221 protein-coding genes, 1 tRNA gene, 3 rRNA genes, 2 pseudogenes and 1 other annotated feature (2 of these 228 cut by a window edge) are annotated in these 229005 nt (G+C 52.9%); of the genes and pseudogenes, 159 read left to right on the top strand and 68 right to left on the bottom strand.

Annotated features, from left to right (window positions below; translation table 11 throughout):
- Both aroF and tyrA read left to right on the top strand, forming a co-directional pair.
- Positions 1 to 878: the 3' portion of a 3-deoxy-7-phosphoheptulonate synthase AroF gene (gene aroF / locus JQN59_RS05955; protein ID WP_003031241.1), read on the top strand. The gene continues 193 nt to the left of window position 1, outside the view; only the last 878 of its 1071 coding nucleotides appear in the window; its start codon lies beyond the left edge, outside the window; its stop codon occupies positions 876 to 878.
- Between the two features lie 10 nt (positions 879 to 888).
- A complete protein-coding gene (tyrA, locus tag JQN59_RS05960) occupies positions 889 to 2010 on the top strand; it encodes a bifunctional chorismate mutase/prephenate dehydrogenase (RefSeq protein WP_003826456.1) in 1122 nt (373 codons plus the stop codon).
- A gap of 96 nt (positions 2011 to 2106) precedes the next feature.
- Here the strand turns inward: tyrA and pheA are convergent, their stop codons facing one another.
- The 4 genes from pheA to bamD form a co-directional block, all read right to left on the bottom strand.
- Positions 2107 to 3267, bottom strand: coding sequence for a bifunctional chorismate mutase/prephenate dehydratase (gene pheA / locus JQN59_RS05965; RefSeq protein WP_003826458.1), 1161 nt, complete (start codon positions 3265 to 3267; stop codon positions 2107 to 2109).
- Between the two features lie 22 nt (positions 3268 to 3289).
- Positions 3290 to 3415: a sequence feature (Phe leader region), on the bottom strand.
- On the bottom strand, positions 3367 to 3414 hold the full coding sequence (pheL, locus tag JQN59_RS05970) for a pheA operon leader peptide PheL (protein WP_100250063.1): 48 nt from the start codon (positions 3412 to 3414) through the stop codon (positions 3367 to 3369). Its footprint overlaps the feature before it by 48 nt.
- Positions 3416 to 3517: 102 nt before the next feature.
- Positions 3518 to 3856: a ribosome-associated translation inhibitor RaiA gene (raiA, locus tag JQN59_RS05975; RefSeq protein ID WP_003031244.1), complete on the bottom strand. Its 339-nt coding sequence runs from the start codon at positions 3854 to 3856 to the stop codon at positions 3518 to 3520.
- Positions 3857 to 4125: 269 nt separating this feature from the next.
- Positions 4126 to 4863 carry an outer membrane protein assembly factor BamD gene (bamD, locus tag JQN59_RS05980; RefSeq protein WP_003826460.1) on the bottom strand — a complete coding sequence of 246 codons (738 nt, stop codon included), beginning with the start codon at positions 4861 to 4863 and terminating at the stop codon, positions 4126 to 4128.
- A gap of 131 nt (positions 4864 to 4994) precedes the next feature.
- On the opposite strand from bamD, the gene rluD reads away from it, so the two are divergent.
- From rluD to JQN59_RS06020, 8 genes are all read left to right on the top strand, one after another.
- The gene (gene rluD, locus JQN59_RS05985; protein ID WP_103015414.1) at positions 4995 to 5975 is read left to right on the top strand and encodes a 23S rRNA pseudouridine(1911/1915/1917) synthase RluD; all 981 of its coding nucleotides are present in this window, start codon (positions 4995 to 4997) and stop codon (positions 5973 to 5975) included.
- Positions 5972 to 6703, top strand: coding sequence for a purine nucleoside phosphorylase YfiH (yfiH, locus tag JQN59_RS05990; protein ID WP_008785512.1), 732 nt, complete (start codon positions 5972 to 5974; stop codon positions 6701 to 6703). The genes rluD and yfiH overlap by 4 nt, the downstream gene beginning before the upstream one ends.
- Before the next feature lie 129 nt (positions 6704 to 6832).
- Positions 6833 to 9406, top strand: a complete 2574-nt coding sequence (gene clpB / locus JQN59_RS05995; RefSeq protein ID WP_020996274.1) for an ATP-dependent chaperone ClpB — start codon at positions 6833 to 6835, stop codon at positions 9404 to 9406.
- 443 nt (positions 9407 to 9849) lie between these two features.
- A 16S ribosomal RNA gene (locus JQN59_RS06000) occupies positions 9850 to 11391 on the top strand.
- Between the two features lie 85 nt (positions 11392 to 11476).
- Positions 11477 to 11552, top strand: a tRNA-Glu gene (locus tag JQN59_RS06005).
- A gap of 221 nt (positions 11553 to 11773) precedes the next feature.
- Positions 11774 to 14681, top strand: a 23S ribosomal RNA gene (locus JQN59_RS06010).
- Between the two features lie 94 nt (positions 14682 to 14775).
- A 5S ribosomal RNA gene (rrf, locus tag JQN59_RS06015) occupies positions 14776 to 14891 on the top strand.
- Together the 16S, 23S and 5S rRNA genes with 1 tRNA gene alongside form the textbook arrangement of a ribosomal RNA operon.
- A gap of 658 nt (positions 14892 to 15549) precedes the next feature.
- Positions 15550 to 16848 (top strand): MFS transporter, encoded by a 1299-nt coding sequence (locus JQN59_RS06020; RefSeq protein WP_149608319.1) that lies wholly within the window; start codon positions 15550 to 15552, stop codon positions 16846 to 16848.
- On the opposite strand, the gene JQN59_RS06025 is transcribed toward JQN59_RS06020, so the two are convergent.
- The 5 genes from JQN59_RS06025 to trxC form a co-directional block, all read right to left on the bottom strand.
- Positions 16845 to 17180, bottom strand: coding sequence for a YfiM family lipoprotein (locus tag JQN59_RS06025; RefSeq protein ID WP_153687927.1), 336 nt, complete (start codon positions 17178 to 17180; stop codon positions 16845 to 16847). The two genes, JQN59_RS06020 and JQN59_RS06025, sit on opposite strands and share 4 nt — an antisense overlap.
- Before the next feature lie 32 nt (positions 17181 to 17212).
- Positions 17213 to 18568 (bottom strand): CDP-diacylglycerol--serine O-phosphatidyltransferase, encoded by a 1356-nt coding sequence (pssA, locus tag JQN59_RS06030; RefSeq protein WP_003835350.1) that lies wholly within the window; start codon positions 18566 to 18568, stop codon positions 17213 to 17215.
- A 114-nt stretch (positions 18569 to 18682) separates the two neighbouring features.
- A complete protein-coding gene (locus JQN59_RS06035; RefSeq protein WP_057066699.1) occupies positions 18683 to 21343 on the bottom strand; it encodes a bifunctional acetate--CoA ligase family protein/GNAT family N-acetyltransferase in 2661 nt (886 codons plus the stop codon).
- A gap of 36 nt (positions 21344 to 21379) precedes the next feature.
- Positions 21380 to 22078 (bottom strand): tRNA-uridine aminocarboxypropyltransferase, encoded by a 699-nt coding sequence (tapT, locus tag JQN59_RS06040; RefSeq protein ID WP_003835347.1) that lies wholly within the window; start codon positions 22076 to 22078, stop codon positions 21380 to 21382.
- A 69-nt stretch (positions 22079 to 22147) separates the two neighbouring features.
- Positions 22148 to 22567, bottom strand: a complete 420-nt coding sequence (gene trxC, locus JQN59_RS06045; RefSeq protein ID WP_008785506.1) for a thioredoxin TrxC — start codon at positions 22565 to 22567, stop codon at positions 22148 to 22150.
- A 207-nt stretch (positions 22568 to 22774) separates the two neighbouring features.
- Between trxC and JQN59_RS06050 the strand changes: the two genes are divergently transcribed.
- Positions 22775 to 23854: a tRNA/rRNA methyltransferase gene (locus JQN59_RS06050; RefSeq protein WP_020996710.1), complete on the top strand. Its 1080-nt coding sequence runs from the start codon at positions 22775 to 22777 to the stop codon at positions 23852 to 23854.
- A gap of 33 nt (positions 23855 to 23887) precedes the next feature.
- Here the strand turns inward: JQN59_RS06050 and ung are convergent, their stop codons facing one another.
- Entirely contained in the window at positions 23888 to 24577 is a 690-nt protein-coding gene (ung, locus tag JQN59_RS06055; RefSeq protein ID WP_008785504.1) for a uracil-DNA glycosylase, read from the bottom strand.
- A gap of 317 nt (positions 24578 to 24894) precedes the next feature.
- On the opposite strand from ung, the gene grcA reads away from it, so the two are divergent.
- Complete coding sequence (gene grcA, locus JQN59_RS06060) at positions 24895 to 25278, top strand: autonomous glycyl radical cofactor GrcA (RefSeq protein ID WP_003037563.1); 384 nt, start codon at positions 24895 to 24897, stop codon at positions 25276 to 25278.
- A 79-nt stretch (positions 25279 to 25357) separates the two neighbouring features.
- On the opposite strand, the gene eamB is transcribed toward grcA, so the two are convergent.
- A complete protein-coding gene (gene eamB / locus JQN59_RS06065) occupies positions 25358 to 25945 on the bottom strand; it encodes a cysteine/O-acetylserine transporter (protein ID WP_048215759.1) in 588 nt (195 codons plus the stop codon).
- A 102-nt stretch (positions 25946 to 26047) separates the two neighbouring features.
- Here eamB and JQN59_RS06070 point away from each other — a divergent pair, with 102 nt between their 5' ends.
- Positions 26048 to 26944 carry a LysR family transcriptional regulator gene (locus JQN59_RS06070; protein WP_149608318.1) on the top strand — a complete coding sequence of 299 codons (897 nt, stop codon included), beginning with the start codon at positions 26048 to 26050 and terminating at the stop codon, positions 26942 to 26944.
- 17 nt (positions 26945 to 26961) lie between these two features.
- Here JQN59_RS06070 and srmB read toward each other — a convergent pair whose 3' ends face one another.
- Positions 26962 to 28290, bottom strand: a complete 1329-nt coding sequence (gene srmB, locus JQN59_RS06075; protein WP_003835340.1) for an ATP-dependent RNA helicase SrmB — start codon at positions 28288 to 28290, stop codon at positions 26962 to 26964.
- Between the two features lie 130 nt (positions 28291 to 28420).
- On the opposite strand from srmB, the gene trmN reads away from it, so the two are divergent.
- Positions 28421 to 29158: a tRNA(1)(Val) (adenine(37)-N(6))-methyltransferase TrmN gene (trmN, locus tag JQN59_RS06080; RefSeq protein WP_048215761.1), complete on the top strand. Its 738-nt coding sequence runs from the start codon at positions 28421 to 28423 to the stop codon at positions 29156 to 29158.
- Here the strand turns inward: trmN and nadB are convergent.
- Complete coding sequence (gene nadB / locus JQN59_RS06085) at positions 29143 to 30765, bottom strand: L-aspartate oxidase (protein ID WP_003037572.1); 1623 nt, start codon at positions 30763 to 30765, stop codon at positions 29143 to 29145. The two genes, trmN and nadB, sit on opposite strands and share 16 nt — an antisense overlap.
- Before the next feature lie 263 nt (positions 30766 to 31028).
- Between nadB and rseD the strand changes: the two genes are divergently transcribed.
- The 12 genes from rseD (at position 31029) to acpS (ending at position 40641) form a co-directional block, all read left to right on the top strand.
- Positions 31029 to 31193: a rpoE leader peptide RseD gene (gene rseD / locus JQN59_RS06090; protein ID WP_122973798.1), complete on the top strand. Its 165-nt coding sequence runs from the start codon at positions 31029 to 31031 to the stop codon at positions 31191 to 31193.
- Positions 31190 to 31765 (top strand): RNA polymerase sigma factor RpoE, encoded by a 576-nt coding sequence (rpoE, locus tag JQN59_RS06095; RefSeq protein WP_003037573.1) that lies wholly within the window; start codon positions 31190 to 31192, stop codon positions 31763 to 31765. The genes rseD and rpoE overlap by 4 nt, the downstream gene beginning before the upstream one ends.
- A 31-nt stretch (positions 31766 to 31796) precedes the next feature.
- On the top strand, positions 31797 to 32447 hold the full coding sequence (rseA, locus tag JQN59_RS06100; protein WP_008785497.1) for an anti-sigma-E factor RseA: 651 nt from the start codon (positions 31797 to 31799) through the stop codon (positions 32445 to 32447).
- Complete coding sequence (gene rseB, locus JQN59_RS06105; protein ID WP_003835334.1) at positions 32447 to 33403, top strand: sigma-E factor regulatory protein RseB; 957 nt, start codon at positions 32447 to 32449, stop codon at positions 33401 to 33403. Before rseA ends, rseB begins: the two co-directional genes overlap by 1 nt.
- Positions 33400 to 33864, top strand: coding sequence for a SoxR-reducing system protein RseC (gene rseC / locus JQN59_RS06110; protein ID WP_048225094.1), 465 nt, complete (start codon positions 33400 to 33402; stop codon positions 33862 to 33864). The genes rseB and rseC overlap by 4 nt, the downstream gene beginning before the upstream one ends.
- 270 nt (positions 33865 to 34134) lie before the next feature.
- Positions 34135 to 35934 carry a translation elongation factor 4 gene (gene lepA, locus JQN59_RS06115; RefSeq protein WP_003037577.1) on the top strand — a complete coding sequence of 600 codons (1800 nt, stop codon included), beginning with the start codon at positions 34135 to 34137 and terminating at the stop codon, positions 35932 to 35934.
- 15 nt (positions 35935 to 35949) lie between these two features.
- Entirely contained in the window at positions 35950 to 36924 is a 975-nt protein-coding gene (gene lepB, locus JQN59_RS06120; protein ID WP_003835329.1) for a signal peptidase I, read from the top strand.
- Positions 36925 to 37193: 269 nt separating this feature from the next.
- Positions 37194 to 37874 (top strand): ribonuclease III, encoded by a 681-nt coding sequence (rnc, locus tag JQN59_RS06125; protein WP_003037579.1) that lies wholly within the window; start codon positions 37194 to 37196, stop codon positions 37872 to 37874.
- Complete coding sequence (gene era, locus JQN59_RS06130; RefSeq protein WP_003037581.1) at positions 37871 to 38776, top strand: GTPase Era; 906 nt, start codon at positions 37871 to 37873, stop codon at positions 38774 to 38776. The genes rnc and era overlap by 4 nt, the downstream gene beginning before the upstream one ends.
- Positions 38777 to 38803: 27 nt before the next feature.
- Positions 38804 to 39514, top strand: coding sequence for a DNA repair protein RecO (gene recO, locus JQN59_RS06135; protein WP_149608317.1), 711 nt, complete (start codon positions 38804 to 38806; stop codon positions 39512 to 39514).
- Between the two features lie 15 nt (positions 39515 to 39529).
- Positions 39530 to 40261: a pyridoxine 5'-phosphate synthase gene (gene pdxJ / locus JQN59_RS06140; RefSeq protein WP_149608316.1), complete on the top strand. Its 732-nt coding sequence runs from the start codon at positions 39530 to 39532 to the stop codon at positions 40259 to 40261.
- On the top strand, positions 40261 to 40641 hold the full coding sequence (gene acpS / locus JQN59_RS06145) for a holo-ACP synthase (protein WP_003037588.1): 381 nt from the start codon (positions 40261 to 40263) through the stop codon (positions 40639 to 40641). Before pdxJ ends, acpS begins: the two co-directional genes overlap by 1 nt.
- Before the next feature lie 106 nt (positions 40642 to 40747).
- Here acpS and JQN59_RS06150 read toward each other — a convergent pair whose 3' ends face one another.
- Complete coding sequence (locus tag JQN59_RS06150) at positions 40748 to 41008, bottom strand: YfhL family 4Fe-4S dicluster ferredoxin (RefSeq protein ID WP_086529513.1); 261 nt, start codon at positions 41006 to 41008, stop codon at positions 40748 to 40750.
- Positions 41009 to 41222: 214 nt separating this feature from the next.
- Between JQN59_RS06150 and JQN59_RS06155 the strand changes: the two genes are divergently transcribed.
- The gene (locus tag JQN59_RS06155) at positions 41223 to 42620 is read left to right on the top strand and encodes a tyrosine-type recombinase/integrase (RefSeq protein ID WP_080169197.1); all 1398 of its coding nucleotides are present in this window, start codon (positions 41223 to 41225) and stop codon (positions 42618 to 42620) included.
- 100 nt (positions 42621 to 42720) lie between these two features.
- Positions 42721 to 43101: a hypothetical protein gene (locus tag JQN59_RS06160; RefSeq protein WP_204528167.1), complete on the top strand. Its 381-nt coding sequence runs from the start codon at positions 42721 to 42723 to the stop codon at positions 43099 to 43101.
- A 246-nt stretch (positions 43102 to 43347) separates the two neighbouring features.
- Here JQN59_RS06160 and JQN59_RS06165 read toward each other — a convergent pair whose 3' ends face one another.
- The 11 genes from JQN59_RS06165 to JQN59_RS06215 form a co-directional block, all read right to left on the bottom strand.
- Positions 43348 to 43923: a 3'-5' exonuclease gene (locus JQN59_RS06165; protein ID WP_204528168.1), complete on the bottom strand. Its 576-nt coding sequence runs from the start codon at positions 43921 to 43923 to the stop codon at positions 43348 to 43350.
- Position 43924: 1 nt separating this feature from the next.
- Positions 43925 to 44623 (bottom strand): hypothetical protein, encoded by a 699-nt coding sequence (locus tag JQN59_RS06170; protein ID WP_204528169.1) that lies wholly within the window; start codon positions 44621 to 44623, stop codon positions 43925 to 43927.
- Positions 44620 to 45450, bottom strand: a complete 831-nt coding sequence (locus tag JQN59_RS06175) for a hypothetical protein (RefSeq protein ID WP_204528170.1) — start codon at positions 45448 to 45450, stop codon at positions 44620 to 44622. Before JQN59_RS06175 ends, JQN59_RS06170 begins: the two co-directional genes overlap by 4 nt.
- Position 45451: 1 nt before the next feature.
- Positions 45452 to 45760: a hypothetical protein gene (locus JQN59_RS06180; protein WP_204528171.1), complete on the bottom strand. Its 309-nt coding sequence runs from the start codon at positions 45758 to 45760 to the stop codon at positions 45452 to 45454.
- 207 nt (positions 45761 to 45967) lie between these two features.
- A complete protein-coding gene (locus JQN59_RS06185; protein ID WP_115643041.1) occupies positions 45968 to 46219 on the bottom strand; it encodes a hypothetical protein in 252 nt (83 codons plus the stop codon).
- On the bottom strand, positions 46216 to 46440 hold the full coding sequence (locus tag JQN59_RS06190) for a hypothetical protein (RefSeq protein WP_088731857.1): 225 nt from the start codon (positions 46438 to 46440) through the stop codon (positions 46216 to 46218). The genes JQN59_RS06185 and JQN59_RS06190 overlap by 4 nt, the downstream gene beginning before the upstream one ends.
- On the bottom strand, positions 46437 to 46562 hold the full coding sequence (locus tag JQN59_RS06195) for a sodium:solute symporter (protein WP_115643042.1): 126 nt from the start codon (positions 46560 to 46562) through the stop codon (positions 46437 to 46439). Before JQN59_RS06195 ends, JQN59_RS06190 begins: the two co-directional genes overlap by 4 nt.
- Positions 46559 to 47368, bottom strand: a complete 810-nt coding sequence (locus tag JQN59_RS06200; protein WP_204528172.1) for a ParB/RepB/Spo0J family partition protein — start codon at positions 47366 to 47368, stop codon at positions 46559 to 46561. The genes JQN59_RS06195 and JQN59_RS06200 overlap by 4 nt, the downstream gene beginning before the upstream one ends.
- 77 nt (positions 47369 to 47445) lie before the next feature.
- The gene (locus tag JQN59_RS06205; RefSeq protein WP_174332542.1) at positions 47446 to 48258 is read right to left on the bottom strand and encodes a YfdQ family protein; all 813 of its coding nucleotides are present in this window, start codon (positions 48256 to 48258) and stop codon (positions 47446 to 47448) included.
- A gap of 43 nt (positions 48259 to 48301) precedes the next feature.
- Entirely contained in the window at positions 48302 to 48661 is a 360-nt protein-coding gene (locus JQN59_RS06210; protein WP_173781911.1) for a hypothetical protein, read from the bottom strand.
- Positions 48662 to 48673: 12 nt separating this feature from the next.
- The gene (locus JQN59_RS06215) at positions 48674 to 48838 is read right to left on the bottom strand and encodes a hypothetical protein (RefSeq protein ID WP_001488222.1); all 165 of its coding nucleotides are present in this window, start codon (positions 48836 to 48838) and stop codon (positions 48674 to 48676) included.
- Between the two features lie 351 nt (positions 48839 to 49189).
- Between JQN59_RS06215 and JQN59_RS06220 the strand changes: the two genes are divergently transcribed.
- Positions 49190 to 49633: an ECs1072 family phage-associated protein gene (locus tag JQN59_RS06220; RefSeq protein ID WP_204528173.1), complete on the top strand. Its 444-nt coding sequence runs from the start codon at positions 49190 to 49192 to the stop codon at positions 49631 to 49633.
- A gap of 612 nt (positions 49634 to 50245) precedes the next feature.
- Here the strand turns inward: JQN59_RS06220 and JQN59_RS06225 are convergent.
- The gene (locus JQN59_RS06225) at positions 50246 to 50905 is read right to left on the bottom strand and encodes a LexA family protein (RefSeq protein ID WP_176281271.1); all 660 of its coding nucleotides are present in this window, start codon (positions 50903 to 50905) and stop codon (positions 50246 to 50248) included.
- 91 nt (positions 50906 to 50996) lie between these two features.
- On the opposite strand from JQN59_RS06225, the gene JQN59_RS06230 reads away from it, so the two are divergent.
- The 13 genes from JQN59_RS06230 (at position 50997) to JQN59_RS26925 (ending at position 58572) form a co-directional block, all read left to right on the top strand.
- Positions 50997 to 51197, top strand: coding sequence for a Cro/CI family transcriptional regulator (locus tag JQN59_RS06230; protein ID WP_085048962.1), 201 nt, complete (start codon positions 50997 to 50999; stop codon positions 51195 to 51197).
- A 25-nt stretch (positions 51198 to 51222) separates the two neighbouring features.
- Positions 51223 to 51756 carry a YmfL family putative regulatory protein gene (locus JQN59_RS06235; protein ID WP_085048961.1) on the top strand — a complete coding sequence of 178 codons (534 nt, stop codon included), beginning with the start codon at positions 51223 to 51225 and terminating at the stop codon, positions 51754 to 51756.
- A 423-nt stretch (positions 51757 to 52179) separates the two neighbouring features.
- On the top strand, positions 52180 to 52512 hold the full coding sequence (locus tag JQN59_RS06240) for an NUMOD4 domain-containing protein (protein ID WP_239484215.1): 333 nt from the start codon (positions 52180 to 52182) through the stop codon (positions 52510 to 52512).
- Positions 52505 to 54034: a DEAD/DEAH box helicase gene (locus JQN59_RS06245; RefSeq protein WP_204528174.1), complete on the top strand. Its 1530-nt coding sequence runs from the start codon at positions 52505 to 52507 to the stop codon at positions 54032 to 54034. The genes JQN59_RS06240 and JQN59_RS06245 overlap by 8 nt, the downstream gene beginning before the upstream one ends.
- Positions 54031 to 55002, top strand: a complete 972-nt coding sequence (locus JQN59_RS06250; protein ID WP_204528175.1) for a toprim domain-containing protein — start codon at positions 54031 to 54033, stop codon at positions 55000 to 55002. The genes JQN59_RS06245 and JQN59_RS06250 overlap by 4 nt, the downstream gene beginning before the upstream one ends.
- The gene (locus tag JQN59_RS06255; protein WP_204528176.1) at positions 54972 to 55616 is read left to right on the top strand and encodes a recombination protein NinG; all 645 of its coding nucleotides are present in this window, start codon (positions 54972 to 54974) and stop codon (positions 55614 to 55616) included. The genes JQN59_RS06250 and JQN59_RS06255 overlap by 31 nt, the downstream gene beginning before the upstream one ends.
- Positions 55613 to 56257 carry an MT-A70 family methyltransferase gene (locus tag JQN59_RS06260; protein ID WP_204528177.1) on the top strand — a complete coding sequence of 215 codons (645 nt, stop codon included), beginning with the start codon at positions 55613 to 55615 and terminating at the stop codon, positions 56255 to 56257. Before JQN59_RS06255 ends, JQN59_RS06260 begins: the two co-directional genes overlap by 4 nt.
- Complete coding sequence (locus tag JQN59_RS06265; protein WP_088731892.1) at positions 56247 to 56657, top strand: antiterminator Q family protein; 411 nt, start codon at positions 56247 to 56249, stop codon at positions 56655 to 56657. The genes JQN59_RS06260 and JQN59_RS06265 overlap by 11 nt, the downstream gene beginning before the upstream one ends.
- A gap of 209 nt (positions 56658 to 56866) precedes the next feature.
- Entirely contained in the window at positions 56867 to 57253 is a 387-nt protein-coding gene (locus JQN59_RS06270; protein WP_001294158.1) for a phage holin family protein, read from the top strand.
- The gene (locus JQN59_RS06275) at positions 57240 to 57521 is read left to right on the top strand and encodes a phage holin family protein (protein WP_072161075.1); all 282 of its coding nucleotides are present in this window, start codon (positions 57240 to 57242) and stop codon (positions 57519 to 57521) included. Before JQN59_RS06270 ends, JQN59_RS06275 begins: the two co-directional genes overlap by 14 nt.
- On the top strand, positions 57521 to 58135 hold the full coding sequence (locus JQN59_RS06280; protein WP_053890682.1) for a glycoside hydrolase family 19 protein: 615 nt from the start codon (positions 57521 to 57523) through the stop codon (positions 58133 to 58135). Before JQN59_RS06275 ends, JQN59_RS06280 begins: the two co-directional genes overlap by 1 nt.
- Before the next feature lie 7 nt (positions 58136 to 58142).
- Entirely contained in the window at positions 58143 to 58412 is a 270-nt protein-coding gene (locus tag JQN59_RS06285) for a hypothetical protein (protein ID WP_204528178.1), read from the top strand.
- Positions 58369 to 58572, top strand: a complete 204-nt coding sequence (locus JQN59_RS26925) for a hypothetical protein (RefSeq protein ID WP_239484216.1) — start codon at positions 58369 to 58371, stop codon at positions 58570 to 58572. Before JQN59_RS06285 ends, JQN59_RS26925 begins: the two co-directional genes overlap by 44 nt.
- Before the next feature lie 48 nt (positions 58573 to 58620).
- On the opposite strand, the gene JQN59_RS06290 is transcribed toward JQN59_RS26925, so the two are convergent.
- Positions 58621 to 58881, bottom strand: coding sequence for a hypothetical protein (locus tag JQN59_RS06290; RefSeq protein WP_086529490.1), 261 nt, complete (start codon positions 58879 to 58881; stop codon positions 58621 to 58623).
- Between the two features lie 195 nt (positions 58882 to 59076).
- Between JQN59_RS06290 and JQN59_RS06295 the strand changes: the two genes are divergently transcribed.
- The 20 genes and pseudogenes from JQN59_RS06295 to JQN59_RS06385 all read left to right on the top strand — a co-directional run bounded on the left by JQN59_RS06295 (position 59077) and on the right by JQN59_RS06385 (position 72741).
- A complete protein-coding gene (locus JQN59_RS06295; protein ID WP_204528179.1) occupies positions 59077 to 59292 on the top strand; it encodes a hypothetical protein in 216 nt (71 codons plus the stop codon).
- Positions 59280 to 59375: pseudogene (locus JQN59_RS26930) on the top strand (HNH endonuclease); the annotation flags it as partial. The gene JQN59_RS06295 and the pseudogene JQN59_RS26930, both read left to right, overlap by 13 nt.
- A gap of 291 nt (positions 59376 to 59666) precedes the next feature.
- Positions 59667 to 60008 (top strand): HNH endonuclease, encoded by a 342-nt coding sequence (locus tag JQN59_RS06300; protein ID WP_181641007.1) that lies wholly within the window; start codon positions 59667 to 59669, stop codon positions 60006 to 60008.
- A gap of 118 nt (positions 60009 to 60126) precedes the next feature.
- On the top strand, positions 60127 to 60591 hold the full coding sequence (locus tag JQN59_RS06305; protein WP_046671192.1) for a phage terminase small subunit P27 family: 465 nt from the start codon (positions 60127 to 60129) through the stop codon (positions 60589 to 60591).
- Positions 60545 to 62287 (top strand): terminase large subunit, encoded by a 1743-nt coding sequence (locus tag JQN59_RS06310; protein ID WP_200094160.1) that lies wholly within the window; start codon positions 60545 to 60547, stop codon positions 62285 to 62287. The genes JQN59_RS06305 and JQN59_RS06310 overlap by 47 nt, the downstream gene beginning before the upstream one ends.
- Positions 62287 to 63594, top strand: coding sequence for a phage portal protein (locus tag JQN59_RS06315; protein ID WP_103848990.1), 1308 nt, complete (start codon positions 62287 to 62289; stop codon positions 63592 to 63594). The genes JQN59_RS06310 and JQN59_RS06315 overlap by 1 nt, the downstream gene beginning before the upstream one ends.
- A gap of 12 nt (positions 63595 to 63606) precedes the next feature.
- Complete coding sequence (locus tag JQN59_RS06320) at positions 63607 to 64461, top strand: head maturation protease, ClpP-related (RefSeq protein WP_103848989.1); 855 nt, start codon at positions 63607 to 63609, stop codon at positions 64459 to 64461.
- 10 nt (positions 64462 to 64471) lie between these two features.
- Positions 64472 to 65689, top strand: a complete 1218-nt coding sequence (locus JQN59_RS06325) for a phage major capsid protein (protein ID WP_103848988.1) — start codon at positions 64472 to 64474, stop codon at positions 65687 to 65689.
- Positions 65690 to 65731: 42 nt separating this feature from the next.
- Complete coding sequence (locus tag JQN59_RS06330) at positions 65732 to 65974, top strand: DUF7210 family protein (protein WP_204528180.1); 243 nt, start codon at positions 65732 to 65734, stop codon at positions 65972 to 65974.
- Positions 65974 to 66300 (top strand): head-tail connector protein, encoded by a 327-nt coding sequence (locus tag JQN59_RS06335; RefSeq protein ID WP_204528181.1) that lies wholly within the window; start codon positions 65974 to 65976, stop codon positions 66298 to 66300. Before JQN59_RS06330 ends, JQN59_RS06335 begins: the two co-directional genes overlap by 1 nt.
- 63 nt (positions 66301 to 66363) lie before the next feature.
- Complete coding sequence (locus JQN59_RS06340; protein WP_087051098.1) at positions 66364 to 66576, top strand: hypothetical protein; 213 nt, start codon at positions 66364 to 66366, stop codon at positions 66574 to 66576.
- A gap of 1 nt (position 66577) precedes the next feature.
- Positions 66578 to 66910, top strand: a complete 333-nt coding sequence (locus tag JQN59_RS06345; protein WP_087051099.1) for a phage head closure protein — start codon at positions 66578 to 66580, stop codon at positions 66908 to 66910.
- A complete protein-coding gene (locus JQN59_RS06350) occupies positions 66903 to 67442 on the top strand; it encodes an HK97-gp10 family putative phage morphogenesis protein (protein ID WP_087051100.1) in 540 nt (179 codons plus the stop codon). Before JQN59_RS06345 ends, JQN59_RS06350 begins: the two co-directional genes overlap by 8 nt.
- Positions 67439 to 67804: a tail completion protein gp17 gene (gene gp17, locus JQN59_RS06355; protein ID WP_061353916.1), complete on the top strand. Its 366-nt coding sequence runs from the start codon at positions 67439 to 67441 to the stop codon at positions 67802 to 67804. The genes JQN59_RS06350 and gp17 overlap by 4 nt, the downstream gene beginning before the upstream one ends.
- A gap of 59 nt (positions 67805 to 67863) precedes the next feature.
- Positions 67864 to 68355, top strand: coding sequence for a phage tail tube protein (locus JQN59_RS06360; protein ID WP_003841711.1), 492 nt, complete (start codon positions 67864 to 67866; stop codon positions 68353 to 68355).
- 53 nt (positions 68356 to 68408) lie between these two features.
- The gene (locus JQN59_RS06365) at positions 68409 to 68789 is read left to right on the top strand and encodes a phage tail assembly chaperone family protein, TAC (protein WP_003841709.1); all 381 of its coding nucleotides are present in this window, start codon (positions 68409 to 68411) and stop codon (positions 68787 to 68789) included.
- A 110-nt stretch (positions 68790 to 68899) separates the two neighbouring features.
- Positions 68900 to 69076, top strand: coding sequence for a phage tail assembly protein T (locus JQN59_RS06370; RefSeq protein ID WP_202617084.1), 177 nt, complete (start codon positions 68900 to 68902; stop codon positions 69074 to 69076).
- 62 nt (positions 69077 to 69138) lie between these two features.
- Positions 69139 to 69858 (top strand): zinc ribbon domain-containing protein, encoded by a 720-nt coding sequence (locus JQN59_RS06375; protein ID WP_115490047.1) that lies wholly within the window; start codon positions 69139 to 69141, stop codon positions 69856 to 69858.
- A 73-nt stretch (positions 69859 to 69931) separates the two neighbouring features.
- Complete coding sequence (locus JQN59_RS06380) at positions 69932 to 72406, top strand: phage tail tape measure protein (protein ID WP_204528182.1); 2475 nt, start codon at positions 69932 to 69934, stop codon at positions 72404 to 72406.
- Positions 72407 to 72447: 41 nt separating this feature from the next.
- The gene (locus JQN59_RS06385; RefSeq protein ID WP_096879221.1) at positions 72448 to 72741 is read left to right on the top strand and encodes a hypothetical protein; all 294 of its coding nucleotides are present in this window, start codon (positions 72448 to 72450) and stop codon (positions 72739 to 72741) included.
- 10 nt (positions 72742 to 72751) lie between these two features.
- Here the strand turns inward: JQN59_RS06385 and JQN59_RS06390 are convergent, their stop codons facing one another.
- A complete protein-coding gene (locus JQN59_RS06390) occupies positions 72752 to 73558 on the bottom strand; it encodes a DUF6602 domain-containing protein (protein ID WP_204528183.1) in 807 nt (268 codons plus the stop codon).
- 133 nt (positions 73559 to 73691) lie between these two features.
- Between JQN59_RS06390 and JQN59_RS06395 the strand changes: the two genes are divergently transcribed.
- Genes JQN59_RS06395 through JQN59_RS06420 form a run of 6 tightly spaced genes read left to right on the top strand, consistent with a single transcriptional unit; the run spans position 73692 to position 80344 of the window.
- The gene (locus JQN59_RS06395; RefSeq protein WP_204528184.1) at positions 73692 to 74285 is read left to right on the top strand and encodes a hypothetical protein; all 594 of its coding nucleotides are present in this window, start codon (positions 73692 to 73694) and stop codon (positions 74283 to 74285) included.
- Positions 74285 to 74869, top strand: a complete 585-nt coding sequence (locus JQN59_RS06400) for a hypothetical protein (RefSeq protein WP_048217931.1) — start codon at positions 74285 to 74287, stop codon at positions 74867 to 74869. Before JQN59_RS06395 ends, JQN59_RS06400 begins: the two co-directional genes overlap by 1 nt.
- A gap of 6 nt (positions 74870 to 74875) precedes the next feature.
- A complete protein-coding gene (locus JQN59_RS06405; RefSeq protein ID WP_204528185.1) occupies positions 74876 to 75274 on the top strand; it encodes a DUF6950 family protein in 399 nt (132 codons plus the stop codon).
- Complete coding sequence (locus JQN59_RS06410) at positions 75274 to 77985, top strand: phage tail tip fiber protein (protein ID WP_204528186.1); 2712 nt, start codon at positions 75274 to 75276, stop codon at positions 77983 to 77985. Before JQN59_RS06405 ends, JQN59_RS06410 begins: the two co-directional genes overlap by 1 nt.
- Position 77986: 1 nt before the next feature.
- Positions 77987 to 78931, top strand: coding sequence for a DUF6453 family protein (locus JQN59_RS06415; protein ID WP_204528187.1), 945 nt, complete (start codon positions 77987 to 77989; stop codon positions 78929 to 78931).
- Between the two features lie 9 nt (positions 78932 to 78940).
- Positions 78941 to 80344: a phage tail fiber protein gene (locus JQN59_RS06420; RefSeq protein WP_204528188.1), complete on the top strand. Its 1404-nt coding sequence runs from the start codon at positions 78941 to 78943 to the stop codon at positions 80342 to 80344.
- A gap of 138 nt (positions 80345 to 80482) precedes the next feature.
- Here JQN59_RS06420 and JQN59_RS06425 read toward each other — a convergent pair whose 3' ends face one another.
- Both JQN59_RS06425 and JQN59_RS06430 read right to left on the bottom strand, forming a co-directional pair.
- Positions 80483 to 80725, bottom strand: coding sequence for a DinI family protein (locus JQN59_RS06425; RefSeq protein ID WP_204528189.1), 243 nt, complete (start codon positions 80723 to 80725; stop codon positions 80483 to 80485).
- 93 nt (positions 80726 to 80818) lie between these two features.
- Positions 80819 to 80938 (bottom strand): annotated as a pseudogene (locus JQN59_RS06430) (hypothetical protein); the annotation flags it as partial.
- Positions 80939 to 81045: 107 nt separating this feature from the next.
- Between JQN59_RS06430 and JQN59_RS06435 the strand changes: the two are divergent.
- Positions 81046 to 81435 (top strand): HumD family translesion DNA polymerase, encoded by a 390-nt coding sequence (locus tag JQN59_RS06435; RefSeq protein WP_204528190.1) that lies wholly within the window; start codon positions 81046 to 81048, stop codon positions 81433 to 81435.
- Positions 81436 to 81679: 244 nt separating this feature from the next.
- On the opposite strand, the gene JQN59_RS06440 is transcribed toward JQN59_RS06435, so the two are convergent.
- Positions 81680 to 82528 carry a MurR/RpiR family transcriptional regulator gene (locus tag JQN59_RS06440; RefSeq protein ID WP_048215763.1) on the bottom strand — a complete coding sequence of 283 codons (849 nt, stop codon included), beginning with the start codon at positions 82526 to 82528 and terminating at the stop codon, positions 81680 to 81682.
- Between the two features lie 117 nt (positions 82529 to 82645).
- Between JQN59_RS06440 and murQ the strand changes: the two genes are divergently transcribed.
- The 4 genes from murQ to tadA all read left to right on the top strand — a co-directional run bounded on the left by murQ (position 82646) and on the right by tadA (position 86117).
- Positions 82646 to 83539 (top strand): N-acetylmuramic acid 6-phosphate etherase, encoded by an 894-nt coding sequence (gene murQ, locus JQN59_RS06445; protein WP_149608315.1) that lies wholly within the window; start codon positions 82646 to 82648, stop codon positions 83537 to 83539.
- 9 nt (positions 83540 to 83548) lie between these two features.
- Complete coding sequence (locus JQN59_RS06450; RefSeq protein WP_008785492.1) at positions 83549 to 84913, top strand: PTS transporter subunit EIIC; 1365 nt, start codon at positions 83549 to 83551, stop codon at positions 84911 to 84913.
- A gap of 3 nt (positions 84914 to 84916) precedes the next feature.
- Positions 84917 to 85552, top strand: a complete 636-nt coding sequence (gene yfhb, locus JQN59_RS06455; protein WP_032944252.1) for a phosphatidylglycerophosphatase C — start codon at positions 84917 to 84919, stop codon at positions 85550 to 85552.
- 100 nt (positions 85553 to 85652) lie between these two features.
- Positions 85653 to 86117, top strand: a complete 465-nt coding sequence (tadA, locus tag JQN59_RS06460; protein WP_229235875.1) for a tRNA adenosine(34) deaminase TadA — start codon at positions 85653 to 85655, stop codon at positions 86115 to 86117.
- Between the two features lie 40 nt (positions 86118 to 86157).
- On the opposite strand, the gene mltF is transcribed toward tadA, so the two are convergent.
- Positions 86158 to 87708: a membrane-bound lytic murein transglycosylase MltF gene (mltF, locus tag JQN59_RS06465; protein WP_008785489.1), complete on the bottom strand. Its 1551-nt coding sequence runs from the start codon at positions 87706 to 87708 to the stop codon at positions 86158 to 86160.
- A gap of 257 nt (positions 87709 to 87965) precedes the next feature.
- On the opposite strand from mltF, the gene purL reads away from it, so the two are divergent.
- The 5 genes from purL to glnB all read left to right on the top strand — a co-directional run bounded on the left by purL (position 87966) and on the right by glnB (position 96432).
- On the top strand, positions 87966 to 91853 hold the full coding sequence (gene purL / locus JQN59_RS06470; RefSeq protein WP_149608314.1) for a phosphoribosylformylglycinamidine synthase: 3888 nt from the start codon (positions 87966 to 87968) through the stop codon (positions 91851 to 91853).
- A gap of 649 nt (positions 91854 to 92502) precedes the next feature.
- Positions 92503 to 93933, top strand: coding sequence for a two component system sensor histidine kinase QseE/GlrK (qseE, locus tag JQN59_RS06475; protein WP_103286014.1), 1431 nt, complete (start codon positions 92503 to 92505; stop codon positions 93931 to 93933).
- 22 nt (positions 93934 to 93955) lie between these two features.
- Positions 93956 to 94699: a two-component system QseEF-associated lipoprotein QseG gene (qseG, locus tag JQN59_RS06480; protein ID WP_032944248.1), complete on the top strand. Its 744-nt coding sequence runs from the start codon at positions 93956 to 93958 to the stop codon at positions 94697 to 94699.
- Complete coding sequence (gene glrR, locus JQN59_RS06485; protein ID WP_326929025.1) at positions 94699 to 96033, top strand: two-component system response regulator GlrR; 1335 nt, start codon at positions 94699 to 94701, stop codon at positions 96031 to 96033. The genes qseG and glrR overlap by 1 nt, the downstream gene beginning before the upstream one ends.
- A gap of 60 nt (positions 96034 to 96093) precedes the next feature.
- Positions 96094 to 96432, top strand: a complete 339-nt coding sequence (gene glnB / locus JQN59_RS06490) for a nitrogen regulatory protein P-II (RefSeq protein ID WP_002914032.1) — start codon at positions 96094 to 96096, stop codon at positions 96430 to 96432.
- A 101-nt stretch (positions 96433 to 96533) separates the two neighbouring features.
- Here the strand turns inward: glnB and hmpA are convergent, their stop codons facing one another.
- Positions 96534 to 97724: an NO-inducible flavohemoprotein gene (gene hmpA, locus JQN59_RS06495; protein WP_003037624.1), complete on the bottom strand. Its 1191-nt coding sequence runs from the start codon at positions 97722 to 97724 to the stop codon at positions 96534 to 96536.
- Positions 97725 to 98050: 326 nt separating this feature from the next.
- On the opposite strand from hmpA, the gene glyA reads away from it, so the two are divergent.
- Positions 98051 to 99304 carry a serine hydroxymethyltransferase gene (gene glyA, locus JQN59_RS06500; protein ID WP_003835277.1) on the top strand — a complete coding sequence of 418 codons (1254 nt, stop codon included), beginning with the start codon at positions 98051 to 98053 and terminating at the stop codon, positions 99302 to 99304.
- A gap of 92 nt (positions 99305 to 99396) precedes the next feature.
- Here the strand turns inward: glyA and hcaD are convergent, their stop codons facing one another.
- From hcaD to hcaE, 5 genes are read right to left on the bottom strand one after another with little or no spacing between them, the layout of a single operon-like run.
- On the bottom strand, positions 99397 to 100599 hold the full coding sequence (gene hcaD / locus JQN59_RS06505; RefSeq protein WP_048215768.1) for a phenylpropionate dioxygenase ferredoxin reductase subunit: 1203 nt from the start codon (positions 100597 to 100599) through the stop codon (positions 99397 to 99399).
- A gap of 9 nt (positions 100600 to 100608) precedes the next feature.
- Complete coding sequence (gene hcaB / locus JQN59_RS06510; RefSeq protein WP_149608312.1) at positions 100609 to 101421, bottom strand: 3-phenylpropionate-dihydrodiol/cinnamic acid-dihydrodiol dehydrogenase; 813 nt, start codon at positions 101419 to 101421, stop codon at positions 100609 to 100611.
- Positions 101418 to 101738: a 3-phenylpropionate/cinnamic acid dioxygenase ferredoxin subunit gene (gene hcaC, locus JQN59_RS06515; RefSeq protein WP_003037633.1), complete on the bottom strand. Its 321-nt coding sequence runs from the start codon at positions 101736 to 101738 to the stop codon at positions 101418 to 101420. The genes hcaB and hcaC overlap by 4 nt, the downstream gene beginning before the upstream one ends.
- Positions 101738 to 102256, bottom strand: coding sequence for a 3-phenylpropionate/cinnamic acid dioxygenase subunit beta (gene hcaF / locus JQN59_RS06520; RefSeq protein WP_032944241.1), 519 nt, complete (start codon positions 102254 to 102256; stop codon positions 101738 to 101740). The genes hcaC and hcaF overlap by 1 nt, the downstream gene beginning before the upstream one ends.
- A complete protein-coding gene (gene hcaE, locus JQN59_RS06525) occupies positions 102253 to 103614 on the bottom strand; it encodes a 3-phenylpropionate/cinnamic acid dioxygenase subunit alpha (protein WP_118262734.1) in 1362 nt (453 codons plus the stop codon). The genes hcaF and hcaE overlap by 4 nt, the downstream gene beginning before the upstream one ends.
- A gap of 135 nt (positions 103615 to 103749) precedes the next feature.
- Between hcaE and hcaR the strand changes: the two genes are divergently transcribed.
- Positions 103750 to 104643, top strand: a complete 894-nt coding sequence (gene hcaR, locus JQN59_RS06530; protein WP_103015195.1) for a DNA-binding transcriptional regulator HcaR — start codon at positions 103750 to 103752, stop codon at positions 104641 to 104643.
- A 3-nt stretch (positions 104644 to 104646) separates the two neighbouring features.
- Here the strand turns inward: hcaR and JQN59_RS06535 are convergent, their stop codons facing one another.
- Positions 104647 to 105840 carry an ROK family transcriptional regulator gene (locus JQN59_RS06535; protein ID WP_048215773.1) on the bottom strand — a complete coding sequence of 398 codons (1194 nt, stop codon included), beginning with the start codon at positions 105838 to 105840 and terminating at the stop codon, positions 104647 to 104649.
- Positions 105841 to 105954: 114 nt separating this feature from the next.
- Between JQN59_RS06535 and JQN59_RS06540 the strand changes: the two genes are divergently transcribed.
- From JQN59_RS06540 to JQN59_RS06555, 4 genes are all read left to right on the top strand, one after another.
- The gene (locus JQN59_RS06540) at positions 105955 to 109221 is read left to right on the top strand and encodes a DUF5107 domain-containing protein (protein WP_149608311.1); all 3267 of its coding nucleotides are present in this window, start codon (positions 105955 to 105957) and stop codon (positions 109219 to 109221) included.
- A 72-nt stretch (positions 109222 to 109293) separates the two neighbouring features.
- Complete coding sequence (locus tag JQN59_RS06545; protein WP_048215775.1) at positions 109294 to 110733, top strand: sugar porter family MFS transporter; 1440 nt, start codon at positions 109294 to 109296, stop codon at positions 110731 to 110733.
- A complete protein-coding gene (locus JQN59_RS06550) occupies positions 110733 to 111575 on the top strand; it encodes an aldose 1-epimerase (protein WP_149608310.1) in 843 nt (280 codons plus the stop codon). The genes JQN59_RS06545 and JQN59_RS06550 overlap by 1 nt, the downstream gene beginning before the upstream one ends.
- A gap of 88 nt (positions 111576 to 111663) precedes the next feature.
- Entirely contained in the window at positions 111664 to 112812 is a 1149-nt protein-coding gene (locus tag JQN59_RS06555; protein ID WP_048215777.1) for a 3-phenylpropionate MFS transporter, read from the top strand.
- On the opposite strand, the gene csiE is transcribed toward JQN59_RS06555, so the two are convergent.
- From csiE to JQN59_RS06590, 7 genes are all read right to left on the bottom strand, one after another.
- Positions 112807 to 114084: a stationary phase inducible protein CsiE gene (gene csiE / locus JQN59_RS06560; RefSeq protein ID WP_032944230.1), complete on the bottom strand. Its 1278-nt coding sequence runs from the start codon at positions 114082 to 114084 to the stop codon at positions 112807 to 112809. The genes JQN59_RS06555 and csiE overlap by 6 nt on opposite strands.
- Positions 114085 to 114988: 904 nt before the next feature.
- The gene (locus tag JQN59_RS06565) at positions 114989 to 115591 is read right to left on the bottom strand and encodes a KpsF/GutQ family sugar-phosphate isomerase (protein WP_149607863.1); all 603 of its coding nucleotides are present in this window, start codon (positions 115589 to 115591) and stop codon (positions 114989 to 114991) included.
- Positions 115588 to 117225, bottom strand: a complete 1638-nt coding sequence (locus tag JQN59_RS06570) for an FGGY-family carbohydrate kinase (RefSeq protein WP_008785469.1) — start codon at positions 117223 to 117225, stop codon at positions 115588 to 115590. Before JQN59_RS06570 ends, JQN59_RS06565 begins: the two co-directional genes overlap by 4 nt.
- A 17-nt stretch (positions 117226 to 117242) precedes the next feature.
- Positions 117243 to 118196: an ABC transporter permease gene (locus JQN59_RS06575; protein ID WP_149607864.1), complete on the bottom strand. Its 954-nt coding sequence runs from the start codon at positions 118194 to 118196 to the stop codon at positions 117243 to 117245.
- 1 nt (position 118197) lies between these two features.
- Entirely contained in the window at positions 118198 to 119187 is a 990-nt protein-coding gene (locus tag JQN59_RS06580; protein WP_149607865.1) for an ABC transporter permease, read from the bottom strand.
- Positions 119180 to 120688 carry a sugar ABC transporter ATP-binding protein gene (locus JQN59_RS06585; RefSeq protein ID WP_008785466.1) on the bottom strand — a complete coding sequence of 503 codons (1509 nt, stop codon included), beginning with the start codon at positions 120686 to 120688 and terminating at the stop codon, positions 119180 to 119182. The genes JQN59_RS06580 and JQN59_RS06585 overlap by 8 nt, the downstream gene beginning before the upstream one ends.
- Positions 120689 to 120791: 103 nt before the next feature.
- Complete coding sequence (locus tag JQN59_RS06590) at positions 120792 to 121775, bottom strand: autoinducer 2 ABC transporter substrate-binding protein (protein WP_204528192.1); 984 nt, start codon at positions 121773 to 121775, stop codon at positions 120792 to 120794.
- 420 nt (positions 121776 to 122195) lie between these two features.
- On the opposite strand from JQN59_RS06590, the gene JQN59_RS06595 reads away from it, so the two are divergent.
- Positions 122196 to 122834: a DUF1007 family protein gene (locus JQN59_RS06595; protein ID WP_048225041.1), complete on the top strand. Its 639-nt coding sequence runs from the start codon at positions 122196 to 122198 to the stop codon at positions 122832 to 122834.
- Positions 122825 to 123805 (top strand): nickel/cobalt transporter, encoded by a 981-nt coding sequence (locus JQN59_RS06600; protein WP_149607866.1) that lies wholly within the window; start codon positions 122825 to 122827, stop codon positions 123803 to 123805. The genes JQN59_RS06595 and JQN59_RS06600 overlap by 10 nt, the downstream gene beginning before the upstream one ends.
- Positions 123806 to 123908: 103 nt before the next feature.
- Here JQN59_RS06600 and suhB read toward each other — a convergent pair whose 3' ends face one another.
- A complete protein-coding gene (gene suhB / locus JQN59_RS06605) occupies positions 123909 to 124712 on the bottom strand; it encodes an inositol-1-monophosphatase (RefSeq protein WP_003835237.1) in 804 nt (267 codons plus the stop codon).
- Positions 124713 to 124830: 118 nt separating this feature from the next.
- Between suhB and trmJ the strand changes: the two genes are divergently transcribed.
- The 11 genes from trmJ to sseB all read left to right on the top strand — a co-directional run bounded on the left by trmJ (position 124831) and on the right by sseB (position 133608).
- Positions 124831 to 125562 (top strand): tRNA (cytosine(32)/uridine(32)-2'-O)-methyltransferase TrmJ, encoded by a 732-nt coding sequence (gene trmJ / locus JQN59_RS06610; RefSeq protein ID WP_003835235.1) that lies wholly within the window; start codon positions 124831 to 124833, stop codon positions 125560 to 125562.
- Between the two features lie 239 nt (positions 125563 to 125801).
- On the top strand, positions 125802 to 126293 hold the full coding sequence (gene iscR, locus JQN59_RS06615; RefSeq protein WP_003037674.1) for a Fe-S cluster assembly transcriptional regulator IscR: 492 nt from the start codon (positions 125802 to 125804) through the stop codon (positions 126291 to 126293).
- 112 nt (positions 126294 to 126405) lie between these two features.
- Complete coding sequence (gene iscS / locus JQN59_RS06620; protein ID WP_003835233.1) at positions 126406 to 127620, top strand: cysteine desulfurase; 1215 nt, start codon at positions 126406 to 126408, stop codon at positions 127618 to 127620.
- A gap of 26 nt (positions 127621 to 127646) precedes the next feature.
- Positions 127647 to 128033 (top strand): Fe-S cluster assembly scaffold IscU, encoded by a 387-nt coding sequence (gene iscU / locus JQN59_RS06625; RefSeq protein ID WP_002913991.1) that lies wholly within the window; start codon positions 127647 to 127649, stop codon positions 128031 to 128033.
- Between the two features lie 20 nt (positions 128034 to 128053).
- Positions 128054 to 128377: an iron-sulfur cluster assembly protein IscA gene (gene iscA / locus JQN59_RS06630; RefSeq protein ID WP_003835203.1), complete on the top strand. Its 324-nt coding sequence runs from the start codon at positions 128054 to 128056 to the stop codon at positions 128375 to 128377.
- A 108-nt stretch (positions 128378 to 128485) separates the two neighbouring features.
- On the top strand, positions 128486 to 129001 hold the full coding sequence (hscB, locus tag JQN59_RS06635; RefSeq protein ID WP_003835201.1) for a co-chaperone HscB: 516 nt from the start codon (positions 128486 to 128488) through the stop codon (positions 128999 to 129001).
- A gap of 15 nt (positions 129002 to 129016) precedes the next feature.
- Positions 129017 to 130867: a Fe-S protein assembly chaperone HscA gene (gene hscA / locus JQN59_RS06640; protein WP_003838439.1), complete on the top strand. Its 1851-nt coding sequence runs from the start codon at positions 129017 to 129019 to the stop codon at positions 130865 to 130867.
- A 1-nt stretch (position 130868) separates the two neighbouring features.
- Positions 130869 to 131204 carry an ISC system 2Fe-2S type ferredoxin gene (gene fdx / locus JQN59_RS06645; RefSeq protein WP_003037690.1) on the top strand — a complete coding sequence of 112 codons (336 nt, stop codon included), beginning with the start codon at positions 130869 to 130871 and terminating at the stop codon, positions 131202 to 131204.
- A gap of 11 nt (positions 131205 to 131215) precedes the next feature.
- Positions 131216 to 131416: a Fe-S cluster assembly protein IscX gene (gene iscX / locus JQN59_RS06650; protein WP_003037694.1), complete on the top strand. Its 201-nt coding sequence runs from the start codon at positions 131216 to 131218 to the stop codon at positions 131414 to 131416.
- Between the two features lie 61 nt (positions 131417 to 131477).
- Entirely contained in the window at positions 131478 to 132761 is a 1284-nt protein-coding gene (gene pepB / locus JQN59_RS06655; protein WP_149607867.1) for an aminopeptidase PepB, read from the top strand.
- A 70-nt stretch (positions 132762 to 132831) separates the two neighbouring features.
- Positions 132832 to 133608 (top strand): enhanced serine sensitivity protein SseB, encoded by a 777-nt coding sequence (gene sseB / locus JQN59_RS06660; RefSeq protein ID WP_016157136.1) that lies wholly within the window; start codon positions 132832 to 132834, stop codon positions 133606 to 133608.
- A 43-nt stretch (positions 133609 to 133651) separates the two neighbouring features.
- Here sseB and sseA read toward each other — a convergent pair whose 3' ends face one another.
- The gene (gene sseA, locus JQN59_RS06665) at positions 133652 to 134497 is read right to left on the bottom strand and encodes a 3-mercaptopyruvate sulfurtransferase (RefSeq protein ID WP_103015186.1); all 846 of its coding nucleotides are present in this window, start codon (positions 134495 to 134497) and stop codon (positions 133652 to 133654) included.
- Positions 134498 to 134703: 206 nt separating this feature from the next.
- On the opposite strand from sseA, the gene JQN59_RS06670 reads away from it, so the two are divergent.
- From JQN59_RS06670 to JQN59_RS06730, 13 genes are all read left to right on the top strand, one after another.
- Complete coding sequence (locus JQN59_RS06670) at positions 134704 to 139638, top strand: alpha-2-macroglobulin family protein (RefSeq protein ID WP_149607868.1); 4935 nt, start codon at positions 134704 to 134706, stop codon at positions 139636 to 139638.
- On the top strand, positions 139639 to 141951 hold the full coding sequence (pbpC, locus tag JQN59_RS06675) for a peptidoglycan glycosyltransferase PbpC (RefSeq protein ID WP_149607869.1): 2313 nt from the start codon (positions 139639 to 139641) through the stop codon (positions 141949 to 141951). It abuts the gene before it with no gap.
- Between the two features lie 148 nt (positions 141952 to 142099).
- Positions 142100 to 142531 (top strand): nucleoside-diphosphate kinase, encoded by a 432-nt coding sequence (gene ndk / locus JQN59_RS06680; RefSeq protein ID WP_003037710.1) that lies wholly within the window; start codon positions 142100 to 142102, stop codon positions 142529 to 142531.
- Between the two features lie 251 nt (positions 142532 to 142782).
- The gene (locus tag JQN59_RS06685; protein ID WP_008785455.1) at positions 142783 to 143949 is read left to right on the top strand and encodes a bifunctional tRNA (adenosine(37)-C2)-methyltransferase TrmG/ribosomal RNA large subunit methyltransferase RlmN; all 1167 of its coding nucleotides are present in this window, start codon (positions 142783 to 142785) and stop codon (positions 143947 to 143949) included.
- Positions 143950 to 144232: 283 nt separating this feature from the next.
- Positions 144233 to 145231 (top strand): cytoskeleton protein RodZ, encoded by a 999-nt coding sequence (rodZ, locus tag JQN59_RS06690; protein WP_008785454.1) that lies wholly within the window; start codon positions 144233 to 144235, stop codon positions 145229 to 145231.
- Positions 145232 to 145257: 26 nt separating this feature from the next.
- On the top strand, positions 145258 to 146376 hold the full coding sequence (gene ispG, locus JQN59_RS06695; RefSeq protein ID WP_003037720.1) for a flavodoxin-dependent (E)-4-hydroxy-3-methylbut-2-enyl-diphosphate synthase: 1119 nt from the start codon (positions 145258 to 145260) through the stop codon (positions 146374 to 146376).
- A gap of 110 nt (positions 146377 to 146486) precedes the next feature.
- Complete coding sequence (gene hisS, locus JQN59_RS06700) at positions 146487 to 147761, top strand: histidine--tRNA ligase (RefSeq protein WP_003835173.1); 1275 nt, start codon at positions 146487 to 146489, stop codon at positions 147759 to 147761.
- Between the two features lie 13 nt (positions 147762 to 147774).
- The gene (locus JQN59_RS06705) at positions 147775 to 148395 is read left to right on the top strand and encodes a YfgM family protein (RefSeq protein ID WP_149607870.1); all 621 of its coding nucleotides are present in this window, start codon (positions 147775 to 147777) and stop codon (positions 148393 to 148395) included.
- Between the two features lie 10 nt (positions 148396 to 148405).
- Complete coding sequence (bamB, locus tag JQN59_RS06710) at positions 148406 to 149584, top strand: outer membrane protein assembly factor BamB (RefSeq protein ID WP_008785453.1); 1179 nt, start codon at positions 148406 to 148408, stop codon at positions 149582 to 149584.
- Positions 149585 to 149702: 118 nt separating this feature from the next.
- Positions 149703 to 151175, top strand: a complete 1473-nt coding sequence (gene der / locus JQN59_RS06715) for a ribosome biogenesis GTPase Der (protein WP_003835168.1) — start codon at positions 149703 to 149705, stop codon at positions 151173 to 151175.
- Positions 151176 to 151476: 301 nt separating this feature from the next.
- Positions 151477 to 153018: a peptide MFS transporter gene (locus tag JQN59_RS06720; protein ID WP_003835166.1), complete on the top strand. Its 1542-nt coding sequence runs from the start codon at positions 151477 to 151479 to the stop codon at positions 153016 to 153018.
- 63 nt (positions 153019 to 153081) lie between these two features.
- A complete protein-coding gene (locus JQN59_RS06725; RefSeq protein WP_103015181.1) occupies positions 153082 to 154164 on the top strand; it encodes a Gfo/Idh/MocA family oxidoreductase in 1083 nt (360 codons plus the stop codon).
- A gap of 52 nt (positions 154165 to 154216) precedes the next feature.
- The gene (locus JQN59_RS06730) at positions 154217 to 154432 is read left to right on the top strand and encodes a zinc ribbon domain-containing protein (protein WP_003835160.1); all 216 of its coding nucleotides are present in this window, start codon (positions 154217 to 154219) and stop codon (positions 154430 to 154432) included.
- Here JQN59_RS06730 and xseA read toward each other — a convergent pair.
- The gene (gene xseA / locus JQN59_RS06735) at positions 154429 to 155802 is read right to left on the bottom strand and encodes an exodeoxyribonuclease VII large subunit (RefSeq protein WP_149607871.1); all 1374 of its coding nucleotides are present in this window, start codon (positions 155800 to 155802) and stop codon (positions 154429 to 154431) included. The two genes, JQN59_RS06730 and xseA, sit on opposite strands and share 4 nt — an antisense overlap.
- 160 nt (positions 155803 to 155962) lie before the next feature.
- Here xseA and guaB point away from each other — a divergent pair, with 160 nt between their 5' ends.
- Positions 155963 to 157429 carry an IMP dehydrogenase gene (gene guaB, locus JQN59_RS06740; RefSeq protein ID WP_003037756.1) on the top strand — a complete coding sequence of 489 codons (1467 nt, stop codon included), beginning with the start codon at positions 155963 to 155965 and terminating at the stop codon, positions 157427 to 157429.
- A gap of 63 nt (positions 157430 to 157492) precedes the next feature.
- A complete protein-coding gene (gene guaA, locus JQN59_RS06745) occupies positions 157493 to 159070 on the top strand; it encodes a glutamine-hydrolyzing GMP synthase (RefSeq protein WP_149607872.1) in 1578 nt (525 codons plus the stop codon).
- 121 nt (positions 159071 to 159191) lie between these two features.
- On the opposite strand, the gene mscS is transcribed toward guaA, so the two are convergent.
- A complete protein-coding gene (gene mscS / locus JQN59_RS06750) occupies positions 159192 to 160070 on the bottom strand; it encodes a small-conductance mechanosensitive channel MscS (RefSeq protein WP_008785447.1) in 879 nt (292 codons plus the stop codon).
- A 364-nt stretch (positions 160071 to 160434) separates the two neighbouring features.
- Entirely contained in the window at positions 160435 to 160638 is a 204-nt protein-coding gene (locus JQN59_RS06755; protein WP_008785446.1) for a YfgG family protein, read from the bottom strand.
- Between the two features lie 350 nt (positions 160639 to 160988).
- Between JQN59_RS06755 and JQN59_RS06760 the strand changes: the two genes are divergently transcribed.
- A complete protein-coding gene (locus JQN59_RS06760; protein ID WP_149607873.1) occupies positions 160989 to 163259 on the top strand; it encodes a bifunctional diguanylate cyclase/phosphodiesterase in 2271 nt (756 codons plus the stop codon).
- Here the strand turns inward: JQN59_RS06760 and ppx are convergent.
- From ppx to purM, 4 genes are all read right to left on the bottom strand, one after another.
- Entirely contained in the window at positions 163239 to 164780 is a 1542-nt protein-coding gene (gene ppx / locus JQN59_RS06765) for an exopolyphosphatase (RefSeq protein ID WP_032944195.1), read from the bottom strand. The two genes, JQN59_RS06760 and ppx, sit on opposite strands and share 21 nt — an antisense overlap.
- Before the next feature lie 4 nt (positions 164781 to 164784).
- The gene (gene ppk1, locus JQN59_RS06770; RefSeq protein ID WP_032944192.1) at positions 164785 to 166851 is read right to left on the bottom strand and encodes a polyphosphate kinase 1; all 2067 of its coding nucleotides are present in this window, start codon (positions 166849 to 166851) and stop codon (positions 164785 to 164787) included.
- Between the two features lie 216 nt (positions 166852 to 167067).
- Entirely contained in the window at positions 167068 to 167709 is a 642-nt protein-coding gene (gene purN, locus JQN59_RS06775) for a phosphoribosylglycinamide formyltransferase (RefSeq protein WP_149607874.1), read from the bottom strand.
- Complete coding sequence (gene purM / locus JQN59_RS06780) at positions 167706 to 168743, bottom strand: phosphoribosylformylglycinamidine cyclo-ligase (RefSeq protein WP_149607875.1); 1038 nt, start codon at positions 168741 to 168743, stop codon at positions 167706 to 167708. Before purM ends, purN begins: the two co-directional genes overlap by 4 nt.
- A gap of 295 nt (positions 168744 to 169038) precedes the next feature.
- On the opposite strand from purM, the gene JQN59_RS06785 reads away from it, so the two are divergent.
- The 4 genes from JQN59_RS06785 to JQN59_RS06800 all read left to right on the top strand — a co-directional run bounded on the left by JQN59_RS06785 (position 169039) and on the right by JQN59_RS06800 (position 173462).
- Positions 169039 to 170469 carry a 6-phospho-beta-glucosidase gene (locus tag JQN59_RS06785; protein WP_149607876.1) on the top strand — a complete coding sequence of 477 codons (1431 nt, stop codon included), beginning with the start codon at positions 169039 to 169041 and terminating at the stop codon, positions 170467 to 170469.
- A gap of 183 nt (positions 170470 to 170652) precedes the next feature.
- Positions 170653 to 171279, top strand: coding sequence for a uracil phosphoribosyltransferase (upp, locus tag JQN59_RS06790; RefSeq protein WP_003835110.1), 627 nt, complete (start codon positions 170653 to 170655; stop codon positions 171277 to 171279).
- 96 nt (positions 171280 to 171375) lie between these two features.
- Positions 171376 to 172665, top strand: a complete 1290-nt coding sequence (gene uraA / locus JQN59_RS06795) for a uracil permease (RefSeq protein ID WP_003835107.1) — start codon at positions 171376 to 171378, stop codon at positions 172663 to 172665.
- Positions 172666 to 172760: 95 nt separating this feature from the next.
- Positions 172761 to 173462 (top strand): DnaA inactivator Hda, encoded by a 702-nt coding sequence (locus JQN59_RS06800; protein WP_211924219.1) that lies wholly within the window; start codon positions 172761 to 172763, stop codon positions 173460 to 173462.
- Between the two features lie 35 nt (positions 173463 to 173497).
- On the opposite strand, the gene arsC is transcribed toward JQN59_RS06800, so the two are convergent.
- Both arsC and bepA read right to left on the bottom strand, forming a co-directional pair.
- On the bottom strand, positions 173498 to 173857 hold the full coding sequence (gene arsC / locus JQN59_RS06805; RefSeq protein WP_125112684.1) for an arsenate reductase (glutaredoxin): 360 nt from the start codon (positions 173855 to 173857) through the stop codon (positions 173498 to 173500).
- Between the two features lie 123 nt (positions 173858 to 173980).
- The gene (bepA, locus tag JQN59_RS06810; RefSeq protein ID WP_008785438.1) at positions 173981 to 175444 is read right to left on the bottom strand and encodes a beta-barrel assembly-enhancing protease; all 1464 of its coding nucleotides are present in this window, start codon (positions 175442 to 175444) and stop codon (positions 173981 to 173983) included.
- Positions 175445 to 175670: 226 nt separating this feature from the next.
- Between bepA and JQN59_RS06815 the strand changes: the two genes are divergently transcribed.
- The 4 genes from JQN59_RS06815 (at position 175671) to iadA (ending at position 179199) form a co-directional block, all read left to right on the top strand.
- Positions 175671 to 176735 carry an AI-2E family transporter gene (locus JQN59_RS06815; RefSeq protein WP_003037941.1) on the top strand — a complete coding sequence of 355 codons (1065 nt, stop codon included), beginning with the start codon at positions 175671 to 175673 and terminating at the stop codon, positions 176733 to 176735.
- 166 nt (positions 176736 to 176901) lie between these two features.
- Complete coding sequence (locus JQN59_RS06820) at positions 176902 to 177561, top strand: nucleoside recognition domain-containing protein (RefSeq protein ID WP_032944189.1); 660 nt, start codon at positions 176902 to 176904, stop codon at positions 177559 to 177561.
- Between the two features lies 1 nt (position 177562).
- Entirely contained in the window at positions 177563 to 178024 is a 462-nt protein-coding gene (locus JQN59_RS06825; protein ID WP_003835099.1) for a YjiG family protein, read from the top strand.
- 11 nt (positions 178025 to 178035) lie between these two features.
- The gene (gene iadA, locus JQN59_RS06830) at positions 178036 to 179199 is read left to right on the top strand and encodes a beta-aspartyl-peptidase (protein ID WP_048224985.1); all 1164 of its coding nucleotides are present in this window, start codon (positions 178036 to 178038) and stop codon (positions 179197 to 179199) included.
- 107 nt (positions 179200 to 179306) lie between these two features.
- Here iadA and bcp read toward each other — a convergent pair whose 3' ends face one another.
- Positions 179307 to 179777 (bottom strand): thioredoxin-dependent thiol peroxidase, encoded by a 471-nt coding sequence (bcp, locus tag JQN59_RS06835; RefSeq protein WP_003835095.1) that lies wholly within the window; start codon positions 179775 to 179777, stop codon positions 179307 to 179309.
- On the bottom strand, positions 179777 to 180349 hold the full coding sequence (locus JQN59_RS06840) for a glycine cleavage system transcriptional repressor (RefSeq protein ID WP_003037954.1): 573 nt from the start codon (positions 180347 to 180349) through the stop codon (positions 179777 to 179779). The genes bcp and JQN59_RS06840 overlap by 1 nt, the downstream gene beginning before the upstream one ends.
- A gap of 145 nt (positions 180350 to 180494) precedes the next feature.
- On the opposite strand from JQN59_RS06840, the gene dapA reads away from it, so the two are divergent.
- The 6 genes from dapA (at position 180495) to ypfH (ending at position 187047) form a co-directional block, all read left to right on the top strand.
- Positions 180495 to 181373, top strand: coding sequence for a 4-hydroxy-tetrahydrodipicolinate synthase (gene dapA / locus JQN59_RS06845; protein ID WP_003037957.1), 879 nt, complete (start codon positions 180495 to 180497; stop codon positions 181371 to 181373).
- Positions 181374 to 181389: 16 nt separating this feature from the next.
- The gene (bamC, locus tag JQN59_RS06850; protein WP_003835088.1) at positions 181390 to 182424 is read left to right on the top strand and encodes an outer membrane protein assembly factor BamC; all 1035 of its coding nucleotides are present in this window, start codon (positions 181390 to 181392) and stop codon (positions 182422 to 182424) included.
- Between the two features lie 111 nt (positions 182425 to 182535).
- Positions 182536 to 183249, top strand: a complete 714-nt coding sequence (gene purC / locus JQN59_RS06855) for a phosphoribosylaminoimidazolesuccinocarboxamide synthase (RefSeq protein WP_003835086.1) — start codon at positions 182536 to 182538, stop codon at positions 183247 to 183249.
- Positions 183250 to 183377: 128 nt separating this feature from the next.
- Positions 183378 to 184244, top strand: a complete 867-nt coding sequence (gene ypfJ / locus JQN59_RS06860) for a KPN_02809 family neutral zinc metallopeptidase (RefSeq protein ID WP_149607877.1) — start codon at positions 183378 to 183380, stop codon at positions 184242 to 184244.
- 15 nt (positions 184245 to 184259) lie between these two features.
- The gene (locus JQN59_RS06865; RefSeq protein ID WP_149607878.1) at positions 184260 to 186275 is read left to right on the top strand and encodes a tRNA(Met) cytidine acetyltransferase TmcA; all 2016 of its coding nucleotides are present in this window, start codon (positions 184260 to 184262) and stop codon (positions 186273 to 186275) included.
- Between the two features lie 73 nt (positions 186276 to 186348).
- The gene (gene ypfH / locus JQN59_RS06870; RefSeq protein ID WP_008785432.1) at positions 186349 to 187047 is read left to right on the top strand and encodes an esterase; all 699 of its coding nucleotides are present in this window, start codon (positions 186349 to 186351) and stop codon (positions 187045 to 187047) included.
- Between the two features lie 103 nt (positions 187048 to 187150).
- Here ypfH and JQN59_RS06875 read toward each other — a convergent pair whose 3' ends face one another.
- The 3 genes from JQN59_RS06875 to JQN59_RS06885 are packed head-to-tail and all read right to left on the bottom strand — an operon-like array spanning position 187151 to position 188866.
- The gene (locus JQN59_RS06875; protein ID WP_003835080.1) at positions 187151 to 187351 is read right to left on the bottom strand and encodes a YpfN family protein; all 201 of its coding nucleotides are present in this window, start codon (positions 187349 to 187351) and stop codon (positions 187151 to 187153) included.
- Between the two features lie 27 nt (positions 187352 to 187378).
- Entirely contained in the window at positions 187379 to 188506 is a 1128-nt protein-coding gene (gene dapE, locus JQN59_RS06880) for a succinyl-diaminopimelate desuccinylase (RefSeq protein WP_048215799.1), read from the bottom strand.
- 3 nt (positions 188507 to 188509) lie between these two features.
- Entirely contained in the window at positions 188510 to 188866 is a 357-nt protein-coding gene (locus tag JQN59_RS06885; RefSeq protein ID WP_003835078.1) for an ArsC family reductase, read from the bottom strand.
- A 389-nt stretch (positions 188867 to 189255) separates the two neighbouring features.
- Here JQN59_RS06885 and ypfM point away from each other — a divergent pair, with 389 nt between their 5' ends.
- Positions 189256 to 189315: a protein YpfM gene (ypfM, locus tag JQN59_RS06890; RefSeq protein ID WP_001386977.1), complete on the top strand. Its 60-nt coding sequence runs from the start codon at positions 189256 to 189258 to the stop codon at positions 189313 to 189315.
- Between the two features lie 75 nt (positions 189316 to 189390).
- Here ypfM and acrD read toward each other — a convergent pair whose 3' ends face one another.
- Complete coding sequence (gene acrD / locus JQN59_RS06895; RefSeq protein WP_048215800.1) at positions 189391 to 192504, bottom strand: multidrug efflux RND transporter permease AcrD; 3114 nt, start codon at positions 192502 to 192504, stop codon at positions 189391 to 189393.
- Positions 192505 to 192688: 184 nt separating this feature from the next.
- Complete coding sequence (gene narQ / locus JQN59_RS06900) at positions 192689 to 194386, bottom strand: nitrate/nitrite two-component system sensor histidine kinase NarQ (protein WP_020996701.1); 1698 nt, start codon at positions 194384 to 194386, stop codon at positions 192689 to 192691.
- 260 nt (positions 194387 to 194646) lie between these two features.
- Between narQ and aegA the strand changes: the two genes are divergently transcribed.
- The 3 genes from aegA to JQN59_RS06915 all read left to right on the top strand — a co-directional run bounded on the left by aegA (position 194647) and on the right by JQN59_RS06915 (position 198525).
- Positions 194647 to 196626, top strand: a complete 1980-nt coding sequence (gene aegA, locus JQN59_RS06905; protein ID WP_149607879.1) for a formate-dependent uric acid utilization protein AegA — start codon at positions 194647 to 194649, stop codon at positions 196624 to 196626.
- A gap of 156 nt (positions 196627 to 196782) precedes the next feature.
- A complete protein-coding gene (gene nudK, locus JQN59_RS06910) occupies positions 196783 to 197358 on the top strand; it encodes a GDP-mannose pyrophosphatase NudK (protein ID WP_048224974.1) in 576 nt (191 codons plus the stop codon).
- Between the two features lie 123 nt (positions 197359 to 197481).
- Entirely contained in the window at positions 197482 to 198525 is a 1044-nt protein-coding gene (locus JQN59_RS06915; protein ID WP_149607880.1) for a DUF1176 domain-containing protein, read from the top strand.
- Here JQN59_RS06915 and tkt read toward each other — a convergent pair.
- The gene (gene tkt, locus JQN59_RS06920) at positions 198515 to 200509 is read right to left on the bottom strand and encodes a transketolase (RefSeq protein ID WP_128316383.1); all 1995 of its coding nucleotides are present in this window, start codon (positions 200507 to 200509) and stop codon (positions 198515 to 198517) included. The genes JQN59_RS06915 and tkt overlap by 11 nt on opposite strands.
- Before the next feature lie 280 nt (positions 200510 to 200789).
- On the opposite strand from tkt, the gene maeB reads away from it, so the two are divergent.
- From maeB to eutR, 18 genes are all read left to right on the top strand, one after another.
- Complete coding sequence (gene maeB / locus JQN59_RS06925) at positions 200790 to 203069, top strand: NADP-dependent oxaloacetate-decarboxylating malate dehydrogenase (RefSeq protein ID WP_003838520.1); 2280 nt, start codon at positions 200790 to 200792, stop codon at positions 203067 to 203069.
- 160 nt (positions 203070 to 203229) lie between these two features.
- A complete protein-coding gene (gene eutS, locus JQN59_RS06930; protein WP_003037995.1) occupies positions 203230 to 203565 on the top strand; it encodes an ethanolamine utilization microcompartment protein EutS in 336 nt (111 codons plus the stop codon).
- Between the two features lie 12 nt (positions 203566 to 203577).
- A complete protein-coding gene (eutP, locus tag JQN59_RS06935; RefSeq protein ID WP_003037998.1) occupies positions 203578 to 204057 on the top strand; it encodes an ethanolamine utilization acetate kinase EutP in 480 nt (159 codons plus the stop codon).
- The gene (gene eutQ, locus JQN59_RS06940; protein ID WP_149607881.1) at positions 204035 to 204733 is read left to right on the top strand and encodes an ethanolamine utilization acetate kinase EutQ; all 699 of its coding nucleotides are present in this window, start codon (positions 204035 to 204037) and stop codon (positions 204731 to 204733) included. Before eutP ends, eutQ begins: the two co-directional genes overlap by 23 nt.
- A gap of 9 nt (positions 204734 to 204742) precedes the next feature.
- Positions 204743 to 205546 carry an ethanolamine utilization cob(I)yrinic acid a,c-diamide adenosyltransferase EutT gene (gene eutT / locus JQN59_RS06945; RefSeq protein WP_003835057.1) on the top strand — a complete coding sequence of 268 codons (804 nt, stop codon included), beginning with the start codon at positions 204743 to 204745 and terminating at the stop codon, positions 205544 to 205546.
- Positions 205543 to 206559 (top strand): phosphate acetyltransferase, encoded by a 1017-nt coding sequence (gene pta / locus JQN59_RS06950; protein ID WP_008785422.1) that lies wholly within the window; start codon positions 205543 to 205545, stop codon positions 206557 to 206559. Before eutT ends, pta begins: the two co-directional genes overlap by 4 nt.
- Before the next feature lie 40 nt (positions 206560 to 206599).
- Positions 206600 to 206893, top strand: coding sequence for an ethanolamine utilization microcompartment protein EutM (gene eutM / locus JQN59_RS06955; RefSeq protein ID WP_003835054.1), 294 nt, complete (start codon positions 206600 to 206602; stop codon positions 206891 to 206893).
- Between the two features lie 114 nt (positions 206894 to 207007).
- On the top strand, positions 207008 to 207295 hold the full coding sequence (gene eutN, locus JQN59_RS06960) for an ethanolamine utilization microcompartment protein EutN (RefSeq protein ID WP_003038011.1): 288 nt from the start codon (positions 207008 to 207010) through the stop codon (positions 207293 to 207295).
- 11 nt (positions 207296 to 207306) lie between these two features.
- A complete protein-coding gene (locus tag JQN59_RS06965) occupies positions 207307 to 208710 on the top strand; it encodes an aldehyde dehydrogenase family protein (protein WP_149607882.1) in 1404 nt (467 codons plus the stop codon).
- Between the two features lie 12 nt (positions 208711 to 208722).
- Positions 208723 to 209562, top strand: coding sequence for an ethanolamine utilization protein EutJ (gene eutJ, locus JQN59_RS06970; protein WP_008785421.1), 840 nt, complete (start codon positions 208723 to 208725; stop codon positions 209560 to 209562).
- Entirely contained in the window at positions 209552 to 210739 is a 1188-nt protein-coding gene (gene eutG, locus JQN59_RS06975) for an ethanolamine utilization ethanol dehydrogenase EutG (protein WP_008785420.1), read from the top strand. The genes eutJ and eutG overlap by 11 nt, the downstream gene beginning before the upstream one ends.
- A gap of 119 nt (positions 210740 to 210858) precedes the next feature.
- Positions 210859 to 212091 (top strand): ethanolamine utilization protein EutH, encoded by a 1233-nt coding sequence (gene eutH, locus JQN59_RS06980; protein ID WP_204528193.1) that lies wholly within the window; start codon positions 210859 to 210861, stop codon positions 212089 to 212091.
- The gene (gene eutA, locus JQN59_RS06985) at positions 212088 to 213491 is read left to right on the top strand and encodes an ethanolamine ammonia-lyase reactivating factor EutA (protein WP_079935156.1); all 1404 of its coding nucleotides are present in this window, start codon (positions 212088 to 212090) and stop codon (positions 213489 to 213491) included. Before eutH ends, eutA begins: the two co-directional genes overlap by 4 nt.
- Positions 213492 to 213502: 11 nt before the next feature.
- Positions 213503 to 214864: an ethanolamine ammonia-lyase subunit alpha gene (gene eutB, locus JQN59_RS06990; RefSeq protein ID WP_003038029.1), complete on the top strand. Its 1362-nt coding sequence runs from the start codon at positions 213503 to 213505 to the stop codon at positions 214862 to 214864.
- A 20-nt stretch (positions 214865 to 214884) separates the two neighbouring features.
- On the top strand, positions 214885 to 215781 hold the full coding sequence (gene eutC / locus JQN59_RS06995; RefSeq protein WP_008785418.1) for an ethanolamine ammonia-lyase subunit EutC: 897 nt from the start codon (positions 214885 to 214887) through the stop codon (positions 215779 to 215781).
- Between the two features lie 9 nt (positions 215782 to 215790).
- Positions 215791 to 216450 (top strand): ethanolamine utilization microcompartment protein EutL, encoded by a 660-nt coding sequence (gene eutL, locus JQN59_RS07000; RefSeq protein WP_003838537.1) that lies wholly within the window; start codon positions 215791 to 215793, stop codon positions 216448 to 216450.
- Between the two features lie 11 nt (positions 216451 to 216461).
- Positions 216462 to 216992 (top strand): ethanolamine utilization microcompartment protein EutK, encoded by a 531-nt coding sequence (gene eutK / locus JQN59_RS07005; RefSeq protein WP_003835033.1) that lies wholly within the window; start codon positions 216462 to 216464, stop codon positions 216990 to 216992.
- A 48-nt stretch (positions 216993 to 217040) separates the two neighbouring features.
- Positions 217041 to 218093, top strand: a complete 1053-nt coding sequence (eutR, locus tag JQN59_RS07010; RefSeq protein WP_008785417.1) for an HTH-type transcriptional regulator EutR — start codon at positions 217041 to 217043, stop codon at positions 218091 to 218093.
- Between the two features lie 95 nt (positions 218094 to 218188).
- Here the strand turns inward: eutR and hemF are convergent, their stop codons facing one another.
- Together hemF and amiA are read right to left on the bottom strand one after the other, a co-directional pair.
- The gene (gene hemF / locus JQN59_RS07015) at positions 218189 to 219088 is read right to left on the bottom strand and encodes an oxygen-dependent coproporphyrinogen oxidase (RefSeq protein ID WP_048224960.1); all 900 of its coding nucleotides are present in this window, start codon (positions 219086 to 219088) and stop codon (positions 218189 to 218191) included.
- A 2-nt stretch (positions 219089 to 219090) separates the two neighbouring features.
- Entirely contained in the window at positions 219091 to 219960 is an 870-nt protein-coding gene (gene amiA, locus JQN59_RS07020) for an N-acetylmuramoyl-L-alanine amidase AmiA (protein WP_003038046.1), read from the bottom strand.
- A gap of 212 nt (positions 219961 to 220172) precedes the next feature.
- Between amiA and JQN59_RS07025 the strand changes: the two genes are divergently transcribed.
- From JQN59_RS07025 to cysM, 10 genes are all read left to right on the top strand, one after another.
- Complete coding sequence (locus JQN59_RS07025; RefSeq protein ID WP_003038048.1) at positions 220173 to 220598, top strand: GNAT family acetyltransferase; 426 nt, start codon at positions 220173 to 220175, stop codon at positions 220596 to 220598.
- Positions 220585 to 221034 (top strand): DUF2919 domain-containing protein, encoded by a 450-nt coding sequence (locus JQN59_RS07030; RefSeq protein ID WP_008785415.1) that lies wholly within the window; start codon positions 220585 to 220587, stop codon positions 221032 to 221034. The genes JQN59_RS07025 and JQN59_RS07030 overlap by 14 nt, the downstream gene beginning before the upstream one ends.
- 59 nt (positions 221035 to 221093) lie before the next feature.
- Positions 221094 to 221669, top strand: a complete 576-nt coding sequence (locus tag JQN59_RS07035) for an RpoE-regulated lipoprotein (protein ID WP_032944164.1) — start codon at positions 221094 to 221096, stop codon at positions 221667 to 221669.
- A gap of 93 nt (positions 221670 to 221762) precedes the next feature.
- The gene (gene yfeX, locus JQN59_RS07040) at positions 221763 to 222662 is read left to right on the top strand and encodes a porphyrinogen peroxidase (RefSeq protein WP_048215808.1); all 900 of its coding nucleotides are present in this window, start codon (positions 221763 to 221765) and stop codon (positions 222660 to 222662) included.
- A 172-nt stretch (positions 222663 to 222834) separates the two neighbouring features.
- Entirely contained in the window at positions 222835 to 223626 is a 792-nt protein-coding gene (gene ucpA, locus JQN59_RS07045; protein ID WP_003835020.1) for an SDR family oxidoreductase UcpA, read from the top strand.
- A gap of 157 nt (positions 223627 to 223783) precedes the next feature.
- Positions 223784 to 224800 carry a thiosulfate/sulfate ABC transporter substrate-binding protein CysP gene (gene cysP / locus JQN59_RS07050; protein WP_003835019.1) on the top strand — a complete coding sequence of 339 codons (1017 nt, stop codon included), beginning with the start codon at positions 223784 to 223786 and terminating at the stop codon, positions 224798 to 224800.
- A complete protein-coding gene (gene cysT / locus JQN59_RS07055; RefSeq protein ID WP_003038061.1) occupies positions 224801 to 225634 on the top strand; it encodes a sulfate/thiosulfate ABC transporter permease CysT in 834 nt (277 codons plus the stop codon).
- Entirely contained in the window at positions 225634 to 226509 is an 876-nt protein-coding gene (gene cysW / locus JQN59_RS07060; RefSeq protein ID WP_149607883.1) for a sulfate/thiosulfate ABC transporter permease CysW, read from the top strand. The genes cysT and cysW overlap by 1 nt, the downstream gene beginning before the upstream one ends.
- Entirely contained in the window at positions 226499 to 227596 is a 1098-nt protein-coding gene (cysA, locus tag JQN59_RS07065) for a sulfate/thiosulfate ABC transporter ATP-binding protein CysA (protein WP_149607884.1), read from the top strand. Before cysW ends, cysA begins: the two co-directional genes overlap by 11 nt.
- A 67-nt stretch (positions 227597 to 227663) precedes the next feature.
- Positions 227664 to 228575 carry a cysteine synthase CysM gene (gene cysM / locus JQN59_RS07070; RefSeq protein WP_048215810.1) on the top strand — a complete coding sequence of 304 codons (912 nt, stop codon included), beginning with the start codon at positions 227664 to 227666 and terminating at the stop codon, positions 228573 to 228575.
- Positions 228576 to 228656: 81 nt separating this feature from the next.
- Here the strand turns inward: cysM and JQN59_RS07075 are convergent, their stop codons facing one another.
- Positions 228657 to 229005: the final stretch of a type 1 glutamine amidotransferase gene (locus JQN59_RS07075; protein ID WP_149607885.1), read on the bottom strand. It continues 368 nt past the right edge of the window; the window shows 349 of its 717 coding nt (coding positions 369–717); its start codon lies beyond the right edge, outside the window — the gene reads right to left on this strand; the stop codon is at positions 228657 to 228659.

Raw genomic sequence — 229005 nt, forward strand, 5'->3', positions numbered from 1 at the left:
ACGATCCTGAAATGGCGATTGAGTATGCTCGTCGATTTAAAGCCCTTGCCGCAGAGGTCAGCGATAGCCTCTACCTGGTGATGCGCGTCTATTTTGAAAAACCCCGTACCACTGTCGGCTGGAAAGGGTTAATTAACGATCCTCATATGGATGGCTCTTTTGATGTTGAAGCAGGTCTGAAAATTGCGCGTCAGCTGCTGCTTGAACTGGTAAATATGGGACTGCCGCTGGCAACTGAAGCGCTGGATCCAAATAGCCCGCAATACCTGGGCGATCTGTTTAGCTGGTCCGCAATCGGTGCCCGTACTACGGAATCGCAGACTCACCGTGAAATGGCTTCCGGTCTTTCGATGCCGGTTGGCTTTAAGAATGGTACCGACGGTAGCCTGGCGACCGCCATTAACGCCATGCGCGCGGCCGCGCAGTCGCACCGCTTTGTCGGTATTAACCAGGCCGGGCAGGTTGCACTGCTGCAAACACAGGGGAATCCGGACGGTCACGTGATCTTGCGCGGAGGTAAAGCGCCGAACTACAGCCCGGCAGATGTCGCCCAGTGCGAAAAAGAGATGGAGCAGGCGGGACTACGACCTTCTCTGATGGTAGATTGCAGTCATGGTAATTCTAATAAAGATTACCGCCGTCAGCCTGCCGTGGCTGAATCCGTGATTGCACAAATCAAAGATGGCAATCGCTCGATCATTGGCTTGATGATTGAAAGTAATATTCACGAAGGCAACCAGTCTTCCGAACAGCCGCGCAGCGAAATGAAATACGGCGTATCCGTAACTGACGCCTGCATTAGCTGGGAAATGACGGATGCGCTGCTGCGTGAAATTAGCCAGGATTTAAACGGCCAGCTGTCGGCGCGTGTAGCATAAGAGGTTGGTTATGGTTGCTGAATTGACCGCATTACGCGATCAAATTGATGAAGTCGACAAGGCGTTGCTGGATTTACTGGCACGCCGCCTGGAGCTGGTTGCCGAAGTAGGTGAAGTAAAAAGCCGCTTTGGGCTGCCGATCTACGTGCCGGAGCGGGAAGCCTCTATGCTGGCCTCTCGTCGCGCGGAAGCGGAAGCCCTTGGCGTGCCGCCGGACCTGATTGAAGATGTGCTACGCCGCGTTATGCGTGAGTCCTACTCCAGTGAGAACGACAAAGGGTTTAAAACGCTTTGTCCTTCTCTGCGGCCGGTGGTGATTGTCGGCGGCGGCGGTCAGATGGGGCGTCTGTTCGAAAAAATGCTCACCCTGTCAGGTTACCAGGTGCGGATCCTGGAACAGCAGGACTGGGATCGCGCGCCGGAGATCGTCTCTGATGCCGGCATGGTGATCGTCAGCGTGCCGATCCACGTCACCGAGCAGGTGATCGCCAAACTACCTCGTCTGCCGTCTGACTGCATCCTGGTGGATCTGGCTTCGGTGAAAAATGGTCCTTTACAGGCGATGCTGGCTGCACATGATGGCCCGGTTGTGGGGTTACACCCAATGTTTGGTCCGGACAGCGGCAGTCTGGCCAAGCAGGTCGTCGTTTGGTGTGACGGACGTCAGCCGGAAGCTTATCAGTGGTTTCTGGAACAGATTCAGGTATGGGGTGCGCGACTACATCGGATTAGCGCCGTTGAACATGACCAGAACATGGCGTTTATTCAGGCACTGCGTCACTTTGCGACCTTTGCTTACGGTCTGCATTTAGCGGAAGAGAACGTTCAACTGGAGCAGCTGCTGGCGCTCTCTTCGCCGATTTACCGCCTTGAACTGGCGATGGTTGGCCGTCTGTTTGCCCAGGATCCGCAGCTCTATGCCGATATTATTATGTCGTCTGAGAGCAACCTTGCGCTGATTAAACGCTACTACCAACGTTTTGGCGAGGCGATCGGTTTACTGGAGCAGGGCGATAAGCAAGCGTTTATCGACAGTTTCCGTAAGGTGGAGCATTGGTTTGGCGATTATGCGAAACGCTTCCAGAGTGAAAGCCGTACTTTGTTACGCCAGGCGAATGACAGCCGTCCTTAATTAAGATGCCGGATGGCGGCTTCGCCTTATCCGGCCTTCAAAAATCGTATGAACCGTAGGCCGGATAAGCGTAGCGCCATCCGGCATTGTCAAACGTTAGCTCGGATCGACTGGCACCACGTTCTCACTTGGATAGCATCCCAGTACTTTCATCGAACGCGTAATCTCACCCAGCTCTTTCAATGCTTTTTGCATCTGGGGCGATTCCAGGTTGGCCTGGATATCAAGATAAAACATCTCTTCCCACGGATTGCCGTGAATCGGGCGTGACTCCAGTTTAGTCATAATCAGATTATGGTTACGCAGTACCAGCAGCGCCTCAACCAGCGCACCGGCCTGTTGTCCTGTTGCCATCAACAGGGTTGTTTTTGCCGGAACCTGATCGGAAACATTGATTGCTTTGCGTGCCAGCACCACGAAGCGGGTGATGTTTTGCGACTGGTTAGCCTCAATATGCTCGAGAACCTGCAATCCATACAGTACGCCTCCGGCTTCGCTCCCCAGGGCCGCCACGCGCGGTGAGTTAGCCTGCGCAACTTTTTCCATCGCCGCAGAGGTACTTTCAGTGTACTCAATCTTCCAGTGCGGGTAGCGATTCAGGAACTTGCTGCACTGCTGGAACGGCTGCGGATGGCTATATACCGTTTCAATGGTCTCAAGATCCGTCGTGCCAGACACCAGTACACAGTGGTCTATCGTAATGGTCATCTCGCCAACGATAGACAGGCTGGTGTGCTGCAGCAGGTCGTAAACGTCGTTAATCCCACCGGAGCTGGTGTTTTCAATCGGTACCACAGCATAGTCAGCCTGTCCGGTTTCGACCTGATTAAAGATATCGGCAAATTTTGCGCAGCCGCTTTCAATAAATTGTTCAAAATGGCGGGCAGCGTATTGACGTGCTGCGAGGTGAGAATATGACCCTTTTGGCCCAAGGAAGGCCACGCGCGCGGAGTGTGGGTTAATTTTGTTCAGGTGCTGCTGGAGCAGTGCCTGTTGAGTCAGGACGGAGTCTTCGATTATGAGCTGGAACAGGCGAGTAATGTAGTGAGCATCAAGATGATGTGCTTTGCCAAGCTGAATGAGTCGGTCCAAAAGGTCACGTTCACGGTCGATATCACGAACCGGACGATGCGAAAGCAGTTTGGCTTTACCAACTTCTACGGCCAGTCCACGTCGCTCAGCCAGCAGGGCCAGTAATTTTTCATCCAGCGTGCTGATCTTATCGCGCAGCGCCAGCAATGGGTTTTCCGATGTCATAGTGTTGCCTTTCTTGTTATCAATAAAAAAGGCCTCCCGTTGTGGGAGGCCTTATTGTTCGTCTTCGCATTCTTTATCACACGACGAAACGCCTCCCATTCAGGGGAAGGTAAAAAAGAATGCGAAGAAGAACGGGACAAGTTTCATGTAATTTTCCTTTGGCTACGTCAGTAAAGTACCCGTACTGTTTTCACCCTGTCAACAAAAAACGCGCCCGAAGGCGCGTTGGCGATACACTCAATGTAAGGGACTACTCTTCTTCTGCTTCGACGAAGTTGGCGTCTTTGACTGAAGTTGTTGCACGACGGGCTTCGCCTTTGTGCTGCACTTTATTGAGCTGCCGTTCCAGCTTGTTGATCAAATCGTTAATTGCTGTGTACATATCCTCGTGTTTTGCGCTGGCGACCAGATGTCCGTTCGGTGTATTGATGGTGGCATCAGCAATGAAACCCTGTGGCTCCTTAGACAGAATGATATGTGGATTAATCAGATGAGTTTGCCATTTTTCTAGTTTGGCGAGACGGTCTGCGACATGCTGGCGAATTGCCGGAGTAATTTCCATTTGTTTACTGGTAATGTTCATTGTCATAAATTTTACCTCTTGTCTTTCCCGTCTTGGTGATTCCAGCATACCGTTCCTAATGTCAAAATGTGTGATACGAATCACATTATTTTGTCGCTTTTTGTCAAGAAAACCTTTTTGTGAGGCACCGCAGGAACAGGCGATTTTTTACTTGAGGAATACCTGAAAGCAGGCCATATTTGATGGGATGCGTCGGAGCTAAACCGCTTCAGTTGTGGCGTTAACGGATAAAAAAACGGCAGCCCTTGGGCTGCCGTTTTGCATTCTGAGGCAAATCAGGTATTGCTGCTGTTGGCGGCAATGATTTTCGCGACTTTTTCAGCCTGCGCATTCATCTGCATCTGGCGATAAGCGTTTTCCATCAACGGCAGGGCATTACGTGTTGCCTGAGTATCCGGGTAGTCGCGCAGCATGCCTTCCACACGGTTTACCACGGCAACCCATGCGCCGCGGGCAGTGTAGTATTCTGCAACGGAGTATTCATACTTCGCCAGGCGGTCTTTCAGGAACACCAGACGTTTGGTGGCGTCAGTGGTGTACTGGCTATTCGGATACCCACGCACCAGTTTGGAAAAGTCATTAAACGCAGCTCGGGCATGTTGCGGATCGCGATCGCTACGATCAACACCAAAGAATCCTTGCAGTGCGCTATCATCCAACGCCATATTGGTCAGGCCACGCATATACATGACATAATCAATGTTAGGGTGTGTCGGGTTAAGACGGATAAAACGATCGATGGCAGCCTGAGCAAGTGGCAGATCGGCGTTTTTGTAGTAGGCGTAGATGAGATCTAATTGCACCTGCTGAGAATACGGTCCAAATGGATAACGGTTATCCAACGCTTCCAATTGCGTTATTGCCTGTTTCCAGTTACCGTCCTGCAGCTTTTGCTGAGCAGTCGCGTAGATTTCATTTGGCGGATTATCGGGCACCTCTTCCTTTGAACCAGAGCAACCCGCCAAAAACAGGCTCAACGTGGCTGCTGCCACCAGATATTTCATGCGCGTCATGACGTTTTGACTTTCCTCAAAATGTAATACGGGAGATTCTCTGTTCCTGCTCCCGGTTAAGACCAGCTACAATAGCACACTATATTAAACGGCAAAGCCGTAAAACCCAACGTTAAACGAAGAAGCAGTTTATGGCACAACGAGTAGAACTCACCGCAACAGTCTCCGAAAATCAGCTCGGTCAACGCTTAGATCAGGCTTTGGCCGAATTGTTCCCTGATTATTCGCGATCGCGCATAAAAGAATGGATCCTCGACCAGCGCGTACTGGTAAATGGCCAACTTTGCGATAAACCGAAAGAAAAAGTGTTGGGTGGAGAGCGTGTCTCCATCAATGCAGAAATTGATGAAGAGGTTCGTTTTGAACCTCAGGATATCCCACTGGATATCGTTTATGAAGATGACGACATTCTTGTCATCAACAAACCCCGTGACCTTGTAGTGCATCCGGGCGCCGGGAATCCCGATGGTACGGTATTGAATGCGTTACTGCATTACTACCCGCCAATCGCGGATGTTCCTCGTGCAGGTATCGTGCACCGTCTGGATAAAGACACGACCGGATTAATGGTGGTGGCAAAAACGGTTCCGGCGCAAACACGTTTGGTGGAGTCGTTGCAGCTGCGCGAAATTACCCGTGAGTACGAAGCTGTGGCAATTGGCCACATGACTGCTGGCGGAACCGTTGAGGAACCGATTAGCCGTCACCCGACCAAGCGTACGCACATGGCGGTACACCCAATGGGGAAACCGGCGGTAACGCACTATCGCATTATGGAACACTTCCGTGTGCACACGCGTCTGCGGTTGCGTCTGGAAACCGGACGTACGCACCAGATCCGCGTGCACATGGCACATATCACTCATCCGCTGGTGGGCGATCAGGTTTACGGCGGTCGTCCACGTCCACCGAAAGGCGCTTCTGACGAATTTATCTCCGTACTGCGTAAGTTCGACCGTCAAGCGCTGCACGCGACCATGCTGCGTTTGTATCACCCGATTTCCGGTATCGAAATGGAATGGCATGCGCCGATCCCACAAGATATGGTGCAGTTGATTGAAGTGATGCGCGCTGATTTCGAAGAACATAAGGATGATATTGCCTGGCTATGAGTAAGCTAATTGTCCCGCAGTGGCCGATACCGCAAGGTGTCGCGGCGTGTAGTTCTACCCGTATTGGCGGAGTCAGTATGCCGCCTTACGATTCGCTGAATCTGGGCGCCCATTGCGGCGATAACCCGGAGCATGTTGAAGAGAACCGCAAACGACTGTTTGCTGCGGGCAATCTGCCGTCAAAGCCAGTCTGGCTGGAGCAGGTCCACGGTAAGGATGTCCTGAAACTGACCGGCGAGCCTTACGCCTGCAAACGCGCAGATGCGTCGTACAGCAACACGCCGGGCACCGTGTGTGCGGTGATGACCGCTGATTGTTTGCCGGTGTTGTTTTGCAATCGTGCCGGAACGGAAGTTGCTGCGGCCCATGCGGGTTGGCGCGGATTATGCGCCGGCGTGCTGGAAGAGACGGTGGCGTGTTTTGCCGACAAACCTGAAAACATTATTGCCTGGCTAGGCCCGGCGATAGGTCCAAACGCGTTTGAAGTTGGACCAGAAGTCCGCGAGGCGTTCATGACGAAAGATCCGCAAGCGGACCTTGCATTTGTACCGCGCGGCGATAAGTATCTGGCGGATATCTACCAGCTTGCGCGCCAGCGTCTTTCCAGTGTCGGAGTCGAGAACATCCACGGCGGCGACCGTTGCACCTTCAGCGAAAGTGAGACGTTCTTCTCTTATCGTCGCGACAATACCACGGGTCGTATGGCAAGTTTTATTTGGCTGATATAACCTAAAGAATCAAGACGATCCGGTACGTGTAATTTTCTTTTCACATAATTCAGGTCATTCACCTTGAATAATTGAGGGATGACCTCATTTAATCTCCAGTAGCAATTTTGACCTGTTATGGGAGGAGTTATGCGTCTGGATCGTCTTACTAATAAATTCCAGCTTGCTCTTGCCGATGCCCAGTCACTCGCATTGGGGCACGACAATCAATTCATCGAACCACTTCATCTAATGAGCGCCTTGCTGAATCAGGAAGGGGGATCGGTACGTCCTTTATTAACGTCTGCTGGCATTAATGCTGGCCAGTTACGTACAGCCATTGACCAGGCTTTGAGCCGTTTGCCACAGGTAGAAGGTACCGGTGGCGATGTGCAGCCTTCTCAGGAACTGGTGCGTGTACTGAATCTTTGCGACAAGCTGGCGCAAAAACGTGGGGACAACTTTATTTCGTCAGAACTGTTCGTTCTGGCGGCGCTTGAGTCACGCGGTACGCTGACCGACTTATTAAAATCAGCAGGCGCGACGACCGCCAATATCACTCAGGCAATTGAACAAATGCGTGGAGGTGAAAGCGTGAATGACCAGGGGGCTGAAGACCAACGTCAGGCCTTGAAAAAATATACCGTCGATCTGACTGAACGTGCCGAACAGGGCAAACTCGATCCGGTCATCGGCCGTGATGAAGAAATTCGCCGTACCATTCAGGTGCTGCAACGTCGTACTAAAAATAACCCGGTGTTAATCGGTGAACCCGGTGTCGGTAAAACCGCCATCGTTGAAGGGCTGGCCCAACGCATCATCAATGGTGAAGTGCCGGAAGGCTTAAAAGGCCGTCGTGTACTGGCGCTGGATATGGGCGCGCTGGTGGCTGGGGCCAAATATCGTGGTGAGTTCGAAGAACGTTTAAAAGGTGTGCTGAACGATCTCTCGAAACAGGAAGGCAACGTCATTCTGTTTATCGACGAATTGCATACCATGGTTGGGGCGGGTAAAGCCGATGGCGCAATGGACGCCGGGAACATGCTGAAACCAGCACTGGCTCGCGGGGAACTGCACTGCGTAGGCGCAACAACGCTTGATGAGTATCGCCAGTACATCGAAAAAGATGCGGCGCTGGAACGTCGTTTCCAGAAAGTGTTTGTGGCTGAACCTTCAGTGGAAGACACCATCGCAATCTTGCGTGGCCTGAAAGAACGTTATGAACTGCACCATCATGTGCAGATTACTGACCCGGCGATTGTTGCGGCTGCTACGCTGTCTCATCGCTATATTGCCGATCGTCAGTTGCCGGATAAAGCTATCGACCTTATTGATGAAGCGGCATCCAGCATTCGTATGCAGATTGACTCCAAGCCGGAGGAACTCGACAGACTCGACCGCCGTATTATCCAGCTCAAACTGGAACAGCAGGCATTAATGAAAGAGTCTGATGAGGCAAGTAAAAAACGTCTCGATATGCTCAACGAAGAGCTGGACGACAAAGAACGCCAGTATTCTGAGTTAGAGGAAGAGTGGAAAGCTGAAAAAGCTTCCCTCTCGGGAACGCAAACTATCAAGGCTGAGCTGGAGCAGGCAAAAATCGCCATCGAACAGGCGCGCCGCGTTGGCGACCTGGCGCGGATGTCTGAACTGCAGTACGGCAAAATTCCTGAACTGGAAAAACAGCTGGAAGCAGCCACCCAGTCTGAAGGCAAAACCATGCGTCTGCTGCGCAATAAAGTCACCGACGCAGAAATTGCGGAAGTGCTGGCGCGCTGGACGGGGATCCCTGTTGCTCGCATGCTGGAAGGCGAACGAGAAAAACTGTTGCGTATGGAGCAGGAGCTGCACAGCCGCGTGATTGGTCAGAACGAAGCGGTGGAAGCCGTTTCTAATGCCATTCGTCGTAGCCGCGCGGGCTTGTCCGATCCGAATCGTCCGATTGGTTCATTCCTGTTCCTTGGTCCAACCGGTGTCGGTAAAACCGAACTGTGCAAAGCGCTGGCAAACTTTATGTTCGACAGTGACGATGCAATGGTGCGTATCGATATGTCCGAGTTTATGGAGAAACACTCCGTGTCTCGTTTGGTCGGGGCACCTCCGGGATATGTCGGTTATGAAGAAGGTGGGTATCTGACGGAAGCAGTACGTCGTCGTCCTTACTCCGTCATCTTGTTGGATGAAGTGGAGAAAGCGCATCCGGATGTGTTCAACATTCTGCTGCAGGTGCTTGATGATGGTCGTCTGACTGACGGACAGGGGAGAACGGTCGACTTCCGTAATACGGTTGTCATCATGACCTCGAACCTGGGGTCCGATCTGATCCAGGAACGCTTCGGTGAGTTGGATTACGGTCATATGAAAGATATGGTGCTGGGCGTCGTGAGCCATAACTTCCGCCCGGAATTCATCAACCGTATAGATGAGGTTGTCGTATTCCATCCGCTGGGTGAGCAGCACATTGCTTCTATTGCTCAGATCCAGTTGCAGCGTCTGTACAAACGTCTGGAAGAGCGTGGCTATGAAATACATATTTCTGACGAGGCGCTTAAACTGCTGAGCGCGAATGGTTACGATCCGGTGTATGGCGCGCGTCCATTGAAACGTGCTATCCAGCAGCAGATCGAAAACCCGCTGGCGCAGCAAATTCTGTCTGGTGAACTGATTCCAGGCAAAACGATTCGTCTGGAAGTGAATGACGATCGCATAGTGGCAGTGCAGTAAGTCACAAAACAACAATAAACGGGCCCTGCGGGGCTCGTTTTTGTTTAAAATCCAGGCAGAAATGGATGTGTTGATTGAAAAGTAATCGCTTGATAAGTTTTTTATATTTTTAACTTGTCAGCCTGAAATAACTCCCTATAATGCGCCTCCACTGACACGGAACAACGGATTACAAGCCGCCGGGTCAGCGGGGTTCCACTGAGAACTCCGGCGAAGAAAGCGAAATTAAATGCTTGACTTCGTAGCGGGATGGCGTAATATGCACACCCCGCGCCGCTGAGAAAAAGCGAAGCGGCACTGCTCTTTAACAATTTATCAGACAATCTGTGTGGGCACTCGAAGATACGGATTCTTAACGTCGCAAGACGAAAAATGAATACCAAGTCTCAACGAGTGAACACGTAATTCATTACGAAGTTTAATTCATTGAGCATCAAACTTTTAAATTGAAGAGTTTGATCATGGCTCAGATTGAACGCTGGCGGCAGGCCTAACACATGCAAGTCGAACGGTAGCACAGAGGAGCTTGCTCCTTGGGTGACGAGTGGCGGACGGGTGAGTAATGTCTGGGAAACTGCCCGATGGAGGGGGATAACTACTGGAAACGGTAGCTAATACCGCATAACGTCGCAAGACCAAAGAGGGGGACCTTCGGGCCTCTTGCCATCGGATGTGCCCAGATGGGATTAGCTAGTAGGTGGGGTAACGGCTCACCTAGGCGACGATCCCTAGCTGGTCTGAGAGGATGACCAGCCACACTGGAACTGAGACACGGTCCAGACTCCTACGGGAGGCAGCAGTGGGGAATATTGCACAATGGGCGCAAGCCTGATGCAGCCATGCCGCGTGTATGAAGAAGGCCTTCGGGTTGTAAAGTACTTTCAGCGAGGAGGAAGGCGTTGTGGTTAATAACCGCAGCGATTGACGTTACTCGCAGAAGAAGCACCGGCTAACTCCGTGCCAGCAGCCGCGGTAATACGGAGGGTGCAAGCGTTAATCGGAATTACTGGGCGTAAAGCGCACGCAGGCGGTCTGTCAAGTCGGATGTGAAATCCCCGGGCTCAACCTGGGAACTGCATCCGAAACTGGCAGGCTAGAGTCTTGTAGAGGGGGGTAGAATTCCAGGTGTAGCGGTGAAATGCGTAGAGATCTGGAGGAATACCGGTGGCGAAGGCGGCCCCCTGGACAAAGACTGACGCTCAGGTGCGAAAGCGTGGGGAGCAAACAGGATTAGATACCCTGGTAGTCCACGCCGTAAACGATGTCGACTTGGAGGTTGTGCCCTTGAGGCGTGGCTTCCGGAGCTAACGCGTTAAGTCGACCGCCTGGGGAGTACGGCCGCAAGGTTAAAACTCAAATGAATTGACGGGGGCCCGCACAAGCGGTGGAGCATGTGGTTTAATTCGATGCAACGCGAAGAACCTTACCTACTCTTGACATCCAGAGAACTTAGCAGAGATGCTTTGGTGCCTTCGGGAACTCTGAGACAGGTGCTGCATGGCTGTCGTCAGCTCGTGTTGTGAAATGTTGGGTTAAGTCCCGCAACGAGCGCAACCCTTATCCTTTGTTGCCAGCGGTTAGGCCGGGAACTCAAAGGAGACTGCCAGTGATAAACTGGAGGAAGGTGGGGATGACGTCAAGTCATCATGGCCCTTACGAGTAGGGCTACACACGTGCTACAATGGCATATACAAAGAGAAGCGACCTCGCGAGAGCAAGCGGACCTCATAAAGTATGTCGTAGTCCGGATTGGAGTCTGCAACTCGACTCCATGAAGTCGGAATCGCTAGTAATCGTGGATCAGAATGCCACGGTGAATACGTTCCCGGGCCTTGTACACACCGCCCGTCACACCATGGGAGTGGGTTGCAAAAGAAGTAGGTAGCTTAACCTTCGGGAGGGCGCTTACCACTTTGTGATTCATGACTGGGGTGAAGTCGTAACAAGGTAACCGTAGGGGAACCTGCGGTTGGATCACCTCCTTACCTTAAAGAACCTGCCTTTGTAGTGCTCACACAGATTGTCTGATGAAAAGTAAATAGCAAGGCGTCTTGCGATTGAGACTTCAGTGTCCCCTTCGTCTAGAGGCCCAGGACACCGCCCTTTCACGGCGGTAACAGGGGTTCGAATCCCCTAGGGGACGCCACTTGCTGGTATGTGTGAGTGAAAGTCGCCGACCGAAGTATCTCAAAACTGACTTTCGAGTCACGTTTGAGATATTTGCTCTTTAAAAATCTGGATCAAGCTGAAAATTGAAACGACACACTGTTTCATTTCTCCGTAATAAGAAATGAAAAGCGGTGTGTTCGAGTCTCTCAAATTTTTGCAAGTCGATGATGAATCGAAAGAAACATCTTCGGGTTGTGAGGTTAAGCGACTAAGCGTACACGGTGGATGCCCTGGCAGTCAGAGGCGATGAAGGACGTGCTAATCTGCGATAAGCGTCGGTAAGGTGATATGAACCGTTATAACCGGCGATTTCCGAATGGGGAAACCCAGTGTGTTTCGACACACTATCATTACGTGAATACATAGCGTAATGAAGCGAACCGGGGGAACTGAAACATCTAAGTACCCCGAGGAAAAGAAATCAACCGAGATTCCCCCAGTAGCGGCGAGCGAACGGGGAGCAGCCCAGAGTCTGAATCAGCATGTGTGTTAGTGGAAGCGTCTGGAAAGTCGCACGATACAGGGTGAAAGTCCCGTACACAAAAGTGCATGTGTTGTGAACTCGAAGAGTAGGGCGGGACACGTGGTATCCTGTCTGAATATGGGGGGACCATCCTCCAAGGCTAAATACTCCTGACTGACCGATAGTGAACCAGTACCGTGAGGGAAAGGCGAAAAGAACCCCGGCGAGGGGAGTGAAAAAGAACCTGAAACCGTGTACGTACAAGCAGTGGGAGCACCCTTTGGGGTGTGACTGCGTACCTTTTGTATAATGGGTCAGCGACTTATATTCTGTAGCAAGGTTAACCGAATAGGGGAGCCGAAGGGAAACCGAGTCTTAACTGGGCGTTAAGTTGCAGGGTATAGACCCGAAACCCGGTGATCTAGCCATGGGCAGGTTGAAGGTTGGGTAACACTAACTGGAGGACCGAACCGACTAATGTTGAAAAATTAGCGGATGACTTGTGGCTGGGGGTGAAAGGCCAATCAAACCGGGAGATAGCTGGTTCTCCCCGAAAGCTATTTAGGTAGCGCCTCGTGAATTCATCTTCGGGGGTAGAGCACTGTTTCGGCTAGGGGGTCATCCCGACTTACCAACCCGATGCAAACTGCGAATACCGAAGAATGTTATCACGGGAGACACACGGCGGGTGCTAACGTCCGTCGTGAAGAGGGAAACAACCCAGACCGCCAGCTAAGGTCCCAAAGTCATGGTTAAGTGGGAAACGATGTGGGAAGGCACAGACAGCCAGGATGTTGGCTTAGAAGCAGCCATCATTTAAAGAAAGCGTAATAGCTCACTGGTCGAGTCGGCCTGCGCGGAAGATGTAACGGGGCTAAACCATGCACCGAAGCTGCGGCAGCGACACTATGTGTTGTTGGGTAGGGGAGCGTTCTGTAAGCCGTTGAAGGTGTATCGTGAGGTATGCTGGAGGTATCAGAAGTGCGAATGCTGACATAAGTAACGATAATGCGGGTGAAAAACCCGCACGCCGGAAGACCAAGGGTTCCTGTCCAACGTTAATCGGGGCAGGGTGAGTCGACCCCTAAGGCGAGGCCGAAAGGCGTAGTCGATGGGAAACAGGTTAATATTCCTGTACTTGGTGTTACTGCGAAGGGGGGACGGAGAAGGCTATGTTAGCCGGGCGACGGTTGTCCCGGTTTAAGCATGTAGGCGGAGGTTCCAGGTAAATCCGGTACCTTATTAACGCTGAGGTGTGATGACGAGGCACTACGGTGCTGAAGTAACAAATGCCCTGCTTCCAGGAAAAGCCTCTAAGCATCAGGTAACACGAAATCGTACCCCAAACCGACACAGGTGGTCAGGTAGAGAATACCAAGGCGCTTGAGAGAACTCGGGTGAAGGAACTAGGCAAAATGGTGCCGTAACTTCGGGAGAAGGCACGCTGATATGTAGGTGAAGTGGTTTACCCATGGAGCTGAAATCAGTCGAAGATACCAGCTGGCTGCAACTGTTTATTAAAAACACAGCACTGTGCAAACACGAAAGTGGACGTATACGGTGTGACGCCTGCCCGGTGCCGGAAGGTTAATTGATGGGGTTATCCGTAAGGAGAAGCTCTTGATCGAAGCCCCGGTAAACGGCGGCCGTAACTATAACGGTCCTAAGGTAGCGAAATTCCTTGTCGGGTAAGTTCCGACCTGCACGAATGGCGTAATGATGGCCAGGCTGTCTCCACCCGAGACTCAGTGAAATTGAACTCGCTGTGAAGATGCAGTGTACCCGCGGCAAGACGGAAAGACCCCGTGAACCTTTACTATAGCTTGACACTGAACACTGGTCCTTGATGTGTAGGATAGGTGGGAGGCTTTGAAGTGTGGACGCCAGTCTGCATGGAGCCATCCTTGAAATACCACCCTTTAATGGCTGGTGTTCTAACGTAGACCCGTAATCCGGGTTGCGGACAGTGTCTGGTGGGTAGTTTGACTGGGGCGGTCTCCTCCTAAAGAGTAACGGAGGAGCACGAAGGTTAGCTAATCCTGGTCGGACATCAGGAGGTTAGTGCAAAGGCATAAGCTAGCTTGACTGCGAGAGTGACGGCTCGAGCAGGTGCGAAAGCAGGTCTTAGTGATCCGGTGGTTCTGAATGGAAGGGCCATCGCTCAACGGATAAAAGGTACTCCGGGGATAACAGGCTGATACCGCCCAAGAGTTCATATCGACGGCGGTGTTTGGCACCTCGATGTCGGCTCATCACATCCTGGGGCTGAAGTAGGTCCCAAGGGTATGGCTGTTCGCCATTTAAAGTGGTACGCGAGCTGGGTTTAGAACGTCGTGAGACAGTTCGGTCCCTATCTGCCGTGGGCGCTGGAGAATTGAGGGGGGCTGCTCCTAGTACGAGAGGACCGGAGTGGACGCATCACTGGTGTTCGGGTTGTCATGCCAATGGCATTGCCCGGTAGCTAAATGCGGAAGAGATAAGTGCTGAAAGCATCTAAGCACGAAACTTGCCCCGAGATGAGTTCTCCCTGACCCTTTAAGGGTCCTGAAGGAACGTTGAAGACGACGACGTTGATAGGTCGGGTGTGTAAGTGTAGCGATACATTGAGCTAACCGATACTAATGAACCGTGAGGCTTAACCTTACAACGCCGAAGATGTTTTGGCGAAGAGAGATATTTTCAGCCTGATACAGATAACATCGACATGCCCAGGAGGTGTGTTGATAAACAGAATTTGCCTGGCGGCTGTAGCGCGGTGGTCCCACCTGACCCCATGCCGAACTCAGAAGTGAAACGCCGTAGCGCCGATGGTAGTGTGGGGCCTCCCCATGCGAGAGTAGGGAACTGCCAGGCATCAAATAAAAGCGAAAGGCTCAGTCGAAAGACTGGGCCTTTTTTTTTATCTGTTGTCTGTCGGTGAGCGCTCTCCTGAGGAGGACAAATCCGCCGGGAGCGGATTTAAACGTTGCGCAGCAACGGCCCGGAGGGTGGCGGGCAGGGCGCCCGCCATAAACTGCCAGGCATTAATTTAGTGAAGAAGCCCATCCTGACGGATGGGCTTTTTTGCGTCTGTGCGGGGCAAAAACCGCCGGATGCGGCGTGCCGCCTTATCCGGCCTACAGGGGCTGGGCTGAACGTATTTTGTAGGCCTGATAAGCGCAGCGCATCAGGCAACACGGCGGTACATTGCCGGATGCGGCGTGCCGCCTTATCCGGCCTACAGGGGCTGGGCTGAACGTATTTTGTAGGCCTGATAAGCGCAGCGCATCAGGCAACGCGGCAGTACATTGCCGGATTCGACGTAACAGCCTTAATCGACCAACAAAAGCACACTGTCTCGATCTACTACACGGATCTCTCCCTCGAACATATCTGAATCCTTTCTCTGCTAATTAAAATCGTGATCTTTACCGCATAATAAGATATAACAATTATATAACATTCCATTCACCAAAAAACACACGACCATCATTGATAAATTCACGCGATTGTTGGCAGGGGTACAATTCTAATGGCTGATAGTAGTGTAACTGAGAACGGGGCGCTGGCAGACGGCGATACCCGCCGTCGTATATGGGCGATTGTCGGAGCATCATCAGGGAATCTGGTCGAATGGTTTGATTTCTATATCTATTCATTCTGCTCTCTTTATTTTGCTCATATCTTTTTTCCATCAGGAAATACCACCACACAACTCTTACAAACCGCTGGCGTTTTTGCCGCTGGCTTCTTGATGCGACCAATTGGAGGCTGGCTGTTTGGCCGTATCGCGGATAAGCACGGGCGTAAAAAGTCCATGTTGCTGTCCGTTTGTATGATGTGCATGGGATCGTTGGTGATCGCTTGTCTACCGGGATATGAAACTATCGGTACCTGGGCGCCTGCGCTATTACTGCTGGCAAGGCTATTCCAGGGGTTATCTGTCGGTGGTGAATACGGAACCAGCGCGACCTATATGAGTGAAGTCGCCGTTGAAGGTAAGAAAGGTTTTTATGCTTCATTCCAGTACGTAACGTTAATCGGCGGACAGTTACTGGCATTACTGGTTGTGGTCATATTACAGCACACGTTAGAAGACTCAGCGCTCAGAGAGTGGGGTTGGCGTATTCCATTTGCGTTGGGTGCCGTGCTGGCTATTGTTGCGCTATGGCTGCGTCGCCAACTGGATGAAACCTCGAAACAGGATGTTCGCGCGCTGAAAGAAGCGGGTTCCCTGAAAGGTCTGTGGCGTAATCGCAAAGCTTTTGTCATGGTGCTTGGTTTTACCGCCGCGGGATCATTGTGTTTTTATACGTTCACAACCTATATGCAGAAGTACCTGGTTAACACAGCCGGTATGCATGCCAACGTAGCCAGTGGGATTATGACGGCGGCACTGTGTGTGTTCATGCTGGTACAACCGCTGTTCGGCGCCTTGTCAGATAAAATTGGCCGACGTACTTCAATGCTGTGTTTTGGCGCGTTGGCCGCGATTTTCACCGTTCCCATTCTGACAGCATTGCAAAGCGTAACATCCTCGTATATGGCGTTTGCTCTGGTGATGTGTGCCCTGTTAATCGTCAGTTTCTATACGTCAATTAGCGGTATTCTGAAGGCCGAAATGTTCCCGGCACAGGTACGCGCTCTGGGGGTCGGCTTATCTTATGCGGTGGCCAATGCGCTGTTTGGCGGTTCAGCCGAATATGTCGCGTTGTCCCTGAAGTCTGTCGGTATGGAAACGACATTCTTCTGGTACGTCACTGCGCTGGCAGTCGTTGCGTTTTTAGTATCGCTAATGCTGCATGGGAAAGGGAAAGGTCTGCGCCTCTAGTAATGTGCCAGTTGCCAGACCGCATAGCCGGTAGATGCGCCTGCAACATCCCAGGCGAAGTCCTTCCAGCTCCAGCCGCTCCCAGCGGGACGGCTGTCCCACAGCTCTTTTGACGCACCCAGGCTGACTGAGAACATCAGGCCGATAGCCGCACTGCGATCGCGGCTGTTGCCCTGATGTTGGGCATATTCATTGCCGGCTGCGGCAAGCATGGCGGAGGCGATGAAGTGTTGAGCTTTGTCTTGCCCGCTCCACTGGTCGTTAGCCATATGGCTGCAGCCCGAAATGGCAAGGATACTGGTAAGAATGAACAGGCGCACCGTTGCCTCCATATGAAAAACCCCGTCACTGGACGGGGTCTTGATTACAGAATACGGCTAATTAATCTGTCGATACGAATACGGCGTAGTCGACGGATGAGCTTACGCACTTTGACTGGATAGTCAGCAATGCTTTGCAGGTCGCGATAGTGCTTAACGACGGTAGTATGCGTACGGATAAGCTCCAGCTCTTTATCGCGCTGAGGGGTGAGCTCTTGCTTAGGATCGTGAATAAGGATGGCGTTTTCCAGATCCAGACGCCAGGCGCGAGGGTTAAGGTTGTTGCCGGTGAGCAGCATCCATTTATCATCAACCCACATACCTTTCAGATGATAGGTGTTGTCATCATCTTTCCATAGGCGTACGACCAGCTGGTCGGTATTCACGTAATACTGCAATCTGCTCAAGAAACGGCGCAGATTGATTTCATACAGATAAGGCAGCGCACCGATGATCTTGAATGGCTCATCTTCCGGGATGAAAAAGTCGTTGGCGGTTTTATCACCGACAATGATTTCAACCTTTTTCCCTTCACGCAGCAGTTGAATGATATTGCGCACCAGTATGGCGGGAAGGTTGAAATAAGGGGTACAGATTGTAAGCTTGTGCTCCGCGCAGGGCATAAGATGGAAAATGGTCTTATTTAATAGACTGGATTTCCCAAGGCCCACCAGAGGCGTAACCGAAAGCTGTTCGTTATCAGCATCACCCTGAAAATGGAATGACGCATCGCGCAGTTCCTGACGGTACAGGCGGATGTCGTTTTTAATTTCTGGGCTTTTAGGGCGGTTGATATCATCAAGACGGTTAACGCCGCGACCGTTCATCAGGTTTTGCGTCACCCAATCGAACATGATATCGGCCATTTGCGCGTTGCGAATCAACTGATAACGGTCATAGCGATATTTATCATGCTGATGCAGGTAAACATCGTTCAGACTGGCCCCGCTGTACAGGACGCTGTCATCAATGATAAAGCCTTTGAAATGCAGGACGCCAAGCGCTTCACGGGTGTTAATCGGGACACCGTAGACAGGAATATCGATACCAGGGTTTTCTTGCGCCATTCGGCAATACCAATCAGCATTGGTATTGGATGCCGCAGCACCAATACGACCGCGCTGGGCTCGGTGCCAGTCGACAAGCACCCGGACATCCAGCTCAGGACGCTGCCGTTTTGCCGCATAGAGAGCGTCAAGTATGCCTTTACCACCGTCATCCTGTTCCAGGTACAGCGCAATAATGCAGATCCGTCGCGTCGCGCTGGCTATTTTTTCCAGCAGAGTCTCCCTGAAATTAGCGGGAGCATAAAAGAAATCTACATCATCAACTGACTGAGAAATCTTGGGTAGTTGGGCAAGGTGTTGTTGATGTTTATTACGCTTAAATTTTGACAACATCACAGTGCATTTCTTCTCTGTTCATTGAAGGGTCCTCTGTGCTATGCAGACGACATAAGCGGGCAATGATACCACCAGTACCCATTAATGTGGTCAACATTTCCAGTACCTTACTCACGATTCCTCACATTGGGCCAGATTAAGCGTTAGCCCAACAATTCCCTCTTCGAGCTGGACGTCAACAACAAACCCGAGTTTTCGGGCCAGGGCGACCATCCCACGATTGTTCGGCATCGTAATACCATTCAAACGTATAAGTCCGTGATCTCGAGTATAGGCAATTAATTTTTCCATCAATCGGCGACCCAGTCCAAGCCCTTTGAGATCGGAACGAACCAGTACGGCAAACTCAGCGTCTACGTTATCAGGATCCGAGATTGCTCGCGTTACGCCGAGGATCTCTTCGTGATTATCTTTACAACGCACCGCAACAAAGGCCATTTCCCGATCGTAGTCGATCTGCGTCATATTGGCTAAATCTTCGTGGGTAAATTCGTTGATCTCACTGAAATAGCGATAATAAAGATCTTCTTTTGTCACCTGAGAAATGAACTGCTGAAGATGAGGTTCATCCTCCGGCAAAATGGGGCGGAACAGACAGCGCTCGCCGTTCTTCAACTCCACCCACTCTTCAAGCTGATGAGGGTAGGGACGTACAGCCAGTCTGCTTTCGTTATCGCCCGTAAAAGGGGCAATATCCAGCGTAACGTCCAGCGCGGTAAATTCTCCGGCCGAGGCCAGCAGCGGATGAATATCCAGACGCTGAATTTCCGGGCAATCGACGATCAGGTTGGAGACCTGCACCAGAAGTTGGCTCAACCCGGCGATATCCAATGGGCGCAGTGCGCTGCGCGCGCGGATCTTTTTATTTTTGATCCCCTGGATCACCAGATAACGCGCCAGATTCATGTTTAATGGCGGCAATGCCACCACGGCTTGATCTTCCGGTCGCCACTCAACACCACCTTCACCCAACATAATCAACGGGCCAAATACCGGGTCGTGTTCAACGACGACACGAAGCTCCTGAGCGCCGGCGCGATTCGCCATACTTTGCACTAATAAGCCGTGAATGCGTGCCTGCGGCCAGGCCATTTTTACCCGATCGAAAATTGCATTGGCGGCCTGCTGCACTTCAGTGGCTGTACGCAGGTAGAGCATCACCCCCTGAACTTCTGATTTATGCGGAATATCAGGAGAACGCAGCTTGAGCGCCACCGGGTAGCCGATTTGCTCCGCGATGTGTACGGCCTCCGCGCTGTCGCTGGCGATCCACGTTGGCAGCGTGTGTAAGCCATAAGCCTGTAAAATCGGCTGCACTTCATGGGTATCAAGCGATGTCGCTCCTTCAGCAATCGCCCGCTGTAACAGATTATGCGCTTCGGCGGTGTTGGAGGTCAGGCTGTCAGGCAGCGCAGGCGTTTCTCGTAGCTGCTTCTGGTTTCGCCGATACTCCACCATATGCATAAATGCGGTGATGGTACCTTCCGGCGTGCGGTAGGTGGGCAGTCCGGCTTCGCTAAACAATCTGCGGGCTTCCTGAGAGGAAAACTCTCCGCACCAGTTGGTCAGCAACGAGACGAATTTTCCTCGGGGGTGATGCTTTACCGCTTCAATCAATGCCAGTGCGCTTTCGGTTCCGGGAGCGGCTGCGCTGGGTGAATGAATCACCATCAGCGCGTCGAAATCCTGGCTGGCGAGCAAAATATCCAGTGTCTTAACGTAGTGTTCGCTGCTGGCATCATCACGCAGATCCAGCGGGTTGGCGATATCAACATGTTCAGGCAACGCATCACGTAATTTCTGGCAGGTGTCTTCACTCAACGTCGCCAACTTGCCATTTTTTGACCACAGTTCATCTAATGCCAGTGCGGCAGGCGCGGCCCCATTGCTGATGATCATCAGCCTGTCGCCACGTAGTGGACGCATGTGACTCAGGGTTTCGACCGCCGAGAACAGCTCGTGTGTGTCTTGTACGCGTAGTAAACCGGCGCGCTGAATAGCGGCATCCCACGCAGGGTCCATCCCGGCGCTGGTATGCAGTAAACGCTGCGCCGCTGGACTACGACCGCTCTTAATCACCAGAATAGGTTTATTGCGCGAGGCGCTGCGGGCGGCGGAAACAAAGCGTCGGGCATCACTTAAATGTTCGAGATACAGCAATATCGCGCTGGTTTTGCTGTCGCGCGCCAGGTAATCCAGCAGCTCATCAACGTCGATATCCAGGCTATCACCCAGCGCGATAAAGTAAGAAAAGCCCATTTCTCTCTGCTGTGCCCAGTCGAGTATGGTATTGGATACGGCAGCGGATTGAGAGATAAAAGCCAGCTTGCCGCGCTTAATCGGGACGGGGGAAAAGCTGGCGTTAAGCCCTTGCCAGGGCGCGAGAAGTCCCAGGCTGTTGGGGCCCAGCAAACGTATGTTGTAGCGTGATGCGCAGGCCAGCAGCTCTGCGTGCTGCGCCGCGGGAGCTGAGAGAATAATGCAGGTTTTACAGCCTTTCTCGCCGAGCGCTTCGAGTAACGCCAGGTTACGGCTGGCATTGGTGCACAACACGGCGAGATCCGGGCTAAAGGGCAGGCTGTTGATATTGGGCCATGCCAGTACGCCCAGGACCGCTTTCCATGCGGGCGTCACCGGTAAAACAGGCCCATTGAAACCGCCGGCAAGCAGGTTACGCATCATCAGGTAACCCGCGCGATTAGGCTTCATTGACGCCCCTATCACCGCAATGGATTTCGGTCGCAGTAGTGCTTCCAGACCACGCTGACTCATATCGGCTTCCTTAATGACACCAGTGACCGAATGATTTTAAACGTTTTCTGATGAATCTGCTGTGACGCTTCCCTGATGTTGAGTTTTTCCTGCCAGGTAGCGGGTTTTAAAGCGAGTGAAATGATCGCTTAACCCTTCTGCGGCTTGCGTATCTCCCGCCAGATCCAACAAGGCGATGGCCACTTCGGCAGTGCAATATTGCCCTTCAGCGTGAACGCCACGCAGGTGGTAAGCTGAAAGGCGTGATAAATCAACGGAGATCACCGGTAGGTTATCGAGGTACGGGCTTTTGCGGAACATTTTACGCGCCTCAGGCCAGGTACCGTCGAGCATGATAAACAATGGTGGCTTACCGGCTGGTGGCGTGAAAATCACTTCACGCTCTTCACCCGCATAGGAGGCCGGGAATACAACCATCGGCTGGTAATCTGGATTTTTCACCAGTTCCAACAGCGCCTGCGGCGGCTCGGTGCGTGACCACTGAAAAGCCGTGGTATCGGGCAGAATATCAGCAATCAAACGCCCCGTGTTGCTGGGCTTCATCGGCTCGGTATCAAACATCACCAGACAAAAGCGACTTTTTGCCTCAGAGGGTGCCAGCGTTGCGCACAAGCAGAGTTTCTGCGGCAGCAGGCAGCGCTGACAGCGGCGGACGCGATTACCTCGGGCAAGGAAAGGACGCGTGGCGCGCGCGAGGCGCTCAGCGCGTAACTGAAGAACAGCGTTATCGGTCATGGGGAAACACGTTGAAAAACGCTATTGTCGCAGAGGTGAAAACGGGGCACAAGATGCGCCCCGTAGAGATTATAATGATTCGTTAAGCCAGCTATCAAACGGGGCTTTTGGTACAGCGCCGTTAAGCATGTCGACGATTTCCCCTTTTTTGAAAATCATAATGGTCGGAATGCTGCGGATACCGAAACGGGCGCTGAGTTCACGTTCGGCTTCCGTATTCACTTTAACAAAACGCACTTTACCGCTACGCTCTTCCGCGACATCTTCAAAAATCGGGGCGAAGTTACGACATGGACCACACCAGGGGGCCCAAAAGTCAACGACCACCGGGAGATCGTCTTTTAACAGTTTATCCAGTGTCTCACCGGTCGCATTGATCACCTCCCCATCAAACAGGTCGTGACCACAGCGTCCGCATTTAGCCGCTTCCTGGACGCGATCGTCGGGGATGCGGTTGATAGCCTGGCAGCTGGTACAAACGGTATTCATAACTAACCTCTGGATGAGTGGAGTGGACTTCACGGCAGGAACGCCAGTATGTTTCTATTATGTTACATATTATCGGGGAGTCTGTTCTAAACAACAATGCGTTTTATTCAATGAGTACAATAGTCCTTAGCTTTTAAATGAAATAATGGCTAACGACGTGCACATCGGGTAATCTGCGCGCTTCGCGCAGAGCAGGTGGAGAAAAACATGAGCGACGAACTGAAGAACAAAAACGGCAAGGTCAAAGTGATGTACGTCCGCAGTGACGATGACTCGGATAAACGCACCCAAAATCCACGTACTGGCAAAGGCGGTGGTCGCCCCGGTACTTCCCGAGCCGAAGGCGGTCGTCGCCCTGCCCGTGATGACCGAAAGGGTCCGAACAGCGAACGCGGTCGTGAACGTGGTCGTGACCGCGATGTAGAACGTGACCGCAGACGTGAAGATTCACCGTGGCGTACCGTGTCCCGCGCACCGAATGATGACGCGGCGGATAAAGCCGATCACGGCGGTATTAGCGGTAAGAGCTTTATCGATCCTGAAGTATTACGCCGTCAACGTGCGGAAGAAACCCGCGTTTACGGTGAGAATGCCTGTCAGGCTCTGTTCCAGAGTCGTCCGGACGCCATCGTCCGCGCCTGGTTTGTTCAGAGCGTAACCCCGCGCTTTAAAGAAGCATTACGCTGGATGGCTGCAAACCGCAAAGCCTATCACGTGGTTGACGAAGCCGAGCTGGCGAAAGCCTCTGGCACTGAACACCATGGAGGCGTCTGTTTCCTGATCAAAAAACGTAACGGTACTACCGTTAAGCAATGGGTCGGTCAGGCAGGGGCGCAGGATTGCGTGCTGGCACTGGAAGATATCGCTAACCCGCACAACCTGGGCGGAATGATGCGTAGCTGCGCCCACTTTGGTGTGAAAGGCGTGGTGGTACAGGACGCGGCGCTGCTGGAATCAGGTGCGGCCATCCGTACAGCTGAAGGTGGTGCAGAGCACGTTCAGCCGATTACCGGCGACAGCATTGTTGATGTGCTGGACGACTTCCGCCAGGCGGGTTACACGGTTGTGATGACCTCAAGTGCGAAAGGCAAACCGCTGTTTACTACCACACTGCCGGAAAAAATGGTGCTGGTATTAGGGCGTGAGCGTGAAGCTCTGCCAGAAGCAGCATGCTCAGCCGACGATTTGTGCATAGCGATTGACGGCACTGGCAAGGTAGAAACGCTCAACGTTTCTGTGGCAACAGGCGTGCTGCTCGCGGAGTGGTGGCGTCAGAACAAAGCCTGATAATAAAAATGCCAGCGAATCGCTGGCATTTTTTTACTCGCTTTCTGCGGGTAATACCGGCATCCAGTCAATTGGCTTTTCACCTCGTTGTTCCAGCCATTCATTCGCCAGTACAAAGTGATTGCAGCCAAAGAAACCGCGATGCGCAGAGAGCGGTGATGGGTGGGGCGCTTTCAACACATGGTGACGCTGCGTATCAATAATCGCGCCTTTCTTCTGTGCGTGAGAACCCCAGAGCAGGAAAACCACGCCTTCCCGATGTTGGTTAATCAGGCTGATGACTTTATCGGTAAATGTTTCCCATCCAAGGCTGGCGTGAGAATGCGCCTGACCGGCGCGGACGGTGAGTACGGTGTTGAGTAACAGTACCCCCTGGCGTGCCCAGCTTTCCAGATATCCGTGCGTTGGGCGCGTGAAACCTGGAATCGTTGCCTCCAGCTCTTTGTACATGTTCAGCAACGAGGGGGGAGTGGCAATGCCGGGGCGAACAGAGAACGCGAGACCGTGTGCCTGGCCTGGACCGTGGTAAGGATCCTGACCCAGGATAACGACTTTCACGTCACCAAGCTCGGTAAAGCGAAAAGCGTTAAACACATCTTTTTGCGGCGGATAAATTGTCATACCTGACTGACGCTCGCCGGCAACAGTATGCAGTGTGTTAACAAAATAAGGCTGCTGTTTCTCTTCAGCCAGCACATCGTGCCAGGTTAATTCGGTGGCCATCTCGCTCTCCTGCGAATTTTCAATCCCCCTAGCTTAACTGCTTCTTTCGACGTCGCAAAATTCTGTACGTTACTCAATGGTCTACCACTTAAAGATAGTTGAAAATTTATGTAAAAAGTTTAGCTGCGCACATGGCGTAAGTTGATGTAAAACAATAAAATCCACCTATCACCACTTTTCATGTATGGTTTTTATTGATTTAAATCAAGGATTCAAGGGTGTGTGAGGGGTATATATACACTCAAGCAACAATGGTTTTACCAATTGGCCGGATGACGGCCAACCGAGATCAAATAATTTTGCCGGGGAGGCATCAAATGATTACAGGTATCCAGATTACTAAAGCTGCAAACGACGACCTGCTGAACTCTTTCTGGCTGCTGGACAGCGAAAAAGGCGAAGCTCGCTGCATCGTTGCGAAAGCAGGTTTCAATGCTGATGAAGTCGTTGCAGTCAGCAAACTGGGCGAAATCGAATACCGTGAAGTACCGGTAGACGTACAGCCGGAAGTCCGCGTGGAAGGTGGTCAGCACCTGAACGTGAACGTTCTGCGTCGCGAAACGCTGGAAGATGCAGTTAAGCATCCGGAAAAATATCCGCAGCTGACCATCCGTGTTTCGGGTTATGCAGTGCGTTTCAACTCTCTGACCCCAGAACAGCAGCGCGACGTTATTGCTCGTACCTTTACTGAGAGCCTGTAAGGCTCACGGGGAATAACCCCGTTTAGCAGAGAATCAAAAAGCGGAAGATGCCAGTGCGTCTTCCGCTTTTTTGCATCTGTTAGTAAAAGATCCTCACCGCGCAATACACCAAAAGCAGCGCCAGAATGATATTCAACTGTCGACCGTAATGGCGAAAAACGCGCTGAAAAAGATGGCCCGCCAGCGCCCAGCAGGCATTCCCGAAGGTGCCTATCAGCGCTAACAGAATACTTACCCCAATCAGCCAGTGGGCGTCCTGAGTGTACGGTAATACAAACGTGGATAACGCGGTAATGCCGTATAAAATGATTTTCACGTTAACAAACTGCAAGCCAAAACTTGCCCAGAAGCTAATCGGCTCTGACTGCAATCGAGCGTTCGAGGTCGGGCTGGTGGCGATCTTCAGCGCCAGCCACAGGATATAAGCGGCCCCAGCCCAACTAAGCCAATGGATGATGGCTGGATCCATGACTGCCAGTGAAAATGAAATCCCGGCGCACATCAGCATGACGATTAAAAAGCCCAGACTCATTCCGGCCAGTACGCGTGTACTCTGACGAAAACCGTGTGACGTCGCGGCACTGAGCGCAAGGATGTTGTTTGGTCCGGGAGTTAGCGCGGTAATCAATGTATAGGTCCAGAATGCACTTAAAAGGGTGGGGGTCACTTGTTATCTCCTCTGTTTTGATAGACAGTACCCGAGATAAAACATTTAAAAAAATGAATGTTTTTGCATTCTGGATTCGATATTTTCGATGGGTTGATGCGGATGGATTTACGTCGGTTTATTACGCTAAAAACGGTGGTGGAAGAGGGCTCATTTCTGCGGGCATCACAAAAACTGTGCTGTACGCAATCAACGGTTACCTTTCATATTCAACAGCTTGAGCAAGAGCTTTCGGTGCAGTTGTTTGAAAAAATTGGTCGCCGGATGTGTCTCACCAGTGAGGGAAAACGGCTGATGCCGCATATCCATGACCTGACGCGCGTGATGGCATCGATTCGACAGTCGGCACATCAGGGTGCGCAGCCGAGCGGCGATCTACGTGTCGCAACAGGCGAAACGCTGCTGGCGTATAAAATGCCGCAGGTTTTACAGCGATTTAAACAACGTGCGCCCCATGTGCGGCTGTCTTTACAGTCGCTCAACTGTTATGTCATTCGCGATGCGTTGCTCAGTGACGAGGTCGATCTGGGGGTCTTTTATCGGGTGGGTAATGACGATGCCCTGGAGTTGATGCCGCTTGGCGATCAGTCACTGGCATTAGTTGCTTCGCCACTGCTTCAGCACGTTGATTTTACTCAGCATAACCAGCACATTCCCTGCAGTTTTATCATTAATGAGCCGCAATGTATTTTCAGACAACGCTTCGAGGGGCTATTGCGTAAACGACAGATTACGCTGGAAAATACCATTGAGTTATGGAGCATTGAAAGCATTAAGCAGTGTGTATCGGCAAATCTTGGGATCAGCTTTTTACCGCGTTTTGCCGTCGAGAAGGAGTTACGTTCAGGGGAGTTGATTGAATTACCGTTCAGTGAACAACCTGAGTTAATTACGGCATTGTGTGGTTATCATGCCGGAAAAGTCGTTAGTCCGGCGATGCGGGTGTTTCTTGAGTGCATTGAAGAGAGTTTTGCATCACGTGAAAAAATGCCGGGCTAAATGGCCCGGCATTCGGTTTACTCTTTGTCGGACTGCTGGGTAGCAGCTCCGCTCGGCTTACGACGTTTGCCGATATTTTTGGCGTCGCGGTGACGTTTTTTCACCCGCGGCTTCTCTTTCTCTTTCGCCTTTTTCTCAGCGCGCTTCGCCAGCACTTTCTTGGATGGCTTACCGTTAGATTTCTCACTTGGCGCGCGCGTGGTTGGACGCAGTTCGTCAATGACGCGAGCTTTCAGCGGTTCGTCAATATAGCGGCTCGCTTTGCCGAGCAGCAGGTGGTCGTGCGCTTCAACCAAAGAGATCGCAGTGCCTTTACGGCCAGCACGACCGGTACGGCCAATACGGTGCAGATAGGCATCGCCACTGCGCGGCATGTCGAAGTTAAACACGTGGCTGACGTCAGGAATATCGATCCCGCGAGCGGCGACGTCGGTTGCTACCAGCACGTTCACACGACCATCGGTCAGGCGTTTGATCGCTTCGTTACGTTTGTTCTGCACCATCTCGCCTTCGAGATAGCAGTTATTAATGCCCGCCTGGCGCAGCCAGCCTGCCAGCTCGTGCACACGCTCACGTTTGCGTACGAAGACAATCGAGCGAGTCGCTTCCGGCTGTTTTAACAGGTGGATCAGCATGGCAGTTTTGTGCTCGATATCATCGGCACGGTAGTAAAACTGATGGATCTTCTTGCGTTCACGGGTGGACGGATCCGCTGAGACTTCGACCGGGTCTTCCAACAGACGCTCGGCAAAATCTTTAATCGCATCGCCTTCCAGCGTGGCGGAAAACAGCATGGTTTGTTTACGCCAGCGTGTTTCACCGGCGATATGCTCGATGTCCTGGGCAAAGCCCATGTCCAGCATACGGTCTGCTTCATCGAGAATTAGCGTTTCAACCGCATGGCAGTCGAAGTTTTCTTCTTTAATGTATTGCAGCAGACGACCCGTGGTGGCGACCACGATGTCCTGGTTTTCGCTAAAGACTTCCATGTGGTTCATGTAAGCCACGCCGCCGGTAATCGTAGCGATATCCAGATGTGTATTCTTCGCCAGCTCACGAGCGTGTTCGGCAACCTGCATCGCCAGTTCGCGCGTTGGCGTCAGGATTAAAATGCGCGGCGGACCAGATTTCTTGCGCGGGAAGTCGAGCAGGTGCTGCAACGCTGGCAGCAAATATGCCGCCGTTTTACCGGTGCCTGTCGGCGCAGAACCGAGTACATCACGGCCATCGAGCGCAGGCGGAATGGCGGCAGCCTGAATGGCGGTCGGGCGAGTGAAACCTTTTTCCTGGAGGGCATCCAGAAGGCTTTCATCGAGTTCAAGTTCGGAAAAAGTCGTTACAGTCATGTTCTACCTCTGAGTGGGGCGCTGATTATAGACGTTACGGCTGCAATCTTCATCTGTTTGTATGGATATACCTTCTCAGGTATTGTTTTTATCCTATGTTATCGTTTTTTTTCCAGGAAGGTTGTTCTTCATGCCCCAGTCTACATCCGTACTGAGACGTAATGGATTTACTTTTAAGCAGTTTTTTGTGGCACACGATCGCTGTGCAATGAAAGTCGGAACAGACGGCATTTTATTGGGGGCCTGGGCCCCCGTTGCGGGCGTAAAGCGGATCCTGGATATTGGTACCGGGAGTGGCCTGTTGGCGCTGATGTTGGCCCAGCGCACTGATGAAAACGTCATCATTGACGCCGTGGAGCTTGATGTCGATGCCGCGCAGCAGGCGCAGGAGAACATCGCGCAATCTCCGTGGATGCATCGCGTGAGTGTTCATACAGAAGATGCGCAGCAGTGGATACCGCGTCAGACCGTGCGTTTTGATTTGATAATCAGCAACCCCCCCTATTATGAACAGGGCGTGGAATGTGCTACACCGCAGCGCGAGCAGGCGCGCTATACCACCACGCTCGATCACCAGGCGTTGCTTACGCTGGCGGCGGACAGCATTACGGAAGAAGGTTTTTTTTGTGTAGTGCTGCCGGAACAGATTGGGAACGCGTTTACCCAGCAGGCATTAAGTATGGGCTGGCATCTGCGATTACGTACGGATGTAGCAGAAACGGAAGCCCGACTACCGCATCGGGTATTGCTGGCATTCTCCCCGCAGGCCGGGGAGTGCTTTAGCGACAGGCTGGTGATTCGTGGGCCAGACCAACGTTACTCTGAAGGTTACACGGCACTGACCCAGGCGTTTTACCTGTTTATGTGATGACTTAGCGGCGAGAGAATGGACGGGCCGGCTTCTGGAAGCTGCTCTGGGTAATCCAGCGTGTAGTGCAGGCCCCGACTCTCTTTGCGCATCATTGCGCAGCGGACAATCAGCTCGGCAACCTGCACCAGATTGCGCAGTTCCAGCAAATTGTTCGACACGCGGAAATGGGCGTAATACTCGTCGATTTCCTGTTGCAGCATGGTGATACGGCGCAGAGCGCGCTCCAGGCGCTTGGTCGTACGCACAATACCGACGTAATCCCACATAAACAGCCGCAGCTCATGCCAGTTATGCTGGATAACAACCAACTCATCCGGATTTTCTACCCGGCTTTCATCCCAGCCCGGGAGCGTGCTAACGCCGCGAGCATAAGGCATGCGCCTGTCGATATCTTCAGCCGCGGACCAGCCATAAACCAGACACTCCAGCAATGAGTTCGATGCCATCCGGTTGGCGCCATGCAGGCCGGTGTAACTCACTTCGCCGATCGCATACAGCCCGTCGACATCGGTACGGCCAAAGTCATCCACCATCACACCGCCGCAGGTATAGTGCGCGGCAGGCACGATGGGAACCGGCTCTTTGGTTAAATCAATGCCCAATCCCAGCAACTTTTCATAAATCATCGGGAAATGCTGACGAACAAATTCTTCCGGCTTATGGCTGATATCGAGGAACATGCAATCTGCACCAAGGCGCTTCATTTCATGATCAATGGCGCGGGCGACAATATCGCGGGGAGCCAATTCGCCACGTTCGTCAAAATCGGGCATAAAGCGTGAACCGTCCGGGCGCTTCAGGTGCGCTCCTTCGCCGCGCAGCGCTTCGGTCAGCAGAAAATTGCGCGCCTGCGGATGATACAGCGCTGTCGGGTGAAACTGGTTAAACTCCAGGTTGGCGACGCGGCATCCTGCGCGCCAGGCCATTGCAATCCCGTCACCCGAGGAAATATCCGGATTGGTGGTGTATTGATACACCTTTGACGCGCCGCCGGTGGCCAACACTACCGACTTCGCATGGCAGGTTTCGACGGCTTCTTTATTACGATTCCAGATCCATGCGCCGACAACCCGACGCGTTCCCGGCAGACCGATTTTATCGGAGACAATCAGGTCGACGGCGTTGCTACGCTCAAGAACCCGGATATTGGGGTGATTTTGTGCCTGGCTGACGAGGGTGGTTTCGACTTCTTTGCCGGTAGCATCCGCAGCGTGCAGGATGCGTCGATGGCTGTGACCGCCTTCACGGGTCAGGTGATAGCTCTCTTCGCCGTTAGGCTGAACCTGTGTATCGAATAAGACGCCCTGATCGATAAGCCATTGAACGCAGGTGCGAGCATTGCTGGCGACAAATTCAACCGCATGGCGATCGCACAGCCCGGCCCCGGCAATCAGCGTATCTTCAACGTGGGAGTCGATACTGTCGGTTTCATCGAAAACCGCGGCAATACCCCCCTGGGCATAAAATGTCGAGCCTTCGCTGACCGGCCCTTTGCTCAGGACAATAACCTGATGTTTTTCAGCCAGGCGCAGCGCCAGTGAGAGTCCGGCAGCTCCGCTGCCAATGATCAGCACGTCACAGGATAATTCAGGAGTCGTATTCATGATGTTTGTTTAATTTACTAAACAGTGTTTGGTCACCATAGCACCACATTGCGCGATACTGCACGTTTTATTTTTAAATGTGTTGCAATGACTAAACATGAAAGAAAAGCATGATGAGGGCGAAATAGGCAAAAATATTTTGTGAAGCAGGCCGTTAGCATCAGATTATGTGATGAAATAAAGTGCCCGTTGGGTTACTCTGCAAGCGGTGAAATGGGCATTTCTGTACAGATAGTGCGTTGATCGGGTTATGTAGACTTATAATGAGAGATAAGACCTGTCTACAACATGACAAACAAAAAACAATGCGTAACGGAACTTTACGAAACTTGAGCACTCTAAGCATTTGCTTGCTCATAGTGAAGCTGATGGAGTGGCGTTTCGAAAGCGCGTGGAAATTTGGTTTGGGGAGACTTTACCTCGGATGAGCGAGCAGTTAACGGACCAGGTCCTGGTAGAACGGGTCCAGAAGGGAGATCAGAAAGCCTTTAACCTACTGGTAGTGCGCTATCAGCATAAGGTGGCGAGTCTGGTTTCTCGCTATGTACCGTCGGGTGATGTACCCGATGTAGTACAAGAAGCATTTATCAAAGCCTATCGTGCGCTGGACTCGTTCCGGGGAGATAGTGCTTTTTATACCTGGCTGTATCGTATTGCAGTCAATACAGCGAAGAATTACCTGGTCGCTCAGGGGCGTCGTCCACCTTCCAGTGATATTGATGCGATTGAAGCAGAAAATTACGAAAGTGGCGGAGCACTGAAAGAAATTTCGAACCCTGAGAACTTAATGTTGTCAGAAGAACTGAGACAGATAGTTTTCCGAACTATTGAGTCCCTCCCGGAAGATTTACGCATGGCAATAACCTTGCGGGAGCTGGATGGCCTGAGCTATGAAGAGATAGCCGCTATCATGGATTGTCCGGTAGGTACGGTGCGTTCACGTATCTTCCGAGCGAGGGAAGCTATTGATAATAAAGTTCAACCGCTTATCAGGCGTTGACGATAGCGGGATACTGGAAAAGGTATTAGGCATGCAGAAAGAGAAACTTTCCGCTTTAATGGATGGCGAAACGCTGGATACTGAGTTACTCAAAGAGCTAACTCACGACCCGGAAATGCAAAAAACCTGGGAGAGTTATCACCTGATTCGCGATTCCATGCGAGGTGATACCGCCGACGTTCTCCATTTCGATATTTCCGCCCGCGTAATGGCCGCCATCCAGGATGAGCCAGTACGTCAGACGGCGCCATTGATTCCTGAGGCCCAGCCAGCACCGCACCAGTGGCAGAAAATGCCATTCTGGAAGAAAATGCGTCCGTGGGCCGCGCAGCTTACCCAAATGGGTGTGGCCGCGTGCGTATCACTTGCAGTTATCGTTGGCGTCCAGCACTATAATGGGCAATCTGAAACGTCCCAGCAGCCCGAAACACCGGTATTTAATACATTACCGATGATGGGTAAAGCCAGTCCGGTTAGCTTGGGTGTACCTTCTGACGCGACGGCCAGCGGCGGTCAACAACAGCAGGTACAGGAGCAGCGTCGTCGTATTAATGCCATGTTGCAGGATTACGAATTGCAACGTCGACTGCACTCTGAACAGCTTCAGTTTGAGCAGGCCCAAACACAGCAAGCCGCTGTGCAGGTGCCAGGAATTCAAACTTTAGGAACGCAATCGCAGTAATGAAGCAACTTTGGTTTGCCATGTCACTTGTGGCTGGTAGCCTGTTCTTCTCTGTAAACGCCTCGGCCAATCCTGCGTCCGGGGCGTTGTTGCAGCAGATGAATCTGGCCAGCCAGTCGCTAACCTATGAGCTGTCATTTGTCAGCATCAATAAGCAGGGTGTTGAATCCCTACGTTATCGTCATGCCCGCCAGGATAACCGTCCACTCGCGCAACTATTACAAATGGATGGACCGCGCCGGGAAGTGGTGCAACGCGGCAACGAAATTAGCTATTTTGAGCCTGGCCTCGAACCGTTCACGCTGAATGGCGATTATATCGTTGACTCTCTGCCATCCCTGATTTACACCGACTTCAAACGCCTTGCTCCCTACTATGATTTTATCTCAGTAGGCCGCACCCGTATTGCCGATCGGCTCTGTGAAGTGATCCGCGTTGTGGCGCGTGACGGCACCCGTTACAGCTATATCGTTTGGATGGACACGGAGACCAAACTGCCGATGCGTGTCGATCTCCTCGATCGTGATGGCGAAACGCTGGAACAGTTCCGTGTAATCTCCTTTACCGTGAATAACGGTGTTAGCGACAGCATGCAGACGTTAGCAAAAGCGAATTTACCACCGTTGCTGTCGGTTCCTGCGGGTGAGAAAACCAACTTCAACTGGAGTCCGTCGTGGTTGCCACAAGGTTTCAGTGAGGTCTCAAGCAGTCGACGTCCGCTGCCGACGATGGATAACATGCCGATTGAATCACGCCTTTATTCTGATGGCCTGTTTAGTTTCTCCGTGAACGTAAACCGTGCGACGCAGAACAGCGCCGATCAACTGCTGCGTACCGGCCGTAGAACAGTCAGCACCAGCGTGCGTGATAATGCGGAAATTACGATTGTGGGCGAGCTTCCACCACAAACGGCGAAGCGTATCGCGGACAATATCAAGTTCAGGGCAGCACAATGATTAAAGAGTGGGCGACGGTCGTCTCCTGGCATAATGGTCTGGCGACGGTCAGCTGCGATGTTAAAGCATCATGTAGCAGCTGTGCTTCCCGGGCCGGATGCGGGAGCCGCGTGCTGAACAAACTGGGACCACAGACCACACACACCATCGTGGTGCCCTGCGACGAACCCTTGACCCCAGGTCAAAAAGTTGAACTGGGCATTGCCGAAGGTAGCCTGTTGGGATCGGCGATGCTGGTCTACATGTCTCCGTTGGCGGGGCTGTTTCTTTTCGCAGCGCTGTTCCAGGTGCTGTTTGGTTCCGATCTTGCGGCATTAAGCGGCGCAGTGCTGGGGGGCGTGGGCGGATTCCTGATTGCTCGTGGATACTCTCGTAAGCTTGCTGAACGCGAAGCCTGGCAGCCGGTCATTCTAAACGTTGCTCTCCCACCCGATCTTATTCGCGTCGAAACCCAGCAGTGATATCTTTGCCTGATGGCGTTGCGCTTATCAGGCCTACAGCGTGCTCAGATGCAGGCGTAGGCCGGATAAGGCGTTTATGCCGCCATCCGGCAAAAGTTTCACCGACTTTGCAAGGTTGTTTCCAGTTCCCGCTATCCTTGCTCTATGAACGTTTCCTCGCCTCAGCGTTGTAGTGTAGAATGCGGCGTTTCACTTAAACAGACGTTAAGCTCAGATCAGCGACTTCTCAGAGCCTGCTCCGGCGGGCGTAAGGCACAATAATTACACTATATGAAGAACATACGTAACTTTTCAATCATAGCTCACATCGACCACGGTAAATCGACGCTGTCTGACCGTATTATCCAGATCTGCGGTGGCCTGTCTGACCGTGAAATGGAAGCGCAGGTTCTCGACTCGATGGATCTTGAGCGTGAGCGCGGTATTACTATCAAAGCGCAGAGCGTGACGCTCGATTTCAAAGCATCTGATGGTGAAACCTATCAGCTTAACTTTATCGACACCCCGGGCCACGTTGACTTCTCGTATGAAGTTTCCCGCTCGCTTGCTGCCTGTGAAGGCGCATTGCTGGTGGTTGATGCCGGACAGGGCGTAGAAGCGCAGACCCTGGCTAACTGCTATACCGCCATGGAAATGGATCTGGAAGTAGTACCGGTACTGAATAAAATTGACCTGCCAGCCGCCGATCCTGAACGCGTGGCAGAAGAGATCGAAGATATCGTTGGTATCGATGCGACGGATGCCGTTCGCTGCTCGGCGAAAACCGGCGTTGGCGTCACTGACGTTCTTGAACGTCTGGTACGCGATATTCCGCCGCCGGAAGGCGATCCGGAAGGCCCTTTACAGGCGCTGATCATCGACTCCTGGTTCGATAACTACCTTGGCGTGGTGTCACTGGTGCGTATTAAAAACGGCACCATGCGTAAAGGCGACAAAATTAAAGTGATGAGCACCGGTCAGGTCTATAACGCCGACCGTCTGGGCATCTTCACGCCAAAACAGGTTGACCGTACCGAGCTGAAATGCGGCGAGGTAGGTTGGTTGGTTTGTGCGATTAAAGACATCCTCGGCGCACCGGTTGGCGATACCCTGACGCAGGCGCGTAACCCGGCAGACAAACCGCTGCCAGGCTTTAAAAAAGTGAAGCCGCAGGTTTACGCTGGTCTGTTCCCGGTGAGCTCTGACGACTATGAAAACTTCCGTGACGCGCTTGGCAAACTGAGCCTGAACGACGCCTCCCTGTTCTACGAACCGGAAAGCTCTACCGCGCTGGGCTTCGGCTTCCGTTGTGGCTTCCTTGGTCTGCTGCACATGGAGATCATTCAGGAACGTCTGGAGCGTGAATACGATCTGGATCTGATCACCACCGCGCCGACCGTAGTCTACGAAGTCGAAACCACGGCAAAAGAGACTATCTACGTCGATAGCCCGTCCAAGCTACCGCCGCTGAACAACATCTACGAACTGCGTGAGCCGATCGCTGAGTGTCACATGCTGCTGCCGCAGGCTTACCTTGGCAACGTCATCACCCTGTGTATCGAGAAGCGTGGCGTCCAGACCAACATGGTTTACCACGGTAACCAGGTGGCGCTGACGTATGAGATTCCGATGGCGGAAGTCGTACTCGATTTCTTTGACCGTCTGAAGTCGACCTCTCGCGGCTATGCGTCGCTGGACTATAACTTCAAACGCTTCCAGGCGTCTGATATGGTGCGTGTTGATGTCCTTATCAACAACGAACGTGTCGATGCACTGGCGCTGATTACCCACCGCGACAACTCCCAGAGCCGTGGCCGTGAACTGGTTGAGAAGATGAAAGATCTGATCCCTCGCCAGCAGTTTGATATCGCGATCCAGGCGGCCATTGGTACGCACATCATCGCGCGTTCAACGGTTAAGCAGCTGCGTAAAAACGTTCTGGCGAAATGCTACGGTGGCGATATCAGCCGTAAGAAAAAGCTGCTGCAAAAACAGAAAGAGGGTAAAAAGCGCATGAAGCAGATCGGTAACGTCGAACTGCCGCAGGAAGCGTTCCTCGCCATTCTGCATGTCGGTAAAGACAGCAAATAATCTTAAGGAGTTGGCATGGCGAACATGTTTGCCCTGATTCTGGTGATTGCCACACTGGTGACGGGCATTTTATGGTGCGTAGATAAATTCATCTTCGCGCCAAAGCGCCGGGAGCGTCAGGCAGCAGCGCAAGCTGCTGCAGGTGATTCACTGGATAAAGCTACGCTGAAAAAAGTGGCACCTAAGCCAGGCTGGCTGGAAACCGGGGCGTCCGTTTTCCCGGTACTGGCGATTGTGCTGGTGGTGCGTTCATTTATCTATGAACCATTCCAGATCCCGTCAGGTTCGATGATGCCGACGCTGCTTATCGGTGACTTTATCCTGGTGGAGAAATTCGCCTACGGGATTAAAGATCCGATTTACCAGAAAACGTTGATCGAAACCGGTCATCCGAAACGCGGTGATATCGTGGTGTTTAAATACCCGGAAGATCCGCGTCTGGACTACATTAAACGTGCTGTCGGTTTACCGGGAGACAAAGTAACGTACGATCCAGTGGCGAAAGAGGTGACTATTCAGCCAGGATGCCGTTCCGGTCAGGCGTGTGAAAACGCGCTGCCGGTAACGTACTCTGATGTTCAGCCAAGTGATTTTGTACAGACCTTTGCTCGTCGTAACGGCGGTGAAGCGACCAGCGGCTTCTTTGAAGTTCCGCTGAACGAAACGAAAGAGAACGGTATTCGCCTCTCTGAGCGTAAAGAAACGCTGGGTGAGGTTACGCACCGCATTCTGACCGTGCCGATTGCGCAGGATCAGGTGGGGATGTATTACCGTCAACCTGGTCAGCCGTTGGCAACCTGGATCGTTCCGCCGGGACACTACTTCATGATGGGTGATAACCGTGATAACAGCGCGGACAGCCGTTACTGGGGATTTGTACCGGAAGCGAATCTGGTTGGTAAAGCGACCGCTATCTGGATGAGTTTTGATAAGCAAGAAGGTGAATGGCCGACCGGTGTGCGTTTAAGCCGTATTGGTGGCATTCACTAATCACCGATAATCGTTCACGTTGTCGTCATTACGGCGGCAGCGTGAATTATTTCTCGGATAAATTCCCGCAGACTAACGACATCCCTTGTCGTTGTGTATAGAATATTCCCCCGAAGTTTTAGGTTGGCACCGACAGGTTGCCACGGCACACGAAACAGCGTTGGTTTGTATATAAATGCATGCAGGCGAAGCCAGATGGCTCAGCGAAGTGCGTATATCAGGTCTGTTTCGTGTGCTGAATTGTTGACGCATTCATTTATTGGTATCGCATGAACCCCATCGTAATTAATCGGCTTCAACGGAAGCTGGGCTACACTTTTAATCATCAGGAGCTGTTGCAGCAGGCATTAACTCACCGGAGCGCCAGCAGCAAACATAACGAGCGTTTAGAATTTTTAGGCGACTCTATTTTGAGCTTTGTTATCGCTAATGCGCTGTATCACCGTTTCCCGCGTGTGGATGAAGGTGATATGAGCCGCATGCGCGCGACGCTGGTTCGCGGCAATACGCTGGCTGAATTAGCCCGTGAGTTTGACCTCGGTGAATGTTTACGTTTGGGGCCAGGTGAGCTGAAAAGCGGCGGCTTCCGTCGTGAATCAATCCTGGCGGATACCGTTGAAGCTTTGATCGGCGGCGTCTTCCTCGACAGCGATATTCAAACCGTTGAGCAATTGATCCTGAACTGGTATCAAACTCGTCTGGATGAAATTAGCCCAGGCGACAAACAAAAAGATCCGAAAACGCGCCTGCAGGAATATTTGCAGGGTCGCCACCTGCCTCTGCCGTCTTATTTGGTGGTGCAGGTCCGTGGTGAAGCACACGATCAAGAATTTACTATCCACTGCCAGGTCAGCGGCCTGAGTGAACCGGTGGTTGGCACAGGTTCGAGCCGTCGTAAGGCTGAGCAGGCTGCCGCCGAACAGGCGTTGAAAAAACTGGAGCTGGAATGAGCGAAGAGAAAACTTACTGCGGATTTATTGCTATCGTCGGTCGCCCGAACGTCGGCAAATCCACCCTGTTGAATAATCTGCTTGGGCAGAAGATTTCTATTACCTCACGTAAGGCTCAGACAACACGTCACCGTATTGTTGGCATCCATACCGAAGGCGCGTATCAGGCGATTTATGTTGATACCCCGGGTCTGCATATGGAAGAAAAACGGGCTATTAACCGTCTGATGAACAAAGCGGCGAGCAGCTCGATCGGTGATGTTGAACTGGTTATTTTCGTTGTCGAAGGCACCCGCTGGACGCCGGACGACGAAATGGTGCTCAACAAGCTGCGTGATGGCAAAGCCCCTGTTATTCTGGCCGTCAACAAAGTCGACAACGTTCAGGAAAAAGCCGATCTGCTGCCGCACCTGCAGTTCCTGGCAAGCCAGATGAACTTCCTTGATATCGTACCGATTTCTGCCGAAACCGGCTTGAATGTCGATACCGTTGCGGGCATCGTGCGTAAGCATTTGCCGGAAGCTATTCATCACTTCCCGGAAGATTACATCACCGACCGTTCTCAGCGCTTTATGGCCTCTGAAATCATCCGTGAAAAGCTGATGCGTTTTCTGGGTGCTGAACTGCCGTACTCCGTTACCGTGGAGATTGAGCGTTTTATCTCTAACGAACGCGGTGGCTACGACATTAACGGCCTGATCCTCGTCGAACGTGAAGGGCAGAAGAAGATGGTTATTGGCAACAAAGGGGCCAAGATTAAAACCATCGGCATCGAAGCGCGTAAAGACATGCAGGAGATGTTCGAAGCGCCCGTTCACCTGGAACTGTGGGTGAAAGTGAAATCCGGCTGGGCCGATGACGAACGCGCGCTGCGCAGCCTCGGTTACGGCGACGACGTCTAAACACATCTTCTGAAACGCGGCGAGTATATGGAAGGATGGCAACGCGCTTTTGTCCTGCACAGTCGCCCCTGGAGCGAAACCAGTCTCGTGCTGGACGTCTTCACGGAAGAGTCGGGTCGCGTGCGCCTGGTGGCTAAAGGCGCACGTTCCAAACGCTCCAATCTTAAAGGCGCACTCCAGCCTTTTACCCCGTTGTTGCTTCGCTTTGGTGGACGTGGTGAGGTCAAAACCTTGCGCAACGCCGAAGCCGTTTCTCTGGCACTCCCCCTTAGCGGAATCACGCTGTACAGCGGCTTGTATATTAACGAGCTTATCTCGCGCGTACTCGAGTACGAAACCCGCTTTTCTGCACTCTTTTTCGATTACCTGAACTGTATTCAGGCGCTTGCTGGCGCCACGGGTTCGCCAGAACCTGCGTTGCGTCGCTTTGAGCTGGCCTTACTTGGTCATCTGGGGTATGGCGTCGATTTTACCCACTGTGCGGGCAGCGGCGAGCCGGTAGACGACACCATGACCTATCGCTACAGGGAAGAAAAAGGGTTTATCGCAAGCGTTGTGATTGATAACGCCACCTTTACCGGACGCCATCTGAAAGCACTCGAATCGCGGGAATTTCCGGATGCTGATACGCTTCGCGCCGCGAAACGCTTTACCCGCATGGCGTTAAAGCCGTATCTTGGTGGTAAGCCCTTAAAGAGCCGCGAATTATTCCGGCAGTTTATGCCGAAGCGAAAATAAAAAACGAGGATTGTCATGGCCGAATTACTGTTAGGCGTCAACATTGACCACATTGCCACTTTACGTAATGCACGCGGTACCGCATATCCGGACCCGGTTCAGGCAGCGTTTATCGTTGAACAGGCGGGCGCGGACGGTATTACCGTACACCTGCGTGAAGACCGTCGTCATATCACTGACCGTGACGTACGTATTTTGCGCCAGACGCTGGATACACGCATGAATCTGGAAATGGCAGTCACCGAAGAGATGCTGTCGATTGCCGTTGAGACTAAGCCGCATTTTTGCTGCCTGGTGCCGGAAAAGCGTCAGGAAGTTACCACTGAAGGTGGGCTGGACGTCGCCGGTCAGCGTGACAAGATGCGCGATGCCTGCAAACGCCTGGCGGACGCAGGCATTCTGGTTTCGCTGTTTATCGATGCCGATGAAGAGCAGATTAAGGCCGCTTCGGAAGTTGGCGCACCGTTTATTGAAATTCACACTGGCTGTTACGCCGATGCGAAAACCGACGCAGAACAGGCCAGCGAACTGGCGCGTATCGCCAAAGCGGCAACCTATGCTGCAAGTCTTGGCCTGAAGGTGAATGCGGGTCACGGTCTGACGTATCACAATGTTAAAGCTATCGCGCGTATCCCGGAAATGCACGAGCTGAATATTGGCCATGCCATTATTGGACGTGCGGTGATGAGCGGCCTGAAAGAGGCCGTAGTAGAAATGAAGCGCCTGGTGCTGGAAGCGCGTGGCTAATGGCGATTCTGGGATTAGGTACGGATATCGTGGAGATTGCCCGCATCGAAGCGGTGATCTCCCGTTCCGGCGACCGCCTGGCAAGACGTGTGCTCAGCGACAACGAATGGGCAATCTGGGAAACGCATCAGCAGCCGGTGCGTTTTCTGGCGAAGCGTTTTGCAGTCAAAGAGGCGGCAGCAAAAGCCTTTGGCACGGGTATTCGCAATGGGCTGGCATTTAATCAGTTTGAAGTCTTTAACGACGAACTTGGTAAGCCGCGTTTGCGATTATGGGGAGAGGCGTTAAAACTGGCGGAAAAACTCGGCGTTGCGCACATGCATGTGACGCTGGCCGATGAGCGTCACTACGCCTGCGCCACGGTGATTATCGAAAGTTAGATTCAGGACGATGCCGGATGGCGACGCGTAGCGTCTTATCCGGCCTACGGGTTATGCGTTTGTTGCAGGGGCAGGGTAGGGGTTTCATCGCCAGATGGCGACGCGGCTAAAGTTTATCGGCGTGGTGCATCAGCACAAACTTATCCCACAGCTGCTCTTCTGTTTCGACATGCGCCGGATCTTTCAAAATAGTATTGGGGATCGGGCACACTTTCTGGCAGGTTGGCGTGTCGTAATGGCCTACGCATTCCGTACACTTGTCGCTGTTAATCTCGTAAATGCTATCACCCATCGAAATCGCCTCATTCGGGCATTCGGGCTCGCACATATCGCAATTGATACAGCGTTTAGTAATTAGTAAAGACATTTCAATGAATTACCGTTAAATCATTTTAAAATCAGCAAGTTAAAGAGTTTCTCTATCACTCTCTATTATTTACTTACTGTATGTTGATACAGTGTGTTTAACCCTGATAAACTCAGTCCAGTAACACAAAGCCGCAACACATTGCATTTTGTCACGCTGAAAAGACCTGCATGTGTGAGCTTGTTTTCTGTGCCTTCGCAGATAAGGATTGAGAATGCCGCGCACTGTAACACATAAACCGGATAGCCCCAATAATGACGATGTTTTAGCCGCGTCTGAAAAGTGGGATGCCTGTAAACCCCCCTATACCAGCTCACACATGAAAATCTGTGTTGCTGCCGCCAAAATTATCCTCTCAGCCTCCGGCGTCGCCCGCCGTTCCAAATACGAAAAAGAAAATTATCTCCGCATTGATTTTAGTAAAGCAGGTAAGGTGACATTTTACGCTGAGTTCCCTAAAAAGATGGGGCTGAAAGGTAAAAAACTTGGCGAATGGCCGGAACTCGCAATTCAAATAGCCAGAGAGAAAGCATCAGAAATGGCAGAGGGTGGGTTACGTGCTGAATCTGTCCACGCAGCTTTGGAAATGTACCGTGAAGACCTTAAAGCAAAAGTAGACAGGCAGAAGTTGAGTCCTGATAGCTTCACGACCTATGGGGTACGTATCGACAGAATCAAAGCAACGTTCGGGGAGCGTGAAGTATTCAGTGATGTGACTTACAGTCGGCTGGTGGATGTTCTGGATGAGTGGATCGCAACACGTTCCAATAATAACGCGTTAGAGTTATTTGGTGAGCTTCGTCGGTTCTGGAAATTTTGTGCTCCTACACTTTGCAATGGGCGTAACATTGCCGCCAGTTTGCCAGATGATTATGTTTCTTCTCGCGTGCAGAAACCAACCCCAACGCGACTATTTACGGATATTGAATCAATCGCCCGCCTTTGGCTCAATGTGGCTGCCTGCACCTCTATACACCAGAAAAATGCCGTTAGATTCATGATTATTACTGGCGTTCGCCCGATAAACATTAATAACTTGCGCTGGGATTACGTCAACGAGGATGCAGATGAAATCGTTTATCCAGAAGGCGTGATCGGTATGCGCGGGGCGATGAAAACACAAAAGGCTTTCCGCCTGCCGATAACGCCAGAGATCAGGCGGATTATCGACGAGCAGAAAGCCTGGCGCGATTCAGTTCCTGAATGCAATAAAGATTATGTGTTCTTGCAGCCGCGCGACCCTATGCAAGCATTTTCAAAACGATCACTTGATAAACTGGTGAAAACATACAGCCCGGAAGGGGCGGTAAAGGGTATGAAGCATGACGGGACAATAAAAGGGAAAGAAGGGGCATTTAATACGATGTGCCGTAAATTCCTTAAGAGCAATGTAATTGCCCTGATGAAGGAAAGAGGCTACTCCCGATCAGATAGAAGGGAAGTAAGCCTCCTGTGTCTTCACCATTCCAGCAAGTCAGATGACCCGATGGCAGAACACTACGACTTTTCAGATGAGATTTTGCAGGAAGAGATTGCGTTAAAGCGCGAGGCATTTGAGGCTCACGAACGGAGCATACTCGCGCAGGTTGCGCTGCTAAGGCGACGGGGTTGAATGACTCTCGATGCCCATTAAAAACTATGGACGTGTCGTTGAACGTTATTTAAAACGCAGATAGAATCAAGAAAAATCCTAAATAAATGGAATATTGTTTATGGCTAAGAAAATCGTATTACTGGGCTTTTCTGCTCTTTTTGTTGCGAGTGTTGCTTTTGCTGAAACCGCAAGTAATTGGATTGAGGTTACTACAGCTGATGATGGCATTTTTTCAGCAAAAAGAGGCACATTTAGAAGTGTAAAAGGTGAATCATCTGCTTTGTTCATGTATCAAACAAAAAATAAAAAAGTTGAGTATTACAAAGTAAGTATTAAAGATGCCGACTGCGATAGTGGATACGGGGAGTTAAAATTCTTCTATATGGATGGGAGATTGGCTTTCAAAGGTGATTATGTTGCGGAAGGGAACAGCGTAGGCGCTGGTGTTGGTGATTTTATGTGTGGTGTCAGAAATGCTGTTAACTCACAAAAAAGTTAACGAGGGGCATTTGTTAAAAACAATAGCCCCATATCAACATCAGGTTAATACTGGCTCCGGCATTTCTGGATAAAAGCCTCCACGTTACGGCGCTCATAGCGAACGACTTTAGCGCTAAATTTTACAGGGGCCAGTGTAGAGCGGTGCCGGTGTTCTGTATTCCATTTACATAATGTTTTTTGCGTAATCCCCAGTTTCTGGCATACCTCGTCCGGAGTGAGGAGATCATCAGGTTGTTCAATCATTTTATTCCTCGCTGTTATCGGGGGTGATGATAAGCCGCTTCCAGATAGCTGAGACATACTTCGCTTGGTGTTTTGCATCAGCAAGTGCATTATGCGCAACCCCATCAAATGGCATATCACGCTTAGGGTCGAATCCTACACTTCTGCCTAGCGTAACGATGGTTCTTACGTCGTGATCATTCCAAAATTTCCATGGGCAAACCTGGTCTGCACGTTCATATGCCCCACGCAAAATAACGTTGTCGAACGTAGCTCCATTACCCCAAACTTTTAAATATTTCGGGTTATCAGAGTACTGGTTAATGAAATGGCTTAGTTCAGATAGGGCAGACGATATCGGCATCGCATCATCAACACATATTGCTGATCGTGCCTCTGAGCTTTGTCCCAACCACCACAGAATAGTGTCACCATCCGGCATCGCTCCCTGCTCCATAGCGCTTTCAAGGTTAACGGCGGTGTAAAACTCCTGACCCAGTTCACCGCTTTGCGGATCGAAGAACACGGCACCAATGGAGACGATAGGGGCATTCGGTTTTTTGCCCATGGACTCAAGGTCGATCATTAAATTGTTCACGTTAAATATTCTCCTGTTTTGGTGCTGCTTTAATCATTGCTGCCCAGCATAACTCAGCCCGGCGCGCCGCCTGCCGACATCCACTTAATGCTTCGTATTCCTCCCACTCTTTTTCATCGCTGAAGTGCGGATTTGGAACCGATTCGAAGCCGTTAATAATCATGTCCTCGGTCGGAACGATAGGCACCAATACGTAACCATCCCGAGTTACCGGAGAGTTGCCAGCCTGAAGCATGTCGGCTCGGCTTGCTGACCATGCTTTCCACATATGCCGTGTATAACTGTCAGCATAGTTTTCGCCATGCAGGAATTTACCCATTGCGAAATCATATTCATGCCGCTCGCGCCCCCATTTTTCGAGCATCCATGCCTCAAACTGTTCACGGCCATCATCCGGCACTACCGGTGCTGGCGGTGCGGTGTAGAGTGGTTGCACAAGAACCTCACCATCCTCAGCTACAATTTTTGCGCGACGCTGGTCATTGGTTACATGGCGCTTATCGCGATATTCCCACTGCCACGCCACAGGCTCAGCACCAAACGCCGCAATAGCCCCATCAATCACCTTCACAGCATCAGCCATTGCGTAGCCGAGATTACCTCCGTCGCTTTGTGCTGCTGCTTTGCTGAGTATTTCACATATCTGGTGCAGGCGCTCGAGTGATACAGGACCGTGCGCCGGGTGGTTGTTTGTTGTCATGCTGCACACTCACAAGGTTTGCTATTTTCACCATCAGTGAACAAATCAATTTGCTGATTTTTCACCGCTCTTTTTGCCATGCTCCAGAACTTCCCTGGAGGTATATGCTCAGTTGGCGGAACGCCAGCCCTTTTCATATCAGCAAAGAATTCCTCTTTATCTTCCAGATACACAGGACCATTTGCGTCTTTATGAATGGCATAACCAATTTCAAGTTCCCCAGCCTTCGCAGACTCCCAGATATCAGGACGAGTGCAGTACACAACGTACCAGTGTTGCCATCCAGCTTTCAGACAACCTACGCAGTTGGCATGTTTAAACTGGCTATACGTTCCTGGAAGCGCTATTCCAACGTCTTCAACAGAATGAATGGTAAGGTCAGTCCAGATCATCGGATATTCCGTTTTGTACCCACGAGCCCCCATAATCCCCGCACGTCGCTGTATACGATTTGGTTCAGAAGGTTCAAAACCGTAGTAATAAATATTCTGTCCATCCGGATCATTTTCTTTAAGCCAGGCATCAAAAGGTGCAGTCTTTAAACGGTTGGTGCAAAGAATTGAACCGTTACCAACTTTCCATGCCCCAGCATCAACACAGACCTCAACTGGCGTTGCTGTATCCCATTTGGCATGATTTGCATAAGTAATCTCCATGCCGAGAAATCCAGCAACCTCATCGCGGAAACGCTTAATATCTGAATCTTCAACGATGCCGGAGATACTGTGGGTCAGGAGAATCATGTTTTCAGTGCCGTATTTACGTGCAACCTCTATCGCTACCAAAGCTGAAGCATGACTGCCAGAGTGGAGAACTACGTGTTTCATCTCACTCCCCCTTCACGCCAATGCCAGCAGCGGCATTTATCATGGCGCGGTAAATATTCGCCAATCTTGTTTTCATCAGGCGTGACATTTTTCCTGTATCAGTCAGCGTCTTATATCCCGCATATTCTTGAGCCATCGATGGATTAATAGGAACCATCGCCCATCCGTCTGGAATACTCATATTGATCGCCCGAGCCTCCAGTTCAGCAACAAGTGCTATGGCTTCACTTTCCTTCAAAATCACGGAGTCATAGCTTTCAATCTGCTTTTTGATTTTGGCAATCAGCGCCTGTTTGTTGAGTGCTGTCATTGGGCGGCCTCCTGGGTAACTTTTTCGACTAACTCAATCCACTTCGGTGCCAGTGTATTTTCTGCTTTTTCGCGGCTACTGGCAGGTCCGTTGAGCTTCACGCTGTAATGGTCATACGGGCATCTGATACCACCCCAAACCCAGCCAAGATGATTGGGTTTCAGCGAGTACTCGGGCATATTTCCGCACGTAGGGCATCTTGGTAAATCAGACTGCTTCACGGCGACACTCCATCAGTAGTTGATTGAATTGGATTAGCATTGCGTTACCACACCCATAAGGGAGATCGTTAACGCGGTAAGTAGGGACACCGTTGCACATCCCTGATTTCACAACGCGACCAGTGGTATAAAGCTGGGATATTGCGCCTGATACAGCGGGTGTCTTCTTGTTCAGCCCTCTGGCAACGCCACCGCTGGTGGTGTTTGGATGAGCCTGGATGTATTCAAAAACCGTCATCGCGCCGCCTCCCGCCTCGCCGTCTTATTGGCTCGAAGCATTTCTTTAGAGCGACCTGAGATCACAGTCTTCATCAGGAAGAAGCCGCAACGCTCGGCAATAACACCCTGCGTACACATCAGCACCGTATCAACGACGCGAACATGACGACGAAACTCAAAAACTGTGCTGGTGATAATGATGTTTGCCGCCGCGCCCTTATCCTGGTATTCGATATTCATGAAATAACCCTCGCTATCAGTCGTGCCGTGGCGATGAAGCAATAAAATCCTGCGGTTAAACCAATTCCGGTAAGAGAAGAAAAGAGCAGGGTCCACATCACCAGTTCAGAAACTTTTTTCATGAGGTCACCCCATCAGCCTCGTGACGAAATTCGCGAAGAATTGAGATTATTTCAGCCTGCATTGCTGGTGGCACTTCAATGGTCAGCACTTCACCAGAGTCCTCAGCACATGAAGAAATAAGCTCAAGAAACTTTCTTGCTTTTCCGGCATTAAACTGAGGACTGGCGATGCTCTTGGTTATTTTTTTCTTACCTGCGTCTTCAGCTTTCTTCATCAGACGTGAAGCTTCGCGATCGGCATACACACCATGCTCGCGGGAGATACCGATGGCGATGGCATAATTCATGGAACCATCACGAACGAGTTTTTTGATATATGGAGTACATTCGTGAAGTTGAAGGTGTTGCAGAATATCGGACTCAGAACGTTTAACTTTTGCCGCTATTTCTGAAGGACTCCAGCCCTGATTCTGAAGGCGATGATATGCCGCGCCACGTTCAAGAGGAGTAAGCGCTAATCCTTGCGAGCTGGTTACCATGAAGGCGATCTTGTCGGCTTCACTACCTACGAAATCTTTGCATTCAAGGCGCACAATGTCGTGGCCCATTTCGATAGCAGCCAGCGCACCATGATAGCGGTGATGGCCGTCGATAACCTTCACACCACGCTCGGTAACTTCTACGGCCAGCGGCGGGATATATTCACCGGCAATAAACGCATCGCGGAATTCTTCAACATGCGCCCGATTGAGTTCACGAACGTTGTAGCCTTCTTCGGCGTAAATTTTATCCAGCGGAACATTGTAGGTTTTGCGGGTAGTTAACCCGGCGTCTTTATCATTATAGAGCTGGCCTAAACTGGGCATGGTTACTCCTTCATGTAGTGGGAGAGTGCTTTGCTATGCGCCCGCAGGGCAGGCGCATAAAACAACACACGGTGGGATTAAACAGAGCCTTCGTAGATAGGCAGGTCTTCGCCGAGTTGGCTTTCCATATCGGTGACGATTTCCTGGAATGCGTGCTCAACAACTTTCTTCGGTTCGATCAGCTCATACCAGAGGACCAGTTGACCATCACGCAGGCGGTAGCGGATACGTGCATCGACCTGGTAAGGAGAGCCGTTGTGGAATGGTGAAATTGCCAGGCTGATTTTTTCCGGCATTTTGGTATTACCAGAACCTGATTTTTCATCGCTGAACTGGAACTGGCAGGTACCATCAGAAAGGCGTTTAACAGACTTAAACTCAGATTTGCGAGTCTCCTGGAATGCCAGAACCATTTCGAGTAGTTCAGTACCGGACGGGCCCTGGTATGAATCACTAACCGGCGCAACATTCTGAATATTGTTTTCCAGGAATTCAGCGAAGTTGATCTGGTCCATTTTGCTGCCATCGTTGGCAGTCCATGATTTCCATTCGTCCGAGAACGGACAGTCATAAACAGCTTTATGTGCAGCCCAGCTCGGATTGTCTGCGTTCTGGTGGAAATCCAGCACGGCGACAATGCGCGTTTTGGTTTTATCCGCAAAAACTACAGTACGTTCATCACGGAATCGCTGGATGTAAGCGATCAGAGAACCCGGAGAAATCAGGTTAGCGCTCTGACGAATGCGCGACGGAGCCAGTTGCAGATTTTCGAGGGATTTGACTTCAAAGCCATCGGGTACAACAACTGACGGAATGTCCGTCTCGGTCTTCAGAGTTGCAGAGACCAGATCGCGAATGTCGAGCACGGCAGAGCCTTCAATTTGAGACATTGAATATTTCCTTATCAGATTGGAATGGTTTGTTTGGTGGGTATTACTGGGCCAGCTTGATAGGTGCTGTTTGAGGCGCAGGGTTGATAACCTTCAAATCAAGCTGAACTTGTGACGGGTCGTCACGCAGCAGGTCTCCATCAGCAGTTGCGAACATAATGGTATCGGCGCGGTCAAGTTCAGGTAAAGTTCGTGTGACCTTGGGCGTAACTTTCATTGTATTTTCGTCACGGTTATTCAGCATTGAGCAATTAAGCGTTAGCGTAACCGAACCTTTTTTACCTGTCTCACGTACGGCCTTGACCACTTCAGCAAACGCCTCGGTCAACTCAATATCAAGAGTTCCTTTGTTGATATAAGCCAGTTGCTGGCTGAATGGTGTGGTGTTCTTTGTTTCTGACATAGTTATCTCCAGTTATAAACGAGGATCGCCTTTCTGAGTGAGTAACCTGCATAACCAGCTACGCCGCCAGAAATTAGCGATTGTTTTTGGATTACGAACAGCCTGCACACCACGAGTGACGCGCATCAGGTCGCCGTAGTAAAAATTAACGTTACGGAAGGTCATATAAGTCACCATTTGATTAGGTATCCGGCAGGAGTTGAACCCGCGCTGGGTAGGGAGTCCCAGCCGACACCGGAAGCGGACACATTGAATAAAAAGGGCGGCTATCTGTCAGAACATTATCTTCTTCCTCCTGTGAGTTGGTTGAAGACCAGATAACCGCCAAGGCACAGCAACTATTAGAAATTAGTGATTAGCTCACTTTGGTGGTGTGGTGGCCGGTGCTTATCTTCGGCTTGTCTCGGTGGACTGCAATTCACCACACCCCAAAGGGTACTATGTTTAGCTAATGAGACGCCTGTCTTTTCACCACTTCAGGCTCGGTGGTATCTTGGTTGCTCTCACACAGCCAAAAAGGTTAATAAAATGTCAGTGATTAATGATGATTATTTCCATTTACTTCAGACAAAAATTGCTGAATTACATGGCGTAGCAATGCAAGGAGTTATCAAGCCTGAGTATTACAAAGTCCAAAACAGAACCGTGCTTATATTCAGCCTTGAAGTTATTCTCGAAGAACATCGTAAAAAATATGGGCATTTAACCAATCCGCTAAAGGGGAAATCAGCACTTCACCATATGTTGCTCAGAAAATATAAATGGCCACTTTCCGAAATTAGGTCTTTAAGCCTTCAGGACTCTCTTTTTCTTCTCCAGGAAGAGTTGGCTTTAGAATCACTACCTGAACCAGCTCAGAAGGTTATTCAGATGTTCAGTGCGCACAGAGCTAAAGATTGTTTTGATGAGGTTCTTGAAGATGAGTGGGACCCTGAATTTTACTTAGAAGTTCCAGCGCCGAGGAACTGGTAAGTTCATCTATTCGTAGATTAACATCGGCCAGCGCTTGTTTGAGTAACTCACGTTCAGCGAGCGCTGCATCCAGCATTCTGGAAGCCGTAATTTTCTTTTTCATCCAGTCATAAATCTCTTTGGTGCTGTAGTCTTCAGCCACAATCATTGGTTCATTCTTTCGCATGATGGTCTCCGGGCAATCGTTATTTATAGCTCGTGGATTCAGCCCAACCCCCTCATACAGAAGGGGCTGGAATAAATCATTTTGCGCTTGCACACTTCCCCTGCCAGTGTTCCCCATTCACGCACGAAAATTCGTGGCTAACCCTCACACCGACCGGATCGCACCCGGTGATACGTCGCATAAAGCGCAGGGGTCTAAACAGGTTTCATGTGCTGTTCCGACTTTGCTGATTGTTAAAGAGCGGTCTATGGCTGTCTAAGCGAATCATCCCGGTCTTCATATGCCCCGGGCGGCTACTTCGTGGGCGTCCTGCCTGTTCGCTTGCCTGTGTAACTAAAGGTACCTTTTGTTACCTTGTCAGTCAAGTGTGATATGTACCTATAGTTACATTGAATGGTAAAAAAATAGCCGAAGATAACTTCGGCTATAGAGGGGAGGAAGGGGGATTAAAGGTTTTGTGTAATCTGTACTACTCGGCCAACTATTCTACAGTTTCCATCGATCTGAATTGGTTTGAAAATCGGGTTAAGAGGCATGAGATAGGCATATGGACTATCCCAAACCAGCTTTTTGACCGTAGCCTCTGTTGAGCCATCTAACATCGCTACAACAATCTTTCCATACAGATCATCAAGTTGCCCATAATGCGGCTCAACTATAACAATTGAACCTTCAGGAATTGACGGTAGCCCGTGAGGGTTTGTCATTGATTCGCCTCTTACTTCAAGCCCAAAAGCTTCATCGGAGACGTTGGCAGTCGTTTGTGTCCAGCAAATCACATCAGTAAGCCTTGAGCTGGCGTAAGTGTCGGTCCACACACCCGCCTGTACGGCAGATATAACAGGAATAGTTACTGGTGGTTTAAGAAAAGGCATCACTTTAATATCGTCTTTAGCTACCTCTCCTTCACCATAGAGAATCCACTCCGGACTTACCTGGAGAGCCAAAGCAAGTTGATGAAGATTTTCCCCATCAGGCTTGGTTGTGCCGTTCTCCCACTTTGTTACAGATACACGACTGACCCCAAGTTTTTTGGCGAGGGTTAATTGTGTGATGTCGAGCTGAACTCTGCGGGAGCGGATTCGATCTTTCATTTCTGTTTTCATGTAACCAATGTTACCAATGATTGAAGTAACTTTTGTTTGCTATTTATGGTACCTTTTGTTACCTTCAATTCATCAGATAACAGGAGTAACCATGCGAAAACATGAAGTCATAGAGTATTTCGGGGGGGTATCAAAAACCGCCAGTACTTTAGGGATTTCTCATCCGGCTGTCTGCCGCTGGGGTGAGGTGATCCCTGAAAAACAGGCATTTGTTATTGAGCGCCTTACAAATGGGAAGCTTAAGTACGACGCCAATCTTTACCAAAAGTCTACCAATGCTGGTGTGCAATAGTAACCACAGAATCAAGGGGTTAATCGTGGGTAATCAACCAGAGTGGAAAAAAGTCGAAAAACAGCCTACATGGCTGGTGGCTGCGATCAGAAGAACTATCGCTGATTTACCTGGTGGCTATGAAGAAGCTGCGGAAATTCTGGGTGTATACAAGTCTGATGACGTAACACCTGCAACCGATCCTCTGCATAACCGACTCCGCACTACTGGCGATCAAATCTTCCCATTGGGATGGGCGATGGTCTTGCAGGCTGCTGGTGGATCAAATCATATCGCAAATGCCGTTGCCCGAAACTCGAACGGTCTGTTTGTGCCGCTGGCAGATGTTGATGATGTTGATAACGCCGACATCAATCAGCGCCTAATGGAATCCATCGAGTGGATCGGCAGACACTCTCAGTATATCCGTAAAGCTACAGCAGACGGAGTCATCGACGCCGCTGAACGCGCTCAGATTGAAGAGAACAGCTATCAGGTTATGACCAAATGGCAGGAACACCTGACGCTGTTATTCCGGGTCTTCTGTGCCCCTGATGAGGTTTCCAGACCTCCAGACTAATCAGTCTATGCCCGGCTCACAAACGTGACGCAGGAGGGCTTATGTATCAGGACGAATATTTTCACGTGACTATGCCCACGGTTTTTTCTCGTGAGGACGCCCCGTGGATTAAACAGCAGTTAGCAACACTCCCGGCAGGTATGCGGGAAAAAATCGCGATGGCGTATGCGCAGGCGTACCAGGAGGCGTTCGACGCAGAACCGGTGTCTTTCCGGCAGCAGAACGCAGCACGACGAACGGCAAACCGCAGATTGCGAGAGTTTTGCACGAGATATACCCCAGCGGTCAGGGGATATACCTCGCTCCCACCCAGGGTATGAATTTTTGAAACCGGGTTGGGGGAAAGGGGGCGGTGTTGGGTTTTAGCCCGAAGGGCTGGAACAGCTTTACCAGAAGAGATCGATCTAACAGATAGATCACTGTATGGGGTTAAAACGTCGCTTGGGAATCCAGACGTTTAGCCATCCAAAAGGAGATAAAATGATTTATTCAGACGCTAACGAAAAATGGGCCCCTGTTCCAGTTGAGCTTTATTCAAAAGCTTATGAAGTCAGCAATCTTGGCCGTGTTCGCAGCATTCCGCGCTTGGCTAACTCTGAATATTTTATTCGTCACATTCACGGCGGTTTTCTCAAAGGCCGCATGCGTAAAGACGGTACCAAAACGGTTACGTTGTCCGTTCAGCGTCAGCGCGAGAAGTTTGTCATTGCTGATCTGGTTGCAGCAGCATTCGGGGAGGTATCAACCAATGCTTAACATCCAGCCTCGCGAGAAACAGATCGTTGCACTCAACATGCTGCGCGGCGCATGGAAGCAGAATAATTCGTTCATGCTCTATGCCCCGGTTGGTTTCGGCAAAACAGCTATTGCCGCGCTGATCACTGATGGCTTTGTCAGCCGCGAAATGCGCGTAATGTTTGTGGCCCCGTATACGGTACTGCTTGACCAGACTGCCACCCGATTCATGGAATATGGTCTTCCTGGCGAAGAGATCAGTTATGTCTGGCGTGATCATCCGTCATATAACCCGACAGCGCTTATTCAGATAGCCAGCGCCGATACACTCATTCGCCGTGAATTCCCGGACAACATCGACCTGCTGATCGTTGACGAAGCCCACCTGAAGCGCAAAAAGCTGCTGGAGGTTATCGACAACCTGACCCGCAACACAAAAACGAAGGTGGTCGGTCTTTCCGGTACGCCTTTCGCCAAGTTCCTGGGCAACTACTATCAGCGCCTGATTAAGCCAACAACGATGAAGGAACTGATCGCGATTGGCGCACTGAGCAAATACGAATTTTACGCGCCGTCACATCCCGATCTCTCTGAGGTGGAAACGTCTTACGTTGCTGGTTATGGCAGCGACTACAAGGAAGGCCAGCTCAGTAAGGTTATGAGTGAAGCCAAACTGGTTGGCGACATCGTGAAAAACTGGCTGGAGAACGGGCAGGATCGACCAACAATCTGTTTCTGCGTTGATGTGGCCCATGCGAACTACGTCACGATGGAGTTTTCCCGCGCCGGGGTGACCGTTGAAGTCATGACGGCAAGCACACCACATGAAGAACGTCAGTTGACGATCCGTCGCTTCGAGCAGGGTATTACCAAAATCATCATCAACGTTGGCGTACTGGTAGCCGGGTTTGACAGTGATGTTCGTTGCATCATCTTTGCCCGACCGACCAAAAGTGAAATTCGCTGGATTCAGACGCTCGGGCGTGGATTACGTGCGGCTCCTGGCAAAGATCACTGTCTCATCTTCGACCACAGCGGCACAGTCAACAAGCTGGGTTATCCCGATGACATTGAATATGACTACCTCCCTTCGTCGTCTGACGGCATGGAAGAAGCCCCGCAGCGTGTTACCAAGACCGACGAGCCGGAGAAACTGCCGAAAGAGTGCAGCCAGTGCCATTACGTGAAACCTGCCGGAATTTATATCTGTCCGAAATGTGGTTTTAAACCGCTGGCCGGGGAAGACGTTGAAACAGACAAATCCCGTGGACTGACAAAGGTCAGCAAAGCGGAAGTTAAATACACCGCAGAGCAGAAGCAATCCTGGTGGTCTCAGATTCTTTTCTATCAGCGCACCCGCGCAGCACAGGGACGCCCTGTCAGTGACGGATGGTGTGCGCATACCTATCGCCAAAAATTCGGTGTATGGCCGAGAGGGTTACATCACACCCCGCAGCAAATCACACCTGAAGTGACGAATTTCATCAAATCAAAACTGATCGCTTTCGCGAAGCGTAAAGAGAAACAAGGGGAAGCCGCATGAATACCAAACAAGCCGCAATTGGTCGCTGGGCTGAGATATACAAACACTACGGCCTTCCTGGAATTACCGGGAAAAACCATCTTAAAGGGGAATGTCCTCTGTGTGGTCGTAAGGGGAAATTCCGCTGTGACAATAAAAACGGTACCGGGTCATACATCTGCGTGTGTGGTTCAGGCGATGGCTGGGCGCTGCTGACAGCAAAAACAGGAAAAGAATTTAAGGTTCTTGCCTCAGAGATAGACAGGCTGATCGGCAATGAATACACCTCAGACCGTACCAGTGTAAACCCGGTACGCACATCGCTGGCGCAGCAGCGTGAGAAGGTAAGCCGTAAATTTGCAAAGCTCATCCCTCTGCGTGGGAGCAGTGCAGACAGTTACCTGAAGGGGAGAGGGCTTAACACCCTTCCAGCCGAAAGCGTCAGATTCTGCGACAAACAGCCGGTAGACGGTAAAAACCTCCAGGCTATTTATGCGCTGGCGACGGACGATAAAGGCGAGCTTTGCTACCTGCACCGCACCCTGCTTGACGGGGACAAGAAAGCGCAAACAGGCGGCGCAGCCAAGAAGGTGATGAAGCTGCAGGAGGATAGTTACCTGGAGTTTGCCAAATCCGTCGCTATTCGCATGTTCCCTCCATCCTCCACGCTGGGCATTGCTGAAGGTATCGAAACAGCACTGGCCTGCCATCAAATCACCAAGTGCAATACCTGGGCAACGATGAATACCGCTTTCATGAAGAAGTTCCGCGTTCCTGCCGGGGTAAAGAACCTGATTATTTTTGCTGATGCTGACTCAAACGCAGCCGGTCATGCTGCTGCATTTGAATGTGCTGCTGCCAACCTGCATGCGAAGAATGATCTGGAGACTGTATCCGTCCGCTGGCCTGCACAGGGTGACTTTAACGATCTGCTGCTAAACGGCTCTGAAGTATTCGAATGGGTATTCCACAGGGGGATGAAGCAGTGAAGAAGCCAGTCAGACAAAAGCTAAAGGTGTACAAGCCCAAGGTATGCGCTCAGTGCGGAAAGACATTCACCCCCGATCGTAATCTGCAGAAAGTGTGTGGCCCTCGCTGTGCGATTGACTACAACCGTGCGCTGAAAGCCAGGAAAGCGGAAGCAGAGAGAAAGGTTAGCCTGAAGATTCGCAAGAAGGCTCTCCAGCCCCGTGGCTATTTCTTAAGTAAAGCGCAGACGGCGTTTAACGCTTTCATTCGCGAGCGTGATGAGGGTAATCCTTGCCCGTCCTGTGGCACATACCACCCCCCGATGATTTTCGGCGGTCAGTGGGATTGTGGTCACTTCCTCAGCGTTGGATCACGTCCTGAACTGCGTTTTGAAGAGAAGAACGCTTATCGCCAGTGCAAGGCCTGCAACGGTGGCGCTGGTCGCTTTACCGCTAAAAACAAAACGGTACACGAGCGCTACAGAGCAACGCTCATCGAATGGTTTGGTCTTGAGCTGGTGGAATGGCTGGAAGGCCCACACGAGGCGAAGCACTACTCACGAGAAGAGCTTGAAGAGATTGCGACTACTTACCGACGTAAAACCCGCGAACTGAAAAAGCAGAGGGCAGCATGACATACGACCTTATCTACTGTGATCCACCGTGGGAATACGGAAATAGAATCAGTAACGGTGCGGCCTGTAATCATTACAGCACTATGAGCATGGAAGAACTTAAACGCCTTCCAATATGGAAAGTGGCTGCTGAAAACGCTGTTCTGGCGATGTGGTACACCGGGACCCATAACCGCGAGGCTGTAGAACTGGCTGAATCATGGGGATTCCGTGTCAGAACGATGAAAGGCTTTACGTGGGTGAAGCTGAACCAGAACGCTGCTGATCGCTTCAATAAGGCATTGAGCGCTGGAGAGCTGGTGGACTTCAACGATCTGCTTGAAATGCTGGACCGTGAAACCCGCATGAACGGTGGCAACCATACCCGCAGTAATACAGAGGATGTGCTGATTGCTACCAGGGGAACGGGCTTACCTCGTGCCAGCGCGTCAGTAAAACAGGTTGTGCATACCTGCCTGGGCGAACACAGCGCAAAGCCGTGGGAAGTAAGGAACCGACTGGAACAATTATACGGTGATGTGAAAAGAATCGAAATATTCGCTCGGGAAGAGTGGAACGGATGGGACCGCTGGGGAAATGAGTGCAACAACAGCATTGAAATGATTACTGGTCAGATAAAAGAGGTGAACCATGCAGCGTAATATCCAAATGGTAATGGAGCGCTGGGGCGCTTGGGCAGCAAACAACAGTGAAGACGTTACATGGGCTCATATTGCGGCTGGCTTTAAAGGACTCATACCAGCAAAGACCAAATCCCGCGTTCAGTGCTGTGATGATGATGCGATGGTTATCTGTGGCTGTATGGCCCGACTGAACAAAGGCAATAGTGAGCTTCATGATTTGCTGGTGGACTATTACCTGTTCGGAATGACATTCATGTCGCTGGCAAAAAAACATAACTGCTCTGATGGTCATATAGGAAAAAAACTACAAAAGGGAGAAGGAATAATTGAAGGAATGCTGATGATGCTTGAAGTGAAACTTGAAATGGATGTCGAGGTGTCATTTATTCCTGAAGGAAAAATTGTTGCGGCTGCATAAAAATAGTTTACGTACGTAAAAATATGAATAAGCTGTTAAGAGTGGTCACTTAGACGCGAACTTAAATATTTCAGAACCTCGCCAATCGGCGGGGTTTTTTCATTTCAGGCCCAGGCTAAAAACTGCAGATTAACCGTGACCGCATGAGCTTGCGGCCTGAACCCTTTCCCCTCGTTTCTGAGAGGATTCACAGTAATTGAGGGGGACAGATGTCCGAACCAATAACCGGCACAGGCTTAGCTGGTGGCGCTTTAACTGGGGCGAGTGTTTACGGACTGTTAACCGGAACAGATTATGGTGTTGTGTTCGGTGCATTTGCTGGTTCTGTTTTCTACATAGCATCAGCTGCTGATTTGAGCACTTCACGCCGATTGGCATATTTCATCGTGTCATATATTGCCGGAATGCTCTGCGCTGGATTAGTTGGGGCTAAATTGTCAGCCCTTACGGGATATAGCGATAAACCGCTGGATGCCATCGGTGCCGTAATCGTTTCTGCTTTAGCCGTCAAAATCCTGACGTTCCTGAATAATCAGGATATCGGCTCGCTGGTGGCGCTGATAACGCGCCGGGGAGGTTCAGGTGGTACTAAATGACCCATCGGCAACAATCAACGCGCTGCTTTGCGCTGGGGTAGTGCTGACCCTGATGTTTTACCGTCGTGGCGACTCCAGACATCGACCGTGGATATCTCGCTTAGCGTGGCTGCTTACGGTCATTTATAGCGCCGTACCGCTGGCGTATCTGTGCGGTATCTACCCTTATTCATCGTGGGCCACTATCGGGGCCAACATTATTTTCCTGTCTGTGCTGGTCGCCGTCAGAGGCAACGTGGCACGCCTGGTAGATCATCTGAGGCAATAATGAACCAATCACAATTTCAGCAGGCGGCTGGTATAAGCGCCGGGCTTTCTGCACGCTGGTTTCCACACATTGATGCGGCAATGAAAGAGTTTGGCATTACAGCAGTTAATGATCAGGCCATGTTCATTGCACAAGTCGGGCATGAGTCTGCTGGCTTTACCTCGCTGGCAGAGAGTTTTAACTATTCGGTTGAAGGGCTGAAGAAAACCTTTGGTAAGCGCCTGACGCCGTACCAGTGCGAAATGCTGGGGCGTGTCGATGGTAAACAGGTCGCTCACCAGCCACAAATAGCCAATCTGGTTTACGGTGACCGTATGGGGAATAACAGCCAGGGTGACGGCTGGAAATATCGCGGTCGTGGCCTGCTTCAAATCACTGGTCGTGAGAACTACACCAAATGCGGTGCGGCGCTGAAACTTGATCTGATCAGTACGCCAGAACTTTTGACGCAAGAGCGACATGCGGCCCGTTCGGCGGCATGGTACTTCACGTTACGTGGTTGCCTTCTCTATTCGGGGGATGTGGAGCGCGTCACGCAGATTATCAACGGCGGGCAGAACGGCATTAACGACCGCCGTGAACGTTACGCTAAAGCTAAAGCCGCACTGGTGTGAGGTTACTATGGGACTTGAAATGATTATTGGCCTGGTTGTTGCCGCGCTGGCTGCAATTGCAGGTGCTTTTGGTCTGGGTAAATCACGCGGTACCAGTATCGCCGAAACAAAAGCGGGCCAGCAACGCACTGAAGAACGTGCAGCAGCGACTGAAGCTATTGCAGAACGCCGGGTAGAGACAATAAAAGGAGCCAGGGATGTACAGCAGACTGTTAATCATCTTCCTGATGACGATGTTGACCGTGAGTTGCACGAAAAATTCACCCGTAAAACCTGAAGTAACGGACACGGCCTGTGACTGGGTAAGCATAATCTACCTCACTGAGCACGACATTGAGGTTATGGACCGCCAGACGAAGAAAGATATTCTGGCACATAACAAGGCAGTACAAATTAACTGTTACACAGTCACTGAACATGGATATCGAAAGAAATAATGATTCTTAATAGATATAAAAAACGGGCTCATTTCTGAGCCCGAAGGATTAAGGATTGTTTTTCTCGGTAATCACCTTATCAATTAAGCTTCTGGCAATTCGATTAGCTTTGCTGTTGATTACGCCTTTGTCCGTTTCATTGGGATAAAGTAATTCGTGTACTTTATTGAGGCTTACTTGCTTCTTTAATCCCTTGAGCTTGTCTTCATCAATCATATGAACAAGTTCTTTTATGATCAATTTTAAAGCCCCGACCTCAGCATGAAGGTCATTTAATTGATGGTCGCTATTGTCATCGTATTTAGACATGATTGCTCCGTGTGTAGGTTTACTTTCAGCGCAGTGATTTTATCACATTTCGAGTATTTATCTTGGAGTGCGCTTTTGGTGCGTGTTAGGAGAGCATTTCAGATGACTCTCAAAGTGATTTTTTCAGTAGTTAGCATGGCAATCTGTTAACTGTTGGTGGCTTTGCGACAGCCTCACGGCTAAAAGGAAATCGTTATGAAGTTTCAGATCGCTAAGTTGTATCGCGGAGAGCACTTCATGGGTTATGGAATTGCTGTGAATGGACAGCTTCTTGATAACCAGGTATCGACGGCTATAGATACTCAGTGTAGAGAACTCCCCACCGTAACAGCGGTATTTAATCTTGATAAAAACCACGCTGAAAACCAAATCACTATTGATTTGTGTAATGGTGAACCATGCCAGCACTAATACCCCGTGCCTGTCGCAAGCGCGGTTGTCCCGGTACGACTACGGACCGTTCAGGTTACTGTGAGCAGCACCGCAATGAAGGCTAATACTGAGATATAATTACCCATCAATATGTGCACGAGGAGGAGTGATGAAATATTGTCCTGAGTGTGGTTCCAATGATGTGGTAAAGGACAAACAAAGAGGTGGTTGGAGCGGTGATTATATTTGCGAGAACTGCGGATTTAATAGTGATCCCAGTGAGTTCTGGTCAGAGACCGAGTACAGGATGAGGAAGAGGGCTGAGAGTTTACCCAGCTATCGCAAGAAGGAATGATTCAACCCGCTTCGGCGGGTTTTTTTATGGTAACGGATAGCAACCGGAACTGATATCAATGAACAAAGAACCACGCATATACGGCAGCAAGTGGGACCGTGAGCGTCTTATATTCCTTCGTGCTCACCCCTTATGCGTCATGTGTCACGAGCAAGACAGGGTGACAGCAGCAACGGTGGTTGACCACATCATCCCGCATAAGCTGAAAGAAGCGCTGCGTTCTGGTGACAACCAGGCAATAGCGAAGGCACAGAAGCTTTTCTGGAGCCGGAAGAACTGGCAAGGGCTTTGTAAGCAACACCATGACTCAACAAAGCAGCGCATGGAGAAACGCGGTGCCGTCATCGGATGTGATGAGAGCGGAATACCACTCGACCCTGCGTCGCACTGGTTCAAATGATAATGATTATCATGAGGGTGGGGCGGGTCAAAAGTTCAGAACCTTGCCCCTGGATGACCGCCGCTCGTCCTTTTTGCACACAACCGCGAAATGAAAAGTTTTTTTCCGGGAGGTTCCGATGGCAGGAAGACGCCCGAAACCGTCCCACCTGAAGGTGGTAACCGGTAATCCGGGCAAACGTAAACTCAACGACAAAGAACCCACCCCGGCCAGAGAAATCCCAAGCCCTCCTGCACACCTCACTGACTGGGGAAAGGTGGCCTGGGGAAAACTGACAGTGCTGCTTGATGGTATGGGGGTTCTCACTGTTGCAGACGTGCTGGCGCTGGAGCGCCTTTGCGATATTTACGCCGACATACTCCAGCTGCGCCTTACGATCGCTGACGAGGGGAGAACGTATACAGTGCAGACGGATGGCGGCTTTTTGATTAAGGCAAACCCTGCAGTGGCCATGTTGGCTGATGCAGATCGCCGTTTTAAAAGTTACCTGGTCGAATTCGGTCTTACTCCGGCCGCCAGAACGAAGGTGAAAGTTGATGGTGGAGAAAAAGAAGAAGACCCACTCAACCAGTTCTTCGGTTGATCCCGCCACGCAATACGCGATGGACGTAACCTCTGGAAAAGTAATTGCCGGTCCTGATATTCGTAATGCCTGCCAGCGCCATTTGCGTGATTTAAAAGAGGGTAGTAAACGCGGTCTGAACTGGGATGTTGAATCGGTTACACGAGCTATCAACTTTTTTGCTCAGGTATTGAAACTGAATGGTGGCGAGCACGAAGGTGCGCCATTTATTCTTCTGCCCTGGCAATGCTTTATTGTCGGCTCTGTTTTCGGCTGGAAGCGTGAAAACGGTACGCGCCGTTTCCGCACTGTGTATGTTGAGTCAGGAAAAGGTTCTGGTAAATCTCCGCTGGCTGCGGGAGTTGGCCTTTACTGCATGATGGCTGACAAAGAGCCGCGAGCAGAAGTGTATGCTGCAGCGACGAAAAAAGACCAGGCCATGATCCTGTTTCGTGATGCCGTGGCTATGGTTGATCAGTCTCCAGCGCTTCTGTCCAGAATTCAAAAATCCGGTGGAGCCGGTAAAGAGTGGAACCTGGCTTTCCTGCAAAACGGTTCTTTCTTCCGGCCTATCAGTTCTGATGATGGACAGTCTGGGCCGCGTCCTCACTGCGCCCTGATTGATGAGATTCACGAGCATAAAGATAACCGCGCGGTTGAGATGATGCGTGCCGGGACTAAAGGTCGGCGGCAGGCGTTAATTTTTATGATAACCAACAGCGGGCATGACAAAACCAGCGTCTGTTACGACTATCACCAGTACGGGCAGAAGGTTGCAGCCGGTCAGCGAGAAAACGATGCCTTTTTCGCTTTTATCTGTTCACTGGATGAAGGCGACGATCCTTTTAAAGATGAATCATGCTGGGGGAAAGCTAACCCATCAATGGGGCATACTTTTCTTTCTGATTACCTGCGCGAGCAGGTGGAAGATGCCCGTGGCATGCCTGCGAAAGAAAGTCTGGTTCGCCGACTCAATTTCTGTCAGTGGGTGGATGCAGAGAACCCGTGGATCAGCGGTGATATCTGGATGGCCTGTGAAAAGGACATCAGTATTGAACAGTTACGGGGTAAAACCTGCTTTGGCGGTCTGGATTTATCGGGTAAACGTGACCTTACATCGCTGTCTCTTTATTTTCCTGACATCAGTGTAATGCTGACAGAGTTCTGGACCCCTAAAGATACTTTATATGATCGCGCCCGCGTTGACCGGGTTCCTTACGACGTATGGGAGCGTGATGGTCATATCCATGCACCACCCGGTACAGCCATTGACTACGGTTTTGTCGCAAAGCGGATGGCAGAGCTGGCGGCAATGTTTGATATACGAAAAGTCGCTTTCGACCGCTATCACATTGACTACTTAACTCCTGAACTGGATGACGAAGGGGTTACGGTTCCTCTGGTACCGCACGGCCAGGGATTTGGTAAATCGGCAGAGTCAGGTTTGTGGATGCCGCACTCCATTGAACTGTTTGAGCAGCTTATTATGGAAAAGCGGATCAGCATTGTTCTGAACCCCTGTCTGCGCTGGTGTGCGGCGAACGCCGTTATTGAAGAAGATAAAAACGGAAACCGGGTTTTCAGCAAGCGCAGAAGTAATGGCCGTATAGATGGCGTTGTTTCTGGTGCGATGGCAGTTGGCGCGGCAGAAGGAGATGAAGAGGATGACAGCGATATTGAGGGTTTTTTTGACGATCCGATCATAGTGGGTATCTGATGGCTAAGAATAAACAGCAACCAGGGCGCGTAAAGAGCGCTCTTTTAAACTGGCTTGGTGTTCCAGTAAGCCTGACGACCGGTGAATTCTGGCGGGAATGGTTTGGAACCAGCAGTAGCGGAAAAGTGGTCACCGCAGACAAAGTTATCCGGCTTTCCGCTGTATGGGCGTGTGTCAGGCTCTTGAGTGAGTCGGTCTCCACGCTTCCGCTTAAAATTTACGAGAGACAGGCCGATGGATCGCGTAAGCTGGCCCAGAACAATCCCGCCTACCAGATATTATGCAGACGCCCTAATCCGGAAATGACGCCTTCCCGCTTCATGCTGATGATTGTGGCCAGTGTTTGTCTGCGCGGTAACGCCTTTGTCGAAAAGCTGTTCATCGGCAGCAAGCTGGTATCACTGGTTCCACTGCTTCCTCAGAACATGGTTGTAAAGCGGCTCGATAGTGGAAAATTACAGTACACCTACACGGAAAACGGAATCCAGCGGCTCATTCCTGTAGGCAGGATGATGCACATTCGCGGTTTTGGCCTCGATGGTGTGTGCGGCATGATGCCCACAATGGCCGGGGTGGATGTCTTCGGTGCTGCGATGTCGGTTGATGAAGCGGCGGCGAAAATCTTCGAAAATGGCCTGCAGAGTACCGGCTTCCTTTCTTCGAAAACAGCACTGAGCAAGGAACAGCGAGAAAGGTTGCGTATCAGCCTTCAGAGCTTTATTGGCTCGAAAAATGCCGGGAAACTGATGGTTCTGGAAAATGAACTGACATACCAGAACGTCACCATGAATCCGGAAGCCGCACAATTGCTTGAAAGCCGCTCATTCAGCATTGAGGAAATCTGTCGCTGGTTTCGCGTACCGCCATTCATGGTCGGCCATACGACAAAACAATCCAGCTGGGCCTCGAGTCTTGAGGGGATGAACATGCTGTTTCTGACCCATACTCTGCGTCCATTGCTGGTCAATATTGAGCAGGAAATCTCGCGCTGCCTTCTTAACGGTGATGAGGATTTGTTTGCAGAGTTTTCCGTTGAAGGTCTTCTGCGTGCCGACAGTGCAGGACGTGCTGCGTACTATACCAGTGCCCTGCAGAATGGCTGGATGTCGCGTAACGATGTGCGAAGGCTGGAAAATATGCCACCAATTGAAGGCGGTGATATTTATACAGTTCAGCTCAACCTGACTCAGTTGAAGAATCTCGAAAACAGCAACCCGGCGATTCAGGCGCTGGCTGTCAGAGAGCTTCATAACCACGTATTCCCTGATATTCCTTTCGAGCAATCGCCCCTTAAACAGGCTGCTTAGGAGCCCATTTCCATGACAATTAGACAACTTCCGGTTGCTCCGGCTGGACGCCCATGCGCGGGTGTGACCAGTGAACCCCAGCCCTCAGCGCTTGAGCGCTGGAATGGTGGGATCAGGGCAACATCCGATAATGACAACTCCATTTCTATTTTTGATGTTGTTGGCCGTGATTACTGGGATGAGGGTGTCACAGCCAAACGCATCTCCGGCGCTCTACGTTCGATGAACGGTGCTGATGTGACGGTAAATATCAACTCGCCCGGCGGCGATATGTTTGAAGGCCTGGCAATTTACAACCTGCTTCGCGAGTACCAGGGAAAAGTCACTGTAAAAGTGTTGGGCATCGCTGCCAGCGCCGCTTCGATTATTGCTATGGCCGGGGATGATATTCAAATCGGGCGAGGTGCCTTTCTGATGATCCACAACTGCTGGGTAGCAGCGATGGGCAACCGCCATGATTTTGCTGAGTTATCGACTTATCTTGAGCCATTTGATGCCGCGATGGCTGATATCTATGCTGCACGCTCCGGCCTTGATATGGACACCGTGCAGAAGTTGATGGATGCAGAAAGTTATATCGGTGGAAGTGATGCAGTAGAAAAAGGTCTGGCCGACAGTCTGCTTTCTGCTGATGCCGTAAGCGACGGTGATGACTCCCCGTCTGCGGCGTTGCGCAAACTTGATGCACTTCTGGCGAAAACGAACACTCCCCGGTCTGAACGCCGGAGATTAATCAAAGCTTTAACAGGTAACACGCCGGGCGCTGTTACCGATCCCGATGGTAAGCCGGGCGCTACCCAACCCAACCCTGAAATTTTAGCTGAGCTGGATGTCGCATTAAGCGGCCTGGCGAACGCATGCCAGTAACGGAGAAATTATGTCTGACGTGAACGAGATTCTTAAAAAAGTAACGGCCTCCATTGAGGAAGCGACCGGAAAATTTAATGCAAAAGCGGAAGAAGCTCTTAAGGAGGCACAAAAGAACGGCAAATTGTCGGCGGAAACCAAAGAGACCGTGGACAAGATGGCGTCTGAGCTAAATGCGTTGAAAGAAGCCGAAAAGACGCTGAAAGCCTCTATGGGTGAACTGGAGCAGCATGTTGCGCAGATGCCGCTGGCAAATGCAAAACAGGTTGTTGAATCTGTGGGGCAGCAGGTCATTTCTGCTGAGGCGTTAAAAACCTTTGCTGCCAGCGTTGCGGCCAGCCAGCGAATTTCTATTCCGGTGAAAGCGGCTCTGCTTACCGCTAACGTACCAGGCAATATTGTTGCTCCCGACCGTCTGCCTGGCATTGATACCGCGCCGAAACAGCGTCTTTTCATCCGCGACCTGATCGCGCCTGGCACAACGGCATCAAACACCATTTACTGGGTGCAGCAAACTGGTTTTACCAACAATGCTGCGGCGGTCGCAGAGAATACGACCAAACCGTACAGCAACATTGAGTTTGCAGAAAAAATCACCCCAGTTCGAACTATTGCGCATCTTTTCAAGGCATCCAAACAGATCCTCGACGACTTCGCACAGTTGCAGTCTCAGGTTGATGCGGAAATGCGTTTCGGCCTGAAGTATGTCGAAGAGCAGGAAATTCTGTTCGGCGATGGAACAGGCGCTCATCTGGAAGGCATCATTCCGCAGGCTTCAGCATTTTCGGCAGCGTTTCAGGTAGAGAATCAGAACGGTATTGATGATCTGCGTCTCGCGATGTTGCAGGCTCAGCTTGCCCGCTTCCCGGCATCCGGTCACGTCCTGCACTTCATCGACTGGGCGAAAATTGAGTTGACTAAAGACACGCTGGGCCGCTACATCCTGGCAAACCCTGCCGCTCTGACGGGGCCAACTCTTTGGGGCCTTCCTGTCGTCGCAACAGAAGCTACAGCCTTCCAGGGTAAATTCCTGACTGGGGCATTCAGTGCCGGTGCGCAAATTTTTGACCGTGAAGAAACGAACGTTGTTATCTCGACTGAGAACGCCGACGACTTCGAGAAAAACATGATCACCATCCGTTGCGAAGAGCGTCTGGCGTTGGCCGTTAAACGTCCTGAAGCCTTTGTTTATGGCTCGTTCACTGTACCGGCGTCTGGCGGTCAGTAATATCTTGTGCGGCCTTCGGGCCGCAATATTCGAGGGAATGCTATGAAGCTTATCGCGGTTAAACCAATTTACTTTGGCGGTGTTGTTGTGACAGAGGGGGAGTTACTGGAAACGCAGGAGCAGCACGGTCGTGAACTGATAAAAAAAGGCTATGCACGGCAGATGGTTGTTGATAATTCTGCTCAGCCAGAACAGCCAGAACAGCCAGAACAGCCAGAACAGCCAGAACAGCCAGAACAGCCAGAACAGCCAGAAGTTAAAGCAGAGAAGAAGGCGAAAAAGTAATGATCGATCTTGATGTGGTGAAACAGCACTGCCGCATTGATACCGACTTTGCCGGCGATGATGCCCTGCTGAATTTATATACCGGAGCGGCGGCGCGGTACGTCCAGACATGGACCAGGCGAACGCTCTATGAAAATCAAAGCTCTCCTGGCTACGCAGACGACCCTGCCCAGATTCTACTGAATGATGATGTTAAAGCGGCCATGTTACTGCTGATAGGTCACTGGTATGCCAACAGAGAATCAGTGGTCGTTGGTCAGACCGTTGCAGAGGTTCCGTTTGCAGTTGAAGCCTTGCTGCAGCCATACCGAATTTACGGGGTGTAAATATGGCCTGTTCCGGGTGCGCGCAGAGGCGCGAATGGATAAAAAAGTTGGCGAAAATAGCTTATGAACGAGCAACTGGTAAAGGAACTAATAGCGGCGCTGCGGGAACAAACCGCAGCTCAGAGAGAACAGACGGAGGCGATAAGCCGCCTGGCTGAATCAAACGCAGCTCTGTGTGATGTCATTATCCAGTCGCTGGCCGAAGATGAAGAAATTGATACTACTTCATTAGGCGATGAGCGACCCGTTTACTTGAGTCAAAGACCGAGGGGGTGATATGCAAGCCGGGAAATTGCGTCACAGAGTTATCCTGCAGGAGCCGGTAAAAGAACAGAACCCTACAACGGGAGCCGTAATTAATACCTGGCGCGATGTCGCAACTATCTGGGCCGAAATATCCCCCTTATCAGCACGGGAGTTTATAGCGGCCCAGGCATCACAGGGCGAAATAACAACACGCATAACTATTCGTTACCGTGCAAGTATTACCCGAAAGCACCGTATTCTCTTTCGTGGATCAGTATTCAACATTGAGGGCGTGCTTCCTGACCCGAAAAGTGGTCGTGAATATTTGACGCTTCCTTGTTCTGAGGGGGTAAACGATGGCTGATAGTGTTGAAGTAAACCTTACCGGACTCGAGTCACTGCTTGGAAAAATGGAGGCTGTCTCCGAAGTTACCCGAAATAAAGCTGGCCGTTCTGCGCTGCGTAAGGCTGCGAATATAATCAGGGATCGCGCCAGAAGTAATGCAGCCAGAGTTGATGATCCCCTCACCAAAGAGGCGATATATAAAAATATCGTCGCCAGCTTTAGCAGCAAGCAATTTCGCAGGACGGGTGATCTGGCATTTCGTGTTGGGGTAATGGGCGGCGCCAGTCAGTATGCAAACACAAAGGCCAACGTCAGGAAAGGCAGGGCCGGGAAGACGTTCAGAACACTGGGTGATAAAAGCAATCCTGGCGGCGATACCTGGTACTGGCGTTTTCTCGAATTTGGAACCGAACATGCCGCCGCAAAGCCCGTACTGCGACCGGCGATGAATGGTGTTGATACCGCAGTAATCAGCGTTTTCGCTGAAGAAATGGAAAAAGCTATCGATCGCGCAGTAAGGCGTGCCGCCAAAAAAGGAACAACAGCATGATTGCTCCAGTTTTTGCCGTCTGTTCGACAGACCCGAAAGTAAAAGAGCTGCTCGGTGCTCACCCGGTAAGGCTTTATCCGTTTGGTATGCTTGATGATGTTCTGGTGTACCCCTACGCAGTCTGGCAGAACGTGGGCGGAGAACCTGAAAATTACCTGAGTCAGAACCCTGACATCGACCGTTATTCCATTCAGGTGGATGTGTATGGCGACACCGATGAAGATGCTCTTGCTGTGGCGCGAGCATTGCGCGATGTCATTCAGCGCAAGGCTTACATTACCCGCTGGGACGCGCAGGGCAGAGACACGGTAACCCTCAAATACCGTTATTCATTCGACGTTGACTGGCTGGTCAACCGATAACTCAAAACCACTCACATAACACCGGCTATAAGCCGGTTTTTTTATATCCGGAGATGACTATGTCAGTAGTGACTCAAGGCACTCAACTTTTTGTGCTCGCGAATGGTGTCGTGAGCGAAATCGAATGTATTACGGCATTCTCACCAGGCGGCAGTCCGGCAGATCAGATTGATGATACGTGCCTCAGTGAACGCAACACCCGAAAATATAAAAAGGGTTTACGTACACCAGGACAAGCAACGGCCACTCTGAACGCTGATCCAGCAAATGCCAGCCATTTGATGCTCAGCAATATGGCTGAGTCCAACGATCAAAGCGACGTAACGTTTGCGATCGGATGGGCTGATGGGGAATCTAAACCAACAATCGGGAGCTCTGAGGGGTCTGTTGATGGTCTGACTCTGCCTTCAGATCGTACCTGGTACGTGTTCAAAGGTTATGTATCCGACTTCCCGTTTGACTTCCAGGGTAATACCGTCGTGCAGACGTCTGCCACCATCCAGCGTTCCGGCCAGGGGGCATGGATTCCGAAAGAACAACCAGGCAGTTAATTAAACGCGGGGGATCATTCCCCGCACCATCAATGTTTATACCGGAAAACGACATGAAACTGACTCTTGATACGCTGAAGAAAACAGGTGCTTTTACAGGTCGTCCTGTTGAGAAAGAAATTAAATGGAAAGGTGCTGACGGGGAAGAACACATTGCCACAACTTATGTTCGCCCTTTGGGTTATCACACTGCTACGTCTGACGTTCTCGCCGGGCTAGGCAAGATTGATGGCGTTGCTGGTCGTATTGCGGCTTCAATCTGTGACGAAGACGGGCATCAGGTGTTTACCGTAGCTGATGTAACTGGTGAGGCTGATCCGGAACGTGGCGCACTGGATGGGAATCTTACAGTAGCTTTGTTGGTGGCCATTCAGGAAGTTAACGATCTGGGAAAGACGGACTCAGCGCAGAAGACGAAATCTGGTGCGAACTAGTCCTTAATGGGATTGGTGGTCGTACCATTTCAGAAGCCCAGGAATGCCTTAGCTTCCTTGAGTTCCAGCAGTGGGTTCAGTATCGTCAAAAGTACGGAAGCCTGAACCCTATGATGCGAACTGAATGGGGCGCAGCGTTGATTTCTTCTGTGCTGGCTAATGTTAATCGCGGTACAAACACTCCGGCATTCAGCGTTGCTGATTTCGCCCCTCACATAGCAGCTGTAGAGCGCGTTGCCGCTAACGAACCAATCAGCCTGCATGAAGCGATGAGGACGTGGAATTGAAAAGTAGAATTTATTAGAAACGCTTTCCTTGCTACCCTATCTAAAAACAAGGAGATCAAGGAATGGCTTTAATTAAATGCAAAGAGTGTGGAGAACAGGTATCTGACAAGGCCGCATCATGTCCAAAGTGCGGAGCTCCCATAGCAAAAAAAAACAAAGGTCCATCGGGATGTATGATGGTGTTTTTTATTTTTGTAGGGGTTCTTATCCTTCTTTTGTTTATTGGCAAAGTAAGCAATAAAAAAGAAGCACCTAGCCAAACAGTGGGTAGCACTCAGGTAAGCACTGATAAGTTGAAAAATGATGTCGTAAAAGAAGTAGAGGTAAAAAAAGAACCAGTTACAGTTATTAACTGGCATAACCAACCCACGAAAGATAGCGTTACTGGTGAGGTTGGGGAGATCTTTTATAATACATCGAAAAACCATGTTAATTTCCCATTCCCTTACAACGTTGATGGTGGATCTGTACTCAACTTGGTTTTCCGCAAAAGAAAACAAGGTACTGATGCCTATGTCGTGATATCTAAAGGGCAGATTGTATGTGGTTACTCAGATTGCGCAATAAGAACGAAGGGCGATAACGGAAAGGTAAAAACCTGGACTGCAAGTAGTGAGGCATCTGGAAGATCAGACATGATTTTTCTTGATAACCCACAGTCTTTCGAAAAATATATCAAGAGCAATAAAAAAATCACTATTGGAGTGACATTTTATCAATCTGGCGAACAGGGGTTCGATTTTGATGTTTCAGACTATCCAGAGCAAGCAAAGAAAAAATAAAATTAATATTTACACTATTTAATAAGCATTAAGATGCCTCGCTTTGCGGGGTTTTTTTTACCTGGAGGACAGCGTGGCAAGTAAATCATTAGGTACATTAACGATAGACTTAATTGCCAAAGTTGGCGGCTTTGTTGGCGGCCTAAGCCAGGCTGAAAGGGCATCGCAGAAATGGCGAAAACAGGTTCAAGAGGATGCAAAATCTGTAGCTGTTGCATTCACAGGGGCAGCAACTGCAGCAAGCGCCGCTGCTATTGGCGTAGGTGTGGCTGGATACAACCTGTTAAAAAACACCTCCAGGCAAATTACTGAGTCTGACCGTTGGGCTAAGTCGCTCAACATGTCTACTCAATCATTACTTGCTTGGCAGTATGCTGCAGAAAAAGCAGGTGTTTCAGGCGATCAAATGGCTGATATTTTTAAAGATATCGGAGATAAAATTGGTGACTCGGTACTGAATAAATCAGGTGAGGCTGTAGATGCATTGGATGCACTCGGTTTATCAGCTAAAAAATTATCGAGTGAATCGCCAGATAAGCAACTTTTAGCCATAAGTGATGCGCTAAGCAAGATTAAAACAAACGCTGAAAAGACTACTATTCTTGAAAGCTTGGGTAACGATCTCTCTAAGTTGCTTCCTTTGCTTGATCAGGGCGGTGATAAATTACAAAAATATATGAAGGCTGCGAAAGAATTTGGCGTAGCACCAGATGATACAGATATAGAAAGTCTCGTAAAAGTTAATTCAATCTTTGAGGATATGGAAAACCAAGTTAAAGGGGTTAAGATTGAATTATCAGCTGGATTAGCAAAGGTTGACCTTTCTAACCTGCAGAAATCAATTAGCGACATGGGTGATGTATTTAAAGACCCTGAAGTTATCAAAGGTATCACCAACCTTGTTAGTGGCGTGGTCGACCTCGCTACCTGGCTTGTTAAGGTTGGAGCGGAAGCAGGAAAACTCATCGATCTTTACAAAGGGGGACAGGCAGTAGGGGAGAATGCATCTATAGATGAAATTGATCGTCGCATAAGAAACCTTGATGCAGATTTAAATGACGAAGGTTTTCTTGCAGATTTCAACAGATTAGGAATGGATGTGGAAGGGAAACGGGCTGAACGATCAGAGCTTGAACGCCGCCGAGCAACCCTTAAAGCAGGAAATAACCTACCTCTATATCCAGCAACCATAGGTAATAATTCTTCATCTAAAACAGATTATGGTCTTGGCGCAGGAGAATCAAACGGGAAATTAAAAACTGATACTTCAGCAAAAAAACTTGAATCAGCTTTTAAATCAATGGAGACAAGTTATCTCCGGCAAATTGCTCTCATCGACACTACCGGAAAGAAAAGCGCAGAGGTTACTGAACAACAAAAACTACAATTTGATATCGCTGACGGCAAGCTAACGGGACTTAATGAAACACAGAAGCAACGCCTTGAACAACTGGCTACAGAGGTTGATCGCCTGAATGCTGTTAAAAAGGCGAACGAGGAAAACCTAAAACTTGCTGAGTACATTTCGAATCTTCAGCGTGAAAATGCTAATGCTGCTGCTTCCCTTGATGCTGATGTTATTGGCGCAGGTCTGGGTGATAAGGCACGCGAAAGGATGCGTGAACAGCTCGAAATTGAGCGTGAATTTAACGAGAAACGGGAAGATTTGCAGCGCCGTCGCCAGGATGGAAGCATTAAAACCTCAGAAGAATATGACCGCTATAACCAGGAACTGGACAAAGCGCTTGCTGAGCGACTCGATAAATATCGCTCACATTATGATGAACTGGACAGATTGCAGGGGAACTGGCTAGCCGGTGCGCAGAATGGCTTGGCTAACTGGGTAGATACTTCCAGTGATTATTACACTCAGGTATCAGATTTAGTCGGTAACACCCTTGATGGCCTGGTGGATAACATGGCTGATGCCCTCAGTGGTAATAAAGCTGACTGGGCAAGTTGGGCGAACAGTGTGCTGAATGAGTTGCAGAAAGTGTTGCTCAGGGCAATCATGGTCAACACACTTAAATCAGCTGGGGATAGTGGCTGGTTTGGTTCGCTGGGAGGGATGTTTGGTAGTTCAGTAGCTGGTGCAGCATCCGCTGGCGGGGCAACACCGTCCGGAGCTTATACTGGTGCAGCATCTCAATTGAAATTCGCCAAGGGCGGCGTAATGGACTCCCCTGATCTGAGTCGTTTCCGTAATGGCGTCGTGAACAGCCCGACGATGTTTGCTTTCGCCAAAGGTGCGGGGCTTATGGGTGAGGCTGGCCCTGAAGCGATTATGCCCCTGACGCGTACTGCTGACGGTAACCTCGGTGTTCGTATGGTGGATGACACGGTTTCTTCTGTTGGCGGTGGTGGTGCTCAGCTCCAGCAAACTATTCATCAGCATTTTTCTATTTCCGGTAACGGTGACGCGGCACTGAAGCAGGCTATGCAGGAAGCTGCGCGACAGGGAGCGAATGACGGTGCGAAGCAGGCGCGTCAGGATTTGCTTCAGGACTTCTCTAATAGAGGTCAGGCAAGGCGATTGCTTGGCGTGTAACCATTATTAATATTCATTAAGCCGAAAGGCGGGAGACAGTTATGACTTTAGAAAAGCAAAAGGATGCTCTACTTTGCAGGCAGCGTGAGTTAATCACTAATCTTGAAAGAATCGAGCGGGAATCTGTTAAATTACATTATGAAATTATTCACTACCTTAAGGAAAGATTACAAAACAATCATATGAGACTCCTTATATCTAAAGATTCGACTAGTCTGATTAATGATATCGTTGCGTTTGATGAAAGCGATTGTGTTAACTTGGCTGAGGTAGGGAAGAATAATATTCTAATAGGAGCCATGCTAATGCAAAAAGCAATTAAGCATGGCGGCTAATTTCAAAGTTTTATTTCATGTATACATCGAATTTTTGTTCTGAAATGTATGGGGCAGGATTGAGAAATCTCCCTTGTACAGATTTTATCAAATGATGTAGCATATGGAATAAATATAAAAGATTTCCATCAGGAGAATTGGCATAAAGCCAGTTGATAGTAGATTCTCCAAATCTAAAATCATTGGTATTTATCCCTGCGATAAAATTGTCATAATGTACGAAGCCCTTTTCAAGAATGATCATCGCATCTAATGACGGACTGGCAATGTTGAATCTTGTGTTATTATTCGGTAGTGCAGGAACAGATATACCAAGTTCTTTATGAGCCTTATCTATCCAGCCTTGTACAGTTTGCATTTGCTGCGGCCCATTATATGCAACAAGAAAAGACTTTAGTCCTCGACTGAAAGTTGAAACGGAAAAAATTTCTTCATAACTTGGATTCAGTGTTTTTGCATTATGTGAAGACTGTATTGATTTTTTCAATTCTTCATAGGTTAGTGTCGATTTTATTTCAATTGTGCAGATTACTGATTCTACTAAAAATGCTGAAATGCTTTCACTGAAACTGATTTTTGGATATTCATTGCGGTACAAAACTATATCATATTGATTCCGTTGATCTCCTGGTTTTGAGTTATGATCAATTATTTCGCCAGTGCCAATGGATATGTTGCTGGGCAAGTGATCTTTAAGAAATTTGGAAATAAATTCTTCTCTTGGTGTTCCTTTATGTAATGAGTGCCCGGCTATTGATACTGAAGCCCCTTGAGCGGCTAGTATTTTTTCCATGTTGTTGAAGTGTGCGCGTAACATTTTTTCCTCTCATTGCTTATACATCAGTGTCCCACCACTGACCGAACACCTAACATAACCAGGTATGTAAATCAGTAACATCCTGACAAATGATCAGTAGCGCCTCCGTGCGCAGACTAATGCAGGAGAATCTATGGCTGTACTTGAATGGCCGGAAGATGTCTGTCCCGCGTCGCTGACCTGGCGACCAGAGAGTAATACCAAAACCTTCCGTTCCCCCTTCAATGGGTCATCACAGACAGCACGCTTCCCCGGCACCCGCTGGGTATGTTCCCTGACCTTCAATAACCTTACTGACGAAAAATCCAGGCGCATTGATGCTCTGGTGGCTTCGCTTGATGGTGAGTATGGCAGGGTAAAAGTTCGCGACTGGGGGAGAAGTGGCAGAGCGCCAGCTGGCGTGCCAGTTGTTGATGGCGCTAATCAGACAGGGACTCAGCTTCAGAGTAAGGGCTGGACTCCGGGAACAGTGGTGCTCAGACAGGGCGATTATTTCACTGTTAATGATGAACTGAAGATGGTTACAGCCGACGTGACGAGCGCGGCGAACGGTACCGCAATGATTATATTTGCGCCTATGTTGCGTAGCTCGCCACCTGCTAATGCTGCCATTGAAGTTGCGAAACCCTACGGTATTTTCAAACTGAAGGATAACCAGCAGGGAGCCGGTAACCGTGTGCCGGGTATTTTTACCAGTTATACAATGGAGCTTGAGGAGGCATTTTAATGCTGTATTCCCCCTTTTCGGATTCGATGGTGGACTGGTTATCACGCGACAGGGTGACGGTCGCGATCGCCGCAAATATTCAGTTTGAATCCGGTACCGTCTATGTGCATTCCGGTACCGGGACGCTGGTTCTCGGCGGCTATGTCTATTACGGCATGGGGCGCATGGGTTCTGTTGATGATGCCAGTGAAACCAGCACGACAAGCCCGACGCAGGTCAAAATGACTCTTTCAGGTCTGGATATGGCCCTCTTTGCCACTACGCTGAATGAGCGATGCGTGGGCAGAAATGCTGAAATCTATCTGGTGGCCATGGATGATAACGGTGTTGTCCAGGTTGCCGATCTCCTGTTCAAAGGGCGAGTATCCAGTACCGGGGCGACCGCTGGCGGGACGAATGCCCTGCAGTACACCATCAGTAATATTTTTGAAGACTGGCAGCGTCCTTTCCCCGATCGTTATACCGATGAATCGCAGCAGGCTGCTTATCCCGGCGACCGCATATTCCGGTATGTGGCCCAGATGTCTGAACGTTCGATTTACTGGGGCAGTAAAAAAGATGCCCCAGGATTCACCTATAAGTGAGGAAGCATGAAGCATCCGGACTGGCATAACAGATTAATTACCGTAATAAGGGCCGCTGAAAAGCGGCCTTTTTTATGGGGCAGTCATGACTGCTGCCTGTTCGCGGCGGACTGCGCTCAGGCTATGTGCGGTGAGGATTTTGCGGCAGGCTGGCGCGGAACCTACGACAGCGAACATGGGGCTAAAAAGGCGATATTGCGCGGCGGCGGTTCGCTTGAAAAGGTGCTGTCACGGTATCTCGATGAAGTGCCGGTGAATCTGGCGCAGCGCGGGGATATTGCCGTTGTTGAAAATGCCGGGGCGCGGTGTGCCGGGGTGGTGTATTCCGGCGTTGTGTGGGCGCCTGGCGAAACTGGTCTTGTCAGTCTGCGGGTTAAACCGTTGAGTGTCTGGAGGGTGCGTTAATGCCTGCTGCTGTTCCTATAGTTGCCACCATTGCCGCAGGTGTGGCAGCGGCAAATGAAATGTATGCCATTGCGATGGTTATCACCGTCGCCGCTCAAATTGCCACCCAGGCGCTGACCAAGACCCCGTCGCTGAATTCCTACCGTGATACGTCTGAACGCAAACAGGTTCTGCGTGCAGCGGCCAGCGCCAAAACCGTTGTTTATGGTCGCTCAACGTCGGCGGGCACTTTGTTCTTTTCCGAAGAGCAGGCTGGCGAACAGGATGATGGCGAAATGCTGCATCTGGCTATTGCCCTGGCGGGACACCCGTTATCCGGCGTTCAGACTGTCTGGCTGGGTGATGAGCCGATCAGTAGCTATCCTGAGCATGCCTTTTTCGAGCTGCACACCAACCGCCAGACGGCGGACCCTTACATGCTGGAAAACTGCCCGTCATGGAAAGAAGACATGATCGGGAAAGGGATCACCTGGCTGCGCGTATCCCTGAAGTTCAACGCTGAAAAATTCCCGGCAGGTATCCCTAACATCAAGGTAGAAAAACAGGGGCGTGCCGTTTATGACCCGCGTACCGGGTTGACGGGTTACAGCAACAATGCGGCGCTGGTTATCCTGGACTATTATCGCAATTACCTGAAAGTGCCCGACACCGATATTCTCTGGGACCAGTTTAAGGACGCGGCGAATATCTGTGATGAGGATGTGATTACTGGCGGTAATACCGTTGAGAAGCGCTATACCATCAACGGTGAATTCGATCTCAGTGAAAACAAGGTCAGTATTCTGGAAGGAATGCTGGCAGCATGCGCCGGGGATGTAACGTATACCGCGGGCAAACATGGCCTTCTGGTCGGGGCTTATTATGGTCCTGCGACAGAGGTGATCACTGAGAGCCAGCTGGCCGGTGATATCGAAATCATGCCGGAAGTATCTCAGGCGGAACGTGTTAACACTATCAAGGGGACATTTGTCGATCCGCAGCAGGGCTATACCGAAGCGGATTTCCCTTCTGTGTCAGTCAATGAATGGGTGACGGAAGACGGCGTGGAAATATCGCAGGATATGAAGCTGCGATTTGTGACCTCTGAATTTCAGGCCCAGCGTCTGGCAGACGTGAAGTTAAAGCGTACCCGCATCGCCAGAACCATGAACGTTACGTTAAACCTGAGCGGGTACCGTTACCGCCCGGGAATGTATGTGAAGGTGAATTTCCCGTCTATCGGTATCGTGAATGTTGAGATGCGGGTAACTGACTGGAAGTTCGGCGTTCAGAATGGCGTACAACTGACGCTGAAGCAGGAAACCGCAGATGTCTGGGGCGACGCTGTTGGTAAACCGATTGAGCGGCCGCCGTTCACCCAGTTGCCATCAGGCGGAGTGGCGCAGCCGCAGAATCTGAAATACACCGTGGAAGAAATTGGCCAGGTCGTGCAGGGCATTCTGTCCTGGCAAAACATCGGTCAGGTGGTCTACAACAAAGTGGTCATTCGCCGCAATGGTCAGATGGTGATGTCAGTCCAGGTTCCGGGGACGTTCACGCGTCTTACCGGGTTACCGAAAAATACCTACACAGCCCACGTTATTGCCGTAAACCAGATGGGGGCAGAATCGCCAGAAGGGTATCTGGAATTCAGCATTGAAGCCCCGCCAGCACCTTCCCATGTTGATATTGAGCAGGGATTCTTTGCCGTCACGCTGATCCCGCGTCTGGCGGCGATCACTAATGTTTCCACGCAGTTTGATTTCTGGACGTCAGGTGAAACGAAACTACCTGATACCTCAACAGCGACCGTGGAAGGGAATGCCAGCCGGGAGGGGATGGGAACAACCTGGACAAGCAATCAGCTACAGGTTGGACATACCTATTACTGGTACATCAGAACGGTTAACGCCTTTGGCGCCTCCGGCTTTATCGAAGTACCGGCGTTGTGCTCTATGGACACGGGCGGTCTTATTGACATCATTGATGACCAGATTCAGAACTCTGATGCGTTCCAGAATATTAAGTCCGGTGTTGATACGAATCTGGAAGGCATTATGGAAAATGCGCTGGCAAACCACGGAACCGTTGAACATCAGTGGGTGCAGTACGGTGAGGTTCGCGCGGACATATTGATTGTGAAAACAACAGTCGCAACCGCAGAGCAGGGGCTTGCTGATTTATCCACCTATGTACAGGCTCAAATAGGACCGGAAGGAAGCCTGACTTCTGCGGTCAACCAGAAGATGACGGCTGAAGTAAAAAGTGACGGAACAGCCAAAGCCTCTTACACCCTGAATATGGGCATTGTGCGAGACGGTGTTAAGTACAATACCGGATTTGGCATGTCTATTGAGCCATCAGGAAACAGCTATAAATCCACAGTTGTATTTGCCGCCGATCAGTTCGGTATTTATTCCGGTAACAATCCAGGTAACTGGCAGGCTGCATTCTTTGTCTATAACGGGCAGGTATTTATCAGTGATGCGCTAATTCAGGATGGCAGCATTACCAATGCCAAAATTGGTAATTTTATCCAGTCGAACAACTTCGTTGCGGGCTCAACTGGCTGGTGCATTGATAAAAATGGAAACGCTGAATTACATGGCAAACTTTACGCTGACAGTGGCCAGTTTGCATTTAATGGCACCAATAATACTGTCGTCATCAACGGGAATGGGCTGACGGTCAATTTATCCGGTGGTGGTCGGGTTGTAGTCGGGAGGTGGTGATATGCCTGAGGGGATATTAATCGACTATAACGATGGCCGTCCGGTGATGGCAATTACTGCGGGGCTGCGAGCCCCGAGTTTTTGTACATCGTTCTCGGGCTGGTCATCCCAGTTCATGCAGTATCCGGTCAATACGCCACTTGTTGCAGGTTCACAGGTTATCGTGGTGCCAACCAATCCCATTTACATCTATTCCTATGCTGAATTTGATGTGGCCATTATGACCGGCGTCACCCGCAACGGTAATTCCGGGGTAATCATCGGGGCTGAGACAATCGGAGGGAAAAGCATTGTCCCCGACTGGTCAGGCTACGTTATGGAGCTGCTCCCTGCGGCGACATATAACGAAGGATTACTGGTTTCAAACTCGACTGACTTCACCGCTATATCCAATCAGGCCGCGCTGATGACCTGTGCCTGGTCCGGGCGCATTACTGTTAGCGGCAGCGCGCCGCTTCCGGTGGGCGGTATTCCTTTCGGTAAATGGGATAACCCGAATGTGTCGGTAGGGTTTGATGGCGGCAATATCATCGTTCGCGATATTTCCTACACAGGACGGGACGATGTGGCCGGAACGGCGACGATTGACCTGGTGATATTCAATCAGACCGCGCCTGTCGGCGGCGACGGTATCACGATGACTAACGCCGCAGGTCAGGTCACGTTCTCCACGCTGAAACGCCCCTTTGTGTATGACCGACAAATCCAGATCACCGATGCCTTCCAGGATATTGGCGGCGGGTTCTGCCAGATAGTCTATACCGGCGTTCAGGTACGAATGATTGGTGGATGGGGAAATATCAGAACCAAAGGCGTGGTCATGTCAGGCGGTAACGTCAGGTCAGCCTACAACAAAGTATTTGCGGACCGCAATTCCGGTTCATGGGATATGACTCGTAACAGAAATATCGCCATGCCCATTCTTATTCTTCCGAACATGTATTAAGGAATCACCATGTCAGCAGGTGTTATTCAGTTAACTCATAACTCGGCAACAGTTCTTGGCTATCAGGCCTCTTTTAGTACGACGCTTCAGCCTGGTGACTTTGTCGTTTCTGTGGTGGGCGGCATTGCCTACACACTTCCGGTAAAATCCATTGAGAGCAATGATTCGCTGACTCTGGTCAGTGCCTTTACTGGTCCGACAGCAAATAACCTGGCCTGGGATGCAGTTTCCCGTGTGGCGCTGAATATGGTCACTGCCGCAATGGTGGTGCAGAACACGGAGGCGCTGCGGGGGCTGAATTACGATAAACAGAACTGGCAACTAATATTCAGCAGCAGTGGAGATGTCACGGTAAAATTGCCGGATGGCAGTTCATTCACCGGACCCGCATGGGGTGGTATTGCAGCCACTCTGAACAGTATTAATCAGGCGTTGACCGGGGTGGGCCAGGAGTTAAGTAAAAAGTTGTCCAAAAGCGCGAATCTGTCCGATTTAACAGATGCATCTGCGGCCAGAAACGCATTAGGCCTTGGAACCGCTGCCACACGCAACACGACGGCTGCGCCAGCAGGAACTGCAGTAATGTCGAAGTATCCGGAAGATATGCGAGGGATCGTTTCATATGCTGTACCTAATGCTTATCCTATGGGTATTACCGCGGGTGTTCATACCGGGCAAATATTAGGGTTAGCAGCGGACAGAGCAATTGGCCTGATAAACATTCGTCCATGGCCAGATGATTCCGCAGCTGAAATGAATTTTCAGCTGTTTTCTTATTCAAGCGGTGGCGTACCTGTCTGTGGTGTCGTGGTTCCGAAATACGCCCCCGTGGGGAATATGTGGTATTACGAAGCTCCTGCTTATTTCTGGCATACCCGAAACACGATAACTGACGGAAATGGATTCATAAAAAAGGCCTCTCCGGTGCTTAAACTGTTTAGTGACGGAACATCTGAATGCACAACAGAAGCCGAAGGCTGTGTATCTGAGCGAATTGATACGGGGCAATACCTTATCACCGGCTGCATTGGCCTGAATGCTGATGCTGCATGGGGTGGGATCGATGGCGGTTTTGAAATCCCTGTCGACAGAAACAAGCAACCCCGCATCTGGCTGGACTACAAAGTCAATGCTGATGGCTCTGTACTGGTCAGAACGTATCACCGGGTTCATTCCTCAGCGCCACCGTTTGCTCAGAACCGAATAGGGAACACTGATATTGACGGCGTGTTTACTGAGACAGTGGCTGACGGTGAGCCTGTCGATATTCCGGCAGATTCTTTTGTGTCTGTGCGTGTGGAAATGCCGGAAGACAGCATCTGGCAACAGAGACAAAGAGAGGCGAAAGAGGCTCAGGAGGCGATGGTAAAAGCTGAACTGGAACGCCAGCAAAATCAGCAGGAGGCTCAATAGGACAAATTGGCAGGCGCCGCAGCCACGCCGTATGCAAGAGCATGGCTGCGACCGACTGGCGAACGTTCGATAGTGCGAGTATTGAATGATTGCCAGTCACGGCGGATTGTACTTAAGCAATATGACGGTTCAAGGCGTTTAATCTGAAACCAGCCACATATCAGCCTCTTCAAACATTTCCTGAATAGTACGGCTTATCTGTTCCTTCTCATGCTTGCTGGCATCAGTATTGATCGCCGGCAGTGTCATCATCGGTTTAACCCTGACATCAGCGTCGGGGAAAATCCGGTGAACCCTCTTACTCAATTCGCCCAGAATGATATCTTTTGCACTGGGCAGCCCATCAAAATTCCTTTTGTCATAAACGAGTTCCACGAACATTGCTTATTGCCTCTTTACTGGATGGATATACAGTATTTATACTGTGTTTTTATCCGGTATTCAAGAGAGGGCGTGATGATGCCACGACGCAGCGATATTGAAATAGCCTGGTATGCTTCGATACAGCAGGAACCAAATGGCCGGAAGACCGTCACCACGCAACGGTTTGTCCAGGAACTGAGCAAGGTTAACTGGAACTGGACGATGAAGCAGGCCAACGAATGGATCGAGTGGTATGTGACAACATTCCGCGATGTATCAACGCAGGAAGGCGAGAACCGTACCTTCCAGCTGTTCAATCCAAACGGAGGACTATAGCCATGGGCTTTCCTTCACCTGCGGAAGATTACGTTGAAACAAGGATTTCCCTTGATCAGCAGCTAATCAGCCAGCCCGCAGCGACTTATTTCATGCGGGCATCGCGTTCACATTTCAGGGAAGGGATAATTCAGGGGGCGCTACTGGTTGTTGATGCGTCACTTTCTCCCTGTGATGGCTCGCTGCTGATATGCGCGATAGACGGAGAATTCAGGATCAAGCGATATCGGACTCATCCTCAGCCCCACCTGGTTAATCTGGAGAACGGGAGAAGGGAAGCGCTGCCAGCAGATGATGATGGTTACAGTTCTGCACCCGCTATATTTGGGGTGATCACGTACATCATTAATGATGCCAGGAACGCGGAGTTTGATGACTGCCCGGTGATGTAGGCGACAAGCAATGTGTTGCTATGCCGATTTAAATTTTGTGTTGCTGGGTTTGTATTAAAAATATTTTCTCTACAAAAACCAGCAACGCAACCAATAACACATGCCGATATTGCATTGAATGTATTGCTTTTTTTCCTGTTTGTTTCACATATCGCAATTGATACACTTTTTAGTGATTAACAGGGCCATCAGGAAACTCTCAAAACATCACAAATCGGGCGGGCATTATACGCGCATTCTTTGCTCAGACCAGTTTTTTTACCAGCGCTTCGCTGTGACGAATGCGTTCCGGGGCATGCTCCAGATCCTGCTGCACCAGCGCCATAAACAGTAAATCGGTGAGCATCATTTGCGCGTGGGTGGAGGAAATCGCTGCGCTGCGCGTGGCCTGCTCTTCGGCAATGGTGTACAGACAATGACTTGCCCGTTGCTGCAGGGCGTTCGGTGTAAATCCGGTGATGGCGAGGATTTTCGCGCCGGTACGCAGCGTTTCATCTGCCGCCAGATTAAGTTCGCGGCGCTCACCGGTGTACGAAATAGCCAGCAACAAATCGCTTGGTGAAAGCGCCTGCACCGTCGCCAGCAGGGCGTGCATATCACGTTCGACTACCGCGTTAAAACCAATCTTCAACAGCTTCCAGGCAAAGTTTTGCGCTACCAGACCCGATGCGCCAATCCCGGTCACGATAATGCGGCGGGCTGAACGCAGCATCGTGACGCTCTCCATCAGTTTCTCTTCGCTGTTGACGTCCAGCGTTGCATGCATCGCCGCCACGTTCTCTTTAATCAGTTTCTCGCCTACCATTCGCATCGGGTCGTCACCGCGAATCTGATTATGTACCGGAATGGAATGGGGATTAGGATTGCTGGCCAATGCTTCGCTAATCGCCAGTTTGAGTGCCGGGAATCCTTTAAAGCCCATCTTTTGCGCGAATTTTACCACGCTGGACTGGCTGACGCCCGCTTCAAAGGCCAGCTGTTGTGAACTGAGATGACGCGCAGTATCCGGCTGAGCAAGAAGATAATCCGCAAGTTTTTTATCGCTTTGCGCGAGATCCGGATAACGCTGACGAATGCGAATTAAACAGTTCATGCTTTCTCCTGGCGAAAATGTGATGGCGATTACAAAACAAAATATCACTCGCCTTAGTGAATATAATATTCCATTATGACAGATTATTATGAATTAAAAATTCCTAAGGAACAAAAAATGAATCTCGGTGCGTTAGTTTCAGAAACCCGTAATCCTCAGACCATGGATCTGGATGCGCTCTCCACTCTGGAGTTGGTTCATCGTTTTAATCAACAGGATACGCTGGTAGCTGAAGCAGTAAAAGCAACTCTTCCTGAAGTTGCGCGTGCGGTCGATGCGGCAGCTGACGCGCTAAAAGCCGGTGGACGCATTATTTACATGGGAGCAGGTACCAGCGGGCGTCTTGGGGTGCTGGACGCGTCTGAATGCCCGCCGACCTTCGGCGTCCCGCACGGTCTGGTGGTTGGGCTGATTGCCGGGGGACCGGGCGCTTTGCTGAAGGCAGTAGAAGGCGCAGAAGATAACCCGCAGCTAGGCGAAGACGATCTGCGTGAGCTTAATCTTACCGCACAGGATCTGGTGGTGGGGCTGGCTGCTTCTGGTCGCACGCCGTATGTAATTGGCGGGTTGAAATATGCGCGTTCGGTGGGCTGTACAACGGCGGCTATTTCTTGCAATCCAGATTCCCCTATCGCGCATGAAGCGGATATTGCCATTTCTCCGGTAGTGGGGCCTGAGGCGCTGACCGGGTCAACACGACTGAAATCCGGCACCGCGCAAAAGCTGGTGCTCAATATGATCTCCACCGGCGCGATGGTGAAATTTGGCAAGGTGTACCAGAACCTGATGGTTGATATGCAGGCAACCAACGTCAAACTGGTCGATCGGGCGTGCCGTATGGTGGTTGAAGCCACCGGTATTGCGCGGGCTCAAGCTGAAATGCTGCTGAAGCAGACGGATTATGATGTTAAGCCAGCTATTTTAATGGCGCTCACCGGCCTGGATGCCGCTGCCGCCCGCGAAAAGCTTGCCGCTCACCAGGGTTTTTTACGCGCGGCGTTAGAACACTAAGAGGTGTATATGGATAAGACGGCGTTGCTGGCCAGCGACATCCTGCTGGGCGTTGGCGGAGAGAACAATATTCTGCGTCTGGAAAACTGTATGACCCGTGTCAGGGTGGAAGTTCAGGATGACGGGCAGATCGATATTCCCCGCCTCAGGCAACTGCCCGGCGTTAGCGGCTACGTGAAGCAGGGCGCACAGCACCAGATTATTGTCGGCCCCGGTAAAGCTGCCAAAGTGGTGGATGCCATGCGTTCTCTGATTGCCGATGGCGGCGAGCGAGCAGGTGCCAATGATATTGAGCGCACCAAGTCAGAAGCCAAAGCGAAGTACAAAGCGCCGATGAGCGATGCGCTGCGCAAGCTGGCGAACGTCTTTATCCCTCTTATTCCGGCGTTTATCGCCTCCGGTTTGATTACCGGCATTATTAACATCCTTAAGCGCCCGGATATCGTGGGGGATTTTGCGACCCACTATCCAAATATGCTGGGACTGATGGGCATATTTGGCAGCGCCGTGTTTGCCATTATGAATATTCTGGTCGGGGTGAATACCGCCAAAGTTTTCGGTGGCTCCCTGGCAATGGGCGGGGTGATGGCGGGGATCCTTTCCAGCCCTCAACTGGCGCAAATTACCCTGTTTGGTGAAGCGTTGCAGCCGGGGCGCGGTGGGGTGATTGCGGTATTGCTGGTGGTTGCGCTGATGTGCTGGATCGAACGTAAATTCCGCACGCTGTTGCCGGAATCACTGGAGCTTATCCTTAACCCGCTGCTGACCACCATCATTACCGGCGTAATCGCGATTGTGGCGCTGCAACCGCTTGGCGGATGGATTTCTGAATCTATCGCTCACGGTGCATCCTGGGCTATCGATCGCGGCGGTTTTCTGGTCGGTGCCGTGCTGGCAGGAACCTTTCTGCCGTTGGTGCTCACCGGACTTCATCAGGGATTGGTGCCCATCCACGTTGAGCTGGTTCAGGCGCACGGTTATAACGCGCTTTTTCCGATCCTGGCGATGGCGGGCGTTGGGCAAATAGGTGCTGCGATCGCGGTTCTGATGAAAACCCGTAATGCGCGGCTAAAGAAAGTGATCAAAGGGGCGCTACCGGTCGGACTGCTGGGGATTGGCGAGCCGCTCATTTTTGGCGTAACGCTGCCGTTGGGTAAGCCGTTTATCGGTGCTTGTCTTGGCGGCGCGGTAGGTGGGGCGCTGATTAGCTACTGGAAGGTGGCGACGGTCATCACCTTTGGCATCTCCGGATTACCGCTGGCACTGACGATTGTTGCCGGAAAAGTGATGTTCTATCTGTTAGGCTATCTGGTAGCAGTTATCGCCGGGTTCCTGTTTACCTGGCTATTGGGATTCACTGATCCAGAGGAATAAGGTTTGACCAATCACCAGCGCCGCGTTGTCTTTTTTGATTTGGATGGCACGTTACACCAGCAGGATATGTTCGGTAGTTTTATTCGTTATCTGCTGCGTCGCCAGCCGCTGAACGCGTTGCTTGTGCTGCCTTTGTTACCGGTGATTGCGCTGGCGTTGCTGATAAAAGGACGTGCCGCCCGCTGGCCAATGAGCCTGCTGTTATGGGGATGCACTTTTGGCCGCAGCGAGGCGCGTCTGAAAGCGCATCAGGCCGACTTTGTGCGCTGGTTTCGCAGTAACGTGACGGCGTTTCCGCTCGTGCAGCAGCGGCTGACAACCTACCTGTTAAGCTCCGACGCTGATATCTGGCTTATTACCGGCTCTCCGCAGTCACTGGTCGAGCAGGTTTACTTTGATACTCCATGGCTACCGCGAGTCAATCTGATCGCCAGCAAAATGGCGCGGGGATACGGCGGCTGGGTACTGACTTTGCGCTGTCTGGGCCATGAGAAAGTGACGCAACTGGAACGCCACATTGGCGCGCCGCTAAAGCTTTACAGTGGCTATAGTGACAGTAATCAGGACAATCCTCTGCTCTCTTTTTGCCAGCATCGCTGGCGCGTCACGCCGCGCGGAGAGCTTCAGCAACTCGAATAGCTAACGCACATGCAATTTGAAGTATGACGTGTATAATGCGCCCGCTTTGATTACTGGAGTTACCCCTTTGTCAGATGTTGAATTTAGCCACGAATACTGGATGCGTCATGCTTTAACGCTGGCTAAGCGCGCCTGGGATGAGCGTGAAGTCCCGGTGGGTGCGGTATTGGTACATAACAACCGAGTAATTGGCGAAGGCTGGAACCGCCCTATTGGACATCATGATCCGACAGCCCACGCTGAGATTATGGCGCTTCGTCAGGGCGGCCTGGTGCTGCAAAACTACCGCCTGTTAGATGCCACGCTGTACGTCACTCTGGAGCCGTGCGTAATGTGCGCTGGCGCGATGGTGCACAGCCGTATCGGTCGGGTCGTTTTTGGCGCGCGCGATGCGAAAACGGGCGCTGCCGGGTCATTAATGGATGTACTGCATCACCCTGGAATGAATCATCGGGTTGAAGTGACAGAGGGGGTACTGCGGGATGAATGTGCCACGTTGCTCAGTGATTTTTTCCGCATGCGCCGGCAGGAAATCAAGGCCCTGAAAAAATCCGCTAATCAGTAACTCTCAGCCTGATGGCAGTGCGCTTATCAGGCGTACAAGACTACTTCTCCTCTTTTTTATGCGGTGAAAACAGCAGGGAAGGGGAGTGCGTCAGGTAGTTTGACGACGTTTGAGACAGAAACGCCGAAAGCGGGAATTTCTCTTTACCTAATAGTTCTGCGGGCGTCACCGTCGGGTAATCCTGCGCCAGTTGCTGCGTTTCTAGCGCCTGTTTTTCTTTCTCTTGCAGATATCCTACCAGGCTAATTTGGTACTTACGGATATTTTCCACATAGGCGTAAGCTTCGTGGCCGCGCGCATAGCCATAGGTCAACTTGTTATAATACGGTTTTTGGCTGAGCAGCGGTAATCGCTGTTTTACGTCGGACCAACTGTTCGGATTGCCTTTGGTTTTCACCGTCAGCGCCCGCGCATCCAGCATGTGTGCATAACCCATGTTATAGGCTGCAAGGGCAAACCAGATGCGTTCTCCTTCGGGGACGGTATCCGGTACTTTACTCATCATATCCTGCAAGTATCGCGCGCCGCCGCTGATACTCTGTTCAGCATCGGTACGGTCGGTCAGCCCGAGACTTTGAGCAGTATTTTTGGTCAGCATCATCAGTCCGCGTACGCCGGTTGGAGAGGTGGCCTGCGCGTCCCAGTGTGATTCCTGATACGAGATAGCGGCCAGCAGTCGCCAGTCTATTTCTTGCGCATATTTCTCAAACAGCGGCTTGAGGTCCGGCAACACGCTGTCTACGGCGCGTAAAAAGGAGCGGGTATCGACATAGTCAAAATCATCGCCATGCCCGAGATATTTCTCTTCCAGCCGTGCCAGAGAACCGTCTTCATTCATGGTGTTGAAGAAATCCAGTAGGGCGGCAGACAGCGTGTTGTCATCGTCCAGCCGACTAAACCATGTCACCGGTTGTTCGTCAGAGACGTCGAGCGCTACGGCCAGCTCAGGATGCACGCGTTGATATAAGCTGATGGCAACAGAATCGGCAATGGTGTAATCCAGCTTTCCGGCGATTACATCATCAAGCAGTTCGGTGGTGCCCTTTTTGTCATCGACTTTCCAGCTCAGATCGGGAAATTTTTTCTCTTTTAGCTGCTGGAGGTCATTAACCACCACATGCCCAGGGGCGATAGTCAGTTGGTTTTCGTTCACGGTGGCAAGCGTGCGCGGGCGGTATTGCCCAACCCGGTACACCAGCTGTTGTGAAACCGAATAATAGGTCGGGCCGGGCTGGTAATTTTTCACCCGCTCGCTGTTATAGACCAGACCTGCGGCTAACAGGTCGGCATTGCCGTTATCCAGGTCGTCAAAAAGCTGGCTGATGTTCTGGCGTACGGTAACTTTTAACTTCACGCCTAAGTAGTCGGCAAATTCCTGGGCCAGTTCATAATCCAGGCCGAATTTTTTGCCGTTGAGGGTCGCGTAAGTTAACGGTGAGTCGATGGTACTGACGCGCAGCTCTCCCCGCGACTGAATGGCGGCGATACGATTTTCGGCTTTACCGAACCAGGGAATAGATGGCCAAAGGGCCGCTGCCAACAACAGCGTCAATATGCCGATGAACAGATAATTAATCTTTAATTTTTTCAATTAGTTAATTCTCTGAACCGTACGTTGTCTCTGTCTGCTGTGGTGTTGATTAAGAAGTGAAGTCGTCATTAATGAACGGCATTTTGCTTAAACTTGCGTCAGTTGGCAACTTATTCAGAAATCTGACCGCATTTGATGATAAGTGACGGTCGTGATTTTATTTCGACGCAAACGGTTTCGTCGGCGCGGTAGATTCTTTATAATGACGCCCGTTTCCCCCACTTGGGCACACCGAAAGCTTAGAAGACGAGAGACTTATGATGGAAATTCTGCGTGGTTCACCTGCACTGTCTGCATTCCGTATTAACAAACTGCTGGCACGTTTTCAGGCTGCCAACCTCCAGGTCCACAACATTTACGCCGAGTACGTCCATTTTGCCGATCTGAATGCACCGTTAAATGAAGATGAGCACGCGCAGCTTGCACGCCTGCTGAAATATGGTCCTGCTCTGCAAAGCCACGCCCCGGAAGGCAAACTGCTGCTGGTTACACCTCGCCCAGGCACCATCTCCCCGTGGTCTTCTAAAGCGACTGATATTGCCCACAACTGCGGTCTGCACCAGATTAGCCGCCTGGAACGTGGCATTGCCTGGTATGTAGAAGCCTCTACGCTGACCGCTGAGCAATGGCAGATGGTGGCCGACGAACTGCACGACCGCATGATGGAGACTGTTTTCTCTTCGCTGAACGATGCCGAAAAACTGTTTGCCCATCACCAACCGGCGCCGGTCTCCAGCGTTGATCTACTGGGTGAGGGACGTCAGGCGCTGATCGACGCTAACCTGCGTCTGGGTCTGGCGCTTGCGGAAGACGAAATTGACTATCTGCAGGATGCGTTCACCAAACTGGGACGTAACCCGAACGATATTGAACTGTACATGTTTGCGCAGGCCAACTCTGAGCACTGCCGTCACAAGATTTTTAACGCCGACTGGGTTATCGATGGTAAACAGCAGCCTAAGTCGCTGTTCAAGATGATCAAGAATACCTTCGAAACCACGCCGGACCACGTGCTGTCTGCCTATAAAGACAACGCTGCGGTAATGGAAGGCTCTGAAGTGGGCCGCTATTTTGCCGATCACAAAACTGGCCGCTACGATTTCCATCAGGAACCAGCCCACATCCTGATGAAGGTTGAAACTCACAACCACCCGACGGCCATCTCTCCGTGGCCAGGTGCTGCAACCGGCTCCGGCGGCGAAATCCGCGACGAGGGCGCAACAGGTCGCGGTGCAAAACCGAAAGCCGGGCTGGTGGGTTTCTCCGTTTCCAACCTGCGTATTCCTGGCTTTGAACAGCCGTGGGAAGAAGACTTCGGTAAGCCGGACCGTATTGTTACCGCGCTTGATATCATGACCGAAGGCCCGCTGGGCGGCGCGGCGTTTAACAACGAATTTGGTCGTCCGGCGCTGACCGGCTACTTCCGTACCTATGAAGAAAAGGTCAACAGCCATAACGGCGAAGAGCTGCGCGGTTACCATAAACCGATCATGCTGGCAGGCGGGATCGGTAACATCCGTGCCGATCACGTGCAGAAGGGCGAGATCGTCGTTGGCGCTAAGCTTATCGTCCTCGGCGGCCCGGCAATGAACATTGGCCTTGGCGGCGGGGCAGCCTCCTCTATGGCTTCTGGCCAGTCTGATGCCGATCTTGATTTCGCTTCCGTACAGCGTGACAACCCGGAAATGGAACGTCGTTGCCAGGAAGTTATCGACCGTTGCTGGCAGATGGGTGATGCGAACCCGATTCTGTTTATCCATGACGTTGGCGCGGGTGGACTGTCTAACGCTATGCCGGAGCTGGTAAGCGATGGCGGTCGCGGCGGTAAGTTCCAGCTGCGCGATATCCTCAGCGACGAGCCGGGTATGAGCCCGCTGGAAATCTGGTGTAACGAATCCCAGGAACGCTACGTGCTGGCGGTTGCTGCCGAACAATTGCCGCTGTTTGACGAACTGTGTAAGCGCGAGCGCGCGCCGTATGCGGTGATTGGTGAAGCTACCGAAGAACAGCATCTGACCTTGAGCGACAGCCACTTCGACAACCAGCCGATCGACATGCCGCTTGATGTGCTGCTGGGTAAAACACCGAAAATGACCCGCGATGTGCAGACGCTGAAAGCCAAAGGCGATGCCCTGAATCGTGGTGAAATCTCGATTGCAGATGCGGTTAACCGCGTGCTGCATCTGCCGACTGTCGCGGAGAAAACGTTCCTCGTGACCATCGGTGACCGTACCGTTACCGGCATGGTTGCGCGTGACCAGATGGTTGGTCCATGGCAGATCCCGGTCGCTAACTGCGCGGTCACTACCGCAAGCCTCGATAGCTACTACGGCGAAGCGATGTCTATCGGCGAACGCGCGCCGGTTGCACTACTGGACTTCTCTGCCTCTGCGCGTCTGGCGGTCGGTGAAGCGTTGACAAACATTGCGGCAACGCAGATTGGTGACATCAAACGTATTAAGCTGTCGGCAAACTGGATGGCGGCTGCGGGTCACCCTGGTGAAGATGCTGGCCTGTACGAAGCAGTAAAAGCCGTCGGGGAAGAGCTATGCCCGGCGCTCGGCCTGACCATTCCAGTGGGCAAAGACTCTATGTCGATGAAAACCCGCTGGCAGGAAGGTAACGAGCAGCGTGAAATGACCTCGCCGCTGTCGCTGGTGATCACCGCCTTTGCCCGCGTGGAAGATGTGCGCCACACCATTACCCCGCAGCTGTCTACTGAAGACAATGCCCTGCTGCTGATTGACCTCGGTATTGGTCACAATGCGCTGGGCGCTACGTCGCTGGCGCAGGTTTACCGTCAACTGGGCGATAAGCCTGCCGACGTGCGTAACGTTGAGCAACTGAAAGGCTTCTACGATGCGATTCAGGCGCTGGTCGCTGCGTGTAAGCTGCTGGCCTATCATGACCGTTCTGACGGCGGTCTGCTGGTTACGCTGGCGGAAATGGCCTTCGCCGGTCACTGCGGTATTGACGCTGATATCCGCTCTCTGGGTGAAGATCGTCTGGCGGCGCTGTTTAACGAAGAACTGGGTGCGGTGATTCAGGTTCGTGCTGCTGAGCGTGAGGCGGTGGAAGCGATTCTGGCTGCCCACGGCCTGGCAGACTGCGTACACTTCCTCGGTAAAGCCGTTGAAGGTGACCGCTTCAACCTGACCGCTAACGGCCAGCCGGTGTTTAGCGAAAGCCGTACAACCCTGCGTATGTGGTGGGCGGAAACCACCTGGCAGATGCAGCGTCTGCGTGACAATCCGGAATGCGCCGATCAAGAACACGACGCTAAAACCAACGATGCGGACCCTGGTCTCAACGTTAAACTGTCGTTTGATATCAACGAAGATGTTGCCGCTCCGTACATCGCCACCGGTGCGCGTCCCAAAGTGGCCGTACTGCGCGAGCAGGGTGTGAACTCCCACGTTGAAATGGCAGCAGCCTTCCACCGTGCGGGTTTCGACGCCATCGATGTGCACATGAGCGACCTGCTGGGCGGACGTATCGGCCTGGGTAACTTCCAGGCGCTGGTGGCCTGCGGCGGCTTCTCTTATGGCGATGTGCTCGGCGCTGGTGAAGGTTGGGCGAAGTCGATTCTGTTCAACAACCGCGTCCGTGATGAGTTCGAAACCTTTTTCCATCGCCCGCAGACGCTGGCACTCGGCGTGTGTAACGGTTGTCAGATGATGTCTAACCTGCGTGAGCTGATCCCAGGAAGCGACCTGTGGCCGCGCTTTGTGCGTAACCATTCCGACCGCTTTGAAGCCCGCTTCAGTCTGGTCGAAGTGACGCAAAGCCCATCCTTACTGCTTGCTGATATGGTGGGTTCGATGATGCCGATTGCCGTTTCTCACGGTGAAGGTCGTGTGGAAGTGCGTGACGGTGCGCATCTGGCTCAGCTTGAGAGCAAAGGTCTGGTGGCGCTGCGCTACGTTGATAACTTCGGTAAGGTGACCGAGACCTATCCGGCTAACCCGAACGGTTCGCCGAACGGTATTACTGCAGTGACCACTGAAAATGGTCGCGTCACCATTATGATGCCGCACCCGGAACGTGTGTTCCGTACCGTGAGCAACTCCTGGCACCCGGAAAACTGGGGCGAGGATAGCCCGTGGATGCGTATTTTCCGCAACGCGCGTAAACAGCTCGGTTAATTCGCTCAATAGTCATCAAGCCCCTCTTCGCGAGGGGCTTTTTTTTGTCTGCCGGATGAAACCCGCCTGATGACGCTACGCTTATCAGGCCTACAGGGAAAATGCGGTTGTAGGCCGGATAAGGCGTTCACGCCGCCATCCGGCAATAAACTCAGCGCTTGCACCTAAAAGTAAAGTGTCGGGAAATGCCGACATGGACAGGGTTGTGGTGTCGTCAAAAAGAGACGTTTAATTATTTGATTTAATAGGGATTTGTTTTTAAATGCTGCAAGTGTTGCTGATTGGCGACAGAGAGAACAAAAAACAGCCAGAATTGTTATTTGTGAAAATAATAATATTTTTCATACTTATCATTGTGTTAATAAAGTGTTTTGAATATTGGCACAGATGCTGCATAATATTAACCAGTGGCTCATTCACCTTCTTATGTCAGCCCCTTCGGGACGTGCTACATAAACTTCGAATGACGCACAACAAGGTGCCTGCCGTCCAACATCTGATATTAGCATTGCTCATATCAACCTCCGGGCGAAACGTCGAGTTAGGCACCGCCTTATTCCACAACAAAGCCGGGTTAATCCCGGCTTTGTTGTATCTGGCGTTCCCCTCAGTTAGCATCAATCTATTCCTGTCCATTGAGAGTAACGCCTTGAAGCGCTGGTCAGTTTTTCCCCGATCTTTACGTCAATTGGTGACGTTGGCCTTCTTGCTTATCCTGCTGCCGTTGTTAGTTCTGGCCTGGCAGGCATGGCAAAGTCTGAATGCCCTGAGCGCGCAGGCTGCGCTGACAAACCGCACCACGCTGATTGATGCCAGACGCAGCGAGGCGATGACCAACGTCGCGCTGGAGATGGAGCGCAGCTATCGGCAATACTGCGTGCTTGATGACCCAACATTGGCCAGGGTCTACCAAAGCCAGCGTAAACGCTACAGCGACATGCTGGATGCCCATGCGGGGGTGTTGCCGGATACCAAGCTCTACCAGGCGTTGCGTCAGGATCTTAACGATCTCGCGCAGTTGCAGTGTAAAAACAGTGGTCCTGACAGTGTGTCGGCTGCACGGCTGGAAGCGTTCGCCAATGCCAATACCGAGATGGTGCAAGCGACGCGTACCGTGGTCTTTTCTCGTGGGCAGCAGTTACAGCAGGAAATAGCCGAACGCGGGCAGTTTTTTGGCTGGCAGGCACTGGTGCTGTTTCTCGTCAGCCTGGCGATGGTCTTGCTGTTTACCCGCATGATTATCGGTCCGGTGAAGGGCATTGAACGGATGATCAACTGTCTGGGAGAAGGGCGCTCGCTGGGGGATAGCGTATTATTTACCGGGCCGCGGGAATTGAGATCCGTGGGGCAGCGTATCATCTGGTTAAGCGAACGCCTCTCCTGGCTTGAGTCGCAACGGCATCAGTTTTTACGCCATCTTTCCCATGAGCTGAAAACACCGCTGGCGAGCATGCGCGAAGGTACCGAATTGTTGGCCGATCAGGTGGTTGGCCCGTTAACACCGGAGCAAAAAGAGGTGGTCGGTATTCTGGATGACAGCAGCCGTAACCTGCAAAAGCTGATTGAACAACTCCTCGATTACAACCGCAAGCTGGCGGATGACGAGGTGGAACTTGAAAGTGTGGAAATCGCGCCGCTGGTGGAAAGCGTTGTTTCTGCGCATAGCCTGCCCGCTCGCGCCAAAATGATACATACTGATGTTGCGCTTGCGGTGAACACTTGCCTGGCAGAACCGATGCTGTTGATGAGCGTGCTGGACAATCTTTATTCCAATGCGGTGCACTATGGTGCTGAATCCGGTAACATTTGGATCCGCAGCAGTTTGCATGGCTCAACGGTATACATCGATGTAATGAATACCGGCACACCGATTCCAGAAGCAGAACAGACCATGATCTTCGAGCCTTTTTTCCAGGGGAGTCATCAGCGAAAAGGGGCGGTAAAAGGAAGCGGGTTGGGGCTAAGCATTGCCAGAGATTGCATCCGCCGTATGCGGGGCAAGCTGTATCTGGTTGATGACCATGCGCAAAACGTTTGTTTTCGCATAGAACTGCCGCTAGCTGCTGCGAAAAATCACTAAAATAAACCTAAGTCTGGTGAGTATGCCATACGTTGTTGTCCGAATGCTTAAACGACATTTTCTTCGTCGCGTCATCCTCGCAAGCCTGCCGTGCTTGGCGCTGGTTGGTTGTGTCCCGAACGCGGTGAATCATATTATCGGCGATCCCTCGCAGGAGAAAATTCCGCCTAATCAACTGGCGGACTACCTTGCAACCGACTGTACGGATATCTGGTCGCTGTCTGGCCAGTCTACAGAAACCAATCCGTTGTACTGGCTGCGGGCGATGGATTGTGCCAATCGCCTGATGCCGGTGCAGGCGCGTAGTGAAGCCAGCACCCTGATGGCAGATACCTGGCAGGGCGCTTTCAGGCGTGGGATCCTGCTCGATAATGCCAACATTACGCCGCCTGAAAGGCGGGAGGCTGTTACGCGCCTCGATGCGTTAAGCCCGCAAATTCCGCCGCAGGTACGCCCGCTGTATCAGGTCTGGCGCAGCAGCCAAACGTTGCAGTTGCAGCTTGCCGAAGAGCGTATGCGCTACAGCAAACTCCAGCAGGCGTCCGACAGCGATCTCGATACGCTGCGTCAACAGCAACAGCATTTGCAGTCCCAGCTCGATCTCACGACCCGCAAGCTGGAGAATCTGACCGATATTGAGCGCCAGCTTTCCACGCGCAAACCTGGCGGTAACTACAATCCTGATGCGCTGCACGGGAACGATAAACTCACTACACCTGATAACGAAGAAGGCGCAGCGCCGTCTGCCGATGAGGTTACGCCATGATAAGCCGTAAGCCCGCGCATCTGCTGCTGGTGGATGACGATCCGGGCCTGTTGAAATTACTTGGAATGCGACTGACCAGCGAAGGCTACAGCGTCGTGACCGCGGAAAGTGGGCAGGAAGGGTTACGGGTGCTGAACCGTGAAAAAGTGGATCTGGTTATTAGCGATCTGCGCATGGATGAAATGGATGGCATGCAGCTGTTTACTGAAATCCAGAAAGTACAGCCTGGGATGCCGGTGATTATCCTGACCGCTCACGGCTCCATCCCGGACGCCGTTGCGGCGACCCAGCAAGGGGTGTTCAGTTTTCTCACTAAGCCAGTCGACAAGGACGCGTTGTATCACGCGATTGACGGGGCGCTGGAACAGTCTGCGCCCGCCACCGATGACAGCTGGCGCGAATCTATCGTTACCCGCAGCCCGCTGATGCTACGCCTGCTGGAACAGGCGCGAATGGTGGCGCAATCGGACGTTAGCGTCTTGATCAACGGTCAGAGCGGAACCGGGAAAGAAGTTTTCGCTCAGGCTATTCACAACGCCAGCCCACGCAGCCAAAAACCTTTCATTGCCATTAACTGCGGTGCGTTGCCGGAACAACTGCTGGAATCAGAACTGTTTGGCCATGCGCGCGGTGCTTTTACCGGTGCGGTGAGCAATCGTGAAGGGCTGTTTCAGGCCGTAGAAGGCGGTACGCTGTTTCTCGATGAGATTGGCGATATGCCTGCGCCGTTACAGGTGAAACTGCTGCGCGTATTGCAGGAACGAAAAGTCAGACCGTTGGGCAGTAACCGCGATATCGACATTGATGTGCGGATCGTTTCTGCGACCCACCGCGATTTACCCAAAGCGATGGCACGGGGCGAATTTCGCGAGGATTTGTACTATCGCCTCAATGTGGTGAGCCTGAAGATCCCTGCGCTGGCCGAGCGTACGGAAGATATTCCGCTGCTGGCGAACCATCTGCTGCGCCAGTCTGCTGAACGGCACAAACCGTTCGTACGCGCCTTTTCAACCGATGCCATGAAGCGGTTAATGATCGCCAGTTGGCCGGGCAACGTGCGTCAGCTGGTCAACGTAATTGAGCAGTGCGTGGCGTTGACCTCTTCGCCGGTGATCAGCGACGCGCTGGTGGAGCAGGCGCTGGAAGGGGAAAACACCGCGCTGCCGACCTTTGTTGAGGCGCGTAACCAGTTTGAGCTCAACTATCTGCGTAAGCTGCTGCAAATCACCAAGGGCAATGTGACCCACGCGGCAAGAATGGCGGGGCGCAACCGCACCGAATTCTATAAATTGCTTTCTCGGCACGAGCTGGATGCAAACGATTTCAAAGAATAAATCTGCGGATTATGTTAGCTTTATTCGATCAAAAGACAGGCGACCTTTTCAAGGAATAGCATGAAAAAGATTGATGCGATTATTAAACCCTTCAAGCTGGACGACGTCCGCGAAGCGCTGGCAGAAGTCGGCATTACCGGTATGACTGTGACAGAAGTGAAAGGTTTTGGCCGTCAGAAAGGCCATACCGAGTTGTACCGTGGCGCGGAATATATGGTGGATTTTCTGCCGAAGGTAAAAATTGAAATTGTGGTTACCGACGACATCGTCGATACCTGCGTCGACACCATTATCCGTACTGCCCAGACCGGCAAAATTGGCGACGGTAAGATTTTTGTATTCGACGTGGCACGCGTTATTCGTATTCGTACCGGTGAAGAAGACGACGCGGCAATCTAAGCCGCGCCGTTAATTTGTAGGCCTGATAAGCGTAGCGCATCAGGCAGAGTGATTGCCGGATGGCGGCGTAAACGCCTTATCCGGCCTACTCGCGTAACACATTACAAGACTTTGTGCGGACCGAAGCATTCGTAATGAATGTTCTCGTTTTTCACGCCCAGACCGACCAGCTGCTTCGCGGCGAACTGCATGAAACCAACCGGACCGCACAGATAAAACTGCATAGCCGGATCGCTGATTGCGCTTTCCAGTTTGTTCAAATCCATCAGACCTACGCTATCAAACGCACCTTTCGCACGATCGGCTTCGGTTGGCTCACGATACCAGGTGTGTGCGCTAAAGCGTGGCAGCGTTTTGCCGAGTTCGTTGACTTCATCAGCGAAGGCATGCACGTCACCATTTTCTGCCGCGTGGAACCAGTTAACCTGCGCCGTATGCTTCGCTTTTGCCAGCGTATCCAGCATCGCCAGCATTGGGGTTTGTCCCACGCCCGCGGAGATTAGAGATACCGGGGTGTCGGTCGCGACGTCCATAAAGAAATCGCCCGCAGGTGCGGCCAGGTGAACAACGTCGCCAACATTCGCATGGTTGTGCAGCCAGGTTGAAACCTGACCACCGTCTTCACGCTTAACCGCAATACGGTAGCCTTTGCCATCGGGTTTACGGGTCAGTGAGTACTGACGAATTTCCTGATGCGGGAAACCTTCCGGCTTTAACCAGACGCCCAGATATTGCCCCGGATGATATTCAGCCACTGCGCCACCATCGACAGGTTCAAATTCAAAGCTGGTGATAAGTGCACTGCGTGGGGTTTTTGCCACGATGCGGAAAGGACGGGTACCTTCCCAGCCGCCATTTTTATTGGCATTTTCGCTGTAGATTTGCGCTTCACGGTTGATGAAAACGTTCGCCAGCACGCCGTATGCTTTGCCCCACGCATCCAGAACTTCCTGGCCTGGGCTGAACATTTCGTCCAGCGTTGCCAGTAAATGGCCACCCACGATGTTGTACTGCTCGGGTTTAATCTGGAAGCTGGTATGCTTCTGTGCGATTTTCTCAACAGCCGGCAACAGTGCCGCCAGGTTTTCGATATTGCTGGCATACGCGGCAATAGCATTAAACAGCGCTTCACGCTGATCGCCATTACGCTGATTACTCATGTTGAAGATTTCTTTCAGCTCTGGGTTATGCGTAAACATGCGGTCGTAGAAATGGGCGGTCAGCTTCGGGCCTGTTTCAACCAGCAGGGGAATGGTGGCTTTCACTGTAGCGATGGTTTGTGCGTCAAGCATACGGTCTTCCTTTATCTGAGACTTTAATGATGTATGTCAAATGCATCTTATAAAAAATACCCCTGCATTGTAAATGGTTCTTTGTAACTTTGCGTTGTAAAGGTTACATCGTGAAAAATCTGCATCACAAACCTGAAAAGAAATCCGTTGAAATTCAGCAGACCTTTGTTCTCCAAAGCCTTGCGTACCATGAAGGTAATCGTTTGCGTAAAATCCTTTGTCAAGACCTGTTATCGAAGAATGATTCGGTTATACTGTTCGCCGTTGTCCTACGGACCGCCTTTTAAGGCCGAAAATTTTATTGTTAGCTGAGTCAGGAGATGCGGATGTTAAAGCGTGAAATGAACATTGCCGATTATGATGCCGAACTGTGGCAGGCTATGGAGCAGGAAAAAGTACGTCAGGAAGAGCACATCGAACTGATCGCCTCCGAAAACTACACCAGCCCGCGTGTTATGCAGGCGCAGGGTTCTCAGCTGACCAACAAATATGCTGAAGGTTATCCGGGCAAGCGCTACTACGGCGGTTGCGAGTACGTTGATATCGTTGAGCAACTGGCTATCGATCGCGCAAAAGAGCTGTTTGGCGCTGACTACGCTAACGTACAACCGCACTCCGGCTCTCAGGCTAACTTTGCTGTTTACACCGCTCTGCTGCAACCGGGCGATACCGTTCTGGGTATGAACCTGGCACAAGGCGGCCACCTGACTCACGGCTCCCCGGTTAACTTCTCCGGCAAACTGTACAACATCATCCCTTACGGTATTGATGAGTCCGGTAAAATTGACTACGAAGACATGGCGAAGCAGGCCAAAGAGCACAAACCGAAGATGATCATCGGTGGCTTCTCTGCTTACTCCGGCGTTGTTGACTGGGCAAAAATGCGCGAAATCGCCGACAGCATCGGTGCATATCTGTTCGTCGATATGGCGCACGTTGCGGGTCTGATTGCCGCAGGCGTTTATCCGAACCCGGTTCCACACGCACACGTTGTGACCACCACCACCCACAAAACCCTGGCGGGTCCACGCGGTGGCCTGATCCTGGCGAAAGGCGGTGACGAAGAGCTGTACAAAAAACTGAACTCTGCTGTGTTCCCAAGTGCGCAGGGCGGCCCGCTGATGCACGTGATCGCGGCGAAAGCTGTGGCGCTGAAAGAAGCGATGGAGCCTGAGTTCAAGGTTTATCAACAGCAGGTTGCCAAAAACGCCAAAGCGATGGTGGAAGTGTTCCTGAACCGTGGCTACAAAGTGGTTTCTGGCGGTACTGAAAACCACCTGTTCCTGCTGGATCTGGTTGATAAAAACCTGACCGGTAAAGAAGCTGATGCCGCGCTGGGCCGTGCTAACATCACCGTTAACAAAAACAGCGTACCGAACGATCCGAAGAGCCCGTTTGTGACTTCCGGTATCCGTATCGGTTCTCCGGCTGTGACTCGCCGTGGCTTTAAAGAAGCTGAAGTGAAAGAGCTGGCTGGCTGGATGTGTGACGTTCTGGACAACATCAATGACGAAGCTGTTATCGAGCGCGTCAAAGGTAAAGTGCTGGATATCTGTGCACGTTTCCCGGTTTACGCGTAAGTAATACGGATTGCCAGATGGTGGTGTAAACACCTTATCCGGCCTACAGGTAACTCACATGTAGGCCAGATAAACGAAGTGCCATCCGGCAGTTATATTGACTTAAGCAAGATTGTTTCATCGATTAAAGTCGCCACTGGCGGCTTTTTCTTTGCCTGAATCCATTTTCTCAATAAACGTATTTCTCGGCCCTGATTCAACGTTACTGCGCCGACAATCACGCCATCCTGTAGGTTGAACCATATTGCTTTCTGCGCATCAGGATCGCCGCGTAGGAGCCAGTTCTCACCCTGCATTTCGCCGATAAACTGTAGATTATCACGGTACTGATCGGTCCAGAACCAGCCCGGCGTTGCTGCTGGCTGCGGTTGATTGAGCATCGCGGCGGCGGCAACCTGTGCCTGAAAATTGGCGTTTTCCCAGCTTTCCACGCGTACTAACGAACCGTCAGCCTGGCGCGTTATCGCTACGTCACCGGCGGCGAAAATCGCGGGATCGGAGGTGGTGCAGGCGGCATCAACGATAATGCCGTTCACTGTCTCCAGTCCCGCTTCGCGGGCCAGCATATCGTTCGCCACGATACCGATACCATAGATCACCGCATCGGCGGTGAGAGTTTCGCCGTTTTGCAGCATGAGCGAGAGACACTCTCCCGCTTCGGCATGCTCAATAGCGCTGTTAAGCAGTACCCGCACGCCCGCAAGTTGGTGGCGGGCTAGCAGGTAGTCGCGCACCGGAGCAGGCGCGTTGCGGCCCATGACCGTTGGTGCCAGCTCCACCACTGTCACCTGACAGCCGCGTTGAGTCGCGCTGGCCGCCAGTTCCAGACCAATGGTGCCCGCACCGACAATGACAATCGACTTGCCCGGCAATAAATTGTCGCGCAGGCGCTCGGCATCGCCCGCGTGGCGCAGGGTGAAGCAACGATCGCCCAGCTTATCCAGTTGCGGAAAGGGGCGTGCCGCAGCGCCCGTTGCAATCAGTAGCCGATCCCATGGATAACTCTGCCCATTAGCCAGCACCAACTGATGGGTTTGGCGGCCGAGCGTCTGCACAGTAACCCCCAGATGCAGCTGTACGTTGTGTTCCCGCCACCAGTCAGCGGGGAGTATCGGCTGAAGTTGCGGATTGTCGTCCAGTAGCATTGCTTTGGAGAGCGGTGGGCGTTCATAGGGCAGATGATGCTCATCGGAAAACAGGTGTAATTCGCCGTCAAAACCTTGTTGGCGCAGTGCAGCGGCAGCCATAGCCGCCGCCTGACCGCCGCCGACGATAGCGATAGTTTTTGGGTTCATAACGTCTCCTCAGAGATCCAGTCCGGCGGCGACGTGACGAATACCGCGAATACCCAGACCGGCGTCGGCATTGATCATCACGCCACTTAATGTGCGGTTGTTGCGTTTTGACGCCAGCATTACATACGGGCCGGTAAAATCCGCAGGCTCAGGGAAAAACTGTAGCGGCAAAATAGCGGCGATTTTTTCCGGCGTCAGCGACTGCATAATCGATGTATCGTTTTGTCCCAGCGCCTGCGGGCCGCGTAGATCTGTCGCCATACCGCACGGACCGACACCGTTAACACGTACCTTTGGTGCCAGCTCGTAGGCCAGCTGGCGAATCAGCCCGGTAGCCGCATGTTTGCTGGCGGTATACAGCGGGCCGCCGCCGCCGGGATACCATGACGCATTGGACAGGGTAAAGATGATGCTGCCTTCGCTGGCGATAAGTGCAGGGGCACAGGCTTTCGCGCCCAGCAGATAGCCCAGCACGTTGACGTTAAACAGCTCATGAAAGCCGCTCTCCAGCGCATCCGCAGACGTATTGACCAACGAGGCATTGTGATCCCATATCCCCGCATTTCCGATAAAACAGTCCAGCGTACCGTAATGCGTCAGGATTTGATCTACCGCGCGCTGATAGTCGGCGTAGCAGGTGACGTTGCCTTCGATTGCCAGCACATGTTCGCCAAAGCGCTGACGCAGGCTGGCAACTTTAGCTGGCGACAGCTCCAGCGTGGCGACCCGCGCACCTTCTTCGATGAAACGCTCGACCAGCGCCAGGCCAAGACCGGAGCCGCCGCCGGTGATAAAGACCACGTTATCGCGTAAATCGCTCATCTTGCGTCCTCTGGAATATCAACAAACACATCGCTACCGTCCACATATACCGCGTAGGTGGTTAGCGGATCGGTGGCGGGTAGACACAACGCCTTGCCGGTTTTCAGGCAAAAACTGGCGGCATGCAGCGGGCATTCCACCGTAGCGTCGTCTTCCAGATAGCCTTCCGACATCGAGGCGTTACCGTGGCTACAGCGATCGTTAATGGCATAGAACTCGCCGCCAACGTTGAACAGCGCGATGACGGGCGAGGTATCAAGCCGGAGCGCTTCACCCTCCGGCAAATCCCCTACGGGGCAAGCATAAACACGACTCATCAGAACAGTACACTCAGGTTATGGGAGGTGATCACCGCTTGATCCAGCACGATCTCACGCTCCAGTAAGCGCCACTCATCGCCCGGCAAACGGCGCACTTTGTCTATGCGCATGCCGACGTAAAAGGTTTCATCGCGCTCTTTTTGCGCGCGATACAGCAGATAATTAAGGCGAACGGCAAAGACGTCGGGAACTCCAGTTTCACTGACCTGGCAGTTGCTGATCAGATGCCGGGTACGCGACGGTGGCTCTTCCGCCCAGGCCATGCCGGTTTCCAGCCGCGCGATACGACGTTCGAGCTGGTCTTTGTTGTCGTTGAAAATCCAGGTGGTCGGCGGCTGCACGCCTTTGCGACGATCGCGCGTCTGGGCATTGACCGTCGTACGCATGGTGTAGCGAATGTCTTCATCCAGTTGTGCCAGCCAGTCACGAAACTTCCAGTCATCCAGCAGGCTGGCTTCATGGTAGAGAAACTGTGTAATGCGATGGTGTAGTTCCTGAGAAACTAAGGTGCTCATTTCATCACCTCCTGCTGGTAAGCGGCGGTTTTTTCCTGCACTTCCTGCCAGCTTTCGCTGCTGAGTAAATCGGCCCAGCGCTGATACATGCCGCGCGCGGCGGTTTCCGAAAAGATGTAGTTGGTGATCCCCGGAATGCCGTCTTCACGACGTTTCTCCTGGCCAAGCCCCATTTCCAGACACAACTTGGTGTTGCGTGCGCGATGACCCTTCAACAGTTTTTGAATTTCACACCAGTTTTCCGAGTCGTCCTGCTCCAGGAATCCGGCGGGGCCAAAGGCGCGCGTGGCGCTGTTTTCAAACGCGGCTTTCACTTCATCAGAGGCGGCTTTATCGGTAATACAGAATGCCCATACTTCAACTTGATCCGGCCCGCGCGGATGCCAGACCCTTAAGGTGGCAGTACCGTTGAGCCAGGAAAGCGTTGGGAAAATGTTGTTGTGACCGGCCAGACGCAGGGCGCGAACTTTACCCAGACGCTGCTCGGCTTCCGCGTAGGTGTCGCGGTAATAGCTGGAGACTTCGCCGTCGACCCAGACGTTGGCATCAGGATTTTCGGTAAAGAAAAATCCGCTACCGTGCCCATCCTGACCGAACTGTAGTGCGTCTTTGGCGGTTTCCCACACCGGGCGGGCGGTTTGTCCGTCGCCCAGGCGCTTGTCGCTGCCGTCGTCTTTTGCCCCCAGCACCTGTACGGCTGAGGCATGGCTGAACAGCGCGTGATACTGGTCGCTGGCAAACTGTTCGGCGGGGAATTTCCAGTTACAATCGATGGTCCACTTTTGTACGCCACCGACGATTTCGGTGCCGCCTTCACGACGATCCAGCACACCGTCGAGATACCAGGCGATATCGCCGAGATAATCGCGCAGCGTAGGCGCGGAGGTATCCCAGTTGCCGAAAATCAGTCCCTTGTAGCTCTCTACGCCAGGAACTTCGTTCAGCCCCCAGTGCGATTTGCACAGCCCTTGCGGGTAGGCGCGCGGTTCCAGCGGGACGTCGATCAGCTCGCCGTTAATGCCGTACGACCAGCCGTGATACGGGCAGGTGAAGGCTCGGGTATTGCCGCAGTCGGCGTAGCTGACGCGCATTGCGCGGTGGCGACACTGGTTGAGAAACGCTTTGATGCTGCCGTCTTTCTGGCGAACCACCACAACTGCATCCTCGCCCATGTAGGTGTTAAAAAAATCACCGGGTTTGGGGATTTGGCTTTCGTGGGCGAGAAATAACCAGCAGCGTCCGAAGATGCGCTCCAGCTCCAGTTGGTAAATTTCAGGGTCGGTATAAATTCGTGGGGTTACGCGACCGTTTTGCGTGTCGATCAGTTGGTAGATGTCTAAATTTGAGGGTGTGGTCATATTTTTTAATCCTGAAAGCTAAGATGTATTGACCTTCTTTTTTTGTACCCTAAGGATGTTGCTGGTTAGTTATCAATCTGTGAAATAGTAAATTTCTACCAGTTGAGACATTTTTTCGATAACAAGGAGAAGGGCATGGAACTGAGGCACTTACGCTATTTCGTAGCGGTGGCGCAGGCGCTGAATTTCACCCGAGCGGCAGAGAAGCTGCATACCTCTCAGCCGTCGTTAAGCAGCCAGATCCGCGATCTGGAAACGTGCGTGGGCGTTCCGTTGTTGGTGCGGGATAAACGAAAAGTTGCGCTGACGGCGGCGGGAGAGTGCTTTTTACAAGATGCGCAGGCGATCCTCGAACAGGCGGAAAACGCCAAAGTTCGTGCCCGTAAAACGGTGCAGGAAGATAATCATTTCGCCATCGGTTTTGTCCCTTCCGCAGAGGTAAATCTGCTGCCGAAGGTGCTGCCTTTGTTTCGTTTAAAACAGCCTGATACGCACATTGAGCTGGTGAGTCTGATCACCACCGAACAGGAAGAGAAGATCCTGAGTGGAGAGCTGGATGTGGGCTTAATGCGCCACCCGGTGTACAGCCCGGATCTCGATTATCTGGAGCTGATTCATGAGCCGTTAGTCGTGGTTTTACCGGTGAATCATCCGTTAGCTAATGAGCAAGCAATCTCCGCAGAACAACTACACGGCGTGAATTTTGTCAGCACCGATCCGGCCTACTCTGGCGCGTTAGCGATGATTGTCAAAAACTGGTTTCAGCAGCAAAAAAGCCAGCCCAACATTGTGCAGGTGGCAACCAACATTCTGGTGACCATGAACCTGGTCGGCATGGGGCTGGGGGTGACTTTGATACCCGGTTATATGAATAATTTTAATACCGGACAGGTGGTTTTCCGCCCTATTGTTGGCGATGTTCCGACCATTGCGCTGTTGATGGCGTGGAAAAAAGGGCCAATCAAACCGGCGTTGACCGATTTTATCGCCACGGTACATGAACGTTTAGCGGTGAGCCTGACGGAGTAATGGCTATAACTCGCTAAGCTGTGACTCGACATACAGATAGCCAATGCCCATAAGTTGCTGGGTGCGATTAAGCTTACCGAAGCTTATCTGCGTGGCTCTGGCTCGCGGGTTATCGCCGTGATCGAATGGGTTAAACCCAGTTTGCTGTACCAGCGTATTGAGCCAGCTGTCGCCAAATGCGCAGCTACGCCCATACAACCATATTTGGTTAATATTCAGTATATTCAGAAAGTTATAAAGACTCAGCCCGATGGCGCTGGCGGCATTTTCGGCCCAGGCCTGAATGCGGACATCTCCGTGCTGCCAGGCCGCAATTAGCTGGTCAGTGGTGAGCGTTTCCGGATCGTAAAGGGATGTCGGCTGCGATTTCATCCACACCCGGGCCTGCTTTTTCAATGCGCTTAATGACGCTACGGTTTCCAGACAGCCATAGCGACCACAGTCGCAGGCGACACCATCGGGATGAATGATGGTATGCCCAATCTGACCGCTGCCATACAGGCTACCGCGCCAGATGTTATCGTTAATCACAAACGATGAGCCAATACCGTAATCAACGTTAATCACGCAGAAATCACCGTTTGCCGCCGGGTTTTGCCATTTTTCCGCCAGCGCCAGCATCACGCAGTCATTGTCCAGCCGGACCTGCACGCCGAGCTTCTCCTCCAGCAGATATTTTATTTCCACCGGAGTTTTCCACGGGGCCTGGGGCATGGTTTTTGATGCACCGGTTATCGGATCAACTTGACCATGAACGCCAAGCGCCAGATTAATCGTCACATCGGGAAATTCCCGACGATACTCCCGCCAGTGTGCCGCCAGGGCTGACAGCAGCGCTTTTGGCGATTCGGGGTTGATGACTTCATGCTGCCAGTCGCCTACAGCCACCAGTCGCGCGTCCGCCAGTTGACTGGTGATGCTGGTGGGGGTGACGTTGATGCACAGCGTCCAGGCGCCTTTTTCTGGCAAATGATAGCTGCCGCTGCTCAAACCGCGCTGGCTTAAGGTTTCTCGCGAATGGCTGATTCTCCCTTCATCCATCAGTTCTTCGAGGATATTGCTGACCGCCGGGATCGACAGGCTGGTGAGCTGCGCCAGCTGTGACTTGCTGAGCTGTTTTTCCCGCCACAGGTGAGACAAAAAGATCTGTTTATTCGCCTGACGGACCCTGACGTTGTTGAACCCCGAACGCTGCATTCACTTAACTCCCTTAACTATATTGCGTGAGCATTGCGCATTTTAACGCCACCTAACTGCCGCAGAATAGCATCAAGTTGAATTTTTACTTTTGTTTATTGAGTGGAGAGCGGCATGTACGGTTCAGTTAAAGTCTGGCAGGAAACGATCACCCTCCCAACTTGGGCGGCGGGTGAAGAAGATGCCAACCCAATGTTTCTGGAAAAACGGGTGTATCAGGGATCTTCTGGAGCGGTTTACCCTTACGGCGTGATTGATACGCTGACCGGCAAACGTGAAATGCGCGACTATCAGGCGGTGTGGATGGAGAATGACTTCATTCGCATCATGCTGCTGCCGGAGTTAGGCGGGCGTATTCATCGAGCGTATGACAAAGTGCAGCAGCGCGACTTCGTCTACTACAACGAAGTGGTGAAACCCGCGCTGGTCGGTCTGCTTGGGCCGTGGATCTCCGGCGGTATCGAATTTAACTGGCCGCAACATCATCGCCCGACCACCTTTATGCCGGTGGATTTTACTCAACAGCAGGGTGAGCAGGGTGAATACACCGTGTGGATGGGTGAGGTTGAACCCATGCGCGGTTTACAGGTGATGACCGGATTCACGCTGTATCCGGATCGCGCGTTGATCGAGATAACCGGGAAGGTGTTTAACGGTAACGCTACCCCGCGCCACTTCTTATGGTGGGCGAATCCGGCGGTGAAGGGCGGCGACGATCATCAGAGCGTGTTCCCTCCGGATGTGACGGCGGTATTTGACCACGGTAAGCGCGATGTCTCAGCGTTTCCCATCGCCACCGGCACATACTACAAAGTGGACTATTCGGCCGGTGTGGATATCTCACGCTACAAGAACGTACCCGTACCGACCTCCTATATGGCTGAAAAATCAGATTATGATTTTGTTGGCGCGTGGCATCACGGCGAGCGTGGTGGGTTGCTGCATGTGGCCGATCACCATGTTTCGCCGGGGAAAAAACAGTGGACATGGGGATACGGCGACTTTGGTGTTGCCTGGGATCGTAATCTCACCGATGACAACGGTCCGTATATTGAACTGATGACCGGGGTCTTTACCGATAATCAGCCGGATTTCACCTGGCTTGCGCCGTACGAAGAGAAAGTCTTCGTGCAAAACTTCTTGCCCTACAGCGAACTGGGAATGGTGCAAAACGCCAGCACGCAGTTGGCGCTTCGTCTGGTGCGTGAGCGTAGCCAGCTTTCTGTGGGCGTTTATGCGATTGCGCCGCTACGCGATGTTCAGGTTACGCTTGCTGCGCACGGGCAGCCGTTCTATGAAAATACCCTCACCCTTGAGCCTGGACAGAGCTGGCTGGCCGATGTGTCTGACAATGGCCATGCCCGGGTGACGATGACCGTCACAAGCGTCGATGGCACTACGCTTTTGCAGTACGAAGAGCACATCGCGAAAGAATTACCGCTGCCTTCGGCGGCCGTTGCGCCAGCGCTGCCAGAAGCGCTTTCTAATACCGATGAACTCTATTTTATTGGTCAGCATCTGGAGCAGTACAACCACGCCAGCCGCTATGCCGAAGATTATTATCGCCGCGCGCTGGACGTTGATCCGCTGGACTACCGCAATAATGTGGCCCTGGGGACGCAGGCGCTAAACCGCGCCGACTGGGCGCTGGCGGCACAATGTGCTGGCAAGGCGCTGGAGCGGGCGCATAAGCTCAATAAAAATCCGCGTGATGGTGAGGCAAGTATGCTGCTGGCCGCCGCACAGGAACGTCAGGGCGATGATGACAGCGCGTGGGATAATTATTATAAGGCCAGCTGGAGCGGCAACTGCCGGGATGCGGCTTTCTGGTCGTTAGCGCGTCTGGCGATGAAGCGTCAGGACTACGCTGGCGCATTGGAAAAGGTCGAGCAGAGCCTGCGCTTTAACGGCAGTAATAACCTGGCGATGGGGCTGAAAGCGCTGGCGCTGGCAAAGCTTGATCGCAATGCGCAAGCGCTGGACTACATTCGCCAACAACTGGTTGATTATCCGCTGAGTTACACCCTGCACTATGCGCGCTGGGCTATTTGCCAGGATGAGGCCACTGCACAGGCGCTAATCTCGATTACCGGGCGGCGCGGTACCAACGCGTGTGAACTGGCAGGCTGGCTGACTTCTTTGGGGCAAAAGGATGCTGCCCGTAGCGTGCTGGAACTGCTCGACAGCCAGGAAACGCTGCCGATGCTGTGGCGCGCTTCGCTGAGCGATAATCCACAACCGTTCATTGAACGTGCTCGTGAGTGTCTGCAAAACCGCGTGCGCTTCCCCAATACGCTGGATGAAGTGCAGATGCTGCAAACTCTTGAGCAAAGTGCTTTTGCCCGCTATTTCCTCGGCTGCTTCTGGTACAGCAAACGGCGTTATGCCGAGGCGGTTTCCTGCTGGCAGTTCACGCTTGCGCAGGAAGCGGATTTCGCACCGGTACACCGTTTACTGGGAATCTATGCCTGGAACAAACTGCACGATGCACAGCAGGCGATGCAGTATTTGTCGCAGGCCGTGGCGCTGGAACCACAGAATGCTCGCTTCCTGTTTGAACTCGACTATCTCAAGAAGTTAATGGCACAACCCGCTGAGCAGCGTCTGCAGCGACTGGAAGCCAGTAAAGAGATTGTCTTCCATCGAGACGATCTGACGGTGGAACTGCTCAGCTTGTGGAATGGGGTGGGGCGCTACGACGATGCCGCCGCAGTGTTACGTGAACGCGTGTTCCATCCGTGGGAAGGTGGTGAAGGTAAAGCCACCGGGCAATATCTGCTGAATCAGATGCATCGTGCCCTTGCTGCCGTTCAGTCCGGCGACCTGCAAACCGCCATCGCGCAGCTGCAACAGGCGTTGCACTACCCACAAAACCTCGGGGAGGGGCGTCTGCCTGGGCAAACGGATAATGACATCTGGTATTTGCTGGGGCATTGCGCGCAGCTGCAAGGCCATTTCGAGGAATCCCAGCGCTACTTCTCCCGTGCGACGCGTGGCGGCAGCTCACTGGATGCCGGACGTTATTACAACGACCAGCCAGTGGACTATCTCTTCTGGCAGGGTATGGCGCAGAGAAAACTTGGCGATGACGCAGAGGCGGACGCTTTGTTCAATAGCTTCCTGCAATGGGTTGAGTCGCATCACGACAACGTGCCGGATGTCGATTTCTTCGCCGTCTCGCTACCCGACCTGGTGGTGCTGGATACCTCAGCACAAGCAAAACACCAGCAACACTGCCTGTTTATCAATGCGCTTGGGCATCTGGGGCTGGGAAATAGCGCCGCCTGTCAGCGTGAACTTGATGAACTCCTGCAACTCAATCCGGCACATGACAAGGCATTACTGCTGCGTCACGCCATTAACGTAAGGCTTTTCCAGTAACACCCGAAACGGGTGGGGGTAACCTCACCCGAAACCTACTGTACCCTGCGTTTCCCTGAAAGAGGAATCATAATGAATAACGCGCAGACACATTTAAAGATTGGTTACGTCTGGACTATCTGCCTGGTTGCGGCCTGCGGAGGTTTACTGTTTGGCTATGACTGGGTGGTGATCGGCGGGGCAAAACCCTTCTATGAAGCATATTTTTCGATTACCGATCCGGCACAATCCGGCTGGGCGATGAGTTCCGCGCTGGTTGGTTGTATCTTTGGCGCGCTGATTTCCGGCTGGTGCGCCGATAAATTTGGCCGAAAAATGCCGCTGATTCTCTCAGCGATCCTCTTTAGCGCTTCCGCCTGGGGAACCGCCGTCGCCAGTAACTTCGATATGTTTATTGTTTATCGCATCGTTGGCGGCGTGGGGATTGGTCTGGCGTCTGCGCTAAGCCCACTGTATATCGCCGAGGTTAGCCCCGCTGAAAAGCGTGGTCGCTTTGTGGCCGTTAACCAGCTCACCATCGTCATTGGCGTGCTGGCGGCGCAGCTTATCAACCTGATGATTGCCGAACCTGTTGCTACAGGCGCTACGCAGCAAGCAATTGTTGAAAGTTGGAACGGTCAGACGGGCTGGCGCTGGATGTTTGGCGCAGAATTAGTGCCCGCGGTAATTTTCCTGGTGCTGATGTTCTTTGTTCCTGAATCGCCGCGCTGGCTGGTGAAAGCGGGAAAAGCCGATCGTGCGCGCGCCATGCTGCAGCGCATTGGTTCGGCGGAATATGCCGGGCAAACGCTGAAAGAGATTGAACATACGTTGCAAAAAGATAATCACAAGGTCGCGTGGTCAACGCTGTTACAACCGCAGATCAAACCGATCGTGATTATTGGTATGGTGCTGGCAGTGTTTCAGCAGTGGTGTGGGATCAACGTTATTTTCAACTATGCGCAGGAGATCTTCGCTTCTGCCGGATTCGACATCAACGGTACGTTAAAATCGATCGTGGCGACAGGGATCATCAATCTGGTCTTTACCCTTGCCGCTCTGCCGTTAGTGGACAAAATTGGTCGTCGTAAACTGATGTTGTTCGGTGCGTCAGGATTAACGGTTATTTATGTACTGATTGCCGGGGCGTACGGGTTGGGCATTATGGGCTGGCCGGTTTTGGTTCTGGTGCTGGCGGCGATCGCTATTTATGCCCTGACGCTGGCTCCGGTGACCTGGGTGCTGCTGTCTGAAATTTTTCCTAATCGCGTTCGTGGGTTGGCGATGTCGCTGGGGACGCTGGCGCTGTGGATTGCCTGCTTCCTGCTGACCTATACCTTCCCGCTGCTCAATGCGAGTCTGGGCGCGTCGGGAAGCTTCCTGCTGTACGGTGTGATTTGCGCGATGGGCTTCATATATGTTCTGCGTAATGTACCGGAAACCAAAGGCGTGACGCTGGAAGCGCTGGAAGAACAGCTGGCGGCGCAACATACAAAAGCTGGCACATCAGCCCAGCAACGAAGCGCCCGATAATGGATGGTCTGCTGACGCTACAAAACGCACATCTGCGGATGTGCGTAGACTCGCAGGGCGGTTCGCTATTAAGTCTGGTTTCGTTACAACATCAACAGGCCATTTTACGCGAAGGTCATGGTCAGCAACCCGGTGATTGCGGCCTGTTCCCGATGCTGCCGGTCGCGAATCGGGTGGCGGGAAATCGTTTTATGCTGCGCGGTGAAGAGGTGGTTTTACCTCAACATGGCGCAGATGACACCTTTTTCCTGCACGGTGACGGCTGGCTGCAACGCTGGCAGGTTATCACTGTCACCCAAAGCGGTTGTTTGCTGCAGTTGCGCAGTTGGCATCCCTGTGGCTACGACTATACGGCGCAGCTTTGCTATCAACTGGAAACCTCGAGCCTGCACGCCTCGTTGACGCTCACTCATTGCGGTGAGCAGCCAATGATTTACGGCTGCGGGTTCCATCCGTTTTTCGCCTTTGATAAGCGCAGTACGGCGCAGTTCACCGCAAGCGGCTACTGGCCTGAGGGGGAGCAGCATCTGCCGCTGGAATGGCAACGTGATATCCCTTCAGCGGCTGATTTCATGCATGCGCAATACGGTGAGGATAGCTGGCTGAATGTCGGATATTCTGGCTGGAGCGGGCGGGCCGTTATTCATCGTGATGTGATGAAAGTCACGATTTTAGCGCAAGCTCCGTGGTTGATGCTGTTCAGAATGTCGGGTGAGGAGTTCCTGTGTCTGGAGCCGCAAACGCATCCGGTGAATGCCCACAACATGCAGGGGCAGCCGGGATTGCAGGTTTTAGCGCAGGGAGAACGCTGCCATTTTGCGATGCAAATTAGCATCGAATAGGGCAAAAATCATGTTATCTGCCTGTTAATGCTCTCTTGCGCCAGCCTGCGTTTGTCGCCAGACTATCGCCTCCAAACGGGAGGGATTCATGGCTTTGCATTCCACGCGCTGGCTGGCGCTCGGTTATTTCACCTACTTCTTTAGCTACGGTATCTTTCTGCCTTTCTGGAGCGTCTGGCTCGAAGGGTTAGGGCTGACGCCGGAAACCATCGGTTTACTGCTGGGGGCGGGGCTGATTGCCCGTTTTCTCGGTAGTTTGCTGATTGCGCCGCGTGTGAGCGATCCCTCTCGGCTGATCTCAGCGTTACGTATTCTGGCCCTGTTGACGCTGGTGTTTGCGCTGGCCTTCTGGGCGGGAACCAACGTGGCGTGGCTGATGGTGGTGATGGTCGGTTTTAACCTGTTTTTCTCACCGTTGGTACCGCTGACCGATGCGCTGGCCAACACCTGGCAGAAACAGATAACCATGGATTACGGTCGGGTGCGACTGTGGGGATCTGTGGCTTTTGTGATCGGCTCCGCGCTAACCGGCAAACTGGTGAGCCTGTTTGACTATCGGGTGATCCTGGTCCTGCTATCGCTTGGCGTCGCCTCGATGCTGCTGGGCATGATGATTCGCCCGAGCGTGCAGCCTGCGGGTGAAAACCGTCAGCAGGAAAGTGCGGGATGGCCCGCCTGGCGTGCGCTGATAACCCAGAGCTGGCGTTTTCTTGCTTGCGTGAGTCTGCTACAGGGTGCGCATGCTGCGTATTATGGTTTCAGCGCCATCTATTGGCAGTCTGCCGGATATTCCGCTTCGGCGGTGGGCTATTTATGGTCACTAGGTGTGGTGGCGGAGGTGATTATTTTCGCACTTAGCCACAAGCTGTTCCGTCGCTTCAGCGCCCGCGATCTGCTGCTGCTTTCCGCCGTTTGCGGGGTGGCGCGTTGGGGATTGATGGGCTGGAGCACCGAGCTGCCGTGGCTGATCGTGGTGCAAATCCTCCATTGCGGAACCTTTACCGTCTGTCACCTGGCGGCAATGCGTTATATCGCGGCACGCCAGGGGAGCGAAGTTATTCGTTTGCAGGCGGTGTATTCCGCGATAGCGATGGGCGGCAGTATCGCCATCATGACCGTATTCGCGGGCTATCTGTACCAGAATCTGGGCAGCGGCGTGTTCTGGGTGATGGCGCTGGTGGCGCTCCCGGCAATCGTTCTGCGCCCGAAGGTGGTCGCGCAGCCTGCAACGTTATGATTCGAGGATTTTGCGGATCTGCTGCTGCTGATGCGGCGTAAGCGCCAGATCCGCATGAATCAACGGGGGGGAAAATAGCGGTAACGGCGTGGTGTAAGGCGTAATAATCAGCGTTACGCCGCGCGGGGCACCCTCTTTTTGAAAGTCCTGCATCGGCATATGTTTTACGTTGAGCGGCAGCAGCGTCAGTTCGCGCAGCTGTTGCTCTATATGCACTTCAAGTTGTTCGTTACTACCGGTCAGCAGGATAATCTGCTTTTCGTGTAAATCCTTCTCCTGCATCAGCCAGGCGCCGAAAATAACGGCCACCAGCCCGATCTCTTCTTCTGAAAATTGCACATCGTATTCGGCCTCGAAGCCGTGAATTGCCTCACGGGTAGTACGAACCAGCCGGGGATAAAGGCGGCTGAACTCCTCCGGCAGCGTGTTATCAATGCCGATGGCAAACACGCTGCGGTTCAGTGCCTGAGCCAGGTGGATATACAACTGGTCATTCAGCCCTTGCTCATCGCTGAAGCGTACATTGCCATACTCGCGAAAACGCAGCACCAGCCGCGCAATAGCAAGACGCAAGCGGCGATCCTGCTGGTGATTATCGCGGATGGGATCGGGGATGCGAAGCATTGAGAACAGCAACGCCATAAACAGCGATTCGCCCAGCGGCGCACTCTGCATGACGTGGCGCTGCCAGTGACGGCCAATTTCCTCTGCGAGAGGATATTCCGCGCAGGATTGCGCCCAGCGTTGCTGGAGTGGGTTAAACTCCGGGGTGATCCCCGCGTGGTGCTGTAGCAGGCAATACTGTAAATACAGGCGCAGGAACTGGATGTCACGACACTCAAACGGCTTCTGCAAGCGCCGGGAGCACAGATTAATGAGCGCATGCAGATTGGTGTCGTCATACAGCGTACGTGCGATCCCCCGTTGTTTAAGTTCTGCTTTTAACGCCGGGGTAAACTGCTGGGCGATAAAGGCAGGGCAAATCCGCAGGCCACGGCGCAGCCACTGCAACAGACACAGACGCTGATTTAGCGGGGTTCCTTCGATCGTATAGCCACCATTCTGCGCGGTGGCTATCGCGAGCCGGTGATAGCGCTGGATTTCGAGTCCTGCGCCAATAATATCTTCCTGAACCGTGGCATCATCGACACCGTTGAGGCTGCTGAAGGTTTGTGTAGTAGCGATTTGCCCCGGCAGGAAAAGCGTCAGCAGCACCTGGCAACGGCGCTGGGGAGCGGAAAGTACAGATGGTGGGGCAAGCGTTGACATCATCTGTAGGATCTCCCGTGAGTATGTTTGATAAGAATAGCTAAGGTTTGCTCATAGATTTGGAGAATGGAATGCTTTCCACCAGGAATGCAGGGGAGCGTCACAGAATTTTTAACGTGCGGAACAGATAGCGGTAGTGGAACGCAGCGCGTTAATCCGCTTTTTCACTGTTTTATCTTTTGGTTAGATATAAATAAACCGGCAGGTTGCGCAATGACGTACTGTTAATGCTCCTGTATCAACATATGTTGGCGGAGCATAATGAATATGTTTTCTCCGAGAAAAGGTTCCGTTCACCTTATGTTCATCGCTTCTCTGTACACTGAACGCCAGTGAACGTGTTAAGGGTGCTATCGCCGCACCCTTAACAATCCCGGCTCCCGGCGGGAAAATTGCCGCTCCGCGGTTCCCTCCGCTTATTCCTCCAGGCTACCGGGCCGGGCGCGATGTAACGTCCCTGTAAAGCGCGCCCTGAGCCAGCATCCATGCTGGCTCTCCCGGCCTTACGGAAACACGTCGGCAATTTTCAGCCGGACCAGCCACACCTCACCACCTGTGTTTTTTTTTGAACATGTTTGAACAGCAAAACGAATTTAACTGAAAACCAGAGAGTTGAAGCGATGCCTCCGGTCCGGCTGAAAATCGATGAGGCGTTGACGGCTGACCGGGTCTGCCCGCAGGGATGCGGGCAGAGGGGGCGGCCTGCATGGATGCAGGCTCGGCCCTGACCCGATAGGCAGACGGAATAAGACGAATGAATCGCGCAGCGACGATTTTCCGTGCCGGGAGCCTGGGTTGCAAGGGAGGCGGCGGTGAGCCTCTCTTGCCCGTTCACGGGTATCTGAATTTCAGAGAAATGACAGCGCTGAGGTGAACGGAACCCCATAGCGGAATTACATGTTCTCCATCACGGCTGCCCACGGCTCAGCGTTAATCCCACATCGCCGCCGGGATGCACCGCCAGCAGCGTCTCCTTTGAGTAGCCGCTTTCACTCATCAGACAGGCGCAGGCGGCGTCAAAGATCGCCAGTACCAGCAGAATTGAGGTCGTCGCCAGCATGTTCAGCGGGTCGGCCTCACGCTGGACGCCGGTGGAAATCACCAGCCTCGACGCTTTAGCGATGGCCGAATCAGCGTTTTCAGTCACGCTCAGAATCGGCACATTTCGCGCATTCAGCCCGGGCAGCAGCCGGGTGAGTTCGTCCGAATTCCCCCCACGCGACAGCATAATCACCAGGTCGTTGGCGCGTAAAAAACCGAGATCGCCATGCGCCGCGTCCGTCGCGTTGAGGTAGATCGCTGGGCGTTCCACGCACGCAAGCATATGCGCCACTTTACGCGCTGCGATGCCGGAGGTACCGACGCCGGTGACGACGATTTTCCCCCGACAGCCGCGCAGCTCCGCCATCAGCGACTGCCAGAGCGGTTCAGTCAGATGCTGCCCCAGACCCGCCAGGGCATCGCTATAGAGCTGAAATACGCCGGTGGCCTGAGACCAGGAGTCGCTCATGCGTCCTCCTGCATCAACTGGCGGTATTTCATATGATCCTGATACATCTCGTGGAATACCCGATATTTGCGATCGTAATACTGCTTAATGCGATTTGTTTGCGGGGTAACTGTTTTACCAATCCGACTCATCGCCGACATCGCTTCCGGGAAGGTTTCGAATACGCCCGCGGCGATAGTTCCCATCATGGCACCACCCAGCAGCATGGCTTCGCTCTCTTCAGGCAGCAGCATCGCGCAGCCGGTGGCGTTGGCATGTTCCTGAACGAAGATTGGGTTTTTCGTCCCGCCGCCGCTGGCCATTATCGTATCGATGGTGTAGCCGCTTTGATTCATCGTTTCAATGATATGGCGGGTTCCCAGCGCAATGGCCTGGATGGTCGCAAGGTACTGTAGCGCCATATCTTCCGGCGTACGAGACAGTTTCAGTCCGGTGATGGCGCCCGTGAGCGTGGGGTTAGCGCGCGGCGAGCGGTTGCCGTGGAAATAGGGTAGGATGTGCATATCGCGGGTTAAAAATGCGATATCTTCCGGTTCACCGGCCATTTTACGCAACAGCGCATTCAGCACTTCGTAAATGGTCTGCCCCTGAGATTTAGCCTGCGCCAGCAGGGTTTCGTAGCAAGGATGCGACTGAATAACGTGGTCGATTAACGCCCCGGTTGCTGACTGTCCACCTTCGTTAAGCCAGTATTCTGGCAGCACGGCTGAGTAGTAAGGGCCCCAGACGCCGCCGATAAAACGCGGCTCTTTGGAAATCGCCATGTGTCCAGTGGAAGTGCCGCCAATCAGCGCGATACGACGGTCAAAATCCGCCACCTCGCCGGAAACACCGCTTGCCCCGAGCGTGCCGAGGGTACCGGCGTGGGCATCGATGATCGAGACGCTGACAGCGGTCCCCGGAATCAGCCCCATTTCGCTGGCGGCGCGCGCGGATAGCCCGTGACCGAGCGGTTCGCCCATGGTTTTCACGTAGCGACCAATTTTGGCAGCATCATGCTCCAGCAAATCTTCCAGCCCAATCTGGCGGAAATAGCTGGCATCCCATTTGTCTTCATGGCCCATATAGGTCCATTTACACACCGTCGAACACAATGAGCGTGTGTCATCGCCCGTTGCGCGCCAGGTCAGGAAATCGGGCAGGTCAAAGTAGTATCCCGCATTGGCCCAGGTGTTGGGCATATGTTGCTTCAGCCATAGCAGTTTTGGCGTCTGCATTTCCGGGGAGATAATGCCGCCAACGTAGTCCAGCACCCGATGATGCAGGGCGTTGATGCGCTCGGCCTGAGTAATGGCGCGGTGATCCATCCACACAATGATGTTCTGTTCGCTGCGCCCGGACGGGCTAATGGTCAGCGGTTTACCTTCTTTGTCCAGCACCACCAGTGAACAGGTCGCGTCAAAGCCGAGACCTTTAACCTGGATAGGGTTGATATCCGACTGGTTAATCGCATCGCGAACCGCGTTACACACCGCCTGCCAGATGTTATCGGAAGACTGCTCAACAAAATCGGCCTGCGGGCGGTAAATCTCGATGGCCCGACTGGCCTGACCGACCATTCTGCCGTTGAGATCAAACACGCCAGCACGGGCGCTTCCGGTTCCGACATCCACACCAATAAAGTAACTTGCCATAATTTTTTCTCCTGAAATCAGGCTTTACGATTCTGTAATGCGATAAAGAGGATCAGCACCGCGCCCCACAGCGCCATCGTCAGATAGCTGCTGACCCCCAGCAAGTTAAGGCCGCTTTCAAGCATTTGCAGCACAATCAGTGCCAGCACCAGGCCGATAATGCGCCCGAAGCCGCCATCCGGGTTGATACCGCCGAGGACGGAGGCAAGGATGGTGACCAGCAGGTAGGATTCACCGTATCCGGCTTTAGCTGAGTTGAATTTCGCCATCATCAAAATGGCGGCGACCCAGCCGAGCAGGGCAGAAATCACGTACACCGAAATTTGTACCCGTACGGTATTTACGCCGCTGTAGCGGGTAGCATGTTCATTGGAACCAACGAGATACAGGCTACGCCCAAGCGTGGTGTGTTCCAGCAGTACCCACAGCAGGATTGCCACCAGGAAAAAGAGCAGTAGCGCCACCGGAATACCGGCAATCGTGGCGTTACCAAGGTACTGAATGGCGGTCGGGAAACCGGAAATCACCGTCCCGTTGGAAAGCAGAATATTCAGCCCGGAGATAAGCGTCATCGTGCCGAGCGTGGCGAGAATAGGCGAGACCCCGACCCAGGCAATCAGCGCACCGTTGAGCGTGCCGATAGCCACCGCCACGGCAGCGCCTGCCAGCAGCGCCAGCACCAGAAACAGCGGGTTATCCGGATGGGTGACGATAATCGCCGCCATCACCAGCGAGCATGCGTTCGCCCCGGCAATAATCGACAAGTTAATGCCGCCGGTCAGCATGGTCATGCCCATCCCGAGGGCCAGCATGCCGAGGATTGGTAGCTGTGAGCCAATCGACTGGAAGTTAGCGACGCTGAAGAAACGGCTGCCGAGCAGGGCCGAGAAGACCAGGGCGACGACCACAATAATCACGCATTGCAGGCGAATGATGGCATCACCGGGTAAAAATCTGGCGATTGTTTTCATCTCAAAGCTCCCTTGCCAGTTTGCGTTTTTCGTTCCAGGCCGTGGCGCTAATGCTGACCAGGATAATGGCGCCGCTGAACACGGTGTGCCAGTAAGAGGAGACGCTGAGCAGCGTCAGGCCATTTTGTAAGAAGGCCAGCAGAACCACGCCAAGCAGGGTTCCGGTCAACGTTCCGCGCCCGCCGCTCATGCTGGTTCCGCCGAGTACTACCGCCGCCAGCACCGTCAGCTCAAAGCCGAGCAGTGAATTGGGGGCAACAGACTGGGTGATTTGCGCCTGAACCACGGCGGCAACGCCTGCCAGAATGCCCATGTAACCATAGACGTAAAAATGCAGCTTCAGCAGATTCAGCCCCAGGCGCGAGGCCGCGTCGCGGTTGCCGCCCATGGCGTAAACCTGACGGCCAAGACGGGTATAGTTCATCAGAACGGCGGTAAAGATGATCACCGCCGCCAGGCACAGCAGGGGCAGGGTCAAACCGTAGTCGTAGCCATCCGCCGCGGTGAACGAGAACCAGTTAATGCCGTTCATAAACCAGTCCGGGAAGCCGTACAGCCAGGTACCCTTGGTGGCATAAACCAGCAGGCCGTAGTAGACGTTCAGCGTGGCGATGGTAATGATGATCGCCGGAACGCGCAGCCAGTAGACCAGGAATCCATTAATCAGCCCAAGCAGCAGACCTACCGCCATTGCGATGGTTAAAGCCAGTACGAAGTTGCCGCCGTGAGCGATCACCCAACTGGCCATTGCATACTGGGCTATCGCGGTCATCGCCGGAAATGAGATGTCGATCCCGCCGGAAATCAGCACCACAAACAGCCCACAGGCCAGGATGCCGAGAATCGCGTAGCTGGTGGCCACATCCGTCAGGTTCCCCAAAGACAAGAACTCGTCGGTGCTTATGCTCAGCCCAACGGCAAGGGCTACAACCAGCAGGCCCAGCCAGAACTCATGTTGCCCGATTAAACGGGAGAGATGCATCTTATTCATTGATTACCTCGACCACTTCAGCAATCTCCTCTTCACGGCATTGATGAGGATTAAATTCCGCCACCAGCTTGCCGCGACGCATTACCAGCACGCGGTGGCTGTTGTAATACGCTTCCGGGATTTCATCGCAAATCATCAGCACCGCCATACCCTGTTCCGCCAAATCGCGGGCTATCTGGTAAATGCCCTCTTTGTTGGCGATATCCACGCCGACGGTAGGCGAGTCGAGGATCAGGATGCGGGGATTGGTCGCCACCCATTTGGCAATGGCGATACGCTGGGCATTACCGCCGGAAAGGGTTTTGACCGGCAGGTGCGGATCGGACACTTTGATATTCAGTTCGCGGATTAAATCGGCGACCAACTTTTGCGCTTTACGATGATCGAGCAGACCGCTACCGGTGTGCAGTTGATCAAACACCGTGACGATGGTGTTGTCGTAGATCGACTGCTCCATGATCAGCCCCTGCGTCAGGCGATCTTCTGAGACATAGCCGATCCCGTGTTGGATGGCGTCATGGTTATTGCGCAGAGTAACCGGCTGACCGTTAATGCGAATCTCGCCGCTTTCCGGGTGCGTCATACCAAACAGGCTCAGACAAAGCTCAGTGCGCCCGGCACCCAGCAGACCAACAATGGAGACGATCTCGCCGCCGTGCAGCGACAGATTAATGTTTTGGTATTTGCCTCTGCGGCTCAGATTGCGCAGCTCAAGCAGCGGCTCTTGCTCAATCGCGGGCCTTTCCGGCAACGGACTGTAGTGGAAGCGTTGTCCGGTCATCAGGAAGGCCAGCTCGTGGCTGTCGAGTTCGCTGGCAGGGTATGTACCCACCAGTTTGCCGTCGCGCATTACGCTGATGCGGTCAGCCACTTCCATCACCTCATCCAGACGATGGCTGACAAACACGACGCAAATTCCGGCCGCTTTCAGTTCATTAACTACTCGCAGCAGGCCATTAACCTCCTGGCGGGTTAGCGAAGCGGTGGGCTCGTCCATAATCACCAGACGCGCATCGGCGGCAATCGCCCGGCAAATGGCGACCAGCTGTCGATCAGCAATTGAGAGTTTTTCAACTTTTTTATCAGGATCGATATTCACCCCAATACGTTTCATGGCTGCCAGCGCCTGCTGCTTCATGGCGCCGCGACGCACCCAGATATCGCCACCCGGCAGATAGCGGTTGACCGCGATATTTTCTGCGACGCTAAAGTTGGGGAACAATGACAGGTCCTGATAAATAACCTGAATGCCATAATGCGAAGAGAGCTGCGGCGTCAGGTGATGGAACAATTTGCCATCAAGTAAAATCTGCGCGCCTTTTTCCGGGTGATAAACGCCGGAGATCACTTTAATAATGGTACTTTTACCACAGCCGTTTTGACCCGCCAGACAGTGAACTTCGCCTTTTCTCAGCGTCAGATTCACGTTATCCAGCGCCAGCACGCCCGGGAATTGTTTGCTGATATTCTCAAGAGTGATAAATGCGGTGGTGTCTGCCATGGACAATACCCCTGCGCGCGTCCGGGGGGACGCTGAGTGTTAGTTTGGTTGATAGCGCCGACCAGGCGGTCGGCGTTAAGGTTCCCTGGTGTTGGCTAAAGCCTTAGAAACCAAGTGATTGTGCGTTGTCTTTGGTGACTTCGAGGATCTTGTTAAAGCGGATCACTTTCTTCTCCGTGTCGATATCGGCTTTCCCTAAACCATCGATACTCAGATCGGCGTTCACTTCTTTGCCCTGCAACAGCTGATCGGCAACAGTGACCAGCGCGTAGCCCGCGTCTTTTGGATCCCACAGCAGCGCTTTTTTGATATCACCGCGCATCAGGTAAGGTGCTGCCTGCGCTGGCATGGCGATCCCGACGACGGCGATCTTATCTTTGGCGCGTTTTTTCTGCACAGCCTGACCCGCACCGATTGGACCCAGTGAGCCGAAGCCGATAATGCCCTTCATCTGCGGGTAGGTTTTCATCAGATCCAGCGTTGTGGCGTAGGATTTATCGATGCTTTCCGCGACCGGCAGACGTGAAGTGACTTCGAACATTTCCGGATATTTTTCTTTCTGGTACTTAATTGCATAATCCGCCCACGCGTTATGCAGTGGAACCGTCAGCGAACCAACATAGATGGCATATCCGCCTTTGCCGCCCATATTTTTCGCTAACTCATCGACGTTGGCCTGTGCGTATTTTTCACTGTCGATGGTTTCGATATCCCACTGGCCAATTTGCTCATCCGGGGATTCGTGCGTCAACACCACGATGCCTTTATCGCGCGTTTTTTTCAGTACCGGCTCAAGGACCTTGGCATCATTCGGCACCACGATGATCGCATTAACGTTTTTGGCGATCAGATCCTCAATCACTTTCACCTGCTGCGCCGGGTCCGGCGTTGAAGGTCCGGTCTGGTAAGCATTCACATCCAGTTTTTTTGCTGCTTCATTTACGCCGGTTTCCATCCGGTTAAACCATGGGATCCCGGTGACTTTGGCAACCACAGCAATTTCATATTTTTCCGCCGCAAAGGACGTGCCGGACAACATGCATGCAGAAACCAGGGTTGCACTGAGTAATGCGAGTTTGAATTTCATAGTTGTACCTTTCGTAGGGGGCAGGACATGTCACGGCGTGAAGTTAACAATGAATGGAAGAGGGAATGAATCATAAGTTTTGCGAATGTGATCTATGCCCATTGTTGTGAATTTATGGAAATAAAATGGTTAATAATTAGTTAAATTTGCATGGTTTTACATTCAGTCGTTCAAATTAAGTGTTAATTAAATATTAAAATGAAACCATTAATTAACATATCGTTATCATTTGGCTTAAGTTTTGACGCCGAAAAGGTGTTTGAGGGGAATTTCCCGAAGAAGAAATTATCGAAACTGAGAACTGAATCGATACCGGAAAAGGGTGCTCAATATTTTTTCGTTCAATGGTATCCTCAGCACACTTTCGCCAAACCAGGCATCATTATTTGTGGCGGTGTAGATTTTCATCGTGGAGAACTCATGCAAGGCGTTAAACGTATCATTATCACGTTGTTTCTCGCTGTCCTGTCCTTTGGCGCAGGCGCGCATCCCCACAGCTTTATCCATCTGAAAACTGAGATAGTGAGCGAGAATGACCAGTTCGTCGCGCTGAAAATGCGCTGGACGATGGATGAAATTACCTCGGCGGATCTGCTTTACGATGCGGGGAATGCCAAACCTGGTGATGAGATCTGGAAGAAACTGGCGGCGGAAGTGATGGCCAACGTTCTCGGGCAGCACTATTTCACCGAAGTGTGGCACGACGGGAAAAAGGTAAAGTTTAAAAACAGGCCGACGGAATATGGCATGGCGCGGGAGGAACACCAGGCAGTGCTGACGTTCGTTTTGCCGCTGGCCGAAGCTCAGCCGCTGAGTGGTCAAAAATATACCATTTCAACCTTCGACCCGACCTACTACGTTGATATGAGCTATGACAAAGATAGCGACGCCAGGCTGGGGCAGTCCATAAGCCAAAAATGCCGGATTTCAGTACATACGCCGACGCCGAATGAACAAACGTTGAGCTTTGCGCAGTCGCTGGATAAAGAAGACGCACCGCCGGAGGATATGGAGTTGGGTAAACAGTTTGCACAGACGGTAACGCTGCAATGTCAGTAGTTTATCAACAACGCGCAGCCAGACGTCGCTGGCTGACGCTATGGCCGCTGGCTGTCTTTTTGCTGTTGGCGGCAGGCGGCATACTGTGGCTATGGCAGGCCTGGCCGCAGGTGATGATGAAAAGTGTCGTCTGGCAGCGCGACGTTAACCAACAGATGAGCGGGTTGCTGAAAGCAGTTGCTGCCAGGCCGGCCCAGGCCGGGGGATCGCTGCTGCTATTTAGTTTTCTCTACGGCGTTCTGCACGCGCTGGGGCCGGGGCATGGAAAAGTCGTCATTACCACCTGGCTGGCAACGCACCCCTCGAAGCTGAAGTCGAGTATTGGCCTGACGCTGGCCTCATCTTTATTACAGGGGCTGGTCGCTATCGGACTGGTGGTTGTGGTGCTTACCATCTTGCAGTTGCCCGCACGACAGCTACATATGAGTAGTTTCTGGCTGGAGAAAGGAAGTTATGCGCTGGTTGGCGTGTTGGGCGTTTTATTGTGCGTCCGTGCGCTGAAGAAATTGCGCCAGCTGCTGCGCCGCCCAAAATTCACTGCCTTCACGCCGCATCATGTGCATCACGAGGGTTGCGGCTGCGGGCATCAGCATTTGCCCGATCCTGAACAGCTGCAAAGTGGTGATGACTGGCGTGCCCGGTTGATGATCGTGCTGTCTATGGGGATGCGTCCGTGCTCGGGAGCCATCATGGTTTTACTGTTCAGCAAAGTGGTTGGCGTGTTTAGCTGGGGTATGGCGTCGGCACTGGCGATGGCGGCAGGAACCTCTTTGACGATTACGTCACTGGCTCTGCTGGTACACAGTTTCCGCTCGCTGGCGGTGAAACTTAGCGGGCATAAAGCGCCGGTATTGTGGCGACAGATTGGCTGGACGACGCTGGCATTAGCCGGTGGTGCGGTGCTGATCGCTGCTGCGGTAGTGATGTGGATGAGTGCGGTGCCGGTGGGGCGAGGGATAAGACCGTTTTAGCACTGTTGTAGGATGAATGCCTGATGGCGCTTCGCTTATCAGGCCTACGGGGAATTCCCTGGTAGGCCGGATAAGGCGATAGCCGCCATCCGGCATCAAACGATTAACGCTTCAGCGCATCGCTCAGTTCATCACGCATGTTAGCCAGCATGGCTTTCACTACGCGCGGGTTACCTGCAACGATGTTGCCGGTCGCCATGTAGTTATGACCACCGGTAAAGTCGCAAACCAGTGCGCCAGCTTCACGGGCAATCAGTTCACCTGCGGCGAAATCCCACGGGCGCAGGCCAATTTCGAAATAACCGTCAACGCGGGCTGCGGCAACGTAGGCCAGATCCAGCGCAGCAGAACCGGTGCGGCGGAAGTCCGCGCATTCGGTAAACATGTTGCCAAGAATTTTCATGTAAGAAGCGGCGTGCTGTTTGGCTTTGAACGGGAAACCGGTGGCGATGATGGTGCCATCCAGATCGCGGGCGGTGCTGCCACGCAGACGGTAGCCGTTCAGCTGTGCGCCCTGGCCACGGGTTGCGGTGAACAGTTCGTTACGCATTGGATCGTAAACAACGGCGACTTCAGTACGACCTTTGATGCGTACAGCGATGGATACCGCGAAGTGCGGCAGACGTTTTACGAAGTTGGTGGTGCCATCCAGTGGATCGATAACCCATTGAACATCCAAATCTTCACCAACATGTTCACCGCTTTCTTCGGTGATGATGGTGTGCTGTGGGTAAGATTTGCGAATCGTTTCGATAATAATCGCTTCGGCGGCTTTATCGACGTTAGTCACGAAATCATTGCTGCCTTTCTGGCTGGTTTCTACAGAGTCTGGGGTTTCGTAGTGTTTGGCAATTACATTACCCGCCTTGCGCGCTGCGCGCACGGCGATGGTCAGCATCGGATGCATCGGTCTCTCTCACTGGATGTTAAAGAACGGGAAAACGGCGCAGAGTATAGCAGCGAGTTCGGAATATGTCTTCGTTTTATGATAATATGCCCGAATAATCTTTAGCCGAAGAAATACAATGCTGCAAAATATTCGAATCGTGCTGGTGGAAACCTCTCACACTGGCAACATGGGCTCTGTAGCCCGCGCAATGAAAACCATGGGTTTAACCAATCTGTGGCTGGTAAATCCACTGGTTAAACCGGACTCCCAGGCCATCGCCCTGGCAGCGGGAGCCAGTGATGTGATCGGCAGTGCGCAGATCGTCGATACGCTCGATGAAGCGCTGGCGGGCTGTAGCCTGGTGGTAGGCACCAGTGCGCGTTCCCGCACGCTGCCGTGGCCGATGCTGGATCCGCGTGAATGCGGTTTAAAAAGTGTCTCTGAAGCGACGAACTCGCCGGTGGCGCTGGTCTTTGGTCGTGAACGTGTTGGTCTGACCAACGAAGAACTGCAAAAGTGCCATTATCACGTCGCCATTGCCGCGAACCCGGAATACAGTTCGCTCAACCTGGCGATGGCAGTGCAGGTCATCTCTTATGAGGTGCGCATGGCCTGGCTGGCGACGCAGGAAAGCGACAAGACCGTAGATTACGAAGAAGCAGAGTATCCGCTGGTCGATGATTTAGAGCGTTTTTACGGTCATCTGGAGCAAACGCTGCTGTCGACCGGGTTTATCCGCGAAGGGCACCCGGGGCAGGTGATGAATAAACTGCGTCGTTTGTTTACGCGCGCGCGTCCAGAGAGCCAGGAACTGAACATCCTGCGCGGGATTTTAGCTTCAATCGAGCAGCAGAATAAAAGCAAGTAACTGTACTAATGCCGGATGCGCTTCGCTTATCCGGCCTACAGGCCGCACGATTCGTAGGCCGGATAAGCGAAGCGCATCCGGCAAGTGAAAATGGCACTGAAGGTTAAATACCTGACTAAATTAGTCAAGTAAATAGTTGACTGATTTAGTCGGGAATGTCAGACTTGCCCCTGCTATGCAATACCCCCATTTTACAATAAAAAACCCCGGGCAGGGGCGAGTTTGAGGCTAAGTAAGACATGAGACTGACATCAAAAGGGCGTTACGCCGTGACCGCAATGTTGGACGTTGCGCTCAACTCCGAAACGGGCCCGGTACCGTTGGCTGATATTTCTGAACGTCAGGGAATTTCCCTGTCATATCTGGAGCAGCTGTTTTCCCGTTTGCGTAAAAACGGTCTGGTTTCCAGCGTACGTGGACCAGGCGGCGGGTATCTGCTGGGTAAAGATGCCGGCAGCATCGCAGTAGGTGAAGTGATTAGCGCTGTTGACGAGTCTGTAGATGCGACCCGTTGCCAGGGCAAAGGCGGTTGTCAGGGCGGCGATAAATGCCTGACCCACGCGCTGTGGCGCGATCTGAGCGATCGTCTGACCGGTTTCCTCAACAACATTACGTTGGGCGAACTGGTAAATAATCAGGAAGTCCTGGATGTGTCTGGTCGCCAGCATACCCATGACGCTCCACGCACTAATCGTGCTCAAGACGCGATCGACGTTAAGTTACGCGCATAATAAAAGTATTTTAGAATCAGGCCGGGGTGCTACACACCCCGTTAACTCGGTCGTACATCCAGCCGGTTGCCTGATTCCTTGCATTGAAGCGATGTACGGAGTTTATAGAGCAATGAAATTACCGATCTATCTCGACTACTCCGCAACCACGCCGGTGGACCCGCGTGTTGCCGAGAAAATGATGCAGTGTCTGACCCTGGACGGAAACTTTGGTAACCCAGCGTCTCGTTCACACCGTTTCGGCTGGCAGGCTGAAGAGGCGGTAGATATCGCCCGTAACCAGATTGCCGACCTCGTGGGCGCTGACCCGCGTGAAATCGTATTTACTTCCGGTGCGACTGAATCCGATAACCTGGCGATTAAAGGTGCAGCCAACTTTTATCAGAAAAAAGGCAAGCACATCATCACCAGCAAAACCGAACACAAAGCCGTGCTGGATACCTGTCGTCAGCTGGAGCGTGAAGGGTTCGAAGTTACCTACCTCGCCCCGCAGCGTAACGGCATTATCGACCTGAAAGAACTTGAAGCTGCAATGCGTGACGACACCATCCTCGTGTCCATCATGCATGTGAACAACGAAATCGGCGTGGTGCAGGATATCGCGACTATCGGCGAAATGTGCCGTGCTCGCGGCATCATCTATCACGTTGATGCGACCCAGAGCGTAGGCAAACTGCCTATCGATCTGAGCCAGCTGAAAGTTGACCTGATGTCCTTCTCCGGCCACAAAATCTATGGTCCGAAAGGTATCGGCGCGCTGTACGTTCGTCGTAAACCGCGTATTCGTATTGAAGCGCAGATGCACGGCGGCGGTCACGAGCGCGGTATGCGTTCCGGTACGCTGCCTGTGCACCAGATCGTCGGCATGGGGGAAGCATACCGTATCGCTAAAGAAGAGATGGAAACCGAGATGGCGCGCCTGCGCAGTCTGCGTAACCGTCTGTGGAACGGCGTGAAAGATATGGAAGAGGTGTACCTCAACGGTGACCTCGAGCAGGGCGCACCGAACATTCTCAACGTCAGCTTCAACTTTGTTGAAGGCGAGTCGCTGATTATGGCGCTGAAAGACCTGGCTGTATCCTCCGGTTCTGCATGTACTTCTGCAAGCCTGGAGCCATCCTACGTGCTGCGCGCGCTGGGGATGACCGACGAGCTGGCACACAGCTCAATTCGTTTCTCTTTAGGTCGTTTCACTACCGAAGAAGAGATTGACTATGCCATCAATCTGGTTCGCAACTCCATTGGCCGTCTGCGCGACCTTTCTCCACTGTGGGAAATGTTCAAACAGGGTGTGGATCTGAACAGCATTGAATGGTCACATCACTAATTCGGCACCGATAAGGAGAATTCAACATGGCTTACAGCGAAAAAGTTATCGATCATTACGAGAATCCACGTAACGTGGGCTCTTTTGACAACAGCGACGAGAACGTGGGCAGCGGCATGGTCGGTGCACCAGCCTGTGGCGACGTGATGAAGTTGCAGATCAAAGTCAACAATGAGGGTATCATTGAAGACGCGCGTTTCAAGACTTACGGCTGCGGTTCCGCTATTGCTTCCAGCTCTCTGGTTACCGAATGGGTAAAAGGGAAATCTCTGGACGAAGCACAGGCGATTAAAAACACCGATATCGCCGACGAGCTTGAACTGCCACCGGTGAAAATTCACTGCTCTATTCTGGCTGAAGACGCGATTAAAGCCGCGATTGCGGATTACAAAAGCAAACGTGAAGCAAAATAATTAAGAGTTGAGGTTTTATTATGTCGATTACCTTAAGCGACAGTGCAGCAGCGCGTGTAAATACCTTCCTGGCAAACCGCGGTAAAGGGTTTGGTCTGCGTCTGGGCGTGAGAACCTCCGGCTGCTCAGGTATGGCCTATGTACTGGAATTTGTTGACGAGCCGGCGGCTGAAGATACCGTGTTTGAAGACAAAGGCGTAAAAGTCGTGATCGACGGTAAGAGCCTGCAATTCCTCGACGGTACGCAGTTAGACTTCGTCAAAGAAGGTCTGAACGAAGGGTTTAAGTTCACTAACCCGAACGTGAAAGACGAATGTGGATGCGGCGAAAGCTTCCACGTGTAACGCGCTTACTGATAACCCCACCGTGGTCGCCTGCGCGTGGGGTTTGTTTTACCTGACTCTCTGGTTTTGCCTCATCGAACAACAGAGAATCGATGCCCTGAGAATGTTATGGACTACTTCACCCTCTTTGGCTTACCGGCCCGTTATCAGCTCGATACTCAGGCGCTAAGCCTACGTTTTCAGGATCTACAACGTCAGTATCATCCTGATAAATTCGCCAGCGGTTCCCAGGCGGAACAACTTGCTGCGGTTTCGCAGTCCGCCACTATCAACCAGGCCTGGCAAACGCTGCGTCATCCTTTGATGCGCGCCGAATACTTATTGTCTTTACACGGTTTTGATATCCGCAGCGAGCAGCACACGGTGCGCGATACCGCGTTCCTGATGGAGCAACTTGAGCTGCGTGAAGAGCTGGACGAGATTGAACAGGCAAAAGACAGTCAACGTTTAGATGCGTTTATGAAACGCGTCAGCGAAATGTATAACGTTCGCCATCAACTGATGGTGGAACAGCTGGATAGCGAGACGTGGGACGCAGCGGCAGATACCGTGCGTAAGCTGCGTTTTCTCGATAAACTGCGAAGCAGTGCAGAACAACTCGAAGAAAAACTGCTCGATTTTTAATTTCCGGAAGCGAAAATGGCCTTATTACAAATTAGTGAGCCTGGTCTGAGCGCCGCGCCGCACCAGCGTCGTCTGGCGGTAGGTATCGATTTAGGCACCACCAACTCCCTGGTTGCTACCGTACGCAGCGGCCAGGCCGAAACGCTGGCAGACCATGAAGGTCGCCACCTGTTGCCGTCAGTGGTTCACTATCAGCAGCAGGGCTACTCTGTCGGTTACGATGCCCGCGCCAATGCAGCGTTGGATACGGCAAACACCGTTAGCTCGGTAAAACGCATGATGGGCCGCTCTCTGGCGGATATCCAGGCGCGTTACCCGCATCTGCCATATACGTTCCAGGCGAGCGAAAACGGTCTGCCGATGATTGAAACCGCTGCCGGTTTGCTTAATCCGGTGCGCGTCTCCGCTGATATTCTGAAAGCGCTGGCCGCGCGGGCTACCGAATCGCTGTCCGGCGAACTGGACGGCGTGGTAATCACTGTTCCGGCTTACTTTGACGATGCACAGCGTCAGGGGACCAAAGACGCCGCGCGTCTGGCGGGCCTGCACGTATTGCGTCTGCTGAACGAACCGACCGCAGCGGCGATCGCGTATGGTCTGGACTCCGGTCAGGAAGGCGTGATCGCAGTCTACGATCTTGGCGGCGGTACTTTTGATATTTCTATTCTGCGCCTGAGCCGTGGCGTGTTTGAAGTGCTGGCGACCGGCGGTGATTCCGCGCTCGGCGGCGACGATTTTGACCATCTGCTGGCCGATTACATTCGCGAGCAGGCGGGCGTGGCCGATCGCAGCGATAACCGCGTACAGCGTGAACTGCTGGATGCCGCGATTGCAGCGAAAATCGCACTTAGCGACGCTGATTCTGTAACGGTTAACGTGGCAGGATGGCAGGGTGAAATCACCCGTGAAACCTTTAATGAACTCATTTCCGCACTGGTCAAGCGTACGCTGCTGGCCTGCCGTCGCGCGCTGAAAGATGCGGGCGTGGAGCCGCAAGATGTTCTGGAAGTGGTGATGGTTGGCGGTTCAACGCGCGTGCCTCTGGTACGTGAACGCGTCGGTGAATTTTTTGGCCGCACGCCGCTGACCTCTATTGACCCGGACAAAGTGGTCGCTATCGGTGCGGCAATCCAGGCGGATATTCTCGTCGGAAATAAACCGGACAGCGAAATGCTGCTGCTGGACGTTATCCCGCTGTCTCTGGGACTGGAAACCATGGGCGGTCTGGTGGAGAAAGTGATCCCGCGTAACACCACTATCCCAGTGGCGCGCGCGCAGGACTTTACCACCTTTAAAGATGGCCAAACCGCGATGTCCATTCACGTGATGCAGGGCGAGCGTGAGCTGGTGCAGGACTGCCGTTCACTGGCGCGTTTTGCGCTGCGCGGCATCCCGGCATTACCGGCTGGCGGTGCGCACATCCGCGTGACCTTCCAGGTGGATGCCGATGGGCTGCTGAGCGTCACCGCCATGGAGAAATCCACAGGCGTTGAGTCCTCAATCCAGGTTAAACCGTCCTACGGTCTGACCGACAGTGAAATCGCCTCCATGATTCAGGATTCGATGAGTTTTGCTGAGCAGGACGTTAAAGCCCGTATGCTGGCAGAACAGAAAGTCGAAGCGGCACGCGTACTGGAGAGTTTATCCGGTGCGCTGAACGCTGATGCCGCGCTGTTAAGCGCCGCAGAACGTCAGGCTATCGACACCGCCGCCGCACACTTGAGCGAGGTTGCACAGGGTGACGATGTTGACGCGATAGAACAAGCCATTAAAAACGTAGACAAACAAACCCAGGAATTCGCCGCTCGCCGCATGGACAAATCCGTCCGTAGCGCGCTGAAAGGCCATTCCGTGGACGAGGTTTAATATGCCAAAGATTGTTATTTTGCCTCATCAGGATCTCTGTCCCGATGGCGCAGTTCTGGAAGCTGAGACCGGCGAAACCATTCTCGACGTTGCCCTGCGTAACGGGATCGAGATTGAACACGCCTGTGAAAAATCCTGTGCCTGCACTACCTGCCACTGCATCGTGCGTGAAGGTTTTGATTCTTTGCCGGAAAGCACAGAAGAAGAAGACGACATGCTGGATAAAGCCTGGGGACTGGAGCCGGAGAGCCGTTTAAGCTGTCAGGCGCGGGTAACCGAGGACGATTTAGTGGTCGAAATCCCACGTTACACAATCAATCATGCGCGTGAGCATTAACAGAGGGTAGTATGGGACTGAAGTGGACCGATAGCCGCGAAATCGGCGAGGCGCTGTATGACGCTTTCCCCGATCTCGATCCCAAGACCGTTCGTTTCACCGATCTGCACCAGTGGATCTGTGACCTGGAAGAGTTCGATGATGATCCTCAGGCATCGAACGAAAAAATCCTTGAGGCCATTTTGCTGGTCTGGCTGGACGAAGCCGAATAAGTCAACGGGCTGCCCACGGGTGGCCCGTTTTCCTGTATGCGCGAAAATAAGGATAAATAAAATGACAGAAGCCATGAAAATTACGCTTTCCACGCAACCCGCCGATGCCCGCTGGGGTGAAAAGGCGACATACAGCATTAATAATGACGGCATTACCCTGCACCTGAACGGAAAAGATGACCTCGGCCTTATCCAGCGTGCCGCGCGTAAAATCGACGGCCTGGGCATTAAACACGTGCAACTGGACGGTGAATGCTGGGATACCGAACGTAGCTGGGCGTTCTGGCAGGGCTACAAGGGACCAAAAGGCACCCGCAAAGTTGAGTGGGCCGCTCTGGACGAAGCGCAGCGCAAAGAGCTGGATAGCCGTCTGAAGATTATTGACTGGGTGCGCGATACCATTAACGCCCCGGCAGAAGAGCTTGGCCCGGAACAGCTGGCGCAGCGCGCTGTTGATCTGCTGTGCTCCGTCGCGTGCGATAACGTCTCTTACCGCATCACCAAAGGCGAAGATCTGCGCGAGCAGAACTACATGGGGCTGCATACCGTGGGTCGCGGCTCTGAACGTCCTCCTGTGCTGCTGGCGCTGGACTACAACCCAACAGGCGATAAAGAAGCCCCGGTTTATGCCTGCCTGGTTGGTAAGGGAATTACTTTTGATTCCGGTGGTTACAGCATCAAGCAAAGCGCATTTATGGACTCAATGAAGTCCGACATGGGCGGTGCGGCAACGGTCACCGGTGCGTTGGCATTTGCCATCACCCGTGGTCTGAACAAGCGCGTGAAGCTGTATCTGTGCTGCGCGGATAACCTGATTAGCGGCAACGCCTTTAAGCTCGGCGACATTATTCACTATCGCAACGGTAAAAAAGTTGAAGTGATGAATACCGATGCCGAAGGACGTCTGGTGCTGGCCGATGGCCTGATCGATGCCAGTGCGCAGAAACCGGAACTGATCATTGATGCTGCCACGCTGACCGGCGCGGCGAAAACCGCCCTGGGTAACGATTATCACGCGTTGTTCAGCTTTGACGACAAGCTGGCTGCTCGCCTGCTGGCAAGTGCGGCACAAGAAAACGAACCGTTCTGGCGTCTGCCGCTGGCAGAGTTCCACCGTAGTCAGTTGCCGTCTAACTTTGCCGAACTGAATAACACCGGCAGCGCGGCTTACCCGGCTGGCGCAAGCACCGCGGCGGGCTTCCTGTCCCATTTCGTGGAAAACTACCAGCAGGGCTGGCTGCATATCGACTGCTCCGCAACCTATCGCAAAGCGCCGGTTGAGCAGTGGTCTGCGGGCGCAACCGGTCTGGGTGTGCGCACGATTGCGAATCTGCTGACCGCATAATTTATTACTGTATTGCCGGATGGCGCTAAGCTTATCCGGCCTACATGTATTCATCCAATTTGTGATACTTATGTCCGAAACAAAAAACGAATTAGAAACATTGCTTGAACAAGCGGCGACAGAGCCTGCGCATCGTCCGGCATTTTTCCGTACTTTACTGGAATCCACAGTCTGGGTGCCGGGTACTGCCGCAGAAGGCGAGGCGGTGGTTGAAGACAGCGCTCTCGACCTGCAGCATTGGGAAAAAGAAGACGGCACGACCGTGATCCCGTTCTTCACTTCTCTGGAAGCCCTGCAGCAGGCGGTGGAAGATGAGCAAGCATTTGTCGTTATGCCGGTGCGTACGTTATTTGAAATGACGCTCGGCGAAACGCTCTTTCTCAACGCGAAACTGCCGACCGGCAAAGAATTTATGCCGCGTGAAATCAGCCTGCTGATGGGGGAAGAGGGGAATCCGCTCAGCACCCAGGAAGTACTGGAAGGCGGTGAATCGCTGATCCTCTCTGAAGTCGCTGAACCTCCGGCGCAGATGATTGACTCGCTGACTACGCTGTTTAAAACCATTAAGCCGGTAAAACGCGCGTTCCTCTGCTCAATCAAAGAAAGCGCGGAAGCCCAGCCGAATCTGCTGATTGGTATTGAAGCGGAAGGGGATATTGAAGAGATCATCCACGCTGCTGGCAGCGTCGCGACCGATACGCTGCCGGGCGATGAACCTATTGATATCTGCCAGGTGAAGAAGGGTGAGAAGGGCGTGAGCCACTTTATCACTGAGCATATCGCACCGTTCTACGAACGCCGCTGGGGCGGTTTCCTGCGCGACTTTAAACAGAACCGGATTATCTAAATTGTAGGCCGGATAAGCGAAGCGCTATCCGGCTTTTCCAGCTTTATAATTGCGGTTCTACCGGTAAATCGTTGCGCGCTCCCCATTCGCTCCATGCGCCGTCATACAATACGACGTCAGAAACGCCCAGCGTGGCAAGTGCCAGCACGACGACGGCAGCCGTTACGCCGGAGCCGCAGCTGGCGATAATAGGGCGGTCAAAGCTCACGCCGTGACTGAAGAAAATAGCATCCAGCTCATCGGTGGTTTTCAATTCGCCGTCACGAACCAGTTCTGTCCACGGTACGTTAAGCGCACCGGGTACATGACCACGCTTCAGGCCAGGACGCGGCTCGTCAACTTCGCCATTAAAACGCGCAGCCGGACGGGCATCGACGATCTGCGCCGTTTTTTCATGACTGGCCAGCAGTACATCGGTAACGCGCACAACTGCGTCAGGCGTAAAGGCCACGTTAAATTCACCTTCAGGTAAATCCTCATCGCCTTCCTTGAGCATTAACTCATCGCGCTTCCAGCCTGCCAGACCGCCTGCCAGAATGGAGACATTTTCGACGCCAAATGTCCGCAGCATCCACCATGCGCGTGGCGCGGAAAACAGATTACCGTCATCGTAGATAACCAGATGCTTATCCTGATCAACGCCCAGCTCGCGCATCGCAACGGCAAAGGCTTCGGGGCGTGGCATCATATGCGGTAGCGGTGAGGTATGATCGGAAAGTGCTTCAATATCAAAAAAGACTGCGCCAGGAATATGGCCCGCACGATACTCCTCACCAACATCGCGATCTTCCTGTCCAGGAGGTGCCATCCGGGCATCAAGAATTTGTATTTCCGGGTCGTCAATGTGTTCGGCAAGCCAGTCGGTAGCGACAAAGAAGGCGGTGGTCATAGGCATCTCCATTTTTACCAGGTTTTGGCAAATTGTCGGATGTTTACCGTAAAGCGACAAGTAAAACAGGCTGATTTGTCAGGTGAATCCACATTAATCACTTAAATTAAGACAACGTTGTTCAGTTACTGACTTCCACAGCCGGAAATCTGACGCATAATAGTTGTTCTACGTAGCTAACGGGCCACTACGGCCAGGGATGAAAAATGAAACATTTACGCGTAGCGGCCTGCATGCTGATGCTGGCACTGGTCGGGTGCGATAATAATAACGAAAAATCACCGACGGCTGCGAAACCTGACTCGCCAGCTCCCCAGACTGCGCCAGTAAAAGACAAGGCCCAATTACAAAAGCTGGTGCAACAGAGCCAGGGCAAGTCGCTGACGTTGCTGGATGCCTCAGAGGTCCAGCTCGACGGTGCGGCAACGCTCGTTTTGACCTTCTCCATTCCCCTCGATCCAGAACAAGATTTTTCCCGCGTCGTGCACGTTGTTGATAAAAAAAGCGGCAAAGTGGATGGTGCCTGGGAGCTGGCGCCAAATCTGAAAGAGCTGCGCTTACGCCATCTGGAACCTAACCGGGAACTGGTGGTGACCATTGAGCGTGATTTGCTGGCGCTGAATAAAGCGACGTTCGCTATTGATTATGAAAAAAACATTACCACCCGCGATGTACAGCCAAGCGTTGGGTTTGCCAGTCGCGGCTCGCTGTTGCCGGGAAAAGTAATTGAAGGCCTGCCGGTAATGGCCCTCAACGTTAACAGTGTGGATGTGAACTTCTTTCGCGTGAAGCCTGAATCGCTCGGCGCATTTGTCAGCCAGTGGGAATACCGCAATTCGTTGACGAACTGGGAATCTGACAATCTACTGAAAATGGCGGAACTGGTGTATACCGGACGCTTTGATCTCAATCCTGCGCGTAACACCCGTGAGAAGCTGCTGCTGCCGCTGAGCGATATCAAGCCGTTGCAGCAAGCAGGTGTTTACATCGCGGTGATGAATCAGGCTGGACAATACAACTACAGTAATGCCGCTACGCTGTTCACGCTCAGCGATATTGGTGTGTCTGCACACCGTTACCATAATCAACTGGATGTCTTTACGCAGAGTCTGGAAAACGGCGCTGCGCAGCAGGGTATTGAGGTCACGTTACTCAACGAAAAAGGACAGACGCTGGCGCAGGCTACCAGCGACGCGCAGGGTCATGTCAAACTGGAGACTGATAAAGACGCGGCTTTATTGCTGGCCCGCAAAGACGGGCAAACCACGCTGCTGGATTTGAAACTCCCGGCGTTGGATCTGGCTGAATTTGATATTGCCGGTGCACCGGGATACAGCAAACAATTCTTTATGTTTGGTCCCCGTGACCTCTATCGTCCTGGCGAAACGGTGATCCTCAACGGATTACTGCGTGACAGCGACGGCAACACGTTGCCCGACCAGCCGGTGAAGCTGGAGGTCGTGAAGCCCGATGGGCAAGTGTTACGTTCGGTGGTTAGCCAGCCGGAGAACGGTCTGTATCGCTTTAGCTGGCCGCTGGACACCAACGCGCCAACCGGTATGTGGCATATTCGTGCTAATACGGGCGACAACCAGTCACGGATGTGGGATTTCCACGTCGAAGATTTTATGCCTGAGCGGATGGCGCTCAATCTCTCCGCTAATAAGATTCCGGTAGCTCCGGCTGATGAAGTGAAGTTCTCGGTAGTGGGCTACTACCTGTACGGCGCGCCTGCTAACGGCAATGCTCTGCAAGGGCAGCTTTTCCTGCGCCCGCTGCGCGAAGCGGTGCAGGCATTACCGGGGTTCCAGTTTGGTAATATTGCTGAAGAAAACCTGTCCCGCAGCCTCGATGAAGTTCAGCTTACGCTGGATGAACACGGTCGCGGCGAAGTGACCACCAACAGCCAATGGCAGGAGACGCATTCCCCGTTACAGGTGATCCTGCAAGCCAGCCTGCTGGAGTCAGGTGGCCGCCCGGTGACGCGTCGGGCTGAACAAGCCATCTGGCCTGCGGACACGCTGCCGGGTATTCGTCCGCAGTTTGCGGCAAAAGCCGTCTATGACTACCGCACTGATACCACCGTGAATCAGCCTATCGTTGATGAAAACAGCAACGCCGCTTTCGACATTGTTTATGCCGATGCGCAGGGCGAGAAAAAAGCGGTGTCCGGTTTGCAGGTGCGTTTGATCCGCGAGCGCCGGGATTATTACTGGAACTGGTCTGAAGGCGAGGGCTGGCAATCACAGTTCGATCAAAAGGATCTGGTTGAAGGTGAGCAGACTCTGGATCTTAAGGCCGATGAAACCGGTAAAGTCAGCTTCCCGGTTGAGTGGGGTGCCTATCGTCTGGAAGTGAAAGCCCCGAATGATGCGGTGAGCAGCGTACGCTTCTGGGCAGGTTATAGCTGGCAGGATAACAGCGACGGCAGTGGGGCCGTGCGTCCCGATCGCGTGACTCTGAAACTGGACAAACCCAGCTATCGTCCTGGCGATACCATGAAGCTGCACGTTGCCGCTCCCGCTGCTGGCAAAGGTTATGCGATGGTGGAATCCAGCGAAGGCCCGCTGTGGTGGCAAGAAATAGACGTACCGGCGGATGGTCTCGATATCTCCATCCCGATCGATAAAACCTGGAATCGCCACGATTTGTATCTCAGTGCGCTGGTGGTTCGTCCTGGCGACAAGTCCCGTTCGGCCACGCCAAAACGGGCGGTTGGTTTACTGCATTTGCCGTTAGGTGATGAAAACCGTCGTCTGGCGCTGGCGCTGGAAAACCCGGCGAAAATACGGCCAAATCAGCCGTTGACCGTCAAGATTAAAGCCAGCGTCAAAAATGGCGACGTACCAAAACAGGTTAACGTGCTGGTCTCTGCCGTTGATAGCGGGGTGTTGAACATTACCGATTACGCCACGCCAGATCCGTGGCAGGCATTTTTCGGACAAAAACGCTATGGCGCGGATATTTATGATATTTACGGCCAGGTGATCGAAGGGCAAGGGCGGCTGGCGGCACTGCGCTTTGGTGGTGATGGCGATGAATTAAAGCGCGGCGGTAAGCCACCGGTTAATCACGTCAATATCGTGGCGCAACAGGCGCTGCCGGTCACGCTCAACGAGCAGGGCGAAGGTACGGTGACGCTACCGATTGGTGATTTCAACGGCGAGCTACGGGTAATGGCACAGGCCTGGACGGCGGATGACTTTGGCAGCAGTGAAAGCAAGGTGATTGTTGCCGCGCCGGTAATTGCTGAACTGAATATGCCGCGTTTTCTGGCGGGAGGCGATACCTCGCGACTGACGCTGGACGTGACTAACCTGACTGACAAACCGCAAACACTGAATATTAAGCTCGCGGCCAGCGGTTTACTGGAGCTGATGGGGCAAGATCCTGCTCCATTGAATCTGGCACCAGGCGTACGGACTACGTTGTTTATTCCGGTGCGTGCGCGGGAGGGGTTTAGCGATGGCGAAATTCAGGCAGAAATTAGCGGTCTGACTTTACCGGGTGAAACGCTGCCAGTTCAGCATAAACAGTGGAAGATTGGCGTGCGTCCGGCGTTCCCGGCGCAAACCGTTAATAACGGTGTCGCACTTCAGCCGGGCGCAACCTGGCAGCTTCCGGGCGAAGAACTGACCAACTTCTCCCCTGCAACGATGCAGGGGCAACTGCTGTTCAGCGGTAAGCCGCCGCTAAATCTGGCGCGTTATATCCGCGAACTGAAGGCTTACCCTTACGGCTGCCTGGAGCAAACGGCGAGCGGGTTGTTCCCATCCTTATACACCAACGCTGCGCAATTGAAGGCGTTAGGTATTGTGGGTGATAGCGATGAAAAACGCCGTGCTGCAGTCGATATTGGGATTTCTCGTTTAGTGCAGATGCAGCGTGATAACGGCGGTTTCGCGTTGTGGGATAAAAACGGGTCGGAAGAGTACTGGCTGACCGCGTATGTCATGGATTTCCTCGTTCGGGCAAATGAACAGGGCTACAGCGTCCCGGTAGAGGTCATTAACCGTGGCAACGAGCGGCTGCTGCGCTATTTGCAGGATCCCGGAATGTTGTCGATTCGCTATACCGACGACTCTTCAGCAAGCCGGTTTGCCGTACAAGCCTACGCCGCGTTGGTTCTGGCGCGTCAGCAAAAAGCCCCGCTCGGCGCATTGCGTGAGATCTGGGAGCGTCGTGCACAAGCGGCCTCTGGTTTACCGCTGTTACAACTGGGGATCGCGCTGAAAAATATGGGCGATGCTAACCGCAGTGAACAGGCGTTGACGCTGGCGCTGAATACGCCGCGCCGCGATACGCAACAGTGGATGGCGGATTACGGCAGTGCGTTACGGGATAACGCGTTGATGCTGGCCTTGCTCGAAGAGAACAAGCTCAAACCTGACGTGCAGAATACGCTGCTGAACACGTTGTCAGAACAGGCCTTTGGGCAGCGCTGGCTCTCGACTCAGGAAAATAATGCGTTGTTCCTTGCCGCGCGTACGTTACAGGACTTGCCAGGCACATGGCAGGCGCAAACGTCACTCTCGGAGCAACCGTTAGCCGGGGAGAAATCACAGACGCGTAATCTGGATGTCGATGCGCTGTCTACGCTGAGCGTCACCAATACCGGTAATCAACCGCTGTGGCTGCGTCTGGATGTGAGCGGTTATCCGCAAACCTCACCGACACCTGCCAGCAACGTTCTGCATATTGAGCGTCAAATCCTGGGGCTCGACGGAAACAGTAAATCACTGGATTCTCTGCGTAGCGGCGAGCTGGTGCTGGTCTGGCTGGAGGTGAAAGCCAGCCAGAACGTGCCGGATGCGCTGGTGGTCGATTTACTGCCAGCAGGACTGGAACTGGAAAACCAGAATCTGGCCAACGGCAGCGCCAGCCTGCAGGATAGCGGTAGCGAAGTGGCGAATTTGCTTAATCAGATGCAGCAGGCAGATATCCAGCACGTTGAGTTCCGTGACGATCGCTTTGTCGCTGCGGTGGCGGTCAATGAAGGACAACCGGTTACGCTGGTGTATCTGGCGCGAGCGGTAACGCCGGGGACCTACCAGGTTCCCGTCCCACAGGTGGAATCAATGTATGTTCCGCAGTGGCGCGCGACCGGTGCGACAGAGGGACTTTTGATTGTCAGACCGTAAATGATGCGCCGGTTGGGTAAACGCGGCTGCTGGCTCTGGCTGGCAGCCGTTGCGCTATTGATTGTGTCGGCAGTTTGGGCGGCAGATAAAATCTGGCCGCTGCCCTTGCGCGAAGTCGATCCGGCACGGGTCGTGGTGGCACATGATGGTACGCCACTCTGGCGCTTTGCCGATGCCGAAGGTATCTGGCGGTATCCGGTAACGATTGATGAGGTGTCGCCCCGCTACCTTGAGGCGCTAATTAACTACGAAGACCGCTGGTTCTGGAAGCATCCTGGCGTCAATCCTTTTTCAGTACTGCGCGCAGCATGGCAGGACCTCTCCTCTGGGCGTGTGGTTTCGGGCGGCAGTACGCTCACCATGCAGGTCGCACGATTACTCGATCCCCATCCGCGAACCTTCGGCGGCAAGTTTCGCCAGCTCTGGCGCGCATTGCAGCTGGAATGGCATCTCTCCAAACGCGACATCCTGACACTGTATCTCAACCGTGCGCCGTTTGGCGGTACGCTGCAGGGCGTGGGGGCGGCAAGCTGGGCCTATCTTGGTAAATCACCCGCGCAATTGAGTTACTCCGATGCCGCATTGCTGGCTGTGTTGCCACAGGCACCGAGTCGCCTGCGTCCGGATCGCTGGCCGGACCGTGCTGAGGCGGCGCGTAATAAAGTGCTCGAACGTATGGCGACTCAGGGTATTTGGCATGCCAGACAGGTACAGGAGTCGCGTGAAGAGCCGGTCTGGCTGGCACCCCGGCAAATGCCGCAGTTAGCGCCATTATTCTCGCGCATGATGCTGGGGAAAAGCCGGAGCGATAAAATCGTAACTACCCTTGATGCCGGATTGCAGCGTCAACTGGAAGAGCTGGCGCAGAACTGGAAGGGGCGTTTACCTGCTCGCAGTTCGCTGGCAATGATTGTGGTCGATCACACCGATATGAGCGTGCGTGGTTGGGTGGGGTCGGTAGATATGAATGACGACTCCCGCTTTGGTCATGTGGATATGGTGAATGCGATCCGTTCGCCCGGCTCGGTGCTGAAGCCGTTTGTTTATGGCCTGGCGCTGGATGACGGACTCATTCATCCCGCTTCGTTGTTGCAGGATGTCCCGCGGCGAACCGGGGACTATCGACCGGGGAATTTTGACAGCGGTTTTCATGGCCCGGTGAGCATGAGCGAAGCGCTGGTAAGGTCGTTGAATTTACCCGCCGTGCAGGTACTTGAAGCCTATGGTCCGAAGCGCTTTGCCGCATCGTTACGTAATGTCGGCTTACCGCTGTATCTGCCCGCAGGGGCCGCGCCGAATCTGTCGCTGATTTTAGGTGGTGCGGGGGCAAGGCTGGAAGATATGGCCGCAGCGTACAGCGCCTTTGCCCGCCAGGGAAAAGCGGGAAAACTACGTCTGCAGCCGGGTGACCCACTGCTTGAACGTCCGTTGATGTCGGCGGGTGCGGCGTGGATTATTCGCCGTATTATGGCCGACGAAGCGCAACCGCTGCCGGATAACGCACTGAGCAGAGTGGTTCCGCTGGCGTGGAAAACGGGCACCAGCTATGGCTATCGCGATGCCTGGGCGATTGGTGTTAATGCTCGTTATGTGATCGGTATCTGGACTGGCAGACCAGACGGAACGCCGGTGGTGGGCCAGTTTGGATTTGCCAGCGCCGTGCCGCTGCTCAATCAGGTCAACAATCTTTTGCTCTCTCGCGGGACCAATCAGCCGGAAGATCCACGTCCTGATTCCGTGCGTCGCGGCGTGGTGTGCTGGCCGGGTGGGCAATCCCTTGCCCCCGGAGACAGCAACTGCCGTCGCCGTCTGGCAACCTGGTTACTGGATGGCAGTCAGCCACCAACGTTATTATTGCCCGAGCAGGAAGGGGTTAATGGCATTCGTTTTCCTGTCTGGCTGGATGATGAAGGCAAACGTGTGGCGGCGGATTGCCCGCAGGCGCACGAGCAAACGTTAATCGTCTGGCCGTTGCCGCTGGAGCCATGGCTACCGGAATCAGAACGCCGTGGGGAGAGATTACCGCCAGTTTCTGCCACATGTCCGCCGCTGGGGCAAGACGCTTCGCAGCCGTTGCAGTTGACAGGCATTCGTGATGGCGCGATTGTGAAGCGTTTACCCGGTTCTGCTCAAGCCTCATTGCCGGTGCAAACCAGCGGTGGGAGCGGTGAACGCTGGTGGTTTCTTAACGGTGAAAGGCTGGATGAACGCGGGCGTCGTCTTACGCTACGGCTGGTGACTAAAGGGGATTATCAATTGCTGGTGATGGATGACGCTGGTCAGGTAGCGACGGTGAGATTTTCGATGCAGTAGACCAGTTGGTGACTGTTTGTTGCTAAAATTCATCTTATTTTAAAGAAATGTTACCTTCATCAATAGTCAATTGCCGGGATGCTCTTTATAATCCGCGCCAGGTCGTACATCTATATAGACAACAACAGAACACATTACAGAGGTTATCATGGCTATTGAACGTACTTTTTCCATCATCAAACCAAACGCGGTGGCAAAAAACGTTATTGGGAGCATCTTTGCGCGCTTTGAAGCAGCAGGGTTCAAAATTGTCGGCACTAAAATGCTGCACCTGACCGTTGAGCAGGCACGTGGCTTCTATGCTGAGCACGATGGCAAACCGTTCTTTGACGGTCTGGTTGAATTCATGACCTCCGGTCCGATCGTTGTTTCTGTTCTGGAAAGCGAAAATGCCGTACAGCGTCATCGTGATCTGCTGGGCGCAACCAACCCGGCGAATGCGCTGGCCGGTACTCTGCGTGCAGACTATGCTGACAGCTTCACCGAGAACGGTACTCACGGTTCCGACTCCGTTGAGTCAGCGGCGCGCGAAATCGCCTATTTCTTTGGTGAAGGTGAGGTTTGCCCGCGCACTCGCTAATAAGCTCGTGGGGTAGGCCAGATAAGTATTTGCGCATCCGGCTCTGCTTTGCCTGATGGTGACGCTGATGCGTCTTATCAGGCCTACGATCTTCCTTTACATATTATTTTCGCTAATGCTTCGTGCAAACGTGGCATCCCTGCGCCAGACTTTGTACAATGCAACGCCCCGGAAGAGCAGATCGCTTGCCGGGGTGTTTCTTTTTAACCCTCCACGGGCCACAACGTGTAACAACGAGGCCGGAAAAAATTATGTCTGAATTAGTTAACACCTCTGAAGTCGTCATTCCTGCGGTTCCAAATAAAAATGGAAAAATTAACCTGCTGGATCTGAACCGTCAGCAAATGCGCGAATTCTTCAAAGAGATGGGCGAAAAACCGTTTCGTGCCGATCAGGTCATGAAGTGGATGTACCACTATTGCAGCGACAACTTTGATGACATGACTGACATCAACAAGGTGCTGCGTAACAAGCTGAAAGAAGTGGCTGAAATTCGCGCCCCGGAAGTGGTGGAAGAGCAGCGTTCTTCTGACGGTACGATCAAATGGGCTATCGCGGTTGGCGATCAGCGCGTTGAAACGGTGTATATCCCGGAAGACGATCGTGCGACCCTGTGTGTTTCTTCACAGGTCGGGTGCGCATTAGAGTGTAAATTCTGCTCTACGGCGCAACAGGGCTTTAACCGTAACCTGCGGGTATCGGAGATCATTGGTCAGGTCTGGCGCGCGGCGAAGATCGTCGGTGCGGTAAAGGCTACGGGCGTGCGTCCTATTACCAACGTGGTGATGATGGGGATGGGTGAGCCGCTGCTCAACCTGACCAACGTAGTTCCGGCGATGGAAATCATGCTTGATGACTTCGGTTTTGGGCTGTCCAAGCGTCGCGTCACGCTATCCACCTCAGGCGTTGTCCCTGCGCTGGATAAGCTGGGTGATATGATTGACGTCGCGCTGGCGATTTCTCTGCATGCGCCGAACGATGAAATTCGTGACGAAATTGTACCTATCAACAAAAAGTACAATATCGAAACATTCCTTGGCGCGGTTCGTCGTTATCTGGAGAAGTCCAACGCTAACCAGGGTCGTGTAACCATTGAGTATGTGATGTTAGATCACATCAATGATGGCACTGAACACGCGCATCAGCTGGCAGAACTGCTGAAAGATACGCCGTGTAAGATCAACCTGATCCCGTGGAACCCGTTCCCGGGCGCGCCGTATGGCCGTAGTTCTAACAGCCGTATCGATCGTTTCTCCAAAGTGTTGATGAGCTATGGTTTCACTACCATCGTGCGTAAAACACGTGGTGATGACATCGATGCAGCCTGCGGTCAGCTGGCGGGCGATGTTATCGACCGTACCAAGCGTACTCTGCGTAAGCGTATGCAGGGCGACGCTATCGAGATTAAGACCGTTTGATGTTGGCGCACTACGGTATAATTCCTGTACCGTAGTGCAACGTAAGCCATATGAGGTTTTTTGTTGTCGTCGTCAGGTCAATAATAACGGTGCGTTTTTGTCGACTTTAAGGCAGTATGTAACGGCGTAACAAGTGTTTAGCCCTCAGGTTTACGCCGTTTTGTCATTGATAGTCTGACCGTTTTATACTGTCTGACGAAGGTTAACTGACCAGATGTTTCGCGGTGTGGGTGAGCATTGTGGCTCGCCGGCATCAGAACCCAAATTTACGCAGCTGTAGCGAATGAATACTGAAGCCACGCACGACAAAAATGAAACACTATCCACCGGCGTTCGTCTGCGCAATGCCCGTGAACAACTCGGATTCAGCCAGCAGGCAGTCGCGGAGCGACTTTGCCTGAAGGTCTCCACGGTACGCGATATTGAAGAGGATAAGGCGCCAGCCGATCTTGCTTCAACATTCCTGCGCGGGTATATCCGTTCTTATGCGCGTCTGGTGCATATTCCTGAAGAAGAACTGTTGCCAGGGCTGGAAAAACAGGCTCCGATTCGACCAGCTAAAGTCGCACCGATGCAGAGCTTCTCGCTCGGCAAACGTCGTAAGAAACGCGACGGCTGGTTAATGACCTTTACCTGGCTTGTGCTGTTTGTCGTTGTCGGACTGACAGGCGCCTGGTGGTGGCAGAACCATAAAGCACAGCAGGAAGAGATCACCACCATGGCCGATCAATCCTCTGCTGAGCTGAATGCCGGTAAAGAGGGTGCGCAGAACGTACCGTTAGATACCAGCGCAGCAGCAGGGCAGGATACCCCTCCGGCTCCTGACGATGGTGCGGTAGCGGACGCAGCGCCAACGCCAGACGTTGCTGCGACCCCGGCCCCCGCCGCTGATGCGCAACAGAACGCCGTTGTTGCGCCATCTCAGGCTAACGTCGATACCGCAACCGCAGCGCCAACAGCGCCAGCTACAGCGGCTCCTCTGCCGACCGATCAGGCAGGTGTGACTACACCTGTAGCCGATCCTAACGCGCTGGTGATGAACTTTACCGCCGATTGCTGGCTGGAAGTAACCGATGCGACCGGTAAAAAACTGTTCAGCGGGATGCAGCGTAAAGACGGCAATCTAAACCTGACCGGTCAAGCGCCGTACAAACTGAAAATTGGCGCCCCGGCGGCAGTGCAGATTCAGTTCCAGGGTAAACCTGTCGATCTGAGTCGTTTTATCAGAACTAACCAGGTTGCACGTCTGACCGTTAATGCCGAACAATCACCGGCTCAGTAACAGACGGCAATGCGGGAGATTTTTTAATGCATAACCAGGCTCCAATTCAACGTAGAAAATCGACACGCATTTACGTTGGGAACGTGCCGATCGGCGATGGTGCGCCCATCGCCGTACAGTCTATGACTAACACGCGTACCACGGATGTGGAAGCGACGGTTAATCAGATTAAAGCGCTGGAACGCGTAGGCGCAGACATTGTTCGTGTCTCCGTACCGACAATGGATGCCGCAGAAGCGTTCAAGCTTATCAAACAGCAGGTTAACGTCCCGCTGGTTGCCGATATTCACTTCGACTATCGTATCGCGCTGAAGGTGGCGGAATACGGTGTTGATTGCCTGCGTATTAACCCAGGTAATATCGGTAGTGAAGAGCGTATTCGCATGGTGGTGGATTGCGCTCGTGATAAAAATATTCCTATCCGTATCGGCGTCAACGCCGGATCGTTGGAAAAAGATCTGCAGGAAAAATACGGCGAACCGACGCCGCAGGCGCTGCTGGAATCCGCTATGCGCCATGTGGATCACCTCGATCGTCTGAACTTCGATCAATTCAAAGTCAGCGTTAAAGCATCTGACGTTTTCCTCGCCGTAGAATCCTATCGCCTGCTGGCGAAACAGATCGATCAACCGCTGCATCTGGGGATCACCGAAGCCGGTGGCCTGCGTAGTGGTTCGGTGAAGTCCGCGATCGGCCTTGGCCTGCTGTTATCTGAAGGGATCGGCGATACGCTGCGTGTTTCTCTGGCAGCCGATCCGGTGGAAGAGATCAAAGTGGGTTTCGATATCCTGAAATCGCTGCGTATTCGCGCGCGCGGGATCAACTTCATCGCTTGTCCAACCTGTTCGCGTCAGGAGTTTGACGTTATTGGTACGGTTAACGCGCTGGAGCAACGCCTGGAAGATATCATTACGCCAATGGACGTTTCGATCATCGGCTGCGTGGTAAACGGTCCTGGTGAAGCGCTGGTTTCTACGCTGGGCGTGACGGGCGGTAACAAGAAAAGCGGCCTGTATGAAGACGGCGTGCGTAAGGACAGACTCGATAACGACGATATGATTACGCAGCTTGAAGCCCGCATCCGCGCTAAAGCGAGTATTCTGGACGAAGCGCGTCGTATCGACGTGCAGCAGCTTGAAAAATAACAACGTGATGGGAAGCGGCGTGCTTCCCGTGTATGATTGAACCCGCATGGCGCCCGCATTGTTCGGGTTAGCGCTGAGGGTTCATTTTTATATTCATAAAGAGAATAAACGTGGCAAAAAACATTCAAGCCATTCGCGGCATGAACGATTATCTGCCTGGCGAAACCGCCATCTGGCAGCGCATTGAAGGCACTCTCAAAAACGTGCTCGGTAGCTACGGTTACAGTGAAATCCGCTTGCCGATTGTAGAGCAGACCCCGTTATTCAAACGCGCGATCGGTGAAGTCACCGACGTGGTTGAAAAAGAGATGTATACCTTTGAGGACCGTAATGGCGACAGCCTGACGTTGCGTCCTGAAGGGACTGCGGGCTGCGTACGCGCCGGCATCGAACATGGTCTCCTGTACAATCAGGAACAGCGTCTGTGGTATATCGGGCCGATGTTCCGCCACGAACGTCCGCAGAAAGGACGCTATCGTCAATTCCATCAGCTGGGTGTCGAAGTATTTGGCCTGCAAGGCCCGGACATCGATGCGGAGCTGATTATGCTGACCGCTCGCTGGTGGCGCGCGCTGGGTATTTCTCAGCATGTTAGCCTTGAGCTGAACTCAATCGGTTCGCTTGAAGCCCGCGCTAACTACCGTGATGCGTTGGTCGCCTACCTGGAACTGCACAAAGAGAAACTGGACGAAGACTGCAAGCGTCGTATGTACACCAATCCGCTGCGCGTTCTCGACTCCAAAAACCCGGAAGTACAGGCGCTGCTTAACGACGCACCTGCACTGGGCGACTATCTTGATGACGACTCTCGCGAGCACTTCGCGGGCTTGTGCAAACTGCTGGAATCCGCAGGCATTGCCTACACCGTCAATCAGCGTCTGGTTCGTGGTCTTGATTACTACAACCGCACCGTATTTGAGTGGGTCACCAGCAGCCTGGGCTCTCAGGGCACCGTGTGTGCCGGTGGTCGTTACGACGGTCTGGTAGAGCAACTTGGCGGTCGTGCAACGCCAGCCGTGGGCTTTGCTATGGGGCTGGAACGACTTGTTTTGTTAGTTCAGGCAGTTAATCCGGAATTTAACGCAGATCCTGTTGTCGATATATACCTGGTCGCTTCAGGGGCGGACACGCAGTCGGCGGCAATGACGCTTGCAGAACGTCTGCGCGATGAAGTTCCTGGTGTGAAACTGATGACAAACCACGGTGGCGGCAACTTTAAGAAACAGTTTGCCCGTGCCGATAAGTGGGGCGCCCGCGTTGCACTGGTACTGGGCGAGTCCGAAGTGGCTGACGGTACTGTTGTAGTGAAGGATTTGCGCTCTGGTGAGCAAACGGCAGTAGCGCAGGATAGCGTTGCCGCGCATTTGCGCACTTTACTGGGCTAAGGAGAAGGACAGCGTGGAAATTTACGAGAACGAACACGACCAGGTTGATGCGGTAAAACGCTTCTTTGCTGAAAACGGCAAGGCGCTGGCTGTTGGGATCATTTTAGGGGTTGGCGCGCTGGTTGGTTGGCGTTACTGGACCAGCCATCAGACGGAGTCCGCACGCTCTGCTTCTCTGGCATATCAAAATACGGTGACTGCGGTTAGCGCGGGTAAACCGGACAGCATTCCTGCCGCTGAGAAATTTGCTGCAGAGAATAAAAATACCTACGGCGCGCTAGCTTCACTGGAACTTGCGCAGCAGTTTGTTGACCAAAATGAACTTGATAAAGCCGCAAGTCAGCTGCAACAGGGCTTGGCTGCGACCAGCGATGAAAATCTCAAAGCGGTGATTAACCTGCGTCTGGCTCGTGTTCAGGTTCAGCTTAAACAGGCTGATACCGCGCTGAAAACACTCGACACCATTAAAGGTGAAGGGTGGACGGCTATTGTTGCCGATCTGCGCGGTGAAGCGTTGCTGAGCAAAGGCGACAAACAAGGTGCGCGTAGCGCATGGGAAGCGGGTGTGAAAAGCGATGCCTCTCCTGCTCTGAGCGAAATGATGCAGATGAAAATCAATAATTTGTCCATCTGAGAGGGACCCGATGCAATTGCGTAAATTACTTCTGCCAGGGCTGCTTTCCGTTACCCTATTGAGCGGCTGTTCACTGTTTAGTGGCGAAGAAGATGTCGTTAAGATGTCCCCATTACCGGTGGTTGAAAACCAGTTTACTCCGTCTACGGAATGGAGCACCTCCGTAGGTAACGGTATTGGTGATTTCTATTCCAATCTTCACCCTGCGCTGGCGGATAACGTTGTCTATGCAGCCGATCGCGCTGGTGTAGTGAAAGCATTGAACGCAGGCGACGGTAAAGAAGTCTGGTCTGTGAATCTGGGTGAGAAAGACGGCTGGTTCTCCCGTGCATCTGCACAGCTTTCTGGCGGTGTAACCGTGTCTGGCGGACATGTTTACATTGGCAGCGAAAAAGCACAGGTTTATGCGTTGAATACCAGCGACGGTACCACCGCATGGCAGACGAAAGTCGCCGGTGAAGCGCTGTCTCGTCCTGTTGTGAGCGATGGCGTAGTACTGATCCACACCAGCAACGGCCAGTTGCAGGCATTAAACGAAGCTGATGGCGCCATCAAATGGACCGTTAACCTCGACATGCCTTCCCTGTCTCTGCGTGGTGAATCCGCTCCGGCAACCGCCTTTGGCGCAGCTATTGTCGGCGGTGATAACGGTCGCGTGAGCGCCGTGCTGATGCAGCAAGGCCAGATGATTTGGCAGCAGCGTATCTCTCAGGCGACAGGCCCAACGGAAATCGATCGTCTGAGCGACGTTGATACCACGCCGGTTATCGTCAATGGCGTTGTTTACGCGCTGGCTTATAATGGTAACCTGACGGCGCTGGATCTGCGCAGTGGTCAAATTATGTGGAAACGCGAACTGGGCTCGGTGAATGATTTCATCGTCGACGGTAACCGTATCTACCTGGTTGACCAGAATGACCGCGTACTGGCGCTGACCACCGATGGCGGCGTGACGCTGTGGACGCAAAGCGATCTGCTGCACCGTCTGCTGACGTCCCCGGTATTGTATAATGGCAATCTGGTCGTCGGTGATAGCGAAGGCTACCTGCACTGGATTAACGTTGACGATGGTCGTTTTGTTGCCCAGCAGAAAGTCGACAGCTCAGGTTTCCTGACCGAGCCGGTCTCTGCTGATGGTAAACTGCTGATCCAGGCGAAAGACGGTACGCTGTACTCTATTACGCGTTAATCGTCCCGGCCGCTCGCTTTGAAAAACGGCTCCTGGTGCAGGGGCCGTTTTACTGTTTTTAACAACGGGGCAAAAAATGTGCCCGTTGTCTGATGATTTTTTAAATGAGGCTTTAAACATGGTACCTGTGGTCGCGCTTGTCGGGCGCCCTAACGTTGGCAAATCCACGTTATTTAACCGTCTAACTCGCACCCGAGATGCGCTGGTTGCGGATTTCCCGGGTCTGACTCGTGACCGTAAGTACGGTCGTGCGGAAATTGAAGGCCGTGAGTTTATCTGTATTGATACCGGCGGTATTGATGGCACCGAAGACGGTGTTGAAACCCGTATGGCGGAACAGTCGCTGTTGGCTATCGAAGAAGCAGACGTTGTGCTGTTCATGGTGGATGCACGCGCTGGCCTGATGCCAGCGGATGAAGCTATTGCTAAACATCTGCGTTCGCGCCAGAAACCGACGTTCCTGGTCGCCAACAAAACTGACGGACTCGATCCTGACCAGGCGGTTGTTGATTTCTACTCGTTGGGGCTGGGTGAAATTTATCCGATCGCGGCGTCCCATGGTCGTGGCGTTCTCAGCCTGCTGGAGCATGTTCTGCTGCCGTGGATGGATGACGTTGCTCCTCAGGAAGAAGTGGATGAAGACGCAGAATACTGGGCGCAGCTTGAAGCCAAAGAAAACGGCGAAGAAGAGCCTGAAGACGATTTCAACCCGCAGGATTTGCCGATTAAACTGGCAATCGTCGGCCGTCCGAACGTAGGTAAGTCCACGCTTACTAACCGTATTCTCGGCGAAGACCGCGTAGTGGTTTACGACATGCCGGGAACCACGCGTGACAGTATTTATATTCCGATGCAGCGCGATGAACGCGAATATGTGCTCATCGATACCGCGGGCGTGCGTAAGCGCGGCAAAATTACCGAAGCGGTAGAAAAATTCTCAGTAATCAAAACGCTGCAGGCAATTGAAGATGCCAACGTGGTGATGCTGGTGATTGACGCGCGTGAAGGGATTTCCGATCAGGACCTGTCGCTGCTGGGCTTTATCCTCAATAGTGGGCGCTCACTTGTTATCGTAGTCAACAAGTGGGATGGCCTGACGCAGGAAGTAAAAGAGCAGGTCAAAGAGACGCTGGACTTCCGTCTGGGCTTTATTGATTTTGCGCGCGTACACTTTATCTCTGCGCTGCACGGTAGCGGCGTGGGTAATCTGTTTGAATCGGTCCGTGAAGCATACGATAGCTCCACACGTCGAGTGAGCACCGCGATGCTGACGCGCATCATGACCATGGCAGTAGAAGATCATCAGCCGCCGCTGGTGCGTGGTCGTCGTGTGAAGCTGAAATATGCCCACGCTGGTGGTTATAACCCGCCAATCGTGGTGATTCACGGCAACCAGGTCAAAGACCTGCCGGATTCCTACAAGCGCTATCTGATGAACTATTTCCGCAAGTCTTTGGACGTGATGGGGACGCCAATCCGTATTCAGTTCAAAGAAGGGGAAAACCCGTTTGCGAATAAACGTAATACACTGACGCCGACCCAGATGCGTAAACGTAAGCGTTTGATTAAGCACATTAAAAAAAGCAAATAATCGTTGCTGATGTTGATAAAAACCCGCGCTTGTCGCGGGTTTTTTTTCGTCTGCCCATTGCTGATCTCCCCCCTGTGTAAAGTCAATCACTATTCGTTTTTTGCCAAGTTTAAATCTAAGAAAGTAGACATTTGTCGAGTTTTCATCTTAAAGTCCGGGGGCTGGTACTAGACAAAACTAGCCTTAGGTTATCAAATGGTTAAATAACTTTTCGCCGCATGTAAAAAATCGGTCAGATACGTAACTGGCTGGCGTACATCGCGGTGTTTACACGCACGACGACATAACTTTCGGGAGAATTATGCAATCCTCTGTTAATCAAAAAGAAAGCCGAACTTTCTTCGGTCATCCTTATCCGCTCGGCTCGCTGTTTTTCACAGAGATGTGGGAGCGCTTCTCGTTTTACGGCATTCGCCCGTTACTGATCCTGTTTATGGCTGCTACCGTTTATGACGGCGGCATGGGGCTGGCGCGTGAAAATGCCTCGGCGATTGTGGGTATCTTTGCCGGTACGATGTATCTCGCCGCGCTGCCAGGTGGCTGGCTGGCGGATAACTGGCTCGGCCAACAGAAAGCGGTGTGGTACGGTTCCATTTTGATTGCGCTCGGTCACTTGTCGATCGCGCTCTCGGCCATTATGGGGAACAACCTGTTCTTTATCGGCCTGATGTTTATCGTACTCGGTTCCGGTCTGTTTAAAACCTGTATCTCAGTGATGGTTGGCACGCTGTATAAAAAAGGCGATGCGCGTCGCGACGGCGGTTTCTCGCTGTTCTATATGGGCATCAATATGGGGTCGTTTATCGCGCCGCTGATCTCCGGCTGGCTGATTAAATCCCACGGTTGGCACTGGGGCTTTGGCATCGGTGGTATCGGGATGCTGGTGGCATTGATCATCTTCCGCGTGTTTGCCGTTCCATCGATGAAACGTTATGACAGCGAAGTGGGTCTGGACTCAACCTGGAACAGCCCGGTAGTGAAACGTAATGGCGTGGGCGCGTGGCTGCTGGCGCTGGCCGTCGGCGTAGCTGTTATCGTTACGCTGATTGCGCAGGGCGTGATTGTGATAAATCCGGTCGCGGTTGCCAGTATGCTGGTGTATGTGATTGCCGCCTCCGTCGCGCTCTATTTTATCTACCTGTTTGTCTTTGCTGGTCTGAACCGCAAAGAGCGCGCCAGACTGCTGGTCTGCTTTATCCTGCTGGTTTCCGCCGCGTTCTTCTGGTCTGCATTTGAGCAGAAGCCAACCTCATTCAACCTGTTCGCTAATGACTACACTAACCGTATGATCGGCGATTTTGAAATCCCGGCGGTCTGGTTCCAGTCGATAAACGCACTGTTTATCATTCTGCTGGCACCGGTATTCAGCTGGGCGTGGCCGAAACTGGCGAGCATGAATATTCGCCCGAGCAGCATCACCAAGTTCGTTATCGGTATTCTCTGTGCCGCTGCAGGCTTTGGTCTGATGATGCTGGCAGCGCAAAACGTTCTCAGTAACGGTGGCGCAGGCGTCTCCCCATTCTGGCTGGTGGGCAGTATCCTGATGCTGACGCTTGGTGAGTTGTGCCTGAGCCCGATCGGTCTGGCGACCATGACGCTGCTGGCTCCGGAAAGAATGCGCGGGCAGATGATGGGCCTGTGGTTCTGCGCCAGTGCGCTGGGTAACCTGGCCGCAGGTCTGATTGGTGGTCATGTGAAGGCCGACCAACTGGATATGCTGCCGGATCTCTTCGCTCGCTGCTCGATTGCGTTGCTTATCTGCGCTGCGGTACTGATCGTCCTCATTGTGCCGATCCGTCGCATGCTGGAGAATACGCAAACTAAACCGGCTACTAGCGCCTGATAACACCTCGATTGTGCCGGGGCAGACGTGATGTCCCGGCCAATTCATTTACGAGGTGAGAACATGCTGTTAGGGTTTGTTGGGCTTGGCGCAGTCGTTGAAACGGCATACTTGCCCGCATTGCGTAAACTTTACGGTGATTCCCTGTGCTGTGTGGGATTTGACGTGCAACCCGCAAAACAGCCCGCTGGTGTGACACGCTGTGCATCGCTCGCTGAACTTCTTGCAACACCGCTTGATACCCTGTTTATCACCACCGCTTCTCTGCATCATCTCGATGTGCTTGAACAGGCGCTGGCCGCTCCCATCGCACGAATCGTGGTTGAAAAACCGATTGTTGCCACGCTTTCCCAAATTGAAAAACTGAAAACGCTGCTGGAGCAACCCGACGCTGCCGACCGTGTGCTGGCGCTCGACCACTGGATGGCGCGTAATGGCGTAATGCAGCTGGCATTGGGAAAACTCGGTGCGCAGTGGCAGGGCGATAACCCACAACAGGCACTTGTCTCTCACTTTTCCGACGTTGTTAAAATCGACGGTTTTTTGCAGGAGCCGAGCGGATTTAACGCTACAGGAGAGCCGATCTCGCTCAACTTTGCCACCGGTGAGCCAGATACGCGTGAGCTTCGCCACCCGGACGGTGTGATTCTGGACATTGGCACACACGTACTGGCCATGCTGCGTGAAACAGTGCGTTACCTGGGCGGTAATGACAGCATGACCCTGCAGGTGAAGAGCGCTAAAGACCGTCTGGGACGTAACATCATCCAGGGTGACCTGACCACGGCTGAAGGAGAGGCGCATCTGCAAGGACTGATTAGCGGTGTACCGTTGGATATCTGGCTGAATAAATACGCGGGGCCTGCTGGCGGACAAAAAGGTCTGCGCCTTTATCTGCGTGATGGGCGTATCATCAGCTACGACCGATGGGGTGCCGACGATGTGCTCGAATTGATTGACGGTGATGTTGTGCAACGCTGGTGTCTGCCTGGTACGATTTATGCCCATTGTCTGGCGGAACATATTCTGGGGACGCAAAGTCTGTTTGAACGCAGCCCGCAGGAGGTGAGCCGCACGACGCAGCGCAGGCTGGATGAGGTAGAACGATTACTGATCCTACAGCAACAGTTGCGTGGTTCACACTAAGCGTATCATGGTAAAATTAGCGCAGAATTGAACGCCATTTAAAGGAGTCACCATGTCGATGACCTGCCCGGATTGTCATGCAGAACTGGAACCACAAAACGGTGTGGCACACTGTGAAAACTGTAAAAAAGATATTCCGTTAGAAGCGCGCTGCCCGGAGTGCCATCAGCCACTCCAGGTGTTAAAAGCCTGCGGTGCGGTGGATTACTTCTGTCAGAATGGTCATGGTCTGATTTCGAAGAAACGTGTGGAGTTTGTGCCGGTTTAATCTGGCTTTTTCTTACGCGTTTTCTTTGCCGTCGTTACGCCTTTCACTTCGCTCTCTACCCAGCCGTCTGACAGGCGGGTAGTGAGCACATCACCGGTTTTTACCTGTTTGGTCTGCTTCAGCACTTTGCCGTCGGTCGCGGTAGTGACGCTATAGCCGCGAGCGAGCGTCGAGAGAGGACTCACCGCTTCAAGATGCGTCACCACATTACCGAAGCGTTCTCGCTGTGCACTTAAACGCGCGCGGATATTCTCTGCCAGACGGTACTCCAGTTGCTGAATACGGGTTTGCGCCCGATAAATTCGCGGCTGTGGGTTTTGCTGGCTCAGGCGTTGGCTTACGCGCTGTTGGCGCTGATTGGCCTGCTTAATCTTATTCTCAAGAGCGAAATTCATCCGCTGACGCAGCCGCTCCAGCACGGTCTGCTGACGGGCCAGACGCAGTTGCGGATGTTGCTGTTGCAAACGGTGATGAAGCTGGGTAAAGCGACGAGTACGGTTGGCGATGTAGTAGTCCATCGCCATCTCCAGACGCTGCTGGCCATGCTGAATTTGACGCAGCAGTTCCAGTTGATTGCGGCTGACAATTTCCGCCGCTGCTGATGGCGTAGGCGCCCGTAAATCTGCAATAAAATCGGCAATAGTGACATCTGTTTCGTGGCCGACGGCGCTTACTACCGGAATGCGGCTGGCAAAGATTGCCCGTGCTACGCGTTCGTCGTTAAAACTCCACAAATCTTCCAGAGAACCGCCGCCGCGCCCGACGATAAGCACATCGCACTCGCCCCGCGCGTTCGCCAGCTCAATGGCGCGAACGATCTGTCCTGGCGCATCGTCGCCCTGGACCGCGGTCGGGTAGATAATAACGGGCAGGGATGGGTCACGACGCTTCAACACGTGGAGAATATCGTGCAGCGCAGCCCCGGTTTTCGAGGTAATGACCCCAACGCAGTGAGCCGGAGAGGGTAGTGATTTTTTGAACCGCTGATCGAATAGCCCTTCAGCATGCAGTTTGGCTTTGAGTTGCTCATATTTTTGCTGCAACAAGCCTTCGCCAGCTGGCTGCATGCTCTCAACAATTATCTGGTAGTCGCCACGCGGTTCGTACAACGTAATGTTAGCGCGTACCAGGACCTGCTGACCGTGCTGCGGGCGGAACGTTACCCGTCGATTGCTGTTGCGAAACATCGCGCAGCGTACCTGGGCGGTGTCATCTTTGAGCGTGAAATACCAGTGACCGGAGGACGGCTGAGTGAAATTCGAGATTTCACCGCTGATCCAAACTTGTCCCATTTCCTGCTCAAGCAGCAAACGAACCGTCTGATTTAGGCGGCTTACGGTAAAAATTGAGGTGGTCTGAGAGGATAACATGTGAGCGGGATCAAATTCTAAATCAGCAAGTTATTCAGTCGAAAGTAACATGCTCACAGAGGAGCGCAAGGTTTTTTTGCAAAAAAGTGTGGATGCAATCGGTTACGCTCTGTATAATGCCGCGGCAATATTTAATAACCTCCCAGGTGAGATATTGCCCATGCTACGTATCGCAAAAGAAGCCCTGACGTTTGACGACGTCCTCCTCGTTCCCGCTCATTCTACCGTTCTGCCGAATACTGCTGACCTCAGCACCCAGTTGACGAAAACCATTCGCCTGAACATTCCTATGCTCTCCGCAGCAATGGACACCGTGACGGAAGCGCGCCTGGCAATTGCCCTGGCCCAGGAAGGCGGCATCGGTTTTATCCACAAAAACATGTCCATCGAGCGCCAGGCTGAAGAAGTTCGCCGCGTGAAGAAACACGAATCTGGCGTGGTAACTGACCCACAGACCGTACTGCCAACCACTACTCTGCGCGAAGTGAAAGAACTGACCGAGCGTAACGGCTTTGCTGGCTACCCGGTAGTGACTGAAGATAACGAACTGGTCGGCATCATCACCGGCCGTGACGTGCGTTTTGTGACAGACCTGAACCAGCCGGTTAGCGTATATATGACGCCAAAAGAGCGTCTGGTGACCGTTCGTGAAGGCGAAGCGCGCGATGTCGTTTTTGCCAAAATGCACGAAAAACGCGTTGAGAAAGCGCTGGTTGTTGATGACAGCTTCCACCTGCTCGGCATGATCACCGTAAAAGATTTCCAGAAAGCAGAACGTAAACCTAACGCCTGTAAAGACGAGCATGGTCGTCTGCGCGTTGGTGCAGCGGTAGGTGCTGGCGCAGGTAACGAAGAGCGTGTTGACGCGCTGGTTGCTGCTGGCGTAGACGTTCTGCTGATTGACTCCTCTCACGGCCACTCTGAAGGCGTTCTGCAGCGTATCCGTGAAACTCGCGCTAAATATCCTGACCTGCAGATCATCGGCGGTAACGTTGCTACGGGCGCAGGTGCTCGCGCACTGGCTGAAGCTGGCTGCAGCGCAGTTAAAGTGGGTATCGGCCCTGGCTCCATCTGTACTACCCGTATCGTGACCGGCGTCGGTGTTCCGCAGATCACTGCCGTTTCTGATGCCGTTGAAGCGCTGGAAGGCACCGGTATTCCGGTTATCGCCGACGGCGGTATTCGTTTCTCCGGCGACATCGCTAAAGCGATTGCTGCTGGTGCTGCCGCAGTGATGGTTGGCTCCATGCTGGCGGGTACTGAAGAATCCCCGGGTGAAATCGAACTGTACCAGGGCCGTTCTTACAAATCTTACCGCGGTATGGGTTCTCTGGGCGCGATGTCCAAAGGGTCTTCTGACCGTTACTTCCAGAGCGATAACGCTGCTGACAAACTGGTCCCGGAAGGTATCGAAGGTCGCGTTGCCTATAAAGGTCGCCTGAAAGAGATCATTCACCAGCAGATGGGCGGCCTGCGCTCCTGTATGGGTCTGACCGGCTGTGGTACTATCGACGCGCTGCGAACGAAAGCAGAGTTTGTACGCATCAGCGGTGCGGGTATTCAGGAAAGTCACGTTCACGATGTGACCATCACCAAAGAGTCCCCTAACTACCGCATGGGCTCCTGATAAGTTTCCGCGCCCGGCTATATGCCGGGCGAATTTGTTTCACTTGCCTCGGAATTAGCGTCAATGACAGACAATATTCATAAACATCGCATTCTCATCCTCGATTTCGGCTCGCAGTACACTCAGCTGGTTGCACGTCGCGTACGTGAACTGGGCGTCTACTGTGAACTGTGGGCATGGGATGTTACGGAAGCACAAATTCGCGAATTCAACCCAAGCGGTATCATTCTTTCCGGTGGTCCGGAAAGTACCACCGAAGAAAACAGCCCGCGTGCGCCGGAATACGTTTTCAATGCGGGCGTGCCGGTGTTCGGCGTGTGCTACGGCATGCAGACCATGGCAATGCAACTCGGTGGTCATGTTGAAGGTTCTAACGAACGTGAATTCGGCTATGCGCAGGTTGAAGTTCAGACCGACAGCGCGCTTGTCCGCGGTATTGAAGACTCCCTGACCTCAGACGGCAAACCGCTGCTGGACGTGTGGATGAGCCACGGCGACAAAGTGACCGCCATTCCGGAAGGTTTCGTGACCGTTGCCAGCACCGACAGCTGCCCGTTCGCTATCATGGCGCACGAAGAAAAACGCTTCTACGGCGTGCAGTTCCACCCGGAAGTTACCCACACCCGTCAGGGCATGCGCATGCTGGAGCGTTTTGTGCGCGACATCTGCCAGTGTGAAGCGCTGTGGACGCCGGCAAAAATTATCGATGACGCCGTTGCCCGCATTCGTGAGCAGGTTGGCAATGATAAAGTTATCCTCGGTCTGTCCGGCGGCGTTGACTCCTCCGTGACCGCGATGCTGCTGCACCGTGCAATCGGCAAAAACCTGACCTGCGTGTTCGTCGACAACGGTCTGCTGCGTCTCAACGAAGCTCAGCAGGTGATGGATATGTTCGGCGACCACTTTGGCCTGAACATCGTTCACGTGGAAGGCGAAAAGCGTTTCCTGGACGCGCTGAAAGGCGAGAACGACCCAGAAGCTAAACGTAAAATCATTGGCCGCGTATTCGTGGAAGTATTTGATGAAGAAGCGCTGAAGCTGGAAGACGTTAAGTGGCTGGCGCAGGGCACCATCTACCCGGACGTGATCGAATCCGCGGCATCTGCCACCGGTAAAGCGCACGTTATCAAATCTCACCACAACGTGGGCGGTTTGCCGAAAGAGATGAAGATGGGTCTGGTTGAGCCGCTGCGTGAGCTGTTCAAAGACGAAGTGCGTAAGATTGGTCTGGAGTTGGGCCTGCCGTACGACATGCTGTACCGTCACCCATTCCCGGGACCGGGTCTGGGCGTGCGTGTGCTTGGCGAAGTGAAGAAAGAGTACTGCGACCTGCTGCGTCGCGCGGATGCTATCTTCATTGAAGAGCTGCACAAAGCTGACCTGTACAACAAGGTCAGCCAGGCGTTCACCGTGTTCCTGCCGGTTCGTTCCGTTGGTGTGATGGGCGATGGCCGCAAGTACGACTGGGTTGTTTCCCTGCGTGCGGTCGAAACCATCGACTTTATGACCGCGCACTGGGCACACCTGCCGTATGACTTCTTAGGCCGCGTCTCTAACCGCATTATCAACGAAGTGAACGGTATTTCCCGCGTGGTGTATGACATCAGCGGTAAGCCGCCAGCTACGATTGAGTGGGAATAATATCCCTTTCCGTTAGCGGTTTTTGAACCGGTAATATGCAAAAAACCCTCTGTTTACAGAGGGTTTTTTATTGCACGCATTTCAGCAAATACTTCAGGCGCATGTTCTGCAGGAAAGTACGCTAATCGACCAGTTGCAGCTGAGGCTGCTGCTGAGGTGCGACATTCTGAATACGCACATCCATCTGTGGATAGGGTAGGTCGATGTGGTTGGCGTCCAGCGCCTCTTTAATGTTTTCCAGCAGATCGTAATAGGTATTCCAGTATTCGATATTGGGCACCCATACGCGCACGTAAAAATTCAACGCTGAAGCGCCCAGTTCGCCCAGACGAACGGTTACCCCACGTTGCTTATCGATGCGGCTGTCCTGCTCGATAATGTGATTAATAACTTGCTTAACCTCTGCAATCCGACTCTGATAACCCACACCAATCACCAGATCGATACGACGAAAAGGGTGACGGGAATAGTTAATGATGTTGTCAGCGATGATCTTACCGTTTGGAATCACCACTTCTTTGCTGTCCGCGGTTAGCAGGGTGGTGGAGAAGATGTGCACCTTTTCTACTGTTCCGGTGACTGCACCAATCTGCACTACTTCTCCGGCGCGAAAAGGCCGCAGGGAAACCAACAGCACGCCAGCGGCAAAGTTGGAAAGCGAGCTTTGTAACGCGAGGCCAATGGCCAGTCCGGCGGCACCGATGACGGCAATAATGGAGGATGTTTCAATACCGATGCGACCTAATGCGGCGACGACGGAAAAGGCGAGGGTAATGTAACGTACCAGCGCGGTGAAGAACTGAATGATCGTTCTGTCGACTTTACGTTTAAGCAGTAACTTTTCCAGCCCACGAGAGAGCAGACGAGCGATAAATTTACCGATAAACAATAAGATCACGGCGGCAACGATATTCCAGCCGAATTGAATGACAGCATCGCTGTGCCCGGCGATCCACTCAAGGCCGCTTCTTATTTTCGGGAATAATAAAAAACCACTCATGGTATTACCCTGTAGTATTTAAAAATGATAACAATTCAAATAACTATTTAATTTTCATGCGAAATATAAATGCTTGCGTCAGTGATATTTGCTGGTGATATTAATTAGCGTTTATTTGAGCACTGTTTGTCTTTTTATGTCCGCTAAACCGGAACGTAAAAATCAGCGCGAATGGTGCGGTGAAGTGGGATGAAAAGATTGTGCATTTGTGCGAAAAATACGGCCGATTATCTGATAATTAAGCGGGAGAGGGGGGATATGTGTAAAGTTTCGTCACTCAAATCCCTTACCGGATGGTTAAATGTCAGGCGATTAGCCATCCGGTAAGGAATCTTAATGCTGGGGGTATCACAGGCGCGAGCGATCAATGTTCGTCGGTTTGTGCAGGAGCTGTCTGTTGCGGCTGAGTGGTCTGCTGAGATTCTTTTTTGTCCTGGTGGTGATGCCACGCACCAATGGCGGAGTAGACGAAGCGTCCGAAGAAGAAGAGAAAGCTGATAAGCAGTACGATCCGGATCATGCGACTGTTAAATCGGTGTCGTTTGCGTAGGCTGGTAACCTGGCTCACAAAAGGTTCCTTGTAGTGTACCCAACTGAGGGCGATACTCACATTAAGGCACACTGAGAGGAAATGGTCAATTCTTCCTTATGTAAAATTGCTTCGGTTGTTTTATCTTCTTATGTTATGGAAATTAATATTATTATTTGCATGAATAATGTATTAACGATAAAAAATAATGAAAAGAGTAATAATTGATGAATGAGGGGCATTTTTTTTGATATGTATCAAGCATCACACGTTGCTGACAACTAAAATCGATGAATCATTGTGATGTATTTTACTTTATCGTTTTAAAGTCAGGTGGGATGCCTGTCTGAATACCCCCTACAGGATGTGCGGGATTCTACTGAGCATCTATGAAACTCAATAAAAATTATATTGATATTAGAGATAGATGGTGGGCATTACCTCTCATCTTACCTTCTTTGTTGTTGCCTATATTGAGCACTGCCACCACCTATGCCCATATTAGTACGGGGACCGTAATTCTTTTCTACCTGCCGTTAGCGCTGATGATTAGCCTGATGCTTTTTTTTGGTTGGGCGGCATTGCCAGGTATTATCATTTCCATTATCTGGTACAAATATCCGCAGGTCGGGTTATTTGAAACACTTTCAATAATTTCGCACTTTATAGTTACAGTCGTGCTTAGCTGGGGAGGATATAAAGTATTTTCTCCCCGACGAAACAACGTTTCCCACGGCGACTCTCATCTGTTGTTTCAGCGTATGTTCTGGCAAGTCTTCTGCCCGGCTACGCTGTTTCTGATACTCTTTCAGTTTGCCGCATTTGTGGGTGTTTATGAAAGCAAATCAGGCATGGTGGGCGTTATGCCCTTCAATACAGGCACATTAATCAACTATCAGTCCATACTCGCGGGGAATCTTGTAGGTGTGCCGCTGTGTTATTTCATCATTCGAACAATTCGCAACCCCTTGCATCTGAGAGGCTATTTTTCTCAGTTAAAGCAGCAGTTTGATACCAAAGTGACTAAAACAGAGTTTGTGGTCTGGTTGATTATATTGACTGTGCTAATGGCAATGTTGTGTATGCCGCTAAATGAACAAAGCTCAATATTCAGCACAAATTATACACTGTCACTGTTACTGCCTGTCATGCTGTGGGGGGCAATGCGTTACGGTTATAAATTTATTTCATTGATATGGGCGGTCGTACTTATTACCGCAATCCATTATTATCAGCGCTATATGCCCTGGTATTCGGGCTATGATACGCAGCTTGCTATTACCTCATCAAGTTATCTGGTTTTTTCCTTCATCGTGAATTTCATTGCTGTCCTTGCAACGCGTCAACGTTTTGTTACCCGGCGCAACCATCGTCTGGCCTTCTTTGACCCTATGGTGCATATTCCGAATTTGCGAGCTTTGAACCGGGATTTGAAAAACGCGCCATGGTCAGTGCTTTGCTTTTTGGGTGTTCCGGGCATGGAGCTGCTGGTGAAAAATTACGGCATTATGCTGCGTATCCAGTACAAGCAAAAACTGGCTCAGTGGATAACACCGTTGCTTGAACAGGATGAGCATGTCTATCAATTGTCAGGTAATGATTTAATCCTGCGTTTTAACACTGAGCTACACCAGGAACGCATTGAAGCACTGGACAGGCATATCAAGCAGTTTCGTTTTGTCTGGGACGGAATGCCTTTGCAACCGCAGGTTGGGATCAGCTTTTGCTATGTCCGTTCTCCTGTTAACCATATCTATTTGTTGCTGGGAGAGTTAAGTACCATTGCCGAATTATCGCTGGCAACCAATTCACCAGAGAATTTGCAGCGGCGTGGTGTGATGCACCTGCAACGCGACCTGAAAGATAAAGTTGCGATGATGAACCGTATTCAGCAGGCGCTGGAGAACAATCGCTTTTTCCTGAAGGCGCAGCCGATTTTTGGCGTGCGTGGCGACGTTTATCACGAAATCCTCCTGCGGCTTGAGGGGGATGACGGTGAAACTATCGCCCCTGATAGCTTCTTGCCGGTAGCCCATGAGTTTGGTTTGTCCTCCCGTATCGATCTGTGGGTGATTGAAAATACGTTGAAATTTATGGCGCAGAATCGGGAAAAAATGCCCGCCCACCGGTTTGCTATCAACTTATCACCCACCTCAGTATGTCGCGCGCGACTTCCTAATGACATCAATCAGTTACTGAAAAAGTACAAGGTTGAAGCATGGCAACTTATCTTTGAAGTGACGGAAAGCAATGCCTTGACCAATGCGGAGCAGGCACAGGCAACGTTGCTGCAGCTGCAATCACTGGGCTGTCAGATTGCGATTGATGATTTTGGTACTGGGTATGCCAGCTATGCGCGGCTGAAAAATGTGAATGCCGATATCCTGAAAATTGACGGTAGCTTTATTCGCAATATTGTTTCGAACAGCCTCGACTACCAAATCGTGGCCTCTATTTGCCATCTTGCGCGGATGAAAAGAATGCTGGTGGTTGCGGAGTACGTCGAAAGCGAGGAAATACGCAGTGCGGTTATTTCGCTGGGGATTGATTACATGCAGGGGTATCTGATTGGTGAGCCACTGCCGTTGAATGAAACTCTGGAAAAGCAGGTGCCAGATGAACTGACACCTGCTGAGATCTTATGCGGCGATATCGGGTGAGCTCTCTTCTTCAATTTTGAGTCGCCAGCCTGTTACGGCTTCCCAGTATTGCTGCTCTTTCTCCAGATCGAGCAGCACCAGCGCATTTTGGCTAAACCAGTCATGCGGGAAGCGTAAGGTCCAGTGGCTGTCGTCGGTTATCAGGGTCAAAGTCGGCGGTGTGGTGGTCGCCTGACGCTGATTATTCAACAGCACGCCCAGGCGCAGCAGCTGAATTAACGGCAGAAACTGTTTCTTCTTAAACAGCGTAAAGCGGGGCAAGTCGTCGAGCTTAATCGCTTTGCGATGATAACGAACTAATGTTGCCATCATCAGCTGTTGTTCCTGATTGAAACCAGGCAGATCGCTGTTTTGTAAGATATACGCAGAGTGGCGATGCAAACCGCTGTGGTTAATGTTCAGCCCAACCTCATGCAGCATTGCTGCCCAACGCAGTAACGCTTCCAGTTGGGGATTGGCCAGCTTTGGCTGCTGCGTATGCCACTGGTCGTACATTTGCATCGTCGTTTCCAGCACGCGCCGGGCCTGTTCGCTGTCAATGTTGTACTGGTTCGCCAGGCTGCTGGCGGTACGGCTACGAACGTCCTGGTGGCGAAAACGGCCTTCCATCTCGTACAGCACGCCTTCACGTAACGCACCATCAGAAAGGCGAAGTTCGCGAATAGCTAACGCGTCAAAAACGCCGCACAGAATCGCGAGTCCGGGTACAAACACTGCTTTTCTTTCTTCTGACAACCCCGGCAAGCTGAGCGCATCAAATGACGCGTGCTTCAACACTTCAGATGTCAGCTTGTCCAGACGTTCGGGGGTGATAAAACCGTCTTTTTCACCCATCTCCAGCAGCACTTCATGGGCTGCTTTAATGGTGCCCGATGCGCCCAGCGCAACGTTCCAGCCCTGAATGCGAAACTGCCAGGTTAAGGTTTCGAGCTTTTGCGCAGCCGCCATGCGGGCACGCTGGAAATTTTCACGGTTAATTACACCGCGCGGGAAGTACATCTGGGCAAAGCTGACGCAGCCCATACGGCGGCTTTCGACCAGTTTAGGCTCGAAATCTTCTCCGATCACCAGTTCTGTTGAGCCGCCGCCGATATCGATAACCAGCTTGCGACCTTTTTCCGGCTGCGTATGTTCAACGCCCATAAAGATCAATCGGGCTTCTTCGTTGCCGGAAATAATCTCAATTGGGTAGGGGATGACTTTTTCCGCTCGCTTGAGAAAATCAGTCGCATTCAGTGCCTGACGCAAAGTATGGGTTCCCACGATACATACGCTTGATGGAGGAAACCCCTGCAAACGTTCGGCGAACAGTGATAAACAGCTTAGCCCGCGCTCCATGGCCTCTTCGCTCAGCTTGTTATCTTCGCCGAGGCCATCCGCCAGATGTACGCGTTGTTTCAGCCGCCCAATAATTTGCATTGCGCCATCAACCACGCGGGCAATGACCATATGGAAACTGTTTGAACCAAGGTCGACCGCAGCAAATTCCTGCGGTCGTGGAGTCTTGTCGTGTATTGGCATATCTTTAGTCAGGTTGCTCGAGTGATTTGATGTAATCGTAAATCGCCAATTGTGACTGAACCTTACGGCGGTTTCCGCGCGGTACGTAGCGATTACTCAGTTCTTTATCAATAAAGCGGGCTTTCACCGTGTCGCTGAACAGGATATCGATAATATCCAGCACGCGTTGCTTAAGGCGCGGGTCAAGAAGCGGTGTGGCAACTTCGATACGATAGTCGATGTTTCTTGTCATCCAGTCAGCGGAGGAGAGATACACCTGCTTGTCACCCCCGTTCTCGAAGATATAGACCCGGTCATGTTCAAGATAGCGATCAACGATGCTGATAACGCGAATATTGTCGCTGATACCTTCCAGATTCGGAATCAAAGAACACATACCACGAATCAACAAATTGACCGGCACACCTGAGCTTGAGGCCGCATAGAGGCGGTCAACCAGACCTTTATCGACCAGGTTATTCAGTTTTAGCGTAATGCCGGAAGGCAGTCCTTGCTGCGCGTTGGCGATTTCTTTGTCGATCATCGCGTACAGCAGACGGCGTGAGTTCTGCGGGGAAACCAGCAGATAATCGAACGTCACCGGGCGATACGGGTTCTCGATGAAGTTAAACACCCGGCGCACTTCGTTGGTAATGCGCGAATCGGCGGTCAGCAACGAGTAGTCGGTATACAGGCGTGCCGTTTTTTCGTTAAAGTTCCCCGTCCCGATATGCGCATAGCGCACGACTTCATCACCTTCTTTACGCGAGATAAGGAACAGTTTGGCGTGAATTTTCAGGCCTGGCGCGGAGAAGATGACGTGAACGCCTGCTTCGGTAAGACGCTTGGCCCAATGGATGTTGGCTTCTTCATCGAAGCGGGCCTGCAATTCCACCACCACGGTGACTTTCTTACCGTTGTGTGCGGCATGGATCATTGAATCTATGATGCGTGAATCTTTTGCCACACGGTAGATGTTGATCTTTATAGCCAGCACGCTCGGGTCGAAAGAGGCCTGGCGCAGCAGTTCAAGAACGTGCTCAAAGGTGTGATAGGGGTAATACAGCAGCACGTCGCGTTCACGAACGGCGTCAAAGCCGTTACGAAACTTCTCGTTGTCGAACCAGATATGGCGCAGACGCGGCAGCGGTTTGTTCACCAGGTTAGCTTTGCCAACGTTAGGGAAGTTAATAAAGTCTTTGAAGTTATGGTAACGCCCGCCGGGAACAATCGAGTCGTAGCGAGAAATCGTCAGTTTTTCACGCAGTACCTCGACCAACGCATTGGGCATGTCACGCTGATAGACAAAACGTACAGGTTCTGCGGTCAGACGCTGTTTCAGGCTGGATGACATCAGCTCCATCAGGCTCGATTCCATCTCGTGCACCAAATCGTATTCGGCGTCACGGGTCATTTTCATCGAATAGGCGTTCAGTGCGTCGTAATCAAAGAACCCTTTGAAAATGTCGTCAAGGCAGTAACGTAAGATGTTGTCCAGCAGGATCATCGGTTTGCGACGGCGCGGGGTTTCCGGCGGCAGATTCACAAAACGAGGAACCTTGTCGGAAGGAATTTCCAGCAGCGCGTAGCGGATCGTATCGCCACGGATAATTTCTACCGCCAGATAGGTGTAGTCATCTTTCAAAAACTGGACTAAATCCGTCTCGCGGTTAATCAGGATCGGCGTGATGTGCTGGCGAAGATATTGCTTGAAGTAATGACGCAACCAGCTTTGCTGATTGACCGACAACTGGCGTTCGTTGATTAAGAAAATCTGATTGCGCGCCATTTCCAACAGCAACTCGTTGTACAGGCCGTCAAATTCCTGATCGGCTTTTAATACGCGGGCCTGGATTTTGCCTAACAAATGGCGGGAGTGAGAGTTTGAACCCTGTTCTTCGCTAATAATGATTCGGCGCTTCAGTTCGGCAAAACGAACCTTATAAAACTCGTCGAGATTATTGGAATAGATACCTAAGAAACGCATCCGTTCGATCAACGGGTTTGATTTATCAGCAGCTTCCTGGAGTACACGTTCGTTGAACGCTAACCAGCTGAGTTCTTTCTCGATGTATAGCTTTTCCTGACCCATTACCACTTTTACTCCGTTTCATTCACGGGACACTACCGATTTATTATGGCGAGCATTGCTCTCAGATGTCCAACTGTGCCAGAAAAATATGACAATAAACCGTCTGATAGCAAAGAGAAAGGGGGAGCGTAGATGAATACCGGTGGTATTAACCGGAAAAGGTAGTTATGCCTGTAAGCCGGATGGTGACATTCGGCTTACAGGTTGGTTTTTTTATTATTCGTCGGCGGCGTAGCCTTGTAGCGGCAAACGAACGCCATCCAGCCAAGCAGCGTTATCACGCATCTTCAGGCGACCGTCGATAAACCAGCTTACCACCAGCGGGTAAATGGTATGTTCCTGAGCCTGAACCCGTGCCGTGACGTCATCTTCGCTGTCGCCTTCAAATACCGGAACCTTGGCCTGAAGAATGACCGGTCCGCCGTCCAACTCATCCGTTACGAAATGGACTGAGGTACCATGTTCTTCATCGCCGTTTTCCAGTACCTGGCGGTGCGTATGCAGGCCGGGATACTTCGGCAATAAAGACGGGTGGATATTCAGCAATCGTTCAGCATAGTGAGCGACAAACGCCGGGCTGAGGATACGCATATAACCGGCCAGCACCACGACATCGGGTGCATAGGCGTCAATCTCTTGTATCAGTTGGCGGTCGAATGCTTCGCGACTGGCAAACTGGGCGGCTTCCAGCGAGTGTGCCGGAATATTCGCTTCGCGTGCGCGCTCAAGGCCGAACGCATCGGCCTTGTTACTGAATACTGCACGTATGGTGCCATTGATTTTTTTCTGTTCGCAGGCGTCGATTATCGCCTGCAAATTGCTTCCGTTGCCGGAAATGAGCACCACAATGTTTTTCATTCAATGACCACACGCTGTTCGGAATCAGAAGCTTTGATGATACCGATTTTCCATGCGTTTTCACCTTTCTCATTGAGCAAAGTAAGGGCTTTGTCCACTTCCGGAGCTGGCAGGGCGATAACCATACCTACACCGCAGTTAAAGGTGCGATACATCTCATGCTGACTGACGTTACCCGCCGTTTGCAGCCAGTTGAAAACGGCTGGCCACTGCCATGAAGATTCGTCGATCACTGCCTGCGTGTTGTCTGGCAGAACGCGTGGAATATTTTCCCAGAAGCCGCCGCCGGTCAGGTGGGCAATGGCGTGCACATCAACCTTCTCGATCAGTTCCAGAATGGATTTCACGTAAATGCGGGTAGGGGCCAGTAAGTGATCGGCCAGCGGCTTGCCTTCAAGCTCGGTGGTTTCTGGGTCACAACCGCTGACTTCTACAATTTTACGCACCAGAGAGTAGCCGTTGGAGTGCGGGCCGCTTGAGCCGAGCGCAATCAGTACGTCACCGTCGGCAACTTTTGAGCCGTCGATAATCTCTGATTTTTCGACGACGCCAACGCAGAAACCTGCCACGTCGTAATCTTCGCCGTGGTACATCCCCGGCATTTCAGCTGTTTCCCCACCGACCAGCGCACAGCCAGACTGCAGGCAGCCTTCAGCAATCCCGTTAATGACGCTGGCTGCGGTGTCCACATCCAGTTTGCCAGTCGCATAGTAGTCGAGGAAGAACAGCGGCTCAGCGCCCTGAACCACGAGGTCGTTGACGCACATTGCGACGAGATCAATGCCGATAGTGTCGTGGCGTTTCAGATCCATCGCCAGACGCAGTTTTGTACCAACGCCATCAGTGCCGGAAACCAGTACCGGTTCACGATATTTTTGCGGCAATGCGCACAGCGCACCGAAGCCACCCAGACCACCCATAACTTCCGGACGACGAGTTTTCTTTACTACGCCTTTGATTCGATCAACCAGAGCATTACCTGCATCAATATCAACACCGGCATCTTTGTAGCTAAGAGAGGTTTTATCGGTCACTGCCTGCTTCCCCACATGTTTACTTGCAGTAAAAGTTAAATTCGGCGCAATTCTAACAGGGAAAGCAAACGTTTGCGAGCCTGCTCTGCATCAAGTTTTATCTGCTGGTTTTTTCAGCATTTTACAATCATTTATCTATTTGTTTGAGCTGCGCCACGAAAATGAAACCGGGTACAGTCTTGTGCTTGAATCCTGTTAGGCGATTGCACAGTATCTTACTGAAACCGGTTTCTTTTTTCTGTTGCGGACCTCATCAACAGCGTTTTGCGCAGAGTCATCACGATAGGGGAAGGGTATGTCAGGATTTAAAGCAGATTTCATGTGGGGTGGTGCTGTCGCGGCTCATCAACTGGAAGGTGGCTGGCAGGAGGGCGGAAAAGGCGTCAGCGTTGCTGATGTCATGACCGCGGGAGCGCATGGGGTGGCGCGTGAAATTACCGACGGTGTGATTGCCGGTAAAAATTACCCTAACCACGAGGCCATCGATTTTTATCATCGCTATAAAGACGACATAAAGCTGTTTGCCGAAATGGGGTTTAAATGTTTTCGCACCTCTATTGCCTGGACACGTATTTTCCCCTTCGGCGATGAAGAACAACCCAATGAGTCTGGCCTACAGTTCTATGATGACCTGTTTGACGAATGCCTGAAATATGGCATTGAGCCGGTGATTACGCTGTCGCATTTTGAGATGCCTTACCATCTGGTGACGGAGTACGGCGGCTGGCGTAACCGCAAGCTTATCGATTTCTTTGTCCGTTTTGCCAGGGTGGTATTCACTCGTTACCAGCACAAAGTGAAGTACTGGATGACGTTTAATGAGATTAACAACCAGGCAAATTATCACGAAGATTTCGCGCCCTTTACTAACTCAGGTCTGAAATACCAGCCAGGCGAAGACCGCGAGCCGGTCATGTACCAGGCGGCGCACTATGAGCTGGTGGCAAGCGCGCTGGCGGTAAAGGTCGCGCGTGAGATTAACCCGGAATTACAGATAGGGTGCATGATTGCCATGTGTCCAATCTATCCGCTGACCTGCGCGCCAGACGATATGATGATGGCGATGAATGCCATGCACCGGCGTTACTGGTTTACTGACGTCCATGTGCGCGGCAAATACCCGCAGCATCTTCTCAACTACTTTACTCGTCGTGGCTTTGAACTGGATATCACCGAGGAAGACCGTCAGGCGCTGACTGAGGGCTGCGTTGATTACATCGGCTTTAGCTATTATATGTCTTTCGCGACCCAGGCAACGGCGGACAACCCACAGCTGGATTACGATGAGTCGAAAAGCCTGGTTTCCAACCCGTACGTGCAGAAATCTGACTGGGGCTGGCAGATTGATCCGGTTGGCCTTCGTTATTCACTGAACTGGTTCTGGGATCATTATCAGCTGCCACTATTTATTGTGGAGAATGGGTTTGGCGCCATTGATGTGCGCGAGGACGATGGTACAGTTAACGACCAATACCGTATCGACTACCTTGCCGCCCACATACGTGAGATGAAAAAAGCGGTGGTGGAAGATGGCGTGGATCTGATGGGATATACCCCGTGGGGCTGCATTGATTTAGTCTCTGCCGGGACAGGGGAGATGAAAAAACGCTACGGGTTTATCTATGTCGATAAAAATAATGACGGTAGCGGGACATTAACGCGCTCACCTAAAAAATCTTTTTCGTGGTATCAAAAAGTCATTCAGGCCAATGCTGAATATCTTTAAAATTCATAGCATTGACAGCAAGCCCCGCCATCAGTGCGGGGCTTGTTTTATACTCATCATTCAGACGCAAATGACTTTGGTTGATCCATATCAAGCGTATGCAGTGTTGCGCCAGAGAGGAAAAGCGGTATAATCCGGCGATTTTTTTTGTGGTTGCCATTCGTCTGAGGAAAGGAGAAGAGTATGAAGATCGTGGAAGTCAAACACCCACTCGTCAAACACAAGCTGGGACTGATGCGTGAAAACGACATCAGCACTAAACGCTTTCGTGAACTCGCCTCGGAAGTTGGCAGTCTGCTGACTTATGAAGCAACCGCTGGTCTGGAAACCGAAAAGGTGACCATTGAAGGCTGGAACGGTCCAGTTGAAGTTGACCAAATCAAAGGCAAAAAAATCACCGTTGTGCCTATCCTGCGTGCGGGCCTGGGCATGATGGAAGGCGTTCTGGAAAACGTTCCGAGCGCGCGTATCAGCGTTGTTGGTATGTACCGTAACGAAGAGACGCTGGAGCCGGTTCCGTATTTCCAGAAGCTGGTTTCTAACATCGATGAGCGTATGGCGCTGATCGTTGACCCAATGCTGGCAACCGGCGGCTCTGTTATCGCCACTATCGATCTGCTGAAAAATGCAGGCTGCACCAGCATTAAAGTGCTGGTCCTGGTTGCGGCACCGGAAGGTATCGCGGCACTGGAAAAAGCGCACCCGGATGTGGAGCTGTACACCGCCTCCATCGATCAGGGACTGAACGAGCACGGATACATTATTCCGGGGCTCGGCGATGCCGGCGATAAGATTTTTGGTACTAAGTAAACGAATAAGTGAAAAGAAGCCGACTTTAAGAGTCGGCTTTTTTTTGAATAAAACAACCCAATGGCTAATAACAAACAACACTCAGAGGAAAACACTATGACGCGCCGTGCTATCGGGGTGAGTGAAAGACCGCCGCTTTTACAGACAATCCCGCTTAGTTTGCAGCACCTGTTCGCCATGTTTGGCGCAACGGTACTGGTGCCAGTCCTGTTCCACATCAACCCGGCTACCGTTCTGCTGTTTAACGGCATTGGTACGTTGCTGTATCTCTTTATTTGTAAGGGTAAAATTCCCGCATATCTGGGTTCCAGCTTTGCCTTTATTTCCCCGGTGCTGCTGCTGCTGCCGTTAGGGTATGAAGTGGCGCTGGGCGGTTTCATTATGTGTGGCGTCCTGTTCTGCCTGGTTTCTTTCATTGTTAAGAAGGCAGGAACCGGCTGGCTGGATGTCATGTTCCCGCCTGCGGCGATGGGCGCAATCGTTGCCGTCATCGGTCTGGAGCTGGCTGGCGTTGCTGCGGGTATGGCGGGGTTACTGCCTGCTGAGGGGCAATTACCGGATTCAAAAACCATCATCATTTCTATGGTGACGCTGGCGGTAACGGTCTTTGGTTCCGTATTGTTCCGCGGTTTTATGGCGATTATCCCGATTCTGATCGGGGTGCTGGCCGGTTATGCGCTCTCCTTCGTGATGGGCGTTGTGGACACTACGCCGATTGCGCAGGCCCACTGGTTCGCGCTGCCGACGTTCTACACGCCGCGTTTTGAGTGGGTTGCCATTCTGACCATCCTGCCAGCGGCGCTGGTGGTCATCGCTGAACACGTCGGGCATCTGGTGGTGACGGCGAATATCGTGAAAAAAGATTTGATTCGCGATCCTGGCCTGCATCGTTCTATGTTTGCCAACGGTCTGTCTACGGTAATCTCTGGTTTCTTCGGCTCTACGCCGAACACCACATACGGCGAAAACATCGGCGTAATGGCGATCACCCGCGTTTACAGTACCTGGGTTATCGGCGGTGCGGCAATTTTCGCCATTCTGCTCTCCTGCGTGGGTAAACTGGCGGCGGCGATCCAAATCATTCCACTGCCGGTGATGGGCGGCGTATCGCTGCTGCTGTACGGTGTGATTGGTGCTTCTGGTATTCGCGTACTGATCGAGTCGAAGGTTGACTATAACAAGGCGCAAAACCTGATCCTGACCTCGGTTATTTTGATCATCGGCGTAAGTGGCGCGAAAGTTCACATCGGTGCCGCAGAGCTGAAAGGCATGGCGCTGGCGACCATCGTTGGTGTCTGTCTGAGCCTGATTTTCAAAGTTATCAGCCTGCTGCGTCCGGAAGAAGTCGTGCTTGACGCGAAAGATGCAGACAGTCCGCAACAGTAAATCTCTGACCGGGCGGCAGCGCTGCCCGGTTCTATCGCGACGTATTTCTGTGTTAAACTCAACGCGATTTTATGAAATCCTGGGTTGAGGTATCTCTGAACACACCGGCACAGCTCTCTTTGCCACTTTATCTTCCTGACGACGAAACTTTCGCAAGTTTCTGGCCGGGGGATAACTCCTCTTTACTGGCTGCACTGCAAAACGTGCTGCGTCAGGAACATAGCGGGTATATTTATCTCTGGTCGCGTGAAGGCGCTGGCCGTAGTCATTTGCTGCATGCAGCCTGTGCGGAACTGTCCGCGCGCGGCGATGCGGTAGGCTACGTGCCGCTCGACAAACGCACCTGGTTCGTTCCCGAGGTACTCGACGGGATGGAGCATTTATCGCTGGTTTGCATTGATAACATCGAATGTGTGGCCGGCGATTCGCTGTGGGAAATGGCGATCTTTGATCTCTACAACCGTATCCTGGAGTCGGGGAAAACGCGTTTGCTGATCACCGGCGATCGTCCGCCAAGACAGCTGAATCTGGGGTTGCCGGATCTCGCCTCACGCCTGGACTGGGGGCAAATCTACAAGCTGCAACCGCTTTCCGATGAAGATAAGCTGCAGGCGTTGCAATTACGCGCCAGACTTCGTGGATTTGAACTGCCGGAAGATGTGGGACGTTTCCTGCTGAAGCGTCTGGATCGTGAAATGCGAACGCTGTTTATGACGTTGGATCAGTTAGATCATGCGTCGATCACCGCCCAGCGTAAGCTGACCATTCCGTTCGTAAAAGAAATTCTGAAGCTGTAAGCGCCGCAGCCGAGAAGACTGCGGCAGGTTGCAGGTTAACCGACGATTTCCAGTACCTGCTCAGGCGGGCGTCCAATTCGAGCCTGACCTTTGGCAACCACAATCGGGCGCTCCATCAGTTTCGGGTTTTCCACCATTGCCTGAATCAGCGCGTCTTCACTCAGATTTTTGTCCGCCAGGTTAAGCGATTTATAAAGATCCTCTTTCTGGCGCATCAGTTCACGCGCGCTGGACATGCCGAGCATCTGCAGCAGTTCACGCAGGGTTGCTGCGTCAGCCGGCGCTTCCAGATACAACACCACTTCCGGGTCCACGCCGTTGGACTTCAGTAATTCCAGCGTTTCACGGCTCTTGGAGCAGCGTGGGTTATGGTAGATTTTAATCGCGTCTGACATGACTTCTCCTTGCATAACAATACTGCCGGATGGCGGCCAAAAGACCTTATCCGGCCTACATATTGCGTCTGACGTAGGCCGGATAAGACGCTACAGCGTCGCCATCCGGCAAGGGTTCGATAATTACATCTTCGTGTACGGTTTAAAGCGTTCTTGCAGCTGGCGTAGCTGGTCAATACGGGCATCGTATCTGGCCTGCTGCTGGCTACCCAGTTTCACCTGAGAGCTTGCGCTGCTGAGCATCGAAATAGCCTGATCCAGACGTCCCGCGAGGGCATACCCCTCCGCGCGCGCCGCCAGCTCCTGATCGCGGTTGCTCAGGTTGGCTTCCGTTTGCGCTAACAGATCCCAGCCGTTAGGGTCATCTTTATGGTTAAACGTATAGCGATTCAGGATGGTCGCCGCCTCTTTGGCTTGTCCACCTTGTAAATAGGCATTCGCCAGGTTGAGCTGCAGAACCGGGTTAGTGCGCAGGTCGCGGGCGTTTTTCAGGCGGTTAATGGCATCACTGGTTTTCTTCTGGCCGAGATCGATATCCGTTGCCAGGTCGAGATACCAGGCATTGTTAGGATCTGCCGCCAGCAGCGGTTGCAGCGCTTTACGTGCCTCGTCGTATTTACTGGCTTCCATCGCCTGCAATGCCCGGCCATACTGCGCCGCACGTTGCTCACGTACGTTGCCTTTCGACCAGCTACTCAGCAGGTCATCGGTCAACTGGTTACGACCAGAGTTGTACATGCCTAAGGTTCGTGCCTTAGCCAGATAAAAATCTTCTGACGACTGGACGACCACCGGGCGCATCTGGTTGGCGCGGTTACGGGCATCAGACAGACGGCTTTCCGGCAGGGGGTGAGTCAGCAAAATTTCCGGCGGACGCGAAGAGTAACGAGCCTGGTCGAGCAGTTTTTCCAGGAACGTTGGCATGGCCTGGGGATCGAATCCCGAGCGTTGCAGCACCTGAATACCAATGCGATCTGCTTCCTGTTCGTTTTGCTGCGTAAAGCTGATCATTCCCTGACGTGTACCCGCCAGCGTACCGGTCAGCGCCGCCATACCCGCTTGCGGGCTGGCCATTGCTAATAAAATTGAACCTAATGCGCCAACCCACGTTAGCGGTGCGCTACGTTTCTGGTCTTCCATGGCACGCGCCAGGTGGCGTTGCGTGACGTGGGAAATTTCGTGCGCCATAACCGATGCCAGCTGGCTTTCGTTGTCGGAATAGCGGAATAGTGCGGAGTGCAGGACAACGTTGCCGCCAAAGAAAGCAAAGGCGTTGATTTCATCGTTGTTAATCAAAAAGAAGGTGAAGGGCGTTTTTACCGAGTCGGCGTGCGAGACCAGACGCATCCCCAGCGCATTAATGTATTGGGTGAGCAATGGATCGTTAATTAATGGCGCACTGCCGCGCAGTTGGCGTACGTAATAATCGCCCATCTGCATTTCCTGTCCTATGGAAAGCGTACTGCCTGCCGACGTTCCCATATCAGGCAGGGTGTCCGCAGTATCAGCAAATGCGGGCGCAACCTGACCGATAGTCAGTGCGGCAATGAGGGTAGCAACCAGGTTTTTTTTCAACTGCCTGAACATAACCTCTGTCCTGTATTCTTTTTTGAGATAGCCATTTGACCGATGCTGCGAAGTATCGTTCACACTCCGCAAGCTTACGGAGTGTAACTGCGAAACCTGACGATGAACACCCAGGAAAAATGTCTTTTCACTTTGCGTAATCAGCCATAAAAAGCGAAGTCTTTTTTGTGACATTTCGATACAATTCGGGATCGCAATCCCGCTATTGGGTTCATGGAAGGGTTTTATGCTCGAAATGTTGATGCAATGGTATCGTCGCCGCTTTAGCGACCCCGAAGCCATCGCCCTGCTGATTATTCTTGTTGCCGGTTTTGGCATCCTGTTTTTCTTTAGCGGTCTTTTGGCGCCGCTGCTGGTCGCCATTGTGTTGGCGTACCTGCTTGAATGGCCGACAGTGCGGCTGGAACATATTGGGTGTTCACGGCGTTGGGCGACATCGATTGTGCTGGTGGTATTTGTCGGTATTTTACTGCTGATGGCCTTTGTGGTGATGCCCGTTGCGTGGCAGCAGGGAATTTACCTGATCCGCGACATGCCCGGCATGCTCAATAAATTGTCTGATTTTGCCGCCACCTTGCCACGACGTTACCCGGCGCTGATGGATGCGGGCATCATTGATGCGATGGCGGAAAATATGCGCTCGCGAATGCTCACCATGGGCGATTCGGTGGTGAAATATTCGCTGGCCTCACTGGTCGGTTTGCTGACGCTGGCGGTTTACCTGGTTCTCGTCCCATTGATGGTGTTCTTCCTGATCAAAGATAAAGGCCAGATGCTGAACGCCGTGCGCCGGGTGCTACCGCGTAATCGCGGGCTGGCGGGACAGGTATGGAAAGAGATGAACCAGCAAATCACCAACTATATCCGCGGGAAGGTGCTGGAAATGGTGGTGGTCGGCGTAGCGACCTGGCTCGGCTTCCTGCTGTTTGGTCTCAACTATTCGCTGTTGCTGGCGGTGCTGGTCGGGTTCTCTGTGCTGATCCCGTATATCGGCGCTTTTGTGGTGACGATTCCGGTGGTTGGCGTGGCGCTGTTCCAGTTCGGGCTTGGCACTGAGTTCTGGAGCTGTTTTGCTGTGTACCTGATAATCCAGGCACTGGACGGCAATTTGCTGGTTCCCGTGCTGTTCTCCGAGGCGGTCAATCTGCATCCACTGGTGATTATTCTCTCCGTGGTGATTTTCGGCGGTCTGTGGGGATTCTGGGGCGTATTCTTTGCGATTCCTCTGGCGACGTTAATCAAAGCGGTAATGCATGCCTGGCCGGATGGTCAGGTCGTTGACGAACCCTAATCTGCAAGATCCGGCGATATCATGTCGCCGGATCTGAACTTGTCTGACCTCTATCCACACTTTCTGAATAATCTCTTCTGGTGTCGTTTTTCTCCGCGTTTGTCTTTAACTTGACCATCGTGATGTCTTTTAGTCACACAAGGATTAAGGCCAACAGGAGAACAAAATGGGTCACAGCACACACACGCAGCAAAAGGTGGGATGGGGCGGTTATCTCGCTTTTTTTATTACGATTATTCTTTTTTCCGGCATGTTTGCGAAAAGTACCGAATGGTGGCGGGTCTTTGACTTCACTGTCCTCAACGGTGCGTTTGGGCAGATTAATGCTGCGGGCGACACGGCGGTCTCTTTTCGTGGCACAGGGGGGATGGGGGCAAAAGACGGCTTCTTATTCGCGCTTGAACTGGCGCCTTCCGTCATTCTTTCGCTCGGGATTATTTCCGTCACCGAAGGGTTGGGTGGATTGCGCGCGGCACAACAGCTGATGACGCCGGTCCTGCGTCCGTTACTGGGCATTCCGGGTATTTGTTCGCTGGCGTTGATTGCGAATTTGCAAAATACCGATGCCGCGGCCGGGATGACCAAAGAAATGGCGGAAGAGGGCATTATCACAGAGCAGGAACGCGCTATTTTTGCCTGCTGGCAAACCAGCGGTAGCGCGTGCATTACCAACTATTTTTCTTCTGGCGCAGCGCTGTTTACGATGGTGACCGTTCCGGTGATTACGCCGCTGGCGGTGATCCTTGTCTTCAAATTTGTGGGTGCGAACCTGTTGCGTGTGTGGATCGCGCAGCTGGAAAATCGCCGTATGCAGCAGGAGGCGTGAGATGACAACACAGGTACGTAAAAACGTCATGGATATGTTTATCGATGGCGCACGGCGCGGGTTTACCATTGCAACAACCAGTCTGTTGCCTAACGTGGTGATGGCGTTTGTGATTATTCAGGCGCTGAAGGTGACAGGGCTGCTCGAGGTTGTCGGGCGGGTATGCGAGCCGGTAATGGCGCTGTGGGGGCTGCCGGGGGAATCTGCCACTGTGCTGCTGGCAGCGGTGATGAGTATGGGAGGCGGCGTTGGCGTGTGCGCCAGCCTGGTTGTCGCCGGTACGCTTTCGGGACATGATGCCACGGTGTTGTTGCCGGCTATCTACCTGATGGGAAATCCGGTGCAAAATGTGGGCCGTTGTCTGGGGACCGCGGGGGTTCATCCTCGTTATTACCCGCTAATTATTGCGGTATGCGTCATTAATGCTCTGCTCTCTATTTGGGTTATGCAGGTTATTGCCTGACAAGGAAGGTTATGAACTGTTCAATTCTTGATTTGACGTTGTTCCAGCAGGGACACGTGTATGCGCCTGAAGATTTAGGGCGACAGGATATACTGGTCTCTGGCAGCAAAATTGTTGCCATCGCCCCGTCAATTTCTCCTGAAGACTTTCCCGGTTGCGAGTGTATCAATCTTGACGGCGCGATTGTGTGCCCAGGATTTATCGATCAACACGTCCATCTTATTGGCGGCGGCGGGGAGGCGGGGCCGCATACCCGCACGCCGGAAGTGCGCTTGTCACGGCTGGTTGAAGCTGGCGTCACGTCGGTGGTGGGTTTGCTGGGTACCGATGGCATTACCCGTCACCCGGAATCGCTGCTGGCAAAAACCCGCGCGCTGGAGTTTGAAGGCATCAGCGCATGGATGCTGACCGGGGCGTATTCTCTGCCTTCCCCGACTATCACCGGCAGCATCGATCGCGACGTGGCGCTGATCGATAAAGTGATTGGCGTGAAGTGTGCGGTTTCGGACCATCGTTCTTCAGCCCCGGATACCTCGGCGCTGGCAAATATGGCGGCGCAGTCGCGTGTCGGCGGATTGTTAGGGCGCAAACCGGGGATCAGCGTTTTCCATATGGGCGACAGCCAGCGCATGCTGGAACCGTTGTACCAGATCCTTGACTGTTGCGATGTGCCGATTACTAAACTGTTGCCGACACACGTTAACCGTGCGGAACCGCTGTTCCAGGCGGCGCTGGAGTATGCCCGTAAAGGCGGTTATATCGACATTACCAGCAGCATTGATGAGCCCGTCGACCCGGCCACGGCTATCGCCACGGCGCTGCGCCAGAACGTGCCGCTGTCGCGCATTACCCTTAGCTCAGATGGCAATGGCAGCCAGCCGGAATTTGATGAGCTTGGCAATCTCACCGGCATCGGTGTCGCGGGGTTTGAATCACTGGCTGAGACGGTGCGCCAGTTGGTGAAGGTTCATGCCATACCGCTGGAACAGGCGCTGTGTCCGCTGACGCGTACGGTCGCAGAATTTTTGGCACTGGAGCATAAAGGGCGTCTGGCGGTGGGATGCGATGCGGACATTCTGGTGCTCAACGACGCGCTGGAAGTTCATCACCTGTGGGCGAAGGGAAAAGCCGTAGTCAGGGAGCAGAAAGCGTGTGTGAAAGGGACGTTTGAGTAACCGGGCGGTCATCTGCCGGATGTCGACGCTAACGCGCCTTATCCGGCCTACGTGCGTGCATTTGTAGGCCGGATAAGGCGTTCACGCCGCCATCCGGCATTTCACGGTCAGGCGTTCTCTTTCAGCCAATTCATTACCACGTCGTGGTGGTTGCTGGTTTTGAAGTCATCAAACACATGCTCAATTTTCCCTTCGGCATCAATCAGGAAGCTGATGCGGTGGATGCCATCGTAGGTTTTGCCCATAAATGACTTCTCACCCCAGACGCCGAACTGCTCGCAAACCTGATGATCTTCATCGGACAGGAGCGTGAAATTCAGGACTTCTTTCTCCGCGAATCGGGAAAGCTTCTCTGGTTTGTCGGTGCTGATCCCCAGCACTTCAACACCCGCTTTTTTTAACTCATCCATGTTATCGCGCAGGCCGCAGGCCTGTACGGTACAGCCGGGTGTCATGGCTTTCGGGTAAAAATAAACCAGAACACGCTGTCCCTGGAAGTCGGTTAAATTTACTTGTTCTCCGTCTTGATCCGGCAAGCTAAATTTCGGTGCGATATCACCGGCTTTCAGTGGGTTCATTACTTAACTCCATCCTGTTCATCATGCTGTGAGTAATTGACGACGTTAATACTGCCTTGCGCATTGAGTTCTGTACAGAGTGCTTTAAACGCATCTTCAATATTTGCCGAATCATGTGACGCAGGACTATGTGCGGTAATTTGAATAAACAACTGCGCCGCCTTTCCATTCTCAGCCGGTTGCGTGCGTGAAACCAGTTCCGCAATATTCATTTGGTGGCTGTCAAACAGAGCGGTGAAGCGTTCAATCAAGTGGGGAGAATCAGGGACATCGACCTGCACCCATACCGTAGCAGGCATCGCCGGACGGGGGCGCGCGGTCGTGCGCTTCATCACAATGAGTAAATCCAGCTCTGCGCCTTTCAATGGCAGGGTTGATTCAATCAGGGTGATGGCATTCCAGGTGCCCGACAGCAACATGATAAACGTGAACTCATCACCCAGCATGGCCAGTCGGCTGTCTTCGATATTACAGCCGCAACTGCTGACATGACGCGTGATGGTGTTCACAATTCCTGGGCGATCGGCACCCAGCGCAGTAATGACCAGATAGTGTTGCGATGACGATGTCAAACCTGTTCTTCCTTTGAGCGGTGAGGTAATCATAAGGAAAGCATAAAAAAAACATGCATACAACAATCAGAACGGCTCTGGTCGCTTGCTTTTATTGTCGTACCAAACGTACCATTGAGACACTTGTTTGCACAGAGGATGGCCCATGTTCACGGGAAGTATTGTCGCGCTTGTTACGCCGATGGATGAGAAAGGTAAAGTCTGCCGGTCGAGCCTGAAAAAACTGATTGATTATCATGTCGCCAGCGGCACCTCGGCGATCGTTTCTGTTGGCACCACCGGTGAGTCCGCCACCCTGAGTCATGATGAACATGGCGATGTGGTGATGATGACGCTGGAACTGGCTGACGGGCGTATTCCGGTGATTGCCGGAACCGGCGCCAATGCGACCGCGGAAGCCATTAGTCTGACGCAGCGTTTCAACGACAGCGGTGTTGTCGGCTGCCTGACGGTGACGCCTTACTACAACCGCCCAACCCAGGAAGGTTTGTTCCAGCATTTCAAAGCCATCGCTGAGCATACTGACCTGCCGCAAATTCTGTATAATGTGCCGTCCCGTACTGGCTGCGATATGCTGCCGGAAACCGTGGGTCGTCTGGCGAAAGTTAAAAATATTATCGCTATTAAAGAGGCCACGGGGAACTTAAGTCGCGTTCACCAGATCAAAGAGCTGGTTTCGGACGACTTTATTCTGCTCAGCGGTGATGACGCGACCGGACTGGATTTTATGCAGCTCGGTGGTCATGGCGTGATTTCCGTAACGTCTAACGTTGCGGCACGTGATATGGCTGAAATGTGCAAACTGGCGGCAGCCGGGCAATTTGCCGAGGCGCGGGTGATTAACCAGCGTCTGATGCCGTTACACAACAAACTATTTGTCGAACCCAATCCTATCCCCGTGAAATGGGCGTGTAAGGAGTTGGGACTTGTGGCGACCGATACGCTACGTCTGCCGATGACGCCAATCACGGACAATGCTCGTGAAATCGTCAAAGCGGCGCTTAAGCATGCCGGTTTGCTGTAAAGTTTAGGGAGATTTGATGGCTTACTCAGTACAAAAGTCGCGCCTGGCCAAGGTTGCGGGTGTTTCGCTTGTTATGTTGCTCGCGGCCTGTAGCTCTGACTCGCGCTATAAGCGCCAGGTGAGCGGTGATGAATCCTATCTGGAGGCCGCACCGCTTGCTGAGCTTCATGCTCCAGCTGGGATGATTTTGCCGGTTATGTCGGGCGACTATAATATCCCGGTAACCAACGGCAGTGGTGCCGTGGGTAAAGCGCTGGATATTCGTCCACCGGCTCAGCCGTTAGCATTAGTCACCGGTGCTCGCACACAGATCGCGGGTGATACGTCGACATTACTGGTGGAAAACGGTCGTGGCAACACACTGTGGCCGCAGGTCGTTAGCGTCATTCAGTCTAAAAACTACACGATCACCAAACGTGATGATGCCAGCCAGACGTTGACCACCGACTGGGTTGACTGGAACCGTCTGGATGAAGACGAGCAGTACCGTGGACGTTATCAAATCTCGGTTAAACCGCAGGGCTATCAGCAAGCGGTAACGGTGAAACTGGTTAACCTCGAGCAGGCGGGTAAACCCGTAGCCGATGCGGCATCAATGCAGCGTTACAGCGCTGAGATGATGAACGTTATCTCTGCTGGTCTGGATAAGAACGCCACCGACGCCGCGAATGCCGCGCAGAACCGCTCTGCAGCCACCATGGATGTTCAGAGCGCCGCCGATGACACCGGTTTACCAATGCTGGTGGTACGTGGACCGTTCAACGTGGTGTGGCAGCGTCTGCCGGCAGCGCTTGAGAAAGTGGGGATGAAGGTAACCGACAGCACCCGTTCTCAGGGCAGCATCGCGGTGACCTACAAACCACTGTCCGATAGCAACTGGCAGGAGTTGGGCGCAAGCGATCCGGGTCTGGTATCCGGCGACTATAAACTGCAGGTCGGTGATTTAGACAACCGCAGCAGCTTGCAGTTTATCGATCCGAAGGGGCATACCCTGACGCAAAGCCAGAACGACGCGCTGGTCGCCGTCTTCCAGGCAGCGTTCAGTAAGTAAAAATAAAGGGCTGGATAACTCCAGCCCTTTTTTTCTGATATGATACGCAAACGTGTGCGTCGGCAGAAAAACGCAATATTTATCGTTAATTCACACCCAGGAGTAATAAAGATGCAAAAGCAAGCTGAGTTGTATCGTGGTAAAGCGAAGACCGTATACAGCACGGAAAACCCGGACCTGTTGGTGCTCGAATTCCGCAATGATACGTCAGCAGGGGATGGCGCGCGCATTGAACAGTTTGACCGTAAAGGCATGGTGAACAACAAATTCAACCATTTCATTATGACTAAACTGCAAGAAGCGGGTATTCCTACCCAGATGGAGCGACTGCTTTCTGATACCGAATGTCTGGTGAAAAAACTGGAGATGGTACCGGTTGAATGTGTGGTACGTAACCGCGCGGCAGGCTCTCTGGTTAAGCGTTTAGGCGTTGAGGAAGGTATTGAACTGAATCCGCCGCTGTTTGATCTGTTCCTGAAAAACGATGCTATGCACGATCCAATGATTAACGATTCCTATTGCGAAACTTTTGGTTGGGTGAGCAAAGAGAATCTGGCGCGTATGAAAGAGCTGACCTACAAAGCTAACGACGTGCTGAAAAAGATGTTTGATGATGCTGGTCTGATTCTGGTCGACTTCAAACTTGAGTTTGGTTTGTATAAAGGTGAAGTGGTCCTGGGTGATGAATTCTCACCGGACGGTAGCCGCCTGTGGGACAAAGAAACGCTGGATAAAATGGACAAAGATCGCTTCCGCCAGAGTCTGGGCGGCCTGATCGAAGCCTATGAAGCCGTCGCGCATCGCCTGGGTGTGAAGTTAGACTAATCTTCCCCTGAGCCGGCGATCGCTCTCCGGCTCATTAACCCCACCTGATTTGATTACTATTTCTTATGGTAATCCTGTTCCGAACCGCCTACGATCATCATCATAATGAATAAAAAGTTGAGGTGATTATGCGCTGGCAAGGGCGTCGTGAAAGTGACAATGTGGAAGACAGACGAAACAGCTCTGGCGGCGGCCCCTCTATGGGTGGGCCCGGTTTTCGTCTGCCCAGTGGTAAAGGCGGCATCATCCTGCTGATTGTGGTGCTGGTGGCGGGTTATTATGGCGTGGATCTCACCGGGCTAATGACTGGCCAGCCGGTCTCCCAACAGCAATCATCACGCTCCATCAGCCCAAACGATGATGAAGCGGCAAAATTTACCTCGGTGATTCTGGCTACAACAGAAGATACTTGGGGACAGCAGTTTGAAAAAATGGGCCGCACCTACCAACAGCCGAAGCTGGTGATGTACCGGGGCGCGACGCGTACCGGCTGCGGTGCGGGTCACTCCGTGATGGGGCCGTTTTATTGCCCGGCAGATGGTACGGTTTACATCGACCTTTCATTCTATGACGACATGAAAAACAAGCTGGGCGCTGATGGTGATTTTGCTCAGGGCTATGTTATCGCCCATGAAGTGGGTCATCACGTGCAGAAACTGCTGGGCATTGAACCTAAAGTTCGTCAGATGCAGCAGAATGCCTCACAGGCAGAAGTGAACCGTCTTTCCGTTCGAATGGAACTGCAGGCAGACTGCTTTGCCGGTGTCTGGGGCCACAGCATGCAGCAGCAGGGCGTACTGGAGTCTGGTGACCTGGAAGAGGCACTGAACGCCGCACAGGCCATTGGTGACGATCGTCTGCAACAGCAGGGACAAGGACGCGTAGTACCGGACAGCTTTACTCACGGAACCTCTGAACAGCGTTTTACCTGGTTCAAACGCGGTTTTGACAGCGGCGATCCGGGGCAATGTAATACTTTTGGTAAAGGTATTTAAGACTCTGTGGCAGGGATGTCCGATAACACGGCGCTGAGCGCGTTAACCGAACAAATGACCCACGAAGGGATCCGTCGTCTGCTGATTATCAGCGGCGAGGATAACTGGTGTCAGGAACAGGCATTAGCGCTACGTAGCACGTTACCCGGCGACTGGCTGTGGGTAGGGGAGCAAGCCCCTACCGAGCCGTGCTGTACGCCGCAGGCGCTAAAAACATTATTAGGGCGCGAGTTTCGTCATGCGATTTTTGACGCCAGGCAAGGTTTTGACGCTGCGGCGTTTGCCGCCTTAAGCGGCACACTGCTTGCTGGCAGTTGGCTGGTATTGCTGACCCCACCCTGGCATTCCTGGCACACACATCCGGACGCGGATTCACTACGCTGGAGTGATTGTGCTGAACCGATCCCTACACCGCACTTTATTGAGCACGTCAAACGGGTGATTTCCCGCGATAGACAGGCTCTGCACTGGCAACAGCATCAGCCGGTTGCCTGTCCGCATTTTCCTGCTCGCGCAGCCTGGCACGCGGCAACCGGCGAACCCCAGCCAGAACAGGCGATGATATTAAATTATTTGCTGGCTATGCCTCCCGGTGTGGTTGCGGTGACGGCCGCACGGGGTCGGGGCAAGTCCGCTCTGGCAGGGCAACTCATAGCGCGGATTAACGGCACTGCGATTGTGACAGCGCCTGCCAAAGCGGCAACCGATGTGCTGGCGCAATTTGCCGGAGAGCGTTACCGTTTTATGGCCCCGGATGTGCTGTTAAGCAGTTCTGCAATCGCAGACTGGCTAATTGTGGATGAAGCCGCCGCGATCCCCGCGCCGCTGCTGCACCAACTGGTTGCGCGTTTTCCTCGTACGCTGTTAACCACTACAGTACAAGGCTACGAGGGTACGGGGAGAGGCTTCTTGCTGAAATTCTGTGCTCGCTTCCCCAACCTTCAACGCTATGAGTTGCAGCAACCGGTACGCTGGGCGCAGGGATGTCCGCTGGAGCAAATCGTCAGCGATGCGCTGGTGTTTGATGATGAAACGTTCACGCATGCCCCATTGGGGGAGCTTCACTTCTCGGCATTTGAGCAACAGTCCTGGCATGCTAATCCGGCGCTGCCGTTAGCGGTATACCAGCTGCTTTCTGGCGCGCATTATCGCACCTCGCCATTGGACCTGCGGCGGATGATGGACGCGCCTGGTCAGCATTTTCTTCAGGCATCAACCGCTGACTCCGTAGCGGGAGCCGTCTGGCTGGTCGATGAAGGGGGACTATCCGCGGAATTAAGCCAGGCTGTCTGGGCCGGATATCGTCGACCGAGAGGGAATCTGGTTGCGCAGTCGCTGGCGGCGCACGGTGGCGACCCGTTGGCGGCGACGCTCGTCGGGAGACGGGTCAGTCGAATTGCGGTTCATCCTGCGCGCCAAAGAGAAGGTATTGGGCAACAGCTGATTATGCTGGCCTACCGCTATTCCACATCGTATGACTATCTGTCGGTCAGTTTTGGGTATACGGCTGAACTATGGCGTTTCTGGCAACGTTGCGGTTTTGTGCTGGTGCGAATGGGAAATCATCGGGAAGCCAGCAGCGGCTGTTATACCGCCATGGCGTTACTTCCCATTAGCGAAGCGGGGAAACGCCTTACCGAGCGGGAGCACCAGCATTTGCGCCGTGATGCGGAAATCCTTGCTCGATGGAACGGTGAGAGCATTCCGCTGGTCCCGCTGAAAGAGACTACGCTTAATGAGGATGACTGGGCTGAGCTGGCCGGGTTTGCCTTCGCGCATCGGCCATTATTGACGTCGCTAGGCTGTCTGAGTCGTCTGCTTGAGCACAGTGAGTTACCTCTTCCGGCCTTGCGCGGACGCATCCAGGCTAAACGTAGCGACGCCGAATTGTGTCAACAGCTCAAGATTTCTGGTCGTAAAGCGTTGCTGGTCATTCAGCGCGCCGAAGCGGCGCAGGCATTAAATCAGCTGGATGCAGAGCGTGAACAGCGGCTACATAATCGCATTATGCAATGGCAATTTTTTCACTAACTTCTTCAATTTCCTGGCATGGTCATTGCGGTTAAGCGGCGTAGAATGATTCTCATCAGTTAAGGAGATCGCCATGAAACATGACCATTTTGTTGTTCAAAGTCCCGATAAACCCGCTCAACAGCTACTGCTGCTGTTTCATGGCGTCGGCGATAACCCGGTTGCCATGGGCGAAATCGGCTCCTGGTTTGCGCCGCTGTTTCCGGATGCGCTAATCGTTAGCATTGGTGGAGCAGAGCCTTACGGAACGACGTCCGGACGTCAGTGGTTTTCGGTGCAGGGCGTAACAGAAGAGAATCGTCAGGAACGTGTTGACGCCATTATGCCGGTGTTTATCGAAACCGTGCGCTACTGGCAGAAGCAAAGCGGCGTTTCGCCGCAGGCAACCGCGCTGATTGGTTTTTCTCAGGGTTCAATTATGTCACTTGAGAGCATCAAAGCTGAGCCGGGGCTGGCATCGCGGGTCATCGCCTTCAATGGCCGCTATGCCACCTTGCCAGAGGCTGCAACCACCGCGACGACGGTGCATTTGATTCACGGTGGTGAAGACCGGGTAATTGAGTTATCTCATGCTGTTGCCGCGCAGGAAGCGTTAATTCGCGCCGGTGGGGATGTGACGCTGGATATCGTCGAAAATCTGGGGCACGCCATTGATGAACGCAGCATGCAGTTTGCGCTCGATCATCTGCGTTTTACCGTACCGAAGCACTACTTTGATGAAGCGCTGAGCGGCGGTAAGCCTCACGATGATGATGTGATTACCATGATCTGATTGATCACCGTAGGCCGGATAAAACGCGAAGCGTTGCCATCCGGCACGTAATGCCCGGTGGCGCTAACGCTTACCGGGCCTACGGGACTTATCGGCCTACTAATTATTTCTTCGGTTGGTCCTTATTCGGCCAATCGTCGTCGTCGTCCCATTTATCGTTAAAGTCACGATGCGGGGGAAGCTCCGGCTTGTTGGCAAGAAATTTCTTGTGATCGACGCGCTTGAGATCTTTAATCACGTTCAGCAGCACGCCTACCAGAAACACCAACACCAGAATCCACCAATATTTTGCCAGCCAGTCCATGCTCATTTCCTCTTACAGGAACACTCATCAGGCGACGAGTTGCTCCATGATACGTTGATACATACGGGCAAGCAGCTGCAGGTCGGCGGCATTAACACATTCATTAATTTTATGAATAGTGGCGTTGACCGGCCCAAGTTCTACTACCTGCGCCCCCATGCGGGCAATAAAACGCCCGTCGGACGTCCCGCCTGTAGTCAGTAACTGCGGTTTAATCTCATTATAGTGCTCAATGGCGTTCACCACTGCATCCACCAGTTTACCGCGTTCGGTCAGGAACGGCTGACCGGAAAGCCACCAGTCGACGGTATAACGCAGCTGATGTTTCTCCAGCAGCGCGTGAACCCGTGCTTTAATCATCTCATCGGTCAGCTCAGTGCTGAAACGGAAGTTGAACTGGATAAACAGTTCTCCAGGGATAACGTTGTTGCTTCCGGTTCCAGCCTGGATATTGGCAATCTGCATGCTGGTCGCCGGGAAGAATTCGTTACCCTGATCCCACTCGATCGCCACCAGTTCGTTGAGCATGGGGGCCGCGCGGTGTACCGGGTTATCTGCCAGATGCGGATAGGCTACGTGGCCCTGCACGCCGTGAATGGTCAGGTTGCAGGTCAGTGAACCACGACGTCCATTTTTCACCACGTCGCCAACGATTTCCGTGCTGGATGGCTCACCCACCAGGCAATAATCCAGTCGTTCATTACGCGACATCAGCGCTTCAACCACCTTCACGGTGCCGTTTTTGGCGCTGGCTTCTTCGTCAGACGTTATCAAAAAGGCCAGACGACCCTGATGGTTTGGATGCTGGGCGACAAAACGTTCTGCGGCCACGACCATCGCCGCCAGTGAACCCTTCATATCGGCAGCGCCACGCCCGAACAACATGCCATCGCGAATGGTCGGTTCGAACGGTGGATTGATCCAGCGATCGACATCGCCGGCAGGCACTACGTCGGTGTGACCGGCAAATGCCAGGGTCTCACCTTTACCGCGCCATGCCCAAAAATTCTGTGTGTCACCAAAGTCCATTCGCTCAACGGTAAAACCTACCGCGCGCAGGCGTTCAATCATTAACGCCTGGCACCCGGCATCATCCGGGCTCAGGGAAGGACGGCGAATAAGCTGCTGTGTCAGCTCAATGACCGGGCACGACATAGACTACACCTCATTAAAAAACAGAGTATAACTGGATTCACTGAAACCAAGCAGCATAGGCTTACCCGGCGCGCAGAGCAATGGGCGTTTGATAATTGCTGGCATTTCAATCATCAACGCGGCGGCGGAAGCCGCATCGGTGATTTGACTGCGCGTGGATTCATCGAGTTTACGCCAGGTGGTTCCACGCGTATTGAGCAGCGCCTCCCAACCTAATTCGCTGATAAAGGACTGTAAGAGCGTGTTGTCCAGACCGTCGACGCGATAATCATGAAAGCGGTAGTCAATACCTTGAGCCTCCAACCAGCGTCTGGCTTTTTTAATCGTGTCGCAATTCTTAATGCCGTAAAGGGTGATCATTTGAATCCTTATTGACGTAACTTGAATATTTATTCTTTTATTCTGTGGCAATGAATAATACATATTGTCATTCAATCGTTATAGAAAAATATAACATTGTTGAACAACAGTGAATAATGATTCCTGAAAGCTCCAAAAAATACCGTATAACTAAAAATCAGAATCTGCCTGTTTGCATCAGCCTGTTTTTCCATCAGAATTGCGAAAGTAGTAGATGATGTATGAATATTTCAAAATATTGCAGTAAGTCACATAAAATTTATGGGTATAGCGCATAGTGATCACATAAACCCCAAACACTGGAGGAATCAATCGCAACCATCGGTTAAATTGCCTTCTTTTAATGATGATGATTTCGTAGAATGCCCATAATAATAAGAGAGGTTGTTATGATTGAACGTGAACTGGGGAACTGGAAAGATTTTATCGAAGTGATGCTTCGTAAATAATTTTCTGGAAGAAATTCATATCCTGTAAAGGATAAAAAAAGGCGACTCAACGTAAGTCGCCTTTTTTGTGTCCGATTATTCTGGGCGTGGCTTCAATGGGAAGCGTCTGCGCACCAGCACAAAGAACAGGGGAACGAAGTAAATCGCCAGGATAGTGGCTGAAATCATCCCGCCCATTACGCCAGTCCCCACCGCATGTTGACCGCCGGAGCCAGCGCCACTGCTGATGGTCATCGGCAGCACCCCGAAGATAAACGCCAGTGACGTCATCAGAATTGGGCGTAAACGTTGGCGACAAGCATGGAGCGTGGCGTCGAGCAGATCGTGTCCTTTCTCGTTCATCTCATTGGCGAATTCAACAATCAATATTGCGTTCTTCGCCGATAGCCCGATAACGGTAAGTAACCCGACCTGGAAATACACATCGTTTTCCAGGCCGCGCATCCAGGTCGCCAGTAGCGCACCAATGACCCCCAACGGCACGACCAACATGACGGAGAAGGGTACCGACCAGCTTTCGTACAGTGCCGCCAGACACAGGAACACGACCAGCAGAGAAATGGCGTACAGGGCAGGGGCCTGAGAGCCAGATAGCCGTTCCTGATAAGACATCGCAGTCCATTCGAGGCCAAACCCTGTCGGTAACTGGCGCACCAGCGATTCCATTATGTCCATTGCCGTACCGGTACTGACGCCAGGCGCGGCTTCGCCGACAATCTCGACCGCGGAGTAGCCGTTATAGCGCTCCAGACGTGGTGAACCGGTTTCCCAGCGTGAAGTCGCAAAGGCCGAGAAAGGCACCATGCCACCGTTGTTATTGCGGACGTACCACAAGTTAATGTCGTCCGGGAGCATGCGATATTTTGCTGCCGCCTGCACGTAAACCTTCTTCACGCGACCCCGGTCCATAAAGTCATTGACGTAGCTGGAACCCCAGGCCGTTTGCAATGTGTCGTTGATGTCGTCGATGGAAACGCCCAGCGCCTGGGCTTTGCGCTGATCGATATCAATTTGCAACTGTGGGCTGTCGTCCAGACCGTTATGACGAACGCGGGTCAGGGACGTGTCTTTCCCTGCCAGCTCAATGAGTTTGTCGCGCGCGGCCATTAACGCATCATGGCCCGCACCGGCGTGATCCTGCAGCTCCATATCGAAACCGGCAGAGCTTCCGAGGCCGCTGATAGCCGGAGGGCTGCTGGCGAAGACGCGGGCTTCTTTAATCTTATTAAAGGCTTTGGTCGCACGTTCGATGATGGCGAAAGAGGTCCCGGTAGTGGTGTCGCGCTCATCCCAGTCTTTTAAGCGGACAAACATACGTGCCACGTTTTGACCGTTCCCGCCAGGGCCAGAACCGACCGTGGAAAAGACTGACATAATGTTGTCTTTCTCATGGGTGAAGTAATACTTCTCCACTTCCTCAACCACTTTCAATGTTTGCTGCTGTGTGGAGCCGCTGGGCAACTGTACCGAGGTGGTAAACATGCCGCGGTCTTCCAGTGGCAGGAAGGAGGTTGGCAGGCGCAGGAACAGGAAAACCATTCCGCCGAGCAGCAGGCCGTAGATCAGTATCCAGCGCAGGCTGCGGTGCAGAATTCTGGCGACGCCTTTTTCGTAGCGCTCGGCGTTGCGATTAAACATCCGGTTAAACCAGCCGAAGAAACCGGTTTGTCCGTGATGCTCGCCCTTATGCAGCGGTTTGAGCAGGGTGGCGCACAGAGCGGGGGTCAGGATCATCGCCACCAGAACAGACAGCACCATCGCGGAAACAATAGTAATCGAGAACTGGCGGTAAATAGCCCCGGTAGTGCCGCCGAAGAAGGCCATCGGGATAAACACCGCTGACAGCACCATGGCGATACCGACCAGCGCACCCTGGATTTGTCCCATCGATTTCCGTGTCGCTTCCCGCGGTGAGAGTCCTTCCTCACTCATAATACGCTCGACGTTTTCCACAACCACAATGGCGTCATCGACCAGCAGACCGATCGCCAGCACCATCGCAAACATCGTCAAGGTGTTAACGCTATAGCCAAAGGCGTAAAGCACGGAGAAGGTACCCATCAGGACGACGGGAACGGCGATGGTGGGAATCAGCGTGGCGCGGAAGTTTTGCAGGAACAGGTACATCACGAGGAATACCAGTGCAATAGCTTCCAGAAGGGTTTTTACCACGTCGATGATTGAGGCTTTAACAAAGGAGGTGGTTTCATACGCCACCTTATATTCCAGCCCGTGCGGAAAATATTGTGACAGCTCGTTCAAACGGTTAATGACCAGCGTTGCTGTCGCCATTTCATTGGCGCCTGAAGCCAGCTTCACGCCCAGGCCGGAGGCAGGATTTCCATTAAAGCGGCTGAGGTAATCATACTTTTCAGCACCCATTTCGACCGTTGCCACATCGCCCAGTTTAACTTCTGAACCATCCTGGTTGACGCGTAGCGTAATGGCGCGGAATTCATCCGGAGTCTGCAGTAGCGACTGGGCGTTGATCGTCGCGTTCAGCGCCTGCTTGTCCACCGAAGGCGTACCGCCAAGTTGTCCGACGGCAATCTGCGCATTCTGTGACTCGATAGCATCGGTCACATCTTTAGCGGTCATCTGGAAACTGTTCAGTTTGGCCGGGTCAAGCCAGATACGCATGGAGTACTGTGAGCCGTAAGCGTCAATATCCCCCACGCCGTTAATACGGCTGAGCGGATCCTGAATGTTACTGGCGACGTAGTCGGCGATGTCCTGCTTATCCATTGAGCCATCGGTGGAGACAAAGGCGATAGTCAGAATATTGGTGTCCCCGGTCTTACGCACCGTAACTCCCTGATCCTGTACCGCCTGCGGCAGTTTACGCATTGCCGATTGCAGCTGGTTTTGCACCTGCTGGACGGCCTCGTCAGGATCGGTTCCGGCAACAAAGCTCAACGTAACCGTAGCCTGACCTGTCCCGCTGCTCTGCGATGACATGTACATCAGGTTATCGAGACCGGTCATGTTCTGCTCGATAACCTGGGTGACGGTGTTTTCCAGAGTCTGAGCCGAGGCGCCAGGATAGTTGGCGGTGACCCGCACGTTTGGCGGTGCCAGATCGGGATATTGCTCAACGGGCAGTGAAAAAATAGCCAGGGCTCCTGTCAGGCACAACAGGATAGCTAACACCCAGGCAAAAATGGGGCGATCGATGAAAAAATTCGCCATTAAAAGAGGACCTCGTGTTTCTGCGTATCGTTATGGGTATGGCTTGCTTCACTTTAGCGGCAAGGTACGGGTCAAACGTGGAGAAAAAAAGAAGATAATGTAAATTATCATGCCCGTTTACAGCATACCTTTCGTGCCAACGCCGTCAGGCCTGGATCCAGACCCGACGGCGCTTTGCGGTTCTTTACGTTAGCTCACTGTCTGATTCAGCCGAACGGAAACTGATGCTCACCAACGTTCCCCCTCCAGAAGGTTGAGAGAAGGTCAACGTGCCGCTTAGTCTTTCCGCCCGCTCACGCATAATATTTAGTCCATAGTGCCCTGTAGGCTCATGCGGCTCGCCAATGCCGATGCCGTTATCGCGGATATAAACCGTGTGGTTGCCGTCCGGAGCCGTTACGCAACTGACAGCAATTTCGCTCGCACTGGCATGCTTAATGGCGTTCAGCACCGCTTCGCGGATGATCTGCAACAGATGCACCTGCATTTGCGCATCCAGCGCAAGCGTAGGCAACCGACAATCGAGTGTGAGTTTAGCTGAGGTCTGATTTTGCAGTGTTTCCAGCATTTCATGCAGGGCGGAGGGTAAATCGGCCTGCTGTAAGGTCAGACGGAAGGTGGTCAGCAGCTCGCGCAATTGACGATAGGCATCATTCAGCGCCTGAGAGAAATCCGCCATAATGCTTTGCGCCGGAGCGTTATCCTCTGGAATCGAGCGCTTCAGCAGCGTGAGCTGAATGCGTAAATAAGAGAGCACCTGCGCCAGCGAGTCGTGCAGCTCGCGTGCAATGGTCGCGCGCTCTTCCATTAACAACAGCTGCTGAAAATGTTTTTGCGCCTGGTTGAAGTACAACCCGCGTCCCAGCATCGAGGAGACGCTGTTGAGCAGCGGAGTAGAAGCGTTGACGTTTGGACTTTGCCAGTGCAGTTCGCCGTAGACGGTTTCCTGCATGGTGACTGGCAGGATTTGCATTGGCAGCTCGAGGCTTTTAGTCCCTTCGCTAATCCGCCAGTTATCACCGACGGTGAGCTCAAGGAAATACGCGGCGTCATGTTCGCGGACGATCTGTAAAATATGGCGGAAGCAGTGCACGTCAATCTGGCTGGTATTTAACGCCTGCGAGCACTGATACAACACCTCCAGACGGCGATTGGCTTCGTGGAGATCGTGGGTTTTCTCTGCGACCGAGGCTTCTAGCGAGCGGTACAGCTTGTGTAATTCACTCGACATCTGGCTAAACGTTTTGCCCAGCAATCCCAGTTCATTGGGCAAACCGGTATCCAGCGGTGGGATATCAAACTGACCGTGTTCAATTTGCTGACTGGCCATCACCAGTTTATTCAGTGGACGCACCACCTGCTGGCGAATGCGCCGCAGGGTAAAGAAGACGAGGGTGAATATGCCTATCCCGCCCGCCAGCGAGATGCCAAATACCAGCATCACTTTGCGTTCGGCATAATGCTGCAACGCCAGCACGAAGAGATCGATTTGATCGACGTAGTTGTTGATGTTGGCTTGGTACCATTTTAAATCGCCGTCGATCAGTCGGGCGTTCATTTCCAGCCAGTTAGCATGCAGACGTCCATAGCGGCTTTTTACCGCTTGTGGCACATACCACGCGTTCAGATTCTGTAATGCTGGCGAGTTTAGCGCCTGCTGGAAAAGCTGGCGGTGGGCGTTAAGCTGCGGGCTCTGGCTTTGTAGATCGTAACCCAGACGGTAGCTTTGCATGCGCAATGAGCCAGCAACGTTGATGGCTTCGGCATCTCGCAAGCTGCTGGTCAGCGTGAGCAGCGCAATACCCGTTGAGAGAATCGACAGCATCACTATGTAGAAAAAAGCTTTAGCCAGACTGGCCGAGACCGGACGCTTTACCGTCACTTGTGCATCCTCACACAATACACGTCGCGCCTGAAAACAGCGTGAACGATGCGGTGTATTTGATAAATGTTAATAAAACGCCATGAAACTGGATGGTAACTGAAACACAATTTCATATGCGATGAAATAAATTGATCTGCCACAGGTTCTGGATAAATAGTTGTGCTTCCTGGGCAAATGAACATTGCCGCTTCCTTCCGTGTCGGTTAATAACACTCTTATAAAGAATAAGGTTTTTGCAACCAAAAAAGAAGGAAGCCATGAATCGTTTTATTATGGTCAATAGCCAGCAGTGCCTGGGATGCCATGCCTGTGAGGTCGCCTGCGTCATGGCTCACAATGGCGAACAGCATGTCCTGAACCAACGGCATTTTCAGCCCCGAATTACCGTCATTAAGCATCAGCAGCAGCGCAGCGCGGTGACCTGCCACCACTGCGAAGATGCACCCTGCGCCAGAAGCTGCCCAAACGGGGCAATTAGCCATGATAACGACAGCGTTCAGGTGAACCCGCAAAAGTGTATTGGCTGTAAATCGTGCGTTGTAGCCTGTCCTTTCGGCACGATGCAGATCGTACTCACTCCCGTCGCCAAAGGGAAGGTGAAAGCTACCGCGCACAAATGCGATCTGTGCCAGGGGCGTGAACAGGGACCCGCCTGCGTAGAAAACTGTCCGGCGCAGGCGTTACAGCTGGTGACGGAAAATTCGCTTACCGGTCTGTCAAAAGCGCGCAGGCTGCGTACCGCAAGTCTGGAAAGCCAGCCATGGCATGCCAGCACTACCGATTTTGTTCCACATGTCATCACTAAACGTGAGCAAATGCAGGCGACGCCTGCGCGCGGGGAGCCGGATAAACTGGCGATTGAGGCCCGGAAAACCAGCTTTGAAGAGATCTATCTGCCGTTTCGTACGGCGCAGGCGGAGCGCGAAGCCTCTCGCTGCCTGAAATGCGGCGACCACAGTATCTGCGAATGGACCTGTCCGTTGCATAACCACATTCCGCAGTGGATTGAACTGGTCAAAGCCGGGAATATCGACGCGGCGGTTGAGCTTTCTCACCAGACCAACTGCCTGCCGGAGGTGACCGGACGTGTATGCCCGCAGGATCGACTCTGCGAAGGGGCATGCACGGTGCGTAGCGAGCATGGCGCAGTCACCATCGGTAATATTGAGCGTTACATCTCCGATCGGGCGCTGAGTAAAGGATGGCGACCGGACTTAAGCCATGTGCAGAAAGTGGACAAGCGTGTTGCCATCATCGGTGCGGGTCCGGCGGGTCTGGCCTGTGCGGATGTGCTTGCGCGCAGCGGCGTCAGCGCCACCGTTTACGATCGCCATCCTGAAATTGGCGGTTTGCTGACGTTCGGTATTCCGGCCTTCAAGCTGGACAAATCGCTGCTGGCGCGTCGCCGTGAAATCTTCAGCGCCATGGGCATTCATTTTGAACTTAACTGTGAAGTGGGTAAGGATGTCGCGCTTGAAAAGCTGCTGGAGGATTACGATGCCGTGTTCGTGGGCGTAGGAACCTATCGTTCCATGAAGGCGGACCTGCCAAATGAAGACGCGCCAGGCGTGTATGATGCGCTGCCGTTCCTGATTGCCAACACCAAGCATGTGATGGGGCTGGAGGAACTGCCTGAAGAACCGTTTATCGACACCGCCGGACTAAACGTGGTTGTGCTGGGCGGAGGCGATACGGCAATGGACTGTGTGCGAACCGCCCTGCGTCATGGCGCAAGCCAGGTGACCTGCGCCTATCGTCGTGATGAAGCCAACATGCCCGGCTCAAAAAAAGAGGTGAAGAACGCCCGGGAAGAGGGGGCAAATTTCGAGTTTAACGTTCAGCCGGTTGAGCTGGTGTTGCATGCCGATGGGCGAGTCAGCGGTGTGCGTTTCTTACGTACCCAACTTGGCGAACCTGATGCGCAGGGCCGTCGTCGCCCGGTTCCCATTGCCGGGAGTGAGTTTGTCATGCCCGCAGATGCGGTGATTATGGCGTTTGGTTTTCACCCACACGGCATGCCGTGGCTGGAGTCGCATGGCGTTAAGGTCGATAACTGGGGGCGCATTGCCGCCGATGTTGAAAGTGCATACCGTTATCAAACCAGTAACCCGAAAATCTTTGCCGGTGGCGACGCGGTACGCGGTGCAGACCTGGTGGTGACGGCCATGGCGGAAGGGCGGCACGCCGCCCAGGGGATCGTCGACTGGCTGGGCGTAAAATCAGTCAAATCTCATTAATCGGCGAGTAGGCCGGATAAAACGCGTTAGCGTTGCCATCCGGCAATGTGCCGCATGAATGCCTGATGGCGCTTTGCTTATCAGGCCTACATTGTTCCAAGACAAACCCGGTTTCACGGCGTAGTATTATTTCTCACTTCTTGCTGTGGAGCCGGTATGTCGCAAAAAATTACCCTCATCAAAGATAAAGTCCTCTCCGATAACTACTTCGTCCTGCGCAATATCACTTATGACCTGACCCGTAAGAATGGAGAGGTGATCCGTCACAAACGTGAGGTTTACGATCGTGGCAACGGCGCCACAATCCTGCTGTATAACCCGGAGAAGAAAACGGTGGTGCTCATCCGCCAGTTTCGCGTTGCGACATGGGTCAACGGTAACGAAGACGGTCAACTGATTGAAACCTGCGCCGGGCTGCTGGATAACGACGAACCGGAAGCATGTATTCGAAAAGAGGCGATTGAAGAGACCGGCTTTGAAGTGGGTGAAGTACGTAAACTGTTTGAGCTATACATGTCGCCGGGCGGTGTGACGGAAATAATCCACTTCTTCATCGCGCAATACCGTGACAGTCAGCGTGCAAACGCGGGGGGCGGCGTGGAAGATGAAGATATTGAAGTTCTGGAACTGCCGTTCACACAGGCGCTGGAAATGATCAAAACGGGTGAGATCCGTGACGGTAAAACGGTGCTATTGCTGAACTATTTGCAGTCATCGCATCTCATGGACTAATGCGCGGGATTTATATTTCTTTACAAATTTACGGCCAATCCGACGATTCTTATTGAGCCACATCAGTCGCGCAAGGAAGATACCGCTTAGGCTGTGTGTTTTGACTTCGGGGTTGTACCGTCCATGCGCTATCGCGTTATTCTCCTTTTCCTGATCGGGTTGCTACCCGCCCGATTGCTGTGGGCTGCGCCCGCGCAACAGGCGTTTTCTGACTGGCAGGTAACGTGTAATAACCAAAATTTTTGCGTGGCGCGAAACACCGGAGAGCACCACGGCCTGGTCATGACCTTGAGCCGCAGCGCTGGGGCACATACCGACGCCGTGTTGCGTATTGAGCTGGGCGGGCTGGAATCGTCCAGCGTCAAAGAGAGCGATATTGCGCCGCGCCTGCTGTTGGATGGTGCGCCACTCTCGCTGAGCGGCGAGCACTGGCGCATAACTCCCTGGCAGCTGACGACCGATGATCCCGCCACCATCAGCGCATTTTTACAAACCGTACAGGACGCGAAGGCGATTACCCTGCAAAAAGGTGCGCAAAACCTTTCGCTGGCCGGGCTAAAAGCCGCGTTGTTGTTTATCGACGCCCAGCAAAAACGGGTGGGGAGCGAAACTGCATGGATTGAAAAAGGTGACGAGCCTCCGCTCAGCGTACCTCCGGCCCCCGCGCTGAAAGGTGTAGCGGTCATTAATCCAACGCCAACGCCTCTCACGCAGCAGGAGCGCAGTGAACTGCTGGACTATGGTAACTGGCGGATCAACGGTATTCGCTGCTCTATCGATCCGCTGCGTCGCGAGATGCGCGTCACGGCCCTAACGGATGATAAAGCGCTGCTGATGATTGGTTGTGAGGCCGGGGCGTATAACACCATCGATCTGGCGTGGGTGGTTTCACGTACGACTCCGTTGACTTCACGCGCGGTACGGTTAAGCCTGCCGTTTAAAACGGATGCAGAAAGTCGCGATATGGAGCTGACCAACGCTACGTTTGACGAGAAGTCGCGGGAGCTGGTCACCCTCGCTAAAGGACGAGGGTTGGCAGATTGCGGTATCCAGACCCGCTGGCGCTACGACGGTCAACGTTTTCGCCTGGTGCGCTATGCCCAGGAGCCAAGCTGCGATAACTGGCATGGGCCAGATGCCTGGCCCACACTGTGGATCACGCGTTAAGCACCTTGTGCGCTTTGTCGACGATGTTATCTACCGTAAAGCCGAAGAACGGGAACAATTTGTCCGCTGGAGCCGACTCTCCATAACCCGTCATCCCAACAATTGCCCCTTTCAGCCCGACATATTTGTACCAGTAGTCAGCAATTCCTGCTTCTACCGCCACGCGAGCGCTGACGTTTGCTGGCAGGACCGATTCCCGGTACGCCTCATCCTGGGCGTCGAAGATATCGGTTGAGGGCAGAGAAACCACTCGCACGTTACGACCTTCTCCGGTCAGTTTTTCCGCTGCCAGCAGCGTGATTTCCATTTCTGAACCGGTAGCAATCAAAATAACATCCGGCTTACCGCCGCCATCCTTCAGTACATAACCGCCGCGGGCAATTTGCTGCACTTGCTCAGGCGTGCGCTCAACCTGTGCCAGATTCTGCCGCGAGAGGATCAGCGCCGTTGGCCCGTCATGACGTTCGACTGCCAGCTTCCAGCCTACCGCCGCCTCAACCTGATCGCACGGTCGCCAGGTACTGAAATTAGGCGTCAGGCGCAGGCTAGCGAGCTGTTCAACGGCCTGGTGCGTAGGACCATCTTCCCCCAGGCCAATCGAGTCGTGGGTATAAACCATGATTTGTCGGGCTTTCATCAGCGCCGCCATACGCGCGGCATTTCGGGCATATTCGACAAACATCAGGAACGTAGCGGTGTACGGTACGAAGCCCCCGTGATGGGCGATACCGTTGGCAATCGCGGTCATGCCAAATTCCCGCACGCCGTAGTGGATGTAGTTTCCTGCATGATCCTCTTTAAGAGAGGAAGAGCCTTTCCAGATGGTCAGGTTGCTGGGGGCCAAATCCGCCGAACCGCCAAGCAGCTCTGGCAGTATAGGCCCGTAGGCGTTAAGGGTATTTTGCGAGGCCTTACGGGTGGCGATTTTGGCCGGATTGGCCTGCAGTTCGGTAATATATTTCTGGGTTGTTTCTTCCCACTTTTCCGGCAGCCCACCGCTCATCCGGCGAGTAAACTCTGCCGCCAGTTCCGGGTAGGCTTGTTGGTAAGCTGCGAATTTCTCCTTCCAGCCTTGTTGCGCTTTTTCGCCTTTCTCGCGTGCGTCCCACGCCCGGTAAATCTCTTTGGGGATCTCAAAAGCAGGATGATGCCACCCCAGCTTCTGCCGGGTCAGTGCCACCTCTTCTTCGCCCAGCGCAGCGCCGTGCGCTTCCTCTTTCCCTGCTTTATTTGGTGAGCCAAAACCGATCACCGTGCGGCAGATAATCAGCGATGGTTTATCGGTAACAGCCTGCGCTTCCTGAATGGCTTTTTTCACCGCCTCTGGGTCATGGCCGTCAATGTCGTGCACCACATGCCAGTGATAAGCCTCAAAGCGTTTTGCAGTATCGTCGGTAAACCAGCCGTCGGTTTCACCATCAATCGAGATGCCGTTGTGATCGTAGAAGCCGATGAGTTTGCCAAGCCCCAGCGTGCCCGCCAGCGAACAAGCCTCGTGTGAAATACCCTCCATCAGACAGCCGTCGCCCATAAAGACCCAGGTAAAGTGGTTAACAATCTCATGGTCCGGCTGGTTAAACTGCGCTGCCAGCGTACGTTCGGCAATGGCCATACCGACGGCGTTGGCTAAACCCTGACCCAGCGGTCCTGTCGTGGTTTCCACGCCTGGCGTGTAGCCAATTTCCGGGTGCCCTGGCGTCTTCGAATGGAGCTGACGGAAGTTCTTTAATTCTTCGATCGGCAGGTCGTAACCGGAAAGATGCAACAGGCTGTAAAGCAGCATTGAGGCGTGGCCGTTGGACAGAATAAATCGGTCACGATCGTACCAGGTGGGATCGGTCGGGTTATGGCGTAGAAAATCGTTCCACAGAACTTCGGCGATATCGGCCATCCCCATTGGTGCTCCAGGGTGGCCGGAGTTAGCTTTTTGGACGGCATCCATACTTAGCGCACGAATGGCATTGGCAAGCTCTTTACGGGTCATAGGAAATACTCCTTGAAAAGTAAAGTGTTAGATGCGTGTTGTGATTCACACTTTTGGGAAAATTGCGGGCGTTGTCAGCAAAAAGCATAGCAGACAGGCATGGTATTGCTGGATTAAGCAGGTAACATGGTTGTTATAAATTGATAACAAATTCTTTCTTTGAATGGTGAGAGTTTGGGGACCTTCAAAGTTTGTACCGTTGACTGAGGTGATAATGTGCGGCTCAGTAGAATGGTTACCCGCGCCACTTTTTTGATAGATACGTGAAAGGAACAACAAGATGGATGACCAGTTAAAACAAAGCGCCCTCGATTTCCACGAATTTCCGGTACCCGGTAAAATCCAGGTTTCTCCGACCAAGCCTCTGGCAACGCAGCGCGACCTGGCGCTGGCCTACTCGCCGGGCGTGGCTGCACCGTGTCTTGAAATTGAAAAGGATCCGCTGGCAGCCTACAAATACACCGCGCGCGGCAACCTGGTTGCGGTTATTTCCAACGGCACAGCGGTGCTGGGTCTCGGCAACATTGGCGCGTTGGCCGGCAAACCGGTGATGGAAGGTAAAGGCGTTCTGTTTAAGAAATTCGCCGGGATAGACGTGTTCGACATTGAAGTCGATGAACTCGATCCGGATAAGTTTATCAATGTGGTTGCGGCCCTGGAGCCCACGTTTGGCGGTATCAACCTCGAAGATATTAAAGCGCCGGAGTGCTTCTACATTGAGCAAAAACTGCGCGAGCGCATGAATATTCCGGTCTTCCACGATGATCAGCACGGTACGGCAATCATCAGTACTGCCGCGATTCTGAACGGTCTGCGGGTGGTTGAGAAAAATATCTCTGACGTGCGCATGGTGGTGTCTGGTGCAGGTGCGGCGGCGATTGCCTGTATGAACCTGCTGGTAGCGCTGGGTATGCAGAAACACAATATTGTGGTCTGTGACTCCAAAGGTGTGATTTACAAAGACCGCGAACCGAACATGGCGGAAACCAAAGCGGCTTACGCGGTGGTGGATGACGGTAAGCGTACGCTGGATGATGTCATTGACGGCGCAGATATTTTCCTCGGCTGCTCGGGCCCGAAAGTGCTGACGCAGGAAATGGTTAAGAAGATGGCGCGTGCGCCAATGATTCTGGCACTCGCCAACCCGGAGCCGGAAATCCTGCCGCCGCTGGCAAAAGAGGTGCGTTCCGACGCCATCATCTGTACCGGTCGTTCAGACTACCCGAACCAGGTTAACAACGTCCTGTGCTTCCCGTTCATCTTCCGCGGTGCGCTGGACGTTGGTGCGACGGCCATCAACGAAGAGATGAAACTGGCGGCGGTGCACGCGATTGCTGAGCTGGCGCATGCTGAGCAGAGTGAAGTGGTGGCATCTGCTTATGGCGATCAGGACCTGAGCTTCGGCCCGGAATACATCATTCCGAAACCGTTCGACCCGCGTCTGATCGTCAAAATCGCCCCCGCGGTGGCGAAAGCGGCGATGGACTCCGGCGTGGCAACGCGTCCGATTGCCGACTTTGACGCTTACATCGACAAGCTGACTGAATTCGTCTACAAAACCAACCTGTTCATGAAGCCGATTTTCTCCCTGGCACGCAAAGCGCCGAAGCGCGTGGTGCTGACCGAAGGGGAAGAAGCGCGCGTACTGCACGCTACCCAGGAGCTGATCACGTTAGGGCTGGCAAAACCGATCCTGATCGGTCGTCCAAGCGTTATTGAAATGCGTATCCAGAAACTGGGTCTGCAGATCAAAGCGGGCGTCGATTTTGAAATCGTCAACAATGAGTCCGATCCGCGCTTTAAAGAGTACTGGAGCGAGTACTACCAGATTATGAAGCGTCGTGGGATTACCCAGGAGCAGGCGCAGCGTGCGGTGATTGCCAACACTACGGTGATCGGCGCAATCATGGTACAGCGCGGCGAAGCGGATGCGATGATCTGCGGTACGATTGGCGACTATCATGAGCACTTCAGTGTGGTAAAAGAGGTATTTGGTCATCGCGACGGCGTGCATACTGCCGGGGCGATGAACGCCTTGCTGCTGCCAAGCGGTAACACCTTTATCGCCGATACCTACGTCAACGACGATCCTACGCCTGAGCAACTGGCGGAAATCGCCGTGATGGCGGCAGAGACCGTGCGTCGCTTTGGTATCGAACCGAAGGTGGCGTTGCTGTCGCACTCCAACTTTGGTTCCTCTGACTGCCCGTCGGCCAGCAAAATGCGCGAAGCGCTGGAGCTGATTAAGGCGCGCGCGCCAGAGTTGATGATTGACGGCGAAATGCACGGCGACGCCGCGCTGGTGGAAAGCATCCGTAATGACCGCATGCCGGACAGTCCGTTGAAAGGCTCAGCGAATATTCTGGTGATGCCAAATATGGAAGCGGCCCGTATTAGTTACAACTTACTACGCGTTTCCAGTTCTGAAGGCGTTACGGTTGGCCCAGTGCTGATGGGGGTTGCGAAACCGGTTCACGTATTAACGCCGATCGCCTCTGTTCGTCGTATCGTTAATATGGTGGCGCTGGCGGTTGTAGAAGCCCAAACGCAGCCGCTGTAATTTCACTTTAATTTATTTCCGGCGCGGGTTTCTCCCGCGCCTTTTTATTTTCCCTTTCTTAGTGATCTACTTCACCTTTTAAACCTGGTTGCCGAATTTTGTTATTTACTCTGACAAAAAATTGCCACGATGAGGGCAGTTTTAGCGGAGGCGGTGAGCAATGGAAAAAGAACGCATTATTCAGGAATTTGTGCCGGGGAAACAGGTCACGCTGGCGCATCTCATTGCGCACCCCGGCGAGGAATTAGCGAAAAAGATCGGCGTTCCCGAAGCGGGCGCTATCGGCATCATGACGCTGACGCCAGGCGAAACCGCGATGATTGCCGGTGACTTAGCCATGAAGGCGGCGGATGTACATATCGGTTTTCTCGATAGATTCAGCGGCGCACTGGTGATCTACGGTTCGGTAGGCGCAGTAGAAGAAGCGTTATTACAGACGGTAAGCGGTCTGGGTCGATTATTAAATTTCACTTTGTGCAACCTGACAAAAAGTTAATCAGAGGCGGCGATGAAACGTATTGCATTTGTCGGTACGGTGGGGGCGGGGAAAACAACGCTCTTTAATGCGCTACAGGGGAATTATTCCCTCGCCAGAAAAACACAGGCCGTGGAGTTTAATGAAAATGGCGATATCGATACGCCAGGGGAATATTTTAGCCATCCGCGTTGGTATCACGCCTTAATTACCACGCTGCAGGATGTCGATACGTTGATTTATATACACGCGGCAAATGATAAAGAAAGTCGCTTACCTGCCGGGCTGTTGGATATCGGCGCCAGTAAACGACAAATCGCCGTTATCAGTAAAACGGACATGCCGGATGCCGACGTCGCCGCAACGCGACAACTACTTCGCGGGATGGGGTTTCAGGAGCCGATTTTTGAGCTCAATAGCCATGACCCGCGCAGCGTGCAGCACCTGGTGGATTATCTGACTGAGCTCAGCCAAAAGGAGGAAAGGGCAGGTGAAAAAACTCATCACAGCTAACGATATTCGTGCGGCCCACGCACGCGGCGAACAGGAAATATCGGTTGTTCTGCGCGCCAGCATCATCACCCCGGAGGCGCGCGAAGTTGCGGAGCTGCTGGGTGTTACCATCAGTGAATGCGATGAATCCGCGCCAACTGCTGCTGTACCGGCGGCGGTTGATGATGGCAAAACGGAAAGCCAGCGCATTCGCGAAACCATCATTGCGCAGTTACCGGAAGGGCAGTTTACCGAAAGCCTGGTCGCCCAGCTGATGGACAAAGTTATGAAGGAGAAGCAGTCGCAGGAGCAGGGCGGAATGCAGCCGAGCTTTAACTCGGTAACCGGCAAAGGCGGCGTCAAAGTCATCGACGGCAGCAGCGTGAAGTTTGGTCGTTTTGACGGCGCGCAGCCGCACTGCGTGGGCTTAACCGATCTGGTGACCGACCAGGACGGTAGCAGCATGGCCGCCGGGTTTATGCAGTGGGATAACGCCTTTTTCCCATGGACGCTGAACTACGACGAAATCGACATGATTCTGGAAGGCGAGCTGCACGTTCGCCACAAAGGCGAAACCATGATTGCAAAAGCCGGGGACGTCATGTTTATCCCGAAAGGCTCCAGCATCGAATTTGGTACGCCATCAACGGTGAAGTTTCTGTATGTGGCCTGGCCTGCGAACTGGCAGTCCTGCTAAGGCGGATGTATGAAGGATTTCATTACCGAAGCATGGCTCAGAGCGAATCATACGCTCAGCGAAGGGGCTGAAATTCATCTCCCCGCTGACGCTCGCCTGACGCCGTCTGCCCGGGAATTACTGGAAAGCCGACATCTGCGTATTAAGTTTATCGACGAGCAGGGCAGCCTGTTTATTGATGACGAAGAACAGCAGCCGCAGCCGGTGCATGGGTTAACCAGCAGCGATACGCATCCACAGGCCAGCTGCGAACTGTGCCATCAACCGGTGGCGAAGAAACCGGACACCCTGACGCATCTGACGGCGGACAAGATGGTCGCCAAAAGCGATCCGCGCCTGGGATTTCGCGCCGCGCTCGACAGCACCATCGCCCTGGCTGTGTGGTTGCAGATTGAGATGGCAGAACCGTGGCAGCCGTGGCTGGCGGATATCCGCTCGCGCCTGGGCAATATTATGCGCGCTGACGCCATGGATGAGCCGCTGGCAGCACAAGCTGTCGTGGGTTTAAGTGACGAAGATTTACACCGTCTTTCGCATCAACCGCTGCGCTATCTGGACCACGACCATCTGGTGCCTGAAGCCAGCCACGGACGTGATTGCGCGCTGCTTAATCTGCTGCGTACCAAAGTCCGTGAAACGGAGACGGTGGCGGCCCAGGTGTTCATCACTCGCAGTTTTGAGGTTATGCGACCGGACATTATGCAGGCGCTCAACCGCCTTTCCAGTACGGTCTACGTGATGATGATTCTGAGCGTTGCGAAGCATCCGCTGACGGTTAACCAAATTCAACAGCGACTGGGGGAGAAGCAATGATCATTGAACGTGCTCGTCAACTCGCCCAACGTTCACCGGCACGGGTGGTGTTCCCGGATGCGCTGGATGTCCGGGTGTTGAAGGCGGCGAATTACCTGCACCAGCACGGTCTGGCACATCCCATTCTCGTTGCCAGTCCGTTTGCGCTGCGCCAGTTTGCCCTCAGTCACCGGGTGGCAATGGATGGTATTCAGGTTATCGATCCGCAAAGCAATCAGCCAATGCGCGAAGAGTTTGCGCTGCGCTGGCTGGCCCGCGCGGGAGATAAAACGCCTGCGGATGCGCTGGAAAAACTCAACGATCCGCTGATGTTCGCCGCTGCAATGGTTAGCGCGGGTAAAGCTGACGTCTGTATTGCGGGCAATCTCTCATCAACAGCGAACGTGCTGCGTGCCGGATTACGCATTATCGGGCTACAGCCTGGCTGTAAAACGCTGTCGTCAATTTTCCTGATGCTGCCGCAGTACCTTGGTCCGTCATTAGGTTTTGCCGATTGCAGCGTCGTGCCGCAGCCCACCGCCGCACAGCTTGCGGATATTGCGATTGCCAGCGCGCAGACATGGCAGGCGATCACAGGTGAAGAGCCGCGCGTGGCTATGCTGTCGTTTTCAAGTAATGGCAGTGCTCGCCATCCTAACGTCGCTAACGTGCAGCAGGCGACCGAGATCGTTCGTGAGCGTGCCCCGCAGCTTACCGTGGACGGAGAACTGCAATTTGATGCCGCCTTTGTTCCGGATGTCGCCGCGCAAAAAGCGCCCGCCAGTCCGTTAAAGGGCAATGCCAATGTGATGGTCTTCCCATCGCTGGAGGCAGGCAATATTGGCTACAAAATAGCTCAGCGTCTGGGAGGATATCGCGCAGTAGGTCCGTTGATTCAAGGGCTTGCCGCACCGCTTCATGATCTCTCTCGTGGCTGTAGCGTACAGGAAATTATCGAACTGGCGTTGGTGGCAGCAGTGCCTCGCCAGACTGACGTGAGTCGTGAAAACGCCTCGCACACACTGGTTGTATAAGGTCCCGTTCTGGACCCCTTTGACTTAAGAGGAAAGCATAATGGAAGCATTAGGAATGATTGAAACCCGGGGCCTGGTTGCACTGATTGAGGCTTCTGACGCAATGGTTAAAGCGGCACGCGTGAAACTGGTTGGCGTGAAGCAGATCGGTGGCGGTCTGGTCACTGCCATGGTCCGTGGCGATGTAGCGGCATGTAAAGCTGCAACGGACGCAGGTGCTGCGGCAGCACAGCGTATTGGCGAGCTGGTTTCAGTACACGTGATCCCACGTCCGCACGGCGATCTGGAAGAAGTGTTCCCGATCAGCTTTAAAGGCGACAGCAACGACATGTAAGTCGTCCATGTGACGCCACAGACTTCATTGCTGGCGTCACCCTCTCTCCTTTTCACATTACCTTCTGCGGAGGGTAGGGGGAGGTTTTACCTGAAATATGCCACGGAGGCGCGTATGAAACTGGCAATCGTTACAGGACAAATTGTTTGTACCGTACGCCATCAGGGGCTCGCGCACGACAAGTTGCTGATGGTGGAAATGATTGACGCCCAGGGAAATCCCGACGGGCAATGTGCTGTTGCTATCGACAGCATCGGGGCGGGAACCGGAGAGTGGGTGCTGCTGGTCAGCGGAAGCTCCGCCCGTCAGGCGCACCGGAATGAATCATCGCCTGTCGATCTGTGCGTGATTGGCATTGTCGATGAAGTGGTGGCAGGTGGTCAGGTGATCTTCCATAAATAAGGCAGAAAATCATGAATCAACAGGATATTGAACAGGTCGTGAAAGCGGTACTGCTGAAAATGAAAGACAGCAGCCAACCCGTCAGTGCCGTTCAAGAAATGGGCGTTTTTGCCTCCCTGGATGACGCAGTGGCGGCAGCAAAACTGGCCCAGCAGGGGTTGAAAAGCGTCGCCATGCGCCAACTGGCTATCACGGCTCTACGTGAGGCGGGCGAAAAGCACGCCAGAGAATTAGCGGAACTTGCCGTCACTGAAACCGGCATGGGACGCGTCGAAGATAAATTTGCCAAAAACGTGGCGCAGGCGCGCGGCACGCCGGGTGTGGAATGCCTGTCTCCACAGGTTCTGACCGGCGATAACGGTCTGACGCTGATTGAAAACGCACCGTGGGGCGTGGTGGCCTCGGTAACCCCATCCACCAACCCGGCCGCGACCGTCATTAACAACGCCATCAGCCTGATTGCCGCTGGTAACAGCGTGGTCTTCGCACCGCATCCGGCGGCGAAAAAAGTCTCTCAGCGCGCTATCACTCTGCTTAACCAGGCGGTGGTTGCTGCAGGTGGTCCGGCAAACCTGTTGGTGACGGTTGCCAACCCGGATATCGAGACTGCGCAGCGTCTGTTCAAGTACCCAGGTATCGGCCTGCTGGTCGTCACCGGTGGCGAAGCCGTAGTGGATGCCGCGCGTAAGCACACCAACAAACGTCTGATTGCCGCTGGTGCGGGTAATCCACCAGTGGTGGTTGATGAAACGGCTGACCTGGCACGCGCGGCGCAGTCGATAGTCAAAGGTGCATCGTTTGATAACAACATCATCTGCGCCGACGAAAAAGTGCTGATCGTGGTCGATAGCGTCGCTGATGAACTGATGCGTCTGATGGAAAGCCAGCATGCGGTGAAACTGACCGCGGCTCAGGCCGAACAGCTGCAGCTGGTGCTGCTGAAAAATATCGATGAGCGCGGTAAAGGCACAGTCAGTCGTGACTGGGTCGGGCGCGATGCCGGAAAAATCGCTGCGGCGATTGGTCTGAACGTACCGGAGCAAACCCGTCTGTTATTCGTCGAAACCTCCGCGACGCATCCGTTTGCCGTTACCGAACTGATGATGCCGGTGTTGCCGGTCGTGCGGGTTGCTAACGTCGATGAAGCCATTGAACTGGCGGTCAAGCTGGAAGGCGGCTGCCACCATACGGCGGCGATGCACTCACGCAATATCGAAAATATGAACCGTATGGCAAACGCTATTGATACCAGCATCTTCGTTAAGAACGGGCCGTGTATTGCCGGTCTTGGACTGGGCGGTGAAGGCTGGACCACGATGACCATTACCACACCAACCGGGGAAGGGGTGACCAGTGCGCGTACGTTTGTGCGTCTGCGTCGCTGTGTGTTGGTAGACGCCTTCAGAATTGTATAAGGAGTAAATGAGATGGCGCACGACGAACAACGTTGGTTGACACCCAGACTGCTAAAAGCGGCAACGCTATGTAACCAGACGCCTGTAAAGAGCGATTCACCGCTGTGGTTGGGCATTGATTTGGGAACGTGTGATGTGGTGTCGATGGTTGTGGACAGTGACGGACAGCCGGTCGCGGTTTGCCTGGACTGGGCCGATGTCGTGCGCGATGGCATCGTCTGGGATTTCTTTGGTGCGGTGACCATCGTTCGTCGCCATCTCGATACGCTCGAACAACAACTGGGTTGCCGTTTTACCCATGCGGCAACCTCGTTTCCACCGGGAACTGACCCACGCATCTCTATTAACGTGCTGGAGTCTGCCGGGCTTGAAGTGAGCCATGTCCTCGACGAACCAACCGCGGTGGCGGATCTGTTGCAGCTTGATAACGCCGGCGTGGTGGATATTGGTGGTGGCACTACCGGGATTGCGATTGTTAAACAGGGCAAAGTGACTTACTCCGCTGATGAAGCGACCGGCGGGCACCATATCTCTCTGACGCTGGCCGGGAACCGTCGTATCCAGTTGGAAGAAGCCGAGCAGTACAAGCGCAGCAATGGCAAAGAAATCTGGCCGGTGGTGAAGCCTGTCTACGAAAAGATGGCGGAAATCGTGGCGCACCATATTGCCGGACAGGGTGTCGCTGATTTGTGGCTGGCGGGTGGCTCCTGTATGCAGCCAGGCGTTGATGAACTGTTCCGTAAGCGTTTCCCGGAACTGCAGGTGCATTTACCCCAGCACAGCCTGTTTATGACTCCGCTGGCGATTGCAAACAGCGGAAAAGAAAAAGCGGAAGGAATCTATGCAAGCTGAATTGCAGACCGCGCTCTTTCAGGCATTCGATACCCTGAATCTGCAACGCGTAAAAACGTTTAGCGTTCCCCCGGTTACGTTATGTGGACTGGGAGCGCTCAGTACCTGCGGACAGGAAGCACAAACGCGCGGACTGACGCATATGTTCGTCATGGTTGACAGCTTTCTGCATCAGGCTGGGATGACCGCGGCACTGGAGCGCAGCCTGGCGATGAAAGGTGTGGCAATGACGCTGTGGCCATGTCCGGTAGGTGAACCGTGCATTACGGACGTCTGCGCGGCAGTCGCGCAACTGCGTGAATCAAAGTGCGACGGTGTCGTGGCTTTCGGCGGCGGTTCCGTGCTGGATGCCGCCAAGGCAGTGGCGTTGCTGGTGACCAATCCTACCCAGACGCTGGCTGACATGGACGAGCGTAGCGTGTTACGCCCGCGTCTGCCGCTGATTGCCGTACCGACTACCGCCGGAACGGGCTCAGAAACCACGAACGTCACGGTGATTATCGACGCCGCGACCGGACTCAAAAAAGTGCTGGCCCACGCAACCCTGATGCCGGATGTGGCGATCCTTGACGCCGCATTGACGGAAGGCGTGCCTGCGCACGTAACGGCGATGACCGGGATTGATGCACTGACGCACGCCGTTGAAGCGTATAGCGCACTGAACGCGACGCCGTTTACCGACAGCCTGGCGATTGGTGCGATAGCGATGATCGGTAAATCGCTGCCGAAGGCCGTCGGCTACGGTCAGGATCTGGCGGCGCGCGAAAGCATGCTGCTGGCTTCCTGTATGGCCGGGATGGCGTTTTCCAGCGCTGGGCTTGGCCTGTGCCATGCGATGGCGCACCAGCCGGGGGCGACGTTGCACATTCCACACGGACAGGCTAACGCCATGCTGCTTCCCACGGTAATGGGGTTCAACCGCATGGTGTGTCGTGAGCGCTTTAGCCATATCGGACGCGCGTTAACCAACAAGAAATCGGACGATCGTGATGCTATCAACGCGGTCAGCGAGTTGATTAGCGAAGTGGGCCAGACCAAACGACTCTCTGACGTTGGGGCAAAGCCCGAGCAGTACAGCGCATGGGCTCACGCCGCGCTGGAGGATATTTGTATTCGCAGTAACCCACGCACCGCCACGCAGGCACAGATCATCGACCTGTACGCGGCAGCCGGGTAATGCCTGTAGGCCGGATAAGGTGCTCGCACCGCCATCCGGCAATAACACGGCGTTAATGCCGGAGGCGACGTAAACGTCTTATCCGGCCTACAAATCACAAATGACAGGGAGTAGGGGCTATGGGAATTAACGAAATCATCATGTACATCATGATGTTCTTTATGCTGATTGCCGCCGTGGACAGGATCCTGTCGCAGTTCGGCGGTTCGGCACGCTTCCTCGGTAAGTTCGGTAAGAGTATTGAGGGATCGGGCGGCCAGTTTGAAGAAGGTTTTATGGCGATGGGCGCGCTGGGTCTGGCGATGGTCGGTATGACCGCGCTGGCACCGGTTCTGGCGCATGTGCTCGGGCCGGTGATTATTCCGCTTTATGAAATGCTGGGCGCGAACCCGTCGATGTTTGCCGGAACGCTGCTGGCGTGCGATATGGGCGGCTTCTTCCTGGCGAAAGAGCTGGCGGGCGGCGACGTTGCGGCGTGGCTGTACTCTGGCCTGATCCTCGGGGCGATGATGGGGCCGACGCTGGTCTTCTCCATTCCGGTTGCGCTGGGGATTATTGAACCGTCTGACCGTCGTTATCTGACGCTGGGCGTGCTGGCGGGTATTGTCACCATTCCGATTGGTTGTATTGCGGGCGGTTTGATTGCGATGTACTCCGGCGTCGAAATCAACGGACAGCCGGTGGAATTCACCTTCGCGCTGATCCTGATGAATATGATCCCGGTGCTGATCGTGGCTGTGCTGGTGGCGCTGGGACTGAAATTCATCCCGGAAAAAATGATCAACGGCTTCCAGATCTTCGCGAAATTCCTGGTAGCGCTGATCACCATCGGCCTGGCAGCAGCAGTGGTCAAATTCCTGCTCGGCTGGGAGCTGATCCCAGGTCTTGATCCTATCTTCATGGCTCCGGGCGACAAGCCGGGTGAAGTGATGCGCGCCATCGAAGTTATCGGTTCTATTTCCTGCGTACTGCTCGGTGCGTACCCAATGGTACTGCTGCTGACCCGCTGGTTTGAAAAACCGCTGATGAGCGTCGGTAACCTGTTAAAAATCAATAATATTGCGGCTGCCGGTATGGTTGCGACGCTGGCGAACAACATCCCAATGTTCGGCATGATGAAGAATATGGATACCCGCGGCAAAGTGATCAACTGCGCCTTTGCGGTCTCCGCGGCCTTTGCACTGGGTGACCACTTAGGCTTCGCCGCTGCCAACATGAACGCGATGATCTTCCCGATGATTGTCGGCAAGTTGATTGGCGGCGTGACGGCGATTGGTGTGGCTATGCTGTTGGTACCGAAAGATGAAGATGTGCCAGCAGAAGTAGAAACCAATCCGGAGGCGCAATCGTGAATACTCGCCAGCTACTGAGCGTCGGTATCGATATCGGCACCACTACCACTCAGGTGATTTTCTCGCGCCTTGAGTTAGTCAACCGTGCGGCAGTGTCGCAGGTGCCGCGCTACGAATTCATCAAACGCGAAATTAGCTGGCAAAGCCCGGTGTTCTTTACCCCCGTTGATAAGCAGGGCGGGTTGAAAGAGGCCGAACTTAAGGCACTGATCCTCGCCCAGTATCAGGCGGCGGGTATTGCGCCTGAGACTGTCGATTCCGGCGCGATCATCATCACCGGAGAAAGTGCCAAAACCCGTAATGCGCGTCCGGCGGTGATGACGCTCTCTCAGTCGCTGGGGGATTTTGTTGTGGCCAGCGCCGGTCCGCATCTGGAATCGGTGATTGCCGGTCACGGTGCGGGGGCACAAACCCTGTCCGAGCAGAAGTTGTGCCGCGTACTGAACATCGATATCGGTGGCGGTACGTCGAACTACGTTCTGTTTGATGCTGGAAAGGTCAGCGGTTCGGCTTGCCTCAACGTCGGCGGGCGACTGCTGGAAACGAACGGCCAGGGACGAGTAGTACATGCGCATCAGCCGGGGCAGATGATTGTTGATGACGTATTTGGTCCGGGCACCGACGCCCGAACCCTCAATGCGGCGCAGCTTGTTCAGGTAGCCCGACGGATGGCGGCGCTGATTGTGGAGGTGATTGACGGTACGTTATCACCTCTGGCGCAGGCGCTGATGCAAACCGGCCTGTTACCGGCGGGCGTGAAACCGGAAGTGATTACGTTGTCCGGCGGGGTGGGCGAGTGCTACCGCAACCAACCAGCCGATCCGTTCTGTTTTTCCGACATTGGCCCGCTGTTAGCAACGGCGCTGCATGAACATCCGCGCCTGCGTGAGATGAACGTGCAGTTCCCGGCGCAAACCGTGCGCGCCACGGTGATTGGCGCCGGTGCGCATACGCTGTCGCTTTCGGGCAGCACCATCTGGCTGGAAGGTGTGGCGCTTCCGCTGCGCAATCTGCCGGTGGCGATTCCGGTTGATGAGGCTGATTTGGTGGCCGCCTGGCAACAGGCGCTAATGCAGCTCGATCTGGACCCGCAAACAGACGCCTACGTGCTGGCGTTGCCCGGTTCGCTGCCAGTGCGCTACGCCGCGCTGTTAACGGTGATTGATGCGCTGCTGGCCTTTGTCGCGCGCTATCCGAATCCGCATCCCCTGCTGGTGGTAGCCGAGCAGGATTTTGGTAAGGCCCTGGGCATGCTGTTACGCCCACAGTTACAGCAACACCCGCTGGCAGTCATCGATGAGGTGGTTGTCCGGGCGGGGGACTATATCGACATTGGTACGCCTCTTTTTGGCGGATCGGTTGTGCCGGTGACGGTGAAATCACTCGCATTTCCTTCCTGAGGGAACGACTTATGAAACTAAAGACCACATTGTTCGGCAATGTTTATCAGTTTAAGGATGTTAAAGAGGTGCTGGCAAAAGCCAACGAACTGCGTTCGGGGGATGTGCTGGCAGGAGTGGCCGCAACCAGTTCGCAGGAGCGCGTGGCGGCCAAGCAGGTACTGTCGGAAATGACGGTGGCGGATATCCGCAATAACCCGGTGATTTCCTATGAAGAGGACTGTGTTACTCGTCTGATTCAGGATGACGTCAACGAGACGGCCTATAACCGTATCAAAAACTGGAGTATCAGCGAGCTGCGCGAGTACGTGCTGAGCGATGAAACCTCTGTTGATGACATTGCGTTTACGCGCAAAGGGTTAACGTCGGAAGTGGTCGCTGCGGTAGCAAAAATCTGCTCTAACGCGGACCTGATCTACGGCGGTAAGAAAATGCCGGTGATCAAAAAGGCCAATACCACCATCGGTCTACCGGGCACCTTCAGCTGCCGTTTACAGCCGAACGACACCCGTGATGACGTGCAGAGTATTGCCGCACAAATCTACGAAGGGCTGTCCTTCGGGGCGGGTGATGCGGTGATTGGTGTAAACCCGGTAACGGATGACGTGGAAAACTTAAGCCGCGTACTGGATACCGTGTACGGCGTTATCGACAAATTCAACATCCCGACCCAGGGCTGCGTACTGGCACACGTGACTACCCAGATCGAAGCGATTCGTCGCGGTGCGCCGGGCGGGTTGATTTTCCAGAGTATCTGCGGTAGCGAAAAAGGCTTAAAAGAGTTTGGCGTTGAGCTGGCAATGCTGGATGAAGCGCGCGCAGTGGGCGCTGAGTTCAACCGTATCGCCGGGGAAAACTGCCTGTACTTCGAAACCGGGCAAGGGTCTGCGCTTTCCGCGGGCGCGAACTTCGGTGCCGATCAGGTGACGATGGAAGCGCGTAACTACGGGCTGGCACGTCACTACGATCCGTTCCTGGTGAACACCGTGGTGGGCTTTATCGGGCCAGAGTATCTCTACAACGACCGTCAGATTATTCGCGCGGGTCTGGAAGATCACTTTATGGGCAAGCTGAGCGGCATCTCGATGGGCTGCGACTGCTGCTACACCAACCATGCTGATGCTGACCAGAACCTTAACGAAAACCTGATGATTCTGCTCGCCACCGCTGGCTGCAACTACATCATGGGCATGCCGCTCGGTGACGACATCATGCTCAACTATCAGACCACCGCCTTCCATGACACCGCGACCGTGCGTCAGCTGCTGAACCTGCGTCCGTCGCCGGAGTTTGAACGCTGGCTGGAAACCATGGGCATTATGGCAAACGGTCGCCTGACCAAACGGGCGGGCGATCCGTCACTGTTCTTCTGATGACGCGGGGATGACACACGATGGATCAAAAACAGATTGAAGAAATTGTACGCAGCGTAATGGCGTCAATGGGTGAGTCTCAACCGCAGGCTCAAGAACCGTCAGCACCAGCAAAATGCAGCACCACGCAGTGCGCCGCGCCGACCGGTGAAAGCTGCGCGATGGACTTAGGCTCAGCCGAAGCCAAAGCATGGATTGGCGTTGAGAATCCGCACCGTGCAGAGGTGTTGACTGAACTTCGCCGTAGCACCGCTGCGCGTGTATGTACTGGTCGTGCCGGTCCTCGTCCGCGTACCCAGGCGCTGCTGCGTTTCCTGGCTGACCACTCGCGTTCGAAAGATACGGTATTGAAAGAAGTGCCGGAAGAGTGGGTAAAAGCCCAGGGGCTGCTGGAAGTGCGCTCGGAAATCAGCGACAAAAACCTGTATCTGACGCGTCCGGATATGGGGCGTCGTCTGAGTGCGGAAGCCATTGAAGCACTGAAATCACAGTGTGTAATGAATCCGGATGTGCAGGTGATTATTTCTGATGGCCTGTCTACCGACGCGATTACCGCTAACTATGAAGAGATCCTGCCGCCGCTGTTGTCGGGCTTAAAACAGGCCGGATTGAAGGTCGGGACGCCGTTCTTTGTTCGCTATGGGCGCGTGAAAATCGAAGATCAGATCGGCGAACTGCTGGGTGCAAAAGCGGTGATCCTGCTGGTTGGTGAACGTCCGGGCCTCGGCCAGTCGGAAAGTCTTTCTTGCTATGCCGTCTATTCGCCGCGTGTGGCGACCACCGTTGAGGCTGATCGTACCTGTATCTCGAACATTCACCAGGGCGGTACGCCACCGGTTGAAGCGGCGGCGGTGATTGTGGATTTGGCCAAGCGCATGCTGGAGCAAAAAGCATCCGGCATCAATATGACCCGTTAAGGAGGCATCATGCCAGCATTAGATTTAATTAGACCTTCAGTCACCGCAATGCGTGTGATTGCCTCGGTAAATGACGGTTTTGCCCGCGAACTTAAATTACCGCCACATATCCGTAGCCTCGGACTCATCACAGCAGATTCTGATGACGTGGCGTATATTGCCGCAGACGAAGCGACAAAACAGGCAATGGTCGAAGTGGTTTATGGCCGCTCGCTGTATGCCGGTGCGGCGCATAGTCCCTCTCCAACCTCGGGCGAAGTACTGATTATGCTCGGTGGACCAAACCCGGCCGAAGTTCGCGCGGGTCTGGACGCGATGGTGGCCAATATTGAAAGCGGGGCGGCATTCCAGTGGGCGAATGACGCAGAAGATACCGCCTTCCTGGCGCATGTGGTTTCGCGTACCGGTTCGTATCTCTCCGCAACCGCGGGATGCCGACTGGGCGATCCGATGGCGTATCTGGTAGCACCGCCGCTGGAAGCGACATTTGGTATTGATGCCGCGCTGAAATCTGCCGATGTACAACTGGTGACCTATGTACCACCGCCGTCAGAAACTAACTATTCAGCCGCGTTTTTGACCGGTAGCCAGGCCGCTTGTAAAGCCGCATGTAACGCCTTTGCCGATGCCGTTCTGGATATTGCCCGTAATCCAATCCAGCGCGCGTAAGAGAGGTAGTGATGATCAATGCACTGGGATTACTGGAAGTGGATGGCATGGTGGCTGCCGTGGACGCGGCCGATGCCATGCTGAAAGCCGCGAACGTGCGTCTGCTTAGCCACGAAGTGCTCGATCCTGGTCGGCTGACGCTGGTGGTGGAAGGCGATCTGGCGGCATGCCGCGCAGCGCTGGATGCAGGCAGTGCAGCCGCAGCGCGTACGGGCCGTGTTATCAGCCGTAAGGAAATAGGCCGGCCGGACGATGACACCCAGTGGCTGATCGGCGGTTTTAAACGCCAGCCGAAGAAACCTGAACAGAAGCCAGAAGCGAAAACAGAAGTGAAACCAGAGAAGACACAGGACGCCCCAGTGACGTCTGAATCCTCTGCCCAACTTCTGACGCTGTTAGCATCGGTCCGTCAAGGAATGACGGCAGGGGAAGTGGCGGCCCACTTTGGCTGGTCACTTGATGAAGCCAGAAATGCGCTGGAACAGCTCTTTTCTGATGGAGCGTTGCGTAAACGCAGTAGTCGCTACCGCTTAAAAAATTAACCTGTCGGAGGGCCGGGGGCTTCGTTGAAGCTTCCGGCTTAAAAGATCATGAAAAAGAACCGTTCTGCAAACTTGCACCATCTTTATCATGAAGTATTACCCGAAGACGTTAAACTGACGCCGAAAGTGGAAGTGGACAACGTTCACCAACGGCGAACAACGGATGTGTATGAGCACGCGCTGACGATTACCGCCTGGCAGCAGATCTACGACCAGCTGCATCCGGGAAAATTTCATGGCGAGTTCACGGAAATCCTGCTCGATGATATTCAGGTGTTCCGTGAATACACCGGACTGGCGCTGCGTCAGTCGTGCCTTGTCTGGCCAAACTCATTTTGGTTTGGCATTCCGGCCACGCGCGGCGAGCAGGGATTTATTGGTACCCAGTGTTTGGGTAGCGCTGAAATTGCCACCCGCCCAGGCGGGACGGAGTTTGAACTGAGTACCCCAGATGATTACACCATTTTGGGTGTCGTCATTTCGGAAGAGGCCATTGCTCGTCAGGCCAACTTCCTGCATAACCCGGAAAGGGTGTTGCATATGCTGCGCAATCAGTCGGCGCTGGAAGTTAAAGAACAACACAAAGCCGCGCTATGGGGCTTTGTGCAGCAGGCGCTGGCGACGTTTAGTGAGAATCCTGAAAACCTTCACCAACCCGCGGTGCGTAAAGTGTTGGGGGATAACCTGCTGCTGGCGATGGGCACCATGCTGGAAGAAGCGCAGCCGATTATGACTGCGGAGAGCATCAGCCATCAGAGCTATCGTCGCTTGCTGTCACGTGCGCGCGAATATGTGCTGGAAAATATGTCAGAGCCGCTGACCGTGCTCGACTTATGCAATCAGCTGCACGTTAGCCGCCGGACGTTGCAAAACGCCTTTCACGCGATCCTCGGTATTGGCCCGAATGCCTGGTTGAAACGTATTCGCCTGAACGCCGTGCGCCGTGAGTTGATAAGCCCATGGTCACAGAGTGCGACGGTGAAAGACGCCGCCATGCAGTGGGGATTCTGGCATTTAGGGCAGTTTGCCACCGACTACCAGCAGCTGTTTGCGGAGAAACCGTCGTTGACGCTGCATCAGCGTATGCGCCAGTGGGCATGATGAGATTATTGTGCCGGATGCGACGCTAACGCGTCTTATCCGGCCTACGGGTTTGCCGTTGTTGCAGGCCTGATAAGCGTAGCGCCATCAGGCAATTACACCCAGTCGCGGACCTGAATAAACTCGCTAAGGGCAGCTTCCGGGCTGTTCGCTTCTGGCTGCCAGTCATACTCCCAGCGTACCAGCGGCGGCATCGACATCAGAATCGATTCCGTGCGCCCGCCGGTTTGCAAACCGAACAACGTGCCGCGATCCCACACCAGATTAAATTCCACATAGCGCCCACGACGATAAAGCTGGAAATTACGTTCGCGCTCGCCCCAGCTCATCATTTTACGGCGTTCGACGATGGGCAGATACGCCTCGGTGTATCCTTGACCTACCGCCTGCATAAAAGCGAAGCAGTGGTCGAAATCAGGGGTATTCAAATCATCGAAAAACAGCCCGCCAATGCCGCGCTGCTCGTTGCGGTGCTTGAGGAAGAAGTAGTCATCGCACCACTTTTTGTAACGTGGATAAACGTCATCGCCAAACGGCTGGCACAGGTCCCGCGCCGTGCGATGCCAGTGAACCGCATCCTCATCAAAGCCGTAGTAGGGCGTTAAGTCAAAGCCACCGCCAAACCACCACACGGGATCGGCCCCCGGTTTTTCCGCGATAAAAAACCGTACGTTGGCATGACTGGTTGGAATGTAGGGATTCTGCGGGTGCACCACCAACGAGACGCCCATGGCTTCAAAACTGCGCCCGGCAAGCTCCGGGCGATGCGCGGTAGCCGAGGCCGGCATTGCATCGCCGTGGACGTGGGAGAAGTTGACGCCTGCTTGCTCGAAAATACCGCCGTTACGCAACACCCGACTGCGCCCGCCGCCGCCCGCTTCGCGTTGCCAGTTATCCTCAACAAATTCGCTGCCGTCTACGGTGGATAACTGCTGACAAATTTCATCCTGCAGGCTGAGCAGGAACTGTTTTACGCGCTGTGCATCGGGCTTCATGGTTAACGTTTCTTCGAGTGTGCTTTCTGGTTATCAAACCAGTGGAAATAGCTGATGATGCCATTGGCGATAGCGGTGGCGATTTTCTGACGAAACGCCGCCGTACCCAGCAATCGTTCTTCTTCCGGGTTGGTGATGAACGAGGTTTCGACCAGGACCGACGGAATCGAAGGTGATTTTAGCACCACGAAGGCGGCCTGTTCCGTGCTGCGACTGTGCAGACGGTGTACCGGCTTGATCTTCTTAAGAATATGCGAGCCTAACGTCAGGCTGTTTTTTATGGTGTCAGTTTGCACCAGATCGAACAGCACCTGCTGCAACAAATGATCTTTGTCAGTGGCCTTCTTTCCGGCGACTTCATCGGCCCGGTTTTCACGATCGGACAGATATTTCGCCATGGCGCTACTGGCGCCGCGATTGGATAAGGCAAAGACCGAAGCACCCGCAGCGCTCGGATTGGTAAAACCGTCGGCGTGGATCGACATGAACAGATCGGCACCATGTTTGTGGGCGATCTCGACGCGATCGTAGAGCGGAATAAACGTATCGCCGGAGCGGGTCAGGCGTGCATCAATCCCCTGGTTACGTAGGATCGAGCGCACGTTTTTGGCAATCGCCAGTACCACGTGCTTTTCTTTCGACCCGTTGCGACCAATTGCGCCGGTATCAATCCCTCCGTGCCCCGGATCAAGGACAACAACGCGCTTAGCACCGGATTTTTTCGCTTTCGGTTTGCTGTGTCCATTGCTGGTCTTTAGCGCTTCTTCTTTAGCGATGGCTTGTGACATGCCTGACAGCGTCAGGGCGGCCAGCCCGGCTTTCAGCACCTGGCGGCGCGATGTGAGTGTTTTTAGTGGTTTAAAAGTGCTCATACGGCCTGAGTTGTAAAAAAAAGGTTCTAAACGTTATATCGTATCGCGTAGTCCGTTGCGACGGATCGAGATAAGAATTGTTTTACTTTTCATTTCAATACGTGACAATTCCGTATTATGCCATTTTTTCCGCCGCTTCGCGTCAGATATTGGCTAAATCAGCCGTTCGCGCCATAATCGCTTTTTAACGTCCTGAAAAGGTGCCCAATACCATGGAAATACGCGTTTTTCGCCAGGAAGATTTCGAAGAGGTGATCACCCTCTGGGAGCGTTGTGATTTGCTGCGTCCATGGAACGACCCTGAAATGGACATCGAACGTAAAGTCAATCATGACGTCAGCTTGTTCCTCGTCGCTGAAGTGAACGGCGAGGTGGTCGGTACGGTGATGGGCGGATACGACGGGCATCGCGGTTCCGCCTATTACCTGGGCGTGCATCCTGAGTTTCGCGGACGCGGTATTGCCAATGCGCTGCTCAACCGGCTGGAGAAAAAGCTCATTGCCCGCGGTTGTCCGAAGATTCAAATCATGGTGCGTGACGATAACGACGTCGTACAGGGCATGTATGAACGTTTGGGCTATGAACATGCGGATGTACTCAATCTGGGCAAGCGTTTGATCGAAGATGAAGAGTACTGAGTTTCATCCGGCCGACTATGACGGTCATGGGCGTCTGCGCCTGCCTTTTCTCTTCTGGTGCGTACTGCTGTTGCAGGCACGCACCTGGGTTTTGTTTGTGATTGCCGGTTCTTCCCGTGAGCAGGGCAACACCTTGCTGAATCTGTTTTATCCCGATCATGACGCATTCTGGCTGGGGTTGCTTCCCGGCGTTCCCGCCGTGTTGGCGTTTTTACTCAGTGGGCGACGCTTTGCGTTTCCGGTGCTCTGGCGCTGGCTGCGCGGATTATTGATTCTCGCTCAACTGGTGCTGCTGTGCTGGCAGCCGGTGATGTGGCTGGCAGGCGATCCTCTCAATGGCGTCGGGCTGGCGCTGCTGGTGGCGGATATTGTCGCGCTGATCTGGCTGTTAACCAATCAACGTCTGCGCGCCTGTTTTTCCCTTGAGAAAGAATAACGGCACTTTTTGGGGAAACCGGACTCCAAGCAACGTTGATAAATAAGGAAGGAAGTGAAATGAAATCACTGCGTTTGACTTTATGCGCGATGCCGCTGCTACTGGCCGGGTGTTCAACGTTGTCCTCGGTGAACTGGTCTGCCGCCAATCCGTGGAACTGGTTTGGTTCTTCAACGCAGGTCACAGAGCAGGGCGTAGGAGCGTTAACGGGCGCTACGCCGCTGGATGAAAAAGCCATTGCTGATGCGCTGGACGGTGATTACCGCCTGCGTAGCGGAATGAAGACCGATAACGGTAATGTGGTGCGCTTCTATGAAGCTATGAAAGACGACAAGCTGGCGATAGTCATCAACGGCAGCCAGGGAACCATCAGTCGTATTGATGTATTAGATCACGATATTTCGTCAGCCGCGGGTGTCGAAATCGGTACACCGTTTAGCGACCTTTACACTAAAGCTTATGGTAATTGCCAAAAAGCAACCGGTGATGACAGCGCGGGCGTTGAGTGTAAAGCTGAGGGAAGTCAACATATTAGCTATATTTTTTCCGGTGAATGGAGCGGACCTGAGGATATAATGCCGTCTGACGACACGCTGAAAGCGTGGAAAGTAAGCAAAATTATCTGGCGGCGTTAATTTGCGTCTGAACAAATCGGCTTGTTAAAAAAACAGGTAGAATAGCACCCATCAATGCCACGATGTCGTGGCATCTTTTTTTCAGGAGGAACAATGTCTCAGGTTCAGAGTGGCATTTTGCCAGAACATTGCCGTGCGGCGATTTGGATTGAAGCCAATGTTAAAGGCGACGTTGATGCCCTGCGTGCGGCCAGCAAAACCTTCGCCGATAAGCTGGCGACCTTTGAAGCTAAGTTCCCGGATGCGCATCTGGGCGCGGTTGTCGCTTTTGGCAACAACACCTGGCGTGCATTGAGCGGCGGCGTCGGTGCTGAAGAGTTAAAAGACTTTATCCCTTACGGTAAAGGTCTGGCACCAGCAACCCAATATGACGTGTTGATCCATATTCTCTCTTTGCGTCATGACGTGAATTTCTCCGTTGCGCAGGCGGCAATGGAAGCATTTGGCGACTGTATTGAAGTTAAAGAAGAAATCCACGGTTTCCGTTGGGTCGAAGAGCGCGATCTCAGCGGCTTTGTTGACGGTACGGAAAACCCGGCAGGTGAAGAAACGCGCCGTGAAGTTGCCGTTATCAAAGATGGTGTGGATGCCGGTGGCAGCTATGTGTTTGTGCAGCGTTGGGAACATAACCTGAAGCAGCTTAATCGCATGAGCATCCATGACCAGGAAATGATGATTGGTCGTACCAAGGAAGCCAACGAAGAGATCGACGGTGATGACCGTCCGGTCACCTCTCACCTGAGCCGTGTTGACCTAAAAGAAGACGGTAAAGGGCTGAAAATTGTGCGCCAGAGCCTGCCATACGGTACTGCCAGCGGCACGCATGGTCTCTATTTCTGCGCCTACTGCGCTCGTCTGTACAACATTGAACAACAATTGCTGAGCATGTTTGGTGACACTGACGGTAAGCGTGATGCGATGCTGCGCTTCACCAAACCGGTAACCGGCGGCTATTACTTTGCACCGTCGCTGGACCGTTTAATGGCGCTGTAATGGTGAGCTGATCCTGTTATCGGCCACGAAATAGACATCCCCGCATCGTCGGGGATTTTTTTTACCTGAGATTAACCTGATTTAGTGAGCTATTCCTCAGCACTAATTTGTTATTGCTGTATCTTCTGCGTGAATGAAGCGAAGGCTTCATATTCAAAAGGAGAATATTGAAATGGGAAAACTCACGGGCAAAACAGCATTGATTACGGGCGCATCTCAGGGTATTGGCGAGGGTATCGCCAGAACGTTTGCCCGCCATGGTGCGAACTTAATCCTGCTGGATATCTCCGATGAGATTGAAAAACTGGCGGATGAGTTGGCTGGGCGTGGGCACCGTTGCACAGCCGTTCACGCTGACGTCAGAGATTTTGCGTCGGTCAAGGAAGCGGTGACGCGCGCGAAGCAGATTGAAGGCAAAATCGATATTCTGGTGAACAATGCCGGCGTATGCCGCCTCGGCAACTTCCTTGATATGAGCGATGAAGATCGCGATTTCCACATTGATATCAACATTAAAGGCGTCTGGAACGTGACGAAAGCCGTTCTGCCGGAGATGATTGCGCGCAAAGACGGGCGCATCGTGATGATGTCATCGGTGACCGGCGATATGGTTGCTGACCCGGGCGAAACGGCCTACGCGCTGTCGAAAGCCGCGATCATCGGTTTGACCAAATCCCTGGCGGTAGAATATGCGCAGTCCGGCATTCGCGTGAATGCCATTTGCCCTGGCTACGTTCGTACGCCGATGGCGGAAAGCATTGCGCGACAGTCTAACCCGGAAGATCCTGAATCCGTTTTAGTCGAAATGGCGAAAGCGATCCCGATGCGTCGTCTGGCCTGCCCGCTTGAGGTCGGTGAACTGGCGGCGTTCCTGGCATCGGATGAGTCCAGTTATTTAACTGGCACGCAAAACGTGATTGATGGCGGCAGCACCCTGCCTGAAAGCGTTAGCGTCGGCGTCTGATTGATGCCGGTCTCCTCCCCATGTGCTGGGGAGGAGGTACCCCTTATTCTCTTTTCAACTTTCAAATCATCAAACGGTATATAAAACCGTTACTCCTTTAGCACTGGTTATAAATATGATGACCATAAGAAAGTCATTTAATTTATAAGGGTGCGCAATGGCCGTTAACTTACTGAAAAAAAGAACACTGACGCTGGCAGCCATGCTGTTGCTGGTGGGGCAAGCGCAGGCAACGGAACTGCTGAACAGTTCATACGATGTTTCCCGCGAGCTGTTTGCCGCCCTTAATCCGCCGTTTGAACAGCAATGGGCGAAGGATAACGGCGGCGACAAACTGACGATTAAACAATCTCATGCCGGGTCATCAAAACAGGCGTTGGCGATTTTGCAGGGGCTGAAAGCTGACGTCGTGACCTATAACCAGGTGACCGACGTGCAGATCCTGCATGACAAAGGCAAGCTGATCCCTGCCGACTGGCAAAGCCGCCTGCCGAATAACAGTTCGCCATTCTATTCCACCATGGCGTTTTTGGTGCGTAAGGGCAACCCGAAGAATATCCACGAATGGAACGATCTGGTTCGCCCGGACGTGAAGCTGATTTTCCCGAACCCGAAGACTTCCGGTAACGCGCGTTATACCTATCTGGCTGCGTGGGGCGCGGCAGATAAAGCTGACGGTGGTGATAAAGCCAAAACCGAACAGTTTATGACCCAGTTTCTGAAAAACGTGGAAGTATTTGATACCGGCGGTCGTGGTGCAACTACCACCTTCGTGGAGCGCGGTCTGGGCGACGTACTGATTACCTTTGAATCGGAAGTGAACAATATCCGTAAACAGTACGAAGACCAGGGCTTCGAAGTGGTGGTGCCGAAGGTCAACATTCTGGCGGAGTTCCCGGTGGCCTGGGTAGATAAAAATGTGCAGGCCAACGGTACTGAAAAAGCGGCGAAAGCTTACCTGAACTGGCTGTACAGCCCGCAGGCGCAAACCATCATTACCGATTTCTACTACCGCGTGAATAACCCGCAGGTAATGGACAAGCTGAAAGATAAATTCCCGCAGACCGAATTGTTCCGTGTGGAAGATAAGTTTGGCTCGTGGCCTGAAGTGATGAAAACGCACTTTGTCAGCGGCGGTGAGCTGGACAAACTGCTGGCGGCGGGGCGTAAGTAAATGTTTGCTGTTTCTTCCCGACGTGTGCTGCCCGGCTTCACTTTGAGCCTGGGCACCAGCTTACTGTTTGTCTGCCTGATATTGCTGCTGCCGCTGAGCGCGCTGGTGATGCAACTGGCGCAAATGAGCTGGGCGCAATACTGGGATGTGATTACCAATCCGCAGGTGGTGGCGGCTTATAAAGTGACGCTGCTGTCGGCGTTTGTGGCGTCGATTTTTAACGGCGTGTTCGGTTTGCTGATGGCGTGGATCTTAACCCGCTATCGCTTTCCGGGCCGTACGCTGTTGGATGCGCTGATGGACCTGCCGTTTGCACTGCCTACGGCGGTGGCAGGTCTGACGCTGGCGTCACTGTTTTCGGTTAATGGCTTCTACGGCGAGTGGCTGGCGAAGCTGGATATCAAGGTGACCTACACCTGGCTCGGTATCGCGGTAGCGATGGCCTTTACCAGCATTCCGTTTGTGGTGCGTACCGTGCAACCGGTACTGGAAGAGTTAGGCCCGGAATATGAAGAAGCGGCGGAAACGCTCGGTGCTACGCGCTGGCAGAGTTTCCGTAAAGTAGTGCTGCCGGAGCTGTCTCCTGCGCTGGTGGCGGGCGTTGCGCTGTCGTTTACCCGCAGCCTTGGTGAGTTTGGCGCGGTTATTTTTATCGCCGGAAACATCGCATGGAAAACGGAAGTGACCTCGCTGATGATTTTTGTTCGCTTGCAGGAGTTTGACTACCCGGCCGCCAGCGCGATTGCTTCTGTGATCCTCGGGGCGTCGTTGTTGCTGCTGTTTTCAATTAACACCTTGCAAAGTCGCTTCGGTCGACGCGTGGTAGGTCACTGATGGCAGACATTACTCAATTGAAACGCTATGACGCACCCCGCATTAACTGGGGTAAATGGTTTCTGATCGGCACGGGCATGCTGGTATCGACCTTTATTTTGCTGGTACCGATGATTTATATCTTCGTGCAGGCGTTCAGTAAGGGATTAATGCCGGTACTACAGAACCTGGCTGACCCGGATATGCTGCATGCCATTTGGCTGACGGTGCTGATTGCGCTAATTGCGGTGCCGGTGAACCTGGTGTTTGGTGTGTTGCTGGCCTGGCTGGTGACCCGTTTTAACTTCCCAGGACGCCAACTACTACTAACGTTACTGGATATTCCATTTGCTGTCTCGCCGGTGGTCGCCGGTCTGGTCTATCTGCTGTTTTACGGCTCTAACGGCCCGCTTGGTGGGTGGCTGGATGAGCATAATCTGCAAATTATGTTTGCCTGGCCGGGGATGGTGCTGGTGACAGTGTTCGTGACCTGTCCGTTTGTGGTGCGTGAGCTGGTGCCGGTGATGTTAAGCCAGGGCAGCAATGAAGATGAAGCGGCTGTGTTGCTGGGTGCATCCGGCTGGCAGATGTTCCGCCGCGTTACGCTGCCGAATATCCGTTGGGCATTGCTGTACGGTGTGGTATTGACCAACGCCCGTGCGATAGGCGAATTCGGCGCAGTGTCGGTGGTTTCCGGCTCGATTCGCGGCGAAACCCTATCGCTGCCGCTACAGATTGAATTACTGGAGCAGGACTACAACACGGTCGGCTCCTTTACCGCCGCGGCGCTATTAACGCTGATGGCGATTATTACCCTGTTTTTGAAGAGCATGTTGCAATGGCGTCTGGAGAACCAGGAAAAACGCGCGCAGCAGGAGGAAAATCATGAGCATTGAGATTGCCAATATTAAGAAGTCTTTTGGTCGCACCCAGGTGCTGAACGATATCTCGCTGGATATTCCTTCAGGTCAGATGGTCGCGCTGCTGGGGCCATCCGGCTCGGGCAAAACCACGCTGCTGCGCATTATTGCCGGGCTGGAGCATCAGTCCAGCGGGCATATCCGTTTTCACGGTACCGACGTCAGCCGATTGCACGCCCGCGACCGTAAGGTGGGGTTCGTGTTCCAGCACTATGCGCTGTTTCGTCATATGACCGTTTTCGACAATATCGCGTTTGGTCTGACGGTCCTGCCACGGCATGAGCGCCCGAATGCGGCGGCCATCAAAGCAAAAGTGACCAAACTGCTGGAAATGGTTCAACTGGCTCATCTGGCGGACCGTTTCCCGGCACAGCTCTCCGGCGGGCAAAAACAGCGCGTGGCGTTGGCGCGTGCGCTGGCGGTAGAGCCGCAGATCCTGCTGCTCGACGAACCGTTTGGCGCGCTTGATGCGCAGGTGCGCAAAGAGCTGCGCCGCTGGCTGCGTCAGTTGCATGAAGAGCTGAAATTTACCAGCGTGTTTGTTACCCACGACCAGGAAGAAGCAACGGAAGTCGCAGACCGCGTGGTGGTGATGAGTCAGGGTCATATCGAACAGGCCGATGCGCCGGATCAGGTATGGCGCGAACCGGCCACCCGTTTTGTGCTGGAGTTTATGGGCGAGGTTAACCGCCTGCAGGGGACGATTCGTGGCGGACAGTTCCATGTGGGCGCACACCGCTGGCCGTTGGGCTATACACCTGGCTACCAGGGACCGGTCGATCTGTTCCTGCGTCCATGGGAAGTGGATGTGAGCCGCCGTACCAGCCTGGATTCGCCACTGCCGGTGCAGGTGCTGGAAGCTAGTCCGAAGGGGCACTACACCCAATTAGTTGTACAACCCCTCGGGTGGTACAACGAACCGCTGACGGTCATCATGCAAGGCGATGATTCCCCGAGCCGCGGTGAACGGCTGTTTGTCGGGCTGCAAAATGCACGTTTGTATAACGGCGACCAGCGTATTGAAACGCGTGAAGAGGAACTTGCCCTGGCGCAATCAGCCTGATAGGTTAATTTGCATAGTTATCGCCCGGTGGCGCTACGCTTACCGGGCTTTTTTACGAGCTGAAAACGTGAACACATTAGAAAAAACAATTGGCAATACGCCTCTGGTGAAATTACAACGTCTGGCGCCGGATAACGGTAGTGAAATTTGGGTCAAGCTGGAAGGCAATAATCCCGCAGGTTCGGTGAAAGACCGCGCCGCGTTGTCGATGATCGTCGAAGCGGAAAAGCGCGGAGAAATTAAGCCAGGCGACGTGCTGATTGAGGCTACCAGCGGTAATACCGGAATTGCGCTGGCAATGATCGCCGCGCTGAAGGGCTACCGCATGAAGCTGTTGATGCCAGACAACATGAGTCAGGAGCGCCGTGCGGCGATGCGCGCCTATGGTGCCGAGCTGATTCTGGTCACCAAAGAGCAGGGGATGGAAGGCGCGCGCGATTTAGCTCTTGAAATGGCGCAGCGTGGAGAAGGTAAGTTGCTGGATCAGTTTAATAATCCGGATAACCCCTACGCGCATTACACCACCACCGGACCGGAAATCTGGCAGCAGACGTCAGGTCGTATTACCCACTTTGTCTCCAGTATGGGAACGACAGGCACCATTACCGGTGTGTCGCGTTTTCTGCGTGAGCAAGAAAAAGCGGTCACTATCGTTGGCCTGCAGCCGGAAGAGGGCAGTAGTATTCCGGGAATTCGCCGCTGGCCTGCGGAATATATGCCGGGCATTTTTAACGCCTCGCTGGTGGATGAGGTGCTGGATATTCATCAGAATGATGCCGAAAATACCATGCGTGAACTGGCCGTGCGTGAAGGAATTTTCTGCGGTGTCAGCTCTGGCGGCGCGGTCGCGGGCGCGTTACGCGTTGCACGTGCTACGCCCGGCGCGGTAGTTGTGGCGATCATCTGCGATCGCGGCGATCGCTACCTTTCGACCGGCGTCTTTGGTGAAGAGCACTTTAATCAGGGGCTGGGAATTTAACTTTTTGGCCTGATAAGCGCAGCGCCATCAGGTAACTGCCTGGCACGATGGCCGGATAATGTTTTATCCGGCCAGGGATGATTAATCGTTACGTTTTTCCACCAGCTTATCCAGGAATTGCCACAGCTTCTCATTCATTTGCTGGTAGTCCCAGGCGCGCATCTCTTCAACCGGGCGGATGAAGCGTTTCCCTTCAGCTTCAGCCAACTCTTGCTCTGAGTGCTGAATTAATCCTTCAATCGCGTCAGCTGTGAACTCCATATGGCACTGAAAACCATAAACAAAATTACCGTATTGCACGATTTGTCGTGGGCAGCCTTCGCTGGCAGCAAGAATTATCGCCTGGTCGGTTAACCCCGGCATGTCGTTGTGCCAGTGACCGACGATAAGCGATGAGCCGAAATGGCTGAACAGCGGGTTCTGTTGACCG

The organism is Citrobacter sp. B72 (genome assembly GCF_016894305.1).
GTDB lineage: Bacteria > Pseudomonadota > Gammaproteobacteria > Enterobacterales > Enterobacteriaceae > Citrobacter > Citrobacter portucalensis.

What these genes read in the sequence shown, in the direction of transcription:
- bamC (WP_003835088.1), top strand. Translation starts at nt 181,390, where the DNA reads ATGGCTTACTCAGTACAAAAGTCGCGCCTGGCCAAGGTTGCGGGTGTT.
- eutT (WP_003835057.1), top strand. Translation starts at nt 204,743, where the DNA reads ATGAAGGATTTCATTACCGAAGCATGGCTCAGAGCGAATCATACGCTC.
- eutK (WP_003835033.1), top strand. Translation starts at nt 216,462, where the DNA reads ATGATCAATGCACTGGGATTACTGGAAGTGGATGGCATGGTGGCTGCC.
- eutL (WP_003838537.1), top strand. Translation starts at nt 215,791, where the DNA reads ATGCCAGCATTAGATTTAATTAGACCTTCAGTCACCGCAATGCGTGTG.
- ypfH (WP_008785432.1), top strand. Translation starts at nt 186,349, where the DNA reads ATGAAACATGACCATTTTGTTGTTCAAAGTCCCGATAAACCCGCTCAA.
- rseA (WP_008785497.1), top strand. Translation starts at nt 31,797, where the DNA reads ATGCAGAAAGAGAAACTTTCCGCTTTAATGGATGGCGAAACGCTGGAT.
- ypfJ (WP_149607877.1), top strand. Translation starts at nt 183,378, where the DNA reads ATGCGCTGGCAAGGGCGTCGTGAAAGTGACAATGTGGAAGACAGACGA.
- acrD (WP_048215800.1), bottom strand. Translation starts at nt 192,504, where the DNA reads ATGGCGAATTTTTTCATCGATCGCCCCATTTTTGCCTGGGTGTTAGCT.
- JQN59_RS06730 (WP_003835160.1), top strand. Translation starts at nt 154,217, where the DNA reads ATGTCGATGACCTGCCCGGATTGTCATGCAGAACTGGAACCACAAAAC.
- JQN59_RS06295 (WP_204528179.1), top strand. Translation starts at nt 59,077, where the DNA reads ATGAAGTTTCAGATCGCTAAGTTGTATCGCGGAGAGCACTTCATGGGT.
- bamD (WP_003826460.1), bottom strand. Translation starts at nt 4,863, where the DNA reads ATGACGCGCATGAAATATCTGGTGGCAGCAGCCACGTTGAGCCTGTTT.
- JQN59_RS06385 (WP_096879221.1), top strand. Translation starts at nt 72,448, where the DNA reads ATGACTTTAGAAAAGCAAAAGGATGCTCTACTTTGCAGGCAGCGTGAG.
- JQN59_RS06600 (WP_149607866.1), top strand. Translation starts at nt 122,825, where the DNA reads ATGTCAGTAGTTTATCAACAACGCGCAGCCAGACGTCGCTGGCTGACG.
- JQN59_RS06050 (WP_020996710.1), top strand. Translation starts at nt 22,775, where the DNA reads ATGAGCGACGAACTGAAGAACAAAAACGGCAAGGTCAAAGTGATGTAC.
- ndk (WP_003037710.1), top strand. Translation starts at nt 142,100, where the DNA reads ATGGCTATTGAACGTACTTTTTCCATCATCAAACCAAACGCGGTGGCA.
- ucpA (WP_003835020.1), top strand. Translation starts at nt 222,835, where the DNA reads ATGGGAAAACTCACGGGCAAAACAGCATTGATTACGGGCGCATCTCAG.
- cysP (WP_003835019.1), top strand. Translation starts at nt 223,784, where the DNA reads ATGGCCGTTAACTTACTGAAAAAAAGAACACTGACGCTGGCAGCCATG.
- aegA (WP_149607879.1), top strand. Translation starts at nt 194,647, where the DNA reads ATGAATCGTTTTATTATGGTCAATAGCCAGCAGTGCCTGGGATGCCAT.
- maeB (WP_003838520.1), top strand. Translation starts at nt 200,790, where the DNA reads ATGGATGACCAGTTAAAACAAAGCGCCCTCGATTTCCACGAATTTCCG.
- pepB (WP_149607867.1), top strand. Translation starts at nt 131,478, where the DNA reads ATGACAGAAGCCATGAAAATTACGCTTTCCACGCAACCCGCCGATGCC.
- era (WP_003037581.1), top strand. Translation starts at nt 37,871, where the DNA reads ATGAGCGAAGAGAAAACTTACTGCGGATTTATTGCTATCGTCGGTCGC.
- purL (WP_149608314.1), top strand. Translation starts at nt 87,966, where the DNA reads ATGATGGAAATTCTGCGTGGTTCACCTGCACTGTCTGCATTCCGTATT.
- dapA (WP_003037957.1), top strand. Translation starts at nt 180,495, where the DNA reads ATGTTCACGGGAAGTATTGTCGCGCTTGTTACGCCGATGGATGAGAAA.
- JQN59_RS06035 (WP_057066699.1), bottom strand. Translation starts at nt 21,343, where the DNA reads ATGAGTCAGCGTGGTCTGGAAGCACTACTGCGACCGAAATCCATTGCG.
- JQN59_RS06345 (WP_087051099.1), top strand. Translation starts at nt 66,578, where the DNA reads ATGCAAGCCGGGAAATTGCGTCACAGAGTTATCCTGCAGGAGCCGGTA.
- JQN59_RS06290 (WP_086529490.1), bottom strand. Translation starts at nt 58,881, where the DNA reads ATGTCTAAATACGATGACAATAGCGACCATCAATTAAATGACCTTCAT.
- trxC (WP_008785506.1), bottom strand. Translation starts at nt 22,567, where the DNA reads ATGAATACCGTTTGTACCAGCTGCCAGGCTATCAACCGCATCCCCGAC.
- qseG (WP_032944248.1), top strand. Translation starts at nt 93,956, where the DNA reads ATGCCATACGTTGTTGTCCGAATGCTTAAACGACATTTTCTTCGTCGC.
- yfiH (WP_008785512.1), top strand. Translation starts at nt 5,972, where the DNA reads ATGAGTAAGCTAATTGTCCCGCAGTGGCCGATACCGCAAGGTGTCGCG.
- glyA (WP_003835277.1), top strand. Translation starts at nt 98,051, where the DNA reads ATGTTAAAGCGTGAAATGAACATTGCCGATTATGATGCCGAACTGTGG.
- JQN59_RS06200 (WP_204528172.1), bottom strand. Translation starts at nt 47,368, where the DNA reads ATGCCCAGTTTAGGCCAGCTCTATAATGATAAAGACGCCGGGTTAACT.
- mscS (WP_008785447.1), bottom strand. Translation starts at nt 160,070, where the DNA reads ATGAGTGGTTTTTTATTATTCCCGAAAATAAGAAGCGGCCTTGAGTGG.
- rpoE (WP_003037573.1), top strand. Translation starts at nt 31,190, where the DNA reads ATGAGCGAGCAGTTAACGGACCAGGTCCTGGTAGAACGGGTCCAGAAG.
- cysW (WP_149607883.1), top strand. Translation starts at nt 225,634, where the DNA reads ATGGCAGACATTACTCAATTGAAACGCTATGACGCACCCCGCATTAAC.
- JQN59_RS06785 (WP_149607876.1), top strand. Translation starts at nt 169,039, where the DNA reads ATGTCAGGATTTAAAGCAGATTTCATGTGGGGTGGTGCTGTCGCGGCT.
- pdxJ (WP_149608316.1), top strand. Translation starts at nt 39,530, where the DNA reads ATGGCCGAATTACTGTTAGGCGTCAACATTGACCACATTGCCACTTTA.
- srmB (WP_003835340.1), bottom strand. Translation starts at nt 28,290, where the DNA reads ATGACTGTAACGACTTTTTCCGAACTTGAACTCGATGAAAGCCTTCTG.
- JQN59_RS06550 (WP_149608310.1), top strand. Translation starts at nt 110,733, where the DNA reads ATGGATGGTCTGCTGACGCTACAAAACGCACATCTGCGGATGTGCGTA.
- JQN59_RS06725 (WP_103015181.1), top strand. Translation starts at nt 153,082, where the DNA reads ATGCTGTTAGGGTTTGTTGGGCTTGGCGCAGTCGTTGAAACGGCATAC.
- sseB (WP_016157136.1), top strand. Translation starts at nt 132,832, where the DNA reads ATGTCCGAAACAAAAAACGAATTAGAAACATTGCTTGAACAAGCGGCG.
- JQN59_RS06875 (WP_003835080.1), bottom strand. Translation starts at nt 187,351, where the DNA reads ATGGACTGGCTGGCAAAATATTGGTGGATTCTGGTGTTGGTGTTTCTG.
- hcaE (WP_118262734.1), bottom strand. Translation starts at nt 103,614, where the DNA reads ATGACCACACCCTCAAATTTAGACATCTACCAACTGATCGACACGCAA.
- JQN59_RS06395 (WP_204528184.1), top strand. Translation starts at nt 73,692, where the DNA reads ATGGCTGTACTTGAATGGCCGGAAGATGTCTGTCCCGCGTCGCTGACC.
- trmJ (WP_003835235.1), top strand. Translation starts at nt 124,831, where the DNA reads ATGCTGCAAAATATTCGAATCGTGCTGGTGGAAACCTCTCACACTGGC.
- arsC (WP_125112684.1), bottom strand. Translation starts at nt 173,857, where the DNA reads ATGTCAGACGCGATTAAAATCTACCATAACCCACGCTGCTCCAAGAGC.
- JQN59_RS06300 (WP_181641007.1), top strand. Translation starts at nt 59,667, where the DNA reads ATGAACAAAGAACCACGCATATACGGCAGCAAGTGGGACCGTGAGCGT.
- JQN59_RS06310 (WP_200094160.1), top strand. Translation starts at nt 60,545, where the DNA reads ATGGTGGAGAAAAAGAAGAAGACCCACTCAACCAGTTCTTCGGTTGAT.
- JQN59_RS06220 (WP_204528173.1), top strand. Translation starts at nt 49,190, where the DNA reads ATGTCAGTGATTAATGATGATTATTTCCATTTACTTCAGACAAAAATT.
- JQN59_RS06330 (WP_204528180.1), top strand. Translation starts at nt 65,732, where the DNA reads ATGAAGCTTATCGCGGTTAAACCAATTTACTTTGGCGGTGTTGTTGTG.
- JQN59_RS06155 (WP_080169197.1), top strand. Translation starts at nt 41,223, where the DNA reads ATGCCGCGCACTGTAACACATAAACCGGATAGCCCCAATAATGACGAT.
- JQN59_RS07030 (WP_008785415.1), top strand. Translation starts at nt 220,585, where the DNA reads ATGAAGAGTACTGAGTTTCATCCGGCCGACTATGACGGTCATGGGCGT.
- eutR (WP_008785417.1), top strand. Translation starts at nt 217,041, where the DNA reads ATGAAAAAGAACCGTTCTGCAAACTTGCACCATCTTTATCATGAAGTA.
- JQN59_RS06305 (WP_046671192.1), top strand. Translation starts at nt 60,127, where the DNA reads ATGGCAGGAAGACGCCCGAAACCGTCCCACCTGAAGGTGGTAACCGGT.
- hcaC (WP_003037633.1), bottom strand. Translation starts at nt 101,738, where the DNA reads ATGAGTCGTGTTTATGCTTGCCCCGTAGGGGATTTGCCGGAGGGTGAA.
- JQN59_RS06260 (WP_204528177.1), top strand. Translation starts at nt 55,613, where the DNA reads ATGACATACGACCTTATCTACTGTGATCCACCGTGGGAATACGGAAAT.
- hscB (WP_003835201.1), top strand. Translation starts at nt 128,486, where the DNA reads ATGGACTACTTCACCCTCTTTGGCTTACCGGCCCGTTATCAGCTCGAT.
- lepA (WP_003037577.1), top strand. Translation starts at nt 34,135, where the DNA reads ATGAAGAACATACGTAACTTTTCAATCATAGCTCACATCGACCACGGT.
- hemF (WP_048224960.1), bottom strand. Translation starts at nt 219,088, where the DNA reads ATGAAGCCCGATGCACAGCGCGTAAAACAGTTCCTGCTCAGCCTGCAG.
- JQN59_RS06160 (WP_204528167.1), top strand. Translation starts at nt 42,721, where the DNA reads ATGGCTAAGAAAATCGTATTACTGGGCTTTTCTGCTCTTTTTGTTGCG.
- JQN59_RS06540 (WP_149608311.1), top strand. Translation starts at nt 105,955, where the DNA reads ATGTACGGTTCAGTTAAAGTCTGGCAGGAAACGATCACCCTCCCAACT.
- JQN59_RS06415 (WP_204528187.1), top strand. Translation starts at nt 77,987, where the DNA reads ATGCCTGAGGGGATATTAATCGACTATAACGATGGCCGTCCGGTGATG.
- hcaF (WP_032944241.1), bottom strand. Translation starts at nt 102,256, where the DNA reads ATGAGCACCTTAGTTTCTCAGGAACTACACCATCGCATTACACAGTTT.
- JQN59_RS06590 (WP_204528192.1), bottom strand. Translation starts at nt 121,775, where the DNA reads ATGAAATTCAAACTCGCATTACTCAGTGCAACCCTGGTTTCTGCATGC.
- JQN59_RS06815 (WP_003037941.1), top strand. Translation starts at nt 175,671, where the DNA reads ATGCTCGAAATGTTGATGCAATGGTATCGTCGCCGCTTTAGCGACCCC.
- JQN59_RS06825 (WP_003835099.1), top strand. Translation starts at nt 177,563, where the DNA reads ATGACAACACAGGTACGTAAAAACGTCATGGATATGTTTATCGATGGC.
- JQN59_RS06370 (WP_202617084.1), top strand. Translation starts at nt 68,900, where the DNA reads ATGATGCGAACTGAATGGGGCGCAGCGTTGATTTCTTCTGTGCTGGCT.
- murQ (WP_149608315.1), top strand. Translation starts at nt 82,646, where the DNA reads ATGAATCTCGGTGCGTTAGTTTCAGAAACCCGTAATCCTCAGACCATG.
- hmpA (WP_003037624.1), bottom strand. Translation starts at nt 97,724, where the DNA reads ATGCTTGACGCACAAACCATCGCTACAGTGAAAGCCACCATTCCCCTG.
- xseA (WP_149607871.1), bottom strand. Translation starts at nt 155,802, where the DNA reads ATGTTATCCTCTCAGACCACCTCAATTTTTACCGTAAGCCGCCTAAAT.
- ppx (WP_032944195.1), bottom strand. Translation starts at nt 164,780, where the DNA reads ATGCCAATACACGACAAGACTCCACGACCGCAGGAATTTGCTGCGGTC.
- rseD (WP_122973798.1), top strand. Translation starts at nt 31,029, where the DNA reads ATGAGAGATAAGACCTGTCTACAACATGACAAACAAAAAACAATGCGT.
- JQN59_RS06580 (WP_149607865.1), bottom strand. Translation starts at nt 119,187, where the DNA reads ATGAATAAGATGCATCTCTCCCGTTTAATCGGGCAACATGAGTTCTGG.
- fdx (WP_003037690.1), top strand. Translation starts at nt 130,869, where the DNA reads ATGCCAAAGATTGTTATTTTGCCTCATCAGGATCTCTGTCCCGATGGC.
- JQN59_RS07025 (WP_003038048.1), top strand. Translation starts at nt 220,173, where the DNA reads ATGGAAATACGCGTTTTTCGCCAGGAAGATTTCGAAGAGGTGATCACC.
- JQN59_RS06685 (WP_008785455.1), top strand. Translation starts at nt 142,783, where the DNA reads ATGTCTGAATTAGTTAACACCTCTGAAGTCGTCATTCCTGCGGTTCCA.
- JQN59_RS06245 (WP_204528174.1), top strand. Translation starts at nt 52,505, where the DNA reads ATGCTTAACATCCAGCCTCGCGAGAAACAGATCGTTGCACTCAACATG.
- amiA (WP_003038046.1), bottom strand. Translation starts at nt 219,960, where the DNA reads ATGAGCACTTTTAAACCACTAAAAACACTCACATCGCGCCGCCAGGTG.
- JQN59_RS06405 (WP_204528185.1), top strand. Translation starts at nt 74,876, where the DNA reads ATGAAGCATCCGGACTGGCATAACAGATTAATTACCGTAATAAGGGCC.
- JQN59_RS06185 (WP_115643041.1), bottom strand. Translation starts at nt 46,219, where the DNA reads ATGACGGTTTTTGAATACATCCAGGCTCATCCAAACACCACCAGCGGT.
- eutN (WP_003038011.1), top strand. Translation starts at nt 207,008, where the DNA reads ATGAAACTGGCAATCGTTACAGGACAAATTGTTTGTACCGTACGCCAT.
- eutC (WP_008785418.1), top strand. Translation starts at nt 214,885, where the DNA reads ATGGATCAAAAACAGATTGAAGAAATTGTACGCAGCGTAATGGCGTCA.
- JQN59_RS06315 (WP_103848990.1), top strand. Translation starts at nt 62,287, where the DNA reads ATGGCTAAGAATAAACAGCAACCAGGGCGCGTAAAGAGCGCTCTTTTA.
- JQN59_RS06535 (WP_048215773.1), bottom strand. Translation starts at nt 105,840, where the DNA reads ATGCAGCGTTCGGGGTTCAACAACGTCAGGGTCCGTCAGGCGAATAAA.
- sseA (WP_103015186.1), bottom strand. Translation starts at nt 134,497, where the DNA reads ATGACCACCGCCTTCTTTGTCGCTACCGACTGGCTTGCCGAACACATT.
- iadA (WP_048224985.1), top strand. Translation starts at nt 178,036, where the DNA reads ATGAACTGTTCAATTCTTGATTTGACGTTGTTCCAGCAGGGACACGTG.
- raiA (WP_003031244.1), bottom strand. Translation starts at nt 3,856, where the DNA reads ATGACAATGAACATTACCAGTAAACAAATGGAAATTACTCCGGCAATT.
- uraA (WP_003835107.1), top strand. Translation starts at nt 171,376, where the DNA reads ATGACGCGCCGTGCTATCGGGGTGAGTGAAAGACCGCCGCTTTTACAG.
- ung (WP_008785504.1), bottom strand. Translation starts at nt 24,577, where the DNA reads ATGGCCACCGAATTAACCTGGCACGATGTGCTGGCTGAAGAGAAACAG.
- rnc (WP_003037579.1), top strand. Translation starts at nt 37,194, where the DNA reads ATGAACCCCATCGTAATTAATCGGCTTCAACGGAAGCTGGGCTACACT.
- ispG (WP_003037720.1), top strand. Translation starts at nt 145,258, where the DNA reads ATGCATAACCAGGCTCCAATTCAACGTAGAAAATCGACACGCATTTAC.
- grcA (WP_003037563.1), top strand. Translation starts at nt 24,895, where the DNA reads ATGATTACAGGTATCCAGATTACTAAAGCTGCAAACGACGACCTGCTG.
- JQN59_RS06420 (WP_204528188.1), top strand. Translation starts at nt 78,941, where the DNA reads ATGTCAGCAGGTGTTATTCAGTTAACTCATAACTCGGCAACAGTTCTT.
- JQN59_RS06280 (WP_053890682.1), top strand. Translation starts at nt 57,521, where the DNA reads ATGAACCAATCACAATTTCAGCAGGCGGCTGGTATAAGCGCCGGGCTT.
- JQN59_RS06410 (WP_204528186.1), top strand. Translation starts at nt 75,274, where the DNA reads ATGCCTGCTGCTGTTCCTATAGTTGCCACCATTGCCGCAGGTGTGGCA.
- JQN59_RS07035 (WP_032944164.1), top strand. Translation starts at nt 221,094, where the DNA reads ATGAAATCACTGCGTTTGACTTTATGCGCGATGCCGCTGCTACTGGCC.
- JQN59_RS06670 (WP_149607868.1), top strand. Translation starts at nt 134,704, where the DNA reads ATGAAACATTTACGCGTAGCGGCCTGCATGCTGATGCTGGCACTGGTC.
- rodZ (WP_008785454.1), top strand. Translation starts at nt 144,233, where the DNA reads ATGAATACTGAAGCCACGCACGACAAAAATGAAACACTATCCACCGGC.
- JQN59_RS06320 (WP_103848989.1), top strand. Translation starts at nt 63,607, where the DNA reads ATGACAATTAGACAACTTCCGGTTGCTCCGGCTGGACGCCCATGCGCG.
- JQN59_RS06250 (WP_204528175.1), top strand. Translation starts at nt 54,031, where the DNA reads ATGAATACCAAACAAGCCGCAATTGGTCGCTGGGCTGAGATATACAAA.
- purC (WP_003835086.1), top strand. Translation starts at nt 182,536, where the DNA reads ATGCAAAAGCAAGCTGAGTTGTATCGTGGTAAAGCGAAGACCGTATAC.
- JQN59_RS06585 (WP_008785466.1), bottom strand. Translation starts at nt 120,688, where the DNA reads ATGGCAGACACCACCGCATTTATCACTCTTGAGAATATCAGCAAACAA.
- eutB (WP_003038029.1), top strand. Translation starts at nt 213,503, where the DNA reads ATGAAACTAAAGACCACATTGTTCGGCAATGTTTATCAGTTTAAGGAT.
- eutG (WP_008785420.1), top strand. Translation starts at nt 209,552, where the DNA reads ATGCAAGCTGAATTGCAGACCGCGCTCTTTCAGGCATTCGATACCCTG.
- tapT (WP_003835347.1), bottom strand. Translation starts at nt 22,078, where the DNA reads ATGACCGATAACGCTGTTCTTCAGTTACGCGCTGAGCGCCTCGCGCGC.
- hcaR (WP_103015195.1), top strand. Translation starts at nt 103,750, where the DNA reads ATGGAACTGAGGCACTTACGCTATTTCGTAGCGGTGGCGCAGGCGCTG.
- iscX (WP_003037694.1), top strand. Translation starts at nt 131,216, where the DNA reads ATGGGACTGAAGTGGACCGATAGCCGCGAAATCGGCGAGGCGCTGTAT.
- JQN59_RS06190 (WP_088731857.1), bottom strand. Translation starts at nt 46,440, where the DNA reads ATGAATATCGAATACCAGGATAAGGGCGCGGCGGCAAACATCATTATC.
- tyrA (WP_003826456.1), top strand. Translation starts at nt 889, where the DNA reads ATGGTTGCTGAATTGACCGCATTACGCGATCAAATTGATGAAGTCGAC.
- rluD (WP_103015414.1), top strand. Translation starts at nt 4,995, where the DNA reads ATGGCACAACGAGTAGAACTCACCGCAACAGTCTCCGAAAATCAGCTC.
- JQN59_RS06885 (WP_003835078.1), bottom strand. Translation starts at nt 188,866, where the DNA reads ATGATCACCCTTTACGGCATTAAGAATTGCGACACGATTAAAAAAGCC.
- JQN59_RS06595 (WP_048225041.1), top strand. Translation starts at nt 122,196, where the DNA reads ATGCAAGGCGTTAAACGTATCATTATCACGTTGTTTCTCGCTGTCCTG.
- der (WP_003835168.1), top strand. Translation starts at nt 149,703, where the DNA reads ATGGTACCTGTGGTCGCGCTTGTCGGGCGCCCTAACGTTGGCAAATCC.
- pta (WP_008785422.1), top strand. Translation starts at nt 205,543, where the DNA reads ATGATCATTGAACGTGCTCGTCAACTCGCCCAACGTTCACCGGCACGG.
- JQN59_RS06285 (WP_204528178.1), top strand. Translation starts at nt 58,143, where the DNA reads ATGGGACTTGAAATGATTATTGGCCTGGTTGTTGCCGCGCTGGCTGCA.
- rseC (WP_048225094.1), top strand. Translation starts at nt 33,400, where the DNA reads ATGATTAAAGAGTGGGCGACGGTCGTCTCCTGGCATAATGGTCTGGCG.
- JQN59_RS06965 (WP_149607882.1), top strand. Translation starts at nt 207,307, where the DNA reads ATGAATCAACAGGATATTGAACAGGTCGTGAAAGCGGTACTGCTGAAA.
- JQN59_RS06195 (WP_115643042.1), bottom strand. Translation starts at nt 46,562, where the DNA reads ATGAAAAAAGTTTCTGAACTGGTGATGTGGACCCTGCTCTTTTCTTCT.
- JQN59_RS26925 (WP_239484216.1), top strand. Translation starts at nt 58,369, where the DNA reads ATGTTGACCGTGAGTTGCACGAAAAATTCACCCGTAAAACCTGAAGTA.
- purN (WP_149607874.1), bottom strand. Translation starts at nt 167,709, where the DNA reads ATGAAAAACATTGTGGTGCTCATTTCCGGCAACGGAAGCAATTTGCAG.
- JQN59_RS06020 (WP_149608319.1), top strand. Translation starts at nt 15,550, where the DNA reads ATGGCTGATAGTAGTGTAACTGAGAACGGGGCGCTGGCAGACGGCGAT.
- guaB (WP_003037756.1), top strand. Translation starts at nt 155,963, where the DNA reads ATGCTACGTATCGCAAAAGAAGCCCTGACGTTTGACGACGTCCTCCTC.
- JQN59_RS06720 (WP_003835166.1), top strand. Translation starts at nt 151,477, where the DNA reads ATGCAATCCTCTGTTAATCAAAAAGAAAGCCGAACTTTCTTCGGTCAT.
- tadA (WP_229235875.1), top strand. Translation starts at nt 85,653, where the DNA reads ATGCGTCATGCTTTAACGCTGGCTAAGCGCGCCTGGGATGAGCGTGAA.
- bamB (WP_008785453.1), top strand. Translation starts at nt 148,406, where the DNA reads ATGCAATTGCGTAAATTACTTCTGCCAGGGCTGCTTTCCGTTACCCTA.
- recO (WP_149608317.1), top strand. Translation starts at nt 38,804, where the DNA reads ATGGAAGGATGGCAACGCGCTTTTGTCCTGCACAGTCGCCCCTGGAGC.
- dapE (WP_048215799.1), bottom strand. Translation starts at nt 188,506, where the DNA reads ATGTCGTGCCCGGTCATTGAGCTGACACAGCAGCTTATTCGCCGTCCT.
- JQN59_RS06565 (WP_149607863.1), bottom strand. Translation starts at nt 115,591, where the DNA reads ATGAGCGACTCCTGGTCTCAGGCCACCGGCGTATTTCAGCTCTATAGC.
- JQN59_RS06270 (WP_001294158.1), top strand. Translation starts at nt 56,867, where the DNA reads ATGTCCGAACCAATAACCGGCACAGGCTTAGCTGGTGGCGCTTTAACT.
- JQN59_RS06210 (WP_173781911.1), bottom strand. Translation starts at nt 48,661, where the DNA reads ATGTCAGAAACAAAGAACACCACACCATTCAGCCAGCAACTGGCTTAT.
- JQN59_RS06435 (WP_204528190.1), top strand. Translation starts at nt 81,046, where the DNA reads ATGGGCTTTCCTTCACCTGCGGAAGATTACGTTGAAACAAGGATTTCC.
- glnB (WP_002914032.1), top strand. Translation starts at nt 96,094, where the DNA reads ATGAAAAAGATTGATGCGATTATTAAACCCTTCAAGCTGGACGACGTC.
- ppk1 (WP_032944192.1), bottom strand. Translation starts at nt 166,851, where the DNA reads ATGGGTCAGGAAAAGCTATACATCGAGAAAGAACTCAGCTGGTTAGCG.
- eutM (WP_003835054.1), top strand. Translation starts at nt 206,600, where the DNA reads ATGGAAGCATTAGGAATGATTGAAACCCGGGGCCTGGTTGCACTGATT.
- JQN59_RS06325 (WP_103848988.1), top strand. Translation starts at nt 64,472, where the DNA reads ATGTCTGACGTGAACGAGATTCTTAAAAAAGTAACGGCCTCCATTGAG.
- iscR (WP_003037674.1), top strand. Translation starts at nt 125,802, where the DNA reads ATGAGACTGACATCAAAAGGGCGTTACGCCGTGACCGCAATGTTGGAC.
- eutH (WP_204528193.1), top strand. Translation starts at nt 210,859, where the DNA reads ATGGGAATTAACGAAATCATCATGTACATCATGATGTTCTTTATGCTG.
- upp (WP_003835110.1), top strand. Translation starts at nt 170,653, where the DNA reads ATGAAGATCGTGGAAGTCAAACACCCACTCGTCAAACACAAGCTGGGA.
- JQN59_RS06440 (WP_048215763.1), bottom strand. Translation starts at nt 82,528, where the DNA reads ATGAACTGTTTAATTCGCATTCGTCAGCGTTATCCGGATCTCGCGCAA.
- JQN59_RS06575 (WP_149607864.1), bottom strand. Translation starts at nt 118,196, where the DNA reads ATGAAAACAATCGCCAGATTTTTACCCGGTGATGCCATCATTCGCCTG.
- JQN59_RS06865 (WP_149607878.1), top strand. Translation starts at nt 184,260, where the DNA reads ATGTCCGATAACACGGCGCTGAGCGCGTTAACCGAACAAATGACCCAC.
- csiE (WP_032944230.1), bottom strand. Translation starts at nt 114,084, where the DNA reads ATGATGTCAACGCTTGCCCCACCATCTGTACTTTCCGCTCCCCAGCGC.
- trmN (WP_048215761.1), top strand. Translation starts at nt 28,421, where the DNA reads ATGCCCCAGTCTACATCCGTACTGAGACGTAATGGATTTACTTTTAAG.
- bepA (WP_008785438.1), bottom strand. Translation starts at nt 175,444, where the DNA reads ATGTTCAGGCAGTTGAAAAAAAACCTGGTTGCTACCCTCATTGCCGCA.
- gp17 (WP_061353916.1), top strand. Translation starts at nt 67,439, where the DNA reads ATGATTGCTCCAGTTTTTGCCGTCTGTTCGACAGACCCGAAAGTAAAA.
- JQN59_RS06450 (WP_008785492.1), top strand. Translation starts at nt 83,549, where the DNA reads ATGGATAAGACGGCGTTGCTGGCCAGCGACATCCTGCTGGGCGTTGGC.
- JQN59_RS06340 (WP_087051098.1), top strand. Translation starts at nt 66,364, where the DNA reads ATGAACGAGCAACTGGTAAAGGAACTAATAGCGGCGCTGCGGGAACAA.
- JQN59_RS06375 (WP_115490047.1), top strand. Translation starts at nt 69,139, where the DNA reads ATGGCTTTAATTAAATGCAAAGAGTGTGGAGAACAGGTATCTGACAAG.
- JQN59_RS06570 (WP_008785469.1), bottom strand. Translation starts at nt 117,225, where the DNA reads ATGGCAAGTTACTTTATTGGTGTGGATGTCGGAACCGGAAGCGCCCGT.
- JQN59_RS06390 (WP_204528183.1), bottom strand. Translation starts at nt 73,558, where the DNA reads ATGTTACGCGCACACTTCAACAACATGGAAAAAATACTAGCCGCTCAA.
- pbpC (WP_149607869.1), top strand. Translation starts at nt 139,639, where the DNA reads ATGATGCGCCGGTTGGGTAAACGCGGCTGCTGGCTCTGGCTGGCAGCC.
- lepB (WP_003835329.1), top strand. Translation starts at nt 35,950, where the DNA reads ATGGCGAACATGTTTGCCCTGATTCTGGTGATTGCCACACTGGTGACG.
- JQN59_RS06820 (WP_032944189.1), top strand. Translation starts at nt 176,902, where the DNA reads ATGGGTCACAGCACACACACGCAGCAAAAGGTGGGATGGGGCGGTTAT.
- JQN59_RS06150 (WP_086529513.1), bottom strand. Translation starts at nt 41,008, where the DNA reads ATGTCTTTACTAATTACTAAACGCTGTATCAATTGCGATATGTGCGAG.
- nadB (WP_003037572.1), bottom strand. Translation starts at nt 30,765, where the DNA reads ATGAATACGACTCCTGAATTATCCTGTGACGTGCTGATCATTGGCAGC.
- eutJ (WP_008785421.1), top strand. Translation starts at nt 208,723, where the DNA reads ATGGCGCACGACGAACAACGTTGGTTGACACCCAGACTGCTAAAAGCG.
- JQN59_RS06025 (WP_153687927.1), bottom strand. Translation starts at nt 17,180, where the DNA reads ATGGAGGCAACGGTGCGCCTGTTCATTCTTACCAGTATCCTTGCCATT.
- rseB (WP_003835334.1), top strand. Translation starts at nt 32,447, where the DNA reads ATGAAGCAACTTTGGTTTGCCATGTCACTTGTGGCTGGTAGCCTGTTC.
- JQN59_RS06205 (WP_174332542.1), bottom strand. Translation starts at nt 48,258, where the DNA reads ATGTCTCAAATTGAAGGCTCTGCCGTGCTCGACATTCGCGATCTGGTC.
- JQN59_RS06225 (WP_176281271.1), bottom strand. Translation starts at nt 50,905, where the DNA reads ATGAAAACAGAAATGAAAGATCGAATCCGCTCCCGCAGAGTTCAGCTC.
- JQN59_RS06350 (WP_087051100.1), top strand. Translation starts at nt 66,903, where the DNA reads ATGGCTGATAGTGTTGAAGTAAACCTTACCGGACTCGAGTCACTGCTT.
- JQN59_RS06760 (WP_149607873.1), top strand. Translation starts at nt 160,989, where the DNA reads ATGAAACTCAATAAAAATTATATTGATATTAGAGATAGATGGTGGGCA.
- yfeX (WP_048215808.1), top strand. Translation starts at nt 221,763, where the DNA reads ATGTCTCAGGTTCAGAGTGGCATTTTGCCAGAACATTGCCGTGCGGCG.
- eutS (WP_003037995.1), top strand. Translation starts at nt 203,230, where the DNA reads ATGGAAAAAGAACGCATTATTCAGGAATTTGTGCCGGGGAAACAGGTC.
- suhB (WP_003835237.1), bottom strand. Translation starts at nt 124,712, where the DNA reads ATGCATCCGATGCTGACCATCGCCGTGCGCGCAGCGCGCAAGGCGGGT.
- JQN59_RS06180 (WP_204528171.1), bottom strand. Translation starts at nt 45,760, where the DNA reads ATGACAGCACTCAACAAACAGGCGCTGATTGCCAAAATCAAAAAGCAG.
- JQN59_RS06230 (WP_085048962.1), top strand. Translation starts at nt 50,997, where the DNA reads ATGCGAAAACATGAAGTCATAGAGTATTTCGGGGGGGTATCAAAAACC.
- nudK (WP_048224974.1), top strand. Translation starts at nt 196,783, where the DNA reads ATGTCGCAAAAAATTACCCTCATCAAAGATAAAGTCCTCTCCGATAAC.
- JQN59_RS06175 (WP_204528170.1), bottom strand. Translation starts at nt 45,450, where the DNA reads ATGAAACACGTAGTTCTCCACTCTGGCAGTCATGCTTCAGCTTTGGTA.
- bcp (WP_003835095.1), bottom strand. Translation starts at nt 179,777, where the DNA reads ATGAACCCACTGAAAGCCGGTGATATCGCACCGAAATTTAGCTTGCCG.
- JQN59_RS06360 (WP_003841711.1), top strand. Translation starts at nt 67,864, where the DNA reads ATGTCAGTAGTGACTCAAGGCACTCAACTTTTTGTGCTCGCGAATGGT.
- cysA (WP_149607884.1), top strand. Translation starts at nt 226,499, where the DNA reads ATGAGCATTGAGATTGCCAATATTAAGAAGTCTTTTGGTCGCACCCAG.
- JQN59_RS06240 (WP_239484215.1), top strand. Translation starts at nt 52,180, where the DNA reads ATGGGGTTAAAACGTCGCTTGGGAATCCAGACGTTTAGCCATCCAAAA.
- JQN59_RS06400 (WP_048217931.1), top strand. Translation starts at nt 74,285, where the DNA reads ATGCTGTATTCCCCCTTTTCGGATTCGATGGTGGACTGGTTATCACGC.
- acpS (WP_003037588.1), top strand. Translation starts at nt 40,261, where the DNA reads ATGGCGATTCTGGGATTAGGTACGGATATCGTGGAGATTGCCCGCATC.
- iscA (WP_003835203.1), top strand. Translation starts at nt 128,054, where the DNA reads ATGTCGATTACCTTAAGCGACAGTGCAGCAGCGCGTGTAAATACCTTC.
- JQN59_RS06915 (WP_149607880.1), top strand. Translation starts at nt 197,482, where the DNA reads ATGCGCTATCGCGTTATTCTCCTTTTCCTGATCGGGTTGCTACCCGCC.
- JQN59_RS06425 (WP_204528189.1), bottom strand. Translation starts at nt 80,725, where the DNA reads ATGTTCGTGGAACTCGTTTATGACAAAAGGAATTTTGATGGGCTGCCC.
- iscU (WP_002913991.1), top strand. Translation starts at nt 127,647, where the DNA reads ATGGCTTACAGCGAAAAAGTTATCGATCATTACGAGAATCCACGTAAC.
- JQN59_RS06545 (WP_048215775.1), top strand. Translation starts at nt 109,294, where the DNA reads ATGAATAACGCGCAGACACATTTAAAGATTGGTTACGTCTGGACTATC.
- cysT (WP_003038061.1), top strand. Translation starts at nt 224,801, where the DNA reads ATGTTTGCTGTTTCTTCCCGACGTGTGCTGCCCGGCTTCACTTTGAGC.
- iscS (WP_003835233.1), top strand. Translation starts at nt 126,406, where the DNA reads ATGAAATTACCGATCTATCTCGACTACTCCGCAACCACGCCGGTGGAC.
- tkt (WP_128316383.1), bottom strand. Translation starts at nt 200,509, where the DNA reads ATGACCCGTAAAGAGCTTGCCAATGCCATTCGTGCGCTAAGTATGGAT.
- JQN59_RS06265 (WP_088731892.1), top strand. Translation starts at nt 56,247, where the DNA reads ATGCAGCGTAATATCCAAATGGTAATGGAGCGCTGGGGCGCTTGGGCA.
- guaA (WP_149607872.1), top strand. Translation starts at nt 157,493, where the DNA reads ATGACAGACAATATTCATAAACATCGCATTCTCATCCTCGATTTCGGC.
- hcaD (WP_048215768.1), bottom strand. Translation starts at nt 100,599, where the DNA reads ATGAACCCAAAAACTATCGCTATCGTCGGCGGCGGTCAGGCGGCGGCT.
- JQN59_RS06555 (WP_048215777.1), top strand. Translation starts at nt 111,664, where the DNA reads ATGGCTTTGCATTCCACGCGCTGGCTGGCGCTCGGTTATTTCACCTAC.
- hscA (WP_003838439.1), top strand. Translation starts at nt 129,017, where the DNA reads ATGGCCTTATTACAAATTAGTGAGCCTGGTCTGAGCGCCGCGCCGCAC.
- clpB (WP_020996274.1), top strand. Translation starts at nt 6,833, where the DNA reads ATGCGTCTGGATCGTCTTACTAATAAATTCCAGCTTGCTCTTGCCGAT.
- pssA (WP_003835350.1), bottom strand. Translation starts at nt 18,568, where the DNA reads ATGTTGTCAAAATTTAAGCGTAATAAACATCAACAACACCTTGCCCAA.
- JQN59_RS06365 (WP_003841709.1), top strand. Translation starts at nt 68,409, where the DNA reads ATGAAACTGACTCTTGATACGCTGAAGAAAACAGGTGCTTTTACAGGT.
- JQN59_RS06215 (WP_001488222.1), bottom strand. Translation starts at nt 48,838, where the DNA reads ATGGTGACTTATATGACCTTCCGTAACGTTAATTTTTACTACGGCGAC.
- JQN59_RS06070 (WP_149608318.1), top strand. Translation starts at nt 26,048, where the DNA reads ATGGATTTACGTCGGTTTATTACGCTAAAAACGGTGGTGGAAGAGGGC.
- JQN59_RS06335 (WP_204528181.1), top strand. Translation starts at nt 65,974, where the DNA reads ATGATCGATCTTGATGTGGTGAAACAGCACTGCCGCATTGATACCGAC.
- pheA (WP_003826458.1), bottom strand. Translation starts at nt 3,267, where the DNA reads ATGACATCGGAAAACCCATTGCTGGCGCTGCGCGATAAGATCAGCACG.
- hcaB (WP_149608312.1), bottom strand. Translation starts at nt 101,421, where the DNA reads ATGAGCGATTTACGCGATAACGTGGTCTTTATCACCGGCGGCGGCTCC.
- JQN59_RS06255 (WP_204528176.1), top strand. Translation starts at nt 54,972, where the DNA reads ATGGGTATTCCACAGGGGGATGAAGCAGTGAAGAAGCCAGTCAGACAA.
- JQN59_RS06170 (WP_204528169.1), bottom strand. Translation starts at nt 44,623, where the DNA reads ATGACAACAAACAACCACCCGGCGCACGGTCCTGTATCACTCGAGCGC.
- eutP (WP_003037998.1), top strand. Translation starts at nt 203,578, where the DNA reads ATGAAACGTATTGCATTTGTCGGTACGGTGGGGGCGGGGAAAACAACG.